This is a genomic window from Parabacteroides sp. APC149_11_2_Y6 (assembly GCF_054506995.1).
Window position 1 is genome coordinate 3,515,681 of sequence record NZ_CP173709.1, and the last position, 230,686, is coordinate 3,746,366.

194 protein-coding genes, 6 tRNA genes, 3 rRNA genes and 3 pseudogenes (2 of these 206 cut by a window edge) are annotated in these 230,686 nt (G+C 42.2%); 78 read left to right on the forward strand and 128 right to left on the reverse strand.

Annotation, left to right across the window (positions count from 1 at the left end):
• The 3 genes in view from ACGE0T_RS14565 to ACGE0T_RS14575 are tightly spaced (each overlapping or abutting the next) and all read left to right on the forward strand, a layout consistent with a single transcriptional unit that may run on beyond the window.
• On the forward strand, nt 1–1,312 hold the 3' portion of the coding sequence (locus ACGE0T_RS14565; protein ID WP_459187349.1) for an alpha-L-fucosidase. The gene continues 83 nt to the left of window position 1, outside the view; only the last 1,312 of its 1,395 coding nucleotides appear in the window; its start codon lies off the left edge, out of view; its stop codon occupies nt 1,310–1,312.
• Nucleotides 1,309–3,411: a Sip1-related alpha-galactosidase gene (locus tag ACGE0T_RS14570; protein WP_459187350.1), complete on the forward strand. Its 2,103-nt coding sequence runs from the start codon at nt 1,309–1,311 to the stop codon at nt 3,409–3,411. Before ACGE0T_RS14565 ends, ACGE0T_RS14570 begins: the two co-directional genes overlap by 4 nt.
• Nucleotides 3,408–4,949, forward strand: a complete 1,542-nt coding sequence (locus tag ACGE0T_RS14575) for a sulfatase (RefSeq protein ID WP_459187351.1) — start codon at nt 3,408–3,410, stop codon at nt 4,947–4,949. Before ACGE0T_RS14570 ends, ACGE0T_RS14575 begins: the two co-directional genes overlap by 4 nt.
• Before the next feature lie 277 nt (nt 4,950–5,226).
• Here ACGE0T_RS14575 and leuB read toward each other — a convergent pair whose 3' ends face one another.
• From leuB to ACGE0T_RS14620, 9 genes are all read right to left on the reverse strand, one after another.
• Nucleotides 5,227–6,297 (reverse strand): 3-isopropylmalate dehydrogenase, encoded by a 1,071-nt coding sequence (leuB, locus tag ACGE0T_RS14580; protein WP_459187352.1) that lies wholly within the window; start codon nt 6,295–6,297, stop codon nt 5,227–5,229.
• 179 nt (nt 6,298–6,476) lie between these two features.
• Nucleotides 6,477–6,923 carry a methylglyoxal synthase gene (locus tag ACGE0T_RS14585; RefSeq protein WP_459187353.1) on the reverse strand — a complete coding sequence of 149 codons (447 nt, stop codon included), beginning with the start codon at nt 6,921–6,923 and terminating at the stop codon, nt 6,477–6,479.
• Between the two features lie 41 nt (nt 6,924–6,964).
• Nucleotides 6,965–8,476: an alpha-isopropylmalate synthase regulatory domain-containing protein gene (locus tag ACGE0T_RS14590; protein ID WP_459187354.1), complete on the reverse strand. Its 1,512-nt coding sequence runs from the start codon at nt 8,474–8,476 to the stop codon at nt 6,965–6,967.
• 70 nt (nt 8,477–8,546) lie between these two features.
• A complete protein-coding gene (locus tag ACGE0T_RS14595) occupies nt 8,547–9,011 on the reverse strand; it encodes a GxxExxY protein (RefSeq protein ID WP_459187355.1) in 465 nt (154 codons plus the stop codon).
• On the reverse strand, nt 8,935–9,537 hold the full coding sequence (gene leuD, locus ACGE0T_RS14600) for a 3-isopropylmalate dehydratase small subunit (RefSeq protein ID WP_459187356.1): 603 nt from the start codon (nt 9,535–9,537) through the stop codon (nt 8,935–8,937). Before leuD ends, ACGE0T_RS14595 begins: the two co-directional genes overlap by 77 nt.
• 46 nt (nt 9,538–9,583) lie before the next feature.
• Nucleotides 9,584–10,981 (reverse strand): 3-isopropylmalate dehydratase large subunit, encoded by a 1,398-nt coding sequence (gene leuC, locus ACGE0T_RS14605; protein ID WP_459187357.1) that lies wholly within the window; start codon nt 10,979–10,981, stop codon nt 9,584–9,586.
• A 16-nt stretch (nt 10,982–10,997) separates the two neighbouring features.
• A complete protein-coding gene (locus ACGE0T_RS14610; protein ID WP_459187358.1) occupies nt 10,998–12,494 on the reverse strand; it encodes a 2-isopropylmalate synthase in 1,497 nt (498 codons plus the stop codon).
• Between the two features lie 329 nt (nt 12,495–12,823).
• On the reverse strand, nt 12,824–13,987 hold the full coding sequence (locus tag ACGE0T_RS14615; protein WP_459187359.1) for a purple acid phosphatase family protein: 1,164 nt from the start codon (nt 13,985–13,987) through the stop codon (nt 12,824–12,826).
• Between the two features lie 239 nt (nt 13,988–14,226).
• Entirely contained in the window at nt 14,227–15,357 is a 1,131-nt protein-coding gene (locus ACGE0T_RS14620; protein WP_459187360.1) for a 6-bladed beta-propeller, read from the reverse strand.
• Nucleotides 15,358–15,772: 415 nt separating this feature from the next.
• On the opposite strand from ACGE0T_RS14620, the gene ACGE0T_RS14625 reads away from it, so the two are divergent.
• Nucleotides 15,773–16,126: a hypothetical protein gene (locus ACGE0T_RS14625; RefSeq protein WP_459187361.1), complete on the forward strand. Its 354-nt coding sequence runs from the start codon at nt 15,773–15,775 to the stop codon at nt 16,124–16,126.
• A 141-nt stretch (nt 16,127–16,267) separates the two neighbouring features.
• Here the strand turns inward: ACGE0T_RS14625 and ilvC are convergent, their stop codons facing one another.
• The 5 genes from ilvC to ilvD form a co-directional block, all read right to left on the reverse strand.
• On the reverse strand, nt 16,268–17,311 hold the full coding sequence (gene ilvC, locus ACGE0T_RS14630) for a ketol-acid reductoisomerase (protein ID WP_459187362.1): 1,044 nt from the start codon (nt 17,309–17,311) through the stop codon (nt 16,268–16,270).
• 70 nt (nt 17,312–17,381) lie between these two features.
• The gene (locus ACGE0T_RS14635; RefSeq protein WP_459187363.1) at nt 17,382–18,113 is read right to left on the reverse strand and encodes an acyl-[acyl-carrier-protein] thioesterase; all 732 of its coding nucleotides are present in this window, start codon (nt 18,111–18,113) and stop codon (nt 17,382–17,384) included.
• A gap of 40 nt (nt 18,114–18,153) precedes the next feature.
• Complete coding sequence (ilvN, locus tag ACGE0T_RS14640) at nt 18,154–18,708, reverse strand: acetolactate synthase small subunit (RefSeq protein ID WP_459187364.1); 555 nt, start codon at nt 18,706–18,708, stop codon at nt 18,154–18,156.
• Nucleotides 18,709–18,725: 17 nt separating this feature from the next.
• Entirely contained in the window at nt 18,726–20,423 is a 1,698-nt protein-coding gene (gene ilvB, locus ACGE0T_RS14645; RefSeq protein WP_459187365.1) for a biosynthetic-type acetolactate synthase large subunit, read from the reverse strand.
• A 28-nt stretch (nt 20,424–20,451) separates the two neighbouring features.
• On the reverse strand, nt 20,452–22,287 hold the full coding sequence (gene ilvD / locus ACGE0T_RS14650) for a dihydroxy-acid dehydratase (protein ID WP_459187366.1): 1,836 nt from the start codon (nt 22,285–22,287) through the stop codon (nt 20,452–20,454).
• 451 nt (nt 22,288–22,738) lie between these two features.
• On the opposite strand from ilvD, the gene ACGE0T_RS14655 reads away from it, so the two are divergent.
• Nucleotides 22,739–22,954, forward strand: a complete 216-nt coding sequence (locus ACGE0T_RS14655) for a winged helix-turn-helix domain-containing protein (RefSeq protein WP_459187367.1) — start codon at nt 22,739–22,741, stop codon at nt 22,952–22,954.
• 121 nt (nt 22,955–23,075) lie between these two features.
• Here ACGE0T_RS14655 and ACGE0T_RS14660 read toward each other — a convergent pair whose 3' ends face one another.
• Nucleotides 23,076–26,264, reverse strand: a complete 3,189-nt coding sequence (locus tag ACGE0T_RS14660) for a TonB-dependent receptor (protein WP_459187368.1) — start codon at nt 26,262–26,264, stop codon at nt 23,076–23,078.
• Between the two features lie 125 nt (nt 26,265–26,389).
• Nucleotides 26,390–28,393 (reverse strand): tetratricopeptide repeat protein, encoded by a 2,004-nt coding sequence (locus ACGE0T_RS14665; protein ID WP_459187369.1) that lies wholly within the window; start codon nt 28,391–28,393, stop codon nt 26,390–26,392.
• Nucleotides 28,394–28,528: 135 nt separating this feature from the next.
• Between ACGE0T_RS14665 and ACGE0T_RS14670 the strand changes: the two genes are divergently transcribed.
• Together ACGE0T_RS14670 and ACGE0T_RS14675 are read left to right on the forward strand one after the other, a co-directional pair.
• The gene (locus ACGE0T_RS14670) at nt 28,529–29,404 is read left to right on the forward strand and encodes an SPFH domain-containing protein (protein ID WP_459187370.1); all 876 of its coding nucleotides are present in this window, start codon (nt 28,529–28,531) and stop codon (nt 29,402–29,404) included.
• Nucleotides 29,405–29,422: 18 nt separating this feature from the next.
• The gene (locus ACGE0T_RS14675; RefSeq protein ID WP_459187371.1) at nt 29,423–29,620 is read left to right on the forward strand and encodes a type II toxin-antitoxin system antitoxin; all 198 of its coding nucleotides are present in this window, start codon (nt 29,423–29,425) and stop codon (nt 29,618–29,620) included.
• An 11-nt stretch (nt 29,621–29,631) separates the two neighbouring features.
• Here the strand turns inward: ACGE0T_RS14675 and ACGE0T_RS14680 are convergent, their stop codons facing one another.
• Nucleotides 29,632–30,660 carry an HU domain-containing protein gene (locus ACGE0T_RS14680; protein ID WP_459187372.1) on the reverse strand — a complete coding sequence of 343 codons (1,029 nt, stop codon included), beginning with the start codon at nt 30,658–30,660 and terminating at the stop codon, nt 29,632–29,634.
• An 84-nt stretch (nt 30,661–30,744) separates the two neighbouring features.
• On the opposite strand from ACGE0T_RS14680, the gene cbiB reads away from it, so the two are divergent.
• The 6 genes from cbiB to cobC are packed head-to-tail and all read left to right on the forward strand — an operon-like array spanning nt 30,745 to nt 35,216.
• Complete coding sequence (gene cbiB / locus ACGE0T_RS14685; protein ID WP_459187373.1) at nt 30,745–31,695, forward strand: adenosylcobinamide-phosphate synthase CbiB; 951 nt, start codon at nt 30,745–30,747, stop codon at nt 31,693–31,695.
• Between the two features lie 15 nt (nt 31,696–31,710).
• Nucleotides 31,711–32,301 carry a S4 domain-containing protein gene (locus ACGE0T_RS14690; RefSeq protein WP_459187374.1) on the forward strand — a complete coding sequence of 197 codons (591 nt, stop codon included), beginning with the start codon at nt 31,711–31,713 and terminating at the stop codon, nt 32,299–32,301.
• A gap of 3 nt (nt 32,302–32,304) precedes the next feature.
• Nucleotides 32,305–32,820: a bifunctional adenosylcobinamide kinase/adenosylcobinamide-phosphate guanylyltransferase gene (locus tag ACGE0T_RS14695; RefSeq protein ID WP_459187375.1), complete on the forward strand. Its 516-nt coding sequence runs from the start codon at nt 32,305–32,307 to the stop codon at nt 32,818–32,820.
• A gap of 9 nt (nt 32,821–32,829) precedes the next feature.
• Entirely contained in the window at nt 32,830–33,867 is a 1,038-nt protein-coding gene (cobT, locus tag ACGE0T_RS14700; RefSeq protein ID WP_459187376.1) for a nicotinate-nucleotide--dimethylbenzimidazole phosphoribosyltransferase, read from the forward strand.
• Nucleotides 33,868–33,919: 52 nt separating this feature from the next.
• Complete coding sequence (locus tag ACGE0T_RS14705; RefSeq protein WP_459187377.1) at nt 33,920–34,672, forward strand: adenosylcobinamide-GDP ribazoletransferase; 753 nt, start codon at nt 33,920–33,922, stop codon at nt 34,670–34,672.
• 10 nt (nt 34,673–34,682) lie between these two features.
• Entirely contained in the window at nt 34,683–35,216 is a 534-nt protein-coding gene (cobC, locus tag ACGE0T_RS14710) for an alpha-ribazole phosphatase (RefSeq protein WP_459187378.1), read from the forward strand.
• Between the two features lie 211 nt (nt 35,217–35,427).
• Here cobC and rrf read toward each other — a convergent pair.
• The 19 genes from rrf to ACGE0T_RS14805 all read right to left on the reverse strand — a co-directional run bounded on the left by rrf (nt 35,428) and on the right by ACGE0T_RS14805 (nt 58,210).
• Nucleotides 35,428–35,538, reverse strand: a 5S ribosomal RNA gene (rrf, locus tag ACGE0T_RS14715).
• A 100-nt stretch (nt 35,539–35,638) separates the two neighbouring features.
• Nucleotides 35,639–38,516 (reverse strand): 23S ribosomal RNA (locus ACGE0T_RS14720).
• Between the two features lie 164 nt (nt 38,517–38,680).
• Nucleotides 38,681–38,754: transfer RNA gene (locus ACGE0T_RS14725), tRNA-Ala, on the reverse strand.
• 130 nt (nt 38,755–38,884) lie between these two features.
• A tRNA-Ile gene (locus tag ACGE0T_RS14730) sits at nt 38,885–38,958 on the reverse strand.
• Between the two features lie 151 nt (nt 38,959–39,109).
• A 16S ribosomal RNA gene (locus ACGE0T_RS14735) occupies nt 39,110–40,634 on the reverse strand.
• Together the 16S, 23S and 5S rRNA genes with 2 tRNA genes alongside form the textbook arrangement of a ribosomal RNA operon.
• Before the next feature lie 385 nt (nt 40,635–41,019).
• Nucleotides 41,020–41,508, reverse strand: coding sequence for a hypothetical protein (locus ACGE0T_RS14740; protein ID WP_459187379.1), 489 nt, complete (start codon nt 41,506–41,508; stop codon nt 41,020–41,022).
• 155 nt (nt 41,509–41,663) lie between these two features.
• Nucleotides 41,664–42,848, reverse strand: a complete 1,185-nt coding sequence (locus ACGE0T_RS14745; protein WP_459187380.1) for a M12 family metallo-peptidase — start codon at nt 42,846–42,848, stop codon at nt 41,664–41,666.
• A gap of 55 nt (nt 42,849–42,903) precedes the next feature.
• Nucleotides 42,904–43,182, reverse strand: coding sequence for an HU family DNA-binding protein (locus tag ACGE0T_RS14750; RefSeq protein ID WP_459187381.1), 279 nt, complete (start codon nt 43,180–43,182; stop codon nt 42,904–42,906).
• Nucleotides 43,183–43,356: 174 nt separating this feature from the next.
• Nucleotides 43,357–44,439 carry a hypothetical protein gene (locus ACGE0T_RS14755; protein ID WP_459187382.1) on the reverse strand — a complete coding sequence of 361 codons (1,083 nt, stop codon included), beginning with the start codon at nt 44,437–44,439 and terminating at the stop codon, nt 43,357–43,359.
• 25 nt (nt 44,440–44,464) lie between these two features.
• A complete protein-coding gene (locus tag ACGE0T_RS14760) occupies nt 44,465–45,448 on the reverse strand; it encodes a fimbrillin family protein (RefSeq protein ID WP_459187383.1) in 984 nt (327 codons plus the stop codon).
• 40 nt (nt 45,449–45,488) lie between these two features.
• Nucleotides 45,489–46,427: a DUF5119 domain-containing protein gene (locus ACGE0T_RS14765; protein ID WP_459187384.1), complete on the reverse strand. Its 939-nt coding sequence runs from the start codon at nt 46,425–46,427 to the stop codon at nt 45,489–45,491.
• 31 nt (nt 46,428–46,458) lie between these two features.
• Nucleotides 46,459–47,913, reverse strand: coding sequence for a DUF3575 domain-containing protein (locus ACGE0T_RS14770; RefSeq protein ID WP_459187385.1), 1,455 nt, complete (start codon nt 47,911–47,913; stop codon nt 46,459–46,461).
• A gap of 159 nt (nt 47,914–48,072) precedes the next feature.
• Nucleotides 48,073–50,202, reverse strand: a complete 2,130-nt coding sequence (locus tag ACGE0T_RS14775) for a fimbrial protein (RefSeq protein ID WP_459187386.1) — start codon at nt 50,200–50,202, stop codon at nt 48,073–48,075.
• Between the two features lie 64 nt (nt 50,203–50,266).
• Complete coding sequence (locus ACGE0T_RS14780; RefSeq protein ID WP_459187387.1) at nt 50,267–51,451, reverse strand: BF2992 family fimbrillin-A clan protein; 1,185 nt, start codon at nt 51,449–51,451, stop codon at nt 50,267–50,269.
• An 18-nt stretch (nt 51,452–51,469) separates the two neighbouring features.
• Complete coding sequence (locus ACGE0T_RS14785; RefSeq protein WP_459187388.1) at nt 51,470–52,441, reverse strand: fimbrillin family protein; 972 nt, start codon at nt 52,439–52,441, stop codon at nt 51,470–51,472.
• Nucleotides 52,442–52,537: 96 nt separating this feature from the next.
• A complete protein-coding gene (locus tag ACGE0T_RS14790; RefSeq protein WP_459187389.1) occupies nt 52,538–53,338 on the reverse strand; it encodes a DUF6261 family protein in 801 nt (266 codons plus the stop codon).
• A gap of 376 nt (nt 53,339–53,714) precedes the next feature.
• The gene (locus tag ACGE0T_RS14795; protein WP_459187390.1) at nt 53,715–54,845 is read right to left on the reverse strand and encodes a tyrosine-type recombinase/integrase; all 1,131 of its coding nucleotides are present in this window, start codon (nt 54,843–54,845) and stop codon (nt 53,715–53,717) included.
• Nucleotides 54,846–54,942: 97 nt separating this feature from the next.
• Complete coding sequence (locus ACGE0T_RS14800) at nt 54,943–56,529, reverse strand: hypothetical protein (protein ID WP_459187391.1); 1,587 nt, start codon at nt 56,527–56,529, stop codon at nt 54,943–54,945.
• Nucleotides 56,530–56,554: 25 nt separating this feature from the next.
• Nucleotides 56,555–58,210: an ATP-binding protein gene (locus ACGE0T_RS14805; protein WP_459187392.1), complete on the reverse strand. Its 1,656-nt coding sequence runs from the start codon at nt 58,208–58,210 to the stop codon at nt 56,555–56,557.
• 528 nt (nt 58,211–58,738) lie between these two features.
• On the opposite strand from ACGE0T_RS14805, the gene ACGE0T_RS14810 reads away from it, so the two are divergent.
• From ACGE0T_RS14810 to ACGE0T_RS14830, 5 genes are all read left to right on the forward strand, one after another.
• The gene (locus tag ACGE0T_RS14810; RefSeq protein WP_459187393.1) at nt 58,739–60,790 is read left to right on the forward strand and encodes a M3 family metallopeptidase; all 2,052 of its coding nucleotides are present in this window, start codon (nt 58,739–58,741) and stop codon (nt 60,788–60,790) included.
• A gap of 27 nt (nt 60,791–60,817) precedes the next feature.
• Entirely contained in the window at nt 60,818–61,627 is an 810-nt protein-coding gene (locus ACGE0T_RS14815; RefSeq protein ID WP_459187394.1) for a hypothetical protein, read from the forward strand.
• 121 nt (nt 61,628–61,748) lie between these two features.
• On the forward strand, nt 61,749–62,186 hold the full coding sequence (locus ACGE0T_RS14820) for a dCMP deaminase family protein (RefSeq protein ID WP_459187395.1): 438 nt from the start codon (nt 61,749–61,751) through the stop codon (nt 62,184–62,186).
• Nucleotides 62,187–62,193: 7 nt separating this feature from the next.
• Complete coding sequence (locus ACGE0T_RS14825) at nt 62,194–63,930, forward strand: S41 family peptidase (protein ID WP_459187396.1); 1,737 nt, start codon at nt 62,194–62,196, stop codon at nt 63,928–63,930.
• Complete coding sequence (locus ACGE0T_RS14830; RefSeq protein ID WP_459190479.1) at nt 63,875–64,387, forward strand: 5-formyltetrahydrofolate cyclo-ligase; 513 nt, start codon at nt 63,875–63,877, stop codon at nt 64,385–64,387. Before ACGE0T_RS14825 ends, ACGE0T_RS14830 begins: the two co-directional genes overlap by 56 nt.
• A 9-nt stretch (nt 64,388–64,396) precedes the next feature.
• On the opposite strand, the gene ACGE0T_RS14835 is transcribed toward ACGE0T_RS14830, so the two are convergent.
• Both ACGE0T_RS14835 and recF read right to left on the reverse strand, forming a co-directional pair.
• On the reverse strand, nt 64,397–64,690 hold the full coding sequence (locus ACGE0T_RS14835; protein WP_459187397.1) for a DUF721 domain-containing protein: 294 nt from the start codon (nt 64,688–64,690) through the stop codon (nt 64,397–64,399).
• Nucleotides 64,687–65,790 (reverse strand): DNA replication/repair protein RecF, encoded by a 1,104-nt coding sequence (gene recF, locus ACGE0T_RS14840; RefSeq protein ID WP_459187398.1) that lies wholly within the window; start codon nt 65,788–65,790, stop codon nt 64,687–64,689. The genes ACGE0T_RS14835 and recF overlap by 4 nt, the downstream gene beginning before the upstream one ends.
• Nucleotides 65,791–65,925: 135 nt before the next feature.
• Between recF and ACGE0T_RS14845 the strand changes: the two genes are divergently transcribed.
• From ACGE0T_RS14845 to ACGE0T_RS14870, 6 genes and pseudogenes are all read left to right on the forward strand, one after another.
• A complete protein-coding gene (locus ACGE0T_RS14845; RefSeq protein WP_459187399.1) occupies nt 65,926–66,615 on the forward strand; it encodes a tetratricopeptide repeat protein in 690 nt (229 codons plus the stop codon).
• 79 nt (nt 66,616–66,694) lie between these two features.
• Nucleotides 66,695–67,174, forward strand: coding sequence for a 6,7-dimethyl-8-ribityllumazine synthase (ribH, locus tag ACGE0T_RS14850; RefSeq protein ID WP_459187400.1), 480 nt, complete (start codon nt 66,695–66,697; stop codon nt 67,172–67,174).
• Between the two features lie 59 nt (nt 67,175–67,233).
• Nucleotides 67,234–67,316, forward strand: a tRNA-Tyr gene (locus ACGE0T_RS14855).
• A gap of 22 nt (nt 67,317–67,338) precedes the next feature.
• A tRNA-Gly gene (locus ACGE0T_RS14860) sits at nt 67,339–67,411 on the forward strand.
• Between the two features lie 148 nt (nt 67,412–67,559).
• Nucleotides 67,560–67,773, forward strand: a pseudogene (locus ACGE0T_RS14865) (BRO-N domain-containing protein); the annotation flags it as partial.
• 49 nt (nt 67,774–67,822) lie between these two features.
• Nucleotides 67,823–68,977 carry a 6-bladed beta-propeller gene (locus ACGE0T_RS14870; RefSeq protein WP_459187401.1) on the forward strand — a complete coding sequence of 385 codons (1,155 nt, stop codon included), beginning with the start codon at nt 67,823–67,825 and terminating at the stop codon, nt 68,975–68,977.
• Nucleotides 68,978–69,088: 111 nt separating this feature from the next.
• Here ACGE0T_RS14870 and ACGE0T_RS14875 read toward each other — a convergent pair whose 3' ends face one another.
• Nucleotides 69,089–70,591 carry a RagB/SusD family nutrient uptake outer membrane protein gene (locus ACGE0T_RS14875; protein WP_459187402.1) on the reverse strand — a complete coding sequence of 501 codons (1,503 nt, stop codon included), beginning with the start codon at nt 70,589–70,591 and terminating at the stop codon, nt 69,089–69,091.
• Between the two features lie 19 nt (nt 70,592–70,610).
• Entirely contained in the window at nt 70,611–73,397 is a 2,787-nt protein-coding gene (locus tag ACGE0T_RS14880) for a SusC/RagA family TonB-linked outer membrane protein (protein ID WP_459190480.1), read from the reverse strand.
• A gap of 347 nt (nt 73,398–73,744) precedes the next feature.
• Here ACGE0T_RS14880 and ACGE0T_RS14885 point away from each other — a divergent pair.
• Nucleotides 73,745–73,951, forward strand: a pseudogene (locus ACGE0T_RS14885) (carboxypeptidase-like regulatory domain-containing protein); the annotation flags it as partial.
• Nucleotides 73,952–74,786: 835 nt separating this feature from the next.
• Here ACGE0T_RS14885 and ACGE0T_RS14890 read toward each other — a convergent pair.
• The 30 genes from ACGE0T_RS14890 to ACGE0T_RS15035 all read right to left on the reverse strand — a co-directional run bounded on the left by ACGE0T_RS14890 (nt 74,787) and on the right by ACGE0T_RS15035 (nt 101,876).
• The gene (locus tag ACGE0T_RS14890; RefSeq protein WP_459187403.1) at nt 74,787–75,032 is read right to left on the reverse strand and encodes a hypothetical protein; all 246 of its coding nucleotides are present in this window, start codon (nt 75,030–75,032) and stop codon (nt 74,787–74,789) included.
• A 54-nt stretch (nt 75,033–75,086) separates the two neighbouring features.
• Complete coding sequence (locus ACGE0T_RS14895; protein WP_459187404.1) at nt 75,087–75,398, reverse strand: DUF4491 family protein; 312 nt, start codon at nt 75,396–75,398, stop codon at nt 75,087–75,089.
• Nucleotides 75,399–75,571: 173 nt separating this feature from the next.
• Nucleotides 75,572–75,946 carry a preprotein translocase subunit SecG gene (gene secG, locus ACGE0T_RS14900; protein ID WP_459187405.1) on the reverse strand — a complete coding sequence of 125 codons (375 nt, stop codon included), beginning with the start codon at nt 75,944–75,946 and terminating at the stop codon, nt 75,572–75,574.
• A gap of 7 nt (nt 75,947–75,953) precedes the next feature.
• On the reverse strand, nt 75,954–76,715 hold the full coding sequence (locus ACGE0T_RS14905; protein WP_459187406.1) for a hypothetical protein: 762 nt from the start codon (nt 76,713–76,715) through the stop codon (nt 75,954–75,956).
• A 3-nt stretch (nt 76,716–76,718) separates the two neighbouring features.
• On the reverse strand, nt 76,719–77,231 hold the full coding sequence (locus ACGE0T_RS14910) for an LptE family protein (RefSeq protein WP_459187407.1): 513 nt from the start codon (nt 77,229–77,231) through the stop codon (nt 76,719–76,721).
• A 3-nt stretch (nt 77,232–77,234) separates the two neighbouring features.
• A complete protein-coding gene (locus ACGE0T_RS14915) occupies nt 77,235–78,431 on the reverse strand; it encodes a sigma-54 interaction domain-containing protein (RefSeq protein WP_459187408.1) in 1,197 nt (398 codons plus the stop codon).
• Between the two features lie 104 nt (nt 78,432–78,535).
• Entirely contained in the window at nt 78,536–79,360 is an 825-nt protein-coding gene (locus tag ACGE0T_RS14920; protein WP_459187409.1) for a lysophospholipid acyltransferase family protein, read from the reverse strand.
• A 12-nt stretch (nt 79,361–79,372) separates the two neighbouring features.
• Nucleotides 79,373–80,260: a CDP-alcohol phosphatidyltransferase family protein gene (locus tag ACGE0T_RS14925; protein ID WP_459187410.1), complete on the reverse strand. Its 888-nt coding sequence runs from the start codon at nt 80,258–80,260 to the stop codon at nt 79,373–79,375.
• Nucleotides 80,261–80,267: 7 nt separating this feature from the next.
• Nucleotides 80,268–80,996, reverse strand: coding sequence for an SDR family NAD(P)-dependent oxidoreductase (locus tag ACGE0T_RS14930; protein WP_459187411.1), 729 nt, complete (start codon nt 80,994–80,996; stop codon nt 80,268–80,270).
• Nucleotides 80,997–81,010: 14 nt separating this feature from the next.
• On the reverse strand, nt 81,011–81,478 hold the full coding sequence (locus ACGE0T_RS14935) for an adenylyltransferase/cytidyltransferase family protein (protein ID WP_459187412.1): 468 nt from the start codon (nt 81,476–81,478) through the stop codon (nt 81,011–81,013).
• 132 nt (nt 81,479–81,610) lie between these two features.
• On the reverse strand, nt 81,611–82,717 hold the full coding sequence (gene pdxA, locus ACGE0T_RS14940) for a 4-hydroxythreonine-4-phosphate dehydrogenase PdxA (protein ID WP_459187413.1): 1,107 nt from the start codon (nt 82,715–82,717) through the stop codon (nt 81,611–81,613).
• A 16-nt stretch (nt 82,718–82,733) separates the two neighbouring features.
• Nucleotides 82,734–83,768 (reverse strand): DUF4837 family protein, encoded by a 1,035-nt coding sequence (locus tag ACGE0T_RS14945; RefSeq protein WP_459187414.1) that lies wholly within the window; start codon nt 83,766–83,768, stop codon nt 82,734–82,736.
• 58 nt (nt 83,769–83,826) lie between these two features.
• Nucleotides 83,827–84,858: a 23S rRNA (adenine(2503)-C(2))-methyltransferase RlmN gene (gene rlmN / locus ACGE0T_RS14950; protein ID WP_459187415.1), complete on the reverse strand. Its 1,032-nt coding sequence runs from the start codon at nt 84,856–84,858 to the stop codon at nt 83,827–83,829.
• Between the two features lie 108 nt (nt 84,859–84,966).
• Entirely contained in the window at nt 84,967–87,105 is a 2,139-nt protein-coding gene (locus tag ACGE0T_RS14955; RefSeq protein WP_459187416.1) for a peptidylprolyl isomerase, read from the reverse strand.
• 65 nt (nt 87,106–87,170) lie between these two features.
• Nucleotides 87,171–88,427: a hemolysin family protein gene (locus tag ACGE0T_RS14960; RefSeq protein ID WP_459187417.1), complete on the reverse strand. Its 1,257-nt coding sequence runs from the start codon at nt 88,425–88,427 to the stop codon at nt 87,171–87,173.
• Between the two features lie 9 nt (nt 88,428–88,436).
• Nucleotides 88,437–89,108, reverse strand: coding sequence for an LPS export ABC transporter periplasmic protein LptC (lptC, locus tag ACGE0T_RS14965; protein WP_459187418.1), 672 nt, complete (start codon nt 89,106–89,108; stop codon nt 88,437–88,439).
• Between the two features lie 2 nt (nt 89,109–89,110).
• Nucleotides 89,111–90,472 carry a tetratricopeptide repeat protein gene (locus ACGE0T_RS14970; RefSeq protein ID WP_459187419.1) on the reverse strand — a complete coding sequence of 454 codons (1,362 nt, stop codon included), beginning with the start codon at nt 90,470–90,472 and terminating at the stop codon, nt 89,111–89,113.
• A gap of 31 nt (nt 90,473–90,503) precedes the next feature.
• Complete coding sequence (locus tag ACGE0T_RS14975) at nt 90,504–91,790, reverse strand: hypothetical protein (RefSeq protein ID WP_459187420.1); 1,287 nt, start codon at nt 91,788–91,790, stop codon at nt 90,504–90,506.
• Entirely contained in the window at nt 91,777–92,496 is a 720-nt protein-coding gene (locus ACGE0T_RS14980; protein ID WP_459190481.1) for a type III pantothenate kinase, read from the reverse strand. Before ACGE0T_RS14980 ends, ACGE0T_RS14975 begins: the two co-directional genes overlap by 14 nt.
• Before the next feature lie 121 nt (nt 92,497–92,617).
• On the reverse strand, nt 92,618–93,316 hold the full coding sequence (locus ACGE0T_RS14985) for a 16S rRNA (uracil(1498)-N(3))-methyltransferase (RefSeq protein WP_459187421.1): 699 nt from the start codon (nt 93,314–93,316) through the stop codon (nt 92,618–92,620).
• Nucleotides 93,317–93,342: 26 nt separating this feature from the next.
• The gene (locus ACGE0T_RS14990) at nt 93,343–94,659 is read right to left on the reverse strand and encodes a NupC/NupG family nucleoside CNT transporter (RefSeq protein WP_459187422.1); all 1,317 of its coding nucleotides are present in this window, start codon (nt 94,657–94,659) and stop codon (nt 93,343–93,345) included.
• Nucleotides 94,656–95,288, reverse strand: coding sequence for a bifunctional nuclease family protein (locus tag ACGE0T_RS14995; protein WP_459187423.1), 633 nt, complete (start codon nt 95,286–95,288; stop codon nt 94,656–94,658). Before ACGE0T_RS14995 ends, ACGE0T_RS14990 begins: the two co-directional genes overlap by 4 nt.
• Nucleotides 95,289–95,533: 245 nt before the next feature.
• Nucleotides 95,534–96,331, reverse strand: a complete 798-nt coding sequence (locus ACGE0T_RS15000; protein ID WP_459187424.1) for a M48 family metallopeptidase — start codon at nt 96,329–96,331, stop codon at nt 95,534–95,536.
• A 7-nt stretch (nt 96,332–96,338) separates the two neighbouring features.
• The gene (locus ACGE0T_RS15005) at nt 96,339–97,271 is read right to left on the reverse strand and encodes a DUF5106 domain-containing protein (protein ID WP_459190482.1); all 933 of its coding nucleotides are present in this window, start codon (nt 97,269–97,271) and stop codon (nt 96,339–96,341) included.
• Between the two features lie 62 nt (nt 97,272–97,333).
• On the reverse strand, nt 97,334–98,959 hold the full coding sequence (locus ACGE0T_RS15010) for an ABC transporter ATP-binding protein (protein WP_459187425.1): 1,626 nt from the start codon (nt 98,957–98,959) through the stop codon (nt 97,334–97,336).
• Nucleotides 98,959–100,056 carry a nucleotidyltransferase domain-containing protein gene (locus ACGE0T_RS15015; RefSeq protein WP_459187426.1) on the reverse strand — a complete coding sequence of 366 codons (1,098 nt, stop codon included), beginning with the start codon at nt 100,054–100,056 and terminating at the stop codon, nt 98,959–98,961. Before ACGE0T_RS15015 ends, ACGE0T_RS15010 begins: the two co-directional genes overlap by 1 nt.
• A gap of 68 nt (nt 100,057–100,124) precedes the next feature.
• A complete protein-coding gene (locus tag ACGE0T_RS15020) occupies nt 100,125–100,397 on the reverse strand; it encodes a PqqD family protein (protein ID WP_459187427.1) in 273 nt (90 codons plus the stop codon).
• Nucleotides 100,394–100,825 (reverse strand): S24/S26 family peptidase, encoded by a 432-nt coding sequence (locus ACGE0T_RS15025; protein ID WP_459187428.1) that lies wholly within the window; start codon nt 100,823–100,825, stop codon nt 100,394–100,396. The genes ACGE0T_RS15020 and ACGE0T_RS15025 overlap by 4 nt, the downstream gene beginning before the upstream one ends.
• On the reverse strand, nt 100,822–101,730 hold the full coding sequence (locus ACGE0T_RS15030; protein WP_459187429.1) for a hypothetical protein: 909 nt from the start codon (nt 101,728–101,730) through the stop codon (nt 100,822–100,824). Before ACGE0T_RS15030 ends, ACGE0T_RS15025 begins: the two co-directional genes overlap by 4 nt.
• A gap of 5 nt (nt 101,731–101,735) precedes the next feature.
• Nucleotides 101,736–101,876, reverse strand: a complete 141-nt coding sequence (locus ACGE0T_RS15035) for a hypothetical protein (protein ID WP_459187430.1) — start codon at nt 101,874–101,876, stop codon at nt 101,736–101,738.
• Between the two features lie 216 nt (nt 101,877–102,092).
• Between ACGE0T_RS15035 and dnaG the strand changes: the two genes are divergently transcribed.
• Genes dnaG through ACGE0T_RS15050 form a run of 3 tightly spaced genes read left to right on the forward strand, consistent with a single transcriptional unit; the run spans nt 102,093 to nt 106,460 of the window.
• Nucleotides 102,093–104,201, forward strand: coding sequence for a DNA primase (gene dnaG, locus ACGE0T_RS15040; RefSeq protein ID WP_459187431.1), 2,109 nt, complete (start codon nt 102,093–102,095; stop codon nt 104,199–104,201).
• Nucleotides 104,202–104,217: 16 nt separating this feature from the next.
• Nucleotides 104,218–105,144 carry an ABC transporter ATP-binding protein gene (locus ACGE0T_RS15045; protein ID WP_459187432.1) on the forward strand — a complete coding sequence of 309 codons (927 nt, stop codon included), beginning with the start codon at nt 104,218–104,220 and terminating at the stop codon, nt 105,142–105,144.
• Nucleotides 105,141–106,460 carry an ABC transporter permease gene (locus ACGE0T_RS15050; RefSeq protein WP_459187433.1) on the forward strand — a complete coding sequence of 440 codons (1,320 nt, stop codon included), beginning with the start codon at nt 105,141–105,143 and terminating at the stop codon, nt 106,458–106,460. The genes ACGE0T_RS15045 and ACGE0T_RS15050 overlap by 4 nt, the downstream gene beginning before the upstream one ends.
• 295 nt (nt 106,461–106,755) lie before the next feature.
• Here ACGE0T_RS15050 and ACGE0T_RS15055 read toward each other — a convergent pair whose 3' ends face one another.
• The 3 genes from ACGE0T_RS15055 to ACGE0T_RS15065 all read right to left on the reverse strand — a co-directional run bounded on the left by ACGE0T_RS15055 (nt 106,756) and on the right by ACGE0T_RS15065 (nt 108,396).
• Nucleotides 106,756–107,691, reverse strand: coding sequence for an ISAon1 family transposase (locus ACGE0T_RS15055; RefSeq protein WP_459187434.1), 936 nt, complete (start codon nt 107,689–107,691; stop codon nt 106,756–106,758).
• 22 nt (nt 107,692–107,713) lie between these two features.
• Nucleotides 107,714–108,079 (reverse strand): ISAon1 family transposase N-terminal region protein, encoded by a 366-nt coding sequence (locus tag ACGE0T_RS15060; protein WP_459187435.1) that lies wholly within the window; start codon nt 108,077–108,079, stop codon nt 107,714–107,716.
• A gap of 246 nt (nt 108,080–108,325) precedes the next feature.
• Nucleotides 108,326–108,396, reverse strand: a tRNA-Gln gene (locus ACGE0T_RS15065).
• Between the two features lie 226 nt (nt 108,397–108,622).
• Between ACGE0T_RS15065 and rsfS the strand changes: the two genes are divergently transcribed.
• The 3 genes from rsfS to ACGE0T_RS15080 all read left to right on the forward strand — a co-directional run bounded on the left by rsfS (nt 108,623) and on the right by ACGE0T_RS15080 (nt 112,050).
• Nucleotides 108,623–108,982 (forward strand): ribosome silencing factor, encoded by a 360-nt coding sequence (rsfS, locus tag ACGE0T_RS15070; protein ID WP_459187436.1) that lies wholly within the window; start codon nt 108,623–108,625, stop codon nt 108,980–108,982.
• A gap of 32 nt (nt 108,983–109,014) precedes the next feature.
• Nucleotides 109,015–111,057: an ATP-dependent zinc metalloprotease FtsH gene (gene ftsH / locus ACGE0T_RS15075; protein ID WP_459187437.1), complete on the forward strand. Its 2,043-nt coding sequence runs from the start codon at nt 109,015–109,017 to the stop codon at nt 111,055–111,057.
• A 168-nt stretch (nt 111,058–111,225) separates the two neighbouring features.
• Complete coding sequence (locus ACGE0T_RS15080; RefSeq protein WP_459187438.1) at nt 111,226–112,050, forward strand: phosphatidate cytidylyltransferase; 825 nt, start codon at nt 111,226–111,228, stop codon at nt 112,048–112,050.
• On the opposite strand, the gene porT is transcribed toward ACGE0T_RS15080, so the two are convergent.
• Nucleotides 112,037–112,702: a type IX secretion/gliding motility protein PorT/SprT gene (porT, locus tag ACGE0T_RS15085; RefSeq protein WP_459190483.1), complete on the reverse strand. Its 666-nt coding sequence runs from the start codon at nt 112,700–112,702 to the stop codon at nt 112,037–112,039. The genes ACGE0T_RS15080 and porT overlap by 14 nt on opposite strands.
• 198 nt (nt 112,703–112,900) lie before the next feature.
• On the opposite strand from porT, the gene ACGE0T_RS15090 reads away from it, so the two are divergent.
• Complete coding sequence (locus ACGE0T_RS15090; RefSeq protein WP_459187439.1) at nt 112,901–113,068, forward strand: DUF362 domain-containing protein; 168 nt, start codon at nt 112,901–112,903, stop codon at nt 113,066–113,068.
• Nucleotides 113,069–113,170: 102 nt separating this feature from the next.
• Here ACGE0T_RS15090 and ACGE0T_RS15095 read toward each other — a convergent pair whose 3' ends face one another.
• Nucleotides 113,171–113,536 carry a DUF3276 family protein gene (locus ACGE0T_RS15095; RefSeq protein ID WP_459187440.1) on the reverse strand — a complete coding sequence of 122 codons (366 nt, stop codon included), beginning with the start codon at nt 113,534–113,536 and terminating at the stop codon, nt 113,171–113,173.
• A 223-nt stretch (nt 113,537–113,759) separates the two neighbouring features.
• On the opposite strand from ACGE0T_RS15095, the gene nusB reads away from it, so the two are divergent.
• The 5 genes from nusB (at nt 113,760) to ACGE0T_RS15120 (ending at nt 117,207) form a co-directional block, all read left to right on the forward strand.
• The gene (gene nusB, locus ACGE0T_RS15100) at nt 113,760–114,686 is read left to right on the forward strand and encodes a transcription antitermination factor NusB (RefSeq protein WP_459187441.1); all 927 of its coding nucleotides are present in this window, start codon (nt 113,760–113,762) and stop codon (nt 114,684–114,686) included.
• Between the two features lie 68 nt (nt 114,687–114,754).
• Complete coding sequence (gene yajC, locus ACGE0T_RS15105; RefSeq protein ID WP_459187442.1) at nt 114,755–115,069, forward strand: preprotein translocase subunit YajC; 315 nt, start codon at nt 114,755–114,757, stop codon at nt 115,067–115,069.
• A gap of 12 nt (nt 115,070–115,081) precedes the next feature.
• A complete protein-coding gene (locus tag ACGE0T_RS15110) occupies nt 115,082–116,089 on the forward strand; it encodes a CdaR family protein (RefSeq protein ID WP_459187443.1) in 1,008 nt (335 codons plus the stop codon).
• Nucleotide 116,090: 1 nt separating this feature from the next.
• Nucleotides 116,091–116,678 carry a dephospho-CoA kinase gene (coaE, locus tag ACGE0T_RS15115; RefSeq protein ID WP_459187444.1) on the forward strand — a complete coding sequence of 196 codons (588 nt, stop codon included), beginning with the start codon at nt 116,091–116,093 and terminating at the stop codon, nt 116,676–116,678.
• An 85-nt stretch (nt 116,679–116,763) separates the two neighbouring features.
• Nucleotides 116,764–117,207 (forward strand): DUF5606 family protein, encoded by a 444-nt coding sequence (locus ACGE0T_RS15120; RefSeq protein ID WP_459187445.1) that lies wholly within the window; start codon nt 116,764–116,766, stop codon nt 117,205–117,207.
• An 85-nt stretch (nt 117,208–117,292) separates the two neighbouring features.
• Here ACGE0T_RS15120 and ACGE0T_RS15125 read toward each other — a convergent pair whose 3' ends face one another.
• Nucleotides 117,293–119,413, reverse strand: a complete 2,121-nt coding sequence (locus ACGE0T_RS15125) for a S9 family peptidase (RefSeq protein ID WP_459187446.1) — start codon at nt 119,411–119,413, stop codon at nt 117,293–117,295.
• Nucleotides 119,414–119,499: 86 nt separating this feature from the next.
• Between ACGE0T_RS15125 and ACGE0T_RS15130 the strand changes: the two genes are divergently transcribed.
• Nucleotides 119,500–119,988, forward strand: a complete 489-nt coding sequence (locus ACGE0T_RS15130) for an SPOR domain-containing protein (protein ID WP_459187447.1) — start codon at nt 119,500–119,502, stop codon at nt 119,986–119,988.
• Nucleotides 119,989–120,080: 92 nt separating this feature from the next.
• On the opposite strand, the gene ACGE0T_RS15135 is transcribed toward ACGE0T_RS15130, so the two are convergent.
• Complete coding sequence (locus tag ACGE0T_RS15135; RefSeq protein WP_459187448.1) at nt 120,081–120,257, reverse strand: hypothetical protein; 177 nt, start codon at nt 120,255–120,257, stop codon at nt 120,081–120,083.
• A 112-nt stretch (nt 120,258–120,369) separates the two neighbouring features.
• On the opposite strand from ACGE0T_RS15135, the gene ACGE0T_RS15140 reads away from it, so the two are divergent.
• On the forward strand, nt 120,370–120,834 hold the full coding sequence (locus ACGE0T_RS15140; RefSeq protein WP_459187449.1) for a WbuC family cupin fold metalloprotein: 465 nt from the start codon (nt 120,370–120,372) through the stop codon (nt 120,832–120,834).
• Nucleotides 120,835–120,928: 94 nt separating this feature from the next.
• Nucleotides 120,929–121,660, forward strand: coding sequence for a hypothetical protein (locus tag ACGE0T_RS15145; RefSeq protein WP_459187450.1), 732 nt, complete (start codon nt 120,929–120,931; stop codon nt 121,658–121,660).
• A gap of 159 nt (nt 121,661–121,819) precedes the next feature.
• Here ACGE0T_RS15145 and ACGE0T_RS15150 read toward each other — a convergent pair whose 3' ends face one another.
• Entirely contained in the window at nt 121,820–122,470 is a 651-nt protein-coding gene (locus ACGE0T_RS15150) for an NAD(P)-dependent oxidoreductase (RefSeq protein ID WP_459187451.1), read from the reverse strand.
• A gap of 51 nt (nt 122,471–122,521) precedes the next feature.
• A complete protein-coding gene (locus ACGE0T_RS15155) occupies nt 122,522–123,340 on the reverse strand; it encodes a peptidylprolyl isomerase (protein WP_459187452.1) in 819 nt (272 codons plus the stop codon).
• A 184-nt stretch (nt 123,341–123,524) separates the two neighbouring features.
• Here ACGE0T_RS15155 and ACGE0T_RS15160 point away from each other — a divergent pair, with 184 nt between their 5' ends.
• Nucleotides 123,525–125,648 carry an HRDC domain-containing protein gene (locus tag ACGE0T_RS15160; RefSeq protein WP_459187453.1) on the forward strand — a complete coding sequence of 708 codons (2,124 nt, stop codon included), beginning with the start codon at nt 123,525–123,527 and terminating at the stop codon, nt 125,646–125,648.
• A gap of 74 nt (nt 125,649–125,722) precedes the next feature.
• Here the strand turns inward: ACGE0T_RS15160 and ACGE0T_RS15165 are convergent, their stop codons facing one another.
• Entirely contained in the window at nt 125,723–126,343 is a 621-nt protein-coding gene (locus ACGE0T_RS15165; RefSeq protein WP_459187454.1) for a DUF4923 family protein, read from the reverse strand.
• 126 nt (nt 126,344–126,469) lie between these two features.
• Between ACGE0T_RS15165 and ACGE0T_RS15170 the strand changes: the two genes are divergently transcribed.
• From ACGE0T_RS15170 to ACGE0T_RS15180, 3 genes are all read left to right on the forward strand, one after another.
• A complete protein-coding gene (locus ACGE0T_RS15170) occupies nt 126,470–127,870 on the forward strand; it encodes an MFS transporter (RefSeq protein ID WP_459187455.1) in 1,401 nt (466 codons plus the stop codon).
• Nucleotides 127,871–128,721: 851 nt separating this feature from the next.
• Nucleotides 128,722–129,843: a 6-bladed beta-propeller gene (locus tag ACGE0T_RS15175; RefSeq protein WP_459187456.1), complete on the forward strand. Its 1,122-nt coding sequence runs from the start codon at nt 128,722–128,724 to the stop codon at nt 129,841–129,843.
• A 12-nt stretch (nt 129,844–129,855) separates the two neighbouring features.
• Nucleotides 129,856–131,073 carry a 6-bladed beta-propeller gene (locus ACGE0T_RS15180; RefSeq protein ID WP_459187457.1) on the forward strand — a complete coding sequence of 406 codons (1,218 nt, stop codon included), beginning with the start codon at nt 129,856–129,858 and terminating at the stop codon, nt 131,071–131,073.
• A 121-nt stretch (nt 131,074–131,194) separates the two neighbouring features.
• Here ACGE0T_RS15180 and ACGE0T_RS15185 read toward each other — a convergent pair whose 3' ends face one another.
• Nucleotides 131,195–132,193: a class II fructose-bisphosphate aldolase gene (locus ACGE0T_RS15185; RefSeq protein WP_459187458.1), complete on the reverse strand. Its 999-nt coding sequence runs from the start codon at nt 132,191–132,193 to the stop codon at nt 131,195–131,197.
• A gap of 223 nt (nt 132,194–132,416) precedes the next feature.
• Here ACGE0T_RS15185 and ACGE0T_RS15190 point away from each other — a divergent pair, with 223 nt between their 5' ends.
• The gene (locus ACGE0T_RS15190; protein ID WP_459187459.1) at nt 132,417–132,668 is read left to right on the forward strand and encodes a type B 50S ribosomal protein L31; all 252 of its coding nucleotides are present in this window, start codon (nt 132,417–132,419) and stop codon (nt 132,666–132,668) included.
• A 63-nt stretch (nt 132,669–132,731) separates the two neighbouring features.
• Here ACGE0T_RS15190 and ACGE0T_RS15195 read toward each other — a convergent pair whose 3' ends face one another.
• A complete protein-coding gene (locus tag ACGE0T_RS15195) occupies nt 132,732–135,023 on the reverse strand; it encodes a beta-galactosidase (protein WP_459187460.1) in 2,292 nt (763 codons plus the stop codon).
• Between the two features lie 262 nt (nt 135,024–135,285).
• Between ACGE0T_RS15195 and ACGE0T_RS15200 the strand changes: the two genes are divergently transcribed.
• A complete protein-coding gene (locus tag ACGE0T_RS15200) occupies nt 135,286–136,902 on the forward strand; it encodes a S41 family peptidase (protein WP_459187461.1) in 1,617 nt (538 codons plus the stop codon).
• A gap of 6 nt (nt 136,903–136,908) precedes the next feature.
• On the opposite strand, the gene ACGE0T_RS15205 is transcribed toward ACGE0T_RS15200, so the two are convergent.
• Complete coding sequence (locus ACGE0T_RS15205; RefSeq protein ID WP_459187462.1) at nt 136,909–138,438, reverse strand: alpha-amylase family glycosyl hydrolase; 1,530 nt, start codon at nt 138,436–138,438, stop codon at nt 136,909–136,911.
• Between the two features lie 213 nt (nt 138,439–138,651).
• Between ACGE0T_RS15205 and ACGE0T_RS15210 the strand changes: the two genes are divergently transcribed.
• The gene (locus tag ACGE0T_RS15210; protein ID WP_459187463.1) at nt 138,652–139,749 is read left to right on the forward strand and encodes a phosphotransferase enzyme family protein; all 1,098 of its coding nucleotides are present in this window, start codon (nt 138,652–138,654) and stop codon (nt 139,747–139,749) included.
• A gap of 95 nt (nt 139,750–139,844) precedes the next feature.
• Here ACGE0T_RS15210 and ACGE0T_RS15215 read toward each other — a convergent pair whose 3' ends face one another.
• The 17 genes and pseudogenes from ACGE0T_RS15215 to ACGE0T_RS15295 form a co-directional block, all read right to left on the reverse strand.
• Complete coding sequence (locus ACGE0T_RS15215) at nt 139,845–140,396, reverse strand: DJ-1 family glyoxalase III (protein WP_459187464.1); 552 nt, start codon at nt 140,394–140,396, stop codon at nt 139,845–139,847.
• Nucleotides 140,393–142,045: an ATP-binding protein gene (locus tag ACGE0T_RS15220; protein WP_459187465.1), complete on the reverse strand. Its 1,653-nt coding sequence runs from the start codon at nt 142,043–142,045 to the stop codon at nt 140,393–140,395. Before ACGE0T_RS15220 ends, ACGE0T_RS15215 begins: the two co-directional genes overlap by 4 nt.
• Nucleotides 142,046–142,317: 272 nt before the next feature.
• Nucleotides 142,318–142,761 (reverse strand): hypothetical protein, encoded by a 444-nt coding sequence (locus ACGE0T_RS15225; RefSeq protein WP_459187466.1) that lies wholly within the window; start codon nt 142,759–142,761, stop codon nt 142,318–142,320.
• 86 nt (nt 142,762–142,847) lie between these two features.
• Nucleotides 142,848–144,305 carry a TolB family protein gene (locus tag ACGE0T_RS15230; RefSeq protein WP_459187467.1) on the reverse strand — a complete coding sequence of 486 codons (1,458 nt, stop codon included), beginning with the start codon at nt 144,303–144,305 and terminating at the stop codon, nt 142,848–142,850.
• 16 nt (nt 144,306–144,321) lie between these two features.
• Nucleotides 144,322–146,046, reverse strand: coding sequence for a DUF6057 family protein (locus ACGE0T_RS15235; protein WP_459187468.1), 1,725 nt, complete (start codon nt 146,044–146,046; stop codon nt 144,322–144,324).
• 280 nt (nt 146,047–146,326) lie between these two features.
• The gene (locus ACGE0T_RS15240) at nt 146,327–148,138 is read right to left on the reverse strand and encodes a glycoside hydrolase family 2 protein (protein WP_459187469.1); all 1,812 of its coding nucleotides are present in this window, start codon (nt 148,136–148,138) and stop codon (nt 146,327–146,329) included.
• A gap of 84 nt (nt 148,139–148,222) precedes the next feature.
• Nucleotides 148,223–149,227, reverse strand: a complete 1,005-nt coding sequence (locus tag ACGE0T_RS15245; protein ID WP_459187470.1) for a family 43 glycosylhydrolase — start codon at nt 149,225–149,227, stop codon at nt 148,223–148,225.
• Nucleotides 149,228–149,257: 30 nt separating this feature from the next.
• A complete protein-coding gene (locus tag ACGE0T_RS15250) occupies nt 149,258–150,142 on the reverse strand; it encodes a beta-propeller domain-containing protein (RefSeq protein ID WP_459187471.1) in 885 nt (294 codons plus the stop codon).
• A gap of 13 nt (nt 150,143–150,155) precedes the next feature.
• On the reverse strand, nt 150,156–151,949 hold the full coding sequence (locus ACGE0T_RS15255; RefSeq protein WP_459190484.1) for a c-type cytochrome: 1,794 nt from the start codon (nt 151,947–151,949) through the stop codon (nt 150,156–150,158).
• Nucleotides 151,950–151,964: 15 nt separating this feature from the next.
• On the reverse strand, nt 151,965–154,448 hold the full coding sequence (locus ACGE0T_RS15260; protein WP_459187472.1) for an HzsA-related protein: 2,484 nt from the start codon (nt 154,446–154,448) through the stop codon (nt 151,965–151,967).
• A gap of 11 nt (nt 154,449–154,459) precedes the next feature.
• On the reverse strand, nt 154,460–155,161 hold the full coding sequence (gene deoC, locus ACGE0T_RS15265; protein ID WP_459187473.1) for a deoxyribose-phosphate aldolase: 702 nt from the start codon (nt 155,159–155,161) through the stop codon (nt 154,460–154,462).
• Between the two features lie 14 nt (nt 155,162–155,175).
• Nucleotides 155,176–156,210: a zinc-dependent alcohol dehydrogenase gene (locus ACGE0T_RS15270; protein WP_459190485.1), complete on the reverse strand. Its 1,035-nt coding sequence runs from the start codon at nt 156,208–156,210 to the stop codon at nt 155,176–155,178.
• 278 nt (nt 156,211–156,488) lie between these two features.
• The gene (gene xylB, locus ACGE0T_RS15275; protein ID WP_459187474.1) at nt 156,489–158,006 is read right to left on the reverse strand and encodes a xylulokinase; all 1,518 of its coding nucleotides are present in this window, start codon (nt 158,004–158,006) and stop codon (nt 156,489–156,491) included.
• 26 nt (nt 158,007–158,032) lie between these two features.
• Nucleotides 158,033–158,512 carry a Lin0368 family putative glycerol transporter subunit gene (locus tag ACGE0T_RS15280; RefSeq protein ID WP_459187475.1) on the reverse strand — a complete coding sequence of 160 codons (480 nt, stop codon included), beginning with the start codon at nt 158,510–158,512 and terminating at the stop codon, nt 158,033–158,035.
• Complete coding sequence (locus ACGE0T_RS15285) at nt 158,509–158,892, reverse strand: Lin0368 family putative glycerol transporter subunit (RefSeq protein ID WP_459187476.1); 384 nt, start codon at nt 158,890–158,892, stop codon at nt 158,509–158,511. The genes ACGE0T_RS15280 and ACGE0T_RS15285 overlap by 4 nt, the downstream gene beginning before the upstream one ends.
• 27 nt (nt 158,893–158,919) lie before the next feature.
• A complete protein-coding gene (locus ACGE0T_RS15290; RefSeq protein ID WP_459190486.1) occupies nt 158,920–159,924 on the reverse strand; it encodes an SMP-30/gluconolactonase/LRE family protein in 1,005 nt (334 codons plus the stop codon).
• Between the two features lie 36 nt (nt 159,925–159,960).
• A pseudogene (locus tag ACGE0T_RS15295) lies at nt 159,961–162,465 on the reverse strand (glutaminase domain-containing protein); the annotation flags it as partial.
• A 364-nt stretch (nt 162,466–162,829) separates the two neighbouring features.
• Between ACGE0T_RS15295 and ACGE0T_RS15300 the strand changes: the two are divergent.
• Nucleotides 162,830–166,762, forward strand: coding sequence for a hybrid sensor histidine kinase/response regulator transcription factor (locus tag ACGE0T_RS15300; protein WP_459187477.1), 3,933 nt, complete (start codon nt 162,830–162,832; stop codon nt 166,760–166,762).
• Nucleotides 166,763–166,767: 5 nt separating this feature from the next.
• Here ACGE0T_RS15300 and ACGE0T_RS15305 read toward each other — a convergent pair whose 3' ends face one another.
• The 6 genes from ACGE0T_RS15305 to ACGE0T_RS15330 form a co-directional block, all read right to left on the reverse strand.
• The gene (locus ACGE0T_RS15305) at nt 166,768–167,472 is read right to left on the reverse strand and encodes a LytR/AlgR family response regulator transcription factor (protein WP_459187478.1); all 705 of its coding nucleotides are present in this window, start codon (nt 167,470–167,472) and stop codon (nt 166,768–166,770) included.
• A complete protein-coding gene (locus ACGE0T_RS15310; RefSeq protein WP_459187479.1) occupies nt 167,462–168,529 on the reverse strand; it encodes a sensor histidine kinase in 1,068 nt (355 codons plus the stop codon). The genes ACGE0T_RS15305 and ACGE0T_RS15310 overlap by 11 nt, the downstream gene beginning before the upstream one ends.
• 1 nt (nt 168,530) lies before the next feature.
• Nucleotides 168,531–170,975 carry a TonB-dependent receptor gene (locus tag ACGE0T_RS15315; RefSeq protein WP_459187480.1) on the reverse strand — a complete coding sequence of 815 codons (2,445 nt, stop codon included), beginning with the start codon at nt 170,973–170,975 and terminating at the stop codon, nt 168,531–168,533.
• Nucleotides 170,976–171,235: 260 nt separating this feature from the next.
• Complete coding sequence (locus ACGE0T_RS15320; RefSeq protein WP_459187481.1) at nt 171,236–171,910, reverse strand: DUF3823 domain-containing protein; 675 nt, start codon at nt 171,908–171,910, stop codon at nt 171,236–171,238.
• Nucleotides 171,911–171,931: 21 nt separating this feature from the next.
• On the reverse strand, nt 171,932–173,776 hold the full coding sequence (locus ACGE0T_RS15325; protein ID WP_459187482.1) for a RagB/SusD family nutrient uptake outer membrane protein: 1,845 nt from the start codon (nt 173,774–173,776) through the stop codon (nt 171,932–171,934).
• Nucleotides 173,777–173,782: 6 nt separating this feature from the next.
• Complete coding sequence (locus ACGE0T_RS15330; RefSeq protein ID WP_459187483.1) at nt 173,783–176,962, reverse strand: SusC/RagA family TonB-linked outer membrane protein; 3,180 nt, start codon at nt 176,960–176,962, stop codon at nt 173,783–173,785.
• A gap of 387 nt (nt 176,963–177,349) precedes the next feature.
• Between ACGE0T_RS15330 and ACGE0T_RS15335 the strand changes: the two genes are divergently transcribed.
• Nucleotides 177,350–178,051 (forward strand): nucleoside-specific channel-forming Tsx family protein, encoded by a 702-nt coding sequence (locus ACGE0T_RS15335; protein WP_459187484.1) that lies wholly within the window; start codon nt 177,350–177,352, stop codon nt 178,049–178,051.
• 9 nt (nt 178,052–178,060) lie between these two features.
• A complete protein-coding gene (locus ACGE0T_RS15340; protein ID WP_459187485.1) occupies nt 178,061–179,359 on the forward strand; it encodes an NCS2 family permease in 1,299 nt (432 codons plus the stop codon).
• 5 nt (nt 179,360–179,364) lie between these two features.
• Here the strand turns inward: ACGE0T_RS15340 and ACGE0T_RS15345 are convergent, their stop codons facing one another.
• Together ACGE0T_RS15345 and ACGE0T_RS15350 are read right to left on the reverse strand one after the other, a co-directional pair.
• Nucleotides 179,365–179,961 (reverse strand): MarC family protein, encoded by a 597-nt coding sequence (locus ACGE0T_RS15345; protein ID WP_459187486.1) that lies wholly within the window; start codon nt 179,959–179,961, stop codon nt 179,365–179,367.
• Between the two features lie 199 nt (nt 179,962–180,160).
• Nucleotides 180,161–182,212, reverse strand: a complete 2,052-nt coding sequence (locus ACGE0T_RS15350; RefSeq protein WP_459187487.1) for a M13 family metallopeptidase — start codon at nt 182,210–182,212, stop codon at nt 180,161–180,163.
• A 560-nt stretch (nt 182,213–182,772) separates the two neighbouring features.
• Here ACGE0T_RS15350 and ACGE0T_RS15355 point away from each other — a divergent pair.
• Together ACGE0T_RS15355 and ACGE0T_RS15360 are read left to right on the forward strand one after the other, a co-directional pair.
• Nucleotides 182,773–184,311 (forward strand): alpha-N-arabinofuranosidase, encoded by a 1,539-nt coding sequence (locus tag ACGE0T_RS15355; RefSeq protein ID WP_459187488.1) that lies wholly within the window; start codon nt 182,773–182,775, stop codon nt 184,309–184,311.
• A gap of 75 nt (nt 184,312–184,386) precedes the next feature.
• A complete protein-coding gene (locus ACGE0T_RS15360; protein WP_459187489.1) occupies nt 184,387–185,289 on the forward strand; it encodes a glycosyltransferase family protein in 903 nt (300 codons plus the stop codon).
• 116 nt (nt 185,290–185,405) lie between these two features.
• On the opposite strand, the gene ACGE0T_RS15365 is transcribed toward ACGE0T_RS15360, so the two are convergent.
• Complete coding sequence (locus tag ACGE0T_RS15365) at nt 185,406–186,689, reverse strand: DcaP family trimeric outer membrane transporter (protein ID WP_459187490.1); 1,284 nt, start codon at nt 186,687–186,689, stop codon at nt 185,406–185,408.
• 128 nt (nt 186,690–186,817) lie between these two features.
• On the opposite strand from ACGE0T_RS15365, the gene ACGE0T_RS15370 reads away from it, so the two are divergent.
• From ACGE0T_RS15370 to ACGE0T_RS15415, 10 genes are all read left to right on the forward strand, one after another.
• Nucleotides 186,818–187,489, forward strand: a complete 672-nt coding sequence (locus ACGE0T_RS15370; protein ID WP_459187491.1) for a peptidylprolyl isomerase — start codon at nt 186,818–186,820, stop codon at nt 187,487–187,489.
• A gap of 11 nt (nt 187,490–187,500) precedes the next feature.
• The gene (locus ACGE0T_RS15375) at nt 187,501–188,265 is read left to right on the forward strand and encodes a peptidylprolyl isomerase (protein ID WP_459187492.1); all 765 of its coding nucleotides are present in this window, start codon (nt 187,501–187,503) and stop codon (nt 188,263–188,265) included.
• Between the two features lie 7 nt (nt 188,266–188,272).
• The gene (locus tag ACGE0T_RS15380; protein ID WP_459187493.1) at nt 188,273–189,607 is read left to right on the forward strand and encodes an MATE family efflux transporter; all 1,335 of its coding nucleotides are present in this window, start codon (nt 188,273–188,275) and stop codon (nt 189,605–189,607) included.
• Between the two features lie 3 nt (nt 189,608–189,610).
• Nucleotides 189,611–191,626, forward strand: a complete 2,016-nt coding sequence (locus ACGE0T_RS15385; protein WP_459187494.1) for a fructose-1,6-bisphosphatase — start codon at nt 189,611–189,613, stop codon at nt 191,624–191,626.
• Between the two features lie 220 nt (nt 191,627–191,846).
• A tRNA-Thr gene (locus ACGE0T_RS15390) sits at nt 191,847–191,920 on the forward strand.
• 117 nt (nt 191,921–192,037) lie between these two features.
• A complete protein-coding gene (locus tag ACGE0T_RS15395) occupies nt 192,038–192,571 on the forward strand; it encodes a DUF4199 domain-containing protein (RefSeq protein ID WP_459187495.1) in 534 nt (177 codons plus the stop codon).
• A 16-nt stretch (nt 192,572–192,587) separates the two neighbouring features.
• Nucleotides 192,588–193,538 carry a glycosyltransferase family 2 protein gene (locus tag ACGE0T_RS15400; protein WP_459187496.1) on the forward strand — a complete coding sequence of 317 codons (951 nt, stop codon included), beginning with the start codon at nt 192,588–192,590 and terminating at the stop codon, nt 193,536–193,538.
• The gene (locus ACGE0T_RS15405; protein ID WP_459187497.1) at nt 193,535–194,059 is read left to right on the forward strand and encodes a nitroreductase family protein; all 525 of its coding nucleotides are present in this window, start codon (nt 193,535–193,537) and stop codon (nt 194,057–194,059) included. Before ACGE0T_RS15400 ends, ACGE0T_RS15405 begins: the two co-directional genes overlap by 4 nt.
• 5 nt (nt 194,060–194,064) lie before the next feature.
• Nucleotides 194,065–194,631 (forward strand): manganese efflux pump MntP, encoded by a 567-nt coding sequence (locus ACGE0T_RS15410; RefSeq protein ID WP_459187498.1) that lies wholly within the window; start codon nt 194,065–194,067, stop codon nt 194,629–194,631.
• 36 nt (nt 194,632–194,667) lie between these two features.
• Nucleotides 194,668–195,684 carry an FAD:protein FMN transferase gene (locus tag ACGE0T_RS15415; RefSeq protein ID WP_459187499.1) on the forward strand — a complete coding sequence of 339 codons (1,017 nt, stop codon included), beginning with the start codon at nt 194,668–194,670 and terminating at the stop codon, nt 195,682–195,684.
• A gap of 4 nt (nt 195,685–195,688) precedes the next feature.
• Here ACGE0T_RS15415 and ACGE0T_RS15420 read toward each other — a convergent pair whose 3' ends face one another.
• From ACGE0T_RS15420 to ACGE0T_RS15435, 4 genes are read right to left on the reverse strand one after another with little or no spacing between them, the layout of a single operon-like run.
• On the reverse strand, nt 195,689–196,273 hold the full coding sequence (locus ACGE0T_RS15420) for a Maf-like protein (RefSeq protein ID WP_459187500.1): 585 nt from the start codon (nt 196,271–196,273) through the stop codon (nt 195,689–195,691).
• Between the two features lie 32 nt (nt 196,274–196,305).
• Nucleotides 196,306–196,827, reverse strand: a complete 522-nt coding sequence (locus tag ACGE0T_RS15425; protein WP_459187501.1) for a KdsC family phosphatase — start codon at nt 196,825–196,827, stop codon at nt 196,306–196,308.
• Nucleotides 196,820–197,587 carry a Rossmann-like and DUF2520 domain-containing protein gene (locus ACGE0T_RS15430; protein ID WP_459187502.1) on the reverse strand — a complete coding sequence of 256 codons (768 nt, stop codon included), beginning with the start codon at nt 197,585–197,587 and terminating at the stop codon, nt 196,820–196,822. Before ACGE0T_RS15430 ends, ACGE0T_RS15425 begins: the two co-directional genes overlap by 8 nt.
• Complete coding sequence (locus ACGE0T_RS15435) at nt 197,584–198,144, reverse strand: nitroreductase family protein (RefSeq protein ID WP_459190487.1); 561 nt, start codon at nt 198,142–198,144, stop codon at nt 197,584–197,586. The genes ACGE0T_RS15430 and ACGE0T_RS15435 overlap by 4 nt, the downstream gene beginning before the upstream one ends.
• A 325-nt stretch (nt 198,145–198,469) precedes the next feature.
• On the opposite strand from ACGE0T_RS15435, the gene mce reads away from it, so the two are divergent.
• The 5 genes from mce to ACGE0T_RS15460 all read left to right on the forward strand — a co-directional run bounded on the left by mce (nt 198,470) and on the right by ACGE0T_RS15460 (nt 203,124).
• Nucleotides 198,470–198,877, forward strand: a complete 408-nt coding sequence (gene mce, locus ACGE0T_RS15440; protein WP_459187503.1) for a methylmalonyl-CoA epimerase — start codon at nt 198,470–198,472, stop codon at nt 198,875–198,877.
• Between the two features lie 134 nt (nt 198,878–199,011).
• The gene (locus ACGE0T_RS15445; protein WP_459187504.1) at nt 199,012–200,565 is read left to right on the forward strand and encodes an acyl-CoA carboxylase subunit beta; all 1,554 of its coding nucleotides are present in this window, start codon (nt 199,012–199,014) and stop codon (nt 200,563–200,565) included.
• A 21-nt stretch (nt 200,566–200,586) separates the two neighbouring features.
• Nucleotides 200,587–201,477, forward strand: a complete 891-nt coding sequence (locus tag ACGE0T_RS15450; RefSeq protein ID WP_459187505.1) for an OadG family transporter subunit — start codon at nt 200,587–200,589, stop codon at nt 201,475–201,477.
• Nucleotides 201,478–201,495: 18 nt separating this feature from the next.
• Nucleotides 201,496–201,927, forward strand: coding sequence for a biotin/lipoyl-containing protein (locus ACGE0T_RS15455; protein ID WP_459187506.1), 432 nt, complete (start codon nt 201,496–201,498; stop codon nt 201,925–201,927).
• Between the two features lie 3 nt (nt 201,928–201,930).
• The gene (locus ACGE0T_RS15460; RefSeq protein WP_459187507.1) at nt 201,931–203,124 is read left to right on the forward strand and encodes a sodium ion-translocating decarboxylase subunit beta; all 1,194 of its coding nucleotides are present in this window, start codon (nt 201,931–201,933) and stop codon (nt 203,122–203,124) included.
• A gap of 84 nt (nt 203,125–203,208) precedes the next feature.
• On the opposite strand, the gene ACGE0T_RS15465 is transcribed toward ACGE0T_RS15460, so the two are convergent.
• Nucleotides 203,209–203,349 (reverse strand): hypothetical protein, encoded by a 141-nt coding sequence (locus ACGE0T_RS15465; RefSeq protein ID WP_459187508.1) that lies wholly within the window; start codon nt 203,347–203,349, stop codon nt 203,209–203,211.
• A gap of 147 nt (nt 203,350–203,496) precedes the next feature.
• On the opposite strand from ACGE0T_RS15465, the gene ACGE0T_RS15470 reads away from it, so the two are divergent.
• A complete protein-coding gene (locus ACGE0T_RS15470; protein WP_459187509.1) occupies nt 203,497–204,762 on the forward strand; it encodes a histidine-type phosphatase in 1,266 nt (421 codons plus the stop codon).
• A gap of 155 nt (nt 204,763–204,917) precedes the next feature.
• Here the strand turns inward: ACGE0T_RS15470 and tsaB are convergent, their stop codons facing one another.
• Nucleotides 204,918–205,613 (reverse strand): tRNA (adenosine(37)-N6)-threonylcarbamoyltransferase complex dimerization subunit type 1 TsaB, encoded by a 696-nt coding sequence (gene tsaB, locus ACGE0T_RS15475; protein ID WP_459187510.1) that lies wholly within the window; start codon nt 205,611–205,613, stop codon nt 204,918–204,920.
• A gap of 102 nt (nt 205,614–205,715) precedes the next feature.
• On the opposite strand from tsaB, the gene ACGE0T_RS15480 reads away from it, so the two are divergent.
• The 7 genes from ACGE0T_RS15480 to ACGE0T_RS15510 all read left to right on the forward strand — a co-directional run bounded on the left by ACGE0T_RS15480 (nt 205,716) and on the right by ACGE0T_RS15510 (nt 212,131).
• The gene (locus ACGE0T_RS15480) at nt 205,716–206,588 is read left to right on the forward strand and encodes a YicC/YloC family endoribonuclease (RefSeq protein ID WP_459187511.1); all 873 of its coding nucleotides are present in this window, start codon (nt 205,716–205,718) and stop codon (nt 206,586–206,588) included.
• A 1-nt stretch (nt 206,589) separates the two neighbouring features.
• Nucleotides 206,590–207,162: a guanylate kinase gene (gmk, locus tag ACGE0T_RS15485; RefSeq protein ID WP_459187512.1), complete on the forward strand. Its 573-nt coding sequence runs from the start codon at nt 206,590–206,592 to the stop codon at nt 207,160–207,162.
• On the forward strand, nt 207,155–207,328 hold the full coding sequence (locus tag ACGE0T_RS15490) for a hypothetical protein (protein ID WP_459187513.1): 174 nt from the start codon (nt 207,155–207,157) through the stop codon (nt 207,326–207,328). The genes gmk and ACGE0T_RS15490 overlap by 8 nt, the downstream gene beginning before the upstream one ends.
• Nucleotides 207,313–207,906, forward strand: a complete 594-nt coding sequence (gene nadD, locus ACGE0T_RS15495; RefSeq protein ID WP_459187514.1) for a nicotinate (nicotinamide) nucleotide adenylyltransferase — start codon at nt 207,313–207,315, stop codon at nt 207,904–207,906. The genes ACGE0T_RS15490 and nadD overlap by 16 nt, the downstream gene beginning before the upstream one ends.
• A gap of 106 nt (nt 207,907–208,012) precedes the next feature.
• Entirely contained in the window at nt 208,013–209,743 is a 1,731-nt protein-coding gene (lysS, locus tag ACGE0T_RS15500; protein WP_459187515.1) for a lysine--tRNA ligase, read from the forward strand.
• Between the two features lie 9 nt (nt 209,744–209,752).
• Complete coding sequence (locus ACGE0T_RS15505; protein WP_459187516.1) at nt 209,753–210,748, forward strand: NAD(P)H-dependent glycerol-3-phosphate dehydrogenase; 996 nt, start codon at nt 209,753–209,755, stop codon at nt 210,746–210,748.
• 39 nt (nt 210,749–210,787) lie between these two features.
• Entirely contained in the window at nt 210,788–212,131 is a 1,344-nt protein-coding gene (locus tag ACGE0T_RS15510; RefSeq protein WP_459187517.1) for a glucose-6-phosphate isomerase, read from the forward strand.
• 132 nt (nt 212,132–212,263) lie between these two features.
• Here the strand turns inward: ACGE0T_RS15510 and ACGE0T_RS15515 are convergent, their stop codons facing one another.
• Entirely contained in the window at nt 212,264–212,863 is a 600-nt protein-coding gene (locus tag ACGE0T_RS15515) for a hypothetical protein (RefSeq protein WP_459187518.1), read from the reverse strand.
• Nucleotides 212,864–212,980: 117 nt separating this feature from the next.
• Between ACGE0T_RS15515 and ACGE0T_RS15520 the strand changes: the two genes are divergently transcribed.
• Nucleotides 212,981–213,721 (forward strand): HAD-IA family hydrolase, encoded by a 741-nt coding sequence (locus tag ACGE0T_RS15520; RefSeq protein ID WP_459187519.1) that lies wholly within the window; start codon nt 212,981–212,983, stop codon nt 213,719–213,721.
• 104 nt (nt 213,722–213,825) lie between these two features.
• On the opposite strand, the gene ACGE0T_RS15525 is transcribed toward ACGE0T_RS15520, so the two are convergent.
• Nucleotides 213,826–214,713 (reverse strand): sugar phosphate isomerase/epimerase family protein, encoded by an 888-nt coding sequence (locus ACGE0T_RS15525; RefSeq protein ID WP_459187520.1) that lies wholly within the window; start codon nt 214,711–214,713, stop codon nt 213,826–213,828.
• Between the two features lie 151 nt (nt 214,714–214,864).
• Here ACGE0T_RS15525 and ACGE0T_RS15530 point away from each other — a divergent pair, with 151 nt between their 5' ends.
• Nucleotides 214,865–216,265: a family 16 glycoside hydrolase gene (locus tag ACGE0T_RS15530; RefSeq protein WP_459187521.1), complete on the forward strand. Its 1,401-nt coding sequence runs from the start codon at nt 214,865–214,867 to the stop codon at nt 216,263–216,265.
• A 282-nt stretch (nt 216,266–216,547) separates the two neighbouring features.
• Here ACGE0T_RS15530 and ACGE0T_RS15535 read toward each other — a convergent pair whose 3' ends face one another.
• The 6 genes from ACGE0T_RS15535 to ACGE0T_RS15560 form a co-directional block, all read right to left on the reverse strand.
• Nucleotides 216,548–217,810 carry an ABC transporter permease gene (locus ACGE0T_RS15535; protein WP_459187522.1) on the reverse strand — a complete coding sequence of 421 codons (1,263 nt, stop codon included), beginning with the start codon at nt 217,808–217,810 and terminating at the stop codon, nt 216,548–216,550.
• 11 nt (nt 217,811–217,821) lie between these two features.
• Nucleotides 217,822–219,000: an ABC transporter permease gene (locus ACGE0T_RS15540; protein ID WP_459187523.1), complete on the reverse strand. Its 1,179-nt coding sequence runs from the start codon at nt 218,998–219,000 to the stop codon at nt 217,822–217,824.
• Nucleotides 218,997–220,010: an HlyD family secretion protein gene (locus ACGE0T_RS15545; RefSeq protein WP_459187524.1), complete on the reverse strand. Its 1,014-nt coding sequence runs from the start codon at nt 220,008–220,010 to the stop codon at nt 218,997–218,999. The genes ACGE0T_RS15540 and ACGE0T_RS15545 overlap by 4 nt, the downstream gene beginning before the upstream one ends.
• A gap of 22 nt (nt 220,011–220,032) precedes the next feature.
• Nucleotides 220,033–221,427 carry a TolC family protein gene (locus ACGE0T_RS15550; RefSeq protein WP_459187525.1) on the reverse strand — a complete coding sequence of 465 codons (1,395 nt, stop codon included), beginning with the start codon at nt 221,425–221,427 and terminating at the stop codon, nt 220,033–220,035.
• Nucleotides 221,428–221,570: 143 nt separating this feature from the next.
• Nucleotides 221,571–222,164: a Crp/Fnr family transcriptional regulator gene (locus ACGE0T_RS15555; protein ID WP_459187526.1), complete on the reverse strand. Its 594-nt coding sequence runs from the start codon at nt 222,162–222,164 to the stop codon at nt 221,571–221,573.
• Between the two features lie 2 nt (nt 222,165–222,166).
• On the reverse strand, nt 222,167–223,072 hold the full coding sequence (locus ACGE0T_RS15560) for a hypothetical protein (RefSeq protein WP_459190488.1): 906 nt from the start codon (nt 223,070–223,072) through the stop codon (nt 222,167–222,169).
• A gap of 208 nt (nt 223,073–223,280) precedes the next feature.
• Between ACGE0T_RS15560 and guaA the strand changes: the two genes are divergently transcribed.
• Nucleotides 223,281–224,801: a glutamine-hydrolyzing GMP synthase gene (guaA, locus tag ACGE0T_RS15565; protein WP_459187527.1), complete on the forward strand. Its 1,521-nt coding sequence runs from the start codon at nt 223,281–223,283 to the stop codon at nt 224,799–224,801.
• 151 nt (nt 224,802–224,952) lie between these two features.
• On the opposite strand, the gene mutL is transcribed toward guaA, so the two are convergent.
• The 5 genes from mutL to ACGE0T_RS15590 form a co-directional block, all read right to left on the reverse strand.
• Entirely contained in the window at nt 224,953–226,815 is a 1,863-nt protein-coding gene (mutL, locus tag ACGE0T_RS15570; protein ID WP_459187528.1) for a DNA mismatch repair endonuclease MutL, read from the reverse strand.
• Nucleotides 226,815–227,120 (reverse strand): hypothetical protein, encoded by a 306-nt coding sequence (locus ACGE0T_RS15575; RefSeq protein WP_459187529.1) that lies wholly within the window; start codon nt 227,118–227,120, stop codon nt 226,815–226,817. The genes mutL and ACGE0T_RS15575 overlap by 1 nt, the downstream gene beginning before the upstream one ends.
• 29 nt (nt 227,121–227,149) lie before the next feature.
• On the reverse strand, nt 227,150–228,685 hold the full coding sequence (locus ACGE0T_RS15580; protein WP_459190489.1) for an OstA-like protein: 1,536 nt from the start codon (nt 228,683–228,685) through the stop codon (nt 227,150–227,152).
• 89 nt (nt 228,686–228,774) lie between these two features.
• Nucleotides 228,775–230,136: a peptidylprolyl isomerase gene (locus ACGE0T_RS15585; protein WP_459187530.1), complete on the reverse strand. Its 1,362-nt coding sequence runs from the start codon at nt 230,134–230,136 to the stop codon at nt 228,775–228,777.
• 26 nt (nt 230,137–230,162) lie between these two features.
• Nucleotides 230,163–230,686 carry the 3' portion of a peptidyl-prolyl cis-trans isomerase gene (locus tag ACGE0T_RS15590; RefSeq protein WP_459187531.1) on the reverse strand. The gene runs 331 nt beyond the window's last position, so only the last 524 of its 855 coding nucleotides appear in the window; the start codon falls outside the window, past its right edge; its stop codon occupies nt 230,163–230,165.

Here is a 230,686-nt window from a genome sequence, read left to right on the forward strand (position 1 = left end):
GGCACCTCATCAGTTAAAGTGGCACGAATCGGAAATAGGTGTCGTCTTTCATTACGACCTGCATGTATTCGATGGCATTAAGTACGGTCAGGGCAACAATCGCATCCAGCCAATTGAAGATTATAATATCTTTAACCCTACAAAACTCGATACCGACCAATGGATACGGGCAGCCAAAGCGGCAGGAGCAAAGTTTGCCGTACTGACAGCCACACACGAAACAGGCTTTGCCATCTATCAGAGCGATGTGAATCCGTATTGTTTAAAAGCGGTAAAATGGCGCGACGGGAAAGGAGATATCATCCGCGACTTCGTCAATTCCTGCCGCAAATACGATATCATGCCTGGCATTTATGTAGGCATCCGATGGAATTCACTTTTTGGCGTTCATAATTTTAAGGTACAGGGGGAAGGGGAGTTTGCCGCCAACCGTCAACAATGGTATAAGCATTTCTGCGAGCGCATGGTGGAAGAACTGTGCAGCCGCTACGGGGATTTGTTTATGATCTGGTTTGACGGTGGCGCAGACGACCCGAGAGGCGATGGACCGGATGTATTGCCGATTGTCAGCAAATATCAGCCGGAATGCCTCTTTTACCATAATGTAGACCGGGCAGACTTCCGTTGGGGCGGGTCTGAATCGGGTACAGTCGGTTATCCCTGCTGGTCCTCATTTCCCTACCCTTTTTCGCACAGCAACAATACGGAGGGAGTACACAACCATAATGACTTGCTGAAACATGGCGACAAAAACGGTCGTTACTGGGTTCCGGCTATGGCTGATACACCACTTCGCGGAATGAACGGCCGTCACGAATGGTTCTGGGAACCAGACGACGAGCAGGCAGTTTACCCCGTCGACAACTTAATGAACATGTATTATAAATCGGTAGGAAGAAATGCCACATTGATTGTCGGCCTTACGCCCGACACGACCGGATTAATCCCTGCGGGCGATACACAACGCCTGAAAGAGTGGGGCGACGAAATCAACCGCCGTTTCTCTTCTCCCATTGCTTCGACTTCCGGGCAAAAAAAGGATCTGACTCTGAAACTGAATAAGCCGCAACCTGTCAATCATTGCATTATTCAGGAGAACATCCAGAATGGAGAACGTATCCGCCAATACAAAGTAGAAGCCAAAGTGAACGGCAAATGGCAGACAGTTTGCGAAGGTGAATCGGTCGGTCATAAACGCATCGAGCAGTTCCCGACAGTCGAAGCCTCAGCTTTACGTCTGGTTGTCTCCCAGTCGGCTGCACAGCCGGATATTCGAAACTTCAGTGCTTTCTACGTAATAACAAAGGAATGACAAAAAATAAAACATATCTGGTTACATTACTCCTCAGTGGTGCGGTATGGGTTTGTCCCGGCCTCAGAGGGCAAACCTCATTTGTTTATGAGAAGGGGAAAATGTTTACTGACATTACTGCTCTCCGGATGGAAAAGCCTATCAGGCTGGAAAAATTGCAAACCGCAGTATATTACGAAAAGAACATTCCCGGAAAGCAGCCTACCATTTCTTATCAAACAGATATACCGGCTTACAAGCAAGGAATATTTTTTAGCCGCGATTACCGCCCAGGCGATTATCAATGGCCCAATAACACGAACAGGTTATTGCCCTGGGTATTCAATAGCCTGAAAGATTTGACACAAGCTGATTATCCGGGAATTCCGTCTAACGGGATGCCTTCCGTTCTGGGAGATGCCCTGTTGCAGGAACTGGCTGACGGAGGATTTCTTTTCGCGAAGGCGGTAGCCGGAGAAAACAGTATCAGTTGGTTTCAAGTAAATAAGAATGGTTCGCTGACAGTCTACTTATCAACATTGGGAACCGACAATCTGGCTTCGCAGGCTCCTGTCTTATTGGTTGAAAAAGGGAAAACTGTCTATGAGGCCATTCATAAGGCATACACCTCATTAATCGATAACAGGGAAATATCAGCGTTGCAGAAAAGAACGGATAAAAACTATTTTGAAGCCTTCAATTATCTGGGCTGGTGTTCCTGGGAACATTATCACTTCAATATAGACGAAACCAAAATGCTGAGCGACCTGGATGGTATCGAAGCATCCGGCATACCAATCCGGTATGTCCTGATAGATGACGGGCATCTGGCAAACAAGAACCAACAGCTCACGAGTTTCGTTCCGGATAAGAAAAAATTTCCTGACGGATGGAAAAATATCATCTCCCGGAAGAAAGCGGATAAAATAAAATGGATGGGATTATGGTATAACTTCTGCGGCTACTGGATGGGGATATCGCCTGAAAACGACTTTCCTGAAAATATCCGGCAAACTCTCTATCCTTACAACGGCAGCATGCTTCCCGGAAAAAGCAAAGAACATATCGAAGCTTTCTATAACTATTATATCGGAACGTTGAAAAACTATGGCTTCGACTTTCTGAAGATAGACAACCAGTCTTTCCTTCTGCCTCTTTATATGGGCAATACGGAAGTGGTACGGCAAGCCAAAGCCTGCAATCTGGCGTTGGAAGAACAAACCCATAACCAGCAGGTCGACTTGATGAACTGCATGGCACAGAATATCCTGAACATCGACCATACCCGGTATAGTGGCGTAGCGCGCGTCAGCATCGACTATAAAAAGTATGATGAAGACATGGCTAAATCGCATCTGTTCCAATGTTATACCAATACATTACTGCAAGGACAGACGGTGTGGCCCGACCATGATATGTTCCATTCGTGCGATACTATCTGCGGAAGCCTGATGGCCCGCTCGAAAGCAATATCCGGAGGCCCGGTCTATTTATCGGACTCGCCGGCTGATTTCATAAAAGAGAATATCCTGCCGCTCATCGATGAGAAAGGCCGAATATTCAGGCCCGAAGCTCCCGCCATACCAACGCCCGAGTCGGTGATTAGCAATCCCCTGAAAGATGGAAAAGCCTACCGGGTATTTGCTCCTACGGGAAACGAAGCAGTATCGCTCATCTGTTATAATTTGAATACGTCCGCTTCCCATCATACGGTGGAAGCGACCATCAGTGCAACAGATTATTCTCTCCGGGAAACAATGAGTGGGAAAACTATGCACCAAGCAGAACGCATCCTGTTATATGACTGGGAAAAGCAGACAGCAGAAGAGCTAACCGCCGATAAACAAATAACATTGGAAGGATTTACGGACCGGTTGTTCCATCTTTGTCCCATTCATAACGGATGGGCAGTAGTCGGAATACAGGAAAAGTTCCTCTCTCCTGTCACTGTCGAAATTATTTCCTCCACTCCCGAACAATTAAAGTTGAATGTCCTTTGCCCGGGAAATCTCCGGGTATGGGTGGAACAAGGCGGTCAGCAGGAATTACGCACCATACCGGTCATTCATCCGGGAGAAATAACAATAAATAAACAAGAATCAAAAAACATACAATCATGAACAAGAGCCTACTTCTATCCCTGGCGGTACTCCCCTTAGCAGGGGCGACAGGCCAAACAAAAACTTCCAACATACAGAAACGGCCGAATATCATCCTGTTCCTTGTAGATGATATGGGCTGGCAGGATACTTCCCTCCCTTTCTGGAAGGAAAAGACACATTACAACGAGGTATACGAAACCCCGAATATGGAACGTCTGGCACGTCAGGGTATGATGTTTACACAAGCATATGCTTCAAGTATCAGTTCGCCCAGCCGTTGCAGCCTCTATACCGGAATGAATGCCGGACGCCACCGGGTAACAAACTGGACATATCCCAAGAATGCATCTACCGACCGTAAAAGCGATGTACTGGAACTTCCGGACTGGAACGTAAACGGCATATGCGAAGTACCGGGCATAGAACATACCTACCAGGTTACTTCCATGGCTCAAATATTGAAAGATAACGGCTATCATACCATCCATTGCGGCAAAGCCCATTGGGGGGCAGTAGATACTCCGGGCGAAAACCCTTATCACTTCGGATTTGAAGTAAACATCGCCGGACATGCCGGCGGAGGCCTGGCAAGCTATCTCGGAGAAGCCAACTTCGGCAACCGTACGGATGGGAAACCCAGTCCCTGGTTTGCCGTCCCCGGACTGGAAAAGTACTGGGGCAAGGATATATTCATCACCGAAGCCCTGACGCAGGAAGCAACCAAGGCACTCGACAAAGCACAACAATACGACCAGCCTTTTTTCCTGTATATGTCGCATTACGCCATCCATGTTCCGATAGACAAGGATATGCGCTTCTACCAAAAGTACATAGATAAAGGCCTGAGTGAAAAAGAAGCAGCCTATGCCGCCCTGATTGAAGGAATGGACAAGAGCCTCGGCGACATCATGAATTATCTGGAAAAGAACAACCTGGCAGATAACACCATCATCCTCTTTATGTCCGACAATGGTGGACTGGCCTCCGAACCAGAGTGGCGCGATGGCAAACCACATACGCAAAACTCGCCCCTCAACAGCGGCAAAGGTTCCGCCTATGAAGGGGGGATTCGCGAACCGATGATCGTCAGTTGGCCGGGAAAAGTACAGCCGCAAACCAAATGCGACAAATATCTGATTATCGAAGACTTCTTCCCGACCATCCTCGAAATGGCCGGCATTAAGAAATATAAAACAATCCAACCTGTCGATGGTATCAGCTTCATGCCGTTACTCACCAATACGGGCGACCCATCCAAAGGACGCAGCCTCTATTGGAACTTCCCGAATCTTTGGGGAAATACAGGTCCGGGCATCGGAGCCACCTGCACGATTCGTCGAGGCGACTGGAAACTGATTTACTACTACGAAACCGGAAAGAAGGAACTATTCAACATACCTGATGACATAGGAGAAAAAAACGACCTGTCCGCTTCCCGTCCCGATCTGGTAAAGAAATTATCCAAAGACTTAGGCAAACAGTTAAGGAAGATGAAGGCACAGCGTCCGTCATTCAAGGCTACAAAGAAAAACTGTCCCTGGCCGGATGAAATCTGATTCATAGCAGGAAACAGCATCGCATTTTCATTCCGCTGGCGTGCGAAAGCGGTATACAGCACTGTTTGATGCCTCCGCGCGCCAGCGAAGACATAAAACAGTGCTGTAAAATCGATTCGCACATCAGCGGAGATACAAAACAGCACTGTAAAATGCTTTCGCTCACGAGCGGAGGCATCAAACAGTGCTGTAAAACCCATTCGTACGTCAGCGGAGGCTCCAAACAGTACTATATACTGCTTTCGCACGCCAGCGGAACGATTTCCATTATAAAATTTTACTTTTTGACGATATAATCGGCAATCCAATCCCCAACTTCACTTGTCGTATAAGCTTTCGCGCCGTCGGCAATATCTTCGGTAACCATACCGGCAGCCATGGATGCAGCTACAGCTTCGCGAATCAGGGCGCCTTCTTCCATCAGGTTGAAAGCATATTCAAACATCAAAGCACCGCTCAGAATCGTTGCCAAAGGATTCGCAATATTCTTTCCTGCTGCTTGCGGATAAGAACCGTGGATGGGTTCGAATACGGAAGTATGTACACCGATAGAAGCAGAAGGAAGCATTCCCAGTGAGCCGGTAATTACAGAAGCCTCATCGGTCAGGATATCACCGAACATATTTTCCGTCACCATCACATCAAAGCTTTTCGGCCATTGAACCAGGCGCATGGCGGCATTATCCACAAACATATATTCTGTTTCCACATCAGGAAATTCTTTTTCTATCTCCTGTGCCACCTGGCGCCAAAGGCGGGATGTCGCCAATACGTTTGCTTTATCGACCACTGTTACTTTCTTGCGGCGTTTCTGTGCATACTGGTATGCCAGACGGACGATACGTTCGATTTCCTCACGTGTGTACACGCAAGTATCATAAGCCGTATTACCATCTTCGCTTCTACCCTGCGGACGGCCGAAATACATACCGCCTGTCAGTTCGCGGATACACATAAAGTCGGCACCATCTATCAATTCAGCGCGCAAAGGAGATTTGTGCAGCAAAGACGGGAAAGTCGTCACAGGACGGATATTCGCAAATAATCCCAGTTTCTTGCGCATTCCCAGCAAACCTTGCTCAGGGCGTACCTTGGCAGAAGGATTATTATCATACTTGGGCGAACCGATAGCTCCGAAGTAAACGGCATCGCTCTGCATACAGAGTTCATGCGTTTCATCCGGATAAGGATTGCCTACAGCATCGATGGCACAGGCTCCGACTAATGCTTGTTTATAACTCAGTTCATGACCGTATTTCCGGCATATCGCTTTTACGGCTTTCATTCCTTGCTCTATAATCTCGGGACCGATACCGTCGCCGGGAAGTAATGCAATGTTCAGTTTCATAAGTGTTTATTGTGTAATAGAGGCTGTGTCAAAAAAGCTATTACTGAACACAGATGACGCAGAACACGCAGATTTACGCAGATTCTTTATAAAAAACTATTGTCTGCGTAAATCTGCGCCCTGTCTGCGTAGTCTGCGTTCCATAATATAGACTTTTGGCACATCCCCTTTATTATTAATTATTCCCGTTTGAAGAATACATATTTCGGTTCTGTGGGAACATAGGTTTCATCATCCCACAGCGTACTGGTAATCATTAAGTCAGCGCTGTAACGGTTACAGGCGATAGGTACGTTATGGACGCGGCACTGGCGGAGCAACATCTGGATGTCGGCTTCATGAGGCTGCGGGTTCAGGTCGTCTATCAGGAATACGGCAAGGTCTATTTCCTTGCGTACAACCATAGCCGCTATCTCTGCATCTCCCCCCATCGGACCGGAGTGCATGCAAGTGACTTCAGCATTTACCCCTCTATCTTCAAGCGCTTTGTGTACAAGGCTTCCTGTTGTGCCGGTACATACCAGGTGATGCTGGGACAGATACTCGGCATTATGGACAGCCCATTCTACCATTTCCGCTTTCCGGTTGTCGTGTGCAACAAGTGCAATTTTTAACTTCTTTCTCATAACTATCTATTTTTAGTTGACGTATCTATTACATCAACTGATTAGCCTTCAATCTTGTTCAGCATTTTCAAAGTAGCCTTGATAGCAGCTTCAGTCTGGTCGGCATCAAGCCCCCTCGTTTTAAAGTCTACTCCGGCATAATTCCAACTGATAACCGTCTGCACAAAAGCATCGGTCCGCCCGCCGGGAGGGATAGAAACAGAATAGTTGGTCAACATCGGGAAAGGACGCCCCAAATCGGTATAAATCTTCCGCAACGCACGTACAAAAGCATCATACTGACCATCTCCGGAAGCGGATTCCTGATAAGCTTCACCGTTAATCTCTATTTTTAAAGTAGCTACCGGTTTCAGCCCCTGTGCCAAAGATAGGGAATAATTCAATATCCGGATGCGCTGGTCTTCCGCCGTATCATGGTGAAGCACATCACTGATGATATAAGGCAAATCTTCCGAAGTGACCATCTCTTTCTTATCCCCTAATTCGATAATGCGCTCGGTGACCTTCTTCATCGAATCTTCATCGATATCGATGCCCAGGCACTCCAGGTTCTTGCGTATATTGGCCTTACCGGAAGTTTTTCCAAGCGCATATTCGCGGACACGCCCGAAGCGTTCAGGCAACAGGTCATTACAATACAAATTGTTCTTGCTGTCCCCATCTGCATGAACCCCTGCACATTGTGTAAATACATGTTCCCCGATAATCGGCTGGTTGGGCGATATATGGATTCCGGAATAAGTTTCTACCAAGCGGCTCGCATAATTGATTTTCTCCTCCCTGATACTGGTTTCTTCTCCCAACTGGTCTTTCAGAACAGCCAGAACGCTGCTGAGAGGCGCATTTCCTGCACGTTCTCCCAAGCCGTTCAATGTGGTATGGATACCGTCTATACCGGCACGGACTGCCGAATAAACATTTGCCACAGCCAGGTCATAATCGTTATGTGCATGAAAATCAAATTTCAGTTCGGGATAACGGGTTGCCATCTCCTTACAAAACTCATAGGTATTACCCGGATTCAATATGCCGAGCGTATCAGGCAACATAAAACGGCGAACCGGCAGGTCTTTCAAGGCATCCACGAATTGGAAAACATATTCCGGAGAATTTTTCATGCCGTTGGACCAATCCTCCATATAGATATTCACTGCAATATCCCTTTTCCCGGCAGACCCTATCACGGCCCGAATATCGGCAAAATGCTGTTCGGGTGTTTTGCGTAACTGTTCGGTGACATGTTTATACGAACCCTTACATAGCAAATTTACGACACGGCATCCGGCAGCCTCGATCCAGTTCAGAGAAACTTCTCCATCTACAAATCCAAGTACTTCCAGTTTTTGCAAATGTCCGGTACGCTTCGCCCAGGCAACTACACGCCTCACAGCTTCAAACTCTCCGTCTGAAACCCGTGCGGATGCAATTTCAAGGCGGTTCACACCAAGATCGACCAGCAAAGCCTGGGCAATACTCAGTTTCTCATGCGCAGCAAAAGAAACCCCCGATGTTTGTTCCCCGTCCCGCAGGGTGGTGTCCATTATTTCGATCATACTATCTTTAATTTATCCTATTACGGTATTACTGAACGCAGACAACGCAGATTGCGCAGACTGACGCAGATTATTTATTTCTAAATATTTTCCTTTTTATCTGAGGTCTCTCTCCAAAATTAAGTAACAATCCAACTTCTACATGAGTAGCTTTCAGATAATTTATTAGTTGACATTCATGAGCTATTGATAACGATTCAACACTCTTCAACTCCAAAATGATATGATCATTTACAATTATATCAGCAATATATTCTCCTACTACATGCGAATTATAAAACACCTGTATAGGATATTGTACTTTGCATTCAAATCCCTGACTCTTCAATTCATAATAAAGAGCATTTTGATAAACTCGTTCAAGAAAACCAAATCCCAGTGTACGATATACTTTATAAAAAAGGCCAATAATACGATCTGTTTCTTCTTTAAATAAATAATCTGCGTATTCTGCGTCATCAGCGTTCGGTAATACTATTATGCTGTTCGTATGCTTCGATTTTATGCTTGTTTGCAAGCAAGTAATCGATATCATCCAAGCCGTTTACCAGACAATCCTTTTTATAGGCATTGATGTCAAAATGTTCACTATGTCCGGTTGTATTGTTAGTGATGGTCTGTGCAGGCAAGTCCACCGTCAATGCTGCTTCCGGATTTGCCTGTACCGTAGCAAAGATTTCAGCCAGAAATTCAGGAGATACAACTACGGGAACCAGTCCGTTGTTCATTGAATTGTTCTTGAATATATCGGCAAAGAAACTGCTCACTACTACACGGAATCCATATCCGGCAATCGCCCAGGCGGCATGTTCGCGGCTGGAACCGCTACCAAAATTCTTTCCTGCTACTAATATCTGACCTTTATATGTATTCTGGTTGAGAACAAAGTCGGGATTGGGGTTTCCATTTTTATCATAACGCCAGTCGCGGAACAAATTGTCTCCGAATCCCTCGCGGGTTGTGGCTTTCAGGAAACGTGCCGGGATAATCTGGTCTGTATCCACATTTTCCAGAGGAAGAGGAACGCAGGTGGATGTCAGTATATTGAATTTTTCTTTCATTGTCTTGTTTATTTTTATTCTGTTATTGGACGGCTCTACCAAGCCTTTACATCAAATCTCTCGGGTCTGTAATCTTTCCTGTTACAGCAGCGGCGGCAGCTACCAGCGGACCGGCTAAGATGGTACGCGCACCCGGTCCCTGACGACCTTCAAAATTACGGTTTGAAGTAGATACGGCATATTTGCCCGCCGGCACTTTATCTTCATTCATTGCAAGACAAGCGGAACAGCCCGGCTGGCGAAGCTGGAATCCGGCACTCTCCAATACCTTGTCTATACCTTCGGCACGTATCTGACGTTCCACCAACCAACTACCCGGAACTAACCAGACGGTTACATCATCCGCCTTCTTCTTGCCTTTCACCAAAGAGGCAAATGCACGGAAATCTTCGATACGTCCGTTTGTGCAGCTTCCCAGGAATACATAATCGATTTTCTTACCTAAAATAGGTTCTCCGGCTGTAAAGCCCATATAATCCAAAGACTTCTTGTAAGAGATACGTCCGGCTTCATCCACACTCTCCATCGGAGGGATATTGTCACGGACCCCCATTCCCATTCCCGGATTGGTTCCATACGTAACCATCGGCTCTATATCTTCCGCATGGAATACGATTTCCTTATCAAAGACTGCATCCGGGTCACTGTAAAGGCGGCGCCATTCTGCCAGCTTCTTATCCCATGCTTCTCCACGAGGCGCATATTCGCGGTCTTTCAAATAACTGAAAGTCACATCATCCGGGGCAATCATACCTCCGCGGGCTCCCATTTCGATAGACAGGTTACAGATGGTCAGGCGTTCTTCCATTGTGGTGTTGCGGATGGCTTCTCCGGCATATTCTACAAAATAACCGGTAGCACCTCCTGTAGTCATTTTGCTGATGATATAAAGAGCTACGTCTTTGGCAGTCACCCCCGGTTTCAATTTACCGTTGACAGTGATACGCATAGTCTTGGGCTTACGCTGCATGATGCACTGGGTAGCAAGCGTCATTTCTACTTCGCTGGTGCCGATACCGAAAGCAATCGCTCCCATAGCCCCGTGGGTCGATGTATGAGAGTCGCCACAAACAATCGTCATCCCCGGTTGCGTCAGTCCGGTTTCCGGTCCTACCACATGGATAATACCGTTTTTCGGATGAAGCAATCCGAAATAGGTCAAGTCGAAATCTTTCGCATTCTTTTCAAGCGTATCCACCTGGTTCTTTGAAACAGGGTCTTCGATCGGTTTGTCCTGAGCCAATGTCGGGATATTATGGTCCGGCATACAAGTAATCTGCTCCGGACGGAACGGTTTCAGTCCACGGGCACGTAATCCGGCAAAAGCTTGCGGGCTGGTTACTTCGTGGCAATAAAGACGGTCTATATACAATTGAATAGTTCCGTCGGGAAGCGTATCCACTACGTGCTTCTCCCAAATTTTTTCGAATAATGTCTTGCTCATAACTATATCGTATCGTTTATTTTACAAATTTATTGATTGCATCGATAAATGCCTCAACAGAAGCAGCTATAATATCGGTATTAGCAGCAAATCCATAATAATTATTTCCATCATACTCTACCTGCATATGTACTTTACCCATATCATCGCTACCTTTATTAATGGCTTGTATTAGGAATTCCTGAATGGTCATTGTACGATGGATAATTGATTTTACGGCTTTGATGGCTGCATCCACAGGACCGTTTCCGGCTGCGGCTGCTTCGAACTTTTCGCCGGCAATGTTCAGGCATACGCTGGCTACCGACTGCAGACCGACACCTGAAGTAACCTGCAAATATTCCAGTTTGATACGGTGCATGGCTGTACGGTCTTTTCCTACCAGCATCAAGACATCGTCATCATTAATATCTTTTTTGCGGTCTGCCAGTTTCAGAAATTCTTCGTAAGCCTTGTCCAGCTTTTCCTGTTCCAGTTCCACACCCAGCACATGCAGGCGGTGTTTCAGGGCAGCACGTCCGCTACGGGCAGTCAATACGATTGCATTATCGTCGATACCGACGTCTTTCGGGTCTATGATTTCGTAACTTTCACGGTTTTTCAACACGCCATCCTGATGGATACCGGAAGAGTGGGCAAAAGCATTACGTCCCACAATCGCCTTGTTCGGCTGAATCGGCATATTCATCAGGCTGGAAACCATGCGGCTCACACCGTAAATCTTAGTGGTATTGATATTGGTAATGATTTCACGTTCCTTATGGCTCTTAAATATCATTGCCACTTCTTCCAATGAAGTATTACCGGCCCGTTCCCCGATACCGTTCATGGTAACTTCTACCTGACGTGCACCGTTCAATACGCCCTGAACCGTATTGGCTGTAGCCATCCCCAAGTCATTATGGCAATGTGTGGAGATAATAGCATTCTCTATACCGTTTACATGCTCCATCAGGTATTTGATTTTCGCACCGTATTCATCCGGCAGGCAGTATCCTGTCGTATCCGGGATATTTACGACGGTTGCCCCGGCTTTGATAACAGCTTCTACTACCCGTGCCAGATATTCATTATCCGTACGTCCGGCGTCTTCACAATAAAATTCCACATCTTCCACATATCTCTTCGCATACTTGGCTGCAGCGATAGCACGTTCAAGTATTTCGTCCTGATTGGAATTGAATTTATATTTGATATGATAATCAGAAGTTCCTATTCCCGTATGGATACGTCCGCGTTTAGCAAATTTCAATGCTTCGGCTGCCACATCAATATCTTTTTCCACAGCCCGTGTAAGTGCACAGATTGTAGGCCAGGTAACGGCTTTGGATATCTCAACCACACTATTGAAATCACCGGGGCTTGAAACCGGAAAACCTGCTTCTATCACATCCACACCCAGTTCCTCCAATGCCTTTGCAACCTGTATCTTTTCAATACTGTTTAACTGGCAACCCGGTACTTGCTCACCGTCACGTAATGTTGTGTCGAAAATAAATAATCTGTCTGACATAGTCTTTATCGTCTTAAATTGTTAATACCTATCGCTTGAATACTAAAAAAAAGCCTCTCTCACAGGGAAGTGAGAAAGGCTCTTTATATCTTTATGCCACGAATGCATACACAGTCTCACTTCCTATCCCGTTCCCAGAGTAGAATAATAGATAGAGAAATAATGAGGCTATTTAGCATTTCCTGTTTCATATTGTCTTTTTATTTGAACGCTGCAAAGATACAGCCTTTTTATAAACATCCAAATATAATCCGAAGTTTTTTATACGTTTTTTCTTACAAAGTATAAGCTAAACAGAATCAAAAACCGGTTATTATAATCAAAGCCGGTTATTTCTTTACTGAAAACCGGTCCAGGACTTTTCCTTCGGTATCTATAACCTGTACATCTAACTCCTCTGAATTCGCCGCAGCTTTCAGCACAGCCGTATTGGAATTAACGATAATCGGGAATGGAGTTTCTGCTGTCGCTTTCTGATGAACGAAACGGTGCAAATGCCCGCAAAGCATAAGATCCGGCTTTGCTTCCCGTAATAATGGCATGAATTTATTTTCCACTTCCAAATTGCCATGCCATCCTCCTATAGGTGGAATATGCGCTACTATCACTTTAAAAGGAGCTTCCTTATATTCTTTACTATTTAAAACCTGCCGCAACCATTCTGCCTGTTCACTCCGGTATTCATCATAAACAGTAATACCGGCATACTCAATATCCGAATCCGGTTTATCTTCTCCGGTATCCAAAATGACAAAACAAACAGGGCCTTGCCGAAACGTATAATAAATATTTTCTTCCTTCGGAGAGAAATAACGTTGAAACTCGGTTGCAAATGCGCCACGGGTTTCATGGTTTCCACGGGTATAATACATAGGGATTTCGGAAGCGAACAACGCGGTGGCCTTATCCATAAAACCGTTGAAAATATGATTTTCTTCATTAAAAACAGAAACCATATCTCCATTAAAAATAATAAAATCCGTTTTTTTCAAATCACATTTGGATACCAGGTTTTCCAATAGCCCGTTATTACCATGAATATCATTCACCATTGCAAAAGAAATGGTTTGATTCGCAGGGTCACTTGTTCTAAATACCAACGGCTTTTTAGAATATACATTGGTCGCGGCATAATCACCATAAACTATTTTATGCCCAATATGGCTTAACACCTCCTGTGCAAAAACACGATACCGGTAACTTGTACCGGAATTAAGTCCCTTTAGCTTTACCGTATGAATCGTAGAAGTATTTTTTACTCCATTCTTAGCATCGAAAAAACGAGGGCGTTCGGTTGCATAAAAATTAGAACCGTCATCCGGAGCCAATTCCACCCAACCGACAGAAGGCTTATCCGACAACCAGACGACAGTCACTTCATCCGGTCCCATATTTTGTAAATAAGGTCCATGAGCCAGTTTTATACCTTCCTGCGCATAAACAGATACACTCAACAGCAAAACACATAATAGCAAAAGATTTTTTTCTTTCATAGGTTATCTTTATTAATCAACAATGTATTTCAAAGATATGGATTTATATTGTATGGGAATTACCCTTTGTGTATTTTAAACAAAAAAACCATCCCATTCTATTATTCTGAGATGGTTTCTTTCTGTTTAATTATGAGTCAAATAATAATACCAACCATTCGATAACCTAAACCAATCACGCAGACAAAATTCAATTTCATATAAAAAGATATCTTCCTATCCAATCTGAATCAAAAAGGTCAACCTATCTCCATAACCACCAGTACCGGATTGTCATCTTCATCTACATCCGGAATTTTGCCCTCGACTGCCACTATCGCATCAATTGAAGTAACTACAAGATTCCCCTTTATATATAGATTTCTTGCATTGATTCGTATTTTCTTTCCGGACGGAAGGCGCAAAGGAAAGCCAAACTCTCCATCTTCATTAGAAAAACGTGATACAATCTGATTATCCGATTTTCTCCATATCTCATCCCAGAAATTGTCTTTTCTTACATAAGAAATTAAATAATAGCCAGGGATTGAAGACAACCACATTGTCCGTATATAATCCGAACCAAAACCACTCGCTTCTGTCGGATTCTTCAATTCTTCTTCGGGAATATTATATACACCTTTCTTAAAAATGCACAAAGGCTGAGCTCCACTTTCCGTTACAGTGAAAACAGTATCTTCGTTAGCAAAATTGATCACTGCAAAATCCCTGTTTCTACAATAGTTCAACTGCCAAGTCAGATTCAAACGTTGCATTTCCGTTAAAGTCGTATCCATCGGAAACAGGCTTTTCCGGATATTAAAATCTTTATCCGCTATATAAAGTTTGTGAGTTGTATTATTTTGTCCTCTGGCAACAATATAGTTATCAGAAATAAGTATAGGTGTATCAAGACCTTTCTCTTTCAGGAAAATTTCCCGGATCAAATTGCCATCCAAATCATAGACAATATGCCTACCTCCTCTTTGGTCGAAAACTTCAATTGTAGAATCCACTTGATTTACATGTACATACGTCAGCACATTATATTCACCCGGTCCATGTCCTTTCCGGGAAAAAGAACTTATAACCTTACCTTTTTTATCGGTACGGAAAACTGTTCCTGTTTTATGATCCACTGCACAATACATAGTATGATCTACATATACAGGCTGAGCCGAACCGAATAATTTATCGGCCGGGGTTGAGATAGGTACATACGTAATCCGCTTGGCAATGCCATTCCATGTAAACGTATCCGGTACTTGTTTTCCTATAGCTGCTTCCATATCAAGTACTGGCAACGGCTTTTGATCTTGATCCGAATTCATTTTACATCCGGTTCCTACTGATAAGACTATCAGGAAAAGTGTAAAAAAAGTTGTTTTCATAAGGTAGAGATTTATCAGATTTTTAATTAACCCTCAAACAAAAAAGACAACAGCCATACATCATCGCTGTACTTTACAACATTTAGCTTTTGGCGCAGGTAATTTACAAATTATATCTTTATTATTATTCTATACCATTACTTTTTTCCAACAGTCCTGAAAAACAAAACAAATACTCATTAAGTTTCTACAAATTCATCGATATGGACTCAACTATATTTTAAGGGATTTCTTGCCGAAGGTTGTTTCTTCCCATTTTTTCTAAGGGGATGAACCATACTAATTTATAGAATGTTTAAGTAGAATTATAATAGAAGCCATATATGGAACCTTATGTATATAGCAACATACAGATATTTAAAATATGGAAAGGTAATATCCCAAAGATATACTAACCAACAAAATAAATAGAATTATGGACAAATTGAATTTTGTATTTCTGATTAAAGATGACCGTTGCTGGGAAGAATTATTTTCCCATATCATCAATTTAAAAAAACAGCCTGCGATGACAGATAAAATAGCAGTTATCAGTATTGGGACAGCACTGCTTTCTTGTTTAAAAAGTACACATTTGGATACAACCAAATCCACAATCACCTATTTAAATAACGAGAATGTAGAATTTTACCAATGTATCAATACCCTCTCCCGGTACGGAATAGATGAGAAGATGCTCTTACCGGAAATTTCCATTGCCCGGGAAGGAGGATTGATGAAAGTAGCATATTTTGAATCAATGGGCTATCATTCATTCACACTATGCTAACAATCCAATATCCTATCAGGCTATACTGCATGTTTTTTCAAAAGTATGCTGCAAACACAAAAGGGGTTGCCTTAGTAAATTTGGACAACCCCTTCTATCAATTGCCGGAAATATATCCGGTGAATTATTTAAAATAACCTATTAGTTATTTTCAGGACGCAGTTTACGTACAACTGCACCGGCACGCCACATTTCGCTTTCACGTAATTCTTTCAATTCGGCATCCAGTTTTTCACGATAATCCGGCTGGCTGTTTGTATCGATAGAACGTTGTGCTTCATTTCCGCATGCTACTTCACTGTACAGTTTTTCAAATACCGGTTTAACGGCATCGTGGAACGGGCCCATCCAATCCAAAGCACCGCGCTGAGCCGTTGTCGAACAGTTTGCATACATCCAGTCCATACCGTTTTCAGCAAACAACGGCATCAATGACTGAGTCAGCTCTTCTACGGTTTCATTGAATGCTTCAGATGGTTCGTGTCCATTTTCACGCAATGTTTCATACTGGGCAAGCAACAAACCCTGGATAGCTCCCATCAAAGTACCACGTTCGCCGGTCAGGTCAGAATATACTTCTTTCTTGAATGTTGTTTCAAACAAGTAACCCGAACCAACACCGATACCCAAAGCCACTACACGGTCCCAAGCCTTGCCTGTAGCATCCTGGAAGATTGCATAGCTTGAGTTCAAGCCACGTCCCTGAAGGAACATACGGCGCAAAGAAGTTCCCGAACCTTTAGGAGCAATCAGGATTACATCTACGTCTGCAGGAGGAATGATATTTGTACGTTCTTTGTAAGTAATTGCAAATCCATGAGAGAAATACAATGCCTTACCCGGTGTAAGATGTTTCTTAATCATCGGCCAACAAGCAATCTGTGCGGCATCAGAAAGTAAAACCTGTATAATAGTTGCTTTCTCACAAGCTTCTTCAATACCGAACAAAGTTTCACCCGGTACCCAACCGTCGGCTACTGCTTTATCATACGTTTTACCGGGACGCTGTCCTACGATTACATTAAAACCATTGTCACGCAAGTTCAAACTCTGTCCAGGACCCTGAACACCATAACCGATTACTGCGATTACTTCATCTTTCAATACTTCTCTTGCTTTTTCCAACGGAAATTCTTCGCGGGTTACTACATTTTCATCAACTCCGCCAAAATTCATTACTGCCATTTGTTTTTAATTTTAATGTATAAAAAAACTGATTTATTCATTCTCAATAAGCAGGTCTCCCCACTTTGTATCATGACCATGTCACTGCTGCACGGCAAATTGCCTTACCTTCGTGACAGATGGACATATTATATTTATCCGGGATTATTTCCTTGTTATGGAGCGATAACTCCATCCCATATTTTCCCTCCGCCTGATAAGCAATTTCAAAACGGCTTATCTTTTTTTCCTGATACATGGCTATATCAAACATATCCAACAGATGTTCCATATATTTAATACTGTTCAGATGCCCGTTTACATCCAGGTCACTATACTTCACTTTATAAAGTTCTCCTTCCGTATCATTTTCCACCGGGGCAATTTTTCCCGGCTTTTCAATTGGACAGGGACGATTCGTGATATATGCACTCAAACCTTCCACATCGAGCAAAGTCGGACGGCGGGTTTCCACGTCTATTGCCGCCCAGATAGAACGGGCAAAAGCAAAAGTATCCCCTTTTCCGTCGACAAACTCAAAGCAACGGCTGGTAAATAGTTTGCCAACTTCATCTACCCATGTATATAATGTTATGGATTCGGACATCCCGGGATAAGCTTTCATTTCAATAGCCAGGCGTGACAATACCCATGCCGTATGTTTTTCCGTCATGTCATTATAACCGAAGCCACGGTCGGCCGCATGTACAGAAGCTGCATGAAGCAGATAATTACCAATCATAGGTATCGTTATACGTCCCCGGAAATCCATTAAATAGGATTCGGTTACAAAATGAAATTCTCCTGTTTTGTTCTTTTCCATACGATTCTATTTTTTGACAGGCAGAAAAACCGCCTTCAGGTTATGCTTGCTTTTCCTGCAATTTGCGCTCCATCTCCGCCAGCATATCGCTCAACCGTTCCACACGGCTTTTCGTTATTGCCACACGTCCCGAACGTATAAATTGCAGCACTCCGATCGATTCGCTCAATTCACGGAACAAAGCCTGTGTTTCATCATAATGGCCGCTTTTTTCCAAAACTACGCAGGATTCGTTCATTTCAAGGATACGGGCATTGTATTTACGAATCAAATCTTCGACCGTTCCCATCTTTATAAACAACTCCGTGCTTAATTTGTATAAAGCGATTTCCTGAAATACCAGGTCTTCATCCGTATTGTAATAAGCCTTCAGTATATCGACGCGCTTATCTATTTGTTTAACCACCTTGTCTATCGTATCCTCATCGGCAAAAGTCGTAATTGTAAACTTATGGATACCCTGGATAGCAGAAGGAGAAACAGAAAGCGTCTCAATATTTAACTGCCGGCGCGTAAAGATAATCGTAATCTGGTTCAGAAGACCTACCGTATTTTCTGAAAAGATGATAACTGTATATAATTTTTTTGTATTCATAACTGTTTTCTCCCCTCTTACTTATCACCCAAAATCATATTAGTAACACAAGCTCCCGCCGGAACCATCGGATATACCATACCGCAGGTTTCCACATTGGCGACCAGAAGATAAGCTCCATCATGATTCAACATTTCAGCGATTGCATCATCCAGATCCTCCCGTTTGTCTACCGAACGCGAAGCAATACCAAAGGCTTTGGCTATCGCTACGAAATCCGGATTTTTCATGATGGTATTCGAATAACGTTCGTTAAAGAACAGTTCCTGCCACTGGCGTACCATACCGAGGAAATTATTGTTAAGCACAATAATCTTCACATTCAGGTTTTCCTGCATGATCGTTCCAAATTCCTGAATAGTCATTTGTATGCCGCCATCACCGGTAAAGAAACAAACCGTACGGTCGGGTGCCCCCAGTTTGGCACCGATAGCCGCAGGAAGACCGAAACCCATTGTTCCCAGCCCTCCGGATGTTACCACACTGCGGGTACGTTTATATTTAAAATAACGAACTCCCATCATCTGGTTTTGACCGACATCAGTCACCAAAACTGCATCGTCACCGGTTGCTTGGGAAACCCGGGAAACCACTTCTCCCATTTTCAACTGCCCATCGGCCGGATAAAGTTCTTTCGCTATTACCTTGTCATGTTCTTCCTTCTCATCCGGCTCAAATTCGGCATTCCATTCCGGACGCTTCCGTTCTTCCAACAAAGCGGTAATCATCGGAATCGTATGTTTGGCATTACCCAAAACCTTTACATCTACCGGTACATTCTTCCCTATTTCCGAATTATCTATATCCAGATGTATTACTTTCGCCTGTTTCGCATACGTTTTCAAGTCGCCAGTCACACGGTCGTCAAAACGCATACCGATAGCAATCAAAACATCACATTCATTCGTTTTCCGGTTCGGACCTACGTTTCCGTGCATACCCAGCATACCTTTATTTAAAGGGAAATCGGAAGGTAATGCAGACAGCCCTAAAACGGTTGAACCTGCCGGTATATCATTTTTAAGCAGGAAAGCTTTCAATTCTTCTTCGGCTCCACCCAAAATAACACCCTGCCCTACCAGACAGAACGGCTTCTTCGCACCATTAATCAATGCAGCAGCAGCCTCAATACGTTCTTCCTTAATATCGGGCTCCGGTTGGTAACTGCGGACATAATTTACTTTCTGATATTCATAATCTACCAGACCTACTTGAGCATCCTTTGCCAAATCCAGTACTACAGGTCCCGGACGGCCTGTAGATGCTATATAGAAAGCACGCGATACAGCCCAGGCTATTTCTTCGGGTTTACGTATCTGATAGGCCCATTTGGTAATCGGTTGGGTGATGCCAATCACATCGACTTCCTGAAAAGCATCCGTACCGAGCAACGGAGACGGAACCTGTCCGGCTATCACCACCATTGGTGTACTGTCCATCAGTGCATCGGCAATGCCTGTAATGGTATTGGTGGCTCCCGGACCTGAAGTAACCAACGTTACTCCCACTTTACCGGAAACACGGGCATACCCTTGGGCTGCATGTGTCGCACCCTGTTCATGGCGTACCAGAATATGTTTTAACTGATCCCTGTAATCATACAAACTGTCGTAAATAGGTATCGCCTGCCCACCCGGATAACCGAAGATAGTATCTACTCCTTCAGCGATCAGTGCTTTCAATAAAGCTTCCGAACCGGTTATCTTTTGTTCCATACTTATATATTTTCGTTTCCGTTACTAATTAATCTTCTACTATCCTTACACCGCCTTTATCGGCCGAGCTTACCATCTTACCATAAGCTTTCAACGCTTTCGATACGACTCGTTGGCGGACCGGAGGGGTAAAGGCTTTGGTTCCGCGGGCTTCTTCAGCAGCACGGCGTTCTGCCAGTTCGTTTTCGCTCAACTTTACATTGATAGTCCGTTCCGGTATATTTATCTCGATAATATCTCCGTCTTTAACCAAACCTATTGCACCACCGGCTGCCGCTTCCGGAGAGATATGGCCGATAGAAAGCCCGGATGTCCCGCCGCTAAAGCGTCCGTCGGTAATCAAAGCACACTCTTTACCCAGATGACGGCTTTTGATATAAGAAGTAGGATATAACATTTCTTGCATGCCCGGACCACCTTTAGGACCTTCATAGGTGATAACAACCACGTCACCGGAAACAACTTTTCCACCCAAAATTCCTTCACAAGCTGCATCCTGAGAATCAAAAACCTTTGCAGGTCCTGCAAATTTCCAGATACTTTCGTCTACACCGGCAGTCTTTACCACACATCCGTCCAAAGCGATATTTCCTTTCAGAACAGCTAATCCCCCATCTTTGGAATACGCATGTTCGAAATCGCGGATGCAACCGGCTGTACGGTCCGTATCCAGTTCTTTATAATAAGTTTCCTGCGACCCCATCTGTATACTGAAACGATGAGCCGGAGCACTCTTATATTTCTTCACTGCTTCCTGAGATACATTCGGGGAGGTTACGGAATACATATTTACGGCCTCAGCCAATGTCATTCCATCCGCCCGCTTCACAGTACCATCCACTAAACCGGCTTTCAGCAGCTCATCCATGATTGCTAAAATTCCTCCGGCACGATTTACATCCTGTACATGATAGGTATGTGTATTGGGAGCCACTTTACACAGGCAAGGTGTCTTACGGGAAAGCATATCGATATCATCCATCGTAAAATCGGCTTCAGCTTCCTGTGCTATTGCCAATAAATGCAATACGGTATTGGTGGAGCCTCCCATCGCAATATCCAGCGACATGGCATTCAGGAAAGCCTGGCGGGTCGCTATATTACGGGGAAGAACCGAGTCGTCGCCGTCACGGTAATATTTATAAGCATTTTCCACGATTTGTTTTGCCGCATCACGGAATAACTGCACACGGTTGGCATGTGTAGCCACAATCGTGCCATTTCCCGGAAGAGCCAGACCGATTGCTTCGTTCAGGCAGTTCATCGAATTGGCGGTAAACATGCCGGAGCAGCATCCGCAACCCGGACAGGCATTCCGTTCCACCTGTGAAATCCGTTCATCGCTTACTGATGTATCGGCAGATTCTATCATTGCATCGATCAGGTCGAGATGACGTCCGTCCAGTTCTCCGGCTTCCATCGGACCACCGGAAACAAATACAGTCGGGATATTCAACCGCATGGAAGCCATCAGCATACCCGGCGTAATTTTATCGCAATTGCTGATACAAACCATCGCATCCGCCTTATGGGCATTTACCATATATTCCACGCTGTCTGCAATAATATCGCGGGAAGGAAGGGAATAGAGCATTCCATCGTGTCCCATGGCTATACCGTCGTCAATTGCAATCGTATTAAACTCAGCTGCAAAACAACCTAATTTTTCTATCTCAGCTTTTACCAACTGTCCTACTTCATGCAAATGTACATGCCCGGGGACAAATTGTGTAAATGAATTGACAATTGCTATAACCGGTTTGCCGAACTGCTCTTCTTTCATGCCGTTGGCGCGCCACAAAGCACGTGCGCCAGCCATCCGGCGACCTTCTGTACTGTATGAACTTCTTAACGGGTTCTTCATCTTATCTGTTTTTTATCGTTATCTTTTTACCATAAAAAAAGCCCTTCTCTATAGGGAGAAAGGCTCTAAGAAATATCTTGCACGATTTCACAACTTCTTACACACCTTTCTCCTTACCTACTAATGACTAGAAGGACCACCACGAGAATAATATGTAATACATTGTTCATCATCTCTTGTTTCTTTTTTGTTTAACGCTGCAAATGTAGAACAATAATTTATACCAGCAAAGGATTTAAAAGAAAAATCTTATTTTTTCTTACACTTATCAAGCAAACAACCGCTTTTATATTGCATTTTATAAAATGCCAGCCGTAAAATTATCGATTTAAAAGAAAAACGAACTTTTTCTCTCCTATTTTAAAAGATTCTAAAACACCTTTAATTCGAAATCTTTTATGCGTCCCGCCTTGTTTATTCAACGGATAAGATTAATATAAACTTGGATATCATGACTAAAGGAACTATTGGATTGAATGCCGGAACAATCTGTAATTTGTTGTTAGAAGGCAAATGCTGGAGCTTTGAAGAGTTGAAATCGGCATCATCCCTGACAGAAGCGGATTTATGGTCGGCCATAGGATGGCTGGCCAGAGAGAACAAAGTTGAAATTAGAAAAGGCAGCAGTCAGTTATCTTTCTGTGCCGGCATGAATATTTATGCGTAATTAAAGGTTCTGCTACAAAAATCTGAAAGACTTTACAAAACCGGTACTAAAAAACACTGATGACGCAGAGATCTGTAAATTCTGCGTCATCAGCCTCCGGTAATATAATTTTCTTCCTTTCTTAAAAGATATAACGCACCCCTACCTGGGCATGCCAACGGGAATCCAAGTCTATGGCAGTCACCATCTTTCCCGGATCAATAAATTTATAAGTTGCCTGCCCGTTTGCTACGGTTGCCACCACAGGAGCTAAATCGTAACCGGTAGTGGTTTTATTATAAAGTCCCCACTTTTTATTAAATAAGTTGCCTACGTTCAGGATATCGAAGTTTACCTGCAACGTATGGCGGCGACCGGCTACATTCATATAAAAGTTTTGAGCGATATGGAAATCGAAATGATGTTCGAACGGCATTACCATCTGGTTTCTTTTCAAATGTTCGCCCTTTGATTTGCTTAACTCTTTATTACCATCGATCCAGTTCGCAAAAGCCGCTTTCTGCTCTGCCGCTGTAGCTTTCAACTGGCCTTTGTCATAGTTATCCACAAAGACCATTTGATTCCGCTCCGCATCTGTCGGAATATATAACAAGTCATTACTCCAACCGTCACCATTCAAATCATTATTATACAATAAGGAATAGCGTCCGCCGGTCTGACCGTTATACACAAGACTGACTGTAGTTCCGAAATGTTTGGCATAGTCTTTTGTATAAGAGACAATACCTACAATACGGTTGCGGACATCAAACATCGACCAGGTAAGTTCCGGGTTGGCATCTCCGTAATATGTCGGATTAAATTTCCAGCCGGAATATGCCTGTGAAGAGTTTCCGTCTGTTAATGATTTCGACTGGCCATAGGTATATGCTACCATCGCACTCAGGCCAAAGTCAAAAGCCTTTTCCAACTTAGCGGTTATATTATAGGAATATCCTTTATTGGTATTCGTCAGATACATAATCTGGGTATATTTATTCGACTGTTTTTGGTAAACCGGACGGTCGTCACCCCCATTGCCTAAAGTACCTACTTGTCTATAATTCAGGTTTTCGTACCAGATATTATTCAGTGTTTTTGAATAAAGCCCTTCTACACTACCTTTTATATCGAATGGGAACGTATGTTCCAATGCCAGATTAATACGGAAAACCGAAGGATATTTAAATTTCTTATCAGCCACATCCACTTCAGAAGTAATTGCCTTTGTTTCCAGATTCCGGTCATCCGGGTATGGATACTGATGCGCGGGATCGGCATTAAATTTAAAACCGTCTGCTTTTGCTTTTTCAAAATCGGCGGCAGAACTCAATGAAGTTTTACCCATTTCCACTCCTGTATTTGAAAAACCGTTTGCAATCCAGACAAAAGGTACACGTCCTGTGAAAAGTCCCAATCCGCCACGAAGCAAAGTCATTCCTTCCTCATCCAGGTTCCAACGGAATCCGGCACGCGGCGACCAAAGGACTTTAGCTGAAGGTAACTGTTGTGTTGCAATTCCATACTCACGAGCAATGTCCGATTGGTTAAACTCTTCATTAGCCCTTGGTTTATCAAAAAACAAAGGTATGTCTATTCGCAAGCCATACGTCAGACGGAAACGGTCTGTCAGCTTCCAGTCATCCTGTGCATAAAAACCTAACTGGGCAGCCCCGAATGTTGGAGTCCAGCGGGTTGTTCCCGTTACATCCTTCCGGGAATAAGCGTATGAATAAAATGAAGGCATAGCCTCATTGGCTGTTCCAACCGACAAAAAGTCATCAAGAGAATTATAAGTATATGCTCCGTAATTATTGGAAATATACAAATTCGTAAAATGGAAAAATTCATTGTATGTTCCGAAAGTAAAAAAATGATTCCCCTTATTCCATGAAACATTGTCGACAAGCGTATAAATATCCTGTCCCAATGAGTTTGCCGTAGAATTGGATTCCGAACCAAACTCCAGGGAAGCCCCTTTCGATAGATTCAGGATTTTAACATATGGCATCGGTCGGCCTATCGGATCACGGCTATCGCGAACACGGGTCCAGCCTGCGCGGAATTCATTTGTCCAATCGGAACTAATCTGGCTGTTCAGCTCGGCTACCAGCGAATGGGTCGAGTTATTCATATAATATCCATTATCATTCAGATGAGCGGCTGACATATTATTTGAAAATACCATGCTACGTGCATCCAACAAACTGTAACGAATCGTAAACTTATTACGTTGATTTATATTCCAGTCCAGACGTGCTAAAAATTTATTGGAATACGTATCTATATCCAAAGGTGCATAGCCACCTCCATTATATCCACCTGTTAACTCGGAAATTTTATTAATCACGGCGTTTGCTTCATCTGCAGTTACATTCGATGCGGAAGAACCTATCGTGTTTGTCGAAGGCTTTGTTTCCTTTACACGTTCGAAGTTTGTGAAGAAAAAGAGTTTGTTTTTGATGATAGGACCACCCAGTGTTACACCATAAGTTTCTGTGGAAAGGTCACTCAAACGTTTACGGTCGTCTGTATCGCCCGGAGTTTTCCCATAAAATTTCTCATTATTAAAATAACCGTAAGCCGAACCATGAAATGTATTTGTTCCCGACCGGGTAATTGCATTGATGCCGCCCCCTGTAAACCCGCTCTGACGGACATCGAAAGGTGCTATTACTACCTGTATCTCTTCGATAGCATCCAAAGAGATAGGATTGGCCCCTGCCTGTCCGCCATTCGTTCCGCTGGGTGCAAGTCCGAATATATCATTATTGGCTGTACCATCAATTAAGAATGAGTTGTATTTGTTACTTGACCCGACAAAAGACATTCCGCCACTCGTATTAATAGCCATTGGATTTAACCGCGTAATATCGAAAATGCTACGCTTGATGGACGGAATAGCCTGTATTTGGGACTGATTAAAATTTTGCGCTGCCCCTGTTTTTTGCGAATTAAATAAAGCACTTTTAGAAGCTGTAATGAAAACTTCATCCAATGTAGCCGATTCCGTTAATGCCACATTCAACAAATAGTTTTCACCGAGTTGCAATGTTATATTTTTAAAGACTGCTTTCTGGAAACCAACGTAAGATACTTCAACAATATAAGGTCCTCCCGTACGAAGCCCCTGCAAACTATATTGCCCTTCCATATTTGTTGTTGTCCCGTAAACCGTACCTGATGGCTCGTGTATTGCCTGGACCGAAGCCCCAATCAAAACATCTCCATCCGCCGTTACTTTTCCATTTATACCTGAGGTTGTCATTTGTGCCCTCAATGAACCTCCTATGCACCAAAGAAGTAAAAAAATCAAATAATATTTCCCCATACAATGTAGAGTTTAAAAAGAAAGGAAAAAATACTTTTTCTTAAAAACGGTACAAAGATATAGAATTATGTATTCATGCACACTTACTAAAACATATAATTTTCAAATGTTTTGATTATTTTTTATCAGCCTTTTCTATTTTCACGCAACTGGTCTGCAATATCTTTATGCTGCCGTGCCAATTCTTCCTCTCCGGTATGAAGAAATGCCTCGGACAAATATTCGTGTGCGGATGCATGATCGGGCTTTATATCGACCGCTTTCATAAAATCGCTTACTGCTTCTTCGTAATACTTCAATTGGAGGTAACATTTTCCCCGGTTATAACGTGCCTTAAAAGAACCCGGATTCAATTTCACCGCTTCATTCAGGCAGGTGACCGCCTGAAAACTATCTCCTATATCTAATAATGTCACACCTTTGCGAACCCACGCATCCACATATTCCGGATACAGTTTAAGTGCTTTGTCAAACGAACGGATGGCGGCATTCGGGTCATGCGCAGTCGTAATACACTCATTTCCCATCAGATAATACTCACGCGCATATTCTTTCTGTATCTCCCGTTGGGCATGTATCTCTTCACGGAGTTTTTTAATCTGGGAACGTTGCGTATTCAGGCGTTGCAACTTAAACCGTAGTAACCGTTGCATCTCCGGCTTCTCTAATTCATTTCTCTTGCTAAGAGCTGCAGAAAAGGCTTCGACAGCCTCTTTCATATCTCCGGCATCAAACGAACGGATGGCACGGGCATATAATAATTCCGCCTCATTTTCACGCAAACTCTTTTCTATCAATTGCCGGTCATTAAAAATCTGGCTGAACTGTACAATTTCTTTCCGCACAAATATATCATGCGACGACACTTTACTTTTCAAGACAAGACCTTCCAAAGAAGTACAACGGCTCAATGCAACGTAAGTCTGCCCACCGGCAAAAACACCGCCTGTAAGGTCTACTACAACGCGGTTAAAAGTCAACCCCTGGCTTTTATGCACCGTTATAGCCCAGGCCAGACGGATAGGAAGCTGCTCGAAAGTACCGACAATCTCCTCTTCTATCCGTTTCTCTTTTTCATTATACTTATATTTATAGTTACGCCAGGAAGTCGGTTCTACCAGATACTCGACTCCGCTTTCCAACAGGACATAGACATTTCCATTCTCATCGATACCCGATATCATACCGATGGTTCCATTTACCCAACGGCGCTCATAATCATTATCGATAAAAATAACCTGTGCCTGCTCTTTTATTGAAAGATTCAACTGGGTCGGAAGAGAAGATTCGGGAAAATCACCCTCCACTTTCCCATGAGCTATAAATTCGTCACCGGGCAACTCCGCCAATTTCTTTTCATTAATAAAATCTACCTGGTCGCGGCGGGTAGCCAGCGTGATATACATATCTTCATTACGCGGCGAAAAATCAGGAAAATAACGGGCATTCAGGATATCTAATTCTTGCTTACGGGCGGCATTATTACGAATCCGGTCCAAGATATTGATGAAAACAGCATCTGTCTGCCTGTATACCTTTTGGAGTTCTATAGGTACCAGATTTATTTCTTTAAAAACACGTGCCGAAAAAAAGAAAGGACTGGCATAAAACAAACTCAATATTTCTTTCTGGTCGGACGGAACCACCGGCTCCAACTGGAAAACATCTCCCACAAATAAAAGTTGCTTTCCTCCGAACGGAAGGCGCATATTCCCGGAAAAGACACGCAGGATACGGTCTACACAATCTATTATATCGGCTCTTACCATCGAAATTTCATCAATGATAATCAACTCGACTTCGGCAATTAACTTCCGGTGCTGTTTCCTGTATTTGAAAAATTCAAAAATACGCCCGTCTTTCAGGCTCAGATCCGGATCATCCGGCAACATCGGACGAAAAGGCAGCTTAAAAAAAGAATGTAAAGTAACTCCTTCCGCATTGATTGCCGCAATACCGGTCGGTGCGAGCACCACATACTTTTTTTTAGTCTGGGAACAGATGTATTTAAGGAACGTGGATTTTCCAGTTCCTGCTTTCCCTGTCAGGAAAACGGACTGGCGTGTATGGGTTATCAGTTGCAACGCATCCTGAAACTCCTTATTGTTTGTATCTAACTGAAATTCCAATCAAGCTTAATTTGAGTAGGCAAAGCTATAGAATATTTTATATATCTACTCATAAAAAAAGAAAGATTTTATTTGCTCTTTTCTAAAAAAACGCTTTCTTTTGTGATATCAAAATAATATCAAATACCAATCATTATGAAGACATCTGAAAAAACTTACAATGGTATTAAAATAACAGGCTTCGGTGCACTGTTAATCATGCTGATTTTAATAATTGTTGCAGTGTTTCTCTTTAATCTGCCGCACATCGCAAACCATGCTTTGGGTCTACTCTGTACTGTATGTTTTATTTTCATGATTCCCGGTTTTATTATTATCCAGCCGAACAATTCTAAGGTTTTGACTTTCTTTGGAAAATATGCCGGGACAATTACGGAAAACGGTTTTTACTGGATCAATCCATTATTAACGAAAACAAAAGTTACCCTACGCATTTTCAACCTGGATATCGAACCGATCAAGGTAAACGATAAGGTAGGTAACCCGGTCATGATAGGGGCTGTTGTTGTATGGAGAGTAAAAGACACATACAAAGCCACATTCGACATTTCCGGCAATGTAAAAGAATTTGTTCTGATACAAAGTGATGCGGCACTCCGTCAGGTTGCGGGTATGTATGCTTATGATGCCAACGAAACAACAGATAAGGTAACCCTCCGTTCCGACAACAATGGCGAAGTGACACAACGCCTTGAAGCCGAACTGAACAACCGCTTATCAATTGCCGGTATAGAAATTATAGAAGCCCGAATCAATTATCTTGCTTATGCTTCTGAAATAGCAAGCGTCATGTTAAGGCGACAACAGGCGGATGCTATTATTGCAGCCCGCGAACGTATTGTTGAAGGGGCTGTCAGCATGGTTCATCTGGCTTTGGAAAAATTGGAGAAAGACGGCATCATCAATCTCGATGAGGAACGGAAAGCAACAATGGTAAGCAATCTGCTGGTAGTTCTTTGTGCAGACGAATCTGCGCAACCGGTAATCAATACAGGTACTTTATACCAGTAAACAGAACTGAATTAAGAAATGGCAAAAAAAGAGAATGAAAATACAACCCGGAATTTCATATTGCGTATAGACGCTGAAATGATGGATGCTATTGAAGCCTGGGCTGCGGACGAGTTCCGCAGTACCAACGGGCAAATACAGTACATTTTGGATCAGGCACTAAGAAAAGCAGGCCGCTTAAAAAAGAAACGGCAAGCCAAATCAAAAGAAGAATAAAATTGGGATAATTAACGGCTGATAAATAACCAGGCATCCTTATATTTCGGATTCTGACGAAGTGTAGCCATATAAGTTTCCGCATCCTTACGATTATCGAAACGGTCTGCATAAATACGGTACTTTCCATCCCGTACCACTTTACTTACATGCTTGCATTCGCCCTTATTAACTCCGGCTATATACTCATCCGCCTGTGTTTCGGAAGGGAAACTGGCTATTACAATATGATACATCTTAACGTTCGTCTTTGCTTGTTCCGTACGGATTTCCGGTTTCGATACAACTTCCTGCTTCCTTGGAGCAGGTGTTGCATTAACAACCGATGCTGGAACAGAAACTTCTGGAGCTACTACAACTTCTGCTATCTCCTCTTTCTGCTGTTCCGTTGCAACTGCCGATTTATAGGAGACCATCTCCGTTGGAATAAAACTGGCTGTATACGCATCCTGATTCACATCCTTTACCGGAGTTGAAACCAACAGGAATAAAGCGATAGCTGCCGCCGAAGCGACCATGGCACGAAGCAATTTCCGGCTGACCGGTATATAAAATGTATCTTTCTTTTTTTTCTTTTTTTCGGTAAGAAGGGACACTTCCTCACGTTCTACCTGTAATGGCATTAAAACAGGGAAATGAAATGCCGGCAAACCATAGGAATTAACGCTAAATAAATCCGTTTCTTCGGGACGGAATACCATCTGTCCTTCCTGTCCTATACTGAATGAACCCAACACACCCAACGAAAGTTTCCCATTACGCTGCAAGGAAGATGTCATATCCGCTATATCTTCTTCCAGCATCAATTGCGCCTGACGGTAATTCACGTGATACATCTGCATATACGATTCTGCCAACAAGCCGTCGTTATGCTGCAAGGTCATGTTAAAACCGATTTCCTTCCGCAGAGGACGGAACGTATGATTTCCTGCTTCCCGGACAGCCGGAACTGCCTGCAAAACAAAACCACCGAATTTAGGCACAATCACACAATCATGCACCAAAAGCAAACGTTCAATATGTGTTATAATCCTAAGCATAGAACAAAGGTAGCTATTTAGCGGAATTTTCAAAACAAAAAACGCCACAAATACTAAAATTATATTTCTACCTTTGCAGTTATTATGTATTGGATATCTCAACCTGCTTACTTATCAAAAATAATCCCATTCCTGGGCGGTTGGCTGGGCGACCGCATATTGGGAGATCCCGAAGGATGGCCACACCCGGTCGTAGCCTTTGGCAAGGCTATTTCGTATGTTGAAAAAAAATGGAACCAGGGAAATGACCGGGCCTTGAAAGGAACATTATCGGCAATTGCGCTTATAGCAGGTGTTTTTATACTCTGTCTGGTAGTACTGAATTGGGCAAACCGGATTCACCCTTATCTGGAAACCATCCTCATAGGTATCGGAGTATTTTACTGTCTGGCAGGAAAAACATTGGTTAAAGAAGTAAAAGCTGTATTCGAAGCCGTAGATAGAAGTACGGAAGAAGGCAGGCAACAAGTCGGACGTATTGTCGGACGCGATACCTCTTCACTTTCTCCTCAAGAAATCCGGGCGGCAGCTTTGGAAACTTTAGCAGAAAATCTTAGCGACGGGGTTATTGCCCCCATGTTCTGGTTCGCATTACTCGGACTGCCCGGCATGATGGCATACAAAATGGTAAATACACTCGACTCCATGATTGGCTACAAAAACGAACGGTATATCGACTTCGGACGGACAGCCGCCCGCTTGGATGATATAGCCAATTATATTCCTGCAAGGATTACCGCATGGCTCATGCTGGCTGTTTCAGGAAATCTTAATAAAATGGATTTCGTAAAACGCTTCGGCCCTGCACATGCCAGCCCGAATTCCGGATATCCGGAATCTGCATTAGCAGCCATACTGGATTGCAGGTTCGGAGGTACCCACGATTATTTTGGAAAGCCGGTTGAAAAACCTTACATCGGCACGAACGAACGAACCTTTACTACCGACGACATGTTAACAGCCATACAGATAAACAACAACACAGAGCTCGCGATGGGCTTATTAGTTTGTCTGTTATCAATAATCATACATTAAAAAATAACGAAGAAAATGGAAATAAGACTGAATAAACTAATTAGTGATACGGGTATCTGCTCACGCAGGGAAGCTGACGAATTTATAGAAAGCGGTCGTGTCACCGTAAATGGGAATTTGCCTCATGTCGGACAGAAAGTTTCAGAAAATGATATTGTCCTTTTGGATGATGTACGCATCCAGTTAAGTAAACAGGCAATTGAGAAAGCACGTGCCGCCGCCGGCAAGCCAGCCCCGCGTATTGCAGAAAAGGAGATGAAATCCACCCCGGCAAAAGCCTCTTCTCCCGAAAAAAAGGCAAATACCCAATCTTCCGGCCCTGCATCCAACGGCTTACGCCCCGGAAAATATGTAAAATATAATAAATACGCTGCTGCCCGTAAAGCAGCGAAAAGCGGCTCAAAACCTCACAAGGAGGCAAATGCAGATGAAAAATTACTGAAGGAAGCCATGCAACCTAAATTCGGCAAATCGCTGAGCCGTTCTGCCGTGGCACAACGTATTGCTGCTTCTCCCAAATCAGCCAGCCTGCGTAAAACCAGCCGTAACAATCCGGCTAATAAAGCTAAACGGAATAATTTACGGAACAAACCTAAAGATGAGTAAGGAATGGTAAGCAAGCACATCGTTTTGGTTACCGGAGGACAACGTTCCGGTAAAAGCGGATATGCACAACGCCTGGCTCTGTCGCTTGCCTCTAATCCGGTCTATCTGGCGACTTCACGGGTCTGGGACGATGAATTCCGGCAACGTGTCCTTCGCCATCAGGCAGATCGCGGACCGGAATGGACGAATATTGAAGAAGAAAAACAGCTAAGCCGTCATGATTTGAACGGACGGGTAGTTGTAATTGATTGCGTAACACTGTGGGGAACCAATTTCTTTTTCGATAACGACAGCAATGTCGAACGTTCTTTAAATGAACTGAAAAACGAATTCAATAAACTGGCGGAACAGGATGCATACCTGATTTTCGTAACAAATGAAATCGGACTCGGAGGGGTTTCTCCGGATACGGTACAACGTAAATTCACGGATTTACAAGGATGGCTTAACCAATATATTGCTTCAAAAGCAGACGAAGTCGTCCTGATGGTCAGTGGTATTCCTATGAAAGTCAAATAACATAATATCATGATTACTTTTAATATTCAAAAGCCTGATACAACAATCGCAACGGCTCTACAAGACAAAATTGAAAATCTCACCAAACCCAAAGGTTCCCTGGGCGTATTAGAGGAACTCGCCCTGCAAATCGGCCTGATCCAACAAACATTATCACCTGCGCTCCATCATCCATTCAATGTTATTTATGCATCCGACCATGGCATCGCCGACGAAGGTGTCAGCAAATCGCCTAAAGAAGTTACCCGCCAGGTAATTCATAATTTTTTAAATGGCGGTGCCGGCGTCTGCTTTCTTGCACGCCAGCATGGTGTGGAAATAAAAATCGTAGATGGAGGGGTCGATTTCGATTTTCCTCCCATTCCGCAATTAATCGATAGGAAAATACGGAAAGGAACACGCAACTACCTTCACGAAGCCGCCATGACACAAGAGGAAATGGAACTGGCTCTCCGTTACGGTGCGGATATTGTTACAGACTGTTATAATGAGGGATGCAATGTTATCAGCTTCGGAGAAATGGGTATAGGCAATACGGCGACTTCCAGCATGTGGATGACCTGCCTGACCGGGGTCCCCCTGATTGAATGTGTCGGTGCCGGAAGCGGATTGGACAACGAAGGTATCAGACACAAATATAATGTCCTGAAAAAGGCTTTGGAGAATTATAAGGGAGATAACAGCACGCTCGATATCATACGTTATTTCGGAGGATATGAGATGGTTATGGCAGTAGGCGGTATGCTTCGTGCCGCCGAACTGAAAATGATTATTCTGGTAGACGGTTTTATTATGACAAATTGTGTACTTGCCGCCTCCAAATTATATCCGGAAATGTTACCTTACTGCATATTCGGACATTGTGGCGATGAAGCCGGTCATAAACGCATACTGGATTATCTTCAGGCAAAACCGCTTTTGAATCTCGGATTACGTTTGGGTGAAGGCTCCGGTTCCGTTTGTGCCTATCCGATTGTAGAATCCGCCGTTCGGATGATTAATGAAATGCATAGTTTCCGTCAGGCTGCTATTACCAAATATTTCTAAATTTCCAGGGATTTCATTTTAAATATTCAACAATCAATCATCAATTACACGTATGCTGCGTATCCTTGCCGCCTTCATATTCTTTACCCGGTTACCCTTCTGGCGGGTGGCCGAAGTTCCTGCCGAATATTTCAAGAATATTGTCAGTCATTGGGCTTTGGCTGGTTGGTTGACAGCCGGGTTATCTGTGCTTGTTCTATATGCCAGTTCATTAATTCTGCCCGTTGGGGTAGCGGTACTGTTGGCTATTATTACCCGGTTGCTGGTAACCGGATGCCTGCATGAAGACGGGCTTGCCGATTTCTTCGACGGTTTCGGAGGAGGTACTTCCCGCGAACGTATTCTTGCCATTATGAAGGATTCACATATCGGCAGCTACGGAGTAATCGGATTGATACTCTATTTCGGACTTCTATATACATTACTGAGCAGTTTGCCTGTAGCAATAGCAGGCAGTGCCATACTGGCTGGCGATCCTTTTTCCAAAGGGGTTGCCGGAATGATTATCAACCGCCTCCCTTATGCACGCAAAGAGGAAGAAGCCAAGAACAAAACGGTCTACAGCCGGATGACGGCAGGTGAATATACATTTTGTCTTTTCTCCGCTCTCATCCCCCTTCTTTGGCTTCCCAAACCGGTCTATTTCCTGGCAGCTTTATTACCTGTAATTGTTTTTTACATTCTCACCAGCCTGATGAAAAACAAAATACAAGGTTATACGGGCGATTGCTGCGGAGCTACATTTCTACTCTGCGAATTGAGCTTTTACCTGGGAATTACTGTTATTTATACAACAATGATATAAACAATATAATATGGAAATCTATCTGGTCAGACACACATCTGTTGACGTCCCGGCTGGTTATGCCTACGGGCAAACAGACGTCCCCGTCCGTTCATCCTTTGAAGATGAGGCGAAAGTCGTAAAAGAGAATCTATCCGGTCAGACATTCGACAAGGTCTGGAGTAGTCCGCTTACACGTTGTCTCCGTTTAGCCACCTATTGCGGTTATCCGGATGCAGAAAGAGAAGACCGCATCAAAGAAATCAGCTTTGGAGAGTGGGAAATGAAATCATGGGAAGAACTATCATCCGATCCCCGTTCCAAAGAATGGTTCAACGATTGGGTTAATGTACCCGCACCTTCCGGTGAATCTTTGCAGGAACAATATAACCGGGTAAGTTCTTTCTTAGAAGAAGTAAGAAATAGCGGATTAGAAAAGGTATGCCTTTTCGCTCATGGCGGAGTTTTAACCTGCGCCCGCGTCTATGCCGGCGAATACGACCTGAAAGAAGCATTCAAAAATGTTCCCTCCTATGGAGCCGTAATAAAATTAGAATTCGACTAATTATATATTTATACTCGAAGAACCAGGTTTACGGATAACGCGGATAGGGCAGATAAGAACGGATTTTTAAATTAAAAAATTAATTCTTATCCGTCTTCATCCGACCAATCCGCGTACCTCGTTCTTCGTTCTGTGCCCATATCGCCACATACGAAAAAAGGAGTCAGCCTTTCGACTAACTCCTTTTCCTCTCTAAGCTTTCGCTTATTTAAGACGGCGGCTACCTACTCTCCCACTTTTACGCAGTACCATCGGCGTGGTTGGGCTTAACTTCTCTGTTCGGAATGGGAAGAGGTGGATCCCCAACGCTATAACCACCTTAATATCGTTTATTAAGATTTTGACTGGACAACTCCATATTTTGGAGTAACTCTTCGAGCCATATGGCTTTCGCCATCTGCTGATATATCAATCCTTTATGTATAAGAAAGTCTCGGGCTATTAGTACTACTCGGCTTCGACATTACTGCCCTTACACCTGTAGCCTATCAACGTTGTAGTCTACAACGACCCTTGAGGGAGATCTTATCTTGAGGCTGGCTTCGTACTTAGATGCTTTCAGCACTTATCCAATCCAGACTTAGATACCCGGCGGTGCACCTGGCGGTACAACCGGTAAACCAGTGGTCTGTCCAACACGGTCCTCTCGTACTAGTGTCAGAACCCCTCAAATCTCCTACGCCCACGATAGATAGAGACCGAACTGTCTCACGACGTTCTGAACCCAGCTCGCGTGCCACTTTAATGGGCGAACAGCCCAACCCTTGGGACCTTCTCCAGCCCCAGGATGTGACGAGCCGACATCGAGGTGCCAAACCATTCCGTCGATATGAGCTCTTGGGAATGATCAGCCTGTTATCCCCGGAGTACCTTTTATCCTTTGAGCGATGGCCCTTCCATGCGGAACCACCGGATCACTATGCTCTAGTTTCCTACCTGATCGACTTGTTTGTCTCCCAGTCAAGCACCCTTATGCCATTACACTCTGCGACCGGTTACCAATCGGTCTGAGGGTACCTTTAGAAGCCTCCGTTACTCTTTTGGAGGCGACCACCCCAGTCAAACTACCCACCATACAGTGTCCCCGCATGCCGCGGGTTAGAACTCAAACAATCAAAGGGCCGTATTTCAACGACGGCTCCACAAATACTGGCGTACCTGCTTCATGGCCTCCGGCCTATCCTACACATCAAGTGCCCAAATTCAATGTAAAGCTATAGTAAAGGTTCACGGGGTCTTTTCGTCCCATCGCGGGTAATCGGCATCTTCACCGATACTACAATTTCACCGAGCTCACGGTTGAGACAGTGTCCAGATCATTACACCATTCGTGCAGGTCGGAACTTACCCGACAAGGAATTTCGCTACCTTAGGACCGTTATAGTTACGGCCGCCGTTTACTGGGGCTTCAATTCAATGCGTCTCTTGCGATGACATCTCCTCTTAACCTTCCAGCACCGGGCAGGTGTCAGGCTGTATACTTCATATTTCTATTTCGCACAGCCATGTGTTTTTGTTAAACAGTTGCCTGGACCTATTCTCTGCGCCCACCTGTTACAGTGGGACCCTTTATCCCGAAGTTACAGGGTCAATTTGCCTAGTTCCTTAACCGTGAATCACTCGAGCGCCTCAGTATTTTCAACCCAACTACGTGTGTCCGTTTGTGGTACGGGTACTACAATGATATGCTTAGCGGATTTTCTAGGGAGCCTGTTTACATCCATTTTGCCTTGTGCAAGCACTCGGCATACTGTCAGGTTCGACTCTGGGTGCGGATTTGCCTACACCCATCGACGTCTACACCCTTTAACCACCTATTCCGTCAGATGGCAGGATTGTCACTTCTCCGTCTCCACATCGCTCACTGTACTAGTAAGGGAATATTAACCCTTTCTTCCATCGGAATCGCCGTTCGGCTTATCCTTAGGCCCCGACTTACCCTGATCCGATTAACGTTGATCAGGAAACCTTAGTCTTTCGGCGAGGGGGTTTCTCACCCCCTTTATCGTTACTTATACCTACATTTGCTTTTCCAGTTACTCCAGCAAGGGTTATCCCTCACCTTCGACGCCACTGGAATGCTCCCCTACCATCTCTTACGAGATCCATAGCTTCGGTAAACGGTTTATGCCCGAGTATTATCCACGCCGGACTCCTCGACTAGTGAGCTGTTACGCACTCTTTAAATGAATGGCTGCTTCCAAGCCAACATCCTAGCTGTCTCTGCAGTCTGACTTCGTTAGTTCAACTTAACCGTTATTTGGGGACCTTAGCTGATGGTCTGGATTCTTCTCCTCTCGGACGCGGACCTTAGCACCCGCGCCCTCACTCCTTATCAATATATAGCACGCATTCGGAGTTTATCTGGACTTGATAGGCGGTGAAGCCCTCGCATCCAATCAGTCGCTCTACCTCATGCTATACTAAATAAAGGCTGCACCTAAATGCATTTCGGGGAGTACGAGCTATCTCCAAGTTTGATTAGCCTTTCACCCCTACCCTCAGTTCATCCGAAAGCTTTTCAACGCTTACCGGTTCGGTCCTCCAGTTGGTGTTACCCAACCTTCAACCTGACCAAGGGTAGATCACTTGGTTTCGCGTCTACTCCCTCCGACTATGCCGCCCTGTTAAGACTCGCTTTCGCTTCGGCTCCGTACCTGAAATACTTAACCTTGCCGGAGAAAGTAACTCGTAGGTTCATTATGCAAAAGGCACGCCGTCACCACTTAAAATGGCTCCGACCGCTTGTAGGCAGACGGGTTCAGGGTCTATTTCACTCCTCTGTTCGAGGTTCTTTTCACCTTTCCCTCACGGTACTGGTTCGCTATCGGTCTCTCGGGAGTATTTAGCCTTACGGGATGGGCCCCGCTGTTTCACACAGGATTTCTCGTGTCCCGCGCTACTCAGGATACCACTAGGCTGCGTCAGGGAGTCGTGTACCGGGCTGTCACCGTTTGTTGCCGTCCTTTCCAGAACGTTCCACTTCCCTGATTTCTTGCCACGTCGTGGTCCTACTACCCCGTTGTTGCCTAAACAACAACGGTTTGGGCTGTTCCGCGTTCGCTCGCCACTACTTGCGGAATCACTGTTGTTTTCTTCTCCTATGGGTACTTAGATGTTTCAGTTCCCCACGTTTGCCTTCCTTACGGAATGGTTGGCCTTCTACCAACCGGGTTGCCCCATTCGGAAATCCTCGGATCAAGGGTTATTTGCACCTACCCGAAGCTTATCGCAGCTTATCACGTCCTTCTTCGCCTCCGAGAGCCAAGGCATCCACCGTCTGCCCTTGCTTACTTTCTTTATACACGGCACCACTTAGTGCCGGATTGATATATCTTCAGCTTGCTCTGTTTTGTTACTTTTTTTTTGAAGTTGTCCAATACGTCAAAGATCTTATTCAGGTGACAGTTGACAAGTGACAGTTGACAATTAAGCAACTATGTTGTCCTATATCCCTTTTTCTGTGGAGAATAACGGATTCGAACCGTTGACCCTCTGCGTGCAAGGCAGATGCTCTAGCCAGCTGAGCTAATCCCCCAAGGTTCAGGTGACAGTTGAAATGTGACAATGGACTGTTTTTGTCCCACACTCTGACTGTAAACCGGATTTGAGTTTTTCTTTATTGTTAACTGTCAACTTTCAATTGTCAACTGTCAACTTTTAAGAAGTAGTCCCAGGCAGAGTTGAACTGCCGACCTCTACATTATCAGTGTAGCGCTCTAACCAACTGAGCTATAGGACTGTCAACTTTTCTAGCCCGGGATTGTCATCCCAGCTTCTTGTTTTCTCTCTCTTCTTTTGTCGAGATCTATATATGAATACATATTCAACCGTAGTACAAGAACATACTGTCTTGTTTATGAGACCACCATAGTCATATCTCTGTGCTCCAGAAAGGAGGTGTTCCAGCCGCACCTTCCGGTACGGCTACCTTGTTACGACTTAGCCCCAGTCACCAGTTTTACCCTAGGCCGATCCTTGCGGTTACGGACTTCAGGTACCCCCGGCTCCCATGGCTTGACGGGCGGTGTGTACAAGGCCCGGGAACGTATTCACCGCGCCATGGCTGATGCGCGATTACTAGCGAATCCAGCTTCACGAAGTCGGGTTGCAGACTTCGATCCGAACTGAGATGGGGTTTGGAGATTGGCATCCTGTCACCAGGTAGCTGCCCTTTGTCCCCACCATTGTAACACGTGTGTCGCCCCGGATGTAAGGGCCGTGCTGATTTGACGTCATCCCCACCTTCCTCACAGCTTACGCTGGCAGTCTCACCAGAGTCCTCAGCTTCACCTGTTAGTAACTAGTGATAAGGGTTGCGCTCGTTATGGCACTTAAGCCGACACCTCACGGCACGAGCTGACGACAACCATGCAGCACCTCGCAAATGGCTATTGCTAGAAAGAATGTTTCCACTCCGGTCCATATGCGTTCAAACCCGGGTAAGGTTCCTCGCGTATCATCGAATTAAACCACATGTTCCTCCGCTTGTGCGGGCCCCCGTCAATTCCTTTGAGTTTCACCGTTGCCGGCGTACTCCCCAGGTGGATTACTTAACGCTTTCGCTGTAGAGCTTACATTGTATCGCAAACTCCTAGTAATCATCGTTTACTGCGTGGACTACCAGGGTATCTAATCCTGTTTGATCCCCACGCTTTCGTGCTTCAGTGTCAGTTATGGTTTAGTAAGCTGCCTTCGCAATCGGAGTTCTGCGTGATATCTATGCATTTCACCGCTACACCACGCATTCCGCCTACCTCAAACACACTCAAGTAATCCAGTTTCAACGGCAATTTTATGGTTGAGCCACAAACTTTCACCGCTGACTTAAATTACGACCTACGCACCCTTTAAACCCAATAAATCCGGATAACGCTCGCATCCTCCGTATTACCGCGGCTGCTGGCACGGAGTTAGCCGATGCTTATTCATACGGTACATACAAAACAGGACACGTCCCGCATTTTATTCCCATATAAAAGAAGTTTACAATCCATAGAACCTTCATCCTTCACGCGACTTGGCTGGTTCAGGCTCGCGCCCATTGACCAATATTCCTCACTGCTGCCTCCCGTAGGAGTTTGGTCCGTGTCTCAGTACCAATGTGGGGGACCTTCCTCTCAGAACCCCTATCCATCGTCGGTTTGGTGGGCCGTTACCCCGCCAACTGCCTAATGGAACGCATGCCTATCTATCAGCGATGAATCTTTAACAAATATTCCCATGCGGGACCCCTGTTTTATGGGGTATTAATCCGACTTTCGCCGGGCTATCCCCCTCTGATAGGTAAGTTGCATACGCGTTACTCACCCGTGCGCCGGTCGCCACCCGGTATTGCTACCTGTGCTGCCCCTCGACTTGCATGTGTTAAGCCTGTCGCTAGCGTTCATCCTGAGCCAGGATCAAACTCTTCGTTGTTAATTTTGTTTGTCTTGCCCAGAATATAACTATCCTTTTTATCGTAGTCTCTTTTCCTTGACGGTATGTTCGTATTTCTACGTTTTCTTGTACTACTTTAGTTGATATGTAAATCTTTCAAAGAACTTGTTTCGCTACTCGTTATTTTTGCGAACGTGGATGCAAAGATAAGGACTTTTATTTTATACTTCCAAATGTTTTAGGAAGTTTTTTTCTAAAAGTTTTTTCATCATGTTCAACCGCCGTTCTCTCTCGAATGCGGGTGCAAAAGTAGTGCTGTAGAACATATCTTCCAAATATTTCCACAACTTTTTTTCATCTTTTTTTTAACACAACAAACGGTTATTAATGGTACACGTACGCGATAGTTCCGACTCATACGTTTTTACTGTTTCTTTCCTTTTTCTTCTCCCTGAATTCTTATTTGCGCCACCAATTCCAGAAAATCCTGCAAAAGTTCGGCTTCGGGGATGTTTGACAGATACTGTTTTAATGTTCCCAGCACATACGGATAATCAAAGATTAAAAGGAGCAGACTTGCCAAATGTGCATACGAGATACGTCCGCGCCGGTCTGCACTCTCCAAGACATGCAACACAGGTATTAATAGTCCCGGGTTATGCAGGGAATAACGGAACTTGCCTAATACGGAACGGGACACCAGATAATCGACATAGCAGGCACGGTTGTGCCTCAGGTAAAGATAAACGAACTTACGGTATTTACGAGGAAGTTCTTCATAATGCCCGAAAGCAAGGCTGCACAGTTCGTTCAAGCGTCTTTCACGCGTTCCGGCACTCATCGACGAAAGTTTCTTTTCAAAAAGGGAGACATCGGGGTCTTTGCCCCCGAACAGGTTCTCCAAACGTTTCAATTTTTTTTTCCATGTTTATTGTAGCGCAGGCAATTTGGCACCTGCGCCACAAAAGGCCGGCTCTGATAGTATACAAAACCGGCCCTCCTTCCCCATCCACAGGGAAAAAGGGCCGGCATTTTTAGAAATAAATAGAATGTTTACAACCGGATATATTAATTCAGTGTCAACCTTTTCTTGATTTCTTCCCGGTTTGCATCGTCTTTGTGCTTGCCGCTGCCCAGCCAGTCATAACTGTTGGCTGACATCAAATCTGCCGTCCAAAAGATCTGGTACCATTTGGGAGTAACATGTTCCGCACCGAAGATATGCCCTATCTCGTGCGCCATCGTAAACTTGTTCCATGCATTGGTGGCGGATATGCCATAGGCTTTCAGGTCGTTGTTCACATTATAGTCACCCACATAAGCCCTGCCTAAAACATTATCATTCCAGCCTCCCCAACGGCACAAGATAAAAATACCGTCTGTATTCCTGTATTGGCTGTTGTTCACCCAGGTACGGAAATCATCTATCGCCTTGTTACTATTGCTTGACCCTCTAAAATCACAGTTCCGGATATTTACATTGAACTTTACATTCCCCTGTACATCCTTTAACGCGCTGATTGCATCATTTACCTGCCAGTTCATTTCGTGGGTGACCGGGTTGCTTCCCTTCTCACGGAGCAAATAAATGTCGACAGTGGGTATTTTAGGAACAGGGGCGGGTGCACCTTTGAAAGCCCGCTTCACCTTATTGAACAGGTTGGAGAAAAATCCGCGGGTAGCTACAGCCGGCTGGTATTGGAGTTCCCTTTCGGGTAACTCGTACACGTTCCCGGCTTTCATTTCCTCCCGTATGCCGCTAAGATCCAGGCGGAGGGAGTTGTTGTCCGCACTACGCGTCATCAGGGATTCGCCGCCACGGGTGGCAGGGGCTACCTGCTCATACAAGCCGGCCACCTCCGCCTGCTGCCTGCCGTCTGCATAAGAGAGGTAGGCCAGGAGCTTGCTGTCCGCCGTAAGCCGCACCGCAACATATTCGGGCGAAACGGTCAGTTCCACCGAATCGGTGGGGTCCGAGGAATTAAATACCAGCAGATCCGCCTGGTCGGGGTCAATGTCGTCCGAAGCCACCAGTTCCAAGACGGTGCGGGTAAAGTCGCCGTCCGTAAAGGTCACGTCCTTTAGCGAGGTTTGTTCGGAGAGGAGGGTCATCACTCCCTCATAATCCAGGGCACGGAGGTCGATACGGACCGGTTCCGCCGCCTGTTCCGGCTTATTCGGGACAAGCCGGTCGTCCTTGCTGCAGGACGAGAGCGCAAGCAGGATGCCTGCCGCCAGCAATACTTTTTTCATAATAAAATACTTTCTGCCAATTAATAAATTTATAGAAAATATCCCTGCCGGGAATCTATTCCTCGTTCAACCGGGCAAGCAATCCCTTGCCCGGTTTGAATTTCACGCTGAGGCGCGGAGGTATTATATATGCCTTACCGTTTTTCGGATTACGTCCCACGCGTCTCGCCTGTTTCCAAAGCGAGTAGGTACCGAACCCTTTCATCACGAGGCGCTCTTCTTTCCTGAGCACTTCCTCCAGTTCGGCATTGAACGTATCCAGAAAATAGATTACCTCCGGATAAGGCAAAGACATACGTTCAGCCATTCGTTTTGCCAATTCTCTTTTGTTCATATCGTGTTGCATTTATAGGAGGCTGTGTCAAAAAAGCTATTACTGAACACAGATGACGCAGAACACGCAGATTCTTTATAAAAAACTATTGTCAGCGTAAATCTGCGCCCTGTCTGCGTAGTCTGCGTTCCCTAATATAGACTTTTGACACATCCCCGTATGAAAGCAGGATGTCTATTTGATTGTTTCCGTCGCCGTGCCGCCATCTGCCCATGCCGCAACGGAGGCTGTCGCACTTATAGTCGTATTCTTGAATTTGAGTGTGACGATGCAATATTTGCCCTGCGTATCTCCTGTGGTCAACAGTTTAACCGGGACTTCGACACCGACCGTTGCATTCTCCGTCTTCACCAGCAGGGTGAAGTCATTCATTCCCGCAGCTGTAACAGGCGCAATTATCGAATAGGCTACCGCAGCCGCCGGGTCAGGAATCGGGGTGGAGGCAAAAGCGTCATCGGTAAAGACAAACGGATCGGCGGGAGTGGTACCCGTCGTCGGAAAGTTTTTTCCCGACATCTTATAGAAACCGACGGCGTAAGTCGCATCCAAAGAGAAAGCCGTGGCGGTAGCTGCCGTTGCATCCTTTAGCGTGACCGTTACCTTATTCTTCCGTTTTTCGGCGGCTCCCTGCACCTTGACAAGTTCGATACTTGTAATAGCTCCCCAGGCTTTCTGTACGTCTGCAGCCGTTACGTCCGCTTCCGTCACTACTTCCGCCTTTACAATAAGGTTTGTCAACAGGTGTTTGAAGGCCAACACCGGATACGTCGGCGTTTCCTGCTGCGCCTGAGTCTTTTTCGTTTCCACCTGCTGGGCAGCCATCACATCCGTCTTGCCGTCGAACTTATACGTCATGGTCGATTCATCCGCGCCTTGCGTCCATCCCGCTCCATCAGGATGCAGTCCGCAAAGAAAAACAGACGAATTGTCCACCGGATAGTATTGTTTCCCGCCCCACAACGGCGTGTTGGTTTCGTTTGCCTTGAAGGTCATCGACTTCTGCTCGATTACAGAGCCTGCCGCAAAGCCTCCGGCTGTTTTTGTCATCAGCACATTTGCCGTCAACGGGTTGGCCCCGGTGATGTCGCCAATAAACGGCGTCTTCGTGTTCGCTTCCAGCGGGTTGACAGCCGAATTCAGGCGGATTTCAACCATATCTTCTTTTCCGGGGGTTACAGGAGCATCCGGAATTTCGTCCCGTGAACAGCTTGCCAGAGAAGCGGCAAGCATGCACATAAACAATAGACTTTTTTTCATAAACTTATTCTGTTAATTTTATTTATTATTCGATATAGCCGGTTCCTGCGCCGCCTTCCAGCCACTCTTCCACGCTGGCGCCCAATTGGATCAGGGTATTGCCCGACACGCTGAGTGTAATCACATAATGCTTGCCTGCTTCAAATGCGGTGTCGCCCACCGGCTTGATATCGGTGTTTTTTGTTACGGTACCGCCACCTGTGCCGGCAGCTTTCAGCGTCACGCCAAACGAAGTTTTTCCCGGTTCCAGCATCAGCACCTTGTCCAGTGCAACCGGGACAGACTGCTCTAATGTGATGCTTTGGTCCTTGCAGACATCCAACGCCGCTTCGGTATTCCAACTGCTCATCTCGCCTGTTTCCATATCCATCGTGGCTTTTGTATTGGCGGTGACGCTAAGGTCCGTAACCGCACCGTAAGTCGAGTTGAATTTGCCGTCATTATCCGTCAGTACGAAAGTGAACTGCGTCAGTTTATGCCTGAATGCCAGCATCGAAGCCGGTTGCGTGCGCGAACCGATTACCGGTGTAGCCCACATCACGTCTTCATCGCCCGTCAGGGTGAATCCCAGTTTCTCACTCACTCCGGCGCCGGCAGGGGTGGTCACCGTAGCGGCGGCTACCGGATAATAAGCAAAGAAGCGGACGTTATTCTTCGCTTCGCCCTTCGGATAGAAGTAGTTATCCGGATTGGCCCAGCTCATGATGCCTTGTGCATTGATAGCCGTGGTTTTGACGTTCTGCATTTTGGGAGCGGCTGTCCAGTCTGCCAGGGTAGAGGCCACGGCATCCGTATTGGCAGTCTGTACGCCGTAGACCCCCACATTCGCCCCGTCGGCCGAGAGGGCTGCCAGGTTGTTTACCACCCCGCGGGTCAGCGAACCGCCGCCTCCCGAGGCTACGCCGAGGGTAATCCTACCTTCCGTAGAGGCTACAGGATTTTCATTATCCTGTGAACAGGAGGCCAGCAGTGCCAGCCCCACCATCATCATTCCGATTTTTGTTTTCATTTTTTTATGAATTTAGTAAGTTATAAAATATAGTAAGTTGTCAATCCTGTAAACCGGCGGTTGGAGTATAATAGATGATTCCGCCGCCTGTTCCCGTCGTCCAGCTTTCTACCGCAGCAGATAAAGAGACGGACGTTAGTTTCACCCTGATTTCGATGGCCGGCGTCTCCAGGACAAGGCCCTCGCCGCCTGCCTTGAAGATGTCTGTCAGGACACGCGTCAGGTCCACATCCGCCTGCTGCCTCCAACCGTCGGCGCCTTTCAGTGTGAGGCGGAGGGTGCTGCGGTAGGCCGTGCCGCCCTCCGGGTCCAGCAGGCCAAGGAGGGAGACCTCCACCGTGGTTGCTGTCGGGGTGACAGGTGCGGAAAAGGCCGTAGCCACCCGCGGGGCAGCCTCCTTTGCCGCCTCTGTCGCTTCGCCTGTCGAAAGGAGCAGGGAGGGATACACCCCGTTGAAATACCCTTCCAAGGCTTCCACTCCTTCTATATCATCCAGTTTGAAGGACAGTTTGAGGGTCCGCGTCAGTTGCTTCATGCCTGCCTGAACCTCCACCGGGTCCAAACGGGGCACCTCCAACTCTTGCGGACTTGTGCCTGCATAAAGTACCGACGGTTGTTTTACAAAAGTCATCCCGCCCGCACGGGTCTTAGCAGCTGTGGGAACAGCCTCCGCCGCGGCCGTATCATAGCTTTCCATGCCGGTAAAGGAGATGTTTGCGGTTCCGGTATTGTATGCCAGCAGCCGGTAACTGCCCGGCGGAAGCGTTGTTTCGCATCCCCCGCCGGTTCCCTCTATTTCCGTAGCTCCGCCACCGGCTGTGGGATAGAAACAGTATTCCATCCCCGAAGCCGGAGTCAGGCTACCCCAGTCCGGATGTACGGAAACACCTACCTTGTCAGGGGCAGGGGTAAGTTCCACCTGCGTGCAGGAGAAAAAGGAAACACAACCCAACAGCAGCAATAAATTTTCTCGTTTCATTCTTGTGTTCTTTTTTGTTCTTTTCATTCTTTCAGAACCTGTAACTCAGACTCACATTGATACGGGTCAGCCCGAAGCGGTTGGCGTCGTCCGTCCCGCTGAGGTAGTTGATATCCCCGCGGATGTCGTACGACTGCGAATTTGCCGAATGGAAACCGCCGCGTAAGCCGAATTCAGCCCCCAGGCGTTTGGTTAGCGGGAGGTAATAGCCTACCGAAACACCTGCGTCGAAGTAAGTGCCTGTGTGGTTGGAAGCCGGAGCGGCTTCCATTCCTGTTCCCGTTCCTGTTTCCGCCTCCCCGCGTTGCACATTAAAGTTGCCCGCCTGTCCGTACACGCCGAAGTAGAAACCTTTGTAATGCCCGTCCCCTTTCAGCCAGAAACGGGGCTCCAGGCTATAGCCGCTCACACCCCAGTGCCCTCCGCTACCGAAACTGAAGTTGGAGTAAACGGCCGAGAGCTCCGCCGAGAAGCGTTTCAGGAAGAACGCTTCCGCCGCAAGGTTCGGCATAAAGGTGGTATGTTCGAACTCCGGGGTGAGGCCCGCCCAGGAGGCGAGGTTCGTTTTAATGCCGAGAACGGGGACGAACTTCCGACGTTCTTCACGGATGCGCTCGCGCTCCGCCTCTTCGGCTTTGCGGCGGGCTTCCATGCGTTCCTGTTCTTCACGGATAACCGCCTGGCGGCGCTGTTCTTCCGCCCGCTCCCTCTCGATGGCTTCGGCTTCGGCGCGTTCCTGTTTTACCTTGAGCCGGCGGAGGTCCGCCAGGCGTTGTTCGTCCACTTCCGCCTTTTTCTGTTCCTGAATCAATATGGCGCGGAACTCGGTATCGCTCAGTTTGCGGTTGTAGCGCCGTTCGATAATCCGCCTGAGGTCGTACACCACTTTGATTTCCACGCGGCGGAGTAGCGGGAAAACTTCCGTAAGCATCTCCCGATACGGGGCGCCGCTGTCCAGTTGCATCAGTTTGTACTGGCGGCTGTCGGGTTCGTCCGCACTATGGATAATTTGCAGCGCCTTTTCTTTCCACGGGTAGGCGGAGGCCGCCACAAGGCTGCCCAGCGTAGCCCAGTCTTCGGGCACGGAGCTTACCTCCACCGGGTAGCGGGACGAAAAACCGTACTCCCTGTCCAGATACTGTTTCATTCCGTTGACGCGGTTCGCGGAGAGCCGCTCGTTGGCGGCATAGGTCCCGTCAATGGAGCAGTATCCCGTAAGTTGCACGTCGTGCACATAGATAAGCGTGTCGGAAAAGGCACGCCGCACAAAGCCCTCCAGCCGGACCAGTTCCCTGGCGTTCGTGCCGAAACCGCGTAAGACCTCATATTTCCCCAGCGGATAGGACAGGTAGCAGTTCAGGCTGTCTTCGCCGGAGAGGATTACCCGGCGGTAGGTGGAGTCGCCCAAAAGGATATCCGTCACTGTCTCCTGCGAAAAGACAGGCAAAGCCGGAAAGAGAAAGAGTAAAAACAAAAGTCTGTTCATAATTTATCGTTTTATTTTCGTTCAAAAAGCAGGGAACAGGGAGGATACTTTCCACTGGAGAAATAATCAAATCAGTCGAATGCGGCCGGCAATCGAAGCTCAGCCTTAGCTAATCCGCCGACAGGCGGAAGTGGACGAACAACGCCTGGCGGACCTCCCTTAATATTCTTGGACGCAACGCACCGAGAACCCGAAGCCACGGGAGTAAGTGTACGTGTCCAGCGAAGAACTACCGAAGTACACGATGCCCGGATCGAAACCTAATGGCGGAATCGACGACGACCAGTAGTAGCCGCCGCCCCCCTGGTCGTCGGCACTGCCATGACTGACGAATCGATAGCCCGCAGCAGGCAAAAATATTGAGGCAGACGAGGTTAATTTACCTTTGAAATCGAAACCCTTATCAAATCCGCTAAGAGTGCCGACAGCATTAGCGTATACGTATTGAGCAGGTACGCGCCAACCCGGAGGGCAAGGATCGTAAATGGTTTTACTACCACGATTACTGTCATATGAAGTGCTACCTATAGTTACAGTATTACTCGTAGAAGGAGTACCCCAATTATTATCATTACGAACGGTACACCAATTATAGCTACAATAGAACCTGGTAGGCGAAGCTATGGACGTTGCCATAGAGGATGCAGGAGTGGTAGACTGGTCTGCAGAGAAGTTGACGTTGGTAGCCGCAGCCCAAGAACCGGGACTAAAAGCAGCCGTGCTCGGGAATGGATCCTTACGCCCCCACTGGTACAGAAAGCCCATGGAAAGATAAGTATGGGGAGAAGCTGACGGCGTCTCCAACGCCCCGAGGTTGCGGTCCATTATTTGAATACCGGATACGCTAAAGTTCTTGTCGGCGGACGTAATATCTTTCAACAAAATGGCTGAAGGAGTATCGTTAATACGCCAAATATGCCAGGACCAGATAATATTCCTGGAGGCATCCCGGGCAGCGATGACTGCGTTGCCCTCTGTAGAGCCGGACTTAAACAAGATGCGGTCTTTCAGAAAATACAGATTCTTATTTACGATAGCACCTGGGGCAGGAGCTGTTCCTGTATTCACCGTTTCCCAAAGCACATCCGCGCTTGCGGGGTTCAGTTTGGTAGGGATGATGTCGGCAGAAAAGGCGGCACCGTTTGCAGGAGTGGTGGCGCCGTTGCCCATCACCGTACTGTTGAACATATACCATGTGTTGGCACCAGCTACGTAGCAGTTGGCCGTCTCGCCACTGGCATTGAGGTCTGTTATAGCGGTACCTGTCGAAAGGGGATTGCCTACGCGCAAATCATAGGTATCCGTACCATTGATAACCGCTTTGATATTGTAAGCGTAACCGCCGGTGAAGTTAAAGTCCGGAGCACTGCCGTCGCCCAACAACAGATTGTAGGTAGTGCCACCATCTGTTATCTCAACATATATGGCGTTGGCCGGAGCCATCCCCAGAGCACGGGTATACGGATGAATCAACAGGTCGTTACGGCCTGATAAATTTTCCGGCACGTAATAGGTATTGCCCGAAGTTAATGGAGCAATGGTTTTATCGTATGTCATCCCTGAAGGGCGGACAGCCTTATCCCCCGGCTGGGACTGGGTCAGGAAACTATAGCCCGAAGGAATGTTTATTAGCTTCAGCGTTGCCCCTGCAGTTTCACATTTGAATGTGAGTTTAGCCAATACGCTTCTTAGTTGGAACACATCGAAAGCATCGCCCACGCCGATATCCTGCATGGCGGACATGGGAAGGCCGGTAGATGGCAGGCTGTAACCTTTCATACCTACCGGTCCCTCGAACTGGGCAAGCGTCGTAATCCCTACCTGAGGGACGGAAGTCTGGTCAATGTTGGCTATCACATATACACGGTTCTTCTTGCCAGAAGCCATTTTGAAACTGCAAGTGATAGGCTCACCGCTACCCAACTGGCTCTTAATATCATCGCTCACCCAAGCGACTGTGGTTGTAGGGGCTGTCCCGTCGAACTGGACGATGTAAGCGTTGTGGATTGCAGATTCCGTTGAGGTCATCGGGTCGGACCCTGTTTGCACGCGGGTCGTGGCACCGCCATCGTACGTCAAGCTGACAGCTTCCCCCTTTTCCGGCTTGCCGTTGGCTGCCGAACGGGTGGCGGGGCTGGCAATAGACTGCATGGGCAGTACGTTCACTTGGATGTCCTGTGTCACTTCTATGGTTTCGCCGCCTGTTTCACCGGGGCGTTTAAACTCCTCCTGTTCGCTGCAGGACGCGAGGAAAAGTGAACCTAATAACAGATATTTAAAGGTATTCATAACTTATTCTGTTTTTATTTTATTCGTTTTTAGTTCTTTTTTGTCAATCTTTTTTCATCTCCGGTCAGTCGTTGCTCCCCGGATCGCTACTGCCCAGGTGCGGGTTGTAGTAAATATTGTTCCACCAACCGCTTACCCCGACAGGAATGGGGCCGGTAGGCACGCCGCCGAGATTTACGTCTCCCCACGTCAAATTCTTCCATTCACCCAGCAACTGCGTGTAGATAGGTCCTTTGTTGGGTACGCCGCCGATGTTCACATCCTGGCTGCTGCTCTGCCATTTGGAGACCGTTACCCAAAGGCCGGCGGTCGTATTACCCAGCTTGTCTTTGGTCAGCCGTACGGTGAAGGTGTATTCCTTGCCTGCATCGAAAGGCATGGCCGGAACGTTGGAAGCGGGGAACTGGGTCGTAACGCTCGTAACGCCGTTGAACTGCGCCTTCATGCTCAGGCTGAATGTGCCGCTCGTTTTAGGCAAGAGTACCGTGCTGCCCGACGCATTGCGGGGGTTCTTCGTATCGGTTGTAAAGAGGCTTGAAGGCAGGGTCACGGTAGCCATGCCACTGCCGGCAGGCATAGTAATACCTGTTGCTGTAGCACCGGACGGCATATTCGTCAGCTTGGCTTCCGTAATCTTCGTATCGGTAATCGTGGGAGCCACGTCTTCGGCCAGGTCGATGGCGAAATTCACCTTCGCACATTTACGCGCAAGCTCATCCAAGGCAACGGTACGTTTTACACTGCTGCCTTCGGCGGCAGTCCATTTGTTAATCTTCCGGTTTGTGGTCAGCGAAACGGCAAAGTCCGTTTGCTGAGGGACAGACACCACAGGGTCACTGCCGGTGGCGTCCACCGGCAAGGCTGGAGTAATCGCGTAGAAGTCATACGCACCCTCTATCAGGCGCAATTCTTTACCGTCTGTAGCAGACAGCGTACCGTCGGCCCGCACCGTGTATTCTTTCCCTGCTACATGGTTGGCGCTGCTTTGTGCGCCCGTCCTGTAGACTTCCATACGCACTGTTGTGCCTGCGTCCAGGGCGGCACGGGTAGCCGTGCCGTTTGTCACCTCGCCGCTGATGCCTGCAAGCGTAAAGCCGACGGCGGTGCCTTCCTCCGGAGCATCCCTGTCCTCTTCCGCGGAGCACGAGGAGAAACCCATGCAGGCGTAGAGCAGGAGGAGGGAGGAGGAAAACAACCGCTTTGCCCCTACAGGGGACAGCGGATGTCTGTTTTTTACTGTATTCATCATGTTTCCTCTCTTTTATAGTTATAAATCGACTGTAGGAATAGAAGCCCCTGTCTGCCAGGCGGAGATGCTGGCGGTAGGTACTACTTCTGTAGACTTGAAGTTCAAGGTGACGGTATAAGCTGTGCCGGCGGCAAATGTCCCGGTATTGCCGGGCAAGGTAACCGTTACGTCGCGCGTACCCCCCTTTTCGGTGATTACTTCCAGCGTCAACGAAGGTGTTGTTGTCGGCTTAAACATGGCGTAGCCGAGGGTAACGGGGCTGGTATCCGACGAACCGTTCAGGTCGACAGTGGCCATGTCTGTGTCATTTTCCGGATTTTTCAGCAAAAGGTGCGCAGTAGAACCCCATGCGGTGGGAGTTTGCCCCGGAAGCGTAACGGTGCATGTGGTAGGCTGGCCCTTCACCTTGACGGAAGTCACTTTGCCCCACATGGCAGCTGTGCCGTCTACCGAGGCGAAGGCTTTCACCGTTACCTGGGTCAACAGATGGTTGAAGGTGAAGGTATGGCCATCCTTGCCAAACTGTTCCGTTTCCGCTTTGTTACCCGTTACTTCAGGCGTAAGCATCACATCGACAGTACCTTTACTGATGTCGAAAGCGACCGTCCCGTTAGTATATGTATCAGTGTTGGGATACCAGCCAATCAGCTTCGTGCCATTGTCCGTCTCACCGTTCTGGTAAAACTGCTTCTTCGTAAAAGAGATATTCTGCTGTCCGGCGCCGCCTGCCCGGGTCGCCGCCAAAGGAGTGGCTATGCCGGTGTAAGCGGGCCAAGAAGTAGCCCCTGTCTGGTCGATACGGGCAAAAGATACATCCAACTGTTTGGCATAATCTTCGTTAATCACACCGCGGGTAGCCCCGGAAGCCTCCAGGCTGCCAATACCCGCGCTTAACCTGATTTCTAAGGCTTCCTTCTCCTGCAAAGCAGCATCCTGCGTACAAGATGCCAAAAGCAAGAGGCAAGGGAAAAAGAATTTGAACTGTTTCATTGTATATTATTTTAACGTGAAAAATCATCAATCGAACTGCCAACTGTCACCTGTCACCTGTCAATTGTCACCTGTCACCTGTCAATTGTCAACTGCTTAAAGCTCCTCCGGTTTGTCCCCGTCGCTTCCGCCCCCACCCGCATCCGGGTTAGGCCGGTTGCTGCTTCCGCCGTCGGTTTTTCCGCCTTTGCCTTTTCCGAGGCGCAGGGATACGGATACGCGGTATTCGTCTATCATGGCGTTCCACCACGTGAAGAGTTCCAGGTATTTGCTGTCGCCGTTCACCAGGGCAAGGGCATTGAGGGCTTCCACCAGTGCATCATAGGCCGCGTAGAATGCCGGGCGGGTCTCTTCTGATTTCTGCGGGGTGTTGCGCAGGCCGGATTCCACGCGGCGTGCATCGGAGAGGGCGGCGCATCGGGCGTTCGCTATTTTGAGTTCGCCGATCCACGCGATCAGGCCGAGGGTTTCGAAATCCGCTTTCATCGTATCCGCCCCGGCAGCCTGTATGAAGTTTTCCGTCATGCCGGTCTGGTCGTTGAAGCTCAGTTGGGTGGTATTTTTGTATTTGTCGGCAAAGGGAACCAGGCGCCGTGCTGCCGTTTGCTTGCCGGCGTCGAAATGGTTGGCAAACGTGCGTATCTGGTCGAGGATGGCAGATTGGAGGGAGTCGCGTTTTTTATCGGCGGCGGCCATTTCGACGGTCAGTGCGCTCTTGGTGAGTTTTACGAGACTGTCGTCGTAAGCTTGCAGGGCCCTTTTGTAATTTTCAAAAGGGGCGGTTACGCCCAATACGGCTGCGCCCGCTATCTGGATTTGCAGTTCGATGGCGCGTCCTGCCGCCAGCCATTCGTTGTTTCGTAATCTGGATTTGGGAATTGTTTGAATTTTAGCCATGTGAATAAAGTTTTAAAAGATATTTAATAACCGGGAATTGTTCCGCATGCCAGCGAAAGCAGTACATAGCGCTATTTTATGCTTTCGCAGGCATGCGGAACAGGGCGCAACTGCCCGGGCCCCTACATGCAGCCGTATGCGAATACGGCCTGCTGTAACAGCAAAATCTTCAGCAATACCTTTACCGGGGATTTGAGTCTTTGTCTTTGTCATTGTCATTTCTGTTATCCTCCATTTTGTCCCCTTCTTTGTAAGAAAGGGACAACGGATAATGGCAATGCAATCTTGGCTGAAATACAAGACTTTAGAAATCAACTTTTAGATAAAATCAGTTTTGTCGAAAGTTATTTATTAAATAATAGGCGTTAGAGTCTGTTTACATTTTATTGGATTTGTTTGTTTTTGTCGGAATAACTTGTACATTTGCAACCGTATAAGCTCTGATTAACAAAGTATATACGGGGCTTGGTTTATGAAATGTCCCTTTCTTACAAAGAAGGGGACATTTTTTATTTATATCCCATATTTTTTTCTTTTTGCCCCGCAAAAAACAGTCCAGCATCCGTTCATTTGCCCCATCGAGCAGGTGCGAAGGCATCCCTTTCATATAAATACGCGTCACACGTTCCGAGCTATGCCCCAGTCCCTGGCTGATGACCGCCGTATTGACCCCGCACGATTCCAAAAGCGATGCCCAGGTATGGCGTGCCGAATAGGTGGTGACCAGATTGCTGATACCGAGCATGCCGCCCAGCTTCCCCAGATGCCTGTTGATACGCCGCAGGGCGGATTTGCAACAGACACCGTCCCCGCTGCCGCGAAACTTTTCGCGCAGGAAAGGAAACAGGTAGGGGCTACCGGTCTCTTCGTAACGCTCCATCAACTGCTTCATCTCGGGGGTAATTTTAACCTGCAGGGCCACCCCTGTTTTGCTGCGGCTGTAGCCGATATAGTCGCCATGCACGTTCTCCTTCCGGAGGTTGAACACGTCCACAAAGCACATGCCGCGTGCATAAAAGAGGAATAAAAAGCTGTCCCGCGCACGGGACAGCTTGTTTTTCATGCCGGACGGCAGACCGGCAGACAATCCGGCTTCCACGATTTTCCGCATATCCTCCACCGAAAGCGTACGCTTGGCGGTAGGGGGCACCGGGATGGATACTCCGCAGAAAGGGGAAGTTCCGGGAGGAGGTATTATCCCCTCTTTCACCGCCTTGTTATACACCGCACGCAGGTTGCGAAAATAGCAGTTTGCACTGCCCGCTTTCAGGCTATGCCGGGTTTTCAGGTAGGCGGCATACCCTTCCACCCAGCTTGGCCCTACCTCCGAAAGCGGAAAACCTCCGGCATCCGTACCCAAATATTTTTGTACAGAGCGTAAAGCACTCTCATAATTGGAAGCCGTATGTGCATGACCGGCTGCACGTACCCTTGCCGCCAGCCGGTTCAACCACTCCTCCAACAGGACCGCTTGTCCTTTCCCTTTCTCCTTTTTTTGTCTTCCCATTCGTATCATACCTGTTAAAATCGTTATGAAAAGGGATAAAGATAGACGCTTTTCATTAGAAAGAACCGCACAAATACCAGGTTAATTCACTCTTTTCTTAATTGTCCCATTGCCTGAAATCAATCCAGACCACCTTCGACATTTGAATATCCGCCTTAACCGAATCATGCCCATAACGGATACCACAGTTATAATGCACACGGCTCTTTTGCAGATTCATAGCATCGGTGACAGTCACAGAAACCACTCCCGGTTGTGCGTCGGCCTCAAGAGAATAGATACACTGTTGTTGATGCAATTTCATGCTGTTGTTGATGTGGTCCAGGTAGTTCTGCCGCAGTGTCCTGCCTCCCCATGTCACATAATTGGGGGTCATTGCCTGCTGAGCGTCGATCCAGCGCTTTCCCTCGCTTGTTTCGTAAACAAAAGCTTCCGCCCTGTCGTAAAATTCACCCGGAATGAATTGCCAAAGTTTGCTATACAGCCCGCTGCCGGATTGTCCTTTGCAGGAATAGTCCATGGACAGGGTTTTGTAGGATATATCAGTGGATGATTCTTTGCCGAACGATACTTTAAAAGCCTCCCAAGGCTCGTCTGCCAATTGGGCAGGCGACACCTCCACAGATACTTTCCAGAAAGAATTCTCCGTATAGCCGGCCCCATGATTCACCGTTTGCGGCTGATAGCTGATTTCACGGAAGATGCCTCCGTCTGAATGAATGGTCACTTCACAGGATGCTTCCCGCATCAGATTCCAGATATATGCATAAACATTGACACCCTTAGGAGTCGTATAGTCTTTGATATTGGCCGTAAAACCGTTGCCGCCAGTGTTTGTCACACTCAATATACAATTATTGTTTTTACTGTATATCTGAAAGTCATAGGCATCTATCGACCAAACATTGTCTATCATCACATCCGGCGCAGCGCCCTCCCTCATCTTATAGGGAACCGCCTGCATGGAGTAGTCCATATTCCCCCGGGCATAACCATAGACGCGATTATAAATTTCTATCCGCTTCAAAGCCTCCTTATCCGCCATCTGCGCATTGTATCCGGGATCCGGCCCGATGCCTTCGGGCAGCGTACCGACAGGACAGGCCTGCAACTTCCGGCCGAAAGAAGCGACTCCCTTACCTATCATATTTTCTTTGGCATACGGGTCGGCCAAAGGAAAAATACGATAGTGCTGCACATCGTCATAATTGATGCCGTAATAACCCGGTTCCATATATACCCCTATCAAAGAAAGCATTTCATTTTTTTGCATCAAGGCTTCCCCGGCCGCAATGACATAAAAATCCCGCTTATAGAATTTCAACATACGAAATAAAGATACCGGATATTTACCCGAAACAACATCGTTGATGTCCAATATAACCGTAACATAGATATCCGGATTCTTGATATCGGCATTGAATTCCGCCGCAGGATCTGCCATCTTATCGTAATCAACGATAGTCTTCTCCCCTATCTCCCAGGAAACAGGTATGTTGTTAAACAAGCGTGAAGCAATATCTTCCACTTCCGCATCACCAGTTCCCATACGAATCAAGACGACGTCTTTCTTCGGCCCGTTACATTCATCCGTCCCCGGGATACCGGTTATATCATCCTGCACACATGCCCCTAAAAAAAGGCAGGAAAGCAGAAGTAATCCATATACTATTTTTGTTTTCATCCCAATCTCTTTTTAATGGTTCGTTTTACCAATTATTATAGTCAATCCATACCGTAGTGGTTTTATGTACATCTACCGTTGTATCGTAGGCTGTGCCGCTGCTACTGGGCAGAGGATGCAATACCGCTTTTACCCAGCTTGTGAACCAGGCCCCTCCACGCTGCAACGTCATTCCATCGGTAATTTCAACTGCTACCACACCAGCCGACGCACCAGTCGTACGGGCGGTGATGGCACACTCCTGTTGATAGTTGAGCAAGTTCTGGTTAAACTGCAAATCATTGTCATAATCGCAAAAAACATTGTCCGTGCCCGGAGTGCCCGCCACATGGTCATAGAGTATCTCGTACCATGCAGGCGAAATCATGGCAGCACCATCAATCATGCCATTCTCCTTCATCGCCTTACTCCCCCGGAAAAGGGTTTCGGGATACCATTTCCAGCAAAAATCCATTTCGGGATCGGTGATCGTACGTGCCACTTCACGGGTCATTTCCGCCAGTTGGTACGTTATGGATTTCCCCCAACGGTAATCCCCCTTCAATACAGGACTTGCTCCCAAATCAAAACCTACGCTTTTGTTGTACGAATGACCGATGGTACTTTCTGTTTCCGGCAGGCCAGGCGCGAAATCAACCAGTTTCAGGTTCAGTACCGAATGTTGGTCGTCACGGATATTAATCTTCGTATAAGCATTATTGCGCAGTCCCCAGATTAAAGCCCAGACTTCATACATAGGCGGATTGTTCAGGGACACCAACGAATTGTCGAGCCTGTTGGAAAATCCGTTGCCTCCCGAACTATAGACGGCAATCATATTATCTCCATTGGTTGGAGCATAGATACGCAGGTTATAAGCATCAATGGTCCATTCCCTGTCAACCATCCCATCATACTTTTTGTCATCCCGCGGGACGTAATTCCGTATTTCTGCCGTATAAGGCAACAGCGATTCATACCCCGTCATGTGATACTTGTAATCGCTGGTATAAACATAAAAGCGGTTGCTGATATATATTTTCTTCATAGCATGCAAAGCCCGTGCGGTTACTTCCGGCGCCGACGGGTCATCCGTAGGTCCGGGAGAAGAAACCATACTGCGTGTATCAGGATTAAGCCCGGTCGTACCGCAAAGTTTCTTCAAAGCATCCGGGTCATTTACATCATAATAAGCATACCGCTGCTCACGCGGGAAGCTGGCTTTATAATATCCCTTATCTACATAAAGTCCGAAAAGCTTCAGCATCTGCGCCTTCAGGTCTTCGCTTTTACCGTCATTGGCAATCACAATTACCCCTTGCCGGTCATGACGAATATCCTGTATCATTTCAGGAGTATAAGCACCCGCAATAAAATCAGCTGCATTGCCAACGACAGTCAGGTCATTCAGAGTGTCTCCAGCCATTGTAACCAGTGTAGCCGACTTATCAGCTCCGGGCAAATCGTTAAAAGACAACATCTTGTCATAATGGTTCACAGTTTGCAGCTCATCTGCGATCTTCTTCGTTTCTGTACTCTTTCCATTGAGCCAAATCAGGTAGCTACCCGGTTGGGTAGTTACATCCATGGCATCATTGCCCTTACCGGCCGCAACCGGTGAATCTTCAATATTGATTGGATCATCCACCTGACAGGAATAAAATGCAATCAAAATAAGCATAAAAATAAATAAAGTTTTCACATTCGTAAATGTTTAAAAGTGGAACAATATGCCACATTTACCAACTGAAATGTGACGATTCTAACGACTTCGTCTATATAGGGAACGTATAGGAACAGAAATAAGTTCAGCTCTGCATAGCCCGAGGTTAATATACAGTCTGTCAATCAGAAACAGTTTATTGGCGAAACTCCTGTAAACACTATGATTTTGAAGATTATTAGAAGATTCTAATTAGTATTATTTAATTGTTCCGGCTGTCTGGAGAATCAAGGATTAGTAATTATCCGATATAAAACAATTGATATATCAACGCAAACCGTTTAAGATAATACAGGTATAAATTATATAATATTCTCCGGTTCATAGTTATGGTTTTGGAAAATCATAGTTATGATTTTCCAAAACCATAACTATGAACCGGGAAAAACATACCTACAAATAAAGAAAGGAACCTATAAAAACAGAGCCCAACGGGGGAATTGTACAATCCGCAATTTTTTAATAACTTGCACTCCATTTAGAAATAACATAAACAGAACAATTAATATGATACAAATAACTGATAATCCGTTATTAAACACCTATAATACACCTTTTGGCACTCCCCCTTTCGATAAGATACGTATCGAACATTATGAACCGGCTTTCGATGAAGCCATCCGCCAATTGGATGAAGAAGTACAGAAAATTGCCTGCAACCAAGAAACTGCGACATTCGACAACACTGTTGTTGCCCTGGAACGCAGTGGAAAACTGTTGGAGCGGGTCAGTTCGGTATTCTTCAACGTATTAAGTGCCGAAGCCGATGATGAAATGATGGATATATCCCAACGCATATCCCCCAAACTATCGGAGTCTTCAAATAACATTTACCTAAACGAACAATTGTTTACCCGTATAAAAAATATATACGAGCAAAAAGACCAGCTACAACTATCCATTGAAGATGCGCGTTTGCTGGAAGAAACATTTGAAGCATTCTCCATCCGAGGTGCTAATCTAAACCCGGAAGACAAAGAGAAATACAGAAAATTAAGCACGGAGCTCAGCCTCCTGCAACTTACATTCGACCAGAATGCCTTAAAGGACAAGAACCGTTACGAATTGCTTATCACGGATGAAAAAGAACTGGAAGGACTACCCGAAAGTATCCGGGAAGCAGCAGCTCTCCGCGCCAAAGAAAAAGAAAAAAGCGGATGGATGTTTAACCTTTCCGCTCCAAGCTATATCCCCTTTATGCGTTATTCCGCCGTGCGTAGCCTACGTGAAGCCATGTACAGGGAGTTTATGAGTATCGGCAATAAAGGAGATGAATACGACAACAAGGAGATTATCCGTAAAATAGTGAATATCCGGCTGGAAATAGCCCGTTTGATGGGATGCAAAGACTATGCCGAATACAAACTGAAACATACAATGGCAAAAACACCCGGACGCGTATATAAACTGCTAAACGATTTGCTGGCAGCTTACAAGCCGGTTGCCATAAACGAATATAATGCGGTACAAGGTTTTGCCATGGGAACGGAACAGGAAAACATTACAGTTATGCCGTGGGACTGGAGTTATTATTCAGAGAAACTGAAAGACATCCGTTTTAAAGTAAACGATGAAATGACCCGCCCCTATTTCGAATTAAGCCATGTGAAGAAAGGGGTGTTCGACCTTGCCACCCGCCTGTATGGCATTACATTCAAAGAAAATAAAACCATCCCGGTTTACCATCCGGAAGTAAACGCTTATGAGGTTTACGACTCCGACGGGAAATTCCTTTCCATCCTTTATACAGACTTCCACCCACGCGACGGAAAACAATCGGGTGCCTGGATGAACAGCGTAAAAGAACAGTATAAGGAAGAGAACGGAGATGACAGCCGCCCGCAGATTATTATCGTGATGAATTTTACCCGTCCGACCGACACCAAACCGTCATTACTTACTTTTGATGAAGTGAACACGCTGCTCCACGAGTTCGGGCACGCCTTGCACGGCATGCTGGCTGCCGGCACGTATGCCAGCCTTTCCGGTACGAATGTATATCGCGACTTTGTAGAACTCCCTTCCCAACTGATGGAAAACTGGCTGACCGAAAAGGAGTTTCTCGACCTGATAGCCGTCCACTACCAGACTGGAGAAAAAATCCCCGGAGAATTGGTACAAAGCCTGATAGATGCCTCCAACTTCAATGCCGGATATGCTTGTTGCCGCCAGTTGAGTTTCGGCTTTCTGGATATGGCATGGCATACGCAGACCACTCCATTTGAAGGCGACGTAATCGCTTTTGAAAAAGAGGCATGGAAACACACCGTTATCCTGCCCGAAATACCCGGAACATTGATGAGCAGCAGTTTCGGGCATATTTTCTCAGGGGGATATTCTGCCGGATACTATGGTTATAAATGGGCGGAAGTACTGGATGCCGATGCCTTCTCCGTATTCAAAGCCGCAGGCATATTTAACAAAGACGTAGCCCGATCTTTCCGCGATAACGTTCTTACCAAAGGCGGAACGGAAGACCCGGACATTCTCTATAAACGCTTCCGCAGCCAGGAACCGACCATAGACGCTTTGCTGAAGCGGAACGGGATAAAACAATAAAAAACCTAATAAAAAATACACTCTACAATGAAAAGAAAAAACATTTTACTAACGGCATTAACCTGTTTCTCCCTTATGCTATCAGCACAAAAACCGGTTGTATTTGTCGCCCCGTTCGAATATGCGGGCAAGGATGTACGACAACTGTTACCCTCTTTTAGAGCTGCGGTTCTTGACGGAGTTACCTGGTCCAAACGTGTGGATATTATCGATTCGTCGACAGACTCTACCCAGACATCCATACTGAATGCTGCCAAACAGGCAAACGCGAACTTTATATTCAAATGTAAAATGGACAACCACAACGCTTCGGACGCTGTAAACCTGATTAAGGCCATAGAGAACATCGCGACCAACAAAACACAAAGTATGACAGACCACTTGTCGTATAACGTAGAATTGATTCGCGTGTCGGATGGCGTATCAATAGATGTCAGCAAACTCAGCACCGAAGGTTACAGCTATTCCGACAAGGCATTAAACAACTCCACGGAATATGCCCTTGGAGCTGTCCAAAGACAGATACGCCGCTATTTTGAAAAGTTATTCCCAGTCAATGCAAAAATTGCCGAAATAGCCGAAATGAAAAAAGACAAACTGAAAAAAGTATATATTACTGTAGGAAGCAATGCCCCTATACGTAAAGACTTATACTTTAATGTATATATTGAGAAAAAGGTGGCCGGAGAAACAATCAGGGATCTTATCGGTAAAGTCCGCATAGATGAAATCAAAGGCGAAAACATATCATTATGTACTGTAAAAAAAGGAGCGAAAGAAATAAAGGATGCATTAGAGCAAGAATCTGATTTGGCCTTGGTTTCCACTGTTGATTAGTCCAGGAACAAGAATCTCCGCAATAATAAGGCATTCGTTAAAAAGGAATGCGGATACAGTATATAATTCCCTCAATTATATTACCTTTGTGCTGTTTATAAAGGAATAAAATCAGAAAACGATGTGCGACAAAAAAGATAAGCAACTCGAATTAGATAAACGTTATCTGAGAATGGCAGCCGTATGGGCTGAAAATTCATATTGTAAAAGGCGCCAGGTAGGAGCATTGATCGTAAAAGACCAAATGATTATATCCGATGGATACAACGGTACGCCATCCGGTTTTGAAAATATATGCGAAGACGAAAATAATGTGACCAAGCCCTATGTTTTACACGCTGAAGCAAACGCGATAACCAAAGTGGCGGCTTCGTCCAACAGCAGCAACGGAGCGACTATATATGTTACTTCGGCTCCCTGCATAGAATGTGCCAAACTGATTATCCAATCCGGAATCAAGCGCGTGGTATATTCGGAAAAATACAGGGTGGAAGATGGTTGCCAACTTTTAATGCGTGCAGGTGTTATTATAGATTATATTGATTTAAACGATAAATAAACGTTTTATGGATAAAAATAAAAGGTTAGCCACATGGCTGCCTGTAATTATTGCTCTCAGTGTAGCTCTTGGGATTTTTATCGGTAACCACTACCTCTCCCTTACAAAAGGGAAACGTCATATTTATTCCAGTGGAAACAAAATAAATGCAATCCTCGATATTATCGATGAGCAGTATGTTGATACCGTCAACATGAAAAAACTGGTAGAAGATGCCATTCCTAAAGTTTTCAGCGAACTGGACCCGCATTCGGTTTATATCCCTGCCAAAGATGCACAGATGGTTAACGAAGACCTGGAAGGCTCATTCAGTGGTATCGGCGTATCTTTCAATATGCAGACCGATACGATACTGGTAATAAATGTGATCCCGGGCGGTCCTTCGGAAAAAGCCGGATTGCGTCCGTTCGACCGCATCATCACCATCAACGACTCCTTGTTTGCCGGTAATGGCAGCAATCAGGAAGTTATTATGAAAACATTGCGCGGAGCAAAGAACAGTACGGTAAAACTGGGCGTGAAACGTAAAAACACACCGGAACTACTTTACTTTGACGTAACCCGCGGGGATGTACCTGTCAATTCGGTGGATGTAGCTTATGAAGTAAGCAAGGGTATCGGTTATATCAAAGTTAACAAATTCGGACGTACCACTTACAACGAATTTATTACGGCTATAGCCAAACTGAAACAGGATGGCTGCAATTCCTTCATCATTGACCTGCGCGGTAATACCGGCGGCTACATGGAGGCTGCTATCAATATGATAAATGAATTTATGCCGGAAGGACGCCTCATTGTTTATACGGAAGGTAAATCGTTCCCGCGTAATGATGTATATACCAACGGAACAGGCACTTGCCAAGATGCACCGATTGTTGTACTGACGGACGAATTTTCCGCATCTGCCAGTGAAATTTTCTCAGGCGCTATCCAGGATAACGACCGTGGCCTGATTATCGGACGCCGTACCTTTGGAAAAGGACTTGTCCAGTCTCCTATCAAATTGAGTGACGGTTCTGAAATCCGCCTGACAATCGCCCGTTATTATACACCTTCCGGACGTTGTATCCAGAAAAAGTATGAGTTAGGCAACGACAACGATTATGAACAGGACATTTATAACCGTTTTATGCACGGGGAATTCGACTCTGCCGACAGTATCAAACAAAATAATACGGAGAAATTCGAAACCTTGATGGGGCGCCCCGTATACGGCGGCGGCGGTATCATGCCGGATATTTTCATCCCGCGGGATACGAGCGGCATGACTTCTTATTTCACAAGCGTATTCAATGCCGGACTGATTAATTTGTATGCCTTGCAATATTCAGACAGGAATTACGATAAGCTTTCGTCGTTCAAAACGTATCAGGATTTATACAAATATTTGAAACAACAACCTTTGCTTAGCGATTTCACAAACTTTGCAGCAACCAAAGGCATAAAAAAACGTCCGACTCTGATTAATATATCCGGGCCGCTGATTGAGAAACAGTTGCAATCATACATCATTCGCAATTTCTTCGACGAAGCAGGTTTCTATCCTGTGTTCCAGAATGATGACGTAACACTGAAACGCGCAATCAAGGTATTGGAAGACGGAAAATCGCTTCCTACATTAGAAAATAAAAGTAACGTAAAAGATGGAAGAGTTGCACAAAGCCAAGCAACAGCTACGCCGGGATATGGCCTCCTTAAAGAGCTCATATACGAAAACTGCGTTGCAAGAGACATCTGCTAAAATCATGGAGCGGCTGGAAGCGTGCAGTCTTTTCCGGCAAGCTGAATGTATAGCTCTATATCATGCTATCCCCGGCGAAGTTCAAACCGCCGGGCTGATAGAGAAATGGTATCAACAGAAAAAAATCCTGCTGCCCGTTGTGGACGGCGATGATTTGCGCCTGATTCTTTATACGGGCAAAGACTCCCTGAAACCGGGTTCCTTCGGGATACTGGAACCTACCGGCGAAAACAGTGTGCCTGAAAGCGAAATCGATTTGATTATTGTGCCCGGTGTGGCTTTCGACCGCAAAAAGAACCGCTTGGGAAGAGGCAAAGGTTTTTACGACCGGCTACTTTCCACACTGCAAGTGCCGAAAATAGGTATTTGTTATGATTTCCAGCTAAAAGACCAGATTCCGGTAGAGCCTTTCGACAAGAAAATGGATTTGATTGTTACGGAAAAGGAAACCGTGTGATCTGCTGGGTCAACGTATCACTATATCTTCTATCACACAGGAGCCTGCATACTGGTTCAGGCTCTTTACCAAACGTTCGCGGCACAGCACCAACTCGCTACGCAATACTGATGAATTGAGAGAGACATACAATATCCTGTCCTTTACATATATATTACGGGTATATTGCAGCACCATCGGCCCGAGCACTTCTCCCCATGCCCGTTTTACACGGATTTGAAGGATTTGCTCGTATAATTCGGTGTTATCTTCAAAAAAATCCCGGATTACCTCCCCTATGGATTGTGCGTTTCTACGTTTCATTCTTTATCTCCCATTGGTTGGACTTCGCCCTGTTCCACCCGGAACAAAGCATAATCATGGTTAATGGAATGCAGGATTGCATCCAGATACTTACGGTTGGTATCGGTAATAAAGATTTGCCCGAAACTGTCGCCCCCGACTAACTGGATAATCTGCTCCACACGGTTGGCATCCAGTTTATCGAAAATATCGTCCAATAAAAGTACCGGAGTAGTTTGTCCACGATGTGACAAGAAAGCAAACTGGGCAAGTTTCAGTGCTATCAGGTATGTCTTGTTCTGTCCCTGCGAACCGACACGGCGAATCAGGTAGTTATCCAATGTCATTTCCAACTCGTCCTTATGAATACCAGAAGAGGTATATCCCAGGATACGGTCGCGTTCGCGGTTGGCCTGCAACATTCCGGACAATTCCCCTTTTTCCAGTTGGGATACATAACGCAATCCCACCTGCTCTTTCGACTGGCAGATTGTCTGGTAATACTCATTGAATATGGGAGTGAAATCATCCACCAGGGAACGGCGTTTATCATAAACCGTTTTCCCGTACATATCCAATTGCATTTCAAGCACCTCATACAAGGAAGCGTCCATACACTGGTCTTTTAACAGTGTATTCCGCTGGAGCAAGGCTTTATTATATTGTATCAGGGCATGCAAATACTGTTTATCCTGCTGGGATATGATTACATCCAGAAAACGGCGTCGCTCCTCGCTCCCACCCAGGATTAACTCGGAATCGGCAGGAGAAACCATTACCAGAGGCAGCAAGCCGATATGCTCGGAAAGTTTATCGTATTCCTTTTTATTCCTCTTAAACTGCTTACGCTGGCGACGGCGGATTGCACAGAATATCTCTTCCTCCTTTCCCTCATAGTCGTAGTTGCCCTGTATGACGCACAAATCCTGTTCATTATTTATAATCTGGCTATCAGCCGTATTCACATGACTCTTGCAAAATGACAAATAATAGATGGCGTCCAGCAGGTTCGTCTTCCCCATTCCGTTGTTACCGAAAAAACAATTTATTTCCGGAGAGAATGAAACTTCTGCCTGAAGAATATTTTTGTAGTTGAGTATAGAGAGTTTCTTTAGTATCATCAGCACTATATTAGTGGGACAAAATTAAAAAATATACTTCTAAATGTAGATTATATCAGTAAAAAAAACTACTTTTGCGCTTTGAATTGCCACAGGCATAAATTGAGATAAATAATAAAACAACTATAAAACATTATGGCTACTAAGGAAAAAGACACCAACAAGGAGTTAGAAGTAGAAGAAATTGTTTCGAAATCGGAACAGTTCATTGAAAACAATTCAAAGAAAATCATTTACGGAATTATAGCTATCGCACTTGTTGTTGGAGCTGTGTTTGGAATTAAACACGGATATTTGATTCCGAAAGAGAAGGAAGCCGCAGCAGCAATGTTTAAGGGAGAGCAGTATTTCGCCAGAGATTCTTTTAATCTGGCTTTAAAGGGAAATGGTGCCGACTATGAAGGTTTTGAAACCATCATAAGCAAATACGGAAGCACTCCGTCCGGAAATCTGGCTAAAGCTTATGCCGGTATTTGCTACTTCAACCTGGGAGATACAGAGAAGGCTATCGATTTGTTGAAATCTTATAGCGGAGGCGATGATATGATTTCTCCGGCTATTACCGGTTTGATTGGCGACTGCTATGTAAACATGGGTAAAGTAAAAGAAGGTATCAGCTATTTCGAAAAAGCTGCAAAAGAAGCAGACAACGAAGTAATCAGCCCGACTTACCTGAAAAAAGCAGGATTGGCTTACGAAGACCTGAAACAATATAAAGATGCCGTAAAAGCATACAGCACGATTAAAGAAAAATACTTCAATTCCATGGAAGCTTCCGATATTGATAAATATATCACACGGGCTTCTGTATTAGGAAACAAATAAGAGGTCACTTACTTTTAATAATCACAATTGGAGGATGTCTCATATAAAAAGGCATCCTCTTCTTTTAATAATAGAACTTATGGCTACAGCTTATCAGAATTTATCAGAGTACGACTTCAACAGTGTTCCCGACGGATCTGAAATGTCTATCGGTATTGTCGTAGCAGAATGGAACAAAAATATTACAGAAAAACTTCTGGAAGGGGCTTGCAACACTTTGGAAAAACATGGTGTAAAACCGGAAAACATATTGGTTAGCCGTGTTCCGGGCAGTTTTGAACTGACATTCGGCGCAAAACATATGGCTGAAACAAAAGAATTAAACGCTATTATCGTTTTAGGCAGCGTTGTAAGAGGAGATACTCCCCATTTTGATTATGTATGTTCAGGTGTTACACAAGGTATCACGGAACTGAATCTGATGTACGATATTCCTTTCATATTCGGATTGTTAACTACCGACAACATGCAGCAGGCAGAAGACCGTGCAGGGGGCAAATACGGAAATAAAGGGGATGAAGCGGCTGTAACCGCATTAAAAATGGCTGATATTTCTTGATGAAATATTTGCAAGTTTCAAAATTAATCGTACCTTTGCACTGCAATTGAAAATAACAGGGGCAGTTACCAGAGTGGCCAAATGGGGCTGACTGTAACTCAGCTGGCTTTCGCCTTCGGTGGTTCGAATCCATCACTGCCCACTGCTTAATTTCAATACATATTGCGGAAGTAGCTCAGTTGATAGAGCATTAGCCTTCCAAGCTGAGGGTCGCGGGTTTGAGCCCCGTCTTCCGCTCTCAAAAAAGGAAAACCAAATGGTTTTCCTTTTTTTATTCCTATTCCTTTCCATTTACGTCTACGTTTATTTGTTCTACAGCCATGTTTAAACTATTTTTGTATCAATCATACTTATTACAAAAACACAAATATTATCCACACCATCTATGACAAAGAAAGAAGCTATCAAAATATTCGAAGAAAAGAAAGTCCGTACTGTATGGGACGACGAAACGGAAGAATGGTATTTTTTCCGTAGTAGACGTTGTTAGTATCCTTACAGATAGTGTCGATGGCAGAAAATATTGGAATAAGCTCAAACAGGGGCTTAAAGCCGAAGGCAGTGAGTTGGTGACAAACTGTCACCAACTGAAACTACCTATTGTACTCAAATAAGCATTTATAGTTTTAACCTTCTAAAAATAATCGTATGAAAGGAAGAATTACAATCTCACTACTGCTCACGCTCCTGTTGGCCGGATGTGGAAGCGGAAATAAACAACCGGCAGACGATCTGATTACGGTTGATGTTACGGCAAACTACCCGAAAAGAGAATTAATTCTTCAGGACTTCATGGATGTTGAATATATTCCTTTGGAAACTACCGACGAATTTCTTGTAAAAGGGAGAGTAATGGATGTCAGCGAGAATCTCATAGCCGTGGCAAATACAAAAGAAGGAGATATTCTACTCTTTGATAGGATAACAGGTAAAACTTTTAAGAAAATCAACCATAAGGGACAAGGCCCTGAAGAATATGTGCTGATCTATAGTCTCCTTTTAAACGAGGATAAGAACGAGATGTTTGTAAGCGACCCTCTTTCAAGTAAAATACAAGTATATGATTTTGACGGTAATTATAAAAGAAGCATATCCTATAATAAAATGATCATATTTGTTTTCTACCACTATAATGAGGAGCATTTTCTATGCGAGGAGATTTGTGTGCCAGGAAACGAGGGTTCCGCAAAAACCTTCTTCCTTTTATCCAAACAGGATGGGAGTATGAAAGAAATTAAAATTCCATACGAAAAAAGAAAATCGGTAGTGATAGCGAAACAGGAAGGAGGAATGAGTTTGACCAGTTCTCCCCAAAACGGTTTTATCGTTCCTTATCAAAACAGCTGGATATTGGCCGAACCTTCCGCAGATACTGTGTATCTGTATCAGCCGGATCACAGTATTCGCCCCTTAATGACAAGAATCCCTTCCGTGCAAACTATGACACCGGAGGTATTTCTGTTTCCCGGTGTTTTTACAGACCGCTACTATTTCATGCAAACGGTAAAAAAGGAATATGATTTTGAGAAAGAGGAAGGATTTCCCACAACTGATTTAATGTATGACAAACAGAAAAAGAAAATATACCAAATTACTCTTCTCAATAATGATTATGCAGGAAGAAAGGAGAATATGTTCCTACGCAATCTAAGTAATAAGATTACATTCCACGCAACACTGGATGTTTCAGAGCTAATGGAGGCTAATAAAAAAGGTAAGCTAAACGGAAAACTGAAAGAAATTACCTCCAAATTAGATGAAGAATCAAATCCCGTGATTATGTTAGTAAAGAATAAGAAGTAAAACAGGAACAGAGCTGAATAAAAAAATGCAGGAACGGGTATCACTACCGGTTCCTGCGAAAATTAGTGTGTCTAAAAACTGGAGTACTCCCAAATAATAAAAATATCGTTATCAGTATCCCGGATTCTGTTGATCTCTTATCTGAGGATTGGCATCTATTTCAGCTTGCGGTATCGGCCATACAAAACGATAATCACCGGCTTCCTTTACCATCTTTTCCCCATTCGGAGCATCCGGCAGGACGATGTAATTCTTATCCTGCGCCGGCGTACGTTTCATAGCTACATTCCAACGCTTCAAGTCCATGATGCGGTATCCTTCGCAGAATAATTCCTTCCAGCGTTCCTGCTGTATCTCGCTCATTAAAGCACTGCCCGTATAATCCGTATCGACCCAGTTAGCAATACGTTTCTTACGCAAGTCGTTCAACATCTTTGATGCGGACTCGTTATCACCGGCGTTTGCATATGCTTCGGCTGCAATCAGGTACATTTCGGAAATGCGGAAAACCTTCTGCATATTATAATAGGTAGTCTTTCCGGTATACGTATCCGGATTGCCCGGATATTTATGACAGAGATACAATTCGACTTCCCCTATGCCGGTATTCAATCTTTCTTTAGAAAAATAAGCATCGAAACGAATATCGTTTTCTTTATCGTATGCATCCAGGATGCCGCTTTCCGGAATATAATCAGGCTTAAACAATTCCCATTTCCCATCCGTATCGGCTATCAGATAATTACCGATACCGGAAGCACTTGCCTTTTCCGTTATATCCATATAGGTCTGCCAGATTGTTTCCGTACCATTATCATTCACCCACATATCCCGGTATTCGGCCTTATCCGAAATCAAGGAATATTTTCCTTCATCAATCAGAGACTTAGCCATTGAAGAGGCTGTAGCCCAATCGTGCATCTGTAATGCCACACGTGCTTTAAGTGCTTTTACAACATCCACCGTAACATAGTTAGAGCAAACTTCGCCCGGAGTAGTTATCATATCAGTAGCTTTTCCAAGGTCTGAAACGATTTGCTTGTAAGTTTCTTCCATGGTTGAACGTGCCGGATAGGTAGACGCATCGGCAGAAGGGACATACTTTGTCAGCACAGGAACCCCTAAATCCGATGCAGCGGAAGACGGTTCGTAATCCTTGCAATATTTCAGAGTCAAATCAAAATGGGCCAAAGCACGGGCAAAATAGGCTTCTCCCATATACTCGTTCATCTGTGCCCTTTCCTCTTCCGTAGCTGTCTCCATCAAAGAAGGAACCGTTTCAATCATCAGGTTCGCATTGGCAATAATATAATAGTTATCCTGCCAATTGCCACTGGCATCCGATGCTTCGAGTTCCCAACGGTAATTACCGCCATAACTATTGCTATAGCCTACCACCGGATTGAAACCATCGGCAGATATTTCCACATTCAGCAGATAGTTATATAAGGAATTACGGAAATCTGCATACAAATCATTACGGAAAGCCTTACAATCGGCAAGTGTTTGCAAAGACTCGTTGGTCTCTATCTTATCAAACGGAAGCTTATCCATATCACAGGCAGTAAATCCTGCCAACACCGACATTGCGGATATGATTAATATTTTTTTCATATAATCTTTCTTTTTCAAATTAGAATGTTATTTCTGCACCGAAAGAGAACTGGCGGGTGTTAGGATAGTTTCCTAACTGCAAGTTTGAATCTACTTCCGGGTCAAAACCTGTATATTTTGTAACGGTAAAGAGGTTTCTTGCGATTGCAAAAATGCGGGCATTACTTAAAATCTTAGTCTTTGTAATCCAGTTCTTCGGGATATTATAACCGAGAGAAAGGTTCTTCAAACGAAGGAAAGAGGCATTCTCTATTAAATGAGAGTCGAAGTGGATACTGGATTCGGGACGTGCTATATCGGTAACCTGGCCCGGTGTTGTCCACATATCCAACAAAGTAACCGACTGGTTCATGCTGGCACCGAAATTCGGGTTTTCAAAGAAATAACGGTCGTTATTGATGGTATACTTACCCAATACCCAGGAAAAGTCAGCGGAAATACTGAAATTCTTCCAACTGAAGGCTGTATTGAAACCTCCGGACCAGGGTGCATAACGCTGGCATCCTGTAAACTGAGCATAACTATCCGAATAGGTTTTGGTTTTATTTCCATCCAAGTCATACCACATCTGGTAACCGTCTTCCGGGTCAACGCCTGCCCATTTCACATAGTAAATTTCACCATATGTCCCACCCTTCTGGTATTTGATACCTGTATTGGGTACTACATATTCGTCGCGTCCACCAAACAGTTCGGTAATCGTATTCTTGTTATAGTTTACATTAGCACCAACTGTCCAAAGTATATTTTTATTGGCAATCAAGTCATAACTTGCACTGATATCGATACCCCTGTTACGCATACTGCCGACATTTCCCCAACCACTGGTAAAACCTGTTGTATAAGAATAAGGTATTTCCATCAACATATTTGTGGTCAACTTATTATAGAACTCGACATCGAACGACAACCGGTTGAACATGCGAGTGCTTAACCCTACGTTGGTCGATTTCACCACTTCCCATGTCAAATCGCCGTTGGCTGCACGGCTCAGGCCGAAAGAAGTTTCTCCTGCATACTGTCCTTTTCCCACCAATCCGAGAGCCGCATAACTTTCAATACCAGAGTTACCTACAGTACCGTAATTCACTTTTAATTTCAACTCATTCAGGAAGTCCACATCTTTCAGAAATTCTTCATGCTTCATATTCCACATACCGCCCAATGCAAAGAATACGGCATACCGGTTGTTTGCACCAAACAAAGAGGAACCGTCTGTACGGACAGATGCATCAAAGAAATAACGGTCGTCATAATCATAGTTTACATTGGCAAAGAATGAGTTATAAGTATCTTCCCAATTTGACATTGCAGAAGGATTTTCCCAAGTTGTTCCGGCAGTAATAAGCATCAGACGTTTGTCCGTATGTCCTTTTTTTCTTGCCGAGAAACCATTCTGCTGAGAAATAATCGCTTCCTGCCCTATCAATGCCGTAAAATGGTTCTTTTCGGCGATGTTAAACTTGTATTCGGCAGTATTCGTGAATGTAATCTGCGAATAACGGCTGAACTGTTCTTCTACATAGCCATTATTTTTATTACGGTCTTCCATCGGAAGTTCTTTACCGGTATAACGATAGTCGTATGCATCGATAGCCTGTGCTGCACGGATTGTAAGTCCTTTTATCGGGGTCAACTGGATAAACGTATTTCCATTTATGGAAATCTTCGTACGGTCGTCTACCTGATTTTCCAGCAAATAAAGCGGATTATAAAGACCGCCTTTCTTGATGTAATTCAAACGGTCGCCATAAGAAATAGTTCCATCCGGATTATCTATAATTTCATAAGGAGACATATCCGGACGTGCCCACTTGGCAAAGTTTACCGGGTTATACCAGCTATTGGTTGTTGATGCCGTATTTTCATATGCTTGATATGCCAGACCGACGTTCGCTCCAACTTTCAACCATTCATTCAGCTTTGTTTCAATATTTGTACGGAAAGATTCACGTTTTGTTCCGGAGCGAGGCATAATACCGTCCTGGTCCAAATGACTTGCAGAGATATAATAGTTTGTCGTATTGGTAACACCGGATATAGACATATCAATCTGATAAGTCGGGGCATTATTCTTTGCCACGTAATCCAGCCAGTCCGTATAGATACCATGCTTCAGGGTGTAAGCCTTATCTGCCTGGAAGGCTGCGTTATTCTTCAAACTCGGGTCCAGCATTTCCTGGAAATTCAGGTATTGTTCCGAATTCATCGGCGACAGCTTGTTCTGTGCAAGCTGTGAGAAACCGTACTGGCCTTTAATGGTTACGGTCGGGCGGTTGCCTCGTCCTTTTTTCGTTGTAATATATACAACACCGTTGGCAGCACGCGAACCGTAAATAGCCGTAGAAGAAGCATCCTTCAAGACCGATATATTTTCAATATCACTGGGATTCAAGGCATTGAATACATCTGAACTTACAGGCGCACCATCCAAAATAAACAACGGAGTAGTAGATGCATTAATAGAGCTGACACCTCTTAAACGCATGGAAACACTGGCACTGGGTTCACCGGACGATGTAAACACCTGCAAACCGGCAACCTGTCCCTGTAAAGCATCGGCAACATTCGCACTTGGTCGATTGCTCAGTTTTTCAGAGGCGATGGTAGCAACAGATCCGACAATAGAACCTGCTTTCTTTCCTGTACCATAACCGGCAACAATCACGACTCCTTCCAAGTCCTGAGTCACTACTTTCATGGATATTTTCATTGTTGGCTTAGCCGTAACTTCCACAGTTTCCATACCAACGAATGAAATTACCAAAGTCTTGTTAGAACTTGGTAATGGGTATTTAAGAACAATACCTCAGTTTTGTTAGGACTTAATAAAGGTTGTTACATCAATATTTATTCTGATAAGTATTTATGGATGTGTTAATTACAAAAAGATCTTATTTTTTCATCCTTTTAATCCGTTGTTTTTCTTCCCTATTGCAGGGATACCCTGTTTCCACCCGAGAAGGTACATAAAAACGTCTAAAGACGAAATAATGTTTTTTTAATTTTGATTGATATTTTTTCTTGTTTTATATTATAGTTATGATTTTTTATTATATTTGCAGCGTTCGTTATAAAAGATTTGCTTATTATATTTACTCAAGAGTAACAATATTTAGTGTTTAAAATGTCAAACAAGAAAAATGTATGTCTATGAAAAAAGTGACTTATCTTTTGGTCTGTTTGCTTGTTAGCATTGGCTTTGCAACAGCACAGACTATGAAAGTAAAAGGAACTGTTACTTCTGCGGAAGACAACGAGCCTATCGTTGGCGCATCTGTAGTAGTGAAAGGAACAACGACAGGGGTCGTTACAGATTTTAACGGTGCATTTGATATAAATGTACCAAGTTCTAACAAAACTACGTCATAATTGAAATCTCCATAATAGATATTTTTTACCAAAGCCAATTTCCAACCCCACTGCTTCCTTCATATTTCAGAATTACCCCAACTCTCCGATTCCTAAAAGTAGAAAGTACCCACCACAGTAGAAATTTGCTTGATAAAAATATGCTTCCTATAAGGAATTAAGAAGCTGAACCTTATTACAGAAAGAAAGTTATCCGCCTCAAATAATGACATTTTTATAAAATAAAGCCTTTTATACTAACTCTCTATATGTGTGCAAGATGCATTTTAGGTGAAATTGGACTCTTTTTAAGGCTAAGATGGAGCCTTTTTATACTTATCCGGAACCTTTTTCCACTTTCCCTAAGGGTAATTGAAATTACCTGCGGTACTAATTTCAATAATCCAGCATAAAAATCTACTAATTTGCGCGGGTAAAACACCTATATTTTAACTTTAAAACATATATGTTTCGATTTTAAAGCACCTATGTTTTAGTTTTAGGCATTATTAGGCAGAAAGACAGCTCCAGAATGATTCGAAAACCAAACCAGACGCGGATATTAAAATGATTATTATATGCCACTAAACGAAATAATATGTTTAGGCACAGATTACACGGAAAACACGGATTAATACAAGTTATATATTTTACTAATCCATGTTTTCCATGTAATCCGTGCCTAAAAAATAATATTCCCACTATGTTAATTAGTAAGTATTCTGTAATCTACATTAACAAAATGATAAAACTTAACTCAGCGAGAGCGTTGTATTTGTAATTCGCCCTGTATATTGCTCCGTATAAGCGAGGTATGAATGGTTTTTTTTGTCATTCTGTCATTTTAATATTTTGTCATAAGACCAAGGGATAGTAGATACCTATTTGACAAAAGCCAACCCTCTATAAACAAATAAGGCAGACGCCTCTGATCGTCTGCCTTCATTCTTTTGCGGTTATAAACCTTTTTCGATACGTGTACCCGGTTGAAACTTACCGGATGACCGTGATTTTCAATCTCAGCTTCCCGGCTTCCTCTCCGGTTAGCTTTGATGTAATCCATAAATGAGTCTTTCTTCTTTGTTTTCATAGCTATCTATTTTACGTGTACAAAGATACGAAAACAAAAACACTTTGTAATATCTTATGCTTTTTTTGATGGATAGGTTCTCTTCGGATTTTTAGGGAACCAACCTTTCAGAACCCGTTCCTCCTGTTCAAAAACTTCTTTTATCGTCCAGAATGAGGAAAAGGCAAACACTCCACATATAGCAGAAACAAATACGCTTTCGATCAATAAGGATGCTACTGTTCCGATTATCCCTAAAATAAGGAAAATCCACCAGCACTTGGTTCCCCAATAATATTCCGCTTTTACAACAACCGGATGGAATAATCCGATAATAAGAAAGGTTGCAATGCCTATAAGCAGGCCGTCGAAGTTGATAATATCCATATTTCTGTTTTATTTATGTACGTATAAGACAGGTTAAAATCTGTTTTTAGCAAAGATACAAAGAATTATCCATAGAGATAATCAATTAAATCTATCAAAGAATCGACAGATTAAGACAAAAAAAGAGACATCTAATTTTCAGACATCTCTTTCTTTTTATATGGATACCTTTATTAGTTTGCAGGTTTCTCTTCTTCTGCAGGAGTAGTTGCAGGAGCTGTAGCCGGCTGCTGTGCCGTACCGAAATCCGGTGCTACTGTATTAGGATCGATTGTTACAGCATTATTAATCTGCTGTTTGATTTCTGATTCGGAGGTACGATGTTCTCTCGGAATAAAAGCAGTAATTATAATACTCAGTACAATTACTGTTCCAGCCAAAGTCCATGTAGCTTTTTCAAGAAAACTTGTTGTTTTACGTACTCCCATAATCTGGTTAGATGAAGAAAATCCTGATGCTAAACCACCACCTTTAGAATTCTGCACCAAAACAATCAGTATCAGCAGTAAGGCAGCAACCAGAATTAAGACAGAAATAAATACGTACATTTTTATTTTATTTTTTAGTGTTAATAATCAACTTCTCCAAAAATCTTATTTGGTCTGCAAAGTAAACATTTTTTTCCGGATATTTCAAGTTTAAATTTTTAATAATTTGCAATGCTTTTTCATATCGCTTCTGCTTTACATAAATATGAGCTAATGTTTCGGTAAAATAGGAGTCATCCAACGACTTAGGTTGGTCATCCTCCTGCTCTGCAAAATTCACCGGAGCATCAAAAGATGTTGTGTCTCCCTGCTTTAACAAACCACTGCCGGGAGCACGCTGCTCTTCGCTTTCTATAAAAGAATCGATCAGTTCGTGATGCTGCAATTTGATTTCCGGCTCTTTCTCCTTTGTCTCTTTTTCTTTCGTCAACGACCAATAAATATAATCGGACGAAACCGACGGCTGAAAGAGTAAAGAGGTTTCCGTCCCGGAAAGGTTATCTTCTTCACGGGTAGCCAGAAAAGCATCAATTAAAGAGAATGTATTATCTGGTTCCTGCGATTTATCTTCTTCCATTTTCAGTTGCAAACCATAACGTTCTCCCTCTATAAGAGTAAACAGCTTCTTCCGGTCGGGAATATAAACAGCCATGTTTTTCAGTTCCGCCACAAAACGGGTATCATCTACCAAAGACAGATTCTTCAGATAAAGCATTCTGGCGATATGGAAATAGGGATATTCGTCTACCATCTGCTTCAACCCGGGAAGGGTTTCAACAGACAGCAGTGCGGGATTTTCTATAAACTGATATAAATCGGCTGTTTTCATGTTTTACCAGTCGGCAACAGTTGAGTTATAAATCTGGTCTACCAATTCGTCTATAATCTCTGTAGATAATGCATCCTGAACTTCCTGCAACATCTTGGTCGCATCAAATTCACGATAAGCGGAAAAACTTTGTTCGAAGTCTTTTTCCGGAGTCACACGGTTGTAATAACGGACACGCACCGTAATTGTCAGTTTGGTCTGGGAAGCATAAGCATCTTCTTTAACCGCCATAGGAGTCAGTTCATAACCTGTGATTTCACCTTCCAGTTCCAAGTCTCCGTTATTATTCACGATCTGCAAACGGGTCTGGCGGGTATATATATCCTTCAAAGCTTCAGTAAACTTCTGCGACAGTGCCGGATATACCAGTGGGGCCTGGTTGGGGAAATCCTTGATCGTAATCGTTTTTACCTTCGAATAGTCGATTGAAGCACCATTAAACTTATAGGATATGGTACAAGCTGTTACCAATATAGCCACCAGGCAAAACAATCCGATTTTGTATTTATTCAACATATGTTATTCCAGATTATATTCTTTAATTTTTCTATATAGTGTACGTTCTGATATTTTCAAATCGGCAGCAGCATTCTTGCGGCGTCCGTTGTGCCTTTCCAATGCCTTGCGTATCATTTCTTTCTCCACATCTTCCAGAGACAGTGTTTCTTCCTCTTCTTCCACAGCTTCCGCATCCTGGAATGCCTGGACCGGGTGTACCGGATGGGACGGATGTATCGGATGCGAATAAGGTGTTTCGTCCGGTACGGTCATCGGTTGCAGCTTTCCTCCCATTATATCATGAACCAGCTTCTTCAGTTCATTCACATCTTTCTTCATATCGAACAGAACCTGATAGAGGATTTCCCTTTCACTATTAAATATTTTCTGTTCATTATCCTGTTTAACCAGCACCGGATACTTCTCTATATCCAGGTTCGGCAAATACAAACGAAGTATGGAAGCTGTAATATCCCTATCTTCTTCAATAACGGAAATACGTTCTGTGATATTTTTTAATTCACGGACATTACCAGGCCATCGGTAGGACAAAAGCAACTGACGGGCCTCTTCGTCAATACGTATGGCAGGCATACGGTATTTCTCCGCACAATCGCTGGCAAATTTCCGGAACAGAAGAATAATATCCTCCCCACGCTCCCTCAAAGGAGGAATCAGAATAGGGACTGTATTTAAACGATAATATAAATCTTCACGGAATTTACCCTCTGCCACAGCCTGAATCAAATTCACATTTGTAGCGGCAACGATACGGACATTAGTCTTAAGGACTTTCGACGACCCGACACGAATAAACTCGCCGGTTTCAAGTACACGAAGCAAGCGGGCTTGTGTCGGAATAGGCAATTCCCCCACTTCATCCAGAAAGATTGTACCTCCGTCTGCCACTTCAAAATACCCTTTGCGGTCGGACAAGGCTCCGGTAAATGAGCCTTTTTCATGCCCGAACAACTCGGAATCAATTGTTCCTTCCGGAATAGCGCCACAGTTTACGGCAATATACTGCCCGTGTTTACGCGGACTATTTTGATGGATTATCTGAGGAAATGTTTCTTTACCCACACCGCTTTCTCCGGTAATCAGGACAGATAAATCGGTCGGAGCCACCTGAAGGGCTATATCTATAGCCCGGTTCAGAGCCGGATTATTACCTATAATCCCAAAACGTTGTTTTATCTGCTGTATATCGATTTTCATGATTGCACAAACCTTTAAATCTGTAATTATTTCAGTTTATCTGCCAAAATTACAAATCTTAATTCAATTTACCATGTATCCGGGAGGTTTCTAAACGAGCTTTCTTATTTTTTAGCACCGTATGTCTTTTTATATAAGAACTCTGCAAGTTCCTTGTCATCCAAACCCTGTATTTCTTCCGGGTTTATCGGATCGCCTATATAGATATCGACCGTACGTCCCCGCTTATTAAAGGCTTCTGCGGGAATCCGCAATGTACGGATACGCCAATCGATACGTCCCAACCAATAAAAAAAGCGGGAATTAAGGAAATCAAAATATACGGGATAAATAGGGGCGTTTGCCTTGCGTATCAAACGTATTACGCTATGGGTCCAGGGTAGGTCCTGAATCCTGCCGGCTTCCTTGTTGTACATGGAAATACTTCCGGCAGGAAAAAATCCCATCGGATGCCCCTCTTTCAAACGTTGTAAGGAAACACGGACACCATTCATATTCTTGAGGTTGGCACCTTCATTTTTCGAGTCCGGTTTTACAGAAACAAAATTATCATCCATTGCCCCGATATTCGTCAGAATCCCGTTTACCATAACTTTAAAATCGGGACGGCGGGATGCAAATATATCAATCAACATGATTCCGTCGATAGATCCTATCGGATGATTGGACACTGTGACAAAAGCTCCTTCCGGCAAATTGCCCAGAACTTCAGCATTATGCAATTTATATTTGATATCTATCAAAGGGTCATTCAATAGGGCTGTAGTAAAATCAGCCCCACGCAAATGACAATTATTGGCATGGACACGGTTTACTTTATCTATATCCAACCACTTAATCAAAACTTTACCCAGGAATGTTCCTATACGGCTTTTAAAGAACGGGGCAGCTTTCTGTAAATCATATATGTCTACTACGCTCTCTTTCATATACTAATAAACTTATTCACAAAAGGTTTTACACATCTTTTCGTGTTTATTCATTGCTATTATCAAGACACTGTTCAATACGATAATCTCATACAGGAAATAAAGCCAAACTTCTCCGCTCAATACAACAACAAACATCACGATTGTACGTCCGTTAAAAGTAAGAAGGTCTATCAGGGACATTAGCTTACGGCTTTGCTTACGGAACGAAACACGAATATTTTCGGGTATGTCATCTCCATATTTTTTATGAAGGCTGCGTAGCATCTGTTGTAATGAGGGAGTTGCCTTTACCTGCAACAAGGAATATCCTCTATAAAGGAAATAGAAAAATTTATTTACCCCAAACTTCATCGATTTATGGCTGGCTTTTATTTCTTCCAATGATTGAAATTCAGCGCCCTTATCCTTACTTATGAAATAGAGATGAAGTGTTTTATAATAGTCCGTAATATTAGCCTGCACCAAATGGGAAATACCGGAAAGTACGGCTAAAGCAAAGAACCAGTATGTACCATAGTCATGAGACAGGCGAAGAGCAAAAGCAACATAAATACATGCGAACCAAATATCACCGGCAAATCCATCCAAAATACGTCCGATTTTAGATTTTATACCGGTCAGACGCGCTAACTGCCCATCTACACAATCTAAAATATTAGCTGTTATTAATAATAAGATACCACATATATTATATATCAAATCATCATGGTAAAAAAAGTAACCGACTGCAGCTCCCACAAAAATAGAGACAACCGTTACCATATTAGGAGTAATACCTGTTCCTCTTAACATACGGGCTATACGGAAACCTATAGGACGATAAAAAACTCGGTCTACCAGATTTTCTGTCTCTATAGACTTCAACGAAGCCTCATACTCTTTATCTAAATCACCCATTGCTGTTTTATTTATAAGAATAACCACCATCAACGGTGATTACTTCCCCATTAAAATATTTGTTATCTATCAACATCTTGTAAACAGAAGCAACTTCTTCCGGCGTACAAAAACGTCCTAAAGAAACTTTATTTTCTATGTTCCGACGAATTTCCGCAGGTTTTGTTTTCTGCCATTCCGTATCTACAAAACCGGGAGCTACCGCATTTATCCTTAAATCATAAGGCGTAAGGAATTTAACCATATTTTTCACCAATGAATGAATCGCACTCTTTGTCACGCCATATGCCAACGATACGGAATGAGGCAGAATACCCATTAAGGAACCGGTGAAAACAATGCTTCCTTCTTTATTGATTAACCCTACTATTTTTTGTAGCAGAAATACAGGAAAATGGACATTGGCAAAAAAGACACGTTCCCAATCTTCCAAAGATAATTCTTCAAATGGATCACGACAGGTCAACCCTGCATTAAAAATCAAGGCATCCAGTTTCAGATTATTTGTCACCAGATAATCATAAATCTTATTTATTGATTTTTTATCAGAGATATCAGCCTGTAATGCAAAAACGCTTACACCATATTTTTGCTGTAATCCGAGACAAGTGCTTTCCGCCGTATTTTTATCTGATGCATAAGTCAAAATCAGATTATACCCCGCTTCACCCAAACATGAAGCAACAGCCTTGCCTATACCTTTTGTCCCCCCTGTTATAAAAGCAAATTTCTCCATCTGCCCTTGTTCTTTTATTTTTCTCCGGAACCTTTTACCGATTCCGGCTTTGATTGACGCTGCGACTTCAGGTTTTGCTCATAGGAGTCATGGATTGTTTTCTTCAAGTTGGATGAAGAAACGCCCGTACCATAAGGGAAATAGAACACCTGTACTCCTAAATCTTTCAAATAGTCATATTTACCAAACCAATCATCGCCGACAACAAAGGCATCGATATTTAATTTTTTTACAATTTCCGTATGGTCCAGGGTATGTTGAGGAATAACTATATCCGGAGTTTTCAATGCCTCTATAATCTGTAGCCGTTCTGAAAAAGGAATAATAGGCTTGGCCTTATAAGAAGACACCAACTCGTCCGTACTTACACCTACTATCAAAATATCAGCCAAACTCCGGGCATAATTGATCATCCGGAGATGATTATAATGAAACATATCAAATGTTCCGGAAGTATATACTATTGTTTTATCTTTGAACATAACACCTTTTTCTTTAAAACTGCAAACTTACACAAACTTTTCCGACGAAAAAAAAATTTAAAAAAAAATACACCCGGACAGAGCTGTATTTCCCTAAAACAGTAATATCTCTATCCGGGTGTTATCTCATTTTCAAATTTCTACATCATCTTCTTTTGTCAAATCAAGTTTTTCATTATCACCACCTTTATCGAAATATTGTTTCCGCAACGGATTTGCTGTGGCTTCACGGTATGAAACCCGGTTGCGGTAAATATCCAATGCCGTATACAAAGCTTGCCGGAATGACTCCTCCGATGCCACGTTTTGCCCTGCTATATCGTAAGCAGTACCATGTGCCGGAGACGTACGTACGATGGACAAACCTGCAGTGTAATTAACACCATCCTCCATTGCCAACGTTTTAAAAGGAGCAAGTCCCTGATCATGATACATGGCCAATACACCATCAAATTTATCATACATCTGCGAACCGAAAAAGCCGTCTGCTGCGAAAGGTCCGAAAGACATTACGCCTCTCTTCTCTGCTTCCTGGATTGCCGGAATAATGATTTCTTCTTCTTCTTTTCCCAACAAACCGTTATCTCCGGCATGAGGATTTAGAGAAAGTACTGCAATCCGTGGACGTTCCACTCCAAAATCTTGCTTAAGCGATTGATTAAAAATACGCAATTTCGATACGATTTCTTCAACTGTTATTTTCGAGGCTACCTGTGCCAAAGGGATATGTCCCGTTACTAAAGCGACCCGCAAGCTGTCTTTCATTAAAATCATCAAAGCTTTCTTTCCCAATCCCCCAAAGCATTCTTCCAAATATTCCGTATGGCCCGGAAAATGAAATTGCTGATTTTGTATGTTATGCTTGTTAATCGGTGCAGTAACTAATACGTCAACTACGCCCCTTTTTAAGTCCGTTACAGCTGCTTCTAATGCCAGATATGCTGCATTTCCGGCTATATCTGTGGACTTAGACAACTCAACCTTTGTTTCGTCATCTACGCAATTGATAATATTTACCCGGCTTTCCCCGGCATCTTCAGCTTGTGCTATGATACTCAAATTCACAGGAGAAAGCTCCAATGCCTTCCGGTGATAGGCGGCTATCTTTGACGAACCATAAATAATTGGAGTACAAAGTTCAGCCACACGGGCATCAGCAAATGTTTTTAATATTACTTCATAACCGATACCATTTATATCACCATGGGTAATCCCCACTTTAATCAATCGTTCTTCCATTTATTATGTATGTTTGTTAATTTTCTTGAGGAACACTGGGCAGTTCTTCCAGTTCTTTTTCTACAGCCCCCGGGAAACGAAGCGTATGCAGTGAAGACTCTATTCTGCGGATAAAATTACGTTTATCTGTTTCCGGAGCAAAAACGAAACCTTCAACCACCACTACCTTGTTATTTTTCTCATCCAAACGGGCATGACTTACAAACGGGCCTCCCATCATATCGCCTTCCATTCTCCATAAGCCACGTAATACGCCACAATACTGTCCATCGACTGTTGTCGGAGTATAAGTTAATCCGGCGCGCGTTTCCGTGGTCATATATGAATTAGGGAATGAACCCGGGAGATTCACTTTCAATACGGAGTCACGTTTGGCTACCAGATATGCTTCTGTAAAAGTATTTTGATCTGTATAGGGGAATGAATAAACGATAATATCCGTACGTCCGGTTTTTGCATTATTAGATGCCCAGAAAAATCCGGTTGTATCACGATAATAAGTCATATTAGCAGGAACCTTCAATTCGATTCCAAAATCTCTTTTGACATGGTCCATGACAACCGAGCTATAATCCTTCTGCAATTGGCTTACCGTACGGTCTGTCTCACATTTATTGAAAAAGTCCACAATATCTCTCGGATGTTCCGCTACATACGCAGTAATAGCATCGGCAGAAGGTGAAGACATAACCAGAACCATCTGGTTCTTGGCATACTTATTCTTTTCCGATTTCAAAGAAACCTTTGTATATTGTGACGGATTAATATTTACAACAAATATATTACGAACATAAGTCAACAAACCGTTAAACTGGTCTGGGGTTACATACGTAATTTTAAAAGCAGGTTCCGATTGAGGCAAGCCTGGTACATCTGAAGTCAATTCGGCTTTGATGGCTTTACCGGCGGCAGCATCCCAGTCAGCTTTATTCATTACAACCACTATCTCATAGGCAAATCCCGTCGAATTTCTCATCACCGGGCCTGAGCTACATGCTCCCATTACTAAAAGAAGCATCACAAAGCTGATTATCAAAGAATGTGTTTTCATACCGATTAAATTTTTTAATTATACAAATATAGTTCTTTTACTTCACACGAGATATCTTCTACTTATTTTGTTGCAGTTTTGCAGTAGAAAGCATTCCACAGGCAGCAAAAATATCTTCTCCTCGTGAAGCCCTGATTGTGCAAACTACTCCGGAAGCATTTAAAGTATCTCTGAATATCTCCATTTTCTTCATATCTGAACTTTCTAAAGGAACTCCCGGTATTGCATGGAAACGTATCAGGTTAACTCTACAAGGTATCTCATTTAATAAACAAGATAGGGCCTTTGCATGTTGCACACTATCATTCAAATTTTTAAAAACAATATATTCAAAAGAAACCCTGCGTTGGTGGGTAAAGTCATATTGCTTGATTGTTTCTATTATAGAACGGGCCGGGAATGCCTTTTCTACAGGCATCAAAGATAAACGTTCCGCCGGATAGGGAGAATGGAGGCTGACCGCCAAATGACATTCGCTTTCATCAAGAAAACGTTTTAAGCCTTTAGCCACACCAATCGTCGAAACAGTAATTCGCTTGGGACTCCAGGCATATCCATAAGATGCTGTCAATATCTCAAGAACTTTAAATAGCTCGTCTACATTATCCAACGGCTCTCCCATTCCCATAAAAACAATATTTGTCAATGAATCCGACTCTGGCAAAGACTGTATTTGATTCAAAATTTCATTCGCGGTCAGATTTTTTGTAAATCCTTGTTTCCCCGTCATACAAAAAAGGCAGTTCATTTTACAGCCAACCTGCGACGAGACACAAAGTGTTGCCCTATCTTCTGTAGGAATATAAACCGATTCAACAAAGTGCCCTACTCCAACAGGAAATAAATATTTGATTGTGCCATCCACGGATTTCATAAGGTCAGAAGGAGGAATAGCCCCTACCTCATATTTCTCTTCCAGTACCGAACGCTTAGCTGCAGCTATATTTGTCATAGCAGAAATAGAAGTTACCTTCTTTTTATACAACCAGTCTGCTAACTGCTTTGCTGCATATCCCGGTAGTCCAACTTCTGCTGCCACTGCTTTCAGTTCTTCAATGGTCATTCCCAATAAACGCCGTTTCTCACTCATATTCTTACAAAATATTCTTTATGAGGCAAAGATACAAAAAAGCCGCCGAACAAACTTGTCCGGCGGCTTCATCTTATACTTGGAGTGATTACACTGTCTTTCTAAACATTAATAAAAACGTATGCGATTATCTTCAATATTTGCATTATCCACCAGATGCTGGATAGCCTGGAAGTTAAAACGATATCCATTAGAAGCATTTAAAGCCTGAATTTCTGCAGCTTCGTCATAAGACTTCGCATCTTTGTTCTGTTCATATACCTTAAATACGTATACTCCATTATTTCCTGCAACCGGAGCACTCAGCTGGTCTTTCTGAGCCAATGAAACCATTGCGTTCAATTTCGGTTCAACACCGATACCGGCAATACGGCGGGTTGCAAAACTTATAAACTTAACGGAATCTACTGAAGAATTCATAGTCTGCGCATAAGCATCCAATGATGTCAAGTTCTTTGAAATCAAATCCTGAGAAATCTTTTCGCCCTTCTTCTGAGCTGCAATTTCAGATTTCAACATTGGAGTAACTGATTCTACAGAACGATAACCTTCTTTCAAAGTGCCCTGAACTGCTGCAATCACAAACTTATTATCACATTCAAAAATTTCGGATATTTTCCCTTTATCATTCTGGAATGCCCAACGAATGACAGGACGAGAATTCTTGATAGAACCTAAAACCTGATCGGAAGCCGTTACAGTAACATCAGAAAGAATATTATAACCAGCTTCTTTTGCTGCATCATTCAATTTACTCATATCATTATTCTTAGCAATGAACTGGTTTAGTTCATTATAAATATTTCCATAAGTTTTTGAACTTGGAGATACAGTCATATCGATATCGGCTACTTTAAACTTCTCAACATTCGATGTTTTATCTGTTACTTTCAATATATGAGTACCATACATTGACTTAACAACAGCATATCCGTTCAACGGAGTAGAGAATGCAGCTTTTTGAAACTCTTCATTCACACCACGCAATGCTGTAGCTTCAGTAAACCAACCTAATTCACCACCTTGTTCAGCCGCTTGGTCTGCAGAATATTGTTTGGCAAGGGCAGCAAAATCACCACCATTCTTCAAAACAGTCATCAAGCTATCAGCTAAAGCCTTAGCCTGAGTTTCATTACCGTTATTAACCAACATTATATGGCTTATCTTCACAGAATCAGGAGCAACTGTTTTATCAACCAATTTGAACATTCTGTATTTATCATTTTCAAAAACAGGACCATAAACCTCTCCTACATTCGCAGTTTTTACGAATTGCTTCATTTCCGGGTCTAATGCCTTTTCTGAAAAGAATGCATCCATATAAGGTATTTCCGAATTTTCATTTACAATATCCACAACTTTGTCAGATGCTACAAATTCAGCTTTCAAAGCTTCGATATCGGCACTTGCTTTATCATAATCTTCTTTACTCGGACGAATATCTACTGATATATATTTGATTACTTTAGCCGGCTTTTGCTTGAAAAGTTCTTTACGCTGATTGTACAATTTCTCAATTTCACTTTTACTCACTTCGATTGTAGAATCAGGAATAGAAGCATATGACTGCATTGCATATACAATATCAGAACTATTTACCGTACCTTCAAAAGCATCTTTGGCATCCAGTTTATTTGCTGAAACCGCTTTCGCCAATAATGTAGTATATTTCTGTGCCAAACGCTGGCGTTTAATATTCTTTTCCCAGAACATCCAGAACTGGCGTGCTTCCTGTATCTGTGCCTGTTGTTCTGCACTCATGCCTGCAAGACTTGTACCTTCGATTGTTTTCAGGAAATTCAGCAGAGCTGCTTTATCAAACATGCCTGTTTGAGGATTCTGAAACATCGGCATTTGTTGAATTACCGGTGAGATATTTTCTCCTTGAACCATATCAAATAATTCTTCCGGAGTAACTCCCATACCTAAATGCTCAACTTCTTCATTCAAAACAATATCCTGAACCATTTCATCGAATACGGACTGGCGGATTTGATTTTGATATTCATCAGGAAGGCTGGCAGAACCAGTTTGCTTCTTATACATATCAGTCATTTCTTCTATACGTGACTGATAATCCTGAATTTTAATCACTTCTCCATTTACTTTAGCAACTCTTTCCTGAGTCTGTCTAAAATAAGTCGAACCGGAGTTCAAAAAGTCTCCGATGATAAAAGCGAACAAAGCCAGTCCGACTACAAGAACCAGCAATCCCGCTTTGCTTCTGATTTTTTCCAGCGTAGCCATTTATCTTTATATGTTTTAAAAGTTTATTATTCCCATTTTAAGGGCACGAAGATACGAAAAAAAGATTAGTCTGCAACTTTCATGCGGACCAATTCAATTTTTGTTGCCGTAACTTTGATTATTTTAAAAGTATATTTCTCTATTTCAATTGTCTCATTTAACTTTGGAAATTTTTGATAAAAATGAAGGATAAATCCCGCGATTGTAACATAATCATCGGATTCCGGCAATTCCAGGCTAAACTTCTCATTTAGTGTATCTATTTCCATACGTCCGGAAAGCAAATATTCATTATCCGATATTTTTTTTGCCACATAAGATTTAATATCGTGTTCATCCTCTATTTCACCGAATATTTCCTCTACCAAATCTTCCAAGGTCACAATACCTGATGTCCCGCCAAACTCATCCACTACTACCGCCAGGCTTTTTTTATCCTGCATCAGGACTTTCATCAATTTATTAGCAGCCATTGTTTCCGGGACAATTGAGACACTTCTGATATTCTGTGTCCAATCCTCCGGATTTTTAAACATCTCCGACGAATGTATATACCCGACAATATCATCTATATTGTCATTATATACCAAAATTTTAGACAAACCGGTTTCTATAAAACGGCTTCGTAACTCTTCTAATGTTGCAGCTTTATCGCAAGCAACAATTTCCGTACGTGGCACTATGCAATCACGTAAACGGACATTGGAAAAATCCAATGCATTCTGAAATATCTTAACCTCAGTATCCATTTCTGAATTCTGTGGAGCATCTTCTATACTTTGTTGAATAAAAAAATCCAGGTCTACTTTTCCTAATGTACGTTGTCCTCCCTCTGATACATTTTTAACTCCAATCAACTTTAATATAACAAACGATAGTAACGAAGAACATTTGGATATAGGGTATAAGACGACATATATAAAAAGCAATGGCACAGAAAATAAGCTAAGTGAAAAGTTCGGATTTAGTTTAAAAATGGTTTTCGGAATAAATTCACCGGTAAATAGTATTAACAGAGTCGATATAATTGATTGAATGAGAACAATCAAAGCCTCGTTATTCACAATCCGGGCAATAAAAGGTTCCAGGATTATTGCCATTTGCAAACCATAAACAACCAATGCGATATTATTTCCCACCAACATCGTCGAAATAAACTGATTCGGGTTGCTGTAAAAAATATCCAAAATCCGGCTTGTCAGGCTTTTGTCTTTTTTATCAAGTTCAAAACGCAACTTATTAGAGGAAATAAAAGCTATTTCCATCCCGGAAAAAAAAGCAGAAAAGGCTAACGAAATTAATATGTAAGTTAATGCATTCACTTTGAGAATTTACTTTTTAGGCTCTATACGTACCGTATCCGGTTCAATAGCAAGTGAATCCGTTGTATTATTATTCACTTTTGCAGAATCTGCAGGAGTCTCACTTACAGGAAATATTCCTGTTGAATTAAATATTTTATATTGTGTCATCTCCTGATTGGATTCAAAACCTATCCCCGTAATAATTTTATCTTTTTCCTCTATCCGTATATATTTATCGGAATAAATTTTTTCTTTGTCCTGATCCCAAAACAACAAAGAAGTTTCAAATTTTTTTCCTTCAAGGCTTTCCACCTTCACATTTCCGATTAGTTTCCAAAGACGTTTCTTCTGATAATTATAGGCCGTATCAGCCATGATACTTGCTTCTGCCTGAAACAAGGTATCAAATTTTTCAACATAAATACCTTTCGGGAAATACCAATATGGTTCTTTTGCCTTATCGAAAGCAAACCATTCTTTTGCTTTTAACCGGTAACGGGTAATACCGGAATCTGAAATAAGGGTGGAAACATCTGTTGTTTTTAATGTAAAACTTTTTTCAGGATCAAATGCAACAACAACGACTTCCTTAACATCCCCTCCACAAGAGGTTGCTAATAAAAGAAGCATAACAACTACCATAAAGATAGTTGTTATGCCTTGTTTATTCGTTTTACCCGGAAAACGGTTTCTTATCATAATTATCTAATAGTTACACGCTCGCCGATCCAACCACCGATAGTGAAAGCTTTACCTTTTTCCAAATCAGGGTGCATAAATATATCTTCTGAGCCGGGAAGATGAGCACGATAAACATTTATTAATTTATTCGCTTCCTCTGCCACACTCGGATCAACTTGTTTTGCTTTCTCAAATTTATCGATTGCTGCGTAATAAACAGCTTTTTGTAATACGCCATCATCCGGATAAACAGATTTAGCCGATTTAGCATATAAGTTTCCAATCAGAATATACGGAGCTCCATAATTCGGATTAGCTTCAACAGCTTTCATGCAATACTGTCTTGATTTTGACAAGTTATTTTCAGATAAAAGCAATGCTATCATATAGTAATCTTCTGCTTTTGAAGCATTCTCGGTTTCCATAGAAGCAGCTTCTTCAAAATACTGGATAGCTTTATCATAATCTTTGTTCTTTACAGCTTGCTTTGCAATACCAAGAGCTGCATCTGCACTCGGTTCCAGCTTATAGGCATAAGCTGCAGCATCATAGAATACCTCGATTTCCTGACAACGTACACGTCTCAACAAAGAAATGATTTCTTTCAGAGCTGGCAAATTGTCTTTAGCTTCTTCTACTTTAGAAGCATACATATTCTGCAATGTTTCACAATCGGCAGCACCACTTCCTGCAAACCCTGCATCCATAGTTCCTTTATAAGCATTCAATGCAGCAAGTTCCTTTTCATTATTTGCAGCTTGCGCAGCCTTAATCTGATCTCCTAAGAGTGCAGAACATTTCAAATAATCCTGGATGTATTGTTCTTTCAGATTCGGATCATCCATCATCATCTTCAATGAAGCAAACATATACAGAGAAAGAGCCAACGGCTCTACCTGAGCACCCGTTTCATCGATTACTTCTTTCAACCAGCCATAAATAACTTTAGGATCCGCATTTTCACCTTTCCACTGCAAATAATCCTGAGCTTTACGGGAAACAATCCAGTCCTTACCATAACGACGGTCATTACCGAAATATTTCACACGTTTATCATAAACAGTCATCAAATCGTTAATGAGAGCATCTTTCTTGGCAGCATCTTTCTCATTACCAATCTTCCATCCCATAATTTTTACACCATACAGATATATATCCTTATGTGCTCCGGGGCATTCATCATAAGCCTGTTTCCAAAACTCATAAGCATCTTTAAAATTCCCTGCTTTGGCGTAAGGGACGAACAAGCTGATATTAGTTATACAACGTACGCTGTCTTCTCCCGACCCGAACGGTGTACCATTATCAACTCCTTTCTGAGCATATGCACCGAATGTCATCATGGTACATCCGATAGCAAGTAATAATACTTTTACCTTCATATTTATTTTCTATTAAAGTTAACCACTTAGATTAATCTACTTTACTCTTGAAGAACCAGAATTCATTAAATGTATAGTTTATTGTAAAACGGAAATACTGTTCATCAATCATATTCATTCTTACTTCCGGTTGCTTCTTTACATATTCGAAAGAGACATTAACCAAAGAACGGTTATCAATCAATGGTAATCCCAAACCGACACTCACTCCATATTCATGGTAACTGTCTCCTTTTGGATTTGCCTCCGTCTGATTCATACGTAAATATGAATTACCGAAATGAGCACCCATCCGATATCTAACCCGGCTGAAATATGCTTTGTTCATAAATTTCGGAATATATTCAGCACCGGCTGCTATACGATATCTGTTATTAAAACGTCCTTCTTCACCAAAGTAAGGCATTTTTTCCCAATTCTCATAAGAAAAATCAGCCGCTAACGTTAATTTATTTTGTTTCATATAAGAAAGTCCGATCCCATAAGAATTTGGCAAATCAAACGCCTGTCCGGTAATTGTATCAGAACTTATCACTTCACCTGAACCACTGGATGTATACGTTTGAATCATTTTATAAGATTTGGCATGCAAACTCTTTTTAGGTGAATAGACTAACCCCAAAGTAATACTTTCTGTCTTACTTATCGGATGGGTATATTGAATACCAAAATCCATTTTCAAATCCCGGACTCTCATTTCCTGACTTCTGGATGTATTATAAGCAGATGATCCCTCGCCTGTCATTAACACGACCTGTTCATGTTTTATATTACCGAACAAGAAGCCGAAATTAGCACCAACTGCTAAACGTTTTGGCCACAAATCCAACGAAATACCGGCATACGCATCGCTTAAACCTCCTGTACCTTCATATGATTCCGTATAAGAAACCCCATTAGATGTTCGTGCAGCTCCAAACTTATAACCGACAAATGAATAAGGTAAAATACCCACACTCATAGCGATCCGGCGATGAATAGGAAATTGCAATGCCAGATATTCAACATTCCCATTAAAATTATTTTGACGGGAATTGCCATCATCAAACTTGGATAATTGTCCTGCCACTCCAAAATCAAAGAGGAATGTAAGGGAGTCCATGCAACTATATGATGCAGGGTTCATCGGATTTATTTGCTTCGGTGAGCGTAATCCATAGCCGACACCACCCATTGCACGACCGGCTCCAAACGAACGTTCCCCCAATTCACCATACCCGAAGCGGGTATAAGGCGAATTTGTATTATTTTGTGCCATTACAGACAACTGTATGAATATAAGAACGCTTGTTATTAGTACTTTATTAATCTTCAACATTATACTCTAAGATTCTGTTTAATCCTGTCAACACTAAATTAATGTCTGCAAAGATGGAATTTTTTAATCGTCTTTCAAAATAAAACGAATGTCCGCCCGTTAAAAAAACCAAAAGATTAGGATATTTTAGTCGTAACATTTCTATATATCCATCCATCTCACAAACAATTCCATTCACAACACCCGCTTGAATAGCGGCTTCCGTATTCGTCCCAACCAAAGGGACATGCTCAGGCTCCGAAACCAATGGCAATTTTTTTGTAAAATGATTTAAAGCTCTGAAACGGGTAGTCATTCCCGGAGAGATATTTCCACCGACATAAGTTCCGGAAGCTTCAATCAATTCATATGTAATAGCCGTCCCCGCATCAATAACCAACAAATCCTTTCCCGGCTGCAAATAGTTAGCACCTACAGCTGCTGCCAAACGGTCTCTACCTAATGTATGGGGAGTTTTATATTGTACGGTAATCGGTAATGGTACCGTTTCATCCAAAAACACAAAATACTGAAGTTTCTCTTTCAGATAGGCTATCAGATTATCATCAGTATTTATAACCGACGAAAAAATACCCCGCGTCAACGGATATTTCTCCCACAGGGAAGATATGACATCCACATCGAATTTTTTGAAAACAAAAGAAGCTTCCATATGCCACTTATTGTATATAGCAACTTTCGATGAAGTGTTTCCTTGTTCTATAATGAGATTCACGAGTCTGAATTTTTCCGCAAAGAAAAACAAAATTGGTGAGATAATTCATATATCGGCAAAACAATCTAAAAAAAACACTCATTTGGCAGTGTATTCTTTTTAGGAAAAAGTATTATTCGTTCAATACATGTATTGTGTGGCAAGCTACCAATGCCGCAGTCTCTGTTCTTAACCGGCTTTCTCCTAATGAAATCGGCTCAAAACCATTTTCCAATGCTAAATGGATTTCTTCCGGACTAAAGTCTCCTTCCGGACCTATCAACACCAGAACATCTTCTCCCGGATGGTAAGCTCGCTTTAATAAGGTCTTCTTGCCATCTTCACAATGGGCTATAAATTTACGACCTTTAAAAGGACGACCAACAAATGTCTTGAAATCAGTCATTCCTTCCAACTGAGGCAAAGTAGCCTTCTGGGATTGTTTCATGGCACTAATCAATATCTTTTCCAGCCGGGATGTTTTCACTTCTTTTCGCTCGGAAAAACGGCAATGCAGGCAAGTGATGGCATCAATCCCGATTTCCGTTGCTTTCTCGGCAAACCATTCCATTCGATCCATGTTTTTGGTAGGAGCTACCGCTACATGAATCCGGCCATTCCATAAAGCCGGTTGCCTCCAGCTTTCCAGGATAGAGACTTCACAATGCTTGGGATGCGCGCGGCTAATAGCAGCCTTATAAAAAGAACCTTTCCCGTCAGTTAATAAAATCTCGTCTCCTTCCGTCAAACGCAGTACACGTATACAATGTCCGGCTTCCTCTTCCGGCAATTCGGAATTTACAGCAATATCTGGTGTATAAAATATTTGCACAGCTAATTATTTGTTTATTGTTTATTCTAACCTAATATCATCCCTATAATCGTGGCAGACAAAACAGACACCAATGCTCCGGCAATCATGGAAGGTATACCTAAGCGGGCAATCAGTTCCTTTTTTTCCGGAGCCAATACTCCCAATCCTCCCAACAATATACCAATAGATGATATATTTGCGAATCCACATAATATATAAGTAGACATCAATATTGATTTCTGATACATAAACAAACCTGCATCTCTCCACTCTTGTAGCTGGAAATATGCAACAAACTCATTCAATATCGTTTTTATGCCTAACAGAGAACCAACCAACATCATATCCTGATAAGGCACCCCTATCAACCACATAAAAGGAGAAAGCAGGACACCCAGAATAAATTGAAAAGTTAACCCCTGGGCTTTACCATCGGTTATCGCTATAATCCAGTCGTTTAGACCGGTATAATGCCCTATAATATCATCCAATATATAATTGGCAAATGCGACCAAAGCAATGAATACCAATAATAAAGCAGCAATATTCACTAATAACTTCACACCTATGGTAGTTCCGGAAGCCAGAGCCTCCAATACTGTCGAGTGTGTACTTTTTGTTCTCATTTTTACAGAAACATTTTCTACGGCTTCCGTTTGAGGACAAAGTATTTTAGCAAGAACAATAGAACCCGGCACCGCCATCAAGGATGCTGAAAGTAAATGTTTTGCAAACAATATACGGGCTACCGGATCTCCACCAGCCAACATACCTATATAAGTACCCATTACAGTACCAGCTATAGTGCCCATACCTGCCACCATCACCAAAAACAATTCAGACTTAGTCATTGAAGGCAAATAGTTCTTAATTAATACGGGGGACTCAGTCATGCCTAAAAAAACATTTCCAGAAACAACCAATCCCTCTGCCCCCGAAATATTCATAACCTTCCGCAGCAACCAGGCAAAAGCCCCTACTATTCGCTGTATAATTCCCCAATGATAAAACAAAGAGACTAATGCGGAGAAAAATATAACGACAGGCAATGAATTCAAAAGAAAAATAAAACCTTTACTATTAGCAATCAGTGGTCCTAAAAGAAATTTCACACCTTCCTGGGTAAAGTCCATTAATTTGATAAAGACTTTTCCCATATATTCAAAAACAACACCAATCACCGGTATATACAAAACAGCCAGTGCAAAAACAATCTGCAGGAAAAGTCCTCCTGCAACTAATTTCCAATCGATTCGTTTCCGGTCATAACTTAGCAAATAAGCGACTCCCAAAATGGTTGCAATTCCTAATATACCACGTAATAAAGACTCCAAACTAAAACCTACCGATTGCTCTATCATATAGAGTTCCCTTCCTCTTCACGCCTCCGTATCTCATCCTTGTACATTTTGGCATATTCATAATTTTCTTCAGAGATAGCCTCTTCCAAACGAACCTTCAACTCATCTTTTCCAATGAGAGAAAGCCATTTTTTCAATACAGCCTCATCCTTTATATCCTCCGGTTCCAAATCCAGAATCGAATCTTCTTCTTTTTTCTCTTCCGTTACAGTGACATCTTCCAGCACCACACCACATTCTTCCACAATCTCCGGGGTTGTATAGATATCACACTTTACACGCAAAGCTATTGCTATCGCATCGGATGTTCTTGAATCCAGACGGATTGGCTCCTGTCCATTATCAAATAAAAGTTCCGAATAAAAAACTCCATCCTCAAATTTATAAATGAAAACTTCACGCAAACGGATACCGAATGCTTGTGCAAAAGTCGCAAACAAGTCATGAGTCAAAGGACGCGGAGGAGTTATATGCTCTAATGCGATCGCTATAGATTGAGCCTCAGATGTTCCAACAATAATAGGAATGCGACGAGGGCCTTGCTCTTCCGCCAAAATCAAAGCATAAGCACCTGATTGTATCTGGCTGTTTGTCAACCCCTGCACACGTAATTTAATTCTTGTATCCACTTCATTCAGATTTTTAGTCCATAGACAAAAGTATATATTATTTCGGAATATATAAACACAAAAAAAGGCTATCTATCACAGACAGCCAATCTTCATTGCTAACCTTAAATCTAATACCATGAAAAACACAGTGCAAATATAAGCGCCTTTATGTTATAAAACATATTCCCACGGTATAAACTTCACGAATTTAAGATTATTTCGTAATTAATCGCCACCTATTAAAGGGCATTAACGATTTATCTTTAATTATTCTTTGCGTACTCATCCGCTTTTTCTTTCATCCGCTCCACGCGTTTCTGAGTTTCAGGATGACTGGAAAATAACTGGCGGAATTTAGATGACTTGGGCGCATCACTACTTAAATCCAATAATTTTTTCAAAGCGTCATGCATACTATATGCATCGAATCCGTTTGCTATACTAAATTCAAAACCGTAATCATCAGCTGCATTTTCCTGTTTCTGGGAATATTGTGCACCGGCAAGCGCTTCCACCATACTTCCAAGTTGGGAATCGGTTAAGTTTGCTACAGTATTACTTGCAGCTCCGGCTGCATTTTTCGCAGCAGAAGTCAAATAAGCTTGTTTCATTGCATCCTTTGAGTCTGTATGCAACACATGACCGATCTCATGACCGATAACAGCCAGCACTTCATTATCACTCATCAGTTCCATTAATCCGCCACAGACACGCACACTTCCATCTCCACAAGCAAAAGCATTCACGTCTATTACATTATAAACTTTAAAATTCAAATTCAGACCATCCACTTTGATGTCTTTAGTAAGATTTTCCAAGCGTTGCCCCATTTCCGTATCCGGGCCAGCCACTTCATTATGAGTATCCATCCACGCTATATACTCCTTAGCCATCGCTGCAACATCAGCATCCGATAAAGTAACTGCTTTGGCCACATCCGAAGCAGCCCCTACGATTTTTTTAGTATTGATTGTCTTATTACCAATCTTAAACTGAGCAGAAGCTCCCATGCCAATCCCTAAAATCAGGGACATAGATAAAAAAACTGTTCTTAGTTTCATTTTCTTCTTACTTGTAAAGTTTGTATTGTAAAAATTCTTCTACTTGATTAAATGTCGCATCTTTCAAAATAACTTTTTTATCCGCATCCAACAAATAAAGAGTTGGTATTGCCTTCAAATCATAAACCTCATCATTCTTAAGACTAATTGACTTATCATATGAATTAATCCAGGTTGAAGGTATATGGGATACATAATCTTTCCATGCTGCCAGATCTTCGTCCGGATAAACAGCTAATATCTTTATTTTTTTATTTTTGAAAAGATCTGCCAGAAGAGATGATGCTGTCAACTGTTCTATAATTTCTTTACATGCCTCACATCCAGGATTATAAAAAAACAATAACAGATAATCAGCCTTTACATTATATAATGTCCCCGATTGCCCATCAGCCATTGTATAAGTAAAATTTATAGCCTTTTCCCCTACCCTGTTTTTCTTTGCCAATTCAAGCAAATGAGCAGGACGTATCTTATTCACCTCATCCAGAACAGGTGATTCCAATATTTTTTCTAACACGCTGATATATAACTCTTCATTTCTCATTGGAGAATTGGGATCATACAAATATTTTTCGTACAAATTTGAGAAATAAGCAAACATTGTACTATCAGCTTCTGCCTTCCCCATCATACCCTTTATGGATACTGACGCAGCTTCCGGTGATACATATTTCATTATATCAATGAAATTAGTCAATGCTTGTTCGGTTACTTCGGGGAGGTGTGTTAAAGTCGTATCTCTAAAATCGAACTTATCCCAATAATGTTTAGCAAGATATTCTGCACGTTTTTCCGGCTCTGTTATCATACTGGGAACAGATACCATTTCAAAAGTACGTTCCGGCGTGCTTTCCTGAGTTGTTTTTGCTTGCTGTTGACCATTACAAGCGTTAAAAATCAAAGACAATGCCAACATAAAAAAAACTCTGATCATCATAGCTTTACGTTTATCTTGTGCAAAGATAGAATATTTATAGAAAATAGATAAAATTAAACGATTCAATATTCTTTATTCATTGTCAATATTTGGTCGCAATAAGCAAGTACTTCTTGCCTATGGGTGATAAACAGTAAAGTTTTTCCACGACTATAGGCATTAAATCTTTCCAATAAAATTTGTTCCGTTACATTATCCAAAGCAGAAGTAACCTCATCCAGCAAATAAACAGATCCTTTGGACAACAATGAACGGGCAATCGCAATTCGTTGGGCCTGGCCTTCCGACAAAGTACTGCCCTTTTCTCCACAAAGCGTATCTAATCCACCCGGTAAACCAAAAACAAAATCTGCAACAGCAATATGAAGTACTTCCTTTAATTGTTCATCATCTGCATCCGGATTTCCCAGTAATAAATTATCCCTGATAGTTCCACTCAACAAAGTATTACCTTGCGGGACATAAACAAAATTAGTACGAGTAGCAGATGATACGGAAACTACCTTCCCGATTTTATCATACAAATAAATATTCCCGTTATCCGGAATAATCAACCCCAATAACAGACGTATCAATGTTGTTTTTCCTGCACCCGTTTCTCCCAAAATAGCTGTACGGCTACCCGGATGAAAATCAAAACTAAATTCTTTTATTACTTTTCGTCCTTCAGAAGTATAAGCAAAAGAAATATCCTGTAACCGGATGCCAACCGGATTTTCTATCTCCACCTTGGATTCAATCGGTTCCTCTTCCTGATTTTCCAAATCCCGCAAACGTTCGACAGCAGTCGATGCAGAAATACAAATAGGCACAAGTGAGGCCAATTGTACGATAGGCCGCTGTACCTGAGCCACTAATTGCAAAAAAGCCGTCATCATTCCATAAGTTATTGTTCCCGAATAAAGTCCGGTTGCTCCCCATACAAAAGCAGTCAGATAACCACAGGCAAAACCTGCACTTATTAAAACTCTGGAATAAAGGGAATAATTCGTTTGCCGTACAACTTGTTTTCGCAACAATGCCTGTATATCCAATAATCGTCCGGTCTGAATAAATTCCATACCCAAAGTTTTGACGACTAATTTATTCTGTAAATTCTCTTGAATAAAAGACTGGACATTTCCCTCCGTAGAACGTACTTCATGGGTCAACCGCTTCATCTTTTTCACATACAATTTACTTATCAGCAAAAAAAATGGAACTATGCCTACCATCACACAGGCTAAATGGTGATTTAGCCTAAAAAGATAGAAGAAAGACGCACAAAACTGTACAGTAGTAATTATCAAGGATGGCAGAGACATTGAAACAAAATCACCAACATCTTTCACATCACGCTCTAACCGGTTCATTGTATCACCGGAATGAAAAACATCCCTCCCCACCCATTTCACAACTAACAAATGCCGGAACAAACGAAAACGAAGCTTATTTTGAAAATTTAGGGTTAAAAGCTTTTCCATGCGGGAACCTAAATTACCGGCTCCAATTTCAAATGCAATGGCTATAACCATCAGAAAAATGCCATTACCCAATTCACCATCCTGTATGCCTGTCGCAATATCGATAACTCTTTTACTAGCCCACACAAACGCCAGGGATGCAAAAATTTGCAATACACCGGTACTTATACGCAAAACCAACCGGCTACGTATCCCTATTGTATTATATAAAAGCCAGTTAATCATTACAATTTATCCTTCAATATAATACCTATTGACGTTTTTAATTTATACCCGAAAAAGTACCGCAATGACGAAACTGGAAAAATCCGGAACATTTTCCACAACCGTAGCAATACATATTTGAACGAAAACAATTTTCCACTCCAATACCCTTTAGGGCGGTCTAAAAGCTCTGAAGTATTATTCTTTCCAAAATTTCCATCTTTCAGAATAATTTCTACCACTCTTTTTGCTTTATCACTGTATTTATCTGTATAATAAGGCATCTCTTTCTCCGGAAGGCCCAGATAACGGACTGCTATATATCCAAACGTTTGCCATTCCATATCAAAACCAAGAACATCCGTAACAAAAGGACGATGCTTATGCAACAACATCACCCAATCACAAACCTGGCGTATGCCTACTCCGTTTAATACAAAATGGGTATAAAAATGCAGGAATAAAAAAACAGCATCAAAAGCAGCAGGGGGAACAGCTATATCCGATGTATGGATAACTGCCGTTTGGGAAAGACCGGGATACCATTCTTTCAAATGTTTATTAAAAGACCGAATTAATTTCCGTCCGAACAATACAGCAGGGATACGATGATTTTCCACGTCAACTCCCTGCCATTTAAAATGGCTGTGATATTCCGTTATTTCCCCTTCATAATCACTGATATCCAATTCATGTGCGATACGATTTGCCTTGTCAAAATCTTGAGTACCAACATAAATATCTATATCCCCGCACTGCCTATGCAAAGGAATAGGATAATTCTGGGCAACCCCTTGCCCTTTGAGCAAAACGGGATTTAACCCACGGCTTTTATATAGAGAGAAAAGAGAACAAAGCCTGTCATTTACTAACTCATTGGATTGCTCTATACGCACAACAAACGAATACCATTGCATTTTTAACTTAACATCCGGTTGGTATTCCACTGGTAGTTTGGACAGCCCATCGAAAGTAATGCCGGTAACAGTTTGTTGTTTAGCCAACCGGAATAAAGTATTCCAATCCGTATGTCCTACCGGAAACAAATACAGATCAAGATGCAAATCCGGATAGAGCCCAGCACGAAGCAAGGCAAAAAATTGTTCATATACTATCATACACAAAGAAGCTATTCCCCCGAACATTATAAAAAGTCGGAAGATGTTAAGGGTTAATCTATCTATTCTCAGTCTTTCGTTATAATCCCTGCCGCCAACCAGCGTTCAAGTAACTCTTCCGCATCTGCTAAAGCTACAGATATATCCACATCATAACGAGTTGTAAGCAAATCACAAAGCATCCCGGCATCAAATGATATTCCCTCTACAGCTTGCCATAACCAGGCAGAAGTTGCATTCATGCTAATTATACGGCTAAAATCAATATTGTCCTTACCGGTAGCAACCACCACATGTTCACCGGCTATATTTCTCAATTCAAATCCTTTAATCTGTTTCATCTGATTATTTTTAATAAGTAACGACGGATAGGCAAAAGTTTCACCCATAAAAATGAAGTTGTTTTCCATTTCCAATCGGAACAATAAATTGTTTTGTCCTTCTTTATAACAGCTTCTACTTTCCCTACCAAATTATCCATATTACAGTATTCCTTTCCTATAAGATTACCGTCTCCCATCAAGGTCAACCTATCTCCTTGAATTTGTATAATCCTGTGCAATACATAGTTTCCGGCATGTAAACGAGCCAATACCAGATCTCCTTGTTTCACGGCTACCGGAGGAATTAAAATCACCTTATCTTTTTCACCATGTAATAACGGACGCATACTATTCCCTTTCACACGAAAAGTAACCGATCCTCCGGCTTTTAAAAGATATGCCACTTCACCCAACAAAACATCATTCGACACACAAATCCGTTTCATCGGACAATCGTTTTATGGCAAAGCATCGCTGCCGCTTTATCCGCCCTGCAAAAAAGAGCATAGAAAGCTGTTTTTCCGATAATGGCTTCTACCGTTCCTAACACATTCTGTTGTATTTCTTCAACACAAGGCAAACAAGAAGCGGTTGGTAATAAGGCAGCCATTGCTTCAACCGGACGAAGCGGTTTTATTGAATTGTCCGTTCTTTGCCACAAACGGACAATTGCCTCCAAAGGAAAACTCTGATTCTTATAACAAGGGTTTTTTCCACTCCAGGGAGAACCAAAAACCCATACTTGTCCATCTATGATCCTTAAGATAGGATTATCATCATTCAACAGTTCCGTACCGACAAAATTATCCAACCATAAACGACTGTGTGTACTTTTCCCCGTACCGCTTTTCCCTAAAAAAATAAAACCCCGGTTCTCATACATAATAGCAGAAGCATGAACCAAAAGAGTCTGATAACGGGATGAAGTAAAGGCATAAAGCATCATTAAACAACTGGTCAGAGCATATTCCGAATAACGGGAAAAGGATGTAATAAACGCATTCGATTCCGTAAAATCCATGGAAGTCCGCAGTATAGCACACAATTCTTCATTCTTTTCATTACCTGGGACGAAACATTCAAAATGATATCCATCTTCATATCTACACACTTTTATTGTTCCATGGTCGCCGGAAAAGATTCCGATATGTTCCGTTATATGCAAATCCACATTCCTTAAATCCTCCAATTTCATTGAAACGGAGAATAATAAGCCGGAATTACTATCTTGGCTCAAGAATGGTTTATATGACAAAAACAAATTATCAGAAAAGTTATTTTCCCCTTCGAGTACAATTTTAAAAGAATGTCCGGCTACAGTATAGAGGTATTCCTTACTGTTTAACCCCATATCGGCTACCATTTTTCTCCTTCTTCAAAATCCGGAGTACATCCGTCGAAGATAGCCCTATCCAATTCTATCTCTATGGTTTCTACCGTCGGTTTTTCATTGAACCTGTTTTTTTTCACATCTTGGTCTTTTTCTTTTGTTTTCATAATACATTACTCTAAAAAACACAATACATAACGGATATACCGTCAATAGACAAAAACACTAACTCCTCTACAAAAATACTACTATTCCCCGATTAAACAAACAGCGTCTTTGATTTAACAGAAAACCACAAACTTGTATCGGTTCTTAAACTAAACCTTAGAGCCAGATTAGGAAAATAATACTACATTTGCCTCATTAATATAACAAGAGCCTGAATGATTGATCAACCTACCATAGACCGGATACTGGATGCAGCTAATATAGTAGATGTTGTTTCCGAATTCGTTACCCTGCGAAAACGAGGAGTAAACTATGTAGGACTATGTCCGTTCCATACAGACAAAACACCTTCTTTTTATGTTTCACCAGCGAAGAATATCTGTAAATGTTTTGCATGTGGAGAAGGTGGAACTGCTGTTCACTTTATAATGAAGCATGAACAGCTTACCTACTTCGATGCCCTGCGTTTCCTCGCAAAAAAATACAATATTGAAATACAGGAACGGGAACTTTCGGATAAGGAAAAACAAATTCGTAGTGATCGTGAAAGTATGCTGATTGTAAACAGTTGGGCACAAAAATATTTCACAACCCAACTTTACGAACACGCAGAAGGAAAAGCCGTAGGGCTCCGCTACTTTGCGGAACGAGGTTTCAGGGAAGACACTATCCGAAAATTTCAATTGGGATACAGCCTCGACAAACGGGATGCCCTGTATAAAGAAGCGATTAAAAACGGTTACAAGAAAGATTTCCTGGAAAAGACGGGATTAATTATCTCTTATGATAATGGTAACGTTAACGACCGTTTTCGCGGACGTGTTATCTTCCCTGTTCATACGCTTAGCGGAAAAGTTGTTGCTTTCGGCGGACGTATATTAAAAAAGGATGAAAAAACAGCCAAATATGTAAATTCTCCCGAAAGTGAAATATATCATAAAAGTAATGAACTATATGGTATATTTTTTGCCAAACAGGCAATAGTCAAAGCAGACCGGTGCTTCCTGGTTGAAGGATACACGGATGTTATTTCCATGCACCAGGCTGGTGTAGAAAATGTCGTCGCCTCATCCGGGACTGCTCTTACCCAAGGTCAAATCAGGCTGATACACCGTTTCACGAGTAATATAACAGTTCTTTATGACGGCGATGCTGCCGGTATCAAAGCCGCTTTACGAGGTATAGACCTGCTGCTGGAAGATGGTATGAATGTAAAAGTGGTTCTTCTGCCGGATGGTGAGGACCCGGACTCATTTGCCCGCAAGCATAATGCCAGCCAGTTCACAGAGTTCATTCAAAAGAATGAAGCGGACTTTATCCGTTTTAAAACCCGCCTGCTTCTGGATGATGCGGGAGATGACCCGGTAAAACGGTCGGCTCTGATAGCAGACATTATCCGTACTGTTGCTATCATACCGGATGATGTTACCCGTTCACTATATATACGGGAATGCAGCGGCATGATGGAAATTGACGAAAAATTGTTATTGAACGAAGTCAATAAAATTATCCTGAATAAAAAAGAAAAACAAGCACCTCCTGCATCTTCTGTTATTCCGTCAAACATATCCACCCCGAAATATCCGGAAATATCCGGGTACCAGCCTTATCTGGAGGATACTTATCAGGAACCGGATTACACAAATCTACCTGACAATAACATTCCGCCTCCTCCGCCGGAAGAATATCTGGTAGAAGAAGCAGGTCCTGTGCCTCCACCACCGATAGCTCCCATATCAACAAAACCGAAGCGTTCACCCTATGAAGTATACGAACTGATTTTGTTACGTTACATTGTACGTTATGGAGAACAGGTCTTGTTCCAATTTGTAGATGAAGAGACAAATGAAGAAGTTATCATCCGTGTAGCCGAATATATCCGTGAAGAGCTTGAAAGGGATGATTTAACTTTTTATACACCTTTATTTAGAAACATGATGGAGGAAGCTACCGAACATTGCAAGAATAAAGGTTTTGTTGCCAGCCGTTATTTCCTCGCCCATCCCGACCTGGCTGTCAGCCGCCTGACAGCCGAACTTATCAGTGAGAAATACCAGCTTAGCAAATATCACTCCAAATACAGGGAGTTGGAGCAGGAAGAAGATAAACTGGATCAGATCGTATTACGCGGAATATATGCATTCAAAGATGCTTATGTATCCCACCAAATAAAGGAACAAATGGGTCTACTGAAAGAGATGCAGAAAAATGAAGATGAAAACATGACTCGAATATTTGAAATAATGAAAAGACTGACTGAACTGAACGAAATAAAAAATGCGTTGAGCAAAGAACTGGGAGAAAGAATTATATTAAAAATGTAACGACAAATTTATACTTATGAACTTTTTAGAAACAGAAGATGTAGTCAAACAATACGCCAACCATCTTGCACTGAACAGAGTCAGTATCCAAGTTCCGGAAGGACAGATTTTCGGATTACTGGGACCCAATGGAGCCGGAAAAACCACATTGATCCGTATCATTAACCGCATTACTGCCCCCGATAGCGGTAAAGTCTATTTTAACGGGCACGAATCACAACCGGAAGACATTTTCCAGATTGGTTACCTGCCGGAAGAACGGGGACTGTACAAAAAGATGAAAGTCGGCGAACAAGCTATTTACCTGGCTCAATTGAAAGGCCTCTCATATGCCGATGCACGCAAACGCCTAACTATTTGGTTTGAAAAATTCGATATCATGCCTTGGTGGAACAAGAAACTGGAAGAACTGTCAAAAGGCATGCAACAAAAAATTCAATTTATTACAACCATTATCCATGAACCTAAACTACTCATTTTTGATGAACCGTTCAGTGGATTCGACCCTGTAAATGCAGAACTCCTGAAAAAAGAAATACTTGAATTGAAAGAAGCCGGTCATACAATTATATTTTCAACACACAACATGGCATCCGTAGAAGAGATTTGTGACAATATTGCTTTAATCAACCGCTCACAAGTCGTATTGTCAGGAAATGTCACAGAAGTCAGAAACCGTTTTAAAACGAATAATTTCATTATCCGGGCTCAAACTGAAACAAACAATATCCAACCTGTTTCCGAAATGTTTTCCATATTGGAGGAAAAAAATAAAGCCGGCGTCAGCGAATTAAGAATACATAAGGAAAAAAACATTTCTAATTCTTCTTTATTAGCCACATTAGCCGCACAAACCGAAATTATTTCTTTCGTTGAAGAAATTCCATCCATGAATGATATATTTATTAACACCGTATCCGGTACAAACGCTACACAAATATGAACAAGATAGGACTAATCATAAAAAGAGAGTATCTTCGCAGAGTAAGTAAAAAATCTTTCTTACTATTAACCCTTCTGACTCCATTTTTATTTGCCGCACTGGTTTTCGTCCCTTTATGGTTATCCACCATCAAAGGCAGCGATGCAAAACAAATTGCCATTTTCGATACAACGGGCAAATATGCTCCTCTATTTAAAAGTACGGAAGAATATAAGTTCATAACAGAAGAAAGCAAGAGCCTGGAAGATTATAAAAACAATCCGGATAAAGAAATTTTTGCCTTCCTGAACATCACCGATGATTTGTTGAAAACCCCAACAGCTGCGACTCTCTACTCTGACAAACAAATTCCTCTGGGATTAAAAAATACAATAGACAGAACTTTATCCGATTTCCTGAAAGATGAGAAACTGGCATCCTATAACATCGACAATCTCAAACAAATTATAGAGGAAAGCAAGATTGATTTTAATATCAAAACAATCAAATGGGATAACGATGGCAGTGAGAAAAGCACATCTGCAGAAGTGGCATCTGTTTTAGGCATGGTCCTTACTCTCATTATCTATATGTTCATCATTATGTATGGTAATATGGTGATGCAGGGTGTTATGGAAGAAAAAAACAATCGTATCATTGAAGTCATGATTTCATCCGTGAAACCATTCGATTTAATGATGGGAAAAATCATCGGCATCGGATTTGTAGGACTGACACAAATATTTATCTGGGGGATACTGACCTCCATTCTCATTGCCGGCAGTTTATTTTTCCTTGGAGGAAGCACCTCACCTGAAGATATTATGGCAGCCCAAATGGCTACACAAGGAATCGGAGATGCAGTTACGAATACTCCCGCCATAAACACAGGCATACAAGACATCATCAATTCTATCAATTTCGGAATGATAGGTAGTTCTTTTGTTCTCTACTTTATTGGAGGTTATTTATTATATGCGGCACTTTTCGCAGCTATCGGAAGTGCTTTGGAGCAGCAGGAAGATGCTTCACAATTCATGACACCCATAATGTTATTAATGGCATTCAGCCTTTACGCCGGTATCTACAGTATGAACAACCCGGATGGGCCGCTCGCATTCTGGTGTTCGATGATACCATTTACTTCACCCATTGTTATGATGGTACGTATGCCATTCGATATTCCCCTATGGGAAATAGTCCTGTCTTTCGTTTTACTGTTCGCTACAGCAATTTTAATTGTTTGGGTATCAGCTAAAATTTACCGTATCGGCATCCTTATGTATGGAAAAAAACCGAATATCAAAGAGATGCTGAAATGGATAAAGTATAAATAAGTGAACACCTTAAAATACAAACTCAAAAAAGCTCCTCTCGATATAAAAATACGATCAGGAGCTTTTTTTAATTCAACGGCATTTTTCACCAATTTCATACCGACAAAATATAGTTTTGACAATTATGAAAAATAATTTCAATAACTATCATTTTTAAATTCAACAACTATCATTTTTAATCTTAATATAAATCAAAAGTATATTTCATCGGGATGATTTCCGGAAAACATCGGGTCGATTAAAAAAAGAAAGGCATGAATAAGGGCTCATACTGAAATCCTGAGGGGATTAAATTTTAAGCATAAATATTAGCAAGCCTGAATAAGAAAAAAGTGACATCCCTCACCCCTCTGAGTTGTGCCCTGAAAGCTTTAATTTTAGCATTGAAGGATTCACTTGCAGCATTGGTTGATCGTCTTCTAAAAAAGGCAACAATATTTAAGTAATGTGCTTGTATAGTCCTGGCTACAGTTCCAAAAGAAAGAAAACCGGATCTGTCTACCTCGTCATACCAATGTGCCAGGCGTGTCAAGGCAATATCTGCCGATTTTACCTGGTGATATATCAAGCCCAGCCTCATGCTTAAGTAATAGGCTTTCTTAATATCGGGATATTCCCGGAAAAGAATCCTGGCCCTTTTTCTTTGGCTCTCAGACCAAAGTTCATCTTTCTTGAATAAAAGGTACCGGCTTCTTGCCAACAGTTGTTTGCGGCTGTCCCCATTCTCAAATGTTTCAGGGACAAAGGGCTGACCGGATGTTTTTGCATAGGTAAGCTCGACCATTTCTTTATCCAATGCCTCCCATCGTGCCTTTATACGCATTTCCTGTACAGCTTCAAAAGCGAGCTTCTGAACATGAAAACGGTCGATAACCTGTTTGGCGGCAGGAAAACAAACACGGGTTATCTGAGCCATATTGGGAGCCATGTCCAAGGTGATTTCACGAACCTGAAAACGCCTGCGACGGGAAAGTTTGAGCAATACTTGAGAAACCTTTTCTGCGGATGTACCTTTAACCATGGCGATGATGGTACCTTTTTTACCTTTCGCATCTTTGTTTATCAGGATTGTATACAACTCTCCTGAAGAAAGAGCTGTTTCGTCCAGCCCGACATAGGGCCCTATGTTTTTCTCGAAGAGAATCCACTCTTGGGCATGGGAACGCTGTTCCCAATTCTTAAAATGACTCAGATGATTTTTGTATTGCGACTCCAACTGTTTAGCATCCATCCCGTAATGATCCGCCAAAAGACTAATGCTTAGAGCTCGAGAGTCGATCCAATGCTTTTAAAAAAGACGCAAACTCTGTCGTTATTTGCGTTCCTTCTGCCACTAATTTCCAATTGCGGCTTACATATTTACCTGTACGGTGATTGAACCAGCGACGTTTCTTGATAAACAATAAACAAGTACGACCACGCATCGGATAATCGTGCATCCTGACTTGTTCATAAAAACCCTTGCTCTCTAATTTGTCTGTTGTATATTCCGTGGGATGTATATTCTTCTCTTCAAAGTATATTTCTACCTGATCTGGCTTTTCTTGGAAATCTGACAACTCAAAATAATCGAACATTCCATCTGGAAAGATAAAACGAAGAAATTCATCGTAACTCATTGCTTTTCTTTTTTTACTCAGGCTAAGATACGATTTATTATTTTAATCCCTCAGATTTTCGGTATGAGCATGAATAAGCCCTAAGAACATAACGTATAACAAAAAAGTCCGTCATTCTTCTGAATGACGGACTTTTTTGTTGTTCAACCAAGGCTCGAACTTGGACTAACAGGACCAGAATCTGTTGTGCTACCATTACACCATTGAACAATATTGTTTAATTAAAATCACTTATTTCTTTTTTTGTTGTTCAACCAGGGCTCGAACCTGGACTAACAGGACCAGAATCTGTTGTGCTACCATTACACCATTGAACAATTTAAAATAAGTTTACCAACCTCCTTGTTAGCGAGTGCAAAGGTATACACTTTTTCAAAACGTACAAACAATCTTTCAAAAAAAATTTGCAGGATAAACATTTTCCGGATGCCGTTGTTTTCAAAATAGCGATGATATACATATATTAATATCAAGAAATCATGCGCATAATAAATTTAAAAGTATATTTGCAACTTCATAGATTTTATTGAATATAAAAATTAGATGGATCAAACAGAAACTTTAGTAAAAACAATTATTGAAGGCCTTCAGGAAAAGAAAGGCAAGCATATTGTAACCGTAGATTTAACCCAACTCCCAGGTTCCATTTGCCAATATATGGTAATTTGTGAAGGGAATACCCCCACCCAGGTCGCTGCACTTTCTGACTCAGTATGGGATTTTGCCCGCAAAAATGCGGGAGAAAAGCCATTATCTACAGATGGTACACAACGTGCCGAATGGATAGGGATGGATTATGGCACGGTTCTTGTGCACATATTCGTACCGGAAAAACGTGAGTTCTATAATTTGGAATATCTTTGGTCCGATGCCAAAGTGACCCAAATACCGGATCTCGACTGACAACCGGTATTAACAGTAGAGAGCAATCAAGTATGGAAAATAAAAACGACATGTTTAATAAAACACCGAAGAATAACAAACAAAAGATATTCCGGTTTAATTTGTATTGGATGTATGGAATTATCTTTATGATGCTTGTTGCATTATATCTGACAAACGATTCTTCGACATCTAAAGAAATCGGCTGGACTGAATTTCAAAAACTTGCCCAGGAAAATGTGTTCGACAAAATGGTCGTATACAATAAAAAAAATCTGGTTGAAGCAGGTGTAAAAAGTGAATACAAAGGATTAGTATTCAAAAAAGACAGTACAACACTGGGAACCAACCCGAAGATTTTTGTCAAAATACCTTCGGCTGATAAATTTTCCGATTTTTATGATAAAGCGGTAGCCAATAATCACATTGATACCCAGGTTTCCTTTGAGGAAGGAGACGATGCGATCTGGAATTTTCTGGTATCGTTCGGTCCTATCCTGTTAATCATTGTTGTTTGGATATTCCTGATGAGAAGAATGTCCGGCGGTAGTGGCGGAGGTCCCGGCGGTGTATTCAGCGTAGGAAAAGCAAAAGCCCAATTATTTGATAAAGATAACGACCGGAAAGTTACATTCAAAGATGTTGCCGGGCTCTCCGAAGCCAAGCAGGAAGTGGAAGAAATTGTCGCTTTCCTTAAAAGCCCGGAAAAATACACCGAACTTGGAGGTAAAATTCCTAAAGGCGCCCTGCTTGTAGGTCCTCCGGGAACAGGTAAAACGTTATTGGCAAAAGCCGTGGCAGGAGAAGCAAACGTTCCATTCTTCTCTTTATCCGGTTCCGATTTTGTCGAAATGTTCGTCGGCGTAGGAGCTTCACGTGTTCGTGACCTGTTCCGGCAGGCAAAGGAAAAAGCACCTTGTATTGTATTTATCGATGAAATCGATGCTGTAGGTCGTGCTCGCGGCAAAAACGTTAACATGAACAGTAATGATGAACGGGAAAACACATTGAACCAGCTACTTACGGAAATGGACGGTTTCGGTTCAAACAGTGGCGTCATCATCCTCGCTGCAACCAACCGCGCAGATATTCTGGACAAGGCACTGTTACGTGCCGGACGTTTCGACCGTCAGATACATGTGGAATTGCCCGACCTGAACGAACGAAAAGAGATATTCGGCGTGCACCTTCGCCCTATTAAAATAGACGAAAGCGTTGATGCTGAATTTCTGGCACGCCAGACTCCGGGTTTTTCAGGAGCTGATATAGCAAATGTTTGTAACGAAGCCGCATTGATTGCCGCCCGAAACGGAAAGAAGTTCGTACAAAAAGAAGATTTCATGAATGCGGTAGACCGTATCGTCGGAGGTCTTGAAAAACGAACCAAAATAACAACAGCCGATGAACGCAACTGCATTGCCAACCATGAAGCCGGACATGCAACATTAAGTTGGTTGCTTGAACATGCAAATCCACTGGTTAAAGTTACAATTGTCCCCAGAGGAAAAGCATTGGGGGCTGCCTGGTATCTGCCGGAAGAAAGACAGATTACCACTCGCGAACAATTATTGGACGAAATGTGCGCAACATTAGGCGGACGTGCCGCTGAAGAACTGGTTTTAGGTAAAATATCAACCGGAGCATCCAATGACTTGGAACGTGTAACCAAGCAGGCGTATGCTATGGTTGTTTACTTCGGCATGAGCGAAAGTCTGCCTAACCTGAATTATTACGATTCAAGCGGTCAGGACTGGGGTTTCACGAAGCCTTACAGCGAAGAGACCGCCCGCCTGATTGACCGGGAAGTGCAACACATTGTAAACGAACAGTACGAACGTGCCAAACGGATTTTGAAAGAACATGCAGCAGGGCACAGCCAGCTTGCCAAGGTCTTGCTTGAACGTGAAGTTATTTATTCGGAAGATGTCGAACACATCTTTGGTAAACGTGCCTGGATTTCCCGTTCCGAAGAGATTCTGAGCCTTCAAGAAAAAGCGAACCATTCAAAATCAGAAGCTCATTCAGAAAATGAGGAAAACACAGGTGATACTTCTGTCGAAACAAAAGATGACAGTAAGACAGAAAATGCTGAATAAATCATATCACTTAAAATTCATAAAGAAAGAGGTTGCCCTACAAAGAGTAACCTCTTTTTCCATCCGAGGCCTAAGCAAACAATAGGGCTTTTTGAATACATAGCACATAATATATCAATTTATTAACTATATTTGCAGCCAGATAAATCAATAAAAAATAGCACAACGTTGAAAAATTTAATTATACGGGCATTGACCGGTATTATATTTGTTGCGGTACTTACAGGTGCCATATGTTTCCATTCATATTCTTTTCTTGCATTATTCAGCATCATAACAGGACTTACCATCTGGGAGTTTTGCGGATTAATGAAACACTATGAAAATGCCACATTACAACGAGCCATTAATGTAATCGGAGGAATTTATCTTTTCATAGCCACATTTACATATGCAAACGGATTGACCGACGGAAAAATATTCCTGCCTTATTTGTTATTCATCCTGTTCACTATAATTGCAGAACTTTACTATAAAGCACCCAATCCCATCAATAACTGGGCATTTACCCTATTTGCCCAAGTATATTGTGCCGGTTCTTTTTCCATGTTGAATTTTATCAGCGCTGTTCCCGGCACAATGGCATATACTCCACTCTTTGTCATGGCAATATTTATCTTTGTCTGGTTGGACGACACCGGAGCTTATCTTGTCGGCTCTATGATTGGAAAAAGAAAATTATTTGAACGGATTTCTCCTAAAAAGTCATGGGAAGGATTCTTCGGAGGATTAACATTCGCCTTGGCTTCATCACTGGTATTCGCTTATTATTTCCCGGAAATAAGCCATTGCCAATGGTTAGGATTAGCTGCCATCGTTGTATTGTTCGGCACTTGGGGAGACTTAGCAGAGTCCCTCCTAAAACGCACCTTGGGAGTTAAAGACTCCGGAAACATATTGCCAGGACATGGAGGTATGCTGGACCGGTTCGACAGTGTAATGATTGCCGTTCCCGCCTGCTATATTTATATAGAACTTTTCATTCGAAATTAAACGTAAAAGTTATCATCCGGGAAGTTGCTTTGGATAAGGCATTGGTATATTTAATCCGTTCCTTATCTGTTTGTAGGCCTTCTTTTCTTATAAGCAAATCCGCAAACCCTATATTCAATTTTATCTCAGGGCATAATTTGAAAAAGGGAAGATAAACATCACATCCAAACCCCAGCTCTATTCCCCAATCCATCTTAGCCAGCAAAATAATATCTTCCTCTTTCCGCCCTATATCAAAAGCACCATAAATTCCCCCGGTCAAATAAGGACGATAATTTTTTATCCTGAAAGCATTATACTTAATATTTAACGGAAAAGATAAATAATTGGAACGGATGGTTGTAGTAAAAACTTTATTTCCTTCTTCCCTACAAACAAAAGAAATATTTTTACTCCCAAAGTGAAGTGTAGGTATAAAACGCAGGTTGAAAGAAGGATTTAAATACATATCACTAACCAAACCGACACTAAAGCCCGGAGAATAAAAAGAAACTTCTGCAAACCAGATTTCCCCGTCTGTTGCGCCCCCTGTATTGGTCAATACCAAATCTTGCATATGGCATCCTATATGAAATCCCAAATGAAAATACCGGTAGTCCACATAGGGCAAATTCTTATGATTACTTCTTTGTGCAGTAACATATAACGGCACAATCAATAAAAAACAATAGAGAATAAATGTAAAACGTTTCAAGCTATTTTCCTTTTTTCCATAGTAAACGATAAAGCCCCGTATGTATTGTAAAAAATCCCGCTTTTTGCAGAAAATAAAAGGAGAGATATTTTTTTAATGCGAAGAAAACCCTATTTTTGCACAAACTAATAGTTATCAATTTAAACGTTAATAAAAATGGCTTACGTAATTAGTGACGATTGTATCGCTTGCGGTACTTGTATTGACGAATGTCCGGTAGGAGCAATTTCAGAAGGTGACAAATACAGTATTGACCCTGAAATGTGTACAGATTGCGGAACTTGTGCAGACGCTTGTCCGACAGAAGCAATCCACCCGCTGTAACCGCAACAAAAAATAGGCCCCTCCTTTTAAAAGAGGACACCTATAAAAATAACGGGCTGTTTCAATATTGAAGCAGCCCGTTATTCTTTTAATGTTATAAGACTAAAAATTAATGTCCAACTTTATCTCACCCGAACTATCTTCCGGGGATTCATCTGTTTCAGGAAGATTATCAGATATGTCATTTTTTAAATTACATTCCTTGATATAATTAATCACTTCACTCATCCCTTCCATAAACTTTTCAAAGTCCTCCTTATACAGGAAAATCTTATGCTTTTCAAAAGAAACCGGCATCCCGTTCTTAGACTGTACCTTTTTGCTTTCGGTAATAGCTAAAAACAGATCGTCTTTAAGATTCCTTTTAACATCCAGATAATAAATCCTTTTACCTGCTTTAATGGCTTTTGAGTACAATATCTCTTTATCACCACCTTCAACCTGCGTTTTCTTCACCGATTCTTCCATTATAGCAAATTTTCTTAAAATCCAACCCTGTTATCATAACTTGCATCAAATATGTGCATTTTTTTTTAAATAACAATAACGTACACACAGTAAAATACAACAAATAGAGAAAAATATTATAAAAGAATAACTAACACATATAAATTTAATCAAAGCCAAAGCGTTTTACAAAAAGAATAACTACCTTTGCAGCCAAATTTATAACAAGTAGTTCCTTCAAACGATGATCAACCGAATTTTAATCCGCATTAAAGTTTTACAGATAGTATATTCTTACTATCAAAATGGAAACAACGACCTCAAAGTTGCGGAAAATGAATTGCTTTTCAGTCTCAGGAAGTCGTATGACTTATATCACTATTTTCTTCTCCTTATTGTCGACATCACAAACTTGCAAAAACGCACACTTGATGCCAAAAAGAACAAGTATATGCCGACAAGTGCCGAATTAAATCCGAACACACGTCTGATCGAAAACCGTTTTGCTGCCCAGGTAGAACAAAACGAAGCCTTACAGAAATATGTATCGGAACAAGGTCTTTCCTGGGACAATGACGAAGATTTCCTAAAAACGGTACTGGACCTGATTTTATCTTCAGAATTGTATGACGAATACCTGAACAATCCGAATGATTCCTACGAAACAGACAAAGAGTTCTGGCGGTCTGTATTCAAGAAGTTGATTTGTGGAAATGAAGCAATCGACGATTACCTGCAAAATAAAAGTATCTATTGGAATGATGATATTTCTATCGTTGAAACATTTGTGCTGAAAAGCATTAAACAGTTTCACGAAGAAGAGGGAGCTAAATTTAAGCTGCTTCCGATGTTCAAAGACCTGGAAGACCAGTCGTTTGCCATCAAGCTATTCCGCCAGACCCTTTTAAAAGGAGTGGATTACCGCGAACGCATCAGCAAACACATGAAAAACTGGGAAGCAGAACGTATTGCCAATATGGACCTGATTATTATGCAAGTCGCACTGGCTGAAATTATGACATTCCCCAGCATTCCTGTCAGCGTTACATTAAACGAATTTATTGATATTGCCAAATATTACAGTACACCTAAAAGCGGTACGTTTATTAATGGTATTTTGGATTCTGTTGTCAACGAGTTAAAAAAAGAAAAGTTATTGCTCAAAGATTAATTATTATACTTACATTTGTGCTAGTATCAATGAGGTATTAACTTATTAATGATTATAATTATAGTAGTATGAGCTTACTTAGTATTCTACTCCAGGCTGCTGCAGGAGGTCAACAATGGTCAGGTATTCTGATGATGGTTGTTATTGTTGCGATTTTTTATTTTTTCATGATTCGCCCGCAGCAAAAGAAGCAAAAAGAAATTCAGAAAGCCCGCGAAGCTTTAAAAACGGGTGATAAAGTTATCACTTCCGGAGGTATCTACGGTAAAATTAAAGAAATCGGAGATACATATATGTTAATTGAAATTTCTGACGGCGTACGTATCCGCGTAGATAAAACTTCAGTTTTTGCTTCTGCGGAAGACGTTCAACCACAAAAGTAAATAACAAAATCAATGTCACGGCTTGGACAAATAAAAGAAACATTCAAGACCGTCCGGATGGAGATTAAGGCTTTTCTACACCGCCAGAAATGGAAAGAAGCCTTAATCTTCTTTTGTTTTGTACTATTATCATTGGGCTTTTGGTTATTGCAAAGCCTGCAACAGGAGTATGAAATAGAGATTGATATCCCGGTCAAATATAAGAATGTCCCTCCTGATATTTCTTTTACGGAAACACCCCCTGAAATAATTAAGGTGAAAGTAAAAGATAAGGGTAGTGTATTGCTAAATTACACTTTCGGACGTTCATTTGCCCCGATTGAAGCAGACATAAAAGACAAAGCGACAAAAAGCGGAAGTCTTCTTATCGGGAAAAAGGATATTGAAAGCGATATAAAGAAACAGCTCATTGCTACAACTTCCCTGGTAGGATTTGAACCTCAGAATATAGAAGTGTCCTATAGCAAACGGATAAAAAAAGAAATCCCGGTTGTTTTTAACGGTACTATCCAAACGGATGCTGGCTTCAAGGTCTCAGGAGATATTACAGTTACCCCAAGTAGCATAAGCGTATATGCCAGCGATATTGTACTCGATACCTTGAAAGAGGTACGAACCGTATTTATTGCAATAAAAGGGGGCACTAAAACCATTTCAAAAAACCTTCAATTGGAAAAGATCGATGGTACAAGTTTTGAGCCGTCCAATGTCACCATTCGTATCCCGATTGAAGAATACACGGAAAAAAGATTGGAAATCCCGGTTGTTTGTACCGATTTACCTCCTCATTATACAATACGGACTTTCCCTTCGATTGCAAAAATCAGTTGCTATGTACCTCTTTCACGTTTCAAAGAGTTATCTACTGATGATTTTGCCGTGGAAATTCCATTCGGAGATTTATCCCAAAGCGCATCCGGCAAATTTGCCGTAAAGTTGACAAAGAAACCGGACTGGGTAGATGAAATAACGATTATCCCCGATTCGATCGAATTTATCTTAGAGCAAGTACAACACTAAAATGATTAAAATAGGAATTACCGGAGGTATCGGAAGCGGTAAATCCGTTGTCGCCTCTTTATTGGCCTTAAATGGAGTACCAGTGTACATCGCTGACACGGAAAGCAAACTTCTGACTGTTCATTCACCTATAATCCGCAAAGGGCTTACAGACTTGTTCGGTATAGAAATATATACGGAAGAGGGACTGAACAAACCTTTATTAGCTTCTCATATTTTTAGTGACCAGGAAAAATTAAAACAGGTAAACGGCATTATCCATCCTGAAGTAAACCGCCACTTCCAGGAATGGGCGAAACAGCAACAGGCTGACATATGTGCTATAGAGTCTGCTATTTTATTTGAATCCGGTTTTGACCGGATAGTAGATGCAACCCTTATGGTTTATGCCCCCTTGGAAACACGTATCCACCGGGCACTGGAACGAGATACGGTTTCACGCGAAGCAATCATAAGCCGCATCAATAGCCAGATGCCTGATGAAATAAAAAAAGAAAAATGCGATTATATCATCTATAATGACGACAAGCATGCATTACTCCCGCAAGTCACAGAATTTATCCGCCAACTAAGGAAAAAAGATAATTAGGATTTCTACCTATATGCTTTTCTACTAAAGAAATTTATGTACATTTGCAGCCTACAAGTTTAACTCTATAGAAATACGAAGTATTATGTTGAAGACGATTTTGTCTATCTCGGGAAAGCCGGGATTGTTTAAATTGGTTTCCCATGGGAAAAACATGCTGATTGTTGAGTCGTTGGCTGATAACAAGAGAGTTCCTGCATACGCAAAAGATAAAGTAATCTCATTAGGAGATATCGCCATTTACACTGACGAAGCAGAAGTTCCTTTACACGAAGTATTAACCAGCATTAAAAATAAGGAGAATGAAGGAAAAGCATCCATCGATTCATCTGCAAAACCGGATGAATTACGTGCTTACCTGGCAGAAGTGCTTCCGAACTTCGACCGCGAACGCGTATATCCGAGCGACATTAAAAAATTAATTAGCTGGTACAACCTGTTAATCGCAGCCGGTATTACAGATTTCACACCTGAAGAACCGGCTCAGGAAACAGAAGCTGGCGAAGCGACTTCCGAAGCTGCTGAATAATTTACAAGCATATAAAAAAAACAGGGATTAAAAGATTGAATCTTTTAATCCCTGTTTTTTTGTCTTTACTAATTAATCCAGGCTCTTACTTTTTCACCCACATATCCAACCATTCGAAGAATGTACGTTGCCACAGGACACCATTCTGGGGTTTCAGCACCCAATGGTTCTCATCCGGATAAATCAATAATTCGGCCGGAACACCACGAAGAACCGCAGCATTGAAAGCAGCCATTCCCTGATTAGCCAGAATACGGTAATCCTTTTCACCATGTATACAAAGAATCGGGGTATCCCACTTATCTACGAATTTATGAGGAGAATTGGCAAATGTACGTTGTGCAGTCGCATTCTGTTTTTCCCAGTAAGCGCCACCCATATCCCAGTTGGCAAACCACATTTCTTCCGTTTCCAGATACTGCATTTCCATATTGAAGATACCATCATGGGCTATAAAGGCTTTAAAGCGCTTGTTGTGATGTCCCGCTAACCAATATACAGAGAAACCTCCGAAGCTTGCGCCGACACATCCTAAGCGATCCTTATCTACAAAAGGTTCTTTGGCCATTTCGTCAATAGCAGTAAAATAGTCCTTCATACACTGACCGCCATAATCGCCACTAATCTGCTCGTTCCATTCTAAACCAAAACCGGGAAGGCCCCTACGGTTCGGAGCTACCACGATATAATCATTGGCAGCCATAATCTGCATATTCCAACGATAAGACCAGAACTGGCTTACCGGGCTTTGAGGTCCGCCTTCACAGAACAACAATGTCGGATATTTTTTATTCGGATCAAAATGAGGAGGATAAATCACCCAGGTAAGCATCTGTTTGCCATCTGTCGTTTTCATCCAGCGTCCCTCTACTTTGCCCATATCCAACTGATCGTAAATCTGCTTGTTCTCGAAAGTTAACTGGGCAATCTTATTATTATCATTCAAGTCTATCGAATAGATCTCGTCTCCCATACTCAACGAATGACGCTGGGCTATCAGTTTATTATCACCCAAAAGAGCAACAGAAGAATAATCATACATACCGGATGTCAGAGGCTGAACTTTATTTCCGGCATTCACATCGACCTTATAAACCTGGAACTCACCATGCCATACACCCGTAAAGTAAATATCTTTAGAATCCGCACCCCAACAATAGCTATCTACATTGGAATCAAATTCTTTACTCACAAACGTTTTTTCACCTGTTTCCAGATTCATAACCATCAGGCGGTTCTGGTCTGCCTCATAGCCATCACGCTCCATACTCAACCAGGCTACACATTTACCGTCCGGTGAATATTTAGGATTGGTATCATATCCCATATTCCCTTCTGTTATGTTTTCTGTCTGTTTGGTATTCAGGTCATATACATAGATGTCCGAGTTTGTGGAGATGGCATAGTCTTTGCCTGTCTTTTTACGGGATGTATAGGCAACTTTATCAGAAGTCGTATTCCAGGCAAGTTGTTCGATTCCACCAAAAGGCTTCATTGGCGATTCGAAAGGCTCACCTTCCATAATATCTACCGGGGAAGATATTTTCTTTCCGTCAAAATCAGCAATAAAAGGATGCGGAGCCGTTGTCACCCACTCGTCCCAATGTTTGTACATCAGGTCTGTGACAATAATGCCAGTAGCCTTATCCAAATCCGGGTATTTGTCAGCAGTACTTTTCACAGTTTTCACCTGTGATATAAATAATACCTTTTTTTCATCCGGCGAAAAAGCAAAACCTTCTATATTCCCGTCATAATCCGAAAGTTGCTTACGCTCACTCCCGTCCGGGTTCATCTCCCAAAGCTGGCTGCTTCCACTTTCGTTACAAAGGAAAGCTATTTTTTTCCCTCCTTTTATCCAAACAGCTTCATTTTCGGAATACCCGGTTTTCGTAATCTGCTTGTTGTCCGTTCCGTCCGCATTCATCACAAAGACTTCACGATTGCTCTTGTTTTCCGGTATGCTGTAATATGCCACCGTATACACCACTTTCTTCCCATCGGGCGATACATTCATGCCACCGATTCGTCCCATTGCCCAGAGAACTTCCGGGGTCATACGGCCTTCTTTCACTTGAATGTCCGAACGTCCGATAATGTCACCATTGCCAGTGGCATTTGCATTTTGTTTCACATCCGTTTTCAAGCTGCAAGCTCCTAATAATACAGATGTTGCCATAACCATTACTCCGACTGTTTTATTCATGTAATTTATATTATATTGTGTTTTGGGTACGAAATTAGTAAATATAATTTATATCTTTGCACTACTAAATTTAAGAACTGAACAGTATGAACAAGATTTGGTTATTTGGAGCCTCTCTGTGTATGATTTTAGCATTAGGCTCATGTAAACCTAAACAGAGCGCTTATAAAGCTGCCTACGAACAGGCAAAAGAAAAAGAAACGACAGCTCCTGTTGAGGTAATTGAAGAACAAGAAACTGTTGAAGAAGTTGCTCCGGTTTCAAAACCCAGAGTATCAAGTGTTACCACACGTACGGAAAAGATCAATGCAGCACAAGGTGAAGATGCAAGCAGATTGAAACGCTTCAGCGTAGTAGTTGGAAGTTTCAAGAATAAAACGAATGCTTATTCCCTGAAAGAACGTATGCAAAACGACGGTTATAATGCTGTTTTAGGTGAAAACGAACAAGGTATGTTGCGTGTAATCGTTGCCAGCTTCGATAATAAAGCGGATGCTGCAGAAAGCCGTAACGCTATCAAAGCTAAATATGCTCCTAACTTCCAGGATGCCTGGATTTTGGAACGTCAGTATTAATACCGGCTGCCAAACAGAGGTTTACAATCAAATACACAATAAATACCAAAAGGGGTTGCTTCACAAGCAGCCCCTTTTTAGTTTGATTCAGTTTATCCTCTGCTATCCATACTGTTTTTATCCGGATTTATCTCTTTTACGGCATCTTCTACCTCTTTGTCTGTTATCGGCATTACTACCGAAACTTGTTGTACCGGATATTTCTCTTTTTCCCGTTCTTCTGCTTTAGACTCTGCATTTTCAGGAATTCGGGTCTGATCTTTATTCATAGGCGTTTTTTATTGATGTTTCTTTATTATCCAACAAAGGATTAAAGAGGAAGGTTCATAGGGCTTTCTGCATTATTTTGTACATTTGCGTTTTACTTAATCCATCATCCACATGCAAATCATTAATGAACAACTATTAAACGAAACAACGGAACGTGCCAAACAATCCCCACGGCTCCGTATGAATTATAACTTCCATGAAAAACTGGATGACCCGGTCAACCGTCTGATTAATGCAATGGAACCCGGAACTTATCTACGTCCTCACCGCCATCTCGATCCGGATAAAGACGAAATATTTTTATTATTACGTGGAAAAGTGATCGTTTTTCTTTTTGATACGGATGGAAACGTTACTGAAAAACTAATTCTGGACCCCAAAGCAGGAACATACGGCGCAGAAATAAAAGCAGGGGTATGGCACGGACTGTTAGTTCTGGAATCGGGGTCTGTAGTATACGAAATCAAGCAGGGTCCGTTTGCTCCGCTATCTCCCGAAAACTTTGCTCCATGGAGTCCGGCAGCAGAAGATACGGAAGGATGCCGCGCGTATATGGAATGGTTGGCTAAACAATAAGCAATCTATCAAATAAGGTTATAAGTAAAGACTGAAAGAACCTTACTGAGAGCAGGAGCCACAAGTTGATCGCGAATTAAAATGACAAATAATTATGAAAACAACAAATTTATCCAGAATACTATCGTTCCTCTGTTTCATAATCGGTTTTGTGTGCTGCAACAATAAAGACGATAATTCCAGAGGTTTTATGCAAGAAGCTACAATTATAGGTGATTCTACAAATGGTTACTACTGTTATATGGACGGTGGAGGATTGGCGATTTCTTATGACAGGCGCCTTGAAGGTATAGAAAGGGGATACTTCTCTTTCAATTACATGGAAGATGACTGGACTACTGCCGGTGATATAATCTATATCAATAATGCCCGTGTTTACCCTTATTCAATCTATGATGTGATTCATCCAATCAGCATAGAAGAAGCAGAGAGCAAACATATCACCGACAAAGATAGCTGCTTGGTTCCTCCACTATTCTCGTTAGATTATGGGTATCGTGGTTATTTAGATTTAAATACAGGATTATCGACTGTAAATTCGGCGAATGGGGAAAAAATTCCGGCAAAGCTCAATATGGTATATAATCCGGCAAAACAAACTACAGACACTTTGTTCTTACAATTCTGTTATAACCCGAGTATACCAGATAATTTAACGAATACAAATGTTGATTACGGTTCTGTCTCATGCGACATTTCTTCTTTAGCTACCCTTAAACAGTGGGGCGATTCGGTTACTATCGTTATAGAAGCAGGAGATAAAAACAGGTATTTGACTAAAATCAGTAAAAATGATTTTTTTAAGCCGGAAATAAAAGTAAAGTAATAAATTAAAAGTATAATATGGCTTGTGTTATAGAAATAATTTTATTTACATTTTTGCGGATATCTACCTTTTCGTTCCGTACAAACTAAGTCATTTCCAAATTAACAATGCGTCAAAAGTATAGATTAATAAATATACTTTTGACGCATTTCTATAGATTCAATATCCTAACGTAAAACGTTCCCGATGATGTTTTTCCTGTTCCAACTCATCAATCATTGCAACGGCAAAGTCTTCTACGGAAATATTACTTTCCCCCTTTTCATCAACCACTAAAGAGTCTTTTCCCAAACGGAATTTTCCGGTACGTTCACCGGGGGCCATATTAGCCGCCGGACTTAGAAATACCCAATCAATAGTCTTTTCCGGAAGAAGATAATCCATATAAACTTTTGCCAGACTCCGGATTCCCGGTAATAAATGTTTAGGGACATCCTCCTCATCCATCAATAATTTACCCGGTGCAACCTCCAGGCTACCGGCACCTCCTACCATAAGCATACGGGGAATCCCCGATTTACGCACGGCTTTCAGGATGGCTGTATATCCATCTAATGTTTCCTGATATATATCCGGATTTTTCCAACCGGGATTAAAAGCACTGATCAAAGCATCTTCCTCTTTTAATTGGGCAGACAAAAAATCGACATCCGTAGCATCTCCTTCCACCACCATCAGTTTCGGATTATCGATGGTCAATTTTGCAGCATTCCGGACAATTGCTTTAACTTCATGCCCTCTGTTCAAAGCTTCTTTTAATAGGGCCGACCCTACATAACCAGAAGCACCAATAAGAACTATTTTCTTCATAACTCCATTATTTATGTTATATCATAATAACAAAGTCATGCATGCTTTTGATTACTTTTGAAAGACCTTTGTTCCTTTTATTATCACATCATTCAACGGACGGTCATTTTTGTCTGTTTTCACAAGAGACATTTTTTCGACTATGTCAAATCCTTCCGTCACTTCCCCGAAGATGGTAACCGAACCGTCCAAATGGGGAACACCCCCGATTGTCTTATAAATTTCCCGGCGGTCGGCTGGTATCGTATAATAGCCTAATACATCCAATGTATCCTCTACCATGACTAAAGTACGATTTTCGAGTTCCGTTTTCATCGAATCGGCAGCCAACACCGGATTTTCCTTTATCAGGCGATTTTGAAATTTATAAAACAACCAGTTACGGCGTATTTCATTAATACGGGCTTCTTTTTCCTCCAACTCTTTATCCGTAAGTTTCTTTCCCTGGACAAAACAAAATTGAGTACCGGCAGAAAGACGTTCCCAATTTGCACTATCCGGTTCTTTGGCATCAATCAAAGCACCTCGCTTGTTAAAATGATTTGGAAGAATCTCTGCAGGGACCGTATATCCCCCGTCTCCATCCCCATATAATGCACCCGGTTCGCGTTTCTTACTTTCCGGGTCACCGCCCTGTACTACAAAATCTTTTATAATGCGATGGAAAAGCATCCCTTTGTATTCGCCGGAACGGCATAATTTAATGAAGTTATCACGGTGGAGCGGCGTATCGTCATACAACATAACCGTTACATTCCCCATGGAAGTTTCTACTGTTACATACACAGGTTTGGATGGATCCAATGGTTTCTCCTTACAAGCAGGCAAAATCAACAATCCTAAAAAAAGAGATAGTAATAGCTTTTTCATATCATACATAACTTTTAAATAAGAATACAAAGATACCTTATTCTACGATTCAAGCCCCACCCTATTTATATTCTGCACGTATTGATTTCTATAAGATGCAGCATACATTAACAATTTACACTTTATTTGTTTGTATAATTTTTATTTTTTATATTTGTGATTATTAACAAGACCGTAAACGACCATGCAAACAAATGAACAATTTGACCTTGCCTTCAACCTATTACAGAATACTGGAACCAATCTTTTTTTAACGGGAAAAGCTGGAACAGGCAAAACTACATTTTTAAAAAAGCTCAAAGAAATATCGCCGAAACGCATGATTGTTGTCGCACCGACCGGAGTTGCAGCCATCAATGCTGGAGGGGTAACCGTACACTCTTTTTTCCAATTGCCATTCGGTCCCTATCTTCCAGGCAATACGGGTGATAATCATTCGCAGACAGACTTCAAAAAGCAATTCCGGAAAGACAAGATAAATATTATCCGGAGTATGGACCTTCTTGTTATAGATGAAGTCAGCATGGTCCGTGCAGACTTGTTGGATGCCATCAGCGATATTCTACGAAGATATAAGGACCATAATAAACCTTTCGGAGGAGTTCAGTTATTACTAATCGGCGATTTGCAGCAGCTTGCTCCGGTCGCAAAAGATGATGAGTGGAATCTTTTAAAAGAACATTATCCGTCTACTTTCTTTTTCGACAGTAAAGCGCTGTCCGAAAGCAATTATTTCTGTATTGAACTGACTAAAGTCTACCGGCAAAACGATACGAACTTCATCTCTTTACTGAACAAAATACGCGAAAACTGCTTCGATGACGATACATTACAGGCTTTAAATCAACGGTATATTCCTGATTTCCATCCGGAAGATTCTTCAGGATATATCACCCTGACGACGCATAACTACCAGTCCCAGCAAATCAATAACCGGAAACTGTCCGAACTTCCCGGTCAGGCTTATACCTTCCATGCGGAAATTAATAATGATTTTCCGGAGTACTCCTACCCGACCGACGACAAGCTGGTGTTGAAACAAGGTGCACAAGTCATGTTTGTCAAGAATGACTCTTCTGCGGAAAAAAGATTCTATAATGGCAAAATAGGTAAAATCTCCTTTATCAGCCCCGGCAAAATCATTGTAACAGATGAAAACGGTTTTGAAATAACAGTCGAAAAAGAAACCTGGGATAACGTAAAATATACTATCAACAACGAGACAAAGGAAATCACAGAAACCATATCGGGTACATTTACCCAATATCCTCTGAAGACAGCCTGGGCAATTACTATACACAAAAGCCAGGGACTGACTTTCGAACATGCGATTATTGATGCTTCCGCCGCTTTCTCACATGGTCAGGTCTATGTGGCTTTAAGCCGTTGTAAAACACTGGACGGATTGGTTTTAAGCAGTCCTATCACGCGCAATGCCATGATAAATGATTACCGGATACAGGAATTTACCTCTTCCGTAGGCAACCGCAAACCCGGTGAAGAACAAATACAGGCTGCACAGCAACAATACTTCACCGAGTTAATATCAGAATTATTTGATTTCAATCCGCTACAGCAACGTTTACAATATGCGGCATTCGTGGTATATAATAATTTGCAAAAACTCTATCCGGAGTTGAGCCTCCAATATTCCAATGCCCGCGACGTGTGCCGGGAAAACATCACGGAAGTTGGCGAACGTTTTATCCTGCAATTGAAACGAATGATTGCAGGAAATACAAACTATCTGCAAGATGAAGCCATACAGGAAAGGGTTAGGAAAGGGTGCTCTTATTTTTTAGAACAGATAAAACAGCTGTTTGATACGTTGCCGTCCTCACAAGAAATAGAAATCGACAATAAAGAAATACGCAAAACGGTTACCGGGGCATTAGAGAAACTATTCGACGACCTGAGAATAAAAAAACAAACTTTGAATGGCTGCCGGAATGGTTTCACTATCGCCTGTTACCTGTCCGAAAAGGCTAAAGCCTCTATCGAGATGCCCCAGCCCCAAAACAAAAAGCGCACAGAAAAGGCACAGCGTCCTGCCAAGATGGATGTTTCCACCGATATTAAAAATCCCGAATTATATGCCAGTTTGCGTAAATGGAGAAATGAACTCGCCAGCGAAAGGGATTTGCCTGCTTATACCATATTACAGCAAAAAGCCCTTATTGGCATTGCCAACTCCATGCCCACCAATAGCCGGGAACTATTAGCTATACCCGGCATAGGGAAAAAAATCATTGCAAATTACGGGGCAACCTTATTAGAAATTGTCCAAAGTTCACGCACACAAGAATAACAAAAATCCGGTAAATACAAGCCGAATGATTCAGACCTGACATTTACCGGATTTTTTATATTCTCTGCAAAAAACTATTTCTTCAACTCAAACCCCAGCATCATTCCATCATACTGGTTCATCAGGCTATTAATTGTCTTTAATGTAGAATTACTGGAAACAGAAGACAACTTGGATAAAAAGTCCAACAATTTATCCGCATTGAAAAGCAAAGAGAGTTGATCGCCGGATAAAACGACATTTGCGGTCATTGTTGTCAATTTAGATTTTCCCAGTTTCCCATAATGAAATTCTACAGTACTCTCTTCCGCATTCACCGAATAGGTACCGCTCAATGTTTTACCTTTCAACTGGCTGGTAAACGTACTATCCGAATTAAACGTGTAATTAAACACGCCTTCTACAATACCGACTTTCGCACAATACTCGCTTAATTTCTTTTCCAGTTCGGAAGAAGCAACACTTCCTGCTATATTCTTTAACGCATTATCTCCTTTGAGCTGTAACGCCGGATTTACATACGTCCAAGTACCTTGCAAATTCTCGGCAGTCAATTTACTACCGCCGGTAACCGAAGTTATCGCATCTTTTACTGTGGAGGATTTTAATATATCCTTCAAAGACTGACCATATGTTGTACCGGAAACCAATAACAAACCACATATGGCAATCGAAATAATCCCAATTTTCTTCATTGTTTACTTCCTTTCGTCCTAATATAATTATACAAATATAAAAAGATTATCCCTATATTTGTTCTGTCTTTAGATATTCTTGGATAATGCCGACAAGTAAAAGATTACCGTATCATAAATAAAAGGATGTTACAAAACAGGGTACAGACAGCTGTAAATGGCACAGACGGACTACCGCTCCCCAAACGTTATTGGGCAATTCTTGCCACAGCACTTGGAGTTGGCATGTCGGTTATAGACGGAACTATAGCAAATGTTGCCCTGCCAACCATCGCACATGACCTCGGGACCGCTCCTTCCACTACTATTTGGGTAGTAAATGCATACCAGTTGGCAATCACAATTTCGCTCCTTTCCTTTTCATCCTTGGGAGATATTCATGGATACCGCCGTATTTTCCTGATTGGTATAGGTATCTTCAGCATTACTTCCTTAATATGCGCACTTGCCGATTCTTTCTGGACATTGACTATTGCCCGCATCCTGCAAGGTTTCGGTGCGGCTGCCATAACCAGCGTAAACACAGCTTTATTGCGTATCATTTATCCCAAACGGTTCCTCGGACGAGGTATGGGGATTAATGCATTAGTCGTCGCCGTGTCTATTGCTTCCGGTCCCAGTATCGCTTCCGCCATTTTATCGATCAGTTCATGGCACTGGCTGTTTGCTATTAATGTTCCGTTAGGAATTGCCGCGCTCTTGATAGGCTGGAAATTCTTGCCTGTGAATACTGTAAAAACATACGGACGCCATTTCGACAAAATCAGTTGCCTGATGAATGCCCTGACATTCGGATTACTGATTTTTTCTCTTGAAAATATAGCTCATAAAGGAAACAGCATTATGGTGATTGCCGGAATATTAGCATTTATCACTATTGGTTTCTTCTTCGTACACAGGCAACTCCGGCAACGTTTTCCATTATTTCCTGTAGACCTGATGCGCATTCCTATTTTTTCCCTGTCGGTAGGGACCTCTATCTGTTCCTTCATAGCTCAAATGCTGGCAATGACTTCTCTTCCCTTCTTTTTCCAAAACACACTGGGACGAAGTGCCGTGGAAACAGGACTTCTGCTTACCCCATGGCCGTTAGCAACCATGATTATGGCTCCTATCGCCGGGAGATTGGTAGAGAAAGTCCATCCCGGTATCTTAGGCGGTATCGGTATGGGCATCTTTTCCACCGGAATGTTCCTCCTTGCCATTCTGCCTGCCGAACCGACCAATGCTGAGATTATCTGGCGGTTGTGTATCTGCGGCGCCGGCTTCGGTATGTTCCAGACTCCGAACAACAGTACGCTTATCTCTTCAGCCCCAACCGACCGGAGTGGAGGAGCCAGCGGCATGTTGGGAACAGCCCGTTTGCTGGGACAAACTATCGGAACAACGTTAGTAGCCATGTTATTCAATCTGGTTCCAAACAATAGTACCCAGGTCTGTCTTTATCTTGGAGGTGCATTTGCCATTATCGCAGGAATTGTCAGTTGTCTACGTATATCCCAACCGGCTCCATTAAAAAAAGGGTAACTATCCGCCTTTACATATCAACAACGGTATATATAACAGAAGGTTTGCCTTATTATAAAAAAGACATCATTTTAACCAATTCAATGACACTTTTTCATAATAACAGCCTTTAGCATAACTTCACTCATATACATAAAAGCCTTTTTAGGATTAACCTGCCCCTTTTTAAGGCTAAAAAGGAGACTTTTTCATACAATCCGGCACTTTTTCCTACTTACCCTAAGGGTAATTTCAATTAGTAGCGGTACTAATTCCAACTATCTGCGCACAAAAAAACAATAATCCGCGCGGCAAAACACCTATATTTTAACTTTAAAGCATATATGTTTTAAATTCAAAGCATATATGTTTCGTTTTTCGATGTTATTAAGCATAGACGCGACTCTGGAATGGTCTGTAAAGCTAACATTACGCGGATATCAATTAGCCTACTATCTTCCCAAAAACACAACAATATGATTAGACGCGGATGACGCGAAAAACGCGGATTAATACAGTTTTTTATTTCTTAATCCGCGTTTTTCGCGTCATCCGCGTCTAATAAATACGATCCGCCTCTTAATTCAATTAGTAAGTATTCCAGCCTCTGCGACAATAAAGCGGAAATATTAAACCTCTCGAGAGTGGCATATTTGCCAAGCGCCTTGGATTATATACGGTACAAGCGAAGCAGGAAACAGTTGTTTTGTCATTTTGTCAAAAGGAACAAAATGATATTTTCTTCGCGTAAACTTTCACCGGATTCACCTTAATCTCCCTTCAAGATGCAATTAAGGTTAATTTTCTTCACTTTTGAAGTTTCTACCAGAATAAAAGATACTTTTGAAACCAAGCAATAACAATAATCTGATATGAATATGAAAAGCATCTACACCTTGGTCTTTATGTGGTTTAGTATTTGTATGTACTCCCAAACAGAAATCGATTTATATAAAAACAAGAACAATAAACAAGAGGTCAAATTAAGTACCATTGCAAAAAACATCAAGTATATACAATTAGAAACTAATGATGATTGTTTGTTAGGAAATGAACTTCAAGTATGCTATACCCCTGATTACATTTTTATAGGAGACCAGAAAAACGGAGAGTTTTATCGATTTGGTTCGAACGGTTCCTTCCTTAATAAAATAGGGAAACAAGGAGAAGGCCCTGAAGAATATACGGCTGCCATGTTCTTTCATATAGACGAGTCATTAAAGCATGTACATATTATTTCCACCCAATCCCGAATGATATCGACCTACGATTATGAAGGGAACTTTATCAATAAAGTAAGGCTAAGCCAAACACCCTGGAATATACATAAACTAAACAACAACTATATCATATACAACAACCGGTTCAACCGAATCAAAGGACAACCGGATGTGAAAGAACTATTCGTTATCGACCCCTCCGGGAAAACACAAAAAGAAATACCGACTACCATTAAGAATGAAGAAGATGATATGGTACTTTTTGAATTCCCATTCTTTTATACCTACAAAAACAATCTATTTTACAAAAATCCTATTAATAAAGAGGTCTACCTTCTGGATAAAGACTACAAACTCAAAACAGCTTATAAAATAAACACAGGCGACAATACCCGGAGAAAAGACGACTTCAAAAATATTAAACAATATGCCGAAAGAATGTCTGTCAGAGCCATATCCGAAAATAATGCATTCGTTATAATCTGCTATGCACAAAACGATGATTTCCATTACATGCTATTTGACAAAGCAACCAAAAGAACCACATATGCCGGCAAATCCCAATCCGGCTTTATTGACGACTTTAATAATGGTCCTTTGTTCAGACCTTTCTATCTCACCCAGAACAACCATAATACGCTTATCTCAGTCCTTACCAGCGATAACATCGAAGCACAGAATAATTTATACAAGAATCTACTTTCAAAGTATCCGAATCTGGCTAAAAGGAAAGAAGACGATAATCCCATTATCGGTATTGTTCAACTAAAATAAAATGCTCATACTATGAAATTGAAACTACTTAATTGCCTTACTTTTGCATCTGCCTCATTTCTTTTTGCATCATGCAATTCATCAGAGTCAAAAACACCTGCCTGCCTAACAGCCGACATAAGAAATAGCCTCAATCAACCAACTCTCTTGAATCTGGATGATGAAATAGAGAGTGTTTCTTATGTGCCTTTGGAAGTAACCTCCGATGATGCGTCGTTAATAGATGGTGTGACGAGCTATGTTATCACAGATAAATACATTTACATCTTACCGGTTAAGGAGGAACGGATTGCTTTATTTGACAAACAAGGACATTTTATAAAGACATTAATTTCTCCGGGACAAGGACCGGGTGAAATCAGTGAGGTTATTATAAATATGCAGGCAGACGAAAAGAAGAATCGTCTTTATCTGTTTGGCACAAATCAGATATTAGTTTACACATTAGACGGAGAATTTATTCAACATATAAGCCATGATTATCAAGTAGTAGCCCAATGCCTGATTGAAGAAGAAAGACTTGCAGCCATTTCATTCCCTTACCAGCCCTTTCAGGGAAGAGGATTCGGACTCGGTATTTTCACCACCCAAGGGGATACGATTCTCATGAAGAATGACTTTTATTCTCCGCTGGTTCCCCGTGAGAACTCAGGATTTACGGTATGTATGACTGTCGCTTACTCGGAACCGGAACATTCTCTCCTATTCAAAACAGGAAGCAACGACACTGTTTTTAGAATATCTAACAATACAATCCAGCCGGCTTGTATCTTAAATCTTCAAAACTCGAATAACGAAATAACCCGTGCACTCGATATTACTGATTTCAGCTCCCTGCAAAAGAAACTTGGAGAAGATAACGATATTTTCATTTCTGACATTTTCGAAACACCTAAGCAATACTATTTCCGTTTCAGATATAACCAAGGCCATTGCGTGGCTTCCGTTAATAAAAAAACAGGAAAAACGTTGGTTGAGAAATGTATCCAGCCCGGTACTCTAAAAGAAATGGCGGATGTGAATCTGCAACATGGAATGTTAGGGACTAAAAGCTATCATAACTTTCCGGTTTGGGGACGTGTAAGCGGAAACGAGCTGGTACAAATCGTTACCCCTTACGAACTCAATTTCTATAAAGAAACCCAATCGATATCCATTCCCGACAATTTGAATACAAAAGAGGAAGAAGGTAATCCTATCTTTATCTTCTATAAACTCAAAGACCAATGATTCAAATCCCGAATACGAAAAAAGGTACAAACCCATCAATTAGATTGGATTTGTACCTTTTTAGATTTATGCGAGAGAATATTTCTATTCCTCGCATAAACGCTTTATATCGGTAAACTGATTACAATTTATCGTTTGAACCAAGAACGTTCAAAATCTTATGTTTGTAAAGTTTTTCCATGTTATCGCGAGCCGGGCCCAGATATTTACGTGGGTCAAATTCAGCCGGTTTTTCTGCGAAAGTCTTGCGGATAGCAGCAGTCATAGCCAGACGAGAGTCTGAGTCGATGTTGATTTTGCAAACAGCAGATTTAGCAGCCTTGCGCAATTCTTCTTCAGGAATACCGATAGCAGCCTTCAAAGCGCCGCCGTATTTGTTGATTGTTTCAACTTCTTCTTCAGGAACAGAAGAAGAACCGTGAAGAACGATAGGGAATCCCGGAAGTTTTTCCATTACAGCGTCCAATACTTCGAATGCCAATGGAGGAGGAACCATTTTGCCGGTCTTCGGATCAACGTGGCACTGTTCCGGAGTAAACTTGTAAGCACCGTGAGAAGTACCGATTGAGATAGCCAAAGAATCGCAACCTGTACGAGTAGCGAAATCAATTACTTCTTCAGGGTCAGTATAAGTGTGGTGGTCAGAAGAAACTTCATCTTCAACGCCTGCCAATACACCCAGTTCGCCTTCTACAGTTACATCGAACTGATGAGCATAATCAACAACTTTCTTAGTCAAAGCAACGTTTTCTTCGTAAGGAAGATGAGAACCGTCGATCATAACAGAAGAGAAACCAGAGTCGATACAGCTCTTGCAAGTTTCAAATGTATCACCATGATCCAGGTGAAGAACAATCTGAGGATTCGGGCAACCTAATTCCTTTGCATATTCAACAGCACCCTGAGCCATGTAGCGAAGCAATGTTGCGTTTGCATATTGACGGGCACCTTTAGACACCTGCAGGATTACCGGAGACTTTGTTTCAACAGCAGCCTTGATAATAGCCTGCATCTGTTCCATGTTATTGAAGTTGAAAGCCGGAATTGCATATCCGCCTTTGATGGCTTTTGCGAACATTTCTTTTGTGTTCACCAAGCCTAAGTCTTTGTAATTTACCATTGTTGTATATGTTATTACAGTTAATGATTAAAAATCTACAGCAAAGATAACAACTCTCCGCTAACTTTATGCTCTTAAGCATCTAAAATAACGCAAAAGTCTTGATTATGGAAAAAATAGTTTGATTTTCTTTGTTTGTTCAACTCAAATCAATACCTTTGCAACCCAAAATACCGGTTACCAAACTGTTAAGAATAATAATTAAATATAAGATAACAAAGCAATGAAAAAAGGAATTCATCCTGACAACTATCGTCCTGTAGTATTCAAGGACATGTCAAACGAGGACGTATTTATCACTCGTTCCACTATCAATGCAAAGGAAACTATCGAAATCGATGGTGTAACTTATCCGTTGGTAAAGGTCGAAATCTCTAACACTTCTCACCCGTTCTACACAGGTAAATCTAAATTGGTGGATACTGCCGGACGTGTTGATAAGTTCATGAGCCGTTACGGTAACCGTAAAAAATAAGAAGTTTCGTTTTATAACGATAAAGAAAAGGGTTGGCATTTTCGGATGCCAACCCTTTTCTTTTTACTTATTAGTGGATTTCTCCACTATCGTTTCCAAACCTTTTTGCAGATTTCCAATTACAGCGTTCCCCTCCAGGCCATATTCCTTGCCTATCTCCAATAAATTCGGATAAGACACCCAAACCCGGTTGCCGGCATCTTGCCAAACAGAAATACGTAACGGAAGTTCCAATGCTATAGAGGGATTCTGTTGCATTAGCTTGGTACCGACTTCAGGAGAACCGAAAACGATAACTTTGCTGGGCTTCATCGTTAACCCTGCTTCACGGGCATTTTTTGCATGATCGTATTCGGCAAATATTGTGCCGCCCTGTGATTTAACGAGGTTTGTTATCTTCAAAACCGTTTCATCTACGTTAAATGCGCTTTCTGTCTTTTCCTGCAACCGGTTTTTCTTTTCTTCCATTGCCACATTCCTCAATTTATTCAATACCGGAGTCTTTACTGTCCTTACACTGCTCTTGGCCCCGTTATTTAATTGTTCATAAATAATAATCTTATTTTCACCCTTCTTCAGCCATACACCCGGAATATACAAGGTCTGTTGAGGACCGGCATACCAGTAACGTCCGATATTGATGCCATTAATAAAGATAATGCCTTTACCCCAGTCATCCATGTCTATAAACGTATCCCCGACATCTTTCAAATTAAATGTACCTTCATAAATAACCGGCTTATTCTTCAATGAAGACGTCCCGGATGAACCGTTCTTATACACATAATCTTTACCGGAAGATAATGCCGGAGCCTCTGCCATCGGAAGCTTGTACATATTCCAATCCGATATTTCATTACCGGCAATCCGTACGGGGCTGATAATTCCTTTGGCATTTTGAGTAATACGCTCACCATAGTTGATACGCCCGAAGTTCTCCACCAAAATATCCAGCGTCGCATTGAATGGGATATCGATATCCATATCATACTGGTTAAAACAACGGTTCAGCTCTCCTACACGCTCGCCATTAATATAAATGGTAGCATAATCACGCAACCCCGGAAGTTCCAGTTTCCCTTTCAACGGCTGGTTGAAGTGTTTGGAATATAAAACATAACCATATCCCTGGTTCAATTGTTCGAAGGTCAAAGGTGTCGGCGACTCTACCGGTTTCTGTTCTTTTGCCAATGCCAACACATCGGCTACCTTTGTCAAAGAGATAGAGGGAATTTCAATCACAGGATTCGGAGCCGGAACCTCAGGAACCGGATAAGATACATATTTCTTTATCACATTACGAAGAGAGTCGTATTTAGGTGTTCTCCATCCAGCTTCACTAATCGGAGCATCATAATCATAACTGGTCAAATCCGGCTGTATATCATGTTTTTTATCATAATTGGCACCACTCGTAAAACCGAAATTCGTACCGCCATGTACCATATATACATTAAATGAAACATCATTTTGCAGGTAATTCTCTGTTTGCCTGGCTATACCGGAAGCACCGATTTGTGGAAAAGGTTCTGCCCAATGGGACAGCCAACCGGGATAAAACTCAGCCTCCATATAAGGTCCAACACCTCCATGATATTCGTTAACAACTTTCTTCAGGTTCTCCACATTTCCTTCGCCATTGGCAGTAGGCAAAGCACCCGGAGTAGAACCACCCTCAAATAACCAGCTACCGTCCGAAGTAAATAAAGGCACATTGAAACCGGCATCAGCCAACTGTTGCTTAATCTTGGCATTATAACGGCGATGCTCCTCCAAAGGTATATCCTTCCGCTGTGCCACATACGAACCGAATTCATTCTCTGCCTGCACCATAATAATCGGACCGCCTTTAGTTACCTGCAAGTCTCCTACTTGTTCATACAATTTATCTATGTACATCTTCGTCCGTTTCAGGAACTCCGGGTTATCCCGGCGTATTTCCATGCCCGGAATATTCTGCAACCACCAGGGATAACCACCAAATTCCCATTCCGCACAAACATAAGGACCGGGACGCAAGATAACCATCAACCCTTCTTCCCCGGCAATCCGGATATATTCGGCCAGGTTCTTATCTCCTTTGAAGTCCCATTGTCCGGGTTCCGTTTCATGAAGGTTCCAGAATACATAGGTAGCAACTGTATTCAAACCCATCGCTTTCATCATCTGGAAACGATGCCGCCAATACTGATGGGGAATACGTGGATAGTGCATTTCACCGGATATAATGGATATCACTTTCCCGTCCCGGTAAAAATGCCCGTTCTTTATCTCGAACGTGAACTTATCTTTTGCAAACAGGCACATAGGTACCATCATCAATACAAAAAATAAACAAGCTAATTTCTTTTTCATGGATTTTATAAAGATTTATTTTCGGTTTAATAGATTGCAAATATAACAAACTTAAGAGTACGCCGTTCAAAGATTGTTTTTTTCCTCTATACCTAAAAGACATAAAATGCAAAGCCTCAATAAAATACATGTCAAATAATTAGACAGGGCTGTCCATTTATTTGACATTATCCACCAATCAGATTAGCTATAAGCAATTATATTACAACAAATTAAGCATACTGGCATATTTTTTGCTTGATATATACAAAAAACACTACTTATGAAACGAACGCATATTATCATTATTTGCCTGGTAATTTTCTCCGGGTTAAAAGCACTTGCACAAGAGTATGTAAACAAAGACTCTCTAATAAGCGATTTCAATTATCTCATACAGCAATTGGAGGCAACTCATCCGGATCCTTACAGTGGTTTCGGGGGAAAAGTGTTCTTTCATAAACAAGCATTCGACCTAAAAAACGAGCTGGCAAGAAAAGACCATACGCTGCTTGATTTTTCAAGTAAAGTTTCCGCTTTTCTTGCCAACCTGCAAGACGGGCATACCTCCTTGTTTACTCCGGAAAATACGAAGGAAAAGAATAAAAGCGGTATATTTATCGTTTCAGGAAAAGTCATACCGGACGGGATAATTCTCAGGGAAGTCCCCCTCGAAAGTAAAGAATATCTGGGAAGCCGTATTTTGGGCATCAATGGTCTTTCTATTGATTCTCTGCTTCAAATTATAAAAACGAAAAAAGCATGTGAGAACTTATACGGACAATATTTCTGGCTCAATATGTTCCTTAGTCATTCGGACTTTATCCTCGAAATATTCCCGGATTTGAAAAATACAATGCCCCTCAACATCGAAACACCGGACGGAGAACGAAAAAACTTGACCATTCCTTTAATAAGCAAGGATAAGTGGAAAGAATATCCGACAGCCAAATTATCCAAATGGGATATGATTCCGGAGGATGCCTATCTGTCATACAAATACCTGGATAAGAAAAAGGAAGTGATGTTCTTCAAACTAACCAGTATCATGGCAAGGGAAAACTATGAAGTCACACTAAAAAACAACTGGCCGGGAGCTTACGATGACATGAAATGGTTCTACAAAAATACCCTGAAAAAAGAAATGCCGGCAGATACGGCAAAAGCGCTTGCGGGTATCCCCTCTTACTCCGAAACATTCTTCCATATGTTGAAAGAGATGAAAAAACACAACAGCAAAACCCTCATCATCGATCTGCGTTCGAACGGAGGAGGATGGACTCCTATCACATTGCCAAGCCTGTACCAACTATATGGAGACAGGTATCTGCAAACAGACATGGATACCCACTTCTATCGCCTCCTGTCCCCTCTCTACCTGAGTAAGATAAACAAAACACAGGAAAAATTTAATAAGATGTACGGACATCAATATCAATTAGGCGAATACATTTTTAACGAAGAGAATCCCGATACTTCCTGTATCGAAGTTCAACGAGAGAATTTTATCCGGAATTGCCTGAGTGACTTGAAACCTGAACTGGAAAAGCAGAAAGGCAAAGCGGTTTACACTCCTGAAAAAATATATGTAATCACAAACGAGCAGACATTCAGTGCAGCATTCCATTACGCCTTTTATCTTTGGAAAATGGGAGCTACTGTAGTAGGGGTACCTTCTATGCAAGCTCCGAACACGTTTATGGAACAGACTTCTTTTAACCTGCCTCATACTCATCTGGGAGGTTCCATATCCAACAGCATACAAGTATTCCTTCCGGGAAAAGACCGTCGTGCCAAAACATTCTGGCCCGATTTAATGCTGGAGTATAATGATTATAAACGATATCAATTCGACTTCCATTCGGAAATCCGTTGCCTGCTGGATAAAATCAATAAATAGCTAAAATCAGAATAAAGAAGGACTCCCGGCTGTCAGTTCAAATACGGCGACACCACCGCGATATGTACGGTCGGGAGCAATTGTAAAGGTTAATGTACCGTCAGCAGATAAAAGGGTTGCAAATCCTGTATCATTCCATAAATCACGAACCATTATCTTATCCTGCTTATTAAATCCTAATATACCCTTAGGAACCGTACAAGTTATCACTTGAGTTTGCCCGGTTGGATTCCCTGCGATCAGAATCGCTTTACTTCCTTTAGCATATAATAAATAGGGTTTAGGGACAGACTTATTTTCTGGCATATCTACAGAAACGATTTCTACAGGATTATCCATACTCCTGCCATAAAAGATATCCGGATTTGCCTTACGAATCGCGATCATACGCGTAACATCATCAAGCATCTGTTTATGGTGTAACTGCTTCAACTGCGACCAATCTATCCAGGAGCCATAGAGCCACGTTCCATTGTTATTTTCTGCCTTACCAAACAAGTCTGGCTTCATCCGGGGAATCGGAACAAAATCCGCATCAAACTCTTCTCCACTCATAAAGATAGGTATCATTGGTGAAAACAGGCAACTATACCCGAACACACAGCGGCTTCCTTCTGCAACATAAGGATTATCCTGAGCGGGAAAACTATCCCACCCATCATCATGAGATGATAACTGCACTGTATAAATAGTGCTGTCCGGTTCTTCCTGCTGTATCTTATCCGTCTCCCTCCAATTCTTTAAGAACTGCTGGCTTTCATCAAAATAGGCAGCCATATCAGTTAATGAAGCATTAGAATAGTCTAATCCCATCGTTTGCTCAGATAATTTATTAGAACGTTGGTAACAATCCACAGCATTCCTGCAAGAGATAAGATTTTCACTCATGATACAAATAGGATGCCCCGCCTCCACTGCATTCTGCCTGATTCGTTTCCACAAATCGGGACGGTAGATATCGACGTCCAAACGGAAACCATCTACTCCGTCATTTACTACATAGTCCGTAAAAGTTTTAACCCACCATTCATCCAAGTCGGCATGTCCACCTTGCCAGTCAAAATCGGTCATTCCCCACGACCCGCCTTTAAACCAGTCCGGATGCTCTTTAACCAATGGAGAATAACTCATGACTCCATGCGTTATAACATCAAGAAATACACGGATACCGTGTTTATGGGCCTCCGCTATTAAAGCACGCATCTCTTTACGTGTACCTAACGATGTATCGATGCTATCTTGACGGATAACAGCATATTGCGACCAGATATTATAGAAATGTTTTGAATCTGCCCAGGAATTTCCTGTTAGCCAAATGGCATTGATACCCAGCTTTTGCATATAGGGTATTTTCTCACGTACAGATTTAAACGTTCCTCTTTCCGGTATTTTGGGTGAATTGAAACTTTTAGTGGATACTTCATAAACGATAAGGTCTTTCACCCATGCCGGAGTTTTCTCATTTTGCGCATGTATACTTCCTATCATCAATACGAATACGCTAAGCAGGAATATGCAATCCTTCAGATACTTCATATGGAATATGATTAAAATAAAAAATCAATAACCTGTCACAAATATAGGAAATAACACTCCCTACAAATTTGACTATACTGACAATCTATAAAACAATATTAGCATAATAACACTTAGCGGGAAACAGTTGGTTATTTTTATCAGGCATGTTTATAAATCAATATTTTTCTTTAAGTTTGTAGCTCTAAAGCTATATTAATTGAAAATAATACCATGGCAAAAACTAAAGAACAATTACTAAACATTCTTGACCAGTTCCAACTGGCTGAAAAAGTAGTTTCCGCAGAGCCCTTTGGAAACGGACACATTAACGATACGCTGAAAGTAACTAACGAAAAAGGCGAAATCAAATATGTACTGCAACGCATCAACCATTTGATTTTTACAAATGTGGATATGTTACAGAATAACATCCAAGTCGTTACTTCACATATCCGTAAAAAACTGGAAGAAAAAGGAGAAACAGATATCGACCGTAAAGTGCTGACATTCCTTTCAACCAAGGATGGCAAACCCTATTATTTTGATGGAGACAGCTATTGGCGCGTTTGCCTGTTCATTCCGAACAGTAAAAGTTACGAAGAAGTAAATCCCGAACTTTCATACGAAGCAGGCAAGGCTTTCGGCGATTTCCAATCTATGCTGGCTGACATTCCCGAAGGAACCTTGGGCGAAACAATCCCCAATTTCCATAATATGGAATTCCGTCTGGAGCAGTTTCATGATGCAGTAAAAGCGAATGCAGCAGGACGTCTGGAAGAAGTTAAAGACCTTATCGATGAAATCGAAAAACGGGCTTATGCTATGTGCATACAGGAACGTCTTTACCGCGAAGGCAAGCTTAAAAAACGCACTAACCACTGTGATACAAAGGTGAACAACATGATGTTCGACGCAGATACCGATAAAGTATTATGTGTTATTGACCTGGATACGGTTATGCCGGGCTTCGTCCTTTCCGATATCGGCGACTTCATCCGTACGGGTGCCAATACAGGTGCGGAAGATGATGAAAATCTGGATAACGTAAATGTAAATATGGATATCTTCAAAGCCTATACACGTGGTTACATGGAGAAAGCCAAATCATTCCTTACCCCGACAGAAATCAAACTACTCCCATACGGAGGACGCCTGTTGACTTATATGCAAACCGTCCGTTTCCTGACAGACTACATCAATGGCGATACCTATTATAAAATCCATAGTCCGAAGCATAACCTGATTCGAACAAAGGCACAGTTCAAATTACTCCAGAGCCTTGAAGCGCATGCAGCAGAAATGGATGCGTTTATGAGCGAATGGCTGTAAAAGACAAATTAGGATACCCCTATAAGAAAAGGTGAAAGTTCAGAGATTATTCCGAGTTTTCACCTTTTTCCTTATAATTGTTCTACCCTTTACATTTAAATTTTAACCAACAAAGCCGCAGAAACCTCGTCGGCGATCTCTTCGTCCCGCAATGATTTCAGAATGGTCAACCCGAAATCAAAAACAAATCCGGGTCCTTTACACGTGATGATATTACCATCCTGTTCCACTCCGTTATCCGTAGGAATCGCCCCTGTCATAGTCGGTTCGAAATAAGGGAAACAACAGGCTTTACGTCCTTTTAATAACCCTAAACCACCTAAAACCATAGGCCCTGCACAAATAGCGGCGAGTATTTTACCTTCTTTATGTTTCTCCAAAATAAGTTCTTTCAAGCGAGTACAGGTATTCAGATGGTTACTGCCGGGTATGCCTCCCGGAAGAATTAAAACATCCGTGTTACTGAAATCAACATCTTCAAAGACATAATCAGCTATTACCGGAATATTATGTGCTCCCATTACTTTCAAATCCCCCATGATGGAGACTGTTGCAACTTTGATACCTCCTCGTCTTAATATATCGACGGTACCGAGTGCTTCAATTTCTTCAAATCCTGTTGCCAGGAATACAAATGCTTGTTTCATACCCTTACTTTATTTTTATTTAGATAATACTTTATTTTGTGCTTTAACAATGGTATATCAACCGGCTTTACCAAGTAATCATCGAATTTGTATTTTTTTGCTTTTTCTTTTTCTTCAGCAAAAGCAAAAGCCGTGAGTGCCAGAATAGGAATATCCGGCGAGAGTTCCCGTATCTCCTGTGTCGCTGCAAACCCATCCATGACCGGCATCTTTATATCCATCAGAATCAAATCGGGTTTATACTTCTTAAATAATTGTACGGCCTTTTCGCCATTATCTGCGTAGATTAACCGATATTGTTGCTTTAAAACCGCTAACAACAAAAGATAGTTTTCCAGCACATCTTCAGCGATAAGAATTGTATATTGCCCGGGTAATGCGTCCGAAATAGTATCAGAGGATATCTCTTCTTTTTTTTCTTCAAATGCCGGTACAACCGGATCTGTCAGAGGCAAAGTAAACCAAAAAGTAGAGCCTCTTCCTAATTCTGATTTGAGTCCCATTTCTCCTCCCAACCTCTCAATAATCATTCTGCATATGGATAATCCCAATCCCGTTCCTTGCTTGAATTCATCCAGTTTTACAAAACGTTCGAATACGGCATTCTGCTTGTCTTTAGCTATTCCGACGCCGGTATCGGTAACGGAAACACGAACAAAGTCTTCTTCTACCTTATACGACAGAGAAACAAACCCCTGAGTTGTAAATTTTATCGCATTAGACAGCAGGTTCAGTAAAACTTGCTCGACACGTTGCATATCTGTCTGTAACCGGACAGACGGCAGCGAGTCTCCATGAAATAACAAAGCCACATCCGAAGTCATTTTCAGCGATTGTGAAACGTATGCTCCGTGGCAGATATCTTTTAAATCAACATTAGAAAATTTGTATTTTAATTCCCCGGATTCTATTTTAGCAAAATCCAGAATATCATTTATCAGTTGCAGTAGCAACTCACTATTGCTGTTAATAATAGTCAGGAACTCTTGTTGTTCACTAGCATTTTCCGTTTCCGTTATTAACCTTGAAAAACCGACAATTGCATTTAAGGGAGTACGTATTTCATGGCTCATATTAGCAATAAAAGCATTCTTCATCTTATCGGCTTCCTGTGCTTTAATCAAATCCAATTCATTTTGCCGTTGGTCTGTAATGTCCCAAAGCATTGCCAACAATAAGGGAGAAGCTCCCGGATCCGGGTTGGTTATCAGTAAGCGAACGATATTTACAATACGGACTTCACCATTAGGCTTCTCATATTCAAGCATTGATTTATCAGTCCGGCCATGGTTTATCGTAGAATAGTCTTCTGTCCGGATTTCGTGTGCTCTTCTAGGGTCCGTAAAGAGGTCGAAGTCTGTTTTTCCTATGATTTCAGCAGCATCTACTTCCATAAAATTTTCTGCCGCATGATTGAAATAGATGTATTTAAAACCGTCAAAAATATCTTTTACGATGATAGCTACAAATATATTCGAGAGGATCGTATTCATCAATATACTCAGGAAATTTATCTTCCGCTGATTCAGAAGGTTTTCATTCATTTCTTCTATCTCAGCTTTTCTCACGACATTTTGAGCGACTTCTTCTTTCAGCACTTTTATTTGTTGAATCAGTTCTTCTCTCGAAAATTGATCATATATATCCATATCGTACGATTCAAGGTTTATCTATTCCAATACATTTCTTGCGTTTGTCGGTTACATCAACGCATTGCGACCAAAGATATATATAATAACCAGAATATTAAAGATATTTTTAACCATAAGTTATGAATTTCTTAACTTATGCATCATCCTACTTTACATTTTAAATCAATTTCGTATTTTTACAGGAGCTCCGAAGAAGAAATGCAGCATTATGAGAACTTTAGAAGAATTGATTAATAGGTATAACCAGATTGGAAAATAATGGGCCAGATTTATTCCCCGGTAAATAATATATAGTTGAATTGTATCCTTTCCTGTGGGATGCCATCCAAGGTCATGTCCAGATAGATCGTTCCACCTCTTTGAAGTATACTGTCGGGTAACGGGGCAAACAGATAATTTTCGTAATAACTATCCGAAGGGATTGGCGTATGTTCCGGATTCAAAGGACTTTCCAGATAAATTCCCATAGGATGCTTGTGCCGGTCCAGAAGATTTATCGAGACTGGGATAGATTGGCTGGTTACCGTATCCGCATCATTGTAAACCCGGATGTATACTCTCATACCGGATTCCCCATCAATAATCAAAGGATTCACATCATACAACTTAATGGCCGATTGCACGGAATCATCCTCCAGATTCCCGGAGCATCCACCAAATGCACAAGAAATGCACAAGACCACAAAAGCCAGTAGTAATACTTTCTTCTCCATATTAAAAACAGCTTAACACGTCAAAGATAATATAAACCAATAGCTTTCCAGTAAACAAATTATTTATACCTCCTATAAAACAACCTTTATTTCCCCTCTACCAATCGAAAACTTACAGGAGTTGCTTCTTTTTCAGCCTGCTTCCGTATCCGCAAGGCCCGGTTTTCTACTTTTCCAGTAATGAACTCCGGTATATTATAGGACTTCATCAGAGTTGTATAATATTTTGTCTTCTTCTGAGGAAGCAGGAATGGCTTGGAGATTTCCCCGTTCTCATTCACATAGGCAAAGAAAGGACGTGTGTACAAACCATCAAGACGACGGCTACTGAAAACAATCCATCTGCCATTGGAAGACCAGGAATGATAGCTTTCCGTATTATCACTATTCAAGGCTTCCGGATAATGGCCTTTCCCTGTTTTCAGGTCTATCAGATACAAATCGGCATCTTTATGCCAGATTGGGAATGTGCCATAACCGGAAATTGTACAAAGTAAATAATTACCATCCGGAGAAATCCGGGGAAATGAGATACTTTTTCCATTTAAACAGGCATTATATAATGTATCGACAGTTGTACTGAATGCCCCGGAAGAGGCATCAAAAGACAGGCTACACAAACTATATTTTAATTGACGGATAGAATCCGGCATCGGACAAGCCGGAGCACTACAATAATAAAGTGTTTTTCCATCGGGGGAGAATGTCGGAAAAGTTTCAAAGCTTCCCTGGGTAAATATTTCAGGGGCGGATAATATCACTCGTTTTTCAATATCATAGACTACGACATCCGAAGCCGTGTCATATACTTCCGTCCGCTGAGTCGGGTGCATATCCTGAGTTGTTTTATTCACGGAAAAAGCGATATACTTTCCAGACGGATGCCAAAAAGGATAAACCAATGCAGACATGGTTTGTTCCGCTTTCGTATTCAGAAAATCCATATGTTCCTGATTTAATAAAACTGTCCCGGCTGTCTTGCCACGCATATGGAAAAGCATCTGCTCCGGATTCCGGTTACAAAAAGAATGGCAGTTCACGCAGTTATATCCGGTCATCTTATTTTCGTAAATAGCACTTTCTTCGTACGATTCGAGGTCACGCTGGTAAATCCCCATCTGGTTCCACAAAGCATACCCTGGCTCTATCAGGCGATAAGCCAGATACTTGTCGACCGGTTCTTCTGCCACATAGATATGAAACGGAGCATATCCCTCCCATCTGCCTTGTTCTTTCTTTACTACCGTTACCTCCAAGGCTTGCCCTTTTGCCCCGGCAAGCAGGGATTTCCATTTCTTCTCCGGGATAATAATATCACCATTTTCCGCATCCACCACAAACTGCTGACTGCCATACTTAAAAATCACATATGCCTCATCATCCGAGCAGATAGAAAAGTTCAACGGTGCAATATTAAATGGAACCGTAACTTCCGCATAATCCGGGTAAATAACCGGCACTTCCTCTTTATAATTTGTAATTGTCCTGTCGCCGGAACATCCCCAACAGATAAACAGCAACAGATAAACCCATATTCTTTTCATCTTTTCCATCCCTTTTTTAAAACATCAGATAAAACCAGTAAGTATCACCAAATGAAGCCGCCATCACCTCCCTGAAATTCAGGAAAGAGTGCTTCTCTATCATATCCTGGTCGAAAGCACCATACTGTTGCTCCACTTTCAGGCTAACGCCCTTCTGTGCCCAGACAGCAGGAGTTTTCTGATACAACGCAACGATAGCTTCCTGTTGGCTGGTAGCCAAAGATTGCCATACTTTGCTCCGATAGTACTTCTTATGTAACCCATCGAACGTTTTCAAATCCTTCCTCAGCAGAGAATAGGCTATCAGGTATTGAAGAGGCAACGGATTATCCGGATTATTTACGGAAAGGTATTCCAGCGTTTCCAATCCGGAAATTGCTATCCGGTATTGGTCATCCCGCAACAAACCTTTCCTCTTTTCCCCATATGACAAATCCTGCAAAACATTGGCATCATTATAAAGATACCGGCGCTGACGGCTTGCCCAATCCCGGTAAAACAAGGTCTGTTCCAATAATTTAATATACTTTTCCGCAACCGGATAATCTCCGGTAATCAAGTTTGTCCGTACAAGGCATTGCAACAAACGTACGTTACCACATGCAGAAGCCACACATCCTTCAAAAGCGAACTTTTGTGCAAAAGTAACATTACCTATATAATAGTTTATATCAGCCAGAACAATGGCACTACCCAGAGAACTGTTCCATTCCGGAATCAGGCATCCCTCGTTTACCTGAGGATAACAAAACAACTTCTCACCCAATTCTCCTTTACAAGCCAATGCCAGATTCAACACATTCATAGTTTGGACATCCGCATGTTTCATAGAAAAAGAAGAAATAATCCGATCCCATTGCTCAGTTCGCAGATAATAGTCTTGTTCCATATTTTTAAGGGAAATATGTTTCTCCTGAAAATCTATCCAGTAGAAAAATAACAGAACCAGTATCCATTGCCCCCCAAAAAACCAATAGTTGTCAAACCATTGCCTTCCCCTGAACCACCAGGCTAAAAGAATAGAAACCAATAGCATAATCCATGGAAGAATTATATTTTCCGATTTTACCAACGGCTCATAATATAAATCGGGTAGAACAATCATTTGGTATTCTCCCTGCCATGCAAGCAGCATGGAAGCATAGGTTATAATAATAAGTTCAAAGAGCAACACTGGAAAATAGAACCATCCCTGTTTACGCTGCAAAACTTCCAAAAGGATTATACATACGACAAACAACGACATAACAGGTCCTGCCATCCAAAATAAAAGAAAAACCATCAAGACTGAAAGAATCAAACGCAATGGAAAACGGTCGAAATAAAGGTACAACCGTATGAATACCAACATAAGTAGAAAAGAAACGGTTCCCTGCATCCGGTAATTAATATCCAGATGATACAACAGTAACATCGCAACCGGGAATAAGGCCAATAATCCACACGCACCGGATGGAGACACTTTCCGTAATATACCATACAATAATAGAGCCACCGCTACAAGCAAAAACGTAGTAAGCAATGCTCCCATACATGGTAATGCAAAGAATTGGATAATAAATCCGGACAAATAAAAAGCCAGTCCTGCCGGTTCGCTAACGGTATCTATAAAATATTGCCCGGTCAACGGAAACAGTTGCAACTGTTCCTGATAATAAAAAAAGAATTTATACTGAAACTGTAAAAAAGTGAACAAACAACAACAAATAATTCCCCAAAAGAGTATAGTTCTATATTTCATGGCATGTATTTTCAGTTAACAATCGTTCCAATAGTAAGACACAAAAAAGGCAGGCATCCCTTAAAAAGAAGACATTAAAAAAATAGTTATTTGTATAAAATGGCGATTTTTTAACCTATATCCAGCCAAGAACTATACAATTACACAAAATGATCGAATATGTTTATAAAAGAATGTATTCCTAAACAAGAAGTGCCTCCCGAATGCTAAACAAAAACATCCGGAGAGGCACTTCTATATTGTCAAACAAATCTCTTTTACGCTAAAACAGAAAAGCCGGTTATTTATTCATTTCGTTGATTACAGCCTGGTTGGCTTTTCTTACTGCATCTTCATTAATCTTGATAACCTTACGGTCGTAAGTCATCAAACCGTTCACTTCACCTTCCACGTCTGTAGTCTGTGTATAAACAGCAGCGGCAAAGCCACGGTTTACCAACTCTTTCAAGTGGTTTGCGAACTTCACATACTCAGCAGTCACTTCATTGCTGTTCTTGAACTGGACATAGCCCCAGTTACGTTTGTTCCACCACAAGTGGTTTTCCAAAGGCAAACCGATACCGCCATATTCGCCTAATACAGTTACACGTTGCGGGTCGAATAGGAACATGTCGGGACCCGGATAGTTATGTAAGTCAAGGATATCGCCGCAAGCACGGTGGTTGCCACCACTTGCCGGATTTACCAGACGGGACGGATCATATTGTTTTGTCCATGCCACCACTTTCTCCGTATCGAACTGTCCCCATGCTTCGTTGAAAGGAACCCAAGTTACTACAGAAGGATTGGACATACAGAAATCCATGATTTCTTTCCATTCCTGATAGTAGTTATCGATAGATTCCTGCGAACGTGCTTTGTCAGTACCGCCGCCATATACATGAGGCTGCCAGCTATTGCCCATATCGCCGCTCGGCATATCCTGCCAAACCAGCATACCTTCTTTATCGCAATGGTAGTACCAACGTGCGGGTTCCACTTTCACGTGTTTACGAATCATATTGAAGCCCCAGTCTTTTGTCTTGATGATATCATACAATAAAGCCTCGTCGGTCGGAGCTGTATACAGACCATCAGGCCACCAGCCCTGGTCGAGCGGACCGAACTGGAACAGCGGTTTGTTGTTCAAGCACATACGCATGATACCATGTGCATCGCGTTCAGCAGAAATCTTACGGAATGCTGTATATGATTTAACTTCATCCAATACTTTGCCGTCTTTAGATAAAGTAACCTTCATATCATACAAGTACGGATTTTTTGTATCCCACAAAGTCGGGTTATTTACGCCCAGACGCATTTCCTGTCCCTGGATACCTTTGGCAGAGGCAACCACATTGCCTTTATCCAACAGTTTCACTTCTACGATAGCAGCCGGACAAGCTTCGGCAGTACCGACAGTTACAGCCAAAGTGCTATTGTCGATATTCGGAATAGCCTTGATGGATGTGACATGGTTTTTAGCAACCGGTTCCAGCCATACTGTCTGCCAGATACCTGTTACCGGAGTGTACCAGATACCTTCCGGACGTGAAGTTTGTTTTCCGCGAGGTTGATATCCCTTGTCACTCGGGTCCCAAACACGAACCACCAGTTTCTGGTCTTTTGAACCTTTCAGGTACGGAGTGATATTGAAAGAGAACGGAGTAAAACCGCCTTTATGGGAACCGATCAGTACATCATTGATAAATACATCCGCTTTCCAGTCTACGGCGCCGAAGTTTATCATTACGTCCTTGTTCTTCCAGGATGAAGGAACAGAGAATGAACGCTGATACCACAATTCATTATTTTCGCCTACTTCTTTCTGGACACCGGACAAAGAAGATTCTACAGCAAAAGGAACCAGGATATTTCCATCATAAGAGGCTGGGATAGCAGCACCTTTCGGTTTAATGGCATATTCCCATTCACCATTCAGGTTTACCCAGTCAGCACGTTCCATCAAAGGACGCGGGTATTCCGGCAATACGGACTTGGGATCCACTTTCGTAGCCCAATCGGTCTTAATCTTATCGCCGACAGGTTTCCACTGTGCCTGAGCCGATAGCGTCAGAGCAAGCGCACAACATGCTAATACGATTTTTTTCATGTTACATTACTTTTAAGTTTACAATATTTAAATAGATAAAAGAATCAACCAGTTGCCGTACGGTACGGCATATATCTTTTAAAATCAAAAGACCGGTGTTTCCGCCTCCAACGAAGGAGTCGAGCCTTTTACTTCCGGCCATCCGTTTTTCCAATGGATTTGGTCGAGCATCAGGACACGTCCGGTAGGATTAGCTGCACTTACAGCATGATAAAGCATCCAGTCGTTTCCTTTTTTGTCTTTTACAATTTCCGAATTATGTCCGGTTCCGACAAAAGCATCGTTCTTACGGATTAATATCTCATGATGATTTTCGAGCATCGGACGTCCCTGTTTATCCACATACGGTCCAAACAAATTTTCAGAACGACCGACTACTGTGGTATAAGTACTTTTCAAACCTGCGCAACAAGAACCGATTGATGCAAACAGATAATAATACTTACCCTTTTTATGGATATATGTTCCTTCATAGGCAGTACCGGCTACCTGCTTTTTCTCTGCTCCCTCTTTAATGGAGAGGCCATCATCCGCCAATTCGATGCCATAGATACCCCGGAAACTCCCCCAAAAGAAATATTTCTTGCCTTTATCTTCCACATAGCATTGGTCGATAGAGTTCTGCACGCCGATGGAATTGCTCCGGAACATCATCCCACGGTCGGTAAAAGGCCCCTCCGGTTTATCGGAAGTAGCGACACCGATACCGCAAGTCCATTCGCCACCCCATACGGACATGGAATAATAGAGCACATACTGGCCGTTGATATAATTAATATCGGGCGCCCATAATCCGCCTTTCGGTTCAAAGGTAGGGCGGGTTTCATTTGTAAAAGCAGTCCCCACTTCTTCCCAATCCACTAAATTCTTGGAACGATGGATAGGGAGGTTACGTATATCTTCCGTTGCATACAGATAGAAATAGCCGTCTTTTGCTTTGATAACGGAAGGGTCGGGCAGACTATAATCCACCACCGGATTCTTGTAAGTCTTTTTTGCGGCACATTCCTCCGGGGTGCTTTCCGGCAAAACGGCATGGCAAGCTACTGAGGTAGCCGATAAAAATAAGGTTATCAACAGGTTTTTCATCTTATTAATTAAATTGATTTACAAATTCCATTAATGCCAGGATTTACCCTGAACTTCCATACTGAAAACTGAAGACATGGTCTGGAGCCCTTCATGGTTTTTCAGCGTGAAAAGTATATTTTTTTCTTTATCCACCAAAAACATATGGCTTCTTTTTTCAGGATTGACATGTCCCACCCAATTAGTGAAAAGCAAACGCCCATCCGGGAAATAGTGCATACCTCCAAGGAACTTCAACGGTTCGCCGGGAATATCTTTATTGGATAATTCCCAGACTGTATTTCCTTTTTTATCCAGTTCCACGATACGCGGGTTCTGTGTTTTATCGGCAACGGCAACCAGGGTATGACCGTTCGGAAGGCGGATAACTGAATGGGGACCTCCGGGAACTTTCACCTCCCAGACTACTTTGCCTTTGGGGTTGTATTCTTTCACTGTTTCGCCGCCATAGTGGGCAACCAGATAATTACCGTTGTCTAACCTGCGGGCATTACGCATAAAAGCGAATGTTCCGTCGGCAACACCTTCGGGAAGGATACAGACCTCTTTCACAATCTTTCCTCCGGGCGATATTTCCAATAAGCGTCCGGCATTACATTCCCCGACAAACGTATTTCCGTTTTTCAAGCGCTGGCAGGCGAAAACAGGACTTTCGGATGTATAGCAAAACAAGGTATCCCCGGTCTGCGGATTCACTTCCAGAACACCTTTGCCTGTTGTGAACAGCACATTTCCGCCCGGAAGCACCCAAAGGTCGTTCGACTCGGGTGCTTTATGTTGCCAGACGATTTGGTTATTCTTCATGATAAAGACTATCCCCTGCGAGTAATCCGCCCCGGCAAAAGAGGCATATTGCGCTTTGCCGGAAAGTACGGACAGCAAGCAGAAAAAAGCAAGGCTTATCAAACGTTTCATGCTCATTTCAAGTTTAAAGTGACATTACATATTCAGCCAGGTCATCCAGTTCGCTATCGGACAACTGCTCTTTCGGACCGTGGATACGGAGCATCTCTTTCATAGTGTAACTACGTCCGTCATATAAATAAGGAGCCGTACGCCATATCTCATTCAATGCCGGGACATCCATTTTCACGCCTTCATCGGGTCCGTCAGCCCAGTTCACGTTGTACTGTTTGCCATCCGTATAATACGCACCGGAATGGCAGGAAGCACAATGTTTGTCGAATGCCGCTTTTCCCCGCTGTGCCGGTTCGGACAACTTGCCGTCCACCAAATGCGGGCTGGGGAGCGGAGAAAGTGATTTCAGATATGCATCCATTGCCGATGCCACACTGTCGTCCCAATCGCCGAACAGGATATATTTGATACCGGAACGGACAGCGACCTCAGCATTCTTACGAATACCGCTTATCATACAAGGCGGTGTCTGGTGGGAAAGCACCAGTGTTTTTGTATTCTTCGGATTCCCCATTCCATCGTTCAGCAAGTCCCAGTTCAATCCGTCCATACGTGCATCGTTCGGATGGCAACTGGCACAACTCTGCCATTGCTGGAAACCGAGGGTCGCATCATGGAAATACATATCGCCTTTACCTGTCTGCGTGGAATTAAAAGGCGTTCCGGCAGATATATCCGCCAGCATGTTACCCTGTTCATCCAGCTTTACCAGATTACCCGTATAATAATTTGCCGTATAAACGCCCTGCGGAGTAACACATAAGGCACGGGGGCCTTTACCGTTTGTCGGGTAAAACTTCCGGATACCATATAAGAAACCGGCATCATCGGACACATATTCCCATCCCTTAGTGGACGGGGTCAGTTTCTCGCCAGCCTTTACACGCGCCAGACGGTCGTGCAACCGGTGCCTGTCGATACAAGCCAGTTCGTGGGTTCCTGCTATAGCCACCCAGATATGGCCATCGTCCGGAGACATAGCGATGTTCCAAGGATTGGCCGCTCCTTTCTGGGGTGTATCCAATAACACGGTATTTTCAATTTCCTTTGTATTCAGATTGATAATGGAAAGGGCATTCGTACTCATCCATCCGCGGTCCACCTGATTGGTGGGCAACTGATAACGCGCTAAAAGATGTACGACATAAGCATAGTTACGCCCATGGTCGGTAGCCATCGCTTTCACATCCGTGGAACCGTTCGGTAAAAGCAGACGTTTTACTATCACTTTCCGGTTGGCATCAACAATATCCAACTGGCAAGCAACCGGATAATCGGTCGAAGACATTTCAGGCAGGTTGTTGGCGACCAGCAACAGGCTATCGCCGGCAAATGAAAGAACATCCACCGGCTCTCGCCCTATTGCAACCTTATGTAACACCTCTTTAGTTTCAGGATTCACTTCCCAGAGCTCGTTGTTGTACCGTTGCGTAATCCACAGACTCTTTGTCTGTTTATTATACGCAATGGCAGAAGGGGTATGCCCCAGCTTCGTCTGCGATACAACAGACAGGTTCTCCGGGTTCAGTTCGCACAACATGCCATCGATACCATCGCAAACTACCCACAGACGATGGTCCGGTGTCTGCGCCAGCGCATTCGCGGCAGCTGGAAGAATGGCTTTTACTGAAGTGGGAGCCAAGTCCTTATCCAGTTGCCGAAGTTCCTTTCCGTCCCGGTTGGCTACCAGCAGCCATCCGCTATCATCGCACCATATCCTGTCGGGAGAAAACAATTGCTTATTACCATTGCTACACCCCGCCAGGAGCATGCATATCATATAGGATATTAAAATCCGGTTCATTTTCATGCGTTGCTATTATTTCTTTTTTAGGGATTGGAGATACTGGCGGATGTTTTCTTTTTCAGCCGCTCTCGCTTCTTCCCGTTTCTTTTCGTAATAGGTATAATAATCGTGTTCTTCTTCCGTCCATGCATTCGCTTCACGGTAATCGCCGATGAAAGGCACGCAGAGGTCGAGCCATAGAGCCACGGTAGCTATCTCGTCTTTTGTCAGCTTGCAACCGCCATGTCCCTGTTCCAGACGCTTAATCAAATTACTTGTATTCGAGCCTGCGAAATAAGGAGCCAATAAAGTCGGTTCGGAAAGGTTGCTAATCCAGTTTACTTCCGGATGATGCGCATCTCCCTGCCAGGAATCGTTATCCCGTGTCATATGACGGGCATGCGTCAGTTGAAGGTACGAAGGAGAGAATTTACGTTTCGTCTGTTCATCCACGACCTCCAAATCCCCTTTCAGGTTCAACTTGCTCTTCACCCCATCATGGCAAGCGATACAATGGGCATCCCAAATCGGCTGGACTTCCTTTATATAGCTGAAATTACGGTCGCCGATGCCTTCCGGCTCTATCTGCTGTATCTTTTTGTCCATAGCCATAGAAACGGGATGGGAAGCTACCGGAACCGTGTTTTTATGTTCATGGCAACCTACGCAACTCTGTGTTTCTCCCGGCTGTAGGGTCGACCAGCTACGCATTGTCTGCACCACCCGGTCGTTCTCATCCAATGCCTGGAAATAAAGCGGTGTCCGGGAAGGTACGCGGAAGAAAGCAGAGCCATCCGGCTGTACGTCCACCGTTCCCAGTACACGTTTCACGTCCCAGGAGGCATTACCTACTCCCACCGGGCTGAAGGCATGGCCGCCCCCGCCTTTATCGAATCCGAATGCCGCACCGATACTTGCCACACGGAACACAGGTTCCACAATACGCAGTTTCTTAACGGTTCCTTCGGGAACACCTTTCAAGCCGTTTCCTTCATACACGTTCTGCATATAATAAATGCCTTCATCCTTTGTATAATCCACGGTATTCACCCGTTTGAACGGACGTTTCCGCGGAGCCAGCAATTGCGGCTGGTTACAGGAGATATCCGGGTCGGATACCAACAATTCGCGTTCGCCGGAAGGAGTCATCCAGTAAATACCGAACCTCATCGGATGTCCCACATGATAACCCAGCGGCGTATAGGATACGAGAAATTCATTTTCATTCAGCGGATAAGGATGCTGGAACTGGTCAGTAAACTGGCCATAGGTATCTACCTGAACCGCTTCCGGTTTGCTGATAGGTGCAACAAGCATAACGCCTTCGTTCTCGTCGCGTCCCGCTTCGGGGTCAATGATACACAGTTTACCGTGCTGCGGTGTATGATGCCCCAGAATGGTAGCCATCACCTTGCGGGTTCCCGGTATCTGTGCCGTATGCGTCAGGGTAGTCGGGAAGAAGCTGTTTCCTCCGTAATACTCCGCCTGCCCGGTTCCATCGGGGTTCATCTGCAGAAGCGGTTGCATAAAGACCTGTCCGCGGTCGTTGTATTCCCAGCGGGTATATACGACACGCCCGTCATCCAGAAGGGTCGGATTGGACGTATGCACCTGATCGAAACCGACCTGACGCATATAGCGTCCTTCGCGGTCGCAGAGATACAGGTTGCTCACTTCCACCGTCCAGCAGTCTACGGAAGAGCCGCAGCGGGTTGAGTTGAACAATATATTATCATCCGGCAGATAGATGGCTTCGATATCGGCAAACCCAAGTCCCGAAGTCAGTTGTTTCACCTTACGTGAAGGGAACTCCATTTCATACAGGTGGAAATCATCTTCTTTTGCCGATTTCTTCCAGGAGAACACTACATGCTTCCCGTCGAAATGGACATCCGGGTCACGGAATACGCCTGCCGTATCTTCCAGCAGCGTGGTCTGTTTCGCCCAGATGCCGTCCATCTTTATCATAGCCAGTTCGCCGCCTGCATAATAGTTGCATTCGGCGCGGGCATCCGACAAGCCTTCCGTATAGGCAAAGAAAGAAGGACGCAGGGTACGGAATTTTGTAAAGACAACCTCCGGATTGTTCTTCACAAAGGCGGACAGCCTGCCGGCACGACGTTGTTCGCAAGCCGAAAGATACGCTTCAAACGCTTTTGCTTCGCTTTCCTGCGTACCATCTACGGAGACGGATACATTCAGTCGCTGCAGACGGGCTTCCAACTGTTCTTTCAGGCTTCCGTCGAACCACTGCACCTCTTTTCCATCCTGCAACCACCAGTCGTAGAAGACGGGGTAGTCGCGGTAAAGGGCGACATGTGCTTCCCGAACCAATTGCTTTACGCTGTCGTCCGGCATCGTTGCCTTTGCTTTGGCAACCGCCTCGAAGCGTGTCTGCATCCCGGTAATAAAACCTTGTATATCGGTAGGACGCATCTCTTTATACTCCTCCTTGCTTCCACAGGATGCGAAGAGCAGAATAAAGAGACAGACTCCTATTTTATATAATCCTTTCATACGGTAAGGAATTATCCTTTATTCTTTAATGCCTTATAGGCTTCGACAATGGCTATACCGCTGGATGTACCGATACGGGTCGCCCCGGCTTTAATCATGGCAAGCGCCGTATCCAAGTCGCGGATACCTCCGGCAGCCTTCACGCCTATTTCCGGCCCGACTACACGGCGCATCAGTTCCACATCGTGAACGGTTGCACCTGCCGTACCGAATCCGGTCGAGGTCTTTACGAAATCCACACCGGCTTCTTTAGCGATAAGGCAAACGGTTTCTTTTTCTTTATCCGTCAGGTAACAGGTTTCAAGAATCACCTTGCAGATAACGCCTGCCGGACGGCAGATGGATACCATATCTTCCAACTCCTGTTTTACAATATCGAGTTTGCCTTTCTGCAAAGCGCGGATGTTGATGACCGTATCTATCTCCGTAGCACCTTTGGCTATGGCATCACGTGTTTCAAAGGCTTTGCACTCTACTGTGGTTTGTCCGAGCGGGAAACCGATTGCCGCACCGGTACGCACTTTCGAGCCTTTCAGCAATTCCACGCAGGTGGTTACTTCCGCCGGATTGATTGCCACCATGGCAAAGCCGTATTCGCGGGCTTCCGCACACAGTTTTTCAATATTTTCTTCTGTTCCGTAAGGTTTCAGGAACGTATGGTCTATCATTCCTGCCAATGCTTCTACCGATAAGTTTGCTATTATTTCGTTCATAACGATTATTCTATTTAAAATGTCAATACTGTTTTTATTACTTCATTGCGGCGAACGGCAGCCAGTGCCTCGTCTATCTGGTCTATTTTGAAACGATGGGAAATAAAATCGGATGCGGAAAGTTTGCCTTCGCGTATCCATTGAGCCAACGGTCCCATTGCGGCTTTCTCTTCGGAACGGGTAGGCCAGCGATGGATATACAGGTTGAAATTGTAAGGAGCCCGGTCGAGGTCGAGTGTCGGATGTTTGGTCATCACCCCATACACGCAGATATCGCCAGCCATCTTAATCAAAGGAAGCGCGGAGTTTACGATCGACGGCAACCCGACGGCATCGATAATGGTATCATACGAACGGGCGGCAGCTTCTATAAATTCGGGCGTGCCGACTTCTGCCGGGGTATAGCCGTTGTCGGCTCCAATCCGGCGTGCCAGTTCCAGTTTTTCAGGGAGCATGTCTACGATATCCACTTGCCCGAGGCCGAACAGTTTTCCGAGTTTGACAAAACTCAGCCCCACTGGTCCAGCACCGAATACCATCACTTTCTTTCCCGGAGCCAGACGGAAATCTTTGAAGGCTCCCAATATCTCGCGCCATGTACAGGCGATTACCGCTTCTTCCGGCTGTACATCGGCAGGTACGGCATTCTGTATTTCGAAACTGTCCCAGCATCCCTGTTCAGGCGTGGCAAGTCCTTCTTCTTTCAGTACTTCAAAATCGTTTACTACGACATATTCGCTAAAACCTCCCCATCCGCTATAGATACCCGGAGTCGTAAATGTGGCATTCAGGCCGCCTATTACACGGTCGCCTACACGGAAGTTCTTCACTTTGTTTCCTGTTTCGACCACTATACCTACATTTTCGTGTCCGAGAGCCATCGGATACTGGTCTTGTCCGGGGAAATGTCCGGCAATCAGTTTGCTGTCGGTCGCATTACACAGGGCAACCATTTCAGTCTTGACCAATGCCTGGTAAGGGGTAATAACGGGCATTCCGATTTCCCGGATTTCCACCTTACCCGGTTCCGTTATGATTACGCTTTTCATTTTATTTCCTTCCATTTATCACTCTCTTTTTAGAATTTTATATTTAATGCCTTTCGCAATTTGCGAGCTCTTCTTTTTTTGTTTTTTAAGTTCGCGGGAACTCCCGAAATACTCCTTTTTCATTTTTCTGGTTTTCGGAGACTTCCACAAGCTTCTTTTTTCATTTTTCAAGCTTTCAGCAACTTCCGCAAACCTCTTTTTTCGTTTTTCAGGCTTTCAGCACCTTCCACGAGCTTCTTTTTTCGTTTTTCAACTCTTCAGCAACTCCTTCCGGTTTCTTACAATTCCGCCAAATCTGCATAAAGCATCTTCAAGCTATCATATGCTTTATCGAATACGGGCATCAACCGTTTATATGTCTCTACGTTTTCAGGAATCGGCTGCACGGTTTTATTGATACGGATAAAGCGGTCTGTTACGCTGAAATCCTTAAACAACCCCGAACCGATACCGGCAAGGATAGCTGCCCCCATGGAAGTAGCCTCATCCAGATAGTTCGGTATTTTTATTTCCGTTTGGTAGATATCCGCCATCATCTGTTGCCAGATAGGATTCTTGGCACAGCCGCCTATCACAGTCATGCTTTCAACCGGAACATGGGCTCGGAAAATGTTGACGATTAATCCGAGATTCATCGTTATCCCTTCCATAACAGAACGGAGCATATCGCCGTGGGTATGTCCGACCGTCAAGCCGATAAATGCGCCTTTGGCATTTACATTCCAGCGCGGGGAACGTTCGCCCATCAAATACGGGAGAAACAACAGCTTGTTTGCCCCTAACGGAGATGCAGCTATTTGCTCGTCTATAAGCTCGTATACGCTGCGCCCGGAAGATAAAGCGGCTTTCTGTTCCGCCTGGCATAGCTGGTTTACCATCCAATTGTATGAAGCTCCGGCTGTCTGCATGGTTCCCGAGGGATGCAGCATGCCCGGTACCACATGCGCCCAGTTCATCGTACGGCGTTCCACATCGACGATGGGTTTCTCTACCGTCAGCGCCACCCAGGAAGACGACCCCAGATAGTTATAAGAAGTTCCGGGAGCCACACAACCCACGCCTACTCCGGCACAACTGCCGTCGCCACCTCCACAAATCACAGGAGTACCTTTACGCAGACCGGTTTCTGCCGCAGCCGCCGCAGTTACTTCGCCTATGACGTCGATGGAGGAACGGACTTCAGGGAAAAGAGACAAATCCAGTCCGGCAGCCTCTATTATTTCATGGCTCCACTCCCACCGGTTCAAATCGTACGCATTCGTGCCGGAGGCATCCGACGGGTCGGTAGCGATTGTACCGCAAAGGCGGAAATTGATATAGTCTTTTGCATTCAGCATCTTGCCGGTATTCCGGAACACTTCCGGTTCGTGCTTCTTTATCCACATCAGCTTTTCGATGGAATAAGAGGCGCTGATACGATGGCCTGTAATCTCATAAAAACGGAGCGGGTCGATGCGTTCCGATAGACAGGCTTCTTCCTCCTGCGAACGCTGGTCGCAATACAAAAGATGCGGGCGCAACGGGTTTCCGTTTTTATCCACGCAAAGGCATCCCATCATCTGGCCGCTTAATGCGATTCCTGCTATATCATCGGGAGAAACGAGTTGCAAAAGGGCATGTGTTGTTTCCACAATCGCTTTCCACCAGTCGTACGGGTTTTGTTCGGCACGGTTGCCGGAAGCGTAATCGGTAGCATAAGCGGAAACAAAAGAAGAAACCAGCTTGCCTTCTTCGTCGAAAAGTGTCGCTTTATTTCCGCTGGTTCCCAAATCATGGGCGATTATATATTTTGCCATATCGATAATATTTGAAAGATTAAGAACTAAAGGGCGGCATTCGTATATCCGGTAAGGCCGACCAATACGCCGCCAACAATTCCTCCGGCGATAATCACCACCCAACGGGGGAATGCTTCTTTCAGCAATCCTGCACGCGAACCTTTAGGGGCACAGAGCAAATCAGCCACAACAAATCCCATGGCTATCGCCCAACCCATATCGACCCACGGTGCACTGCCTCGCGCTCCCTGGTGAATCAGGCTGAACTGCATCGGCAACCCGTTGGCATCCGGTAGCAACCCGGTAGAGAACCCGAAGCCGGGAAGTTTGTGGTTTACCAGCCAGAAGGTTCCTATAATAAATGCGGCTGCCATAAAGCCGCCTATCGGCCCGAAATCTTTTACCAGTTTGGGCCAGCACAGCAATACGGTGAATGTAACGGCAAAAGCGCCGAATATACTGGTTAGTATCCCGGCGTTGTACATGCCGAGGCATTCGTTGTAAGTCAGCAACCATTCGCTCATACGGCATCCTCCTCTTTCGACAGACGGTTGCCACACGAACGCATCGCCCAGACTGTAACCCCGGCAAGCGCTCCGCCTATCAAACAGCAGAACAACGTGGGAACAGCCAGAAAAAAGTTAGTAATATCTCCCTGGAAACGGACTATTCCCCAAGCAATACCGGCAGCGCCGATACACCATCCCTGGTCCAGCCAGATTTTCCCTTCGGGATTTAATATAGCTCCGTTATAGTGGTTCATATACCACATGATTCCGATAATCAGCGTAGCGGCAAGCCAGCCTCCCATCAGCCCATAGGTTTTCCAAAGTTCCGGCCATATGCCGAACGCGAACCCTCCGCATATTGCCGAGCCGGCAAATGTAGACAAGTAGTGTTTCATGGTATTATAATAATGTTTGTGTGTTTCTTACTTCAACTGCAACTTTGCCAAAGTAAACGGCTTGTCGTGTCCGGTATTTGTTTTATCCGGTCCGGTGACGATATCGAAACAGGAAACGATTAATTGTCCGTTCCATACGATAGGTTCGCCCGGTTGGTCTAATCCGCCGTCGCTACCGTCGCAATCCGGACTTTTGGCAATACGTTGGATGTTGCCTTCTTTATCCACACGCGCTACGGCATTTTCCGAGAAGTCGGCAATCCAGATATTGCCGTCGTCGTCGATACACATACCGTCTGTGGTACGAAGCTGTGAAGGGTCGTGTGCCCAGACGTCATTGCTTACGACTTTTCCGTCTTTGTCCATCACGATCTTATGAACGGCGCCATCGCCGAAGTTGCCCACATACAGATTGCCTTCCTTGTCGAAAACAATTCCATCCAACCCGTATTGTACGTCTTTATTCTTCGTGATAACTGTTGTAATCAGGTTCTTGTCTGCTTTCGTATTCGTCACCCTTATATTCCTATCGTTCTTGTCGAAACAATACACGCCGCTTACCAGTAAACCGGAAGGGTCCTGTATGGAAGAAAGGGAACTCTGGGTTACATACAATTTTCCATTGCGATAACGAACACCGTTAGGGTGCTCCATCCCTGAAGCTACCACTACGGTTTCGTTTAACCTGTCATCTTTGAACTTTAAACACAACAATCTCCCTTTGTTTTTTGCCTTTGCAGCGCCACTCCAGCCTTGGTTGTCGCAGATGTACAAATTGCCATCTTCATCAAAAGCCAGTCCCATCGGAGCCGCCCAGCCTGTTTCGGAAAGAACGGGAACATCCAGCCATTTGCTGACTTTTCCGTCTTTTGTAATCCGCACCAGGCAAGCAGGTTTAGACAGGTCGGCGAAGTTCGGGCATGCCAAAACTAAATCCCCATTCGGTGCCACCGCCATGCCATCCGGCGTTGGACAATAATCAGGTAACTCAATAAACAGTTCACTTTTTTGATAAACAGGTACATTGGTCATATTTGGAGCCTGCTTCGCAGCAACCCCTTGAAATTTCTTTTTTTCTAACATTTTCATGAAGTATCCCCCCACAACCGAACGGGCGCGGAAACCTACCGAATTGGCATTTGTTGTTTCATGCCAGTCGCTCAGCGGCATACGGGTTGTCGTTTCATTTGCATATTTATAGACCGGGGCAACCAGTTGGTTGAAATAGCTTGCATCGTCTGCCAGACATGCCGTCCACATAATCCAGTCTGATTTCGTATAGGTCTTACGGCTGTCCAGAGGAAGGCCGTATGTATTTTGTTTTGTCAGGTAATAAGCCGTTTCTTTTTCTGTAATTACAGGTGAGAAGATATTCATTCCAAACAGTTTATCCCATACCAGATTATATTTCTGGCTCCAGGTATTCGGGTGGTCGAATGTCAGGCGGTAGTGGTCGATATCGTTTGCCATGGATTCCCATTTCCGCGCCATCTCGCGGGCGGCGCCGATATATTTGTCGGCTGTAGCCTGGTCGCCCAACATTTCTGCAAGTTTTCCATATCCGGCAATACCCATGATAGCTTTAATGGAAAGATTGGCATTGTGGGCGAAATGTCCGGCAAAATCATCCGTGCAAAGCTGGTTTTCCGGGTCTAATCCTTCTTTCAACAGGTAGTTAGCCCATGTTGTCAATACTTCCCAATGCTTTTTCGCATAGTCGGCATTGCCTTCGCACATGGCAATAGCCGTAGCGAGGATTAACATATTACCGCTTTCTTCTACCGGCATATCGCCTCCGTATGTCTGTCCGTTAGCCTGCGGATAAGTTCCGACATCATGTGCGGCAAACGGTTTATTCCACTGTCCGCTTTCGCTATAATAGAAAATCGGATTCATCATGCCTTTCAGCAATTCCGGATTATATATCAGGTACAAAGGAGCGGAAGGATATGTGATATCTACCGTACCGATCGAACCGTTACTAAAGTTTTCTTTGGAGAAGAACAGCAAATTGCCTTCTTTATCCTGTACCAGTTTATGGGCGGCAAGAGATTGGCGGTAAGCAATAGCACAAAGTTCGGCATATTCTTTATTACCGGCTTTTTCGGCATCGTTCATCATTTGTATATCGAACTTGCGGCAGCGGTCCATTACAGAAGCATAGTCAGCATTAGCTCTTTCCAGCGCCTGTAGCATATCTACTTTTCCATCATGTTTCCAGTAAGCCATACGATTCTCCTTGAAATACTGGATAGCATACAAATCATCGTAACCGATCATCAGGAATCCGTTTGCAGGCGAAGTTACTTTTCCCAGATTTTCAGAGAAACAGAGAACACCTTCCGCAGCATTTACATCAACATTCGGAACGCCTTCCATTGAAGCGGTTCCGTTTTCTGTAAAGTGCTTCTTCATTTGCTGGTACCCCCCCATACCTATATTAGCATTTTCCTTGTTTCCGGCAGCCATATAAAAATAACCCCAGTCAATACGGACGTCATCGCCTTTCTTTTGCAGGACGGGCTGTTCTTCCGTTCCTGTTTTTGCATAGATAAGTTTGTCGCCCGGTTTACCGATAGAAAGTGTTGTTTCCACAGCCTGACCGTGGTTATTTACAGCCCAATCGGGAGTAGCTTCCACATAAATCTGTACATCGTGTTCTTTTCCGTCCAATGACTGTACTTGATAAGACAAATAATTAACAGGTGTCGTCATCAAATCCAAATCATCCATTAACAAAGGAGCGGTAAAGACGACATCCAACTGTACAGGTCCGCACTCAAATACATAAAAGGTCTGTGTTGGCAATACATTCACAGACTTCTGGATGGCTGCCCGGTCGAAGTATGTACTGTTTTCTTCCTTTGTATATAAACCGAAATCCACATAAGCACCTCCGGTTGTATTATGGCAGTGGGCCGCTATTACATTCTTTCCGGGTTTCAAGGTTGCTTTTACTTCGGCAGACAACTCTTTCAATACATTATTTTTCCAGGAATAATCGGTCGCGATTACTTGCTGTCCGTTAACATACAGTTCAAATACATCATCATGCGAATATTCAAGATAAACGGTTTTATTGCTATAATCTTCCGGCAAGTCAAAGGTACGGCGTACCCAGATATCTTTACTTTCCCACGGGGTAGACAGGTTTTGCATATCGGTAGTTCCAAAAGCGGCTTTTCCTTTCTTCCAGGATGCATCACTAAAACCAGGATTTGTCCAATTACCGGAAGGTTTATTTTCCGTATAGGCGGCATCCCATCTTTCACGTGCCGCAGTCGGTAATATCATGTTCAAAGGAAGTTCTTCCACACCCATAAAGCGGTATACCTGTCCGTCTACACGCAACGCACCTACTAACGGATGCTTCTTTCCCGTCCAATGACGGATGGCATCCTCATTCAGTTTGTCCGTAAACGACCATGCACTTGTATAGGGGTCAATCGTTACCAGAGGATAAGCGGGAGCACGGAGTGCATTTTCTTTCTCCGGTTGAAAATAAGTAGAGGAACTATTACATGCGCTTAATAAATAGAAGAACAAAGCACATAATACAGAAACTTTTTTCATGATATATTTGACTTTTGTTTTAAATCTTCACAAAGTTGATTTCACATAGTTAGACGCAGAATCAACTGCCATCCCCTAAACGACGCGATTTATTTCTTTGCAAAATAACGGCGTTTATGCTGGAACGGGTTTCTCTTTTCGGTCAAAAGCGTTCAAATATCATTCAACAAATCATTCATTCATTTTTTAAATGATTGATATTCAAAAGAGTTATAAAATATGATTGAGGCTAATAATTATTCGGATGCGAATGAAGCGGAAAACGCTGATTTAAGAGCAAATAAAAAAACAATTGTGCCACTCTATGGTATATTTCTTTATTTTACTACTTTCGTTCTCAGAAAAGCACATGATACGGTATCTTATGAGAATCTTTTTCTGTTTCCTTGTTTATCTGTTCCTGCTGCCCGGATTACAAATAGTTCGGGGAGAAAATATGTATTTCCGGCATTACAATAATAAACAGGGATTATCCCATAATACGGTTTATTGCGCTTTACAGGACAAACGGGGATTTATGTGGTTCGGTACGGACGACGGACTGAACCGTTTCGACGGACATGCATTCAAAGTATACCGGCATAACTCCTACCGCCCTGAAAGTATTCCGAACGACCGTATTATCAGCCTCTTTGAAGATTCGGAAGATAAACTATGGATATGTACCAACTGGGGAACCTCTTACTATGACTACCAAGCAGATACTTTTCACCCGTTACAATTCGATACGGGAAAAAGCAATCCTGAGTTTTTCCGTTTCGTGCAGGAAGATACCCAAGGGAATCTATGGTTCCTCGATTACGACCGTCTGGTCAGATATTCGCCAACAGACCAAACGACGCGGTTATACCGCTGCTCCCCGGATGCTTACTCGGCAATAACGCTTTCGGATGAAGGGCAACCGTTGGTTGCGGATTTCCACAACCTGCATTTTTATAATACCCATAGCGAACAATTTAATTCCGTATCCGTATTAAATGAAGAAGACAGGAAAAAGCAAACCAGTATCTCCACGATTTGTACAGTTCCGGATTTAGGTATATTGATAGGGACCGACAAGGGAGGGGTTAAACTGTTTAATTCATCCACCCAATCAGTAACCACCCTGATACCGGATATACAGGTACGTGCCATTATTCCTTATAATAACAATACATATTGGATTGCTTCGGAATCCGGTATTTTCATCTATAATATTCTGACCCGCTCTGTCACCCAATTAAAAAAATCACTGACAAACGAATATACCATTTCAGACAATGCCGTTTATTCCCTGACGAAAGACCGTGAAGGAGGTATTTGGGTCGGTTCCTTTTTCGGAGGAATCAGCTATCTGCCTAAAGAATATACACCATTCAAACATTACATCGGGGGGAAAACACATCCGCAGCTATTGGGTAATGCGATCCGCGAAATTTGTCCGGACCAATATGGTAACTTATGGTTAGGAACAGAAGACAACGGCATAAACTGTTATAACCCGAATACCGGAGAAATTACAAACTATTCTTACAATAATCCGCAACATCCTTTATCCGCAACCAACGTACATGGCCTTTTTGCTGATGAGAACAAGCTATGGGTGGGAACATTCAATAGAGGTATCGATGTGTTGGATATTCCTTCCGGTAAAATAATCAAACGTTATACCCAGGAAAGTACCGGAAACGGATTGAACTCGGATTTCGTTCTTTGTTTTTATAAAACCAGGCACAACGAATTTCTTGCCGGAACTTCCAATGGTACTGTTATCTATAATAAAGAGAACGACAGTTTCAGCCCGTGGAAAGACATTCATGCCTCGATACGGCAAATTTACGAAGACGAATCCGGCAATATATGGGTAGCAGCAACAAACGGTATTCATTGTTTCCGGCGGGAAGATGGAACCATGCAGCATTTCACCTCTGATATAAGCCGTTCGCAAAGCATCGGCAGCAACAATACAACATCCGTATTCGAGGACTCGCACGGGCGTATATGGGCTACTACCGACAACGGCTTTTCCGTCTACAACGAACAGACCAACTTATTCAACCGCATCAATGTGGAAGACGGATTACCCAGCAACATTATCTACCGGATTGTGGAAGATACAAACGGGTATTTCTGGATTTCAACGGCAAACGGATTGGTTCGCTTCAACCCGGAAAGCTATACGATGCGAATCTTCTCCTACCAGGACGGATTGCATGAAACACAGTTCAACTACAGCTCTTCCTACAAATCCCCGGACGGTACGATTTATATGGGAACGATAAACGGGATGATTTCTTTCAAACCCGAACAGTTCAGGGAAGATACCTTCTCCCCTCCCATTTATATCACTCGTACCCATGCCCCTGCAGAGAAGAAAGGACAACAGGAACTTTCTTCCTCTTATACGGAAAACTGGCAAAAGGTGGAATTGCCTTATAATGCCTCAACGATTACTTTATCGTATGTAGCTCTTAGTTACACCGCTCCCGATGCAATCCGGTATATGTATAAACTGGATGGTAGCGACAACAATTGGATTTACATGGATAAAAAGCAGGAAGTTACTTTTGCAAATCTTTCGCCGGGCAATTATACATTCAGGGTTAAATCGACCAATAGCAGCGGAATCTGGCAGGATAACGAACAGACATTGGCAATCCTTATCACTCCCCCGTTCTGGGCGACAAGTTGGGCTATCGGTTGCTACATACTGATTGCTGTTATCCTGATTTATCTGTTCTACAGATATAAAAAGGCCAAACTGGAGGAACGGCACCGTATCAACCGGCAAATCTTTGAAAGCAAAAAAGAAAAAGAACTGTACGATGCAAAAATACAATTCTTCACTTTTATCACGCATGAGATACGTACTCCGCTTACGCTGATTAATGCCCCGTTGGAAAAGATTATCAAATCTGGAGACGGCACCATCGAGACAAAAAAGAACCTGCGGACTATCGAGAAAAATACGCAACGCCTTCTCAACCTCAGCAACCAATTGCTCGACTTCCGCAAAACGGAAAGCCGCGGTTTCCGCCTGAATTATGTAAAAACAGATATCAAGCTTTGGCTGAATACGATTTTGCAACCTTATCTTCCGGTTATGGAGAAAGAACATAAAACTTTCACCTTCGACATTCCGGCCTCCTCCTTTTTTGCCTACATCGACAGGGAAGCCTTTTCCAAAATCATGGATAACCTGATGACGAATGCCATCAAATATTCCGACAAGACGATTCTTTTACAAGTTTTAAATGATGAAACAAACTTCACCATAATAGTAACCAACGATGGCTATCTGATTCCGGAAAGCGAAAAGGAACAGATATTCTCCCCTTTCTACCGCCTGAAAGAAACAGAAAACAAACAAGGTAGCGGTATCGGGCTATCTCTTGCCCTTTCCCTTGCCGAATTTCATAGCGGCTCTTTATCTTACAGCCAGACTCCGGATAAGATGAATCGTTTTACCCTGGTACTTCCAAGAAAGCAGAAAGAGTTCTATGCAACGATTTCCGGAGGAGAAGAAACGGAAGCAATGCCAGCAGCTCCTGCTACACAAATCCCGGATAAACCGTTAATCCTGATTGTAGAAGACCAGAGCGATATGCGCCGGTTTATTGCCGGGGAATTATCCGGTAAATATCAGGTACTGGAAGCCGATAACGGGGATACGGCTCTCAAACAACTTAATAACAATGCCGTAAACCTGATTATCAGTGATGTAATGATGCCTGTTATGGATGGTTTCGAATTATGCAACAAAGTAAAAAATGACGTTAGCTTCAGCCATATTCCGTTCCTCTTGCTGACAGCCCAGCACAATCTGCAATCGCGCCTGAAAGGTTTGAATACCGGAGCAGATGCCTATATGGAAAAGCCCTTCTCCATCGAACTGTTGCTCGCCCAGGTAGACAACCTCCTGAAAAGCCGTGAATTGTTGGTTAAGACCTATTCTGAAAAACCGTCAACGCCGGTCAGTACGCTTTCCGTATCACCTGTCGATGATATATTCCTCAACAAACTGAATGCTTTCCTGGAAGAACAAATGTCGAACGAAGCCCTGAATGTAGAAATGCTGGCACAGGAAATGGGAATGAGTACTTCCAGCCTGTACCGGAAAGTAAAAGGACTATCCGGACTTTCCCCCGTAGACTTTATTAAAGTGGCACGCCTGAAAAAAGCCGTACAGCTTATGCAAGAAGGCGAAGAACGTATTAATATCATTGCCTTTCAGGTCGGCTTTTCCTCTCCTGCCTATTTCTCCACTTGCTTCCTGAAACAATATGGCAAGACTCCTTCAGAGTTTATGGGGAAATAAACGAGTTAGCGCATTAAACGGTTTCTAAGTATCGTACGGAAGACTTCTTCACGCAATCCTTTTCCCACCGGTATTTTATATGTACCTATTATCAATTGATTTCCGTCAACAGACTGAATCTGGTGTACATTTACAATATAAGAACGATGTACCTGCAAAAAAATGGAGGATGGAAGTACTTCCATCATATTTTTCAGGGTGGAATGGATAATCTCTTTTGACGACGAAGTATAGATTACTACATAATTTTCCATACTTTCCACGTACAAAATATCATCGAAGATTATCTTTTTATACAATCCGCTGCTTTTCACAAATATATAATTCTCCGTTTCTTCTACTTTTTGTTCTTTTTCACAGGCTTCGTATATCCGGTTTACCGCCTTAAGGAAACGTTCAAAGGATATAGGCTTTAGCAGATAATCCAAAACATTGAACTCATACCCTTTCAGTGCATATTGCTCATAGGCTGTTGTCAGGATTACTTTCGGCGGATTCTGCAAACCGCTTAAAAAATCCAGACCAGACAAATAAGGCATCTCTATATCCAGAAAAAGTAAATCCACATCCTGGTTTTTCAGTAATGTATTTAACTGAAGCGCATTCTCGCATTCGCCGACCAAAGAAAGGAAATCCACCTTCTCCACATATCCTTTCAACCCTTTCCGGGCAAAAGGCTCATCATCTGTTATGACACATTCAATTTTCATTTCCTTTTAAATTTATAAACAAACAGGCACGATATAGTTTCTCTTCTTTTTCTGCTGTAAAGGTATATTGCCCGGGGTACAATAAGGCAAGCCGGCGTTTCAGATTCTCAATGCCTATACCCCGGTTACTATTTCCATTTAGAGATACAACCTGTTCCATATCACCAAGCGTATTTTCGACCGTAAACCGGATGCCTTTATCTACCTGCTGAAGGCGAATCTGTATATGATATTCCCCATCTACGTATTTAAAGGCATTTTCCAATAAAGGCTGAAACAATAACGGATGTATGGCTTGTTCCTTTAATAGCGGGTCAATCACACAATCCACTTGTAGCCTCTCACTCATCCTTAACTGCTGGAAATGAACATAATTATAAATGAAAGCGATTTCCTGTCCTATCGTTACGATATTTTTTACTGCATATAACTGATAGCGCAGTAATTTGGATAATAACTCGATATTCTGTTTTGCCAGAATATTTTTATCCTCTATCTGGAAGTAAATCGTATTCAGAGCATTAAAAAGAAAATGAGGATGATATTGGGCTTTCAGATAATCAAGTTCCGTTTCCAATTGCTTGCTTTTCAACTTTTCAAGTTGCAGGGTTTGTTCAACGTAATATTTATTCATGAACGAATTACGGAGCAGCGTATAATAGAGCAACAGAAAGGGAATCATTACCACATTCACCAGCATATAATCTACAATCCCGTCTCCCATATAAAAAATACCAATTGTTTCCCCCACCACTATTATCAGGTTGAAGGGAATAAACAAAGCCAGAAACTTTCCGATATATTCCTTGACAACCGGACGGATTATTCCTGAAACATGGCATAATTTCTTTAATTCCCGCTTCCACAAAAAATCACACCAGTAACAGTAAAGAATAATAACAAATAAAGATATGAAATGCAACCGCATATCTCCAGTCCAAAAAGTATCCCTTTTAGTAAAATCCGTAACCGCTCTCAGGACATTGAAGATGACCAGTCCGAGAAAAAGTGGATAAAACCACTGGATGATATTTCTTTTCTTTTTATCCGTATCCATTTTACAAATTTATTCGTTTACTTTCATCTATCCTATCTCCCGAACGAGGAACTTTCACTTTACTGCCTGAATTAAACCGGTACGTAAACGTAACTCCGACAACCCGTGTATCCCTTTTCTCCTTATACCATCCTTCCAGCATCGGGCTATACAGGTCTATATAAGCCCGGTTGGAAGAAAATATATCATTCACATACAAATAAACGGTTGCTTTATTCCTGAATATATTTTTCTTTATACCGGCAGAGACCATCCATACAGGATGTATCAATGCCTGCCCTTCCACCATCATCCCATTATAAAAGCCATTCAACTCGATAAACCAGTCATGTGGAAACAAAAGTTGGTTATTCATATTTACCATTGGAGTAATCCTTTGGTTTTTCTCCACACTCTCTGCTACAGACCAATGATACTGCTTATACACAAAAGCCGCATTTATATGTAGCTGCCACCATTGAAACGGTTTCAGATTGTTTAATCCCAGTCGTATACCGGCTGAATGGTTAGACGAGAGATTCAGTGGCATGACTATCGTTACATCATCTTCATCTACCAGATAACTTTTAGTAATAGGATGTAGCCTGTGGGAATAGAACAGACCGACACTGTATTGTTTTCTGAAAGCATACAGCAGTTCCACATTATCCGTCAACTCCGGTTTTAGTTCCGTATTTCCCAGTTCGTGCAGGTAACGGTCATTTACTTCTACAAAAGGATTCAAATCCCTATAGTTCGGACGGACAATACGCCTGCCGTATACAAATGAGAAATTATGCAGTTCCGACGGTTGGTATTTAATCATGCAGGTCGGAAATAAATGAGTATATCGTTGCACAAAAGTCGTATCATTCCTGTTTCCTCCGGATTGCTTGCCATTCACATTCGTATTTTCCAACCGTAAACCGACTTCGGAGGAAAAAGAGTCGTTCCATTGAGCATCCAATATCCCGTAAACAGCATTTATATTTTCACGATAAGCAAATGCCGAGCTGAGTTCGCTATTTTCCTGGCAGATTCCTCCTTGCGGATTTTTATACAGCGTCGTATTATCTACCCTTACAAAAGAAGTCTTTACCCCTGCCAGCAGTTTAAATTTGTCGGATAAGGTATAATTTAAATTCGTTTGTCCGGTATAAATATCAATCTTTCCGTTTATTCCCCCAGTCAAAGTATCTTTCCGGAGTATGTTATCCATTACCAGAAAGAGGCTTTGTTGAGATAAATCTCCGGTATGGTCAAACAATTGGAAATCAAAAGAGGTATCCCATTTCAACAAATCATCTTTCTTATAAGAAATATTTGCACCTCCCGTCAGGTTTGTGTGATGGCGTTTATACAGATTGTAGGTCGATAACATAGAATCAGGCAAAGCCACCTTGCCTATAAAATCAGATTGTGTACATTCATCTTTCTTCCACTGGTACCAATTGGAAGTAATATAAACACCCGTCGCCCATCTATCCGACAGATCATAATCGATTCCGGTTCGGAGATAATGGGAAAAACTCCTAAAAGTACGGTCTGCCATAATATCCAATTGTAAGCCTTTGTTTTGAGAAGAAAGAATATCCAGATAATTTCTGGAAGAAGTAAGAGCCAAACAGTCCTGTCCTCCATAAAAGGAATAATTCACATAAAAATTAAGTTTGTTTTTCTGAACTGTCAGAAAGAGATTTTCATTCCCTCTCAAATTCTCTCCATATTCCAAATTAGAAGTTGCAGTAAAAGTCATTCCTTGTAACTTTACCTTCTTCATCTGGATATTAATTATACCGGAATTACCTGCCGCATCATATTTAGAAGAAGGATGAGATACCAATTCCACATTATCGACAGAAGAAGAAGGTATGGAACGCAACAAATTAATCAGGTTCTCGTCGGTCAGATATGTCAGTTTGTCATTTATCAAAACTTGTGCATCTGCTTGCCCGTTCAGATAAACAGAACCATCCTCACGAACAACGACTCCGGGCAAATTCTTCAAGGCGTCAAGTATATTTCCCTGTGAGCCCAAAACAGACGCGGATAGATTAACCACCATCTTACCGGCATCCACCTCTATCTGCTTTTGCTGAGCTATCACCACAACACCCTTCAAACTATAAGCGTCCTGTTCCAAGATAAGGATGCCCAAATCTACCTTCAGTTTCTGCCCTGGCTTAATTTCTATATATTTCTTGCCAAACCCCAACATGGATATTTCGAGCAAATAATTCTGTACCGGTATTTTTCCGATACAAAAACTACCGTCCGAATCGGAAACAGTTCCTGCTACATAGGAAGAATCCCCGGGATTTAAAACCAGTAATGTAACGTTTTGCAAAGGTTCCGTAGTCTGCTCTACTATTTTTCCTGTAATCTCCAATGAAGAGGATATTTGCCCCCACAGATTAAATACGAATAGCAATAAAATAAAAACATGTACCGTCTTCCTTTCCATCATAAATATAATTTTCAGCAAAGTTGCTTACCCGTTCACCGACAGTCAAGTTTATGTGACGAAAAGAAGGAATTTGTTGACGAATGTCCCACTACTCAGAGCAATCTGCCGGGAAAAAGGAAAGAAGGAAAGAATAAGTGCCTATAAGCTCTTAAGTACCGGTATTCTATGGAAAATATTATTTGTTATTCATATCACAGCAGTGAAATAAATAAAGCACTGGTATAACATGAATAACAAATAAAAACAGGATCAAAAAACTCTTACCTTATTTTGATAACAGGAGTATAGATGTACTGGTCGGCTTCGGCGGCCTTCACCCCGATACGGGCATACAGTATTTTAGCAGATGCCACCTCCTTATTATCCTTCAAATCGAGGGATAAAGAAACCGTTCCTGCTTCCGGATTCTTTATTTCTTGACGAGCTATATACGTACCTTCATCCACAAAGGCCGTTTTGCCTACCAATAAAAGCAGGCTGGATGCGGTTGAAGAAGCAACGACCTTTTCAAGCGTAGCCGATGCATCCACCCTATTTCCATTAAGAGATACCGACTCTTTGGTAAGTAAAAAATAGGGAGTAACCGAAACATCACAAGTGGTAGTACCACTCACATCCACAAGAAGCGTGTCTTTCCGGTTTTGCCACGGCCCATTACCGGATTTGGTTATTAATTTATATTGACCGTTGAAAAGAGAGGCTTTATACGTCCCGTCCTGTCCGAGATAAACAGGTATCGGGTCGCGTTTCTCGTAACCATCCTGGTAAAGCTGTAACTGGACAGCCTCGGAGGTGCCTCTTACACCTATCGCCTGCCCGTTATAAGTGACCTTTCCCTGAAGGGTGGATTTGGGTTCGTCATAGTTATCGAGCCCGCAACTTGTGATAAAAGCAGTACACAGCAGGCTAAAACAGAATATAGATATGATTTTCATTGTTCTATGCATGGTTTTTAATTACTGGTATGGGTTCTTCACAAACTTCGGATTATTGTTCACCCAATTCAAATCGACAAAATTGTAATAATTCTTCATTTCAAAATGACGGGGATAAGGCTCCGTGTTCACCTGGCGTTTTTCAAATACCCACTTGCCGTCATTCGGATCGCCCGGAGCATTTACCTTATAAGGATACAAAGCCCATTGCTGTGCATTCGCATCATCTTGTACGCCATTCCATACCTGATGGGCTTTGCGCCAACGTTTCATATCCCAGTAACGATGGTCTTCAAAGGCAAATTCCACACGCTTCTCGCGAATAATATCATCCAGAGTTACCGCATTCAGTTCCTGTATGCCGGCACGTTTACGGATTTCGTTGATATGATTTACCGCTGTTGTATTATCACCCAACTCAAAGGCCGCTTCACAAACTATCAGGTATGCTTCGGCAAGACGGAAGTAAGGCCACCACATTTCAGAACCACGTCCACGGGTAGAAGCCATAGCCGTTTCGTCCATAAACTTACGATAGAAGAAACCGGTTTTGTTTACATACTGGTTATTTGTTGCAGCAGGACCGTTCAGGGCAGTAATCACTTTCCCGTCCTTATCTTTTTCACCCGGAGTTGCAGCTACCAGTTTTTCCCAGTTACCATCCTTTTTAACCAACTGACCGGCTTGCAGTTCTACTTTAGCTCCTTTAAAATCAGTTCCGGGACAGATTACAGTACCCCACAAGCGACCATCCTTATCGGCAAACGCATCTTCCGGTTGGTCATAGAATATATAATTTCCGTTAGCATCTTTAATCCGGATAGATCCATCACGGTCGTTTATATGTTCAAAGGCTTCCACAAGATTTAAGATAGGACCTCCGTAACTATTATCAATATCTTCCGCATGCGATTTGGGAATATTTAGTTTGGTAAACTCAACCACCTTTCCCGGATATTTATAATCGCACGCCCAGATAACTTCCGTATTCGCATTTTTCACGGATACGGCATTATAAAAAGCTTTACCCGGATTATTCGCATCTGTCACCAATGCATAAGCACCACTACTTATTACGTCTTTAGCTGTTTGAAGAGCTGTCTGATAATAACCTTGTGCCTTATCTGCCGGTATGCCGACTTCATTACCCGGAGTTGCCACCGGCGTAGGCAGCTTACTATTATAGTTAGCCAGGGAACCGGCATACACAGCGGCACGTGCTTTCAGCATCAGGGCCGCCCATTTTGTGGCACGTGCTCCGTTGATTGTCGGTTTCAAAGGCAAGTCATTAGCTATTTCCGTACATTCTTTAATTACATAATCATACAAACCTGCTTCCGTAGAACGGGCCACCTGCATTTTGGATATATCCGCACCATTCTCATAATCATAGATTTCATCACCGATAATCGGCATACCTCCCAGGCCTCTTCCCATACAGAAATATACCCATGCACGGATAAAACGGGCTTCTCCAACCAATTCCTTCTGATTGGCATCGGATAATACTTTGGTTCCCCGTACACCTTTCAAAAATTGGTTCAGGTTTCGGATAAAAGTATAATCGTAAACACGCCAACGGTCATCTTCGAAAGAGGTACGTGTATCCGGTCCGCCGTCGCATTTGGCTGCATCATCCAGAATGGTCATCGAATACGAACCGTCGCCATCTTTAATCCGTTGCCCCCACGATTTGCCTTCCATACGTCCGTAGAAATTGGCAAGAAGGGACTTAATCATTACTTCGTCATTAAATACCTGTTCATCATCCAGAATATTATCCGGGTCCTGATCCAGGAAATTTCCGCAACTGCTCAGCGACAGAGCAAATAGTATTGTGAAGGTTAATAGATATTTTATTTTCATCTTCCTTTAAAATCTAACATTTAAACCAATATTAATAATACGTGTAGTCGGGGTAACCAGACCGGAATCCTTAATTACTTCAGGGTCTGTACCCGGAATGTTGGAAAGTGTAAACAGATTCTGCCCGGCCACATACACACGGCAACTTTGCATCCATGCTTTTTCGAGCCATGTACGCGGCAGGTTATAACCGATTTCAAAATTTTTCAGTTTGATATAACGGACTTTCTTTACCCAGAAATCGCTGTCCCAATAATTACTGTGCGAGCTATTACCCAGAAGAAACATTGGATATTTGCCCGGTATCAGTTCACTGTTTGCATCCCAGATATCTGCAAGATGCCAGGAATCGTCCATCATATATTGGGGAGAGTTCCCTCCGTCGTGGAACGGTAACTTATTTTCATAATTCGGAAAATAAGAAGACAATGCCGAACCGGTAAAGTCCATACTCATATCAAAACCCTTCCAGGAGGCAGAGAAGTTCAGTCCGTAACTCAATATCGGATTGAAATCGCCACTGGTACTATAACCTATCGGACGTTTATCCAAATCATTAATCACACCATCCCCGTTTATATCCTGGTATTTTATATCTCCCGGACGCAATGTCGTATTACCGTGTCCGTCATTATTGATAGTCCAGTTGGCTATTTCTTCCCAACTCTGGAACTGTCCGTCTGATTTATATCCCCAGTAAATCTGGTCGAAACGGTGCTCATTTGTATTTCGGTATTTATCCCATGAATTACTGTAGCGAGGTTTATAGCGATCCCAAAGATAACGGCGTGCATAGGTCATATTTCCTCCCACCGAATAACGGAAATCATCCACATGATCGGTCCAACGCACCGATAAATCGATACCTGTATGTACATCAGACTCCAAATTTTCTTTCGGTAAGGAGAAACCTACTTCCGAAGGAATCAGCACATCATAGCGGGATGCCGGCAAGCCTGTACGAACACGACGGAAATAATCGAAAGTCGCAGTCAGACGATTATGTAAAAATGCCGCATCAAACCCTACATCGAGAATTCTTGCTTTAATCCATGATAGAGTCCTTACAGGAATTCCACGTGCAACAGAACCAATAACATATTGCCCGTCTATTACGGAACCGCCGTTTTTATAGGTATATCCGCCTAAATAATCGAAAGCAGAATAACCACTTACATTATCATCACCCACCAATCCATAGGAGGCTCTAATCTTTAAGTCTTCAAGAACTCCGGAAATCTTACTGTCACGAAAGAATGTTTCTTCCGAGATACGCCATCCGGCAGAAGCAGAAGGAAAGAATCCCCACCGATGATGAGGAGGAAACTTCCACGAACCATCATAACGGGCAGACAATTCCAGCAGGTATTTATTGTCATAGTCATAATTTACACGTCCCAGATAACCGATACGGGCTTCCGGATTATCTCCCCGGTCGTTATACGTATCCATAGTTTCAAAATCAATCAAATTAATGGAGTTGGACACAGGAATACTATGTAACCAGGAGGATGGAGTTATACGTTTTGAAGCCTCCATACCTACAATTGCCGCAAGCGTATGTTTTTCTATTTTCTTATTGTATGAAGCCTGGATATTTGAAGTTACCTCCTGATTGTACCCTACACGGCGTTCACGCCACGGATTCCAGTTACAGTTCGGCGTATCTTCCGAATAGGTATCCGTTTTTTCATCATACTTGTATAATTTATAAGTATATTCATGATTATTCAGATTCTGATTCGCCAGAAAATAACCAACCAAAGCTTTAATCTTCAATCCGTCTATTACCTCATATTCCGCATTGGCATTTAATTGGATAACCCGCCAGTCTTCCTGATATTTACCAGAGCGGTCATAATTAAGAATAGCAAAATTCGTAGATTTGTCCGTCGAAGTCATCTGCGGATAATTGGGATTATCATTGGCAAACGGACGTTTGGTAGGAAGGTTACGATACGTGGCAAAAATAGCCGTCCAATAATCATCTTCACCCGGTACTCCCGGATTAACGCGGGTTTCAATACGCCCGTTCATAGAAGCACCTACCTTAAAACGTTTATTAATCTGGGCTTCAATATTCATCTGTGCATTCGTTCGACGGAAACCTCCATAATTCTGGATAATAGCATCCTGATTCAAATGTCCTACTGAAAAATAATAGTTCACCTTGTCCGAACCACCAGAAACATTTGCACTTACGTAATACTGTGGAGACGTTTTCCATATATAATCATACCAGTCAAACGGTACATATCCTTTCTCCGTACCCTGTTCCCATTTGGCATATGCGGCTTTATCGTACGTATAAGGTTGCCCCTGTACAGTCTGCGACTGTACATAATGACTTATATAAGTCATTGCATCGGCTGGTTTGGCAAATTTAGTAGGGCTCTGCCAGCCATAATACATATTTAATCCTACTGTATTTTTAGTATTCCGCTTTCCTTTCTTGGTATTTACAACCACGACACCATTTGCTGCACGCACACCATAAATAGCTGCAGAGGCATCTTTCAGAATAGAGATAGTTTCTATATCGTTGAAATCGATATTATTAAATTGCCCCTCATCCATAATCGTACCGTCTATTACATACAATGGCGTACCCATGTTACGGATTTGTAAACTGGTAGATGCTCCCGGACGGCCGTCCGACTGCCGGAAATTAATACCGGCAATTTTACCCGCTAATGCAGTCGATGCTGTTGACGCAACAGAATGAGATAACTCATCGGCACCCACAGAAGAAATTGCACCGGTCAAAGTCGCTTTTTTCTGCGCCAAACCAAATCCCGTGACTACCACTTCTTCCAGGGTTTGCGTATCTTCCTTCAAGGTAACATTGATTTCATTCCCTTTTACCGGAATATCCTGAGTGATATAACCGATAAATGAAAATTCCAATATCGCTTTTGGGGATACCTCCAGAGAAAAAGAACCGTTCACATCCGTGATAGTTCCATTGGTCGTTCCTTTTTCCACAACATTAGCTCCGATAACGGGTTCACCCAAATTATCGATAACAATACCTCGCACGGTCTTATGTTGCTGCTGCACATTGGCATGCAAAGGTTCTCTAACATTACTTACTCCATAAAAATTCGCTGATAAACAAAAAAGGCCAATAAACAGTGGTATTCTTCCTATTTTTCCATTGGCATAACAGAACTTTCGTTTTTTCATGACATCTGTCTCAATCGTTGGTTTTTAAAATTTTATAATTAATAAATCAGGGTTAATAAGGCCTAAAGATTTTACTGGTGTATAACAGAAGAAAGTTTGATATTGTTTAAAATAAATGCAGATATTTTAAATTAGAAAAGTATTAGAACACACAATAATAAGTTTTTATATTTTGATTATCAAAGCAAGAAAGAAGACAGAATAAGAAAAAGCCAATTCTTAATTTTTATATTTATTCCGTGATATATTATATTCCTTTTCTTAACTAAAGAAAGTTTCTGAACCAGGAAAAACACGTGTTCTACTCGTTACAAGCCTATTTGCTACAAATAAATTATATAGTACTTTTGTACTTTTAAAAATAATTCAATAAAAAAATCAGTTAAAATGAGAAAGTATGCCATTCTTATCTTCCTCTTTTTTATATTATTTGGTATCAAAGCCCAAAATGTACAATTGCATTACGATTTCGGTAATTTATTTTATAATAATGATTTAAAGGAACGCCCTGTTTTCACCTCTACTGTCGAGATGTTTAAACCTGATAAATGGGGCAGCACTTATTTCTTTGTAGATATGAATTATAACAGTAAAGGAGTAGACCTTGCCTATTGGGAAATTTCACGTGAACTGCGTTTCTGGAAACCTCCATTTTCAGCACACATAGAGTACAATGGGGGTATTACCAGCGGTGGACAAATGAATAATGCATATCTTGGAGGCATTACCTTTACGTACAATAATAAAAATTTCACAAAAGGATTCACTTTCACCCCGATGTACAAGTATATTCAAAAACATGAAAGCCCGAACAATTTCCAGTTGACTGCTACTTGGTACATCCATTTTGCCAAAAACGGCCTTTGTACATTCAGTGGATTTGCAGATTGGTGGCGAGAAAAAAATCCACATGGAAACTTCATTTTTCTTTCGGAACCTCAATTTTGGGTAAACTTAAACAAGATTAAGGGTATAGACGACAAATTTAAGTTAAGCATCGGAAGTGAGGTCAAAATAAGTCATAACTTTGCTTTCCAAAACGGGCTTTATGTTATCCCGACTGCCGCAATCAAATGGTCGTTCGATTAATACAAAAACATGATACAAAAACTGTTAGGATTCAATAAACAAACAATGAATTACCGTACGGAAGTAATAGCCGGGGTTACTACTTTCCTTACGATGAGTTATATACTTGCTGTAAATCCTACTATCCTCTCTATGACAGGAATGGATAAAGGGGCAGTGTTTACGGCTACAGCATTAGCTTCTGCAATAGCCACTCTCCTGCTTGCTTTTATGGCAAAATTACCATTCGCACAAGCTCCAAGCATGGCATTGAATGCTTTTTTCGCGTTTACTTTAGTACAAGGCATGGGCTATTCATGGCAAACCGCTATGGCTGCCATGTTTGTAGAAGGGGTAATTTTTATACTGATAACCTTTTTAAATATCCGCGAAATCATATTGGAAAGTATTCCACAAAATCTACGTTATGCCACCTCTGCAGGAATCGGCATGTTCATCGCTTTCGTGGGATTGAAGCAAGCAGGCATCATTGAAGACCACCCGGCAACTCTCGTAACACTCGGAGACTTTGACCCGGATTCCGTACTTGCCATGATCGGCATCATCCTTAGTGGCATACTTGTAATAAAGAAAGTGAAAGGCGCTTTATTCTACAGCATCCTGATCTGTACGCTTATCGGCATTCCGATTGGTGTTACTCAAATACCGGAAAGTTTTGTTCCTGTATCTGTTCCGCACTCCATAGCTCCGACATTTATGCAATTCGACTTCTCGGAGTTTTTCACATTTGATATGGCAATCCTGATATTTACCTTATTATTTATCAATATTTTTGATACGCTGGGTACTTTAGTAGGATTAGCACTCAAAACGGATATTATTGATGAAAAAGGAAATATTCCCCGTGTGAAAGAAGCCATGATGTCTGATGCTATCGGAACAACTGTCGGGGCGATGTTGGGTAGTTCCACAATTACTACTTATGTGGAAAGTGCTTCCGGGGTTGCGGAGGGAGGACGTTCGGGATTTACATCTATGATCACGGGATTATTATTCATCCTGGCGTTGTTTTTCTCTCCGATATTCCTTTTAATACCGGCAGCAGCAACATCCGGCGCATTAGTTCTGGTAGGAGTCTTTATGTTGGACTCTATCTCCAAAATAGATTTGGAAGATATTTCTGAGGCGCTTCCCGCCTTCATTACAATTATCATGATGTTGCTGACCTACTCGATTGCGGACGGTCTGGTTTTAGGATTGCTTTCTTTTGTCCTTATCAAATTATGTACAGGAAAGCGGCATGAGATCAACTTGACAATGTATATACTTGCCGTATTGTTCATCATAAAATACATATTCATACAGTAGCACTTCTATTTGCCTAATTGTTCCAACAACGATGTGATATTGACGGTAAACAACCTGACGGAAATGGCAAGGAGGATAATACCGAAAAATTTACGTATAATGTAAATGCCTCCTTTGCCAAGCACTTTTTCTATCTTGCCGGTCATACGGACAACGATATAAACCCAAAGCATATTCAATACCAATGCAATAATTATATTCACACTGGCATACTCCGCTCTCAAAGAAAGTAAGGTTGTAAATGAACCCGCTCCGGCAAGTAAAGGAAAAACAAGCGGAACAAGAGTCGCTTCTTTTATAGGGCCTGTATTTTTGAAGATTTCAATATCAAGAATCATTTCCAGGGCAAGCAGGAAAATAATAAGTGCACCAGCTACAGCAAACGATTCAATATCGACATGAAACAGTTTTAGCAATACGTCTCCGGCAACAAAGAAACCAAGCAAGAGCAAAAAAGAAATAATGGTGGCTTTCAAAGCATTCACACCCTTCCCTTGCCTTTTCAAATTAATAATAATGGGGATGGAACCTATTATATCAATCACGGCAAACAGTACGATAAATGCACTGGTAATCTGTTTAAAACTTAGCTCTGAAAACATAAAGATTTTATTTTTTAGTTATGACATTTCCCATTTATCCGTCTATAGCTATCCCAGCAATACTGACATGTGGTATAAATTGCCATAAATATAAAAAAATTATCCGAAAGATTGTTCAAAAAAATAGACAGTTGATAATTGCCTACAACCAATTATCAACTGTCTATTATCATTTGGTACTTGTAGTGACCGGATTAAATCACCATATTACCACCCGGTCTGCCGGCAGCATATACATCGGATCACCTTCCTGTATATTAAATGCCGTGTAAAAAGCATCAATATTACGAAGTGCTGCATTCACACGCCACTTACCCAAAGAGTGCGGATCAATTTTCGTCAAACGGAGAATTTCTTCCGGACGGACATTCTGCCCCCATAAAGTAGCATATCCGAGATAAAAACGCTGTTCATTTGTAAATCCTTGTATCGGAGCAGGTACTTCCTTGCCTTGTAAACTATTCAGATAAGCCAAATGGGCAACCATCAAGCCTCCCTGGTCAGCTATATTCTCACCAAGGGTATAACGGCCGTTTGCATGTACACTGTCTACTACAATTATATTATCATATTGCTGAACCAAGCGGTTTGCACGCTGTTCAAACAAGGCTGCATCTTCTTCTGTCCACCAATCTCTCAGATTACCATCTTTGTCATAATTACGTCCCTGATCATCGAATCCATGTGTCATTTCATGACCGATTACCACACCGATAGCCCCATAATTCACAGCATCGTCTGCTTCCGGGTTAAAGAACGGCGGTTGCAGAATTGCAGCAGGAAAACAGATTTCGTTGGTTGTCGGATTGTAATAGGCATTTACTGTCTGCGGACTCATTCCCCAACGTGCCTTATCTACAGGTTTACCTACCTGACTCAATCGATATTCCGAATCAAATATATTTGCACGACGTACATTATCCCAATAGGAATCATTCTTGATATCCAACGTACTGTAATCACGCCATGTATCCGGATAACCGATTTTAACAATAAAAGCAGAAAGTTTTTCCTGCGCTTTCGCCTTAGTGGCATCGCTCATCCATTCCAATCCTGCAATACGGTCGCCCAATGCTTTTTGTAAATCGGCTACCATCTTCAACATTTTATCTTTAGATGATGCCGGGAAGTATTTCTCCACATAAAATTGACCGACTGCTTCCGACAAAGCTTCATTTACAGTTGCCAGCGAACGTTTCCAACGAGGTTGTTGTTCCTGTTTTCCGGACATCGTCTTACCATAGAAATCAAAATTAGCAGAGACAAACGCATCACTCAGGTAAAGTGCTGCAGCAGACAACAGATTAAAAGAGAGGTAATATTTTTGTTCATCAAGAGTCGTTCCTTCCAACATGCGCGCCACTCCTTCATAAAAAGGAAGCTGCTTGGCATCCAGATATTCGATTTCCATCAAACCCATGCTTTCAAAATATACGTCCCAATTCAACAAACTATTATTTACCTTGAAATCGCGAACCGTAATCTTATTATAATTTTTCTGTGAATCACGCAGGTCTTCACGACTGAAAGAAGCCGCAGCAATACCTTTTTCTATCTTCATCACAGCATTCACTGCAGCTTCAGCCTGCTCTGGAGAACAACCGGTCAGAGTGAAAAGGCGGGTAATATATCCCCGGTATGCCTGACGCATTTGCTTGGAGGCATCATCTTGCAACAGATAATAATCGCGGTCTCCCATACCCAGTCCTGCCTGGTATAGCTGCACAATATTCATGGAGCTGTTTTTTTCGTCAGCATCCACAAACAAAGCAAAGAATGGAGCCATTCCCTCTTTATGAAGGGTAGCTACCATTTTAGATAATTCTTCCTTAGTGGCCAGTTCTCTAATATCATTCAGTTGTTCCTTTATCGGATTAAAGCCCTCCGCATTCAGTTTTTCACTATCCAATCCGATAGTATACAGCATACTGATTTTTTGTGCATTACTTCCATCTTCCGGAGAAGTGGTACCCAACTCTTCAACAAGTGTACGAATTTGTTGAAGGTTATTATCCCGCAATTGGTCAAATGTTCCGAAACGGGCATATTCCGGTTTCAGCGGATTATTTTTCATCCAGCCTCCACAAGCATACTGGTAAAAATCGGTTCCGGGAGCAATTGTTGTATCCAGGTTAGCTAAATTGATAGCATCATTCATTTTTTCAGTAGTATCCTTCGCAGGACCACTACCACAACCGGTCATTGCAACCATCCCGATAGCAACAAGAGGGATTACTTTTAACTTCTTCATTCTTGTAAAACGTTTTAAATATGGTGGCAAAGGTACAAAAATACCTTGCACATGATTCTTTGTTTGTATTAAGAACAGCAAATCCCCCCTTGTGTATTTCTAATTTATATATTTTTACACACAGAAATTATCCATAGGTTTAAATACATTCATAACTATGATTTTTCAAAATGATAGTTATGATTTCGGAAAACCATAGTTATGGATAAATAATCCGGGACTATCCGATAGAGACATATTTCATAAAAATTTAATACAAACAGGTTCTGAAAAGCAATCACCACCTTTTATTCCTTTCTGATTTGCTTTTTGCCAACCGCATCTTTATCTCTAAAAGCTGAAAATCCAGATAAACAAAATATAGAAATCAATTTATCTGAGCGTTATCAGACATTGGAAGGTTGGGGCAGTTCGCTTTGCTGGTGGGCAGGGCGAGTAGGCAAAAGGAATAAGCGTAATTTGAACAATAAATTATTCATACAAACGATTGATATTATAAAAATATACGTATTTTTGACACGAAAACATCACACAAACGTATAACTTTCAAATCACCCGGCATGAAAACATTATTAGTTAGCCTTTTCGCGGCATCAGCCTTTTCATTATGTGCACAAAAAGATGCAAGTATCCGCATCTATCCGCAACAAGGTACACAGCAAATCAGTAAACATATCTACGGACATTTTGCAGAACATTTAGGTACATGTATCTATGGAGGACTTTGGGTTGGACCTGATTCCGACATTCCCAATACACAAGGATACCGCAAAGATGTATTGAACGCATTGAAACAACTGAACATTCCCAATTTACGCTGGCCGGGAGGTTGTTTTGCTGATGAATACCACTGGATGGACGGCATAGGACCAAAAGAACAACGTCCGAAAATGGTAAACAACAACTGGGGAGGAACTATAGAAGACAATAGTTTCGGCACACATGAATTTTTGAATCTTTGCGAATTGCTGGGTTGTGAACCCTATGTCAGTGCCAATGTCGGTAGCGGTACGGTTGAAGAAATGGCTAAATGGGTAGAGTATATGACATCGGAAGGCGACAGTCCGATGACACGTTTGCGCCGCCAAAACGGAAGAGATAGAGCTTGGAAAGTAAAATTTATTGGGGTTGGGAATGAAAGTTGGGGCTGCGGAGGAAGCATGCGCCCGGAATTTTATGCTGACCAATATCGCCGCTATGCCACCTATTGCCGTAATTATGATGGAAACCGTCTGTTTAAAATAGCCAGTGGAGCCAGTGATTATGATTATAACTGGACAGAAATCCTGATGAAAAACGTTGGAACACGTATGGACGGGCTTTCCCTACATTATTATACGGTTGCCGGCTGGAATGGCAGTAAAGGCTCCGCTACAAATTTCAATACGGATGATTATTACTGGACAATGGGCAAATGTCTTGAAATAGAAGATGTCATCAAAAAACATATCCGGATTATGGATAAATATGACCCCCATAAACAGATTGCTTTAATGGTAGACGAATGGGGAACCTGGTGGGATGAAGAACCCGGTACAATCAATGGACATTTATACCAGCAAAATACAATGCGTGATGCGTTCGTTGCCGCTCTCACATTGAACCTATTCCATAAATATACAGATCGTATCAAAATGACCAATATCGCACAGATTGTAAATGTCCTTCAGTCTATGATTCTGACAAACGGTCCTAAAATGATGCTCACCCCCACTTACTATGTATTTGAAATGTATAAAGTACATCAAGACGCCACTTATCTTCCTATGGATTTGATATGTGATAAAGTTACAGTACGTGACAACCGCGAAGTTCCAATGGTAAGCGCATCTGCATCAAAAGATAGAAACGGACTTATCCATATATCACTGGCAAATGTAGATACGGATAACGAACAGATTATTACCATTGACTTACAAAACCTGAAAATATCCAAAGCGAATGGACGTATCCTGACTTCCCCTTCCATTAACGACCATAACACGTTTGAGAAGCCAGACTTTGTAAAGCCTGCATCTTTCAATGGCATACTGATAAATAGAGGTCAGATGAAAGTAACTTTGCCCGCTAAATCAATTGTCGTTCTGGAAGTAAAATAAATTAAAAATTATTTTCTACTTTTGCCCACAACTAAAAGAAAAACACTATAACGCATTACATAAAAATAAAAGATTATGAAACCTACATTATTTGTATTAGCTGCCGGAATGGGTAGCCGTTACGGAGGATTAAAACAATTGGACGGTCTGGGTCCTAATGGTGAAACTATCATGGACTACTCTATTTTTGATGCTATCCGTGGTGGATTCGGAAAATTGGTTTTCGTTATCCGTAAAACATTCGAACAGGATTTCCGCGAAAAAATCATATCCAAATATGAAAATCATATTCCGGTTGAAGTCGTTTTTCAGGATCTAAACGACCTGCCTGCCGGTTTCACATGCCCGGAAGGACGTGAAAAACCTTGGGGTACGAACCATGCTGTCCTGATGGGGAAAACGGCTATCAACGAACCGTTTGCCGTTATTAATGCTGACGATTTCTACGGTCGCGACAGTTTTGCAGTTTTAGGTAAGGCCCTGTCTGAAATGGCTGGCAAGAAAAATGATTATTGCATGATAGGTTACCGTGTAGGTAATACCTTGAGTGAAAGCGGTTCCGTGGCACGTGGTGTTTGCGAAACAAATGCAGGAGGTTTCCTGACAGGTGTGGTTGAGCGTACTGCTATCGAAAAAATAGACGGTGAAATCCAATTTAAAGATGAAAACGGAAACAAAGTGGTTTTGGAAGAAAAGACTCCGGTTTCTATGAATATGTGGGGCTTCACTCCCGACTATTTCGAATACTCCGAAAAATACTTTATCGACTTCCTGAAAGAAAACATCGATAAGCCGAAAAGTGAATTTTTCATCCCGCTGGTTGTAAACGAACTGATTACAAAAGGTATTGCAACAGTAAAAGTATTGGATACCACCTCTAAATGGTTCGGTGTAACTTATGCTGCCGACCGCCAAGGGGTTGTAGACAAAATCCAGGCTTTGGTTGATGCCGGAGAATATCCCAATAAACTGTTTTAAACTGAAACCATTATATAAATGACGCTGATTCTGCATAAATTAATAGAATCAGCGTCATTTACATTTAAATATATCTGCTTTTGTTTTTCTTTTTATAAATACAAAAGTTGTTTTTATCAAAAGCTATACTGGACAGCTACATTCAATCGGTTGGCATGGCGGGTTTGGTCATTGAAATCAGTACGCCAGCCACGTAAATATTCAGCGCCTACCTGTAAATCGGGAGTTACATTCCAGAAAAGGTTGGCAACAAAATATTGACCGTAACGGTATTGTTCGGAAGGTGATTCCGGAAAATCATTTTCACTATACAAACGAGATTGACTATAAGTTGTAGAAAGAAATACTTTCGGACAGATATTATATCTCAAACCGGCATACCATCCCATCATAGGAAGAACCTGCATTGTTCCTCTTTTAGCTGGATCCGGTACAATATCAACATCCAGATTGCTCAAATCATTCAGGAACTGACCGATACCTCTTCCATAAGTAGCCTGTCCGAAGAATTGGAATTGCTTTCCGATATTGAAGGTGGTAGCCACAAAAGTTCCCCACCCCACTTTCGAATTTAGCGTTTGAGCATACAAATCATCATAGGTCATACTACGTATCACACCTGCCACGCGTACATGGCTGTTCTGATTCCAACTATACTGCACATATGCAGGAAAATTAGGCATACGTTGTCTGGCTATATTTACGTTTGCATTCGTAATACCATCCACAACAGGCATTTCAACGCCGATACCGGCTTTCCAGTTTTTTGCAAATGAGCGTTCGTAGCGGAACTGGGTAGCACGATAAAAAACCTGCCCATTCGGACCGGCGAAATCGATTGTAGGAGGAAGTGCAGCAGCATCCATAAACAAGCCGTAATCATATCCGATTGTGAAACCTAAGAATGAGGCATAAGCATTTTGTAATTCAAAAGTCTTACCATCGCCACGGAAATTACCGGCTGTGTACACGACTAAATCACCCAGATTCTTAGTACGTCCGATCAATTTCAGGAAAATCGTACTGGTAGAAGCGTCTATCTGGAATTGATTCCTGTCGCGAGTCTGACCTTTGTTAGGGATAAGTGAAGGATAAAAATCCACATCGTCGGAAATGCCGCCAAAATCATATTCGGCCGTTGCTTTTACATATCCGCCGATACCCAGTGCAAAACGACCTTTCCTGTCGGTCAGGATAAACCGGGGAACCCCAGGGTCATGAAAACGCGGGCTCTGCGTCTCTTTCATAATACGGATAATTTCATCACCCGCCTTGTCTCGTGTTACCAACATCACAGTATTAGGCTCGTTGTCTTCAACTACAACTTTCTGAGCCTGGGAATGAGTAATAAAAATTCCCATTCCGAGCAGCAGGGCTGCGCTTCTCAATAATGTTTTCATAAATGCGTTTTTTGTTTAGATGAATTACCAATTTGAACAGATGCAGGCAGAAAAGGTTGTGTTAAATGATTGCTTTAACGAGTAAAGTCACTATTTTTGTTGCCATAATACAAAAAATCAAGATGAAGATGAAAAAGCTGTTTGCTGTATGTTTTGTAGCTCTCCTGGGGCTTATATCCTTTCATTTGCAAGCGCAGGAAGTTGAAACGCAGGTTTTGATTGATACCGATATGGGTAAAATCAAAGTGAAATTGTTTAATGATACTCCCCTACACCGTGATAATTTCATTAAAAATGTGAAAGAACATCGATATGATGGTTTACTATTCCACCGCGTCATCAAGCAATTTATGATACAGGCTGGAGATATAAATTCCAAAGATGCCCCAATAGAACAACATTTAGGGGACGGAGACCCGGATTATACAATCCCTGCCGAAATTGTTTTTCCAAAATATTTCCACAAACGCGGAATGCTTTGTGCTGCCCGTGTAGGTGATGATGAAAACCCGGAACGAGCATCCTCTGCAACTCAATTCTATATAGTAACCGGCAAGTTCTTTACAGAAATGGAATTGGATAAGATGGAAAAAGAACAAGGTATTACTTTTACACCCGAACAACGGCAGGCTTATATGTTGGAAGGTGGTACCCCTCATCTGGATGATAAATACACCATTTTCGGAGAAGTGGTGAAAGGCATAAAGGTGGTAGACAAGATTCAGTTTACTGAAACAAATGCTGACGACCGCCCGACAAAAAATATCAAAATCAAGACAATGACGATTGTCACCAAATAAACAAAACAAAAATGAGTACCCAAACAACAGAGACACAAGTGGTAATGGATACCACACTTGGTAAAATCAAAATCAAATTATACAACGAAACACCTCGGCACCGTGATAATTTCCTTAAGCTGGTAAAAGAAGGACAATACAATGGATTATTGTTCCATCGCGTTATTAAAGAATTTATGGTACAGGGAGGGGATGTTACTTCCAAAGATGCTCCGATGAACAAACAATTGGGAGCCGGTGATTTAGGATATACAGTTCCAGCAGAATTTGTTTATCCCAAATACTTCCATAAAAAAGGAGCTTTATGTGCTGCACGTACCGGCGACGAAGTAAATCCGGAAAAGGCATCTTCGGCTTCTCAATTTTATATTGTTACAGGTAAGGTTTATAAAGAAAACGAACTGAAACAAATGGAAATGCAACTGGAAAACCGCCTGAAACAATCCATATTTGCCCGCCTGCAAACGGAGAACAAACCTAAAATCATGGAATTATACCGTAGCGGAGATAAAGCCGAACTGGCAATCCTACGGGACACTCTGATTGGTAAAACCGAATTGGAAGCAGAAAAACGGAAAGACGAAGCCAAACTGACACCGGAACAGCGCGAAGCATATACTACCGTTGGCGGCGTTCCTTTCCTGGATAACCAATATACCGTTTACGGAGAAGTGACAGAGGGCATGGACGTGGTTGACGCCATCCAGAAGGTTAAAACGAACAAACAAGACCGCCCGGCAGAAAATATCGTTATTAATTCCATTGAGATTATTTGAAATTATAATGCGGTTCTCTACTTATAAAGAGCATTATAAAGAAACAATACGCCTGGGGGTCCCGATTATGTTGGGACAACTGGGCATTATTATTGTTGGATTTGCCGACAACATCATGGTAGGGCACCATAGTACGGACGAACTGGCCGCAGCTTCGTTTGTAAATAATTTCTTCAATCTGGCCTTTATCTTCGGGATGGGTTTTTCGTATGGACTTACTCCTATTATCGGAGGATTATTTGCAAACAAGGAATATACCAAAGCCGGGGAGACGTTAAAGAACAGCCTGTTTATAAACTTTATTATCGGCGTTCTTATCAGTGTCTGCATGTTGATCCTACTACTCAACATCGACTTGTTGAAACAACCGGAAGAGTTGAAACCATATATCATTCCATACTATGTATTACAACTTTTTTCCGTTATCTTTGCTATGCTGTTTAATTCGTTTAAACAATTCAGCGACGGTACTACAGATACGGTCACACCGATGTGGATTACGTTAGGTGCAAATATATTGAACATTATCGGGAATTATTTCCTTATATACGGAAAATACGGAGCTCCGGAATTAGGATTGACAGGTGCAGGTATTTCAACACTGGCAAGCCGTATTTTGACATTGGTTGCATTTTGCATACTTTTTGCCCGCTGTTCCCGCTATAAAGAATACCTGAAAGGTTTCAAAAACGGAATTGTCAACCGGATGAATCTATCCAATCTTGTACGGATGGGGCTTCCCGTGGGATTCCAGATGGGAGTTGAAACCGGTTCTTTCAGCCTGAGCGTGATTATGATGGGATGGATAGGCAGCATCGCTCTGGCTGCTCATCAGGTATTGGGAGTAATTACAACACTGGGATTCATGGTATATTATGGAATTGCTGCAGCTGTTACAATACGTGTAAGTACCTTTAAAGGCTGGAATGATTTTCTGAATATACGACGTGCTTCTTTTGCCGGATTACATTTGATTATGGGGGTGGCTATAATAGTCGTTTTACTGATTACCCTATTCCGCCATAGCATGGGATATTTAATCACTCCGGAAAAAGAAGTCGTGGAAATGGTGGCGCTACTTGCCTGGTCGGTCATACTTTACCAGTTCGGCGATGGTTTGCAGATTCTGTTTGCCAACGCGCTACGAGGTATTTCCGATGTAAAATACATGGCATATATGGCGTTTGCCTGTCATTTCGGATTAGCTTTACCTATAGGCTATTTTTGCGGCTTCCTATTAGACTGGGGCCCGATAGGAATCTGGTGCGGTTTCCCCATTAGTCTTACCACTTTAGGGATATTACTATGGAGACGTTTTAATATATTGACTTTAAACAATTAGTATATGACAAAAGATATTACTACCGAGCAAGTACTCGGCGATATACGTTACCTGAATCTTCTGGCACGCAGTTTTCCGAATGTAGCGGATGCCAGTACTGAAATTATAAATCTGGAAGCCATCCTGAATCTCCCGAAGGGTACGGAACATTTCCTTTCAGATATTCATGGTGAACATCAGGCATTCAATCATGTACTAAAAAACGCATCCGGTGCAATCAAGCGAAAAGTAAACGAAATATTCAGCAATACATTGCGTGATTATGAGAAAAAAGAGCTTTGTACCCTGATTTATTACCCGGAACAAAAATTAGAACTTATCAGTATCCACGAGGAAGATTTGGAGGACTGGTACCTTATCACGTTGAATCAACTGGTACGTGTATGCCGAAATGTCTCTTCCAAATATACCCGTTCCAAAGTCCGTAAAGCACTACCCAAAGAGTTTTCCTATATCATACAGGAGCTTTTGCATGAATCATCGGATGAACCAAATAAATCCGCTTATGTAGACCAGATTATCAATACTATCATATCTACAGGTCGTGCCAACGATTTCATCATAGCCATGTGTAATCTTATACAACGGTTGACAATCGACATCTTACATGTCATCGGCGACATATACGACCGCGGGCCGGGAGCACATATTATTATGGATACGCTTTGCAACTATCATAATTTCGATATCCAATGGGGTAACCATGACATACTCTGGATGGGAGCAGCTTCCGGGAATTTAGGTAGTATTGCAAATGTATTGCGTATGTGCATGCGCTACGGGAACCTGGCTACGCTTGAAGATGGATATGGAATCAACCTACTCCCGCTTGCGACATTTGCAATGGAAGTATATGGTGACGACCCTTGCGAACTGTTTATCCCCCGGACAAATGCTTCAGATGTTACATTCGACGAAAAAACAGCTCAGTTGATTGCACGCATGCACAAAGCCATTACAATTATCCAGTTCAAACTGGAGGGTGATATTATCCGCCGTCGACCTGAATTTCAGATGGATGACCGATTGTTGCTCCATCTGATTGATTTGAAACACGGTACAATTCATATCAACGGAAAAGAATATGAATTAAAAGACAAGAACTGGCCTACCATCAACGCCAAAGACCCTTACGCCCTGTCTATCGAAGAAGAAGATTTGATACTCCGTATTAAACATTCATTCGAATGTAGTGAGAAACTTAAAACGCATATGCGTTGTCTCTTTACTCATGGTGGCATGTACCAGGTATGCAACTCCAACTTGTTATTTCATGCCTCTGTTCCCATGAATCCGGACGGTTCATTGAAAGAAGTCATGATAAACGGAGAAAAATATAAAGGGAAAGCACTGCTTGATAAGGTAGACCAATTGGTCCGCACGGCATATTTTGATGCAGACGACAGCCCGGAAAAAGACTTTGCCATGGACTATATCTGGTATCTCTGGGAAGGAAAAGATTCACCTTTATTCGATAAAAGTAAGATGGCGACATTCGAACGTTGTTTTATCAACGATAAGGAAGTACGGATAGAAGAAAAAGGCGCCTATTATTCCTTACGTGAAGAAGAGGAAGTTTGCGACCGGCTACTGGACGAATTCGGCGTAACCGGGCCTCACAGGCATATTATAAACGGACATGTCCCGGTCCGGTCCATACAAGGAGAGAATCCAATAAAAGCAAACGGAAAACTTTTGGTTATCGATGGAGGATTCTCCAAAGCATATCATCCCGAGACCGGTATAGCCGGATATACATTGGTTTATCACTCGCGGGGCTTCCAATTGGTACAACACGAACCGTTTCTGTCCACAGACCAGGCAATAAAGGAAGGACGCGACATCCGTTCCACAACAATTGTGGTTGAACTCAGTTCCCACAGGCAAATGGTAAAAGACACGGACAAAGGTGCCGATCTGCAAAAGCAGATACACGATTTGGAAAAATTATTGTACGCATACCGTAATGGTTTTATCAAGGAAAAGGAAAGAAGCCGGAGGTATACAAGATTCGAATAAATCCATATATATTTTTTAACTAATACAAAAATCAAAGACATACAAAGGGTTAGCAAGAAATTAAGCCACTTCCCACAAAAAGTACTTGCTTCATAAAAAATAATATCTACCTTTGCAGCCGGGTAAGTCCTACACGGCATGCTCCCTCGGAATCCCCCAGGGCTTGACCGCAGCAAGGGTACTTGGTTGTAGCGGCGCGATGTAGTAAGCTTACCCACCTGCCTCTTTAGCTCAGTTGGCCAGAGCACGTGATTTGTAATCTCGGGGTCGTTGGTTCGAATCCGACAAGAGGCTCAAAAAAATAATTCAGTTTAAAAAGAGGAAGTTCATTCATAAAACTTCCTCTTTTTTTATATTGTATATTCTACAAAAAGATTAATTTTGTGATGAGAACAATAAAACAGCATTATTATGGAAGAGAATAAAAGTTTACTTCTTAAAAGCGCAATGTCATATGGTCTTGCCATGGGCATATACTGGGTAATTAAATATTTATTCCTGATTTTTGGATATTCCATGCCCGGCTTGGGATATATATATATTATCATGTCTGTTGCTGTTCCGTTCATAGCCTATTATATGACCAAACGTTATAGGGATGAAATTGGTGGTTCCATCAGCTTTTTCCATGCATGGCGTTTCGGCACCATGTTATATTTCTTTGCAGCCCTGATTGTTGCTCTGGAACATTTCATATTCTTTCAGTTTATCGCTCCGAAGGATTTTCTATCCAATATGGTAAACCAGATTGTTGTTTCACTACAAAACATGCAGGTAGATGCCAATGCGGTTGAAGCCATCAGCAAAATGAATTTCACCCCTATCCATATGGCCATTCAAGGAATATTCAACAATATATTCTACGGCATCATATTATCCATACCGGTAGCAGCTATTATATGCCGCAAAAGTTCATCCGGAATGGTTGGTGAAAAAAGTAAGTAAAAAAGGAAACAGTTAAATGGATATATCAGTAGTTATTCCTCTGTATAACGAAGCTGAGTCTCTTCCGGAATTACAAGACTGGATAGAGCGGGTAATGAAGAAACATGGTTTTAGTTATGAAATCATATTTATAAACGATGGAAGTACCGATAATTCCTGGGAAGTAATCGAAGAGTTAAAAAAGAAATCCCCACAAATAAGAGGCATCAAATTTCGTCGTAATTATGGAAAATCCCCCGGGCTGAATTGTGGTTTCCAGCGTGCCCAGGGAGATGTAGTCATTACAATGGATGCTGATTTACAAGATAGCCCGGATGAAATACCGGAGCTATACAGAATGATAAAAGAAGATGGCTATGACTTGGTTTCCGGATGGAAAAAGAAAAGATATGATCCACTATCCAAAACAATCCCGACAAAGTTATTCAATGCAACAGCACGCCAATTCTCCGGCATTCATAATTTGCATGATTTTAATTGCGGATTAAAAGCTTATAAAAATGTTGTTGTAAAGAATATTGAAATATATAATGACATGCACCGTTGGATTCCTTATCTGGCCAAAATGGCAGGATTCAGCAAAATCGGAGAAAAGGTCGTACACCACCAAGCCCGTAAATACGGTACGACTAAATTTGGTTGGAACCGTTTCGTGAACGGCTATCTGGATTTAATCACTTTGTGGTTTACCTCTAAATTCGGGAAAAAGCCCATGCACTTTTTCGGCCTTTGGGGGAGTGTTATGTTCGTTATCGGCTTTATTGCCTTATTAATCGTATTGGGAGCAAAATTGGTTTCCATCTGTACCGGAGATTTGCGTCCGTTGGTTACAAAATCTCCTTTCTTTTATATCTCACTGACTGCCATGATTATGGGAACTCAGATGTTTTTGGCAGGATTTATCGGAGAGTTGATTTCCAGAGACTCTCCCAACCGGAATAATTATAAAATAGAAACTGAAATATGAGTTTGTTAGAGCTCGCACGTAAACGCTGTTCTATTCGCAAGTATGCTACCACCCCCATTGAAGATAACAAGTTGTCTTATCTTCTTGAAGCGGCAAGATTAGCACCTTCGGCTGTCAATTTCCAACCATGGTATTTTGTTGTCATCCGTAAGGAAGAAGGCAGAAAAAAGATACAGGAATGTTATCCCAGAGAATGGTTCTGTAGTGCTCCGGTTTATATTTTGATTTGCAGTGACCATAACCAATCATGGAAACGATCGTCTGATAATAAGGATCATGCAGATATAGACATATCCATTGCAACTGAACATATTTGTCTGGCTGCAGCCGAACAAGGATTAGGCACCTGCTGGGTCTGCAATTTTGACACAGTATTATGCCGGGAATATTTTAATTTGCCGGCACACATAGAACCGGCAGTTATACTGACAATTGGATATCCCGAATCTGCCGACTTATTTGACCTGACACCTAAAAAGCGAAAAACCATCGAAGATATTATAATAGAAGAAACATTTTAATTAGCATGTCATTTATAGAAATTGTGTTACTGGCAGTAGGTTTATCCATGGATAGCCTGGCTGTATCCGTAACGGGGGGAGCGATTATACACAACTGTAAACTGCGTCATATCATAAAAATAGGGGCTGTAATGGGGATCTTTCAGGCTGGAATGACATTGGGAGGTTATCTGGCAGGTCTTAGTTTTAAAAAGTATATTACAGCTTTCGACCATTGGATCGCATTTATTCTTTTACTTTATCTGGGGGGTAAAATGATTTATGAAAGTACCCAGGAAAAAGATGAAGACAACCAAAGCAATCCTTTATGTAACAGAACATTATGCGGATTGGGCATTGCAACCAGCATCGATGCATTGGCTATAGGCATTTCTTTAGCCTGCCTGGAATCCAGCATTGCTTTGGAAGCCTTGACTATAGGTGTGGTAACATTTCTTATATCAGCTTTCGGCGTTTATTTCGGACATAAGTTCGGACGAAAAATCAATCTGAAACTCGACCTGATAGGCGGTTTAATCTTAATTGGCATCGGATGTAAAATACTCATTGAACATACATTCTTTAATGCCTAGAATTCATATATTTGCATACCTAAAATATAAGAAAACATGTATAAGAAATTCTATCTGTTAGCAGCAGCCGGAGTGCTCCTGTTTACCGGCTGTAAAAATCAAAAGCAGTATTTTGAAGAAAGTGGATCCGTCTTTCATACGCTATACCATATAAAATACGAATCCGATAAAGCACTGACAGAAAAAATAGATAACGAACTACAAAAATTCAATCTCTCATTAAACCCCTTCAATCCAAATTCAACAATAGCCAAGGTTAATAGAAACGAGCCTGTCGAAGTGGATGAGTGGTTCAAAGAAGTTTTCAATAAATCAATGGAAGTATCCAAAAATTCTGATGGGGTTTTCGATATAACATGTGCGCCTCTGGTTAATTTATGGGGATTTGGATTCAGCAAAAAAGACAGCATAACTCCGGAGATGATAGATAGCCTGAAAACATTCGTTGGCTATCAGAAAGTTCGCTTAGAAGGTAATAAAGTTATAAAAGACGATCCTCGCCTATTACTAAACTGCTCTGCTATAGCGAAAGGATACTCCTCTGATATCATTGCACGCCTGCTTGAACGCGAGGGTGTTGAAAATTACATGGTAGAGATTGGTGGAGAAGTGACAATGAAAGGGGTTAATCCGAAAGGCGAATGCTGGCGTATCGGTATTAATAAGCCGGAAGATGACTCGACAGGAATAAGAAATGAAATTGAAGAAGTAGTCCAGTTGTGCAAAAAAGGAGGTGTTGCCACTTCCGGAAACTACCGGAATTATTATGTAAAAGATGGAAAAAAATATGCACACACAATCGATCCACGTACGGGTTATCCTGCCGAACAAAGTATTTTAAGTGCAACAATTGTAGCCAATGACTGTATGACTGCCGATGCTTATGCCACTGCTTTTATGGCAATGGGTCTTGACAAAGCACGCCAAATGGCTGAGAAGCTGCCCGAAATTGAATATTATGTTATTTATGCAGACGAGAACGGCAAGCATCAGATAGAATATTCCAAAGGAATGATCCAATATTTACCACAAAGACTGAGCCTTAATCCTTAACGGATTAGGGCCATTTCTTCAATTCCTGATACAACCGCTGTATAGGCAACCCCATAACATTATAAAAACTTCCGTTAATACTTTCTACTCCCACATAACCAATCCATTCCTGAATGCCGTAGCTACCCGCTTTATCAAACGGCTTGTATTTATCTACATAATACACGATCTCGTCATCATCCAGCTTACTGAATGAGACTGCCGAAAAAACACTGAAATCTATCTGCCTGTCTTTTGATGTAATACAAACCCCCGTAATAACTTCATGTACATGGTCGGACAATTTTTGTAACATGCTTATTGCACCGTCCCTATCCTTCGGCTTTCCTAAAATTTCCTCAAACGTCCAAACCACAGTGTCAGCCGTAATTAATAATTCATCATCAGCCATACTTGATTTATAAGCTTCGGCTTTCTTCCTTGCAATATAGGCCGGAACATCTTCTTCTTTTAAAACTGCCGGATAAGATTCATCAATATCCGTTATAATCCGTACCTCAAAATCTATATCTAATCCAGCCATTAATTCCTGGCGACGAGGAGAATTCGAACCTAATATGATTTTATATTTTTCCAGATTAGCAAGCATAGTCTTTCTATTTTAGTTTGTTATTTTTTTAATTACCAACCAAAAGCCTCATCACTCATCCAATGACCCTGAGCCTTCATTGTCTGCTCGATTACATCCCGGGCAATACCATCACCACCCTTCTTCAGGGAAATATATTTAGAAATAGCCTTTATCTCCGGAGCGGCATCTGCCGGAGCCACCGGTAATCCGACTATTTTCATCACTTCATAGTCCGGAATATCATCTCCGGCATAAAGCACCTCCTCCGGCTGTAAACCTGTTTTTTCCATGAAATCATTAAAATCATGTACTTTAATTGCACTCTTCATATAAATATGAGTGATTCCCAAACGGGAAAAGCGGATTTTTACGGCTTCCGTATATCCTCCGGTAATAATAGCAACCTGATACCCTTTTTTTACTGCCAGTTGCAGGGCATAACCATCTTTTATATTTACCGTGCGCATCGGATCGCCATCCGGATGCAAAGGGATTACTTCACCAGACAAAACACCGTCTACATCAAAGACAAACGCTTTTATTTTCTTTAAATCATAATTAATACTACTCATGTCGGGATTCTTTATGGATACTCTGGCTGATTAGTTGGTACAGAGACCGCATATCCGGGTCGGACAACATCGCCAGATGTTTGTTAATAACATTCTCATCGTAACGTATCGCCGGACCGGTTTGAGCTTTACCAGGCGACATTATATGTATTTTCGCTGCAGTTTCATCTATTAAAGGCAATAACACATCCGCAGGTATATCATGTTCTTCCAGTAACTTATCTGCCAAATTATAAATATGGTTGGTAAAATTACAAGCAAAAACAGCGGAAAGATGTAGATACTGCCTCTTCTCCGAAGACAAAAAACGGACATTTCCAGAAATTGTTTTAGCAACTTCTTCCAAAACATGACCTACATCCGGCAAATTCGCTTCCAGGAAAAATGGAATAACAGAAAAGTCAACTGCACGTTCCTTACTAAATGTTTGTAGCGGATAAAGCACACCATAGTGAGATGTATATCCTTTAAAGATATCCAATGGCATACTGCCTGCCGTATGTACCCATATGCCATTATTGGGTCTCACCCGAGAAATAACTTCCGGCAAAACGGCATCTTTCAATGAGAATACATATAAATCAGCCTCAGATGAAATATCTTCCGGAACAATAGTCCACCGGCACCCCAATTTATCCGCTAATAACGAAGCATTTTCCGGAGTATGACTATATACCTGCAAGATATTCATTCCCGCAGCAGACATTTCCAGAGACAAACGCGTCGCCAGATTCCCTGCCCCTATAAAAACAACTTTCATGCTTCTTCTTTTTTCTCTTCTACCGGCATCCTGTAAGAACCAATATGTATCTTTTCCCATTGTAGACGGGATTCATCGAAAGGTTTGCGTTCTTGCTCCTTATAGCCAAATCCTATAATGGAAAGGACATCTAATTGATAAGGAATATTCAGTAAATCACGAACATACTGATTCGTATCCATATCATCTTCCGTAAACCGGTTGCGTATCTGGCACCAACAACTGCCTAAGCCTAATTCTTCCGCTTGTAACTGCATATAAATGGAAGCTATTGAAGCATCTTCCACCCAAACATCGCTCTCCATCACATTAGCAAGCACAACTACAGCCAAGGCACAGCCTTCCAGAAAAGCAGCTCCATGTTTTTTGCACGCAGCCAACTTCGCCAGCATTTCCTTATCTTCAATCACGACAAACTGCCAGGGATTCTTATTTTTTGAAGAAGGAGCCATCAAGGCTGCTTTCAATATCGTTTCAACTTGCTCGGGCTTAAGCAACTCATCCGTAAACTTGCGAGTACTTCTTCGCGTTTTTATCAATGAAGCAAAACTTTCCATTATCATTTCATTATTTTAAATTCATATTGCTGTGACTCAAAATCAGATCCAATCCTTTTACTTACCGACAAAGATAAATATTTTTCCCTTAGTGAAAACCGGATTATTAAGTTAGCGCATGATTATCGAAGTGGTTCTACACCATTGAGATATTAATATTTCAACACAAGTCTTGCCCACAACTCCGGTAACACTCCAAATGTAGGAATAATATAGATAAAATCATGCTGATAAATATTAATGAATTATTTCTTCATTAATAAAAAGAATGTACCTTTGCCATCATAGAACAAAAAACAAGATTAATTACTAAATTATTATTGACATGGAACTTACACATATCGAACATCTGGGTATTGCAGTTAAAAGCATCGAAGCTTGCCTGCCATACTATGAAGGAGTTTTGGGTTTAAAATGCTATAACATCGAAGAAGTAGCCGACCAGAAAGTTAAAACAGCTTTCTTCAAAGTCGGTCAAACTAAAATTGAATTACTGGAACCGACAAGCCCTGATAGCACGATTGCTAAATTCATTGAAAAAAAGGGTGAAGGTATCCACCATATCGCATTCGCAGTTCCTTCCGTTCAGGAAGCTTTAGATGAAGCCGCATCCAAAGGCATTCAGCTCATTGACAAAGCTCCGCGTGGTGGTGCAGAAGGTTTAAACATAGCATTCCTGCATCCGAAATCTACATGCAGCGTATTGACCGAGCTCTGCATGCCTGGTAAATAATAATTCAGTTGACAGTTAACAAGTGACAGTTGACAGTTTTCAGGTTTTCTTACCTGCCGACTGTCAATTGTCACTTATCAATTGTTAATTGTCAGTTATAAATAGTTCATTTCTAACAACAAATCAAAAATACAATGAGTAACCAACTTGAAAAAGTAAAGGAGCTTATCGCCCTTCGTGAAACAGCTCGCTTGGGTGGTGGGGAAAAAAGAATTGAATCACAGCACAAAAAAGGGAAGTACACAGCCCGTGAACGTATCGCCATGTTGCTGGATGAAGGTAGTTTTGAAGAATTCGATATGTTCGTACAACACCGTTGTACAAATTTCGGTATCGAAAAAACAAAATTCCTGGGTGACGGTATCGTAACCGGTTATGGTACAATTGACGGCCGTCTGGTTTATATTTTTGCACAAGACTTTACCGTATTCGGTGGCGCGTTGTCCGAAGCTTTAGCTATGAAGATTTGCAAAGTAATGGATCAAGCCATGAAGATGGGTGCTCCGGTTATCGGATTGAACGACTCCGGTGGTGCACGTATCCAGGAAGGTGTAAACGCTTTGGCCGGTTATGCTGAAATATTCCAGCGCAATATCCTTGCTTCGGGCGTTATCCCACAAATTTCAGGAATCTTTGGTCCTTGTGCCGGTGGTGCTGTTTATTCTCCTGCTTTAACAGACTTCAACATCATGACACGTGGTACCAGCTATATGTTCCTGACTGGTCCGAAAGTAGTAAAAACAGTGACAGGCGAAGACGTAACCCAGGAAGAACTGGGCGGTGCAAGCGTACATACCACAAAATCCGGTGTTGCACATTTCGCTGTTGACACAGAAGAAGAAGGTTTGCAGCTTATCCGCAAATTGATCAGCTTCCTGCCTCAGAACAATTTAGAAGAAACCCCTCTAGTAGAGTGTAAAGATCCGATCGACCGTCTGGACGACGTATTGAATGAAATCATTCCGGATAATGCCAACCAGTCATATGACATGTACGAAGTTATCGGTACAATTGTCGACAACAACGAATTCCTTGAAGTACATGCAGACTATGCTAAAAATATTATCGTAGGTTTTGCTCGTTTCAACGGCCAGTCTGTTGGTATCGTAGCTAACCAGCCAAAAGTAATGGCAGGATGTCTGGACAGCAATGCTTCACGTAAAGCCGGTCGTTTCGTTCGCTTCTGCGATGCATTTAATATTCCTTTGGTAACATTAGTTGACGTACCGGGATTCCTTCCGGGTACAGGTCAGGAATACAATGGTGTCATCCTGCATGGTGCTAAATTGCTTTATGCTTACGGAGAAGCTACCGTACCTAAGATTACTGTAACATTACGTAAATCTTACGGTGGTGCTTATTGTGTGATGAGTTCCAAACACCTGCGTGGTGACATGAACTATGCATGGCCAACTGCAGAAATCGCAGTTATGGGTCCGAGCGGTGCTGTTGAAGTTATCTTTGCAAAAGAAGTTGCAGCTTCCGAAGATCCGGCTAAAGCAGCCGCTGAAAAAGAAGCGGAATACAAGAAAGCATTTGCTAATCCGTACAACGCAGCACAATACGGTTATATCGATGATGTTATCGAACCACGTAATACTCGTTTCCGTATCATCCGCGCATTACAGCAATTGCAAACTAAGAAATTAAGCAATCCTGCTAAGAAACATGACAATCTGCCTTTATAATTCTTAAAACAGGAAATGAATATGATTAATAAAAAAATTGGAGTATTGTTACTGTTCGTTTTGCTCGTTTCATTCGGAGCAAAGGCACAGCGTGCAACCTCCATGCGCATAAATGAAGTGCTGGTCATCAACGACGATAATTTTGTTGATGACTATGGCAAACGCCATCCCTGGATAGAATTATATAATACTTCTGCCGGTTCGGTTAATATTGCCGGATGCTATTTGACAAACGACAAAAACAATCCGACCAAATATCCGATTCCCAAGGGAGACGTATTAACAATAATCCCTCCCCGTCAACACGTTTTATTCTGGGCTGACGGAGAAGCTATCCGTGGTAATTTCCATGTAAATTTCACTTTAGATCCATCTAAAGAAAATTACATAGCTTTATATGATGCTGATGGAAAGACTCTTATTGATGAGATTACCATTCCGGCCGGACAGAAACCGGATATTAGTTTCGGTAGAGTAGAAGACGGAAAAGAAGCATGGGCTGAACTCACAAAAGTAACTCCAAGTACAAACAACCTGACTTTGGATTCTAACGAGAAGATTGAAAACTTTAAAAGAAATGACGCTATTGGTATCGGTATGACACTGACTGCAATGGCTGTTGTATTCTTAGGACTGTTCCTTCTGTTTATTATCTTTAAACAAGTTGGTAAGTTTGCCGTTGCGGCAAGCAAACGTAATGCACAAAAAGCTGCCGGCACAACTACTGTATCTGCCGGTACAGGTGAAGAATCCGGAGAAATCTTTGCAGCTATTGCTTCTGCATTGTATGAAATGAGCGACGACAACCATGACGTGGAAAACACAGTTATTACAATCCGCAAGGTTGCCCGTACTTATTCTCCATGGAGTTCTAAGATCTATGGCTTACGTGATGTTCCCCAAAAGAAATAATACTAAAAACAAAGAAGAATGAAAAGTTTTAAATATACCATCAACGGTAACGTATATAAAGTACATATCAATTCAGTTGTTGATGATATCGCCGAAGTAGAAGTAAACGGTACTCCCTATCAGGTTAAAATGGAAAAACCGGCAAAAAAACAAATGGTTACATTAAAACGTCCGGCTCAGGCTCCGACAACGGCTACCGGCGAACCTGTTGTTACACGCCAGGCTGCTCCAACGACTCAGGGTGCTGTGAAAACTCCGCTTCCAGGCGTAATCCTGCAAGTTAAATGTAATGTAGGTGACACCGTGAAGAGAGGTCAGACATTGATTATTCTTGAAGCCATGAAAATGGAAAACAATATCAATGCAGACCGTGACGGTAAGATTATAGAAATTAAGGTACATAAAGGAGATTCAGTACTGGAAGGTGCAGATCTCGTCGTAATCGGATAAATTATGTTAGGATCAGTACTATTACAAGCAGCAGGAGCACAGGAAAGTTTTTTATCGTTTTTAGGTGAAAATCTACAGTTGTTCCTTACGTATACAGGTGTATATAATGCAACACCCGGTCATATCATTATGATATTGGTTGGTTTGCTTTTTATATTCCTGGCGATAAAATATGAGTTTGAACCTATGCTCCTTATCCCTATCGGTTTCGGTATCCTGATTGGTAATATTCCATTCAAAGATGCAGGGCTACAGGTTGGTATTTACGAGCAAGGGTCCGTACTGAACATCCTCTATCAGGGTGTAACCTCCGGATGGTATCCGCCATTGATATTCCTCGGCATCGGGGCTATGACCGACTTCTCGGCTTTGATATCCAATCCAAAGTTGATGTTGATCGGTGCTGCTGCCCAGTTCGGTATTTTTGGTGCATATATCATTGCTCTTCAGATGGGATTCGAACCGAACCAGGCTGGTGCTATCGGTATTATCGGTGGTGCCGATGGTCCGACAGCTATCTTCCTTTCATCCAAACTGGCTCCTAACCTGATGGGTGCGATTGCGGTATCTGCCTATTCATACATGGCATTGGTACCTATTATCCAGCCTCCGTTTATGAGACTGCTTACAACAAAGAAAGAACGTTTAATCCGGATGAAACCGCCGAGAGCTGTTTCTTCAACAGAAAAGATTATCTTCCCGATTGTCGGTCTGTTGCTGACTTGCTTTCTGGTTCCTTCCGGTCTGCCTTTATTGGGTATGTTATTCTTCGGTAACCTATTGAAAGAAAGTGGCGTGACTCGTCGTCTGGCTGAAACAGCCCGTGGCCCGCTGATCGATACAATCACAATCCTGTTAGGTATAACCGTGGGTGCTTCTACGCAGGCTACACAGTTCCTGACACTGAACTCTGTAAAGATTTTCGCATTAGGAGCTTTGTCTTTCGTTATCGCAACATGTGCCGGTGTATTATTCGTTAAGGCATTCAACCTGATATTGAAAGAGGGTAACAAAATTAACCCGCTTATCGGTAACGCCGGTGTATCTGCAGTGCCCGACTCTGCACGTATCTCTCAAATTGTAGGTTTGGAATATGACCCGACCAACTATTTGCTGATGCATGCTATGGGGCCGAACGTAGCAGGTGTAATCGGTTCTGCTGTTGCAGCCGGTATCTTGTTAGGATTCCTAGGATAAAATAATTAACAGTTGACAGTTGACAGTTAGCAAGTATAAAGAATTTCTTTACTTGTCAACTGTCACTTGTCAACTGTCAACTGTTTATACGTTTTGCTCAATTGTCATTGGATCCGTTTCAGGATTGGAAACTTCCTCCAATGTCGTACCCACGAATAACCAAATCATTAACAAGACAATTGCCACAATCACTCCGATAATCAGCCATACATTTTTCTTTTTCATATTGCTCCGATGTTATTTTGTATTCTACTTTTATGGAAACAGAACAGAGAAACTATTTTATTTGTTTAATTATCCATCCTGTTACCTTCATTTTCTTTAAATTGAGTAATTTTGACCGAACTCTATTATTGACTAAATATAAAGCCTATGAAACGTTTCATGTTCTTAGCCCTTATTTGCTGTCTGGCATTTAATGCTTTTGCACAAACAGCCAAAGAAGATATTACTGCTGATATCCGCCGTTCGGCAAGTAATTATTACGCATATCCGGCCCCAACAGGAAAACAGACATCGCCCCCTAAAGGATACGAACCCTTCTATTTAAGCCATTATGCTCGCCATGGTTCCCGTTACCTGATTAACCCGAAAGATTACGAAAAACCGTTAAGTACCATGCGTGACGCTGAACAAAACAACGTACTTACCCCGCTTGGTAAACAAGTCCTTAACGTACTCGACAGCATCGCAGGAATGGCTGAAAAAAGATATGGCGAACTCACCCCATTGGGAGCACGCCAGCACAGAGGCATAGCCGAAAGGATGTACAAGAATTATCCGGAAGTTTTCCGCGGAGAAGCCAATATAGACGCACGTTCCACAGTCGTTATCCGCTGTATTCTTTCCATGACTGCCGAATGTCTGCAATTACAATCTATGAACCCGAAACTGCAAATCAAAAACGATGCCAGTTACCATGATATGGATTACATGAATTACGGAGACGAACAGTTCAGTAACATACGCAAATCGGATGAAATAAAAACAGCAATAAAAGACTTCAGGACAGCACATCTTCATCCGGAACGTTTAATGGGTTCCCTTTTTAATAATGCAGACTATGTAAAATGGAAAATAAACGAAGATGAACTAATGAGTTCCCTCTTCAAATTGGCAAGTAACATGCAAAGCCACGACACAAGTCTCGATCTCTATCCTATTTTCACAAAAGAAGAATGTTATAACTTATGGCTGATTGAAAATTACAATTGGTATCTCTCCTATGGGCCATCCCCTCTAAATAAAGGCAAAATGCCCTATTTAGAAGCTAATCTGCTAAAGAACATACTGGATACGGCAGATACCTGCATTGTAAAAAAAGAGAATAGTGCAACTTTGCGTTTCGGTCATGAAGTTTGTGTACTGCCTCTTGCCTGCCTTCTGGAACTGGGAGATTGCGGATACCAAACAAATAATGCAGATAAAGTAGCCGATTTTTGGCGTAACCACCAAATCTTCCCGATGGCATCTAATATCCAGTTTGTTTTCTTCCGAAAAAAAGGCAACGATGACATCCTTGTAAAAGTCATGCTGAATGAAAACGAAATGAAACTTCCGGTCAGAAGTGATATCGCCCCTTATTACCACTGGAAAGATGTTGAAAGTTATTACAGGAATAAATTGGCAGCATTCTGACAAATACTAAGAAGTAGGAGGGGTACTTTCAAAACATAGGTGTTTTGCATTCAAAGCATATATGTTTTGCATTTAAAACACCTATGTTTTGAAAGTGTTGTTTTTTGAATAAAAAAACTTCGTATTACAAATCTTTATATACTAATATCAGTTGTTTATCCCAGCACCTTATTCTTCGCAATCGTAGCCTGGAACTCCTTCAGGTAGAACGGTTCGAAATAAGCTACATTTTCTAATTTTCCTTCGGCGAAAGCGTTTTCTGATAAAGGTATCATATTGACTGCCAACGGATGAATATCATCTATAAAAACAGCATTTTCGGAAGAAATAACTTCTTTGCATTTGGCTGCTCCGTTTCCGAAGAAACAAACTTTACCTTTTTCCAAATAAGAAGCATAGGTATCGACATCTACAATATCTGCCGATGTTTCACGAACGATATTTAGATTGGCATCGTAAATCGCTGCATAAACTTCCATACGGCGGGCATCCAACATAGAACAATAAAGACAATCTTCATCTCCCCCATTCCGTTTAATTGCCGTAGCTGCCATTATATCCAGAGTATGTATCCCTATCAATGGAATATCATAACCAAAACATAAACCTTTCGCAACAGACACACCTATACGTAAACCGGTATATGACCCCGGACCGCTGCTCACTGCAATTGCATCCGGTTTTCGACCTTGCTCTTTCAATGCGGAAAGAGCTTCTTCTACAAATACACCTAATAATGCAGCATGTGAAGGACCTTCGAAAGAAGCCTTCTCAAACACGACCTTTCCTTTGTCGGATAAAGCAACGGAACAAACGGAAGTGGATGTTTCTATATTTAAAATACAAGCCATACGTTTAATTAAATTACGGCGACAAATGTACATCATTTTTATCTATCTGTATCGGCTTTCTGGAATTATCATGTATATTTGCAAATCTAATTAATTGGGACAATGATACAATCAATGACTGGTTTCGGTAAAGTTACCGCCGAACTTCCGTCAAAAAAGGTAACTATAGAAATAAAGGCATTAAACAGCAAGCAACTTGACCTCTCCACCCGTATACCATCTATTTACAGAGATAAAGAGATGCAAATACGGAGTATGTTACTGCAAAAGCTGGAAAGAGGGAAAGTCGAATTCAATATATTTATCGAATATATAGGCAAAGATACCCCTACTCAAATTAATCAGTCAGCCTTCGAAAGTTACTATTCACAGATAAAAGACCTTGCGGGCAAACTGGATATTTCCCTTCCTGCCGACTGGTTCCAGACATTACTCCGTATGCCGGACGTAATCAAGACAGAAATACAGGAAGCAGACGAAACAGAATGGGAAACAGTAAAAAAAGCAATAGCCGAAGCCGTACAGCATCTCTGTGATTTCCGTATCCAGGAAGGAGCTATGCTGCAAAAACTTTTCGAACAGAAAATTGCAAACATAGCCCGCTTATTGTCCGAAGTGGAAGTATACGAAAAAGAACGTATCGAAAAAATCAAAGCCCGTATTACCGATAACCTGGAAAAGGTTGCAGGGCAAGATTATGACAAGAACCGCTTCGAACAGGAAATGATTTACTATATCGAAAAATTGGATATCAATGAAGAAAAAAACCGTCTGGATAACCATTTGAAATATTTTATCAGTACAATAGAAGCAGGTAAGGGACAAGGTAAAAAGCTTGGTTTCATTGCCCAGGAAATAGGAAGGGAAATCAATACCTTAGGCTCAAAAAGCAACCATGCAGAGATGCAAAAGATTGTCGTACAGATGAAAGACGAATTGGAACAAATCAAAGAACAAGTATTAAACGTATTATAATATGGCTGGTAAACTCATTATTTTTTCTGCCCCCTCAGGTTCGGGCAAATCAACCATTATCAACTATTTACTAAAACAGAACCTGAACCTGCATTTCTCTATCTCGGCTACCAGCCGTGCCCCGCGTGGAGAAGAAAAAGATGGAGTGGAATATTACTTCCTTACTCCTGACGAATTCCGCAAACGAATAGCTGCCGATGAATTTCTGGAATATGAAGAAGTTTATACCGACAAGTTCTACGGAACATTGAAAAGCGAAGTTGAACGGATTCTGAATGCAGGGAATAACGTCATTTTTGATGTCGATGTCGTAGGCGGTTGCAATATAAAAAAATACTACGGCAACCGTGCTTTGTCTGTATTTATCCAGCCTCCGTGCATAACCGATCTCCGCAAACGTTTGGAAGGACGCGGAACGGATGCTCCGGAAGTTATCGACAGCCGTATTGCAAAAGCAGAATATGAATTGTCGTTTGCCGATAAATTCGATATCATCGTTATTAACGATATACTGGAAAAAGCCCAGGAAGAAGCACTTCGTATAATCAAAGCTTTTTTAGAAAAAGATGAATAACGGACAACTATCGCGTAAATGGTTATATACATTTATCATTATAGCTATTGCGGCGCTTATAACAGGTATTATCAGTCTATATTATAAAGAATATATGATTGCGACAGGTATGGGACTTGTTCTGGGAGCTCAGGTGTTTAATATCGTCAAATGGAAAAAGCAGTAACAAAGATTACCCATAAACTGAAAACAGGGATTTATTCCGGTTCATTCAACCCTATCCACATCGGTCATTTGGCATTAGCTAACTGGCTATGTGAATTTGGAGGGATGGACGAAATTTGGTTTCTGGTCACTCCGCACAATCCACTGAAAAAACGCGACGAACTAATGGACGACAACCTCCGTTACCAAATGGTGAAAGCTGCCGTCGGCGATTATTCCAAATTTAAGGCAAGCGACTTTGAGTTTAACTTGCCAAAACCCACTTATACCATTACCACGTTGCGATCATTGCAACAAGCCTATCCCGACCGGGACTTTCATCTAATTATCGGAGCTGATAATTGGGCATCCATCGAACAATGGAAAGACTATCAGGCATTACTCTCCGAATTTCCAATATTGATCTATCCCCGCAAAGGATTCGATATCCGGATACTGGAACACTATTCTCATATCCGGCAGGTAGATGCCCCTTTGATCGAAATATCTTCCACATTCATCCGTCAGGCCCTCAATACAGGAAAGGATGTCCGCTTTTTCATTCCGGAAGCCATCCGCAAAACACTTCTTGCCGAGTAAAACCTACTCTTTTACATACGTTTCCCGCAAAGTAGCACTCGTTTTTAAGTAATAAGTATGAAAAGTTTTTGTACTTTTGCGCCGTATTATACAAAATAATAGCATAATGAATCTATTAGAACTGAGTGAACAGGAAATCATAAGACGTAACAGCATGGAGCAGTTACGCCAGATGGGGATAGAACCTTATCCCGCAGCAGAGTATGTAACAAATGCATTTTCCAAAGAGATAAAAGAAAACTTTAAAGACGATGCAGAGCCCCGTCCCGTTAGTATAGCCGGCCGTATCATGAGCCGCCGTATCATGGGTAAGGCTTCTTTCATGGAGTTACAGGATTCAGAAGGCAGGATACAGATATATATTTCACGTGATGACATCTGCCCGGGTGAAGACAAAGAATTATACAATACCGTTTTCAAGAAATTGCTTGATATCGGGGACTTTGTCGGAATCAAAGGATATGTATTCCGCACACAAATGGGCGAAATATCTGTTCATGCACAAGAACTGACAGTATTATCCAAATCACTCAGACCGCTCCCGATAGTAAAATACAAAGATGGCGTTGCTTATGACGGATTTAATGATCCCGAATTACGTTACCGCCAACGTTATGTTGACTTGGCCGTCAACGAAGGCGTAAAAGATATCTTTGTAAAACGCACAAAGATATTCAACTCAATGCGTAATTTCTTTAATGAACGCGGTTATCTGGAAGTAGATACCCCGGTATTGCAAAGCATCCCCGGCGGAGCTTCGGCACGTCCGTTCATTACTCATCATAATGCATTGGATATTCCTTTATATCTGCGTATTGCAAACGAATTGTATCTGAAACGTCTGATTGTGGGAGGTTTCGAAGGTGTTTACGAATTTAGCCGTAACTTCCGTAACGAAGGTATGGACCGTACACATAACCCGGAATTTACCGCAATGGAGATTTATGTTTCCTACAAAGATTACAACTGGATGATGAACTTCACCGAACAAATGCTGGAACGTATTTGTATGGATGTACTGGGTACCACCAAAGTAATATATAACGGTCAGGAAATCGATTTCAAAGCTCCTTACAAACGTATCTCAATGATCGATTCCATCAAAGAAAATACGGGTATCGACATTAGCGGTATGAATGAAGACCAGTTGCGTGATGTTTGCCGCCAGTTAGGTGTTGAACAGGACGAAACAATGGGTAAAGGCAAACTGATTGACGAAATCTTCGGCGAAAAATGTGAAGGCAACTATATACAGCCTACTTTCATCACTGATTATCCTAAAGAAATGTCTCCGTTGACCAAGAAACACCGTGACAATCCGGAACTGACCGAACGTTTCGAATTAATGGTCTGTGGAAAAGAAATAGCGAATGCTTATTCAGAATTGAATGACCCGATCGACCAGCGCGAACGTTTCATGGAACAGCTTCGCCTTTCTGAAAAGGGAGATGATGAAGCCATGTTCATCGACCAGGATTTCTTGCGTGCTTTGGAATACGGTATGCCTCCGACAAGCGGTATGGGTATTGGTATGGACCGCTTGGTCATGTACCTGACCGGTCAAACAACAATCCAGGAAGTATTGTTCTTCCCTCAAATGCGTCCTGAAAAAACAATAAAGAAGGATTCTGCTGAAAAATATGTAGCTTTGGGTATTGATGAAGCATGGGTTCCCGCCCTGCAGAAAGCCGGATATGTAACAGTGGATACACTGGTTGATGCAAATCCGAACAAACTGAGACAGGAACTTTGTGAAATGAATAAAAAATACAAACTGGAATTGCAAAATCCGGCCGCCGAAGTAGTGGAAGCATGGATTGCAAACGCAGCCAAATAAGGGAATACTATGAATATACCCGGTAAAATTGCAATAATGGGAGGTGGTAGCTGGGCTACCGCCTTAGCCAAAATTGTTCTTTCTACACAAGATAGCATCAACTGGTATATGCGCCGTTCGGACCAGGTTGACGAATTTCTGGCAACAGGGCACAATCCCAGCTATCTGTCTGCAGTAAAGTTTGACGTTAATAAAATCAAATTCTATACAGATATAAACGAAGTAATCCAGGATTCGGATACTTTGATTTTTGCCACACCCTCTCCTTTCCTGAAACAGCATTTAATGAAGGTCAGTACCCCGATGGATGATAAATTTATTATCTCTGCCATTAAAGGTATTGTACCGGATGAAAACATGCTGGTCGCAGATTATTTTGCTGAATACTATCATGTTCCTATCGATAATATCGCAGTTATCGGCGGTCCCTGCCACGCAGAAGAAGTAGCATTGGAACGCTTATCTTATATAACAATTGCATGCCCTGATATCGAACATGCCAAAGCGGTTTCCCCGGTATTCAAAAATAAATATCTGAAAAATTATTGTTGTAAAGACGTAACCGGTATTGAATATGCATCCGTTTTGAAGAATGTATACGCTATTGTCGCAGGTATTTGTCACGGTATGAAATACGGAGACAATTTCCTCGCTGTCTTTATCTGCAATGCCATAGAAGAAATGCGTAATTTCCTGGATGCCGTACATGCATTGGACAGAGATGTTACCGACTCGGTTTATCTTGGCGATTTACTGGTTACAGCCTATTCCCGCTTCAGCCGCAACCGGACATTCGGAACAATGATAGGAAAGGGATACTCAGTAAAAATAGCCCAACTGGAAATGGAAATGATTGCGGAAGGCTATTACGGAACCAAATGTATCTACGAAATCAACGAAAAATATAAAGTAAACATGCCGATTGTGGATGCTTTATATGGAATCCTGTATGAAAAGAAATCGCCGACTACCGTTATCCGGCAGTTGACCGAAACGTTTAAATAACATAAGGGGTATACGCCCCTTTTAATATATCGAATAATTATGAAGAACATCAGTCTTAACATCGACAAAGCACTGGGAGCGGTTACTAAAGAACAAGTATACGCCCAGGCAGCAAAAGCAAATGAATGTAATGCGACTTTGCAGAACGGAAATGGCTTAGGTAACGACTTTTTAGGATGGTTGCATCTCCCCTCTTCTATTACAGATGCAGAATTAACTGATATTGAAAATACAGCAAACGTTCTTCGCTCCAAATGTGAAGTAGTCGTAGCTATAGGTATCGGAGGAAGCTACCTTGGAACAAAAGCCGTTGTAGAAGCAATGAACAACAGTTTCGACTGGTTGCATGCAGACCGCAAAAATCCGATTCTTCTATATGCAGGTCATAATATCGGCGAAGATTACCTATACGAACTTTGCGAAATTCTGAAAGGTAAACAATTCGGCCTTATCAATATCTCCAAATCCGGAACAACAACAGAACCGGCATTGGCTTTCCGTATGTTGAAAAAACAGTTGGAAGATGCTGTTGGCAAAGAAGAAGCTAAACATCGTATCGTTGCTATTACCGATGCAAAAAGAGGTGCTCTTCGTACACTGGCTGACCAGGAAGGTTACAAAACATTCATCATCCCTGATAATGTAGGTGGCCGTTTCTCTGTCCTGACTCCGGTTGGTTTATTGCCTATCGCCGTTGCAGGTATCAATATCCGTGACTTGGTTGCAGGTGCTGTATCTATGGAAAAAGCAACAGACATCAGCGTACCGTTTGCAGAAAACATCGCTGAAATCTACGCTGCAACTCGTAACGAATTATATAAGAGCGGCAAGAAAGTAGAAATTCTGGCTAACTTCCACCCGAAACTCCACTATATCGCAGAATGGTGGAAACAGTTATACGGTGAAAGTGAAGGAAAAGACGGCAAAGGCATTTTCCCGGCTTCCGTAGATTTGACTACTGACCTTCACTCTATGGGACAATGGATTCAGGATGGCGAACGTACTATCTTTGAAACTGTCATCTCCGTGGAAGAATCAAATCATAAAGTAGTTGTTCCTACAGACGAAGCTAACCTGGACGGCCTTAACTTCCTTGCAGGCAAACGCGTTGACGAAGTAAACAAAATGGCAGAACTGGGTACCCAGTTGGCTCACGTAGACGGTGGTGTTCCTAATCTTAAAATCACAATGCCGGCTGTAAACGCTTATTATATCGGACAGCTGTTCTATTTCTTTGAAAGAGCTTGTGGCATCAGTGGTTATATGCTGGGTGTCAACCCATTCGACCAACCGGGTGTTGAAGCTTATAAGAAGAATATGTTCGCCCTGTTAAACAAACCGGGATATGAAAAGGAAACTGAAGCTATCCGCGCAAGATTGTAATTCATAGTATTTACTACAATAAAAAAAGAAGCGGCCTTTTATAAGGTTCGCTTCTTTTTTTGTATGATTTTCCAATCTATTTACATCAATGGACAAAATGGATATAAAAGACAGGAATAAAGTTTTGAAATTTTACATTCTATATCTCAAGCCTGCAATAACAGTACCCATATGACCGAAGCCGACTTCCACAAATCCTGCAATCTGACGGCCTAATTCAATTCCAATGGGAGAAACCTGGTACATAAAGAAAGCCTTTGTCTTATATGCCTGCTGAGGCTGTTTGTTATCCACATAAGATGCTTTTGCTGTTGCAATGGCAACACCTGCATTGACACGGGAATATAAATTGACAAAGTTATAGTTATACCAATTATACTTAAATGAGGGACAAATCGTATAAGTTGAATACAGATAAGTACCTATCTCTTGCTTGTTATGCAAAATATATTTGTCATTATTGGAATATGAGAAAACCATACCGATTCCCCATTCTTCATCCGGATAAAACAAATAGCTGATATTGATTGCACCGAACTTCGCTTTGTCATCATGAATATCTACTGCATTTACAGGAGTAAAATAGTTATTATAATGATTCAACAAATCCCAGACAGGTAAAGCACCATAGCTTAACGAAACTTCATGCTGCAAATCTGTCCAATCCTCCGCCTTACTCTGATAAGTCAAAGAGAACAACAACAATGTCAATAATAATAATTTTTTTTTCATATTCTTCTGTTTTTATTGGTAATAATTAAACCCGGTAATCTCAGTATTAGCAATCAAAGATAGAACATTTCGGTAGGATTTTTATAACTTTGCCTATATTTTTTAAGTAAAGTAAAAATGATTCGACAAGCAATTAAAAATTATCTGCAGAAACAAAAACAAACTGAAATATCTCCAAAAGCTGTATTATTTGACATGGACGGTGTTTTGTATGATTCCATGCGTTTCCATTCCCGTTCATGGTATGAGACTGCCACTCATCATCACTTAATCTCGACTCCCGAAATTTTTTATATGTATGAGGGCCGTACAGGAGAAAGTACGATTAACGAACTATATAGGAAAACATTCAACAGGGATGCTACGGAAGAAGAAAAACAAGCTATCTACGAAGAAAAAGCAGCACTGTTCAACAAATATAATGATGGGAAAGCAATGCCCGGTGCTGTTGAAGTTTTATCGGAGGTAAAAGGATACGGGTTGCAAACCCTTGTCGTGACAGGCTCCGGACAACATAGCCTGATTGAAAAACTGGAACATACTTATCCCGGACATTTTCAACGGGAAAAGATGGTCACAGCTTTCGATGTTAAATACGGAAAGCCTCATCCCGAACCTTATTTGATGGGATTAAAAAAAGCAGGTGTCAAGGCAAATGAAGCTTTTGTTGTAGAAAACGCCCCGATGGGTGTAACTGCTGCCGTTGCCGCCGGTATTTTCACTATTGCTGTAAATACTGGTCCCCTTGCCGATAATATTTTAAAAAATGCCGGAGCGGATTTGCTCTATCCCGATATGCACAGTCTGGCAAACGACTGGAACAATATCATGACGGCTATTCAAGAAGTAAAAAATTAAATATAAAAATTTTACCAATCAATATATTGGTTTTCAAACAAAAAAAGCACAGACCAACGGTATATACCGTACAGCCTGTGCTTTTTACATAATCGCTAATTTATTTATTTTACATAATCCGCATTGTTCAGAAAATCATAGCTCTGCTGACAACTTGCAACCGGATCATTGTTTGTGTACTGTTCAACTTCCACGTACCAGTCTTTAATGTTGTTTGCATACATCTGGTCAAAAATAGGCTTGAAGTTCATCTTGCCACTTGCACCGATTTCCTTTTCATCCTTGATATGGATAGCCTTGAACTGGCTCGGACGGTTTTTCAAATAAGCTACAGGATCACCGCCACCAACTGTTACCCAATATACGTCCATTTCAAAGAATACGTGGTTCGGGCTTACATTATCCAACAGATAATCATAAATCAACTGGTCGCCGATTTTACGGAATTCAAAATCATGGTTGTGATAACCGAATGCAATACTTGCAGCAGCCGTCTTATAACCCACAGTATTGAAATAATCACAATACATCTTCAGGTCGTCTAATGTAGTCTGGTCATTAACCGGCATCCAAGGCTGAACCATATATTTCACACCCAGTTCGTTGTGAGCATCGATTGCCTGATCCCACCAGCCCATTACTTCAGCTTCTTTTTCCTTTGTGAAAGCCTGTCCAAGGTGTGCACTTGTACACTTCATACCCAGGTCGTTCACCATTTTCTTAAATTCGGAAGGAGCTAAACCGTATATCTTACCATTGTCGTAGCTTGCTGTTTCCAAATTCTTATACCCCATTTTAGAAGCTGTTTCCAATACTTTCTGAATACCTTCTTCTTTTACAAGGTCTCTTAATGAATACAGCTGAAGCCCTATATATTTAGATGATTCGGAAGATGCAGCTTTTCCTGCACATGAAGATAATAACTGAGGAGCTACCACACCTCCGGCTAACATAATAGATGCCCGCTTTAAAAAATCACGTCTGCTTTGCATAGTACTAAAAATTAAGTTTCTTGAGAATTTTTGCAAAAGTAAAACTATAATTGCAGTATACCTGTCATTATTCAGTTAAAATCAGCAAAAATGTTATCTTCTTTTTATTTTTCTTACCTTTGTAAGAACAATAAACTCAATTCTATATACTATGCACACGAAAAAAAACGTACTCACTTTTGCTATCGGATTATTCCTGTTTATAGCAACCTCCTGTTCCCAATCCAATAGCGGAAGCTTATTCGACGGAAGTAATATTAATAAATGGAATATTAGTGAAGGTGTAACTGCGGAAGACAATATCCTGTCTTTAAAAGGAACGGAATCCCAGGCTATCCTGAAAAATGGAAAGTATAAAAATTTTGACCTTACGATGGAAGTAAAAACCCAACCCGGAGCCAAAGGCAGTGTATATTTCCATACAGACCAATCGCTAAATAAAGGATACCGTGTGGCTATTAACAATGACCGCACCGACCCAGTCTGGTGGAAAATGACAGGCAGTCTGGAATCTGTTCGCAACCTTACCAAAAGTTTCGTGAAAGAAAATGAATGGTTCACAATGAATATTCGTGTAGACGGCAAGGAAATTTCAGTCTCGGTAGACAATGAACCGGTTGTGGATTATATCGAACCCACTGCACCTTACCGTATAAACTCCAATGTACAAACAGTACTTTCAGAAGGTACTTTTGCTATTGTCAACCATTCTCCCGGTGAAATACAAGTCAGGAATGTTGTGGTTAATGTGCTCGAACCTAAAACTGAATCAGAATTAACCGCTCAGTTGGCTGAAGCCATCGACGAACAAAATGACGATATTATAAAACTTCACCAGGAAAATTTCCCGGTACTGGACTATCATGTACATCTGAAAGGAGGGCTGACCAAAGAAGTTGCCGCACGCCAGTCACGTAAAGTGGGTATCAACTATGCCATTGCACCTAACTGTGGTATCGGTTTCCCGATAACCGACGACCAGGAAATCTATGCCTATCTGGACAGTATGCGTACCCAGCCGTTTATCCTCGCCATGCAAGCAGAAGGACGCGAATGGCTCAAAACATTTTCCCCGGAGGCGCGCAACGAATTTGATTATGTATTTACGGATGCCCTGACCTTTACCGATAATAAAGGACGCCGTACACGCTTGTGGATTCCGGAAGAGACCTGGATTGAAAATGAAGAACAATATATGGATTTGATTGTAGACCGTATCTGCATGGTCCTTCAGGAACCTGTAGACATTTACGTAAACCCCTGCTTCCTTCCCGAACCGATGAACCAGCGTTACGATGAGTTTTGGACAGAAGCACGTATGAATAAATTTATCGATGCATTGAAAAAAAGCGGAAAAGCCCTGGAAATAAACGACGTTTACCAAATTCCGAACAAGGCTATCCTATTAAAGGCTAAAGAAGCCGGTATTAAATTCACTTTTGGGACAAACAACGTAAAACCGGAAGTAGGTCAACTCAAATATTGTATCCGCATGAAAAAAGAATGTGGTCTTACCGCACAGGATATGTACAGGCCAAAGATTAAAATCTAACGGTTCCGACTTCTTTTTACAGATATCCAAATACAAAAACAACTACAGAATATCGATAATACGGAAAGCGCAGATTTATGCAGGTAGTATCTAATCATTAAATTAGTCTGCATAAATCTGCGCTTCGTTTGTATTGTTGGCTTCCCTTATCAACTTTAAAGATAGCTCTTTCTTATTTTTAGTTTCATACTTTGAAACCCGGAGTTTCTACGGCTGAAACTTTTTGTTTCAACCGCATGAAACTTTTTGTTTCACAGCTTGGAACTTTCTTGAAACTCCGTACTATCCGATAGTACTCTTACGCAAAGCCTGATGCATCTTCATATACTTGTACTGGGTAATGATTAGCTTACGACTTTTTATAATCTGATAACGGTACACCATACAAGCTGTAATGAAATAGACTCCGGCCTGTACCCAAAGTGTATGGTATTCATGTGCCACCTCATTCAATGTAGCTCCTGTAGTATTAATCCGTATGAATCCCTGAATGCCCGGAGTTGAAGGGAAGGCATAACCCACGACTTGCCAGAAAGGAGGAATCGCTTCTTTCGGCCAGGACACACCGGAAATAAACAGCAAAATAACCGAAGTAAAAACAAATACCAGCATTGGAGACTCACGGCTTCTCATAAATCCCGATAGAGTCATTGCCATAAATATACAAGCAAACAGATAGGGCAAGACAAACAGGACTACAGTCCACGGCTCACCCACTTGTGGCAGCGAAAACATCTTTGGTACTATTGCTAACACCCAAAGACACACTACAACATAAAGCAAGATGTAAGTCAATGACTTGCCAAATACAATTCGCAACGTCCCGTTAAAATGACGGCTAATTGGAACCAGACTACGAAAACGATTCTTTTCCCGCGCAGTTCCGCCCAACATGCCTATACCTAAAATCAACGTCTGTTGAAGTACCAATATCAGTATGGCCGGTACCAGAAAACTGGCAAAACCGTTCTGTGAATTAAATATGGCTACAGACTCGTAAGGAATAGGTTCCAGTAATATCTCTTCAGCCTTGCTTGAAGGCGCCGTTGAATTATGGGCCCTCAACTCCTTTCCTATCTCCAACGACACTTCCGTCGAGGCCAATAAGAATGCTTTGTAAAACAGCAGACTACTCATATCGCAATATAAGGAGACTGTAACCTGTTTGCCCTTATGCAAATCCTTACTAAACTCCGGCGGGAAAGACAGGATACCATATGCCTTCTTCTCATCCAGCATCTTTTTCGCTTCTGCCATATCTGTACATACGGATATGACTTTCACATCCGGCGTAGCATCCACTTTCCGTATAAACTCGCGGCTTAAATAGGAATCAGAGGGATCTACCACTACCATCTTTGCCTCATGTACGACTTCATTATTATAAATAAAGGCATATAACAGCGGATACGCCAAAGGAACCAGAAAGAAGAATATCATCACTCCGGAGTCTTTGAACACATTCTTCAATTCATCTTTCCAGATAAAAAAGGTGTCCTCTATACCTTGTTTTATTATATATCGTAAACGATTTTCTCTCTTCATAACACTACGTTTTACGGAATATATTTAAAGTATAATAATGCCTCTTTCAGATTTTTGCCAATAAGGAACGGTAAAATCAGAAAACCAAGCAACCAAATATATTCAGTACATGAATAGAATATATCCCGCCCGTTTAATGCCTGATCCACATAAATCAGGAAATAATGGCGAAGCGGAAAAAGGTCGGACAAAGCCTGCAATGTAGGGTCCATACCCAATACCGGAAATGAAAAACCGACGATGGAAAAGGCAATCATGCCGAATAAACTGGCAAAACTCAATCCCAACCGTAATGTCGGCAATACGCCAATCATAAAAACGCCTACCGCCTGCGAAGCGATGACAAGCAGGAATATAGCCAGCAACATAGGTCCCCAGCCGCTATGCAACGGGAACGAATTAAATCCATACAGTGCCGCACTAAACATGAAGGCTATTATGGTAAAAATAATTGTCTGTGGCAACAACTTACCCAGCAAACTTACTGTCAGCGAATTGCCTCCCATCCGCAACCATTCGCGTGATGTGGAATATTTGATTTCCGTACCGATGCTAAACACCGTTATTAAAAAAATCATCAATTGCAGGACTCCCGGCAAAAGTGTATTATTCAAATAAACCGAATAGTTCAACCAGGGATTCCCCAAAGCATGCGTATCGATTACAATCGGTTGAAGCTGTGCCATTATCTGGTCGTTCGTATATCCTTTTGCCAACCCGGTCTGCAAACCGACGGAAGCACCAGCCAGGACGGACATGGTTTTCATATCCCGGAACAATAGGGAAGCAGCTATCAGATAGGTTGCATTCGTATAAAATGACAAACGAGGCTGTCTGCCGGCTACTGCATCTACACCAAAATCTTTGGGTATATAAAAAATACCGTAAACAGTTCCTTTTTGCATCTCGGTACGTGCCTCATCGAACGAAACAGTCTTTGTCACCACTTTCGTTTGTTCAAAGGCATCCAACTGCCGGATTAAATTTCGGGAAGTAGCCGAGCCATCCAAGTCCACAACGGCAATCGGCATGTCTGTCGGCAAGCCATCGCGCATCAGTGAAAGGAAAAAGATGACACAGATAGCCGGTGCAATCAGCATACAGAAGAAATAAATCGGCTTACTGGTCAGCCGGATTATTTCCCGTTTGGCAATTCTACCGATACTATGTAAACTTTCTTCGAATGTCATAATATATCATTTCCCTTCTTCTTCATGATTACAGACATTCCCGGACGCAGGTCTTTGATTTTTTCCAATGGACGCGCACGGACTTCAAATGTCTTCGAATCATACTGACCGGTTGTTTTTGTGGCTTTCCAGGCTGCATACGAACCTAAATCTTTCATATAATAGACTTTCAGCTTCACTTCCTGGTTATCCAATGCAGGAATAAAGGCATTCAGTTCGGAACCGATTTTGATATCCTTCAATAAATCTTCACGTACACTGAAGGTAACCCACATATCATTCAGGTCTGTTATATTCATGATAGGAGCCCCGGTTCCGACCAACTCACCCACCTGCGGGAAACGTTCGGAAATTTCGCCGTCAATCGGAGAAACCAAAGCAGATTCTTTCAGGTAAGATTCGACTTCCGCAACTGCACCGCCTGCCTGCTGAACCAAAGCTGCAGCTGCTGCCTTATCTTCCGTACGGGCACCGGACTGTGCCATGTCGTATTGTGACTTAGCCGCTTTTTCTGTTGCCACCATCGCTTTATAGTTTGCTTCCGCTTCATCCCGTTTCTGAGCAGACATCACGCCTTTGTCATACAGGTTTTGTACACGGGTATATGATTTCTTTGCGATTTCCAGGCCGGCCTGTGCCTTCTGCCACATTTCATAAGCAGCAGCAATCTCCTGCACACGTGCCCCTTTTATAGCTTTGGCATTCTGTGCTTCGGCAGCTTTTTGTGCAGCTTCCGCCTGCTGAAGTTTAGCTAATACTTCCGGAGTATTCAGGAACACCAGTGTATCGCCTTCTTTCACCTTGTCTCCTTCGCCAAAGCGGTATGCCTCTATTCGTCCGGGTACTTTACCGGAAATACGAACCTGAGTAGCTTCTGCTTGCCCCATGATTATATCGTCGGGAGGTGTCAAAAGAAAGAAACCGGTTAATGCAACTAATCCGATCACAACTAAAACCGTGATAAATGCCAAGAGCATGTTACTGATCGAAAACTTCTTATTCTCGTTCATCTTATGTATATTTTTATTGTTATTATTCTTCTTCGTTATTTACGGAAAGTTTACCCATTGCTTTTGTCAGATAGACATTTGCCAGCTTCTGTTCGATCTGTGCATCGATCAGGCTGGAGCGGGCGGAAACCCAAGCTGTCTGTGCCTGCATAAGATTCAAGGCAGGAATCACACCTTCCTCGAATCCATAGTTGGCATGGCGCAAGTTCTCTTCTGCATTTTCCATATTGCGTGAAGAAGCGATCACCTTTTTATTTGCCTCGTTCACTTTGTATACGGATTGGTTCACCTGCAATTCTATCTTCTCACGGGCATCTTCCAGCTCCAGAGACTTGATACGTGTTTCGGCACGTGCCGCATTCCGCTTCAACGAACCTTCCCACCAACCGGACAGTGGGACTTTTACCATAACCCCGAGATTGAACATTCCGGCAAATTCGTTTTTATACCCATTAAACACGTTCGGATTAGTTACTAAATAATTCGCTGTAAATGCCACATTCGGCAACATGTCCGCCAATACAATACGTTCCTTCCGCTTATAGATTTTAGAGGCCAGGTCAAGGCTCCTCAACTCGTCGCGGTTCATAAATGCCTCACTCACATCTGCTGCTGCCTCCGATGACATGGCTGGTAAACTTTCTATATTTTCATCAGCCAAAGCAAAAGATTCATCCAGTGGTAATCCACAGACCTGAGCAAGGAGCATACGCGATAATGCCAATCCGTTATCGACTTTCGTTTGAGCCATCTCTGCCTCATTCAGCTTTACTTTTACAGAAAGGCCGTCAGCTTCCGTTGCTACACCTTCGGTAATCATAGCTGTTATATCATGGTCTGTCTTACGAAGCAATTCGACATAAGCATCCGCCAGTTTCTTTTTATTGATTAAAGAAATTACCTGCCAGTAGGTTTCATCCGTTTTATAGATAACATCCTGGAGTTGCAAATCATTCATCGATTCGGCCAGTTGCTTTGCATATTTGGTTATCTGATTGTAAGAAACAATCTTTCCGCCCATAAAGACAGGCTGTACCAACGATACGCTGCCAATCCACACATTCTGGATATCCAGATGCTGGACACTATTTACACCGTCCATAAGTTTATTGAATGCAGGGAGTTGGGCTATCGGTCCCAATGCTGACCCCAGCGAAGAGCTTAAAGCTCCCATATCGAGCAGGTTAAAGTCTTTCTGGTTCCACATATATCCTCCCATTGCTGAAATCTGGGGGAAATACTTAGTCAGGGCCGCCTTCTTTTCATTGTCGGCTACTTTCACTTTCTCGCCGGAAATCTGCAATTCTTTATTGTTTTGAATAGCCAAATTACGACATTCTTCTAACGTTAGTGTGCGTTGCGAACTGGCATAGCCAGAAGAAATAAGCAACAGCGCCAATACAACAATCCGTTTCATCTTTATATTTATTTTAATCGGAAAAACCGGTTTTTAATCATTACATCCATACCTCTTATAACTATAACAAATATGTCAGAGAACAAATATATGAATTTGAGGACAAAAGTACTGGTTTGGTTTAAATATAAAGTTGAATTAATTCAATTAAAGATGCGTTTCTTCAATTTACAATACCAGGTATTGCTAATTCCCATATAATGAGCTATATATTTATCGGGTACACGGTTTATAATCCACTTGTAATGCGTGTAGAGATACTTGATAAATTCTTCCGCAGTTGAAGATTGGCGGATGGCAAACATTGTATAAAGTTTGGAGATAATGGTTAACATAATATTCTGATAATAAGAGGCAAAAAGCGGATACCGCAAAGAAAGGTCCTCTATATGGGCACGCGAAAAACATAATAACTCGCCCGATTCTACCGCTTTGATCTCAAAATCAGAAGGTTGCTGGGTGAAATACCCAATGGCAGAAAGAAAAGGATACTGATGTTCGGAAGCAAAACCTGTTACACATTCGTTTCCTTTATCATTTATAAACAGATTGATAAAGACGCCTTTATTAATGAAATAAGCGTCCTGACACAACTGTCCTGTACGAAGCAGGTAATCACCCTTCTTCACATACACGAGCTTTGCATGGCTTTCCAGTTCGCTCAAAAAAACCTCATTGCGCGCAAGAGCTTCCGGTATATCTGCCAAAAGCCTTGCGAAATGAGCCTTCACCTCCATTTTTATTTTTCTAATGTAAAGTTCTTACGACCGATCAGGTTTCCATCGGTAAAAACATCTACACGGTAAGTTCCGGGAGAAAGGAATTCCTCTATATCCCAGTACATCGTAACAGGCAATTCTTCACCCTCATATTCTACGAGTTTCTTCATAGAATAGTTTATTTCTTTTCCTTCGAATGTAAATACATTGGCACGGCTCTTCACCAGAATGTCATCATCCGGCTTCATGATACGTACGTAGATTGTCTTTTCTCCGACTGGAGCTGTAATATTCTTGGCAATACGAAAATCGACAACGAACTGTTCCATCTTCTTGATAGTCTTCGCCAACTTGCCACGCGAGTTAACCGGAGTAACGTTAATACCCGTAGCATCCAGACGGCTTGCCAAGGTTACACGTTCGGTCAGTTTCTCCTTTTCTTTTCTTAAGGAGGAAGCAGTAGAAGTTGCCTGCTGGTATTTTCTTACAGCTTCATTCTTTTCAACAGTCAGCTGTTTGGCTACACGGTCGAGGGAGTCAATCTGGATAACATAATTACGCATAATCTTACGTAAGGTTTCCAATTCTTTTTTCAGGCGCGAAATTTCTTTCGTATTAGTTGCTTTTACCGTACGAAGTTCTTCCTGCAAACGCTGCACTTTAGCTTGTTCGGTAGATAATAAATTCAACAGGGAATCGTTGCCCACACTGAATTTATAATTTTCATATTGCAGGGATAATTCGTTAAATTCATCCTGGAGTGTTTCTTTATCCAAATCGTACATTTGGACCAGATCATTCATTTGCTGCTTCTGGTGGTAAATATAATAAGCAGCACCCGCAATAATTAACGCTAATAAAATCACTGCCATAATAAGCAGCGACATCTTATTTATCTCTTTTGTTTCTTTCTTTTCTGTATCCATTACGGTCATCTCTAAAATGAACATGCAAAGGTAATCTTTAATCAGATGTAAGGAAATATATCCCTTGCATTTATACATTTTTTAAGAGTGTTATTTTTTAAATAGATTCCCAACCCTGTTCCGGAGCTATCAAAATCCATTATCTATAACAAACAATCCGAATATTATTCCTACCTTTGTGCCACTCAATTAAATAATAATAATTTGCATGCACGAGAGACTTATTATTCTTGATTTCGGCTCGCAGACAACTCAATTAATAGGACGTAGAGTCCGTGAGTTGAACATGTATTGCGAGATTGTTCCTTATAACAAATTTCCTCACGATGCTACAGACGTTAAAGGGGTAATCCTTTCCGGAAGCCCTTATTCAGTGTATGATGCAAATGCATTTAAAGCTGACCTGAGCGAAATACGCGGTAAATATCCTGTTTTAGGAATTTGTTACGGAGCGCAGTTCCTGGCATATACATCCGGTGGAAACGTTGAACCGGCTAATTCTCGCGAATACGGACGTGCCAATCTATCGTATATCGACAATGAAGATCCTTTGCTGAAAGGTATCAGTACAGGTTCTCAAATCTGGATGTCGCACGGAGACACCATTACTGTTCTTCCCGAACATTTCAAAGTGATTGCCAGCACAGACGATGTGAAGGCGGCAGCTTACCATGTAGAAGGCGAACAGACTTGGGGTGTACAGTTCCATCCAGAAGTATTCCATACAACAGACGGGACGAAGTTGCTGGACAATTTCCTGAATATCTGCGGATGTGCCAAAGACTGGACTCCGGCTTCCTTCATCGAATCGACAGTTGCCGAACTGAAAGAACAACTGGGTGACGATAAAGTAATCCTGGCTCTTTCCGGTGGTGTTGATTCCTCTGTTACTGCTGTACTGTTGAACAGAGCTATCGGCAAAAACCTGACTTGTATTTTCGTTGACCACGGATTACTCCGCAAAAACGAATTTGAAAACGTATTGAAGGATTATGAACACCTGGGCTTGAATGTGATTGGTGTAAACGCAAAAGATAAGTTTTATGGTGAACTGGCCGGCGTAAGCGATCCTGAAAAGAAACGTAAGATTATAGGAAAAGGCTTCATCGATGTATTCAACGAAGAGGCAATCAAATTAAAAGATATCAAATGGCTGGGACAAGGTACTATCTATCCGGATGTTATCGAATCCCTGTCTATCACCGGTACGGTTATCAAGAGTCATCACAATGTAGGCGGCCTGCCTGAAAAGATGCATTTGAAGCTGGTTGAACCTTTGCGCCTGTTGTTTAAGGACGAAGTTCGCCGTGTAGGTATCGAACTGGGTATGCAACCGCACTTGATTAAACGCCATCCGTTCCCGGGTCCGGGTCTGGGTATCCGTATCTTGGGCGACATCACTCCTGAAAAGGTTCGTATTCTTCAGGATGCAGACGACATCTATATGTCTCTGATGCGCGAATGGGGTTTATATGACAAAATCTGGCAAGCCGGCGCAATCCTGCTTCCTATCCGTTCCGTTGGTGTAATGGGTGATGAACGTACATATGAAAATACGGTTGCATTACGTGCCGTTACTTCTACTGATGCAATGACTGCCGACTGGGCACAGTTGCCTTATGAATTCCTTGCAAAGGTTTCCAACGAAATCATCAATAAGGTAAAAGGAGTAAACCGCGTAGTGTATGACATTAGCTCCAAGCCGCCCGCAACTATAGAGTGGGAATAATTTCCACTTCTGCATAGGCATTGTAAAGGTCTTTTTAAGAACATAGGTGTTTTAATTTCAAAACATATATGCTTTGCATTCAAAAGATATATGTTTTAATTTTAAAACACCTATGTTTTGTTTTACTCCCCCTTCCGGGTATAAAACAAACTTATTTAAACCTTTTTTCTATCTCGTCATCCATCAACATGGAAATGATTGTTTTTCCGTCCGGAGTAAGGTTCGAATCCTGGCAGGAAAAAAGTGAAGCGATAATATGATCCATCTCTTCCGCCGAAAGCGTTTTCCCAGGATGAATCGCTGCTGCCTTTGCCAACGACAAGGCCAATGAGTTGCATATTTCTTCATGTACTTCACAACCCGTATCTATTGCACGGTCCACCATATCCCGGATTAATGCCACCATGTCCAGATTCTCCAGACCGGCAGGCAAACCATTAATGGCATAACTGTTATTTCCCAAGTGAGTCAGATCAAAACCGATAAACCGCAGGTCTTCCAACAAAGCAGGAACAATTGCTGCTTCTATCGGGGTAAATTCTATCATTTCAGGAAACAGGATTTGCTGGGAAGCTCCCTTCTGCTGCCTGATATTCTGTATATACTGGTCGAACAAGATTCGTACATGCGCACGGTGCTGGTCTATCAAAGCCAGGCCGGATTTCAAGGAGGTTATGATATAACGTCCTTTATACTGATAGCAAAGATTCGATACTTCGGTAAATAAGCTATCGGAAGTATCCGGCTGTACAACTTCATCGGCATCTATTATATCAGGAGTAACCGTTTCCGGAACCTCAAACATTTCCGGTTCCGCCTCTACCGCAGCCGAACGGTCTTCTTCAAAATCCTTATATAGCTTCGACCAGTCAAATTCCGGCTTTTTATAGGATGTATTTTCAAAGGGATTATACCCGGAGTTCACCTGCACATGAGGAGCCTTATAGCTTTCAGCTTCTTTTACCGGATTATAGACTGGAATATCTATAGCGTCTTCCACATCGAAATCGATGGTAGGTATGGCGCTCGACTTAGCCAATGCCTCACGGACAGCAGCCATCAGGATTTGCCAGATAGGTTGTTCATTCTCAAATTTGATTTCCGTCTTGGTAGGATGGATATTCACATCGATTGTTGCCGGGTCGAGGGTGAAATAGACAAAATAATTAGGTTGTTCACCTGCCGGAATAAGCTGTTCGTATGCCTGCATCACCGCCTTATGAAAATACGGATGCTTCATAAAACGTCCGTTTACAAAGAAATATTGCAAAGCACCGCGTTTCTTGGCTGAATCAGGACGACCTACAAAACCGGAAACTGTAACTAACGAACTTTGCGCATCAACAGAGAGCAATTTCTGGTTCAGCGTCTTTCCATAGATATTGATAATACGCTGGCGTAATCCGGATTCAGGCAAGTTAAATATCTCGGCATCATTATGATAAAGAGACATTGCCACTTGTGGGTTAACCAGTGCTATCCGTTCAAACTCTGCAATGATATTCCTAAATTCCGTTTCATTCGATTTCAAAAACTTACGGCGTGCCGGAACATTAAAAAAGAGGTTTTTAACCGAGAATGAGCTTCCTTCGTTACAAGCATCCGGCTCTATACTTTCCAGGTTTGAACCGGAGAAAACCAAATGTGTACCTAACTCCGAACCTTGCAGCCGGGTACGTAGTTCTACCTGGGCAACGGCAACAATAGAAGCCAGTGCCTCACCTCGGAACCCCATTGTGTGAAGGGAGAAAAGATCGTCTGCTTTGGATATTTTGGAAGTTGCATGGCGTTCGAAAGCCATACGGGCATCAGTTTCAGACATACCCTTTCCATTATCGATAACCTGGACTAAGGTACGTCCGGCATCTTTTATATTGACCTGAACCTGACTGGCTCCGGCATCTATTGCATTTTCGACCAACTCTTTTACGACTGATGCCGGTCGCTGAATTACCTCTCCTGCGGCAATCTGGTTGGCAATACTATCGGGAAGTAAATGTATTATATCACTCATTACGAAATAAACAAATACCAGAACAATACTCCCAATACACCCAATACAAGCAACAATTTAACATTCTTATAAGTGCGGCTGCGGGAGTCATTGCCCCTGTCGTGACTCTTTTTCAGGTGTGAAGTACCTTCAATAAAAGTACCTTTTATCGAAGGTTTATATTCTTCCTCAGGTACTTCCAGTCCCATTTCCTGCTTCACTGCTTGAATCCGTTTCTCCATAGCCTCTTTATGGGGATCCCAATAAATAGGTTTATGTTCATACTGGCGAGGCTTGCGAACATTATAAAATGAGAAAAGTGCCATAACTTTATATTTAAATTGTTATACGACTGCTAATGTACAAATTTATTGCTTCTTTTGGGAGTCTCACTTGATTTTCTTTTAACGACCTGATAAATATCATCCTTGTTTTTAGGACGCAAATAATCAAACCAATAGAAATCTTTCAAAGTTTTCTGTTCGGGTTTCAGGTCCGGGATAGGCGTAAGACTTCCCACAGGGCTTGGCCATATTTTCAACTTATCCAGCTTATTCTCCTTAATCCAAATTGTCAGGAAACCGCTTTTCGTAGCATTCAAACCGATCTTCGCGCCATCATTTTCAAGCGGATAAAAAATAGACTCCGCATTTCCTGCCACATCAATCTGTTTAATTGCCTGGTTCTCGAAATAAGCCTTCAAATCATTCCCTTTCAATTGGTTATAATAGGTGGAATCGAGATGTTGGGCTGCAAATGCAAACTGGATAACATGGGCATAATCGATAGTGCTGTCGTTCATGAATAACGCTATCGTATCGCCATACATTTGATATTGTTCATTCCACAATACAGGTTCCTTATACATATAAAGAACCGAATCACGGGTATTAAACTGCATGGAATCGCATACGCCTTGCATATCCGTACGATAGAAACGAACACCATAAAAAGCTTTTATTTCACGGTAAATGGAATCGACGGTCATCATTTCCAAGGTATCCGCATGCAGGTATAAAGTATCCCCCTGGGAATATTCCAACATACGGGCACTATCCGTTGCAAAAGCATAATCTGTCTTTTCATTGAAGAAGCCGTACTCACCTTTCAGGGTAACATGTTTTGCGGTATCTATCAGGCTCATATTACCAAATGCTTCACCAAAGCCAGACGCACGGTCATAAAAAATAGAGTCCCCCATCAGGATACGCTCTCCGGACTCAACCCACGACTGGTCTAATAATAAAGAAGTATTATCTATCGTATTGTACCACCCCCGGGTAGAATGAATCGTACCGCTGTCTGATACTATAATAGACGGACCTAAGATCGTTGCTATTTTTGAATCGGTCTGATAATGAAGCGTATCGGAATACAAGGTAAAATCAGAATTTTCAAGGCGGACACTATCATTAAATATAGCCAGCTTTGTAGCAGGAGAATACTGTCCATAAAATGAAGACAACTGGTTCAGGGAGTCGACAATCATCCCACCTTCAAAATAGTAACCGATATCCGGTATTCTCTCGTAGTTCAGGCTATCGGTAAAAAGCGTAACCTGTCCATTCTCCATACGGACATTTTCACGCAAATAAGCAATCTGGGTATTTCCGTCATAGAAAAGATAATTCCCGTATACAAACAAAGTATCCCCTTGTTCCATACGCACGTTGCTAAATGCCTCCAATGAGTTTTGCTGCTCAAAAAAGTAAGCACTATCGCAATACATATAGGAACTATCGTGCCGGAAACAAACATTTCCAACCAGAACCTGGGCATCCGGATTAACGGCTTTATCAAATGATAAAGTATTTGTATGCTCAAGAAAAATCTTTGTTTTCTTAACAGCTTTACTGGTATCCTGCTTAATAGTATCTTGAGGCACCCCCATTCCAGAAGTACCCGAAACTTGAGTCTGGGCAAAGACACAGACTAACAAGCAGAAAAATAGGGTTGTAAAAACAAATTTATTTGAAGTCCTCATTCTTTAATCCAACCTGGATACTTAAAATCACAGTTACGCCAACCGTCACTTATACGCACATAAGTTGACTTTTGCTTTTTAACAATCCAGTTTTTCAATAATTCTTCACGTTTTTTAGCTTCAACGATTGTCTTCAATGCCTGATAATCGTCTGCTAAATTTGCTTTATGATGTTCTACACGGCTTTTCAGTTTGACAATGGCAACCACATCTTTCTGTTTATCAGTAATCATGGTAAAAGGTTTGGATATATCACCCACTTCCATATTATCGACAATCTTACCTATTTCCTGAGGCAATTCCGCCATCTCGAATTTAGGTGTCCCATTATTATTCCCTTCTGATTTCAGGTTTACCATCAACCCTTTGTTATTACGGGTATCCTTATCTGAAGACAGGAATGTAGCAGCTTCCTCAAAAGTAAACTTCTTATCCTGCAAATCATTATATAAAGAGTCCATACGAGCCGTAGTAGCTGTCAGTTCTTTTTCCGAAACTTTCGGTTTCAACAAAATATGGCGGCAATTGATACGGTCGCCACGCTTTTCTATTAACTGGATAATATGATAGCCGTACTCTGTCTGTACAATCTGGGATACTTTTTTCGGATCATTCAAGTTAAATGCCACATTGGCAAATTCAGGAGCCAGCAAACCTTTACCTGTAAAGCCTAACTCGCCACCCTTCATTGCAGAACCCGGGTCTTCCGAGTATAAACGGGCAAGTGTGGAAAATTCATACTTGCCTGTATTTACATCATCTGTAAACTGACGTAAACGGGCTTTAATAGCATCGATTTCTTCCAGTGGAATTTTAGGTTCCATCGTGATGATCTGCACTTCCACAGTAGTAGGAATTGTTGGCAAACTATCTTTAGACAAGTTGTTATAATACCGGCGAACTTCGGAAGGCGTCAGTTTTATATCCCCAACAAGCTCACGCTGCATACGCTGTACAGTCTGCTGCTCACGGAACTTCTCTTTCTGTTCTTCCTTTATCTGAGATATTTTTTTATTAAAATACTCTTCCACTTTTTCTTTTGAACCAATCTGGTTGATCGCCCAGTTTACCCACTGGTCTGCTTGCTGGATAACCTGGTTCTCATCCACTTCCACACTATCTAACTTTGCTTGGTTCAGATATAATTTCTGAATTGCCATTTCTTCCGGAATCACACAATATGGGTCACCATCAAAACGTTGACCTTCATTCTGCAAATACAACCGCTGGGATTCGACATCTGAACGCAAAATAGCATCATCTCCTACCACCCACACAATTTCATCTATCACATTCTCCTGTGCCATTACAGCGCAAGATAAACAGGTAAGAAAAAATACAGCTAAAATCTTTTTCATATATATATCATTCTATTATTTACAATTTATGGCTCTGTATAAAACTGTACATCACCATCTTTCACAGCATCGTTATACAACTCATCTTCAAACTTTTTCAGGAATTCCACCTTACGCAAGTTTGTCAACATCTCTTCTATCTGCGGTCCGGCATACTCATAAGGTGCAATGCTTCCTACCGGCAAATATTCTTTTATATTCAACAAATAACAATAACTGCTATCTGCTACCTCCACAAATTTATGCGTTTTCAAAAACTCATTCGGATTGGCAACATGAACAGGTATATTATCCATAATCTCGTCAAAGTCCACCCATTTATCATAAAAGTAATCATAAATGCTAGCGTTTTGCACACTGTACTTTTCTATTTTTTCCAGTGATGCTTCAGAAGTTGACCGATACCAGTCCTTTACATTCGGAAGTCCCGGAGCATCTGCCGGTATTTTCAGGAACAAGCCTTTTATCAGAGCTTTGTCAAGAACAAACTTTTTCTGATTTTCATCATAATACTTATGTTTGTCACTTTCTCTCAAACTTGCCGATAGTT

Bases quoted from the DNA above. Each gene is read 5' to 3' on its own strand.
- ACGE0T_RS14570 (WP_459187350.1), top strand. From the start codon at position 1,309: ATGACAAAAAATAAAACATATCTGGTTACATTACTCCTCAGTGGTGCG.
- ACGE0T_RS14575 (WP_459187351.1), top strand. From the start codon at position 3,408: ATGAACAAGAGCCTACTTCTATCCCTGGCGGTACTCCCCTTAGCAGGG.
- leuB (WP_459187352.1), bottom strand. From the start codon at position 6,297: ATGAAACTGAACATTGCATTACTTCCCGGCGACGGTATCGGTCCCGAG.
- ACGE0T_RS14585 (WP_459187353.1), bottom strand. From the start codon at position 6,923: ATGAGAAAGAAGTTAAAAATTGCACTTGTTGCACACGACAACCGGAAA.
- ACGE0T_RS14590 (WP_459187354.1), bottom strand. From the start codon at position 8,476: ATGATCGAAATAATGGACACCACCCTGCGGGACGGGGAACAAACATCG.
- ACGE0T_RS14595 (WP_459187355.1), bottom strand. From the start codon at position 9,011: ATGATATCGATTACTTGCTTGCAAACAAGCATAAAATCGAAGCATACG.
- leuD (WP_459187356.1), bottom strand. From the start codon at position 9,537: ATGAAAGAAAAATTCAATATACTGACATCCACCTGCGTTCCTCTTCCT.
- leuC (WP_459187357.1), bottom strand. From the start codon at position 10,981: ATGAGCAAGACATTATTCGAAAAAATTTGGGAGAAGCACGTAGTGGAT.
- ACGE0T_RS14610 (WP_459187358.1), bottom strand. From the start codon at position 12,494: ATGTCAGACAGATTATTTATTTTCGACACAACATTACGTGACGGTGAG.
- ACGE0T_RS14615 (WP_459187359.1), bottom strand. From the start codon at position 13,987: ATGAAAGAAAAAAATCTTTTGCTATTATGTGTTTTGCTGTTGAGTGTA.
- ACGE0T_RS14620 (WP_459187360.1), bottom strand. From the start codon at position 15,357: ATGAAAACAACTTTTTTTACACTTTTCCTGATAGTCTTATCAGTAGGA.
- ACGE0T_RS14625 (WP_459187361.1), top strand. From the start codon at position 15,773: ATGGACAAATTGAATTTTGTATTTCTGATTAAAGATGACCGTTGCTGG.
- ilvC (WP_459187362.1), bottom strand. From the start codon at position 17,311: ATGGCAGTAATGAATTTTGGCGGAGTTGATGAAAATGTAGTAACCCGC.
- ACGE0T_RS14635 (WP_459187363.1), bottom strand. From the start codon at position 18,113: ATGGAAAAGAACAAAACAGGAGAATTTCATTTTGTAACCGAATCCTAT.
- ilvN (WP_459187364.1), bottom strand. From the start codon at position 18,708: ATGAATACAAAAAAATTATATACAGTTATCATCTTTTCAGAAAATACG.
- ilvB (WP_459187365.1), bottom strand. From the start codon at position 20,423: ATGGAACAAAAGATAACCGGTTCGGAAGCTTTATTGAAAGCACTGATC.
- ilvD (WP_459187366.1), bottom strand. From the start codon at position 22,287: ATGAAGAACCCGTTAAGAAGTTCATACAGTACAGAAGGTCGCCGGATG.
- ACGE0T_RS14655 (WP_459187367.1), top strand. From the start codon at position 22,739: ATGACTAAAGGAACTATTGGATTGAATGCCGGAACAATCTGTAATTTG.
- ACGE0T_RS14660 (WP_459187368.1), bottom strand. From the start codon at position 26,264: ATGGGGAAATATTATTTGATTTTTTTACTTCTTTGGTGCATAGGAGGT.
- ACGE0T_RS14670 (WP_459187370.1), top strand. From the start codon at position 28,529: ATGAAGACATCTGAAAAAACTTACAATGGTATTAAAATAACAGGCTTC.
- ACGE0T_RS14675 (WP_459187371.1), top strand. From the start codon at position 29,423: ATGGCAAAAAAAGAGAATGAAAATACAACCCGGAATTTCATATTGCGT.
- ACGE0T_RS14680 (WP_459187372.1), bottom strand. From the start codon at position 30,660: ATGCTTAGGATTATAACACATATTGAACGTTTGCTTTTGGTGCATGAT.
- cbiB (WP_459187373.1), top strand. From the start codon at position 30,745: ATGTATTGGATATCTCAACCTGCTTACTTATCAAAAATAATCCCATTC.
- ACGE0T_RS14690 (WP_459187374.1), top strand. From the start codon at position 31,711: ATGGAAATAAGACTGAATAAACTAATTAGTGATACGGGTATCTGCTCA.
- ACGE0T_RS14695 (WP_459187375.1), top strand. From the start codon at position 32,305: ATGGTAAGCAAGCACATCGTTTTGGTTACCGGAGGACAACGTTCCGGT.
- cobT (WP_459187376.1), top strand. From the start codon at position 32,830: ATGATTACTTTTAATATTCAAAAGCCTGATACAACAATCGCAACGGCT.
- ACGE0T_RS14705 (WP_459187377.1), top strand. From the start codon at position 33,920: ATGCTGCGTATCCTTGCCGCCTTCATATTCTTTACCCGGTTACCCTTC.
- cobC (WP_459187378.1), top strand. From the start codon at position 34,683: ATGGAAATCTATCTGGTCAGACACACATCTGTTGACGTCCCGGCTGGT.
- ACGE0T_RS14745 (WP_459187380.1), bottom strand. From the start codon at position 42,848: ATGAAAAAAGTATTGCTGGCGGCAGGCATCCTGCTTGCGCTCTCGTCC.
- ACGE0T_RS14750 (WP_459187381.1), bottom strand. From the start codon at position 43,182: ATGAACAAAAGAGAATTGGCAAAACGAATGGCTGAACGTATGTCTTTG.
- ACGE0T_RS14755 (WP_459187382.1), bottom strand. From the start codon at position 44,439: ATGAAAAAAAGTCTATTGTTTATGTGCATGCTTGCCGCTTCTCTGGCA.
- ACGE0T_RS14760 (WP_459187383.1), bottom strand. From the start codon at position 45,448: ATGAAAACAAAAATCGGAATGATGATGGTGGGGCTGGCACTGCTGGCC.
- ACGE0T_RS14765 (WP_459187384.1), bottom strand. From the start codon at position 46,427: ATGAAACGAGAAAATTTATTGCTGCTGTTGGGTTGTGTTTCCTTTTTC.
- ACGE0T_RS14770 (WP_459187385.1), bottom strand. From the start codon at position 47,913: ATGAACAGACTTTTGTTTTTACTCTTTCTCTTTCCGGCTTTGCCTGTC.
- ACGE0T_RS14775 (WP_459187386.1), bottom strand. From the start codon at position 50,202: ATGAATACCTTTAAATATCTGTTATTAGGTTCACTTTTCCTCGCGTCC.
- ACGE0T_RS14780 (WP_459187387.1), bottom strand. From the start codon at position 51,451: ATGATGAATACAGTAAAAAACAGACATCCGCTGTCCCCTGTAGGGGCA.
- ACGE0T_RS14785 (WP_459187388.1), bottom strand. From the start codon at position 52,441: ATGAAACAGTTCAAATTCTTTTTCCCTTGCCTCTTGCTTTTGGCATCT.
- ACGE0T_RS14790 (WP_459187389.1), bottom strand. From the start codon at position 53,338: ATGGCTAAAATTCAAACAATTCCCAAATCCAGATTACGAAACAACGAA.
- ACGE0T_RS14795 (WP_459187390.1), bottom strand. From the start codon at position 54,845: ATGGGAAGACAAAAAAAGGAGAAAGGGAAAGGACAAGCGGTCCTGTTG.
- ACGE0T_RS14800 (WP_459187391.1), bottom strand. From the start codon at position 56,529: ATGAAAACAAAAATAGTATATGGATTACTTCTGCTTTCCTGCCTTTTT.
- ACGE0T_RS14810 (WP_459187393.1), top strand. From the start codon at position 58,739: ATGATACAAATAACTGATAATCCGTTATTAAACACCTATAATACACCT.
- ACGE0T_RS14815 (WP_459187394.1), top strand. From the start codon at position 60,818: ATGAAAAGAAAAAACATTTTACTAACGGCATTAACCTGTTTCTCCCTT.
- ACGE0T_RS14820 (WP_459187395.1), top strand. From the start codon at position 61,749: ATGTGCGACAAAAAAGATAAGCAACTCGAATTAGATAAACGTTATCTG.
- ACGE0T_RS14825 (WP_459187396.1), top strand. From the start codon at position 62,194: ATGGATAAAAATAAAAGGTTAGCCACATGGCTGCCTGTAATTATTGCT.
- ACGE0T_RS14830 (WP_459190479.1), top strand. From the start codon at position 63,875: ATGGCCTCCTTAAAGAGCTCATATACGAAAACTGCGTTGCAAGAGACA.
- ACGE0T_RS14835 (WP_459187397.1), bottom strand. From the start codon at position 64,690: ATGAAACGTAGAAACGCACAATCCATAGGGGAGGTAATCCGGGATTTT.
- recF (WP_459187398.1), bottom strand. From the start codon at position 65,790: ATGATACTAAAGAAACTCTCTATACTCAACTACAAAAATATTCTTCAG.
- ACGE0T_RS14845 (WP_459187399.1), top strand. From the start codon at position 65,926: ATGGCTACTAAGGAAAAAGACACCAACAAGGAGTTAGAAGTAGAAGAA.
- ribH (WP_459187400.1), top strand. From the start codon at position 66,695: ATGGCTACAGCTTATCAGAATTTATCAGAGTACGACTTCAACAGTGTT.
- ACGE0T_RS14870 (WP_459187401.1), top strand. From the start codon at position 67,823: ATGAAAGGAAGAATTACAATCTCACTACTGCTCACGCTCCTGTTGGCC.
- ACGE0T_RS14875 (WP_459187402.1), bottom strand. From the start codon at position 70,591: ATGAAAAAAATATTAATCATATCCGCAATGTCGGTGTTGGCAGGATTT.
- ACGE0T_RS14890 (WP_459187403.1), bottom strand. From the start codon at position 75,032: ATGAAAACAAAGAAGAAAGACTCATTTATGGATTACATCAAAGCTAAC.
- ACGE0T_RS14895 (WP_459187404.1), bottom strand. From the start codon at position 75,398: ATGGATATTATCAACTTCGACGGCCTGCTTATAGGCATTGCAACCTTT.
- secG (WP_459187405.1), bottom strand. From the start codon at position 75,946: ATGTACGTATTTATTTCTGTCTTAATTCTGGTTGCTGCCTTACTGCTG.
- ACGE0T_RS14905 (WP_459187406.1), bottom strand. From the start codon at position 76,715: ATGAAAACAGCCGATTTATATCAGTTTATAGAAAATCCCGCACTGCTG.
- ACGE0T_RS14910 (WP_459187407.1), bottom strand. From the start codon at position 77,231: ATGTTGAATAAATACAAAATCGGATTGTTTTGCCTGGTGGCTATATTG.
- ACGE0T_RS14915 (WP_459187408.1), bottom strand. From the start codon at position 78,431: ATGAAAATCGATATACAGCAGATAAAACAACGTTTTGGGATTATAGGT.
- ACGE0T_RS14920 (WP_459187409.1), bottom strand. From the start codon at position 79,360: ATGAAAGAGAGCGTAGTAGACATATATGATTTACAGAAAGCTGCCCCG.
- ACGE0T_RS14925 (WP_459187410.1), bottom strand. From the start codon at position 80,260: ATGGGTGATTTAGATAAAGAGTATGAGGCTTCGTTGAAGTCTATAGAG.
- ACGE0T_RS14930 (WP_459187411.1), bottom strand. From the start codon at position 80,996: ATGGAGAAATTTGCTTTTATAACAGGGGGGACAAAAGGTATAGGCAAG.
- ACGE0T_RS14935 (WP_459187412.1), bottom strand. From the start codon at position 81,478: ATGTTCAAAGATAAAACAATAGTATATACTTCCGGAACATTTGATATG.
- pdxA (WP_459187413.1), bottom strand. From the start codon at position 82,717: ATGGAAGAACGATTGATTAAAGTGGGGATTACCCATGGTGATATAAAT.
- ACGE0T_RS14945 (WP_459187414.1), bottom strand. From the start codon at position 83,768: ATGAAAACACATTCTTTGATAATCAGCTTTGTGATGCTTCTTTTAGTA.
- rlmN (WP_459187415.1), bottom strand. From the start codon at position 84,858: ATGAGTGAGAAACGGCGTTTATTGGGAATGACCATTGAAGAACTGAAA.
- ACGE0T_RS14955 (WP_459187416.1), bottom strand. From the start codon at position 87,105: ATGGCTACGCTGGAAAAAATCAGAAGCAAAGCGGGATTGCTGGTTCTT.
- lptC (WP_459187418.1), bottom strand. From the start codon at position 89,108: ATGATAAGAAACCGTTTTCCGGGTAAAACGAATAAACAAGGCATAACA.
- ACGE0T_RS14970 (WP_459187419.1), bottom strand. From the start codon at position 90,472: ATGAAGGTAAAAGTATTATTACTTGCTATCGGATGTACCATGATGACA.
- ACGE0T_RS14975 (WP_459187420.1), bottom strand. From the start codon at position 91,790: ATGTTGAAGATTAATAAAGTACTAATAACAAGCGTTCTTATATTCATA.
- ACGE0T_RS14990 (WP_459187422.1), bottom strand. From the start codon at position 94,659: ATGATAGAGCAATCGGTAGGTTTTAGTTTGGAGTCTTTATTACGTGGT.
- ACGE0T_RS15000 (WP_459187424.1), bottom strand. From the start codon at position 96,331: ATGAAACTAAGAACAGTTTTTTTATCTATGTCCCTGATTTTAGGGATT.
- ACGE0T_RS15005 (WP_459190482.1), bottom strand. From the start codon at position 97,271: ATGATGATCAGAGTTTTTTTTATGTTGGCATTGTCTTTGATTTTTAAC.
- ACGE0T_RS15010 (WP_459187425.1), bottom strand. From the start codon at position 98,959: ATGATTAACTGGCTTTTATATAATACAATAGGGATACGTAGCCGGTTG.
- ACGE0T_RS15015 (WP_459187426.1), bottom strand. From the start codon at position 100,056: ATGATAGTATATGAACAATTTTTTGCCTTGCTTCGTGCTGGGCTCTAT.
- ACGE0T_RS15020 (WP_459187427.1), bottom strand. From the start codon at position 100,397: ATGAAACAGATTAAAGGATTTGAATTGAGAAATATAGCCGGTGAACAT.
- ACGE0T_RS15025 (WP_459187428.1), bottom strand. From the start codon at position 100,825: ATGAAACGGATTTGTGTGTCGAATGATGTTTTGTTGGGTGAAGTGGCA.
- ACGE0T_RS15030 (WP_459187429.1), bottom strand. From the start codon at position 101,730: ATGGGGTTAAACAGTAAGGAATACCTCTATACTGTAGCCGGACATTCT.
- ACGE0T_RS15035 (WP_459187430.1), bottom strand. From the start codon at position 101,876: ATGAAAACAAAAGAAAAAGACCAAGATGTGAAAAAAAACAGGTTCAAT.
- dnaG (WP_459187431.1), top strand. From the start codon at position 102,093: ATGATTGATCAACCTACCATAGACCGGATACTGGATGCAGCTAATATA.
- ACGE0T_RS15045 (WP_459187432.1), top strand. From the start codon at position 104,218: ATGAACTTTTTAGAAACAGAAGATGTAGTCAAACAATACGCCAACCAT.
- ACGE0T_RS15050 (WP_459187433.1), top strand. From the start codon at position 105,141: ATGAACAAGATAGGACTAATCATAAAAAGAGAGTATCTTCGCAGAGTA.
- ACGE0T_RS15055 (WP_459187434.1), bottom strand. From the start codon at position 107,691: ATGGATGCTAAACAGTTGGAGTCGCAATACAAAAATCATCTGAGTCAT.
- ACGE0T_RS15060 (WP_459187435.1), bottom strand. From the start codon at position 108,079: ATGAGTTACGATGAATTTCTTCGTTTTATCTTTCCAGATGGAATGTTC.
- rsfS (WP_459187436.1), top strand. From the start codon at position 108,623: ATGGATCAAACAGAAACTTTAGTAAAAACAATTATTGAAGGCCTTCAG.
- ftsH (WP_459187437.1), top strand. From the start codon at position 109,015: ATGGAAAATAAAAACGACATGTTTAATAAAACACCGAAGAATAACAAA.
- ACGE0T_RS15090 (WP_459187439.1), top strand. From the start codon at position 112,901: ATGGCTTACGTAATTAGTGACGATTGTATCGCTTGCGGTACTTGTATT.
- ACGE0T_RS15095 (WP_459187440.1), bottom strand. From the start codon at position 113,536: ATGGAAGAATCGGTGAAGAAAACGCAGGTTGAAGGTGGTGATAAAGAG.
- nusB (WP_459187441.1), top strand. From the start codon at position 113,760: ATGATCAACCGAATTTTAATCCGCATTAAAGTTTTACAGATAGTATAT.
- yajC (WP_459187442.1), top strand. From the start codon at position 114,755: ATGAGCTTACTTAGTATTCTACTCCAGGCTGCTGCAGGAGGTCAACAA.
- ACGE0T_RS15110 (WP_459187443.1), top strand. From the start codon at position 115,082: ATGTCACGGCTTGGACAAATAAAAGAAACATTCAAGACCGTCCGGATG.
- coaE (WP_459187444.1), top strand. From the start codon at position 116,091: ATGATTAAAATAGGAATTACCGGAGGTATCGGAAGCGGTAAATCCGTT.
- ACGE0T_RS15120 (WP_459187445.1), top strand. From the start codon at position 116,764: ATGTTGAAGACGATTTTGTCTATCTCGGGAAAGCCGGGATTGTTTAAA.
- ACGE0T_RS15125 (WP_459187446.1), bottom strand. From the start codon at position 119,413: ATGAATAAAACAGTCGGAGTAATGGTTATGGCAACATCTGTATTATTA.
- ACGE0T_RS15130 (WP_459187447.1), top strand. From the start codon at position 119,500: ATGAACAAGATTTGGTTATTTGGAGCCTCTCTGTGTATGATTTTAGCA.
- ACGE0T_RS15135 (WP_459187448.1), bottom strand. From the start codon at position 120,257: ATGAATAAAGATCAGACCCGAATTCCTGAAAATGCAGAGTCTAAAGCA.
- ACGE0T_RS15140 (WP_459187449.1), top strand. From the start codon at position 120,370: ATGCAAATCATTAATGAACAACTATTAAACGAAACAACGGAACGTGCC.
- ACGE0T_RS15145 (WP_459187450.1), top strand. From the start codon at position 120,929: ATGAAAACAACAAATTTATCCAGAATACTATCGTTCCTCTGTTTCATA.
- ACGE0T_RS15150 (WP_459187451.1), bottom strand. From the start codon at position 122,470: ATGAAGAAAATAGTTCTTATTGGTGCTTCTGGTTATGTAGGGTCGGCC.
- ACGE0T_RS15155 (WP_459187452.1), bottom strand. From the start codon at position 123,340: ATGAAAAAGCTATTACTATCTCTTTTTTTAGGATTGTTGATTTTGCCT.
- ACGE0T_RS15160 (WP_459187453.1), top strand. From the start codon at position 123,525: ATGCAAACAAATGAACAATTTGACCTTGCCTTCAACCTATTACAGAAT.
- ACGE0T_RS15165 (WP_459187454.1), bottom strand. From the start codon at position 126,343: ATGAAGAAAATTGGGATTATTTCGATTGCCATATGTGGTTTGTTATTG.
- ACGE0T_RS15170 (WP_459187455.1), top strand. From the start codon at position 126,470: ATGTTACAAAACAGGGTACAGACAGCTGTAAATGGCACAGACGGACTA.
- ACGE0T_RS15175 (WP_459187456.1), top strand. From the start codon at position 128,722: ATGAATATGAAAAGCATCTACACCTTGGTCTTTATGTGGTTTAGTATT.
- ACGE0T_RS15180 (WP_459187457.1), top strand. From the start codon at position 129,856: ATGAAATTGAAACTACTTAATTGCCTTACTTTTGCATCTGCCTCATTT.
- ACGE0T_RS15185 (WP_459187458.1), bottom strand. From the start codon at position 132,193: ATGGTAAATTACAAAGACTTAGGCTTGGTGAACACAAAAGAAATGTTC.
- ACGE0T_RS15190 (WP_459187459.1), top strand. From the start codon at position 132,417: ATGAAAAAAGGAATTCATCCTGACAACTATCGTCCTGTAGTATTCAAG.
- ACGE0T_RS15195 (WP_459187460.1), bottom strand. From the start codon at position 135,023: ATGAAAAAGAAATTAGCTTGTTTATTTTTTGTATTGATGATGGTACCT.
- ACGE0T_RS15200 (WP_459187461.1), top strand. From the start codon at position 135,286: ATGAAACGAACGCATATTATCATTATTTGCCTGGTAATTTTCTCCGGG.
- ACGE0T_RS15205 (WP_459187462.1), bottom strand. From the start codon at position 138,438: ATGAAGTATCTGAAGGATTGCATATTCCTGCTTAGCGTATTCGTATTG.
- ACGE0T_RS15210 (WP_459187463.1), top strand. From the start codon at position 138,652: ATGGCAAAAACTAAAGAACAATTACTAAACATTCTTGACCAGTTCCAA.
- ACGE0T_RS15215 (WP_459187464.1), bottom strand. From the start codon at position 140,396: ATGAAACAAGCATTTGTATTCCTGGCAACAGGATTTGAAGAAATTGAA.
- ACGE0T_RS15220 (WP_459187465.1), bottom strand. From the start codon at position 142,045: ATGGATATATATGATCAATTTTCGAGAGAAGAACTGATTCAACAAATA.
- ACGE0T_RS15225 (WP_459187466.1), bottom strand. From the start codon at position 142,761: ATGGAGAAGAAAGTATTACTACTGGCTTTTGTGGTCTTGTGCATTTCT.
- ACGE0T_RS15230 (WP_459187467.1), bottom strand. From the start codon at position 144,305: ATGAAAAGAATATGGGTTTATCTGTTGCTGTTTATCTGTTGGGGATGT.
- ACGE0T_RS15235 (WP_459187468.1), bottom strand. From the start codon at position 146,046: ATGAAATATAGAACTATACTCTTTTGGGGAATTATTTGTTGTTGTTTG.
- ACGE0T_RS15240 (WP_459187469.1), bottom strand. From the start codon at position 148,138: ATGAAAAAAATCGTATTAGCATGTTGTGCGCTTGCTCTGACGCTATCG.
- ACGE0T_RS15245 (WP_459187470.1), bottom strand. From the start codon at position 149,227: ATGAAAAACCTGTTGATAACCTTATTTTTATCGGCTACCTCAGTAGCT.
- ACGE0T_RS15250 (WP_459187471.1), bottom strand. From the start codon at position 150,142: ATGAAACGTTTGATAAGCCTTGCTTTTTTCTGCTTGCTGTCCGTACTT.
- ACGE0T_RS15255 (WP_459190484.1), bottom strand. From the start codon at position 151,949: ATGAACCGGATTTTAATATCCTATATGATATGCATGCTCCTGGCGGGG.
- ACGE0T_RS15260 (WP_459187472.1), bottom strand. From the start codon at position 154,448: ATGAAAGGATTATATAAAATAGGAGTCTGTCTCTTTATTCTGCTCTTC.
- deoC (WP_459187473.1), bottom strand. From the start codon at position 155,161: ATGAACGAAATAATAGCAAACTTATCGGTAGAAGCATTGGCAGGAATG.
- ACGE0T_RS15270 (WP_459190485.1), bottom strand. From the start codon at position 156,210: ATGAAAAGCGTAATCATAACGGAACCGGGTAAGGTGGAAATCCGGGAA.
- xylB (WP_459187474.1), bottom strand. From the start codon at position 158,006: ATGGCAAAATATATAATCGCCCATGATTTGGGAACCAGCGGAAATAAA.
- ACGE0T_RS15280 (WP_459187475.1), bottom strand. From the start codon at position 158,512: ATGAGCGAATGGTTGCTGACTTACAACGAATGCCTCGGCATGTACAAC.
- ACGE0T_RS15285 (WP_459187476.1), bottom strand. From the start codon at position 158,892: ATGAAACACTACTTGTCTACATTTGCCGGCTCGGCAATATGCGGAGGG.
- ACGE0T_RS15290 (WP_459190486.1), bottom strand. From the start codon at position 159,924: ATGACCAATGTACCTGTTTATCAAAAAAGTGAACTGTTTATTGAGTTA.
- ACGE0T_RS15300 (WP_459187477.1), top strand. From the start codon at position 162,830: ATGAGAATCTTTTTCTGTTTCCTTGTTTATCTGTTCCTGCTGCCCGGA.
- ACGE0T_RS15305 (WP_459187478.1), bottom strand. From the start codon at position 167,472: ATGAAAATTGAATGTGTCATAACAGATGATGAGCCTTTTGCCCGGAAA.
- ACGE0T_RS15310 (WP_459187479.1), bottom strand. From the start codon at position 168,529: ATGGATACGGATAAAAAGAAAAGAAATATCATCCAGTGGTTTTATCCA.
- ACGE0T_RS15315 (WP_459187480.1), bottom strand. From the start codon at position 170,975: ATGATGGAAAGGAAGACGGTACATGTTTTTATTTTATTGCTATTCGTA.
- ACGE0T_RS15320 (WP_459187481.1), bottom strand. From the start codon at position 171,910: ATGAAAATCATATCTATATTCTGTTTTAGCCTGCTGTGTACTGCTTTT.
- ACGE0T_RS15325 (WP_459187482.1), bottom strand. From the start codon at position 173,776: ATGAAAATAAAATATCTATTAACCTTCACAATACTATTTGCTCTGTCG.
- ACGE0T_RS15330 (WP_459187483.1), bottom strand. From the start codon at position 176,962: ATGAAAAAACGAAAGTTCTGTTATGCCAATGGAAAAATAGGAAGAATA.
- ACGE0T_RS15335 (WP_459187484.1), top strand. From the start codon at position 177,350: ATGAGAAAGTATGCCATTCTTATCTTCCTCTTTTTTATATTATTTGGT.
- ACGE0T_RS15340 (WP_459187485.1), top strand. From the start codon at position 178,061: ATGATACAAAAACTGTTAGGATTCAATAAACAAACAATGAATTACCGT.
- ACGE0T_RS15345 (WP_459187486.1), bottom strand. From the start codon at position 179,961: ATGTTTTCAGAGCTAAGTTTTAAACAGATTACCAGTGCATTTATCGTA.
- ACGE0T_RS15350 (WP_459187487.1), bottom strand. From the start codon at position 182,212: ATGAAGAAGTTAAAAGTAATCCCTCTTGTTGCTATCGGGATGGTTGCA.
- ACGE0T_RS15355 (WP_459187488.1), top strand. From the start codon at position 182,773: ATGAAAACATTATTAGTTAGCCTTTTCGCGGCATCAGCCTTTTCATTA.
- ACGE0T_RS15360 (WP_459187489.1), top strand. From the start codon at position 184,387: ATGAAACCTACATTATTTGTATTAGCTGCCGGAATGGGTAGCCGTTAC.
- ACGE0T_RS15365 (WP_459187490.1), bottom strand. From the start codon at position 186,689: ATGAAAACATTATTGAGAAGCGCAGCCCTGCTGCTCGGAATGGGAATT.
- ACGE0T_RS15370 (WP_459187491.1), top strand. From the start codon at position 186,818: ATGAAAAAGCTGTTTGCTGTATGTTTTGTAGCTCTCCTGGGGCTTATA.
- ACGE0T_RS15375 (WP_459187492.1), top strand. From the start codon at position 187,501: ATGAGTACCCAAACAACAGAGACACAAGTGGTAATGGATACCACACTT.
- ACGE0T_RS15380 (WP_459187493.1), top strand. From the start codon at position 188,273: ATGCGGTTCTCTACTTATAAAGAGCATTATAAAGAAACAATACGCCTG.
- ACGE0T_RS15385 (WP_459187494.1), top strand. From the start codon at position 189,611: ATGACAAAAGATATTACTACCGAGCAAGTACTCGGCGATATACGTTAC.
- ACGE0T_RS15395 (WP_459187495.1), top strand. From the start codon at position 192,038: ATGGAAGAGAATAAAAGTTTACTTCTTAAAAGCGCAATGTCATATGGT.
- ACGE0T_RS15400 (WP_459187496.1), top strand. From the start codon at position 192,588: ATGGATATATCAGTAGTTATTCCTCTGTATAACGAAGCTGAGTCTCTT.
- ACGE0T_RS15405 (WP_459187497.1), top strand. From the start codon at position 193,535: ATGAGTTTGTTAGAGCTCGCACGTAAACGCTGTTCTATTCGCAAGTAT.
- ACGE0T_RS15410 (WP_459187498.1), top strand. From the start codon at position 194,065: ATGTCATTTATAGAAATTGTGTTACTGGCAGTAGGTTTATCCATGGAT.
- ACGE0T_RS15415 (WP_459187499.1), top strand. From the start codon at position 194,668: ATGTATAAGAAATTCTATCTGTTAGCAGCAGCCGGAGTGCTCCTGTTT.
- ACGE0T_RS15420 (WP_459187500.1), bottom strand. From the start codon at position 196,273: ATGCTTGCTAATCTGGAAAAATATAAAATCATATTAGGTTCGAATTCT.
- ACGE0T_RS15425 (WP_459187501.1), bottom strand. From the start codon at position 196,827: ATGAGTAGTATTAATTATGATTTAAAGAAAATAAAAGCGTTTGTCTTT.
- ACGE0T_RS15430 (WP_459187502.1), bottom strand. From the start codon at position 197,587: ATGAAAGTTGTTTTTATAGGGGCAGGGAATCTGGCGACGCGTTTGTCT.
- ACGE0T_RS15435 (WP_459190487.1), bottom strand. From the start codon at position 198,144: ATGGAAAGTTTTGCTTCATTGATAAAAACGCGAAGAAGTACTCGCAAG.
- mce (WP_459187503.1), top strand. From the start codon at position 198,470: ATGGAACTTACACATATCGAACATCTGGGTATTGCAGTTAAAAGCATC.
- ACGE0T_RS15445 (WP_459187504.1), top strand. From the start codon at position 199,012: ATGAGTAACCAACTTGAAAAAGTAAAGGAGCTTATCGCCCTTCGTGAA.
- ACGE0T_RS15450 (WP_459187505.1), top strand. From the start codon at position 200,587: ATGATTAATAAAAAAATTGGAGTATTGTTACTGTTCGTTTTGCTCGTT.
- ACGE0T_RS15455 (WP_459187506.1), top strand. From the start codon at position 201,496: ATGAAAAGTTTTAAATATACCATCAACGGTAACGTATATAAAGTACAT.
- ACGE0T_RS15460 (WP_459187507.1), top strand. From the start codon at position 201,931: ATGTTAGGATCAGTACTATTACAAGCAGCAGGAGCACAGGAAAGTTTT.
- ACGE0T_RS15465 (WP_459187508.1), bottom strand. From the start codon at position 203,349: ATGAAAAAGAAAAATGTATGGCTGATTATCGGAGTGATTGTGGCAATT.
- ACGE0T_RS15470 (WP_459187509.1), top strand. From the start codon at position 203,497: ATGAAACGTTTCATGTTCTTAGCCCTTATTTGCTGTCTGGCATTTAAT.
- tsaB (WP_459187510.1), bottom strand. From the start codon at position 205,613: ATGGCTTGTATTTTAAATATAGAAACATCCACTTCCGTTTGTTCCGTT.
- ACGE0T_RS15480 (WP_459187511.1), top strand. From the start codon at position 205,716: ATGATACAATCAATGACTGGTTTCGGTAAAGTTACCGCCGAACTTCCG.
- gmk (WP_459187512.1), top strand. From the start codon at position 206,590: ATGGCTGGTAAACTCATTATTTTTTCTGCCCCCTCAGGTTCGGGCAAA.
- ACGE0T_RS15490 (WP_459187513.1), top strand. From the start codon at position 207,155: ATGAATAACGGACAACTATCGCGTAAATGGTTATATACATTTATCATT.
- nadD (WP_459187514.1), top strand. From the start codon at position 207,313: ATGGAAAAAGCAGTAACAAAGATTACCCATAAACTGAAAACAGGGATT.
- lysS (WP_459187515.1), top strand. From the start codon at position 208,013: ATGAATCTATTAGAACTGAGTGAACAGGAAATCATAAGACGTAACAGC.
- ACGE0T_RS15505 (WP_459187516.1), top strand. From the start codon at position 209,753: ATGAATATACCCGGTAAAATTGCAATAATGGGAGGTGGTAGCTGGGCT.
- ACGE0T_RS15510 (WP_459187517.1), top strand. From the start codon at position 210,788: ATGAAGAACATCAGTCTTAACATCGACAAAGCACTGGGAGCGGTTACT.
- ACGE0T_RS15515 (WP_459187518.1), bottom strand. From the start codon at position 212,863: ATGAAAAAAAAATTATTATTATTGACATTGTTGTTGTTCTCTTTGACT.
- ACGE0T_RS15520 (WP_459187519.1), top strand. From the start codon at position 212,981: ATGATTCGACAAGCAATTAAAAATTATCTGCAGAAACAAAAACAAACT.
- ACGE0T_RS15525 (WP_459187520.1), bottom strand. From the start codon at position 214,713: ATGCAAAGCAGACGTGATTTTTTAAAGCGGGCATCTATTATGTTAGCC.
- ACGE0T_RS15530 (WP_459187521.1), top strand. From the start codon at position 214,865: ATGCACACGAAAAAAAACGTACTCACTTTTGCTATCGGATTATTCCTG.
- ACGE0T_RS15535 (WP_459187522.1), bottom strand. From the start codon at position 217,810: ATGAAGAGAGAAAATCGTTTACGATATATAATAAAACAAGGTATAGAG.
- ACGE0T_RS15540 (WP_459187523.1), bottom strand. From the start codon at position 219,000: ATGACATTCGAAGAAAGTTTACATAGTATCGGTAGAATTGCCAAACGG.
- ACGE0T_RS15545 (WP_459187524.1), bottom strand. From the start codon at position 220,010: ATGAACGAGAATAAGAAGTTTTCGATCAGTAACATGCTCTTGGCATTT.
- ACGE0T_RS15550 (WP_459187525.1), bottom strand. From the start codon at position 221,427: ATGAAACGGATTGTTGTATTGGCGCTGTTGCTTATTTCTTCTGGCTAT.
- ACGE0T_RS15555 (WP_459187526.1), bottom strand. From the start codon at position 222,164: ATGGAGGTGAAGGCTCATTTCGCAAGGCTTTTGGCAGATATACCGGAA.
- ACGE0T_RS15560 (WP_459190488.1), bottom strand. From the start codon at position 223,072: ATGGATACAGAAAAGAAAGAAACAAAAGAGATAAATAAGATGTCGCTG.
- guaA (WP_459187527.1), top strand. From the start codon at position 223,281: ATGCACGAGAGACTTATTATTCTTGATTTCGGCTCGCAGACAACTCAA.
- mutL (WP_459187528.1), bottom strand. From the start codon at position 226,815: ATGAGTGATATAATACATTTACTTCCCGATAGTATTGCCAACCAGATT.
- ACGE0T_RS15575 (WP_459187529.1), bottom strand. From the start codon at position 227,120: ATGGCACTTTTCTCATTTTATAATGTTCGCAAGCCTCGCCAGTATGAA.
- ACGE0T_RS15580 (WP_459190489.1), bottom strand. From the start codon at position 228,685: ATGGGGGTGCCTCAAGATACTATTAAGCAGGATACCAGTAAAGCTGTT.
- ACGE0T_RS15585 (WP_459187530.1), bottom strand. From the start codon at position 230,136: ATGAAAAAGATTTTAGCTGTATTTTTTCTTACCTGTTTATCTTGCGCT.